At 60.2% G+C, this 230,686-nt stretch carries 206 protein-coding genes, 4 tRNA genes, 1 other RNA gene, 1 pseudogene and 1 riboswitch (1 of these 213 cut by a window edge); of the genes and pseudogenes, 136 read left to right on the forward strand and 76 right to left on the reverse strand.

Features of this window, described 5'->3' with window-relative positions; all coding sequences use genetic code 11:
• Window positions 1-448: 448 nt before the first annotated feature.
• From QP752_RS02970 to wecB, 3 genes are all read right to left on the reverse strand, one after another.
• Window positions 449-3,850 carry a CDP-glycerol glycerophosphotransferase family protein gene (locus tag QP752_RS02970; protein ID WP_256001315.1) on the reverse strand — a complete coding sequence of 1,134 codons (3,402 nt, stop codon included), beginning with the start codon at window positions 3,848-3,850 and terminating at the stop codon, window positions 449-451.
• A gap of 945 nt (window positions 3,851-4,795) precedes the next feature.
• Entirely contained in the window at window positions 4,796-6,073 is a 1,278-nt protein-coding gene (gene wecC / locus QP752_RS02975; protein ID WP_284804342.1) for a UDP-N-acetyl-D-mannosamine dehydrogenase, read from the reverse strand.
• 74 nt (window positions 6,074-6,147) lie between these two features.
• Window positions 6,148-7,305, reverse strand: a complete 1,158-nt coding sequence (gene wecB / locus QP752_RS02980) for a non-hydrolyzing UDP-N-acetylglucosamine 2-epimerase (RefSeq protein WP_256001313.1) — start codon at window positions 7,303-7,305, stop codon at window positions 6,148-6,150.
• A gap of 147 nt (window positions 7,306-7,452) precedes the next feature.
• Here wecB and QP752_RS02985 point away from each other — a divergent pair.
• Window positions 7,453-7,526, forward strand: a tRNA-Ile gene (locus QP752_RS02985).
• Window positions 7,527-7,571: 45 nt separating this feature from the next.
• Here QP752_RS02985 and QP752_RS02990 read toward each other — a convergent pair.
• Window positions 7,572-9,875 (reverse strand): DEAD/DEAH box helicase, encoded by a 2,304-nt coding sequence (locus QP752_RS02990; protein WP_284804344.1) that lies wholly within the window; start codon window positions 9,873-9,875, stop codon window positions 7,572-7,574.
• 237 nt (window positions 9,876-10,112) lie between these two features.
• Between QP752_RS02990 and QP752_RS02995 the strand changes: the two genes are divergently transcribed.
• From QP752_RS02995 to QP752_RS03010, 4 genes are all read left to right on the forward strand, one after another.
• The gene (locus tag QP752_RS02995; protein ID WP_284804346.1) at window positions 10,113-10,421 is read left to right on the forward strand and encodes a type II toxin-antitoxin system RelE/ParE family toxin; all 309 of its coding nucleotides are present in this window, start codon (window positions 10,113-10,115) and stop codon (window positions 10,419-10,421) included.
• The gene (locus QP752_RS03000) at window positions 10,418-10,711 is read left to right on the forward strand and encodes an addiction module antidote protein (protein ID WP_070362126.1); all 294 of its coding nucleotides are present in this window, start codon (window positions 10,418-10,420) and stop codon (window positions 10,709-10,711) included. Before QP752_RS02995 ends, QP752_RS03000 begins: the two co-directional genes overlap by 4 nt.
• Before the next feature lie 31 nt (window positions 10,712-10,742).
• Window positions 10,743-10,877: a hypothetical protein gene (locus QP752_RS03005; protein WP_284804348.1), complete on the forward strand. Its 135-nt coding sequence runs from the start codon at window positions 10,743-10,745 to the stop codon at window positions 10,875-10,877.
• A gap of 106 nt (window positions 10,878-10,983) precedes the next feature.
• A complete protein-coding gene (locus QP752_RS03010) occupies window positions 10,984-11,190 on the forward strand; it encodes a hypothetical protein (RefSeq protein ID WP_284804350.1) in 207 nt (68 codons plus the stop codon).
• Between the two features lie 612 nt (window positions 11,191-11,802).
• Here the strand turns inward: QP752_RS03010 and QP752_RS03015 are convergent.
• From QP752_RS03015 to QP752_RS03025, 3 genes are all read right to left on the reverse strand, one after another.
• Window positions 11,803-12,159, reverse strand: a complete 357-nt coding sequence (locus QP752_RS03015) for a DUF3037 domain-containing protein (protein WP_284804352.1) — start codon at window positions 12,157-12,159, stop codon at window positions 11,803-11,805.
• 67 nt (window positions 12,160-12,226) lie between these two features.
• On the reverse strand, window positions 12,227-12,982 hold the full coding sequence (locus QP752_RS03020) for an excalibur calcium-binding domain-containing protein (RefSeq protein ID WP_284804354.1): 756 nt from the start codon (window positions 12,980-12,982) through the stop codon (window positions 12,227-12,229).
• Between the two features lie 87 nt (window positions 12,983-13,069).
• Window positions 13,070-13,142: transfer RNA gene (locus QP752_RS03025), tRNA-Asn, on the reverse strand.
• A 135-nt stretch (window positions 13,143-13,277) separates the two neighbouring features.
• On the opposite strand from QP752_RS03025, the gene QP752_RS03030 reads away from it, so the two are divergent.
• Window positions 13,278-14,651, forward strand: coding sequence for an NAD-dependent succinate-semialdehyde dehydrogenase (locus QP752_RS03030; RefSeq protein ID WP_284804356.1), 1,374 nt, complete (start codon window positions 13,278-13,280; stop codon window positions 14,649-14,651).
• A 70-nt stretch (window positions 14,652-14,721) separates the two neighbouring features.
• On the opposite strand, the gene QP752_RS03035 is transcribed toward QP752_RS03030, so the two are convergent.
• From QP752_RS03035 to QP752_RS03065, 7 genes are all read right to left on the reverse strand, one after another.
• Complete coding sequence (locus QP752_RS03035) at window positions 14,722-16,149, reverse strand: glycoside hydrolase family 32 protein (RefSeq protein WP_284804357.1); 1,428 nt, start codon at window positions 16,147-16,149, stop codon at window positions 14,722-14,724.
• A 28-nt stretch (window positions 16,150-16,177) separates the two neighbouring features.
• On the reverse strand, window positions 16,178-17,446 hold the full coding sequence (locus QP752_RS03040) for an oligosaccharide MFS transporter (protein WP_070362134.1): 1,269 nt from the start codon (window positions 17,444-17,446) through the stop codon (window positions 16,178-16,180).
• Between the two features lie 179 nt (window positions 17,447-17,625).
• Window positions 17,626-18,657 carry a LacI family DNA-binding transcriptional regulator gene (locus tag QP752_RS03045; protein WP_284804360.1) on the reverse strand — a complete coding sequence of 344 codons (1,032 nt, stop codon included), beginning with the start codon at window positions 18,655-18,657 and terminating at the stop codon, window positions 17,626-17,628.
• Between the two features lie 105 nt (window positions 18,658-18,762).
• On the reverse strand, window positions 18,763-19,311 hold the full coding sequence (locus QP752_RS03050) for an excalibur calcium-binding domain-containing protein (RefSeq protein ID WP_284804362.1): 549 nt from the start codon (window positions 19,309-19,311) through the stop codon (window positions 18,763-18,765).
• Between the two features lie 462 nt (window positions 19,312-19,773).
• Window positions 19,774-20,442, reverse strand: coding sequence for a DUF3800 domain-containing protein (locus QP752_RS03055; protein ID WP_284804363.1), 669 nt, complete (start codon window positions 20,440-20,442; stop codon window positions 19,774-19,776).
• A 9-nt stretch (window positions 20,443-20,451) separates the two neighbouring features.
• Window positions 20,452-20,928 carry an MFS transporter gene (locus tag QP752_RS03060; RefSeq protein ID WP_284804631.1) on the reverse strand — a complete coding sequence of 159 codons (477 nt, stop codon included), beginning with the start codon at window positions 20,926-20,928 and terminating at the stop codon, window positions 20,452-20,454.
• Between the two features lie 30 nt (window positions 20,929-20,958).
• The gene (locus tag QP752_RS03065) at window positions 20,959-21,117 is read right to left on the reverse strand and encodes a LacI family DNA-binding transcriptional regulator (protein WP_083329380.1); all 159 of its coding nucleotides are present in this window, start codon (window positions 21,115-21,117) and stop codon (window positions 20,959-20,961) included.
• A gap of 228 nt (window positions 21,118-21,345) precedes the next feature.
• Between QP752_RS03065 and QP752_RS03070 the strand changes: the two genes are divergently transcribed.
• The gene (locus QP752_RS03070; protein ID WP_284804366.1) at window positions 21,346-21,729 is read left to right on the forward strand and encodes a hypothetical protein; all 384 of its coding nucleotides are present in this window, start codon (window positions 21,346-21,348) and stop codon (window positions 21,727-21,729) included.
• A 46-nt stretch (window positions 21,730-21,775) separates the two neighbouring features.
• Window positions 21,776-21,955, forward strand: a complete 180-nt coding sequence (locus QP752_RS03075) for a hypothetical protein (protein WP_143110593.1) — start codon at window positions 21,776-21,778, stop codon at window positions 21,953-21,955.
• Between the two features lie 648 nt (window positions 21,956-22,603).
• Here QP752_RS03075 and QP752_RS03080 read toward each other — a convergent pair.
• Window positions 22,604-22,676, reverse strand: a tRNA-Asn gene (locus QP752_RS03080).
• A gap of 115 nt (window positions 22,677-22,791) precedes the next feature.
• On the opposite strand from QP752_RS03080, the gene QP752_RS03085 reads away from it, so the two are divergent.
• The 6 genes from QP752_RS03085 (at window position 22,792) to QP752_RS03110 (ending at window position 27,865) form a co-directional block, all read left to right on the forward strand.
• Window positions 22,792-23,433, forward strand: a complete 642-nt coding sequence (locus tag QP752_RS03085) for a hypothetical protein (protein ID WP_284804370.1) — start codon at window positions 22,792-22,794, stop codon at window positions 23,431-23,433.
• A 54-nt stretch (window positions 23,434-23,487) separates the two neighbouring features.
• A complete protein-coding gene (locus tag QP752_RS03090) occupies window positions 23,488-24,093 on the forward strand; it encodes a DUF4230 domain-containing protein (protein ID WP_284804372.1) in 606 nt (201 codons plus the stop codon).
• A gap of 13 nt (window positions 24,094-24,106) precedes the next feature.
• The gene (locus QP752_RS03095; protein WP_284804374.1) at window positions 24,107-24,904 is read left to right on the forward strand and encodes a serine hydrolase; all 798 of its coding nucleotides are present in this window, start codon (window positions 24,107-24,109) and stop codon (window positions 24,902-24,904) included.
• Between the two features lie 79 nt (window positions 24,905-24,983).
• Window positions 24,984-26,372, forward strand: a complete 1,389-nt coding sequence (locus tag QP752_RS03100; RefSeq protein ID WP_246814909.1) for an MFS transporter — start codon at window positions 24,984-24,986, stop codon at window positions 26,370-26,372.
• On the forward strand, window positions 26,373-27,314 hold the full coding sequence (locus QP752_RS03105; RefSeq protein WP_256005272.1) for a nucleoside hydrolase: 942 nt from the start codon (window positions 26,373-26,375) through the stop codon (window positions 27,312-27,314).
• Window positions 27,315-27,541: 227 nt separating this feature from the next.
• Window positions 27,542-27,865, forward strand: a complete 324-nt coding sequence (locus QP752_RS03110) for a hypothetical protein (RefSeq protein ID WP_070477953.1) — start codon at window positions 27,542-27,544, stop codon at window positions 27,863-27,865.
• A 2-nt stretch (window positions 27,866-27,867) separates the two neighbouring features.
• On the opposite strand, the gene QP752_RS03115 is transcribed toward QP752_RS03110, so the two are convergent.
• Together QP752_RS03115 and QP752_RS03120 are read right to left on the reverse strand one after the other, a co-directional pair.
• A complete protein-coding gene (locus QP752_RS03115; protein ID WP_255365820.1) occupies window positions 27,868-28,662 on the reverse strand; it encodes an HAD-IIA family hydrolase in 795 nt (264 codons plus the stop codon).
• 1 nt (window position 28,663) lies between these two features.
• Window positions 28,664-28,987 (reverse strand): acyl carrier protein, encoded by a 324-nt coding sequence (locus QP752_RS03120; RefSeq protein WP_256005270.1) that lies wholly within the window; start codon window positions 28,985-28,987, stop codon window positions 28,664-28,666.
• A 22-nt stretch (window positions 28,988-29,009) separates the two neighbouring features.
• On the opposite strand from QP752_RS03120, the gene QP752_RS03125 reads away from it, so the two are divergent.
• Window positions 29,010-30,011, forward strand: coding sequence for an alpha/beta fold hydrolase (locus tag QP752_RS03125; protein WP_284804380.1), 1,002 nt, complete (start codon window positions 29,010-29,012; stop codon window positions 30,009-30,011).
• Window positions 30,012-30,014: 3 nt separating this feature from the next.
• A complete protein-coding gene (locus tag QP752_RS03130) occupies window positions 30,015-30,923 on the forward strand; it encodes a Rib/alpha-like domain-containing protein (RefSeq protein ID WP_284804381.1) in 909 nt (302 codons plus the stop codon).
• Window positions 30,924-30,926: 3 nt separating this feature from the next.
• Here QP752_RS03130 and aceE read toward each other — a convergent pair whose 3' ends face one another.
• Window positions 30,927-33,653 (reverse strand): pyruvate dehydrogenase (acetyl-transferring), homodimeric type, encoded by a 2,727-nt coding sequence (aceE, locus tag QP752_RS03135; protein ID WP_256020927.1) that lies wholly within the window; start codon window positions 33,651-33,653, stop codon window positions 30,927-30,929.
• A gap of 222 nt (window positions 33,654-33,875) precedes the next feature.
• Between aceE and QP752_RS03140 the strand changes: the two genes are divergently transcribed.
• Together QP752_RS03140 and QP752_RS03145 are read left to right on the forward strand one after the other, a co-directional pair.
• Window positions 33,876-34,286, forward strand: coding sequence for a DUF3052 domain-containing protein (locus QP752_RS03140; protein ID WP_083290848.1), 411 nt, complete (start codon window positions 33,876-33,878; stop codon window positions 34,284-34,286).
• A 67-nt stretch (window positions 34,287-34,353) separates the two neighbouring features.
• Window positions 34,354-34,429: transfer RNA gene (locus QP752_RS03145), tRNA-Val, on the forward strand.
• 309 nt (window positions 34,430-34,738) lie between these two features.
• Here QP752_RS03145 and QP752_RS03150 read toward each other — a convergent pair.
• The 5 genes from QP752_RS03150 to QP752_RS03170 form a co-directional block, all read right to left on the reverse strand.
• Window positions 34,739-35,287 carry a hypothetical protein gene (locus tag QP752_RS03150; protein WP_141742189.1) on the reverse strand — a complete coding sequence of 183 codons (549 nt, stop codon included), beginning with the start codon at window positions 35,285-35,287 and terminating at the stop codon, window positions 34,739-34,741.
• 666 nt (window positions 35,288-35,953) lie between these two features.
• The gene (locus tag QP752_RS03155; RefSeq protein ID WP_070477943.1) at window positions 35,954-36,547 is read right to left on the reverse strand and encodes a hypothetical protein; all 594 of its coding nucleotides are present in this window, start codon (window positions 36,545-36,547) and stop codon (window positions 35,954-35,956) included.
• Window positions 36,547-37,479 carry an SURF1 family protein gene (locus QP752_RS03160; protein ID WP_284804387.1) on the reverse strand — a complete coding sequence of 311 codons (933 nt, stop codon included), beginning with the start codon at window positions 37,477-37,479 and terminating at the stop codon, window positions 36,547-36,549. Before QP752_RS03160 ends, QP752_RS03155 begins: the two co-directional genes overlap by 1 nt.
• A gap of 38 nt (window positions 37,480-37,517) precedes the next feature.
• Window positions 37,518-37,982 carry a low molecular weight protein-tyrosine-phosphatase gene (locus tag QP752_RS03165; protein ID WP_284804389.1) on the reverse strand — a complete coding sequence of 155 codons (465 nt, stop codon included), beginning with the start codon at window positions 37,980-37,982 and terminating at the stop codon, window positions 37,518-37,520.
• Entirely contained in the window at window positions 37,972-38,619 is a 648-nt protein-coding gene (locus QP752_RS03170; protein WP_284804391.1) for an HAD hydrolase-like protein, read from the reverse strand. Before QP752_RS03170 ends, QP752_RS03165 begins: the two co-directional genes overlap by 11 nt.
• 35 nt (window positions 38,620-38,654) lie before the next feature.
• On the opposite strand from QP752_RS03170, the gene QP752_RS03175 reads away from it, so the two are divergent.
• From QP752_RS03175 to rnpB, 4 genes are all read left to right on the forward strand, one after another.
• Window positions 38,655-39,500: a Nif3-like dinuclear metal center hexameric protein gene (locus tag QP752_RS03175; protein WP_070362158.1), complete on the forward strand. Its 846-nt coding sequence runs from the start codon at window positions 38,655-38,657 to the stop codon at window positions 39,498-39,500.
• A gap of 17 nt (window positions 39,501-39,517) precedes the next feature.
• Complete coding sequence (locus QP752_RS03180; RefSeq protein WP_284804394.1) at window positions 39,518-40,201, forward strand: zinc ribbon domain-containing protein; 684 nt, start codon at window positions 39,518-39,520, stop codon at window positions 40,199-40,201.
• A gap of 4 nt (window positions 40,202-40,205) precedes the next feature.
• On the forward strand, window positions 40,206-41,369 hold the full coding sequence (locus QP752_RS03185; protein ID WP_252932136.1) for a bifunctional RNase H/acid phosphatase: 1,164 nt from the start codon (window positions 40,206-40,208) through the stop codon (window positions 41,367-41,369).
• A gap of 40 nt (window positions 41,370-41,409) precedes the next feature.
• Window positions 41,410-41,823, forward strand: an RNA gene (rnpB, locus tag QP752_RS03190) — RNase P RNA component class A.
• A gap of 2 nt (window positions 41,824-41,825) precedes the next feature.
• On the opposite strand, the gene QP752_RS03195 is transcribed toward rnpB, so the two are convergent.
• The gene (locus tag QP752_RS03195) at window positions 41,826-43,019 is read right to left on the reverse strand and encodes a galactokinase (protein WP_284804397.1); all 1,194 of its coding nucleotides are present in this window, start codon (window positions 43,017-43,019) and stop codon (window positions 41,826-41,828) included.
• Between the two features lie 37 nt (window positions 43,020-43,056).
• Here QP752_RS03195 and QP752_RS03200 point away from each other — a divergent pair, with 37 nt between their 5' ends.
• The gene (locus tag QP752_RS03200; RefSeq protein WP_284804399.1) at window positions 43,057-43,260 is read left to right on the forward strand and encodes a hypothetical protein; all 204 of its coding nucleotides are present in this window, start codon (window positions 43,057-43,059) and stop codon (window positions 43,258-43,260) included.
• Window positions 43,261-43,281: 21 nt separating this feature from the next.
• Here the strand turns inward: QP752_RS03200 and QP752_RS03205 are convergent, their stop codons facing one another.
• Window positions 43,282-44,832: a CYTH and CHAD domain-containing protein gene (locus QP752_RS03205; RefSeq protein WP_284804401.1), complete on the reverse strand. Its 1,551-nt coding sequence runs from the start codon at window positions 44,830-44,832 to the stop codon at window positions 43,282-43,284.
• A gap of 106 nt (window positions 44,833-44,938) precedes the next feature.
• Between QP752_RS03205 and glnA (QP752_RS03210) the strand changes: the two genes are divergently transcribed.
• The 3 genes from glnA (QP752_RS03210) to QP752_RS03220 are packed head-to-tail and all read left to right on the forward strand — an operon-like array spanning window position 44,939 to window position 49,654.
• Window positions 44,939-46,273, forward strand: a complete 1,335-nt coding sequence (gene glnA / locus QP752_RS03210) for a type I glutamate--ammonia ligase (protein ID WP_070363460.1) — start codon at window positions 44,939-44,941, stop codon at window positions 46,271-46,273.
• Window positions 46,274-46,282: 9 nt separating this feature from the next.
• Complete coding sequence (locus tag QP752_RS03215; RefSeq protein ID WP_284804404.1) at window positions 46,283-49,327, forward strand: bifunctional [glutamine synthetase] adenylyltransferase/[glutamine synthetase]-adenylyl-L-tyrosine phosphorylase; 3,045 nt, start codon at window positions 46,283-46,285, stop codon at window positions 49,325-49,327.
• A 15-nt stretch (window positions 49,328-49,342) separates the two neighbouring features.
• Window positions 49,343-49,654 carry a hypothetical protein gene (locus QP752_RS03220; RefSeq protein ID WP_070363461.1) on the forward strand — a complete coding sequence of 104 codons (312 nt, stop codon included), beginning with the start codon at window positions 49,343-49,345 and terminating at the stop codon, window positions 49,652-49,654.
• On the opposite strand, the gene QP752_RS03225 is transcribed toward QP752_RS03220, so the two are convergent.
• Complete coding sequence (locus QP752_RS03225) at window positions 49,651-50,979, reverse strand: nitrate/nitrite transporter (RefSeq protein ID WP_070362165.1); 1,329 nt, start codon at window positions 50,977-50,979, stop codon at window positions 49,651-49,653. The genes QP752_RS03220 and QP752_RS03225 overlap by 4 nt on opposite strands.
• A 71-nt stretch (window positions 50,980-51,050) precedes the next feature.
• Here QP752_RS03225 and thrC point away from each other — a divergent pair, with 71 nt between their 5' ends.
• The 3 genes from thrC to QP752_RS03240 are packed head-to-tail and all read left to right on the forward strand — an operon-like array spanning window position 51,051 to window position 53,667.
• Window positions 51,051-52,505, forward strand: coding sequence for a threonine synthase (gene thrC / locus QP752_RS03230; protein ID WP_284804406.1), 1,455 nt, complete (start codon window positions 51,051-51,053; stop codon window positions 52,503-52,505).
• A 3-nt stretch (window positions 52,506-52,508) separates the two neighbouring features.
• On the forward strand, window positions 52,509-52,652 hold the full coding sequence (locus tag QP752_RS03235; RefSeq protein WP_168156175.1) for a hypothetical protein: 144 nt from the start codon (window positions 52,509-52,511) through the stop codon (window positions 52,650-52,652).
• On the forward strand, window positions 52,642-53,667 hold the full coding sequence (locus QP752_RS03240; RefSeq protein ID WP_284804408.1) for a trypsin-like serine protease: 1,026 nt from the start codon (window positions 52,642-52,644) through the stop codon (window positions 53,665-53,667). The genes QP752_RS03235 and QP752_RS03240 overlap by 11 nt, the downstream gene beginning before the upstream one ends.
• A 1-nt stretch (window position 53,668) precedes the next feature.
• Here QP752_RS03240 and QP752_RS03245 read toward each other — a convergent pair whose 3' ends face one another.
• Window positions 53,669-54,397 (reverse strand): hypothetical protein, encoded by a 729-nt coding sequence (locus QP752_RS03245; RefSeq protein WP_284804410.1) that lies wholly within the window; start codon window positions 54,395-54,397, stop codon window positions 53,669-53,671.
• Window positions 54,398-54,430: 33 nt separating this feature from the next.
• Between QP752_RS03245 and QP752_RS03250 the strand changes: the two genes are divergently transcribed.
• Genes QP752_RS03250 through QP752_RS03260 form a run of 3 tightly spaced genes read left to right on the forward strand, consistent with a single transcriptional unit; the run spans window position 54,431 to window position 56,762 of the window.
• Window positions 54,431-54,958 carry an NUDIX domain-containing protein gene (locus QP752_RS03250; RefSeq protein ID WP_071572421.1) on the forward strand — a complete coding sequence of 176 codons (528 nt, stop codon included), beginning with the start codon at window positions 54,431-54,433 and terminating at the stop codon, window positions 54,956-54,958.
• Window positions 54,958-55,545 carry a glycoside hydrolase family 25 protein gene (locus tag QP752_RS03255; protein WP_284804412.1) on the forward strand — a complete coding sequence of 196 codons (588 nt, stop codon included), beginning with the start codon at window positions 54,958-54,960 and terminating at the stop codon, window positions 55,543-55,545. The genes QP752_RS03250 and QP752_RS03255 overlap by 1 nt, the downstream gene beginning before the upstream one ends.
• Window positions 55,542-56,762, forward strand: a complete 1,221-nt coding sequence (locus tag QP752_RS03260) for a cutinase family protein (protein ID WP_284804413.1) — start codon at window positions 55,542-55,544, stop codon at window positions 56,760-56,762. Before QP752_RS03255 ends, QP752_RS03260 begins: the two co-directional genes overlap by 4 nt.
• On the opposite strand, the gene QP752_RS03265 is transcribed toward QP752_RS03260, so the two are convergent.
• The 6 genes from QP752_RS03265 to glnA (QP752_RS03290) all read right to left on the reverse strand — a co-directional run bounded on the left by QP752_RS03265 (window position 56,759) and on the right by glnA (QP752_RS03290) (window position 68,298).
• Entirely contained in the window at window positions 56,759-57,604 is an 846-nt protein-coding gene (locus QP752_RS03265; RefSeq protein WP_284804414.1) for a polysaccharide deacetylase family protein, read from the reverse strand. The genes QP752_RS03260 and QP752_RS03265 overlap by 4 nt on opposite strands.
• Before the next feature lie 33 nt (window positions 57,605-57,637).
• Window positions 57,638-58,822, reverse strand: a complete 1,185-nt coding sequence (locus QP752_RS03270; RefSeq protein ID WP_284804415.1) for an ATP-binding protein — start codon at window positions 58,820-58,822, stop codon at window positions 57,638-57,640.
• Between the two features lie 133 nt (window positions 58,823-58,955).
• Window positions 58,956-62,267 (reverse strand): exodeoxyribonuclease V subunit beta, encoded by a 3,312-nt coding sequence (locus QP752_RS03275; RefSeq protein ID WP_070362173.1) that lies wholly within the window; start codon window positions 62,265-62,267, stop codon window positions 58,956-58,958.
• Window position 62,268: 1 nt separating this feature from the next.
• Window positions 62,269-65,040: a PD-(D/E)XK nuclease family protein gene (locus QP752_RS03280; protein ID WP_284804417.1), complete on the reverse strand. Its 2,772-nt coding sequence runs from the start codon at window positions 65,038-65,040 to the stop codon at window positions 62,269-62,271.
• A gap of 186 nt (window positions 65,041-65,226) precedes the next feature.
• Entirely contained in the window at window positions 65,227-66,381 is a 1,155-nt protein-coding gene (locus QP752_RS03285; RefSeq protein WP_284804420.1) for an AAA family ATPase, read from the reverse strand.
• 480 nt (window positions 66,382-66,861) lie between these two features.
• Window positions 66,862-68,298 (reverse strand): type I glutamate--ammonia ligase, encoded by a 1,437-nt coding sequence (gene glnA, locus QP752_RS03290; RefSeq protein ID WP_070362176.1) that lies wholly within the window; start codon window positions 68,296-68,298, stop codon window positions 66,862-66,864.
• A gap of 101 nt (window positions 68,299-68,399) precedes the next feature.
• Here glnA (QP752_RS03290) and QP752_RS03295 point away from each other — a divergent pair, with 101 nt between their 5' ends.
• Window positions 68,400-68,876, forward strand: coding sequence for an RDD family protein (locus tag QP752_RS03295; RefSeq protein ID WP_070362177.1), 477 nt, complete (start codon window positions 68,400-68,402; stop codon window positions 68,874-68,876).
• Here QP752_RS03295 and QP752_RS03300 read toward each other — a convergent pair.
• From QP752_RS03300 to sucB, 8 genes are all read right to left on the reverse strand, one after another.
• Complete coding sequence (locus QP752_RS03300) at window positions 68,873-70,138, reverse strand: threonine/serine exporter ThrE family protein (protein ID WP_284804423.1); 1,266 nt, start codon at window positions 70,136-70,138, stop codon at window positions 68,873-68,875. The genes QP752_RS03295 and QP752_RS03300 overlap by 4 nt on opposite strands.
• Window positions 70,139-70,140: 2 nt before the next feature.
• Window positions 70,141-70,929: a DUF4191 domain-containing protein gene (locus QP752_RS03305; protein ID WP_070362178.1), complete on the reverse strand. Its 789-nt coding sequence runs from the start codon at window positions 70,927-70,929 to the stop codon at window positions 70,141-70,143.
• 51 nt (window positions 70,930-70,980) lie between these two features.
• The gene (gene lipA / locus QP752_RS03310) at window positions 70,981-72,027 is read right to left on the reverse strand and encodes a lipoyl synthase (RefSeq protein WP_070363464.1); all 1,047 of its coding nucleotides are present in this window, start codon (window positions 72,025-72,027) and stop codon (window positions 70,981-70,983) included.
• Window positions 72,028-72,066: 39 nt separating this feature from the next.
• Window positions 72,067-72,867, reverse strand: coding sequence for a lipoyl(octanoyl) transferase LipB (gene lipB, locus QP752_RS03315; protein WP_070362179.1), 801 nt, complete (start codon window positions 72,865-72,867; stop codon window positions 72,067-72,069).
• Between the two features lie 18 nt (window positions 72,868-72,885).
• Window positions 72,886-73,281, reverse strand: coding sequence for a glycine cleavage system protein GcvH (gene gcvH, locus QP752_RS03320; RefSeq protein WP_070477823.1), 396 nt, complete (start codon window positions 73,279-73,281; stop codon window positions 72,886-72,888).
• Complete coding sequence (gcvT, locus tag QP752_RS03325; protein ID WP_284804427.1) at window positions 73,281-74,348, reverse strand: glycine cleavage system aminomethyltransferase GcvT; 1,068 nt, start codon at window positions 74,346-74,348, stop codon at window positions 73,281-73,283. Before gcvT ends, gcvH begins: the two co-directional genes overlap by 1 nt.
• 12 nt (window positions 74,349-74,360) lie before the next feature.
• Entirely contained in the window at window positions 74,361-77,219 is a 2,859-nt protein-coding gene (gene gcvP, locus QP752_RS03330) for an aminomethyl-transferring glycine dehydrogenase (RefSeq protein WP_284804428.1), read from the reverse strand.
• 166 nt (window positions 77,220-77,385) lie between these two features.
• Window positions 77,386-79,431: a 2-oxoglutarate dehydrogenase, E2 component, dihydrolipoamide succinyltransferase gene (gene sucB, locus QP752_RS03335; RefSeq protein ID WP_284804429.1), complete on the reverse strand. Its 2,046-nt coding sequence runs from the start codon at window positions 79,429-79,431 to the stop codon at window positions 77,386-77,388.
• Between the two features lie 156 nt (window positions 79,432-79,587).
• Here sucB and QP752_RS03340 point away from each other — a divergent pair, with 156 nt between their 5' ends.
• A complete protein-coding gene (locus QP752_RS03340; RefSeq protein WP_070478965.1) occupies window positions 79,588-79,983 on the forward strand; it encodes an oxidoreductase in 396 nt (131 codons plus the stop codon).
• A gap of 9 nt (window positions 79,984-79,992) precedes the next feature.
• Here QP752_RS03340 and QP752_RS03345 read toward each other — a convergent pair whose 3' ends face one another.
• The gene (locus tag QP752_RS03345; RefSeq protein WP_284804433.1) at window positions 79,993-81,483 is read right to left on the reverse strand and encodes a leucyl aminopeptidase; all 1,491 of its coding nucleotides are present in this window, start codon (window positions 81,481-81,483) and stop codon (window positions 79,993-79,995) included.
• 147 nt (window positions 81,484-81,630) lie between these two features.
• On the opposite strand from QP752_RS03345, the gene QP752_RS03350 reads away from it, so the two are divergent.
• On the forward strand, window positions 81,631-82,746 hold the full coding sequence (locus QP752_RS03350) for a branched-chain amino acid aminotransferase (protein WP_284804435.1): 1,116 nt from the start codon (window positions 81,631-81,633) through the stop codon (window positions 82,744-82,746).
• A gap of 7 nt (window positions 82,747-82,753) precedes the next feature.
• Here QP752_RS03350 and QP752_RS03355 read toward each other — a convergent pair whose 3' ends face one another.
• On the reverse strand, window positions 82,754-83,752 hold the full coding sequence (locus QP752_RS03355; RefSeq protein WP_071572446.1) for a nicotinate-nucleotide--dimethylbenzimidazole phosphoribosyltransferase: 999 nt from the start codon (window positions 83,750-83,752) through the stop codon (window positions 82,754-82,756).
• Between the two features lie 18 nt (window positions 83,753-83,770).
• The gene (locus QP752_RS03360; RefSeq protein WP_083433138.1) at window positions 83,771-84,478 is read right to left on the reverse strand and encodes a DUF3043 domain-containing protein; all 708 of its coding nucleotides are present in this window, start codon (window positions 84,476-84,478) and stop codon (window positions 83,771-83,773) included.
• Between the two features lie 150 nt (window positions 84,479-84,628).
• Between QP752_RS03360 and QP752_RS03365 the strand changes: the two genes are divergently transcribed.
• Complete coding sequence (locus tag QP752_RS03365; protein ID WP_070362187.1) at window positions 84,629-84,973, forward strand: iron-sulfur cluster assembly accessory protein; 345 nt, start codon at window positions 84,629-84,631, stop codon at window positions 84,971-84,973.
• Window positions 84,974-85,049: 76 nt separating this feature from the next.
• Here QP752_RS03365 and QP752_RS03370 read toward each other — a convergent pair whose 3' ends face one another.
• Together QP752_RS03370 and asnB are read right to left on the reverse strand one after the other, a co-directional pair.
• On the reverse strand, window positions 85,050-86,042 hold the full coding sequence (locus tag QP752_RS03370) for a S41 family peptidase (protein ID WP_284804440.1): 993 nt from the start codon (window positions 86,040-86,042) through the stop codon (window positions 85,050-85,052).
• Window positions 86,043-86,055: 13 nt separating this feature from the next.
• Entirely contained in the window at window positions 86,056-87,978 is a 1,923-nt protein-coding gene (gene asnB, locus QP752_RS03375) for an asparagine synthase (glutamine-hydrolyzing) (protein WP_284804442.1), read from the reverse strand.
• A 436-nt stretch (window positions 87,979-88,414) separates the two neighbouring features.
• On the opposite strand from asnB, the gene QP752_RS03380 reads away from it, so the two are divergent.
• The 14 genes from QP752_RS03380 (at window position 88,415) to QP752_RS03445 (ending at window position 102,480) form a co-directional block, all read left to right on the forward strand.
• Entirely contained in the window at window positions 88,415-89,509 is a 1,095-nt protein-coding gene (locus tag QP752_RS03380) for a cytochrome c oxidase subunit II (RefSeq protein WP_070362189.1), read from the forward strand.
• A gap of 17 nt (window positions 89,510-89,526) precedes the next feature.
• The gene (locus tag QP752_RS03385; RefSeq protein WP_070362190.1) at window positions 89,527-89,958 is read left to right on the forward strand and encodes a cytochrome c oxidase subunit 4; all 432 of its coding nucleotides are present in this window, start codon (window positions 89,527-89,529) and stop codon (window positions 89,956-89,958) included.
• A gap of 455 nt (window positions 89,959-90,413) precedes the next feature.
• The gene (locus QP752_RS03390; protein ID WP_284804443.1) at window positions 90,414-91,034 is read left to right on the forward strand and encodes a heme-copper oxidase subunit III; all 621 of its coding nucleotides are present in this window, start codon (window positions 90,414-90,416) and stop codon (window positions 91,032-91,034) included.
• An 80-nt stretch (window positions 91,035-91,114) separates the two neighbouring features.
• Window positions 91,115-91,963, forward strand: coding sequence for a cytochrome c (locus QP752_RS03395; protein ID WP_070362191.1), 849 nt, complete (start codon window positions 91,115-91,117; stop codon window positions 91,961-91,963).
• The gene (locus QP752_RS03400) at window positions 91,960-93,180 is read left to right on the forward strand and encodes a ubiquinol-cytochrome c reductase iron-sulfur subunit (RefSeq protein ID WP_070362192.1); all 1,221 of its coding nucleotides are present in this window, start codon (window positions 91,960-91,962) and stop codon (window positions 93,178-93,180) included. Before QP752_RS03395 ends, QP752_RS03400 begins: the two co-directional genes overlap by 4 nt.
• Window positions 93,180-94,799, forward strand: a complete 1,620-nt coding sequence (locus tag QP752_RS03405; RefSeq protein WP_070362193.1) for a cytochrome bc complex cytochrome b subunit — start codon at window positions 93,180-93,182, stop codon at window positions 94,797-94,799. The genes QP752_RS03400 and QP752_RS03405 overlap by 1 nt, the downstream gene beginning before the upstream one ends.
• Before the next feature lie 535 nt (window positions 94,800-95,334).
• Window positions 95,335-95,506: riboswitch (cyclic di-AMP (ydaO/yuaA leader) on the forward strand.
• Between the two features lie 14 nt (window positions 95,507-95,520).
• On the forward strand, window positions 95,521-96,264 hold the full coding sequence (locus QP752_RS03410; protein WP_070362194.1) for a C40 family peptidase: 744 nt from the start codon (window positions 95,521-95,523) through the stop codon (window positions 96,262-96,264).
• 125 nt (window positions 96,265-96,389) lie between these two features.
• Window positions 96,390-97,436: a C40 family peptidase gene (locus tag QP752_RS03415; RefSeq protein ID WP_284804446.1), complete on the forward strand. Its 1,047-nt coding sequence runs from the start codon at window positions 96,390-96,392 to the stop codon at window positions 97,434-97,436.
• A gap of 5 nt (window positions 97,437-97,441) precedes the next feature.
• Complete coding sequence (locus QP752_RS03420; RefSeq protein ID WP_256020199.1) at window positions 97,442-98,587, forward strand: glycosyltransferase family 4 protein; 1,146 nt, start codon at window positions 97,442-97,444, stop codon at window positions 98,585-98,587.
• An 11-nt stretch (window positions 98,588-98,598) separates the two neighbouring features.
• Complete coding sequence (locus QP752_RS03425; protein WP_284804448.1) at window positions 98,599-99,570, forward strand: ROK family protein; 972 nt, start codon at window positions 98,599-98,601, stop codon at window positions 99,568-99,570.
• Entirely contained in the window at window positions 99,563-100,303 is a 741-nt protein-coding gene (locus QP752_RS03430; RefSeq protein ID WP_070362198.1) for a 1-acyl-sn-glycerol-3-phosphate acyltransferase, read from the forward strand. The genes QP752_RS03425 and QP752_RS03430 overlap by 8 nt, the downstream gene beginning before the upstream one ends.
• Window positions 100,304-100,316: 13 nt before the next feature.
• Window positions 100,317-100,493: a hypothetical protein gene (locus QP752_RS03435; protein WP_284804449.1), complete on the forward strand. Its 177-nt coding sequence runs from the start codon at window positions 100,317-100,319 to the stop codon at window positions 100,491-100,493.
• Window positions 100,493-101,005, forward strand: a complete 513-nt coding sequence (locus QP752_RS03440) for a polyadenylate-specific 3'-exoribonuclease AS (RefSeq protein WP_284804451.1) — start codon at window positions 100,493-100,495, stop codon at window positions 101,003-101,005. Before QP752_RS03435 ends, QP752_RS03440 begins: the two co-directional genes overlap by 1 nt.
• 86 nt (window positions 101,006-101,091) lie before the next feature.
• Window positions 101,092-102,480: a class II 3-deoxy-7-phosphoheptulonate synthase gene (locus tag QP752_RS03445; protein WP_070362200.1), complete on the forward strand. Its 1,389-nt coding sequence runs from the start codon at window positions 101,092-101,094 to the stop codon at window positions 102,478-102,480.
• Between the two features lie 37 nt (window positions 102,481-102,517).
• Here QP752_RS03445 and QP752_RS03450 read toward each other — a convergent pair.
• A pseudogene (locus QP752_RS03450) lies at window positions 102,518-103,705 on the reverse strand (protein kinase); the annotation flags it as partial.
• A 48-nt stretch (window positions 103,706-103,753) separates the two neighbouring features.
• On the opposite strand from QP752_RS03450, the gene QP752_RS03455 reads away from it, so the two are divergent.
• Window positions 103,754-104,116: an Rv2175c family DNA-binding protein gene (locus QP752_RS03455; RefSeq protein WP_240492798.1), complete on the forward strand. Its 363-nt coding sequence runs from the start codon at window positions 103,754-103,756 to the stop codon at window positions 104,114-104,116.
• Here the strand turns inward: QP752_RS03455 and QP752_RS03460 are convergent.
• The 3 genes from QP752_RS03460 to QP752_RS03470 form a co-directional block, all read right to left on the reverse strand.
• Window positions 104,085-105,557 carry an alpha-(1->6)-mannopyranosyltransferase A gene (locus QP752_RS03460; RefSeq protein ID WP_284804456.1) on the reverse strand — a complete coding sequence of 491 codons (1,473 nt, stop codon included), beginning with the start codon at window positions 105,555-105,557 and terminating at the stop codon, window positions 104,085-104,087. The two genes, QP752_RS03455 and QP752_RS03460, sit on opposite strands and share 32 nt — an antisense overlap.
• A gap of 2 nt (window positions 105,558-105,559) precedes the next feature.
• Window positions 105,560-106,591, reverse strand: coding sequence for a polyprenyl synthetase family protein (locus QP752_RS03465; protein ID WP_270049411.1), 1,032 nt, complete (start codon window positions 106,589-106,591; stop codon window positions 105,560-105,562).
• A gap of 137 nt (window positions 106,592-106,728) precedes the next feature.
• Window positions 106,729-107,301: a GNAT family N-acetyltransferase gene (locus QP752_RS03470; protein WP_070362204.1), complete on the reverse strand. Its 573-nt coding sequence runs from the start codon at window positions 107,299-107,301 to the stop codon at window positions 106,729-106,731.
• A gap of 129 nt (window positions 107,302-107,430) precedes the next feature.
• Here QP752_RS03470 and QP752_RS03475 point away from each other — a divergent pair, with 129 nt between their 5' ends.
• From QP752_RS03475 to QP752_RS03580, 22 genes are all read left to right on the forward strand, one after another.
• Window positions 107,431-107,865 (forward strand): SAV_6107 family HEPN domain-containing protein, encoded by a 435-nt coding sequence (locus QP752_RS03475; RefSeq protein ID WP_070362205.1) that lies wholly within the window; start codon window positions 107,431-107,433, stop codon window positions 107,863-107,865.
• A 96-nt stretch (window positions 107,866-107,961) separates the two neighbouring features.
• Window positions 107,962-108,357, forward strand: coding sequence for a DUF3040 domain-containing protein (locus QP752_RS03480; protein WP_070362206.1), 396 nt, complete (start codon window positions 107,962-107,964; stop codon window positions 108,355-108,357).
• A gap of 405 nt (window positions 108,358-108,762) precedes the next feature.
• The gene (gene mraZ / locus QP752_RS03485) at window positions 108,763-109,197 is read left to right on the forward strand and encodes a division/cell wall cluster transcriptional repressor MraZ (RefSeq protein ID WP_070362207.1); all 435 of its coding nucleotides are present in this window, start codon (window positions 108,763-108,765) and stop codon (window positions 109,195-109,197) included.
• Window positions 109,198-109,399: 202 nt separating this feature from the next.
• Window positions 109,400-110,398, forward strand: a complete 999-nt coding sequence (gene rsmH / locus QP752_RS03490; protein ID WP_141742248.1) for a 16S rRNA (cytosine(1402)-N(4))-methyltransferase RsmH — start codon at window positions 109,400-109,402, stop codon at window positions 110,396-110,398.
• 14 nt (window positions 110,399-110,412) lie between these two features.
• On the forward strand, window positions 110,413-111,120 hold the full coding sequence (locus QP752_RS03495; protein WP_070362209.1) for a hypothetical protein: 708 nt from the start codon (window positions 110,413-110,415) through the stop codon (window positions 111,118-111,120).
• A 150-nt stretch (window positions 111,121-111,270) separates the two neighbouring features.
• Window positions 111,271-113,172 (forward strand): penicillin-binding protein 2, encoded by a 1,902-nt coding sequence (locus tag QP752_RS03500; RefSeq protein ID WP_070362210.1) that lies wholly within the window; start codon window positions 111,271-111,273, stop codon window positions 113,170-113,172.
• 21 nt (window positions 113,173-113,193) lie between these two features.
• Window positions 113,194-114,711, forward strand: a complete 1,518-nt coding sequence (locus QP752_RS03505) for a UDP-N-acetylmuramoyl-L-alanyl-D-glutamate--2,6-diaminopimelate ligase (protein WP_284804460.1) — start codon at window positions 113,194-113,196, stop codon at window positions 114,709-114,711.
• A 9-nt stretch (window positions 114,712-114,720) separates the two neighbouring features.
• Window positions 114,721-116,259: a UDP-N-acetylmuramoyl-tripeptide--D-alanyl-D-alanine ligase gene (gene murF / locus QP752_RS03510; protein WP_256005191.1), complete on the forward strand. Its 1,539-nt coding sequence runs from the start codon at window positions 114,721-114,723 to the stop codon at window positions 116,257-116,259.
• A 9-nt stretch (window positions 116,260-116,268) separates the two neighbouring features.
• Window positions 116,269-117,378, forward strand: a complete 1,110-nt coding sequence (gene mraY / locus QP752_RS03515) for a phospho-N-acetylmuramoyl-pentapeptide-transferase (RefSeq protein WP_070478780.1) — start codon at window positions 116,269-116,271, stop codon at window positions 117,376-117,378.
• Window positions 117,375-118,790, forward strand: a complete 1,416-nt coding sequence (gene murD, locus QP752_RS03520) for a UDP-N-acetylmuramoyl-L-alanine--D-glutamate ligase (RefSeq protein WP_284804462.1) — start codon at window positions 117,375-117,377, stop codon at window positions 118,788-118,790. Before mraY ends, murD begins: the two co-directional genes overlap by 4 nt.
• A gap of 43 nt (window positions 118,791-118,833) precedes the next feature.
• Window positions 118,834-120,333, forward strand: coding sequence for an FtsW/RodA/SpoVE family cell cycle protein (locus QP752_RS03525; RefSeq protein WP_256005187.1), 1,500 nt, complete (start codon window positions 118,834-118,836; stop codon window positions 120,331-120,333).
• A 33-nt stretch (window positions 120,334-120,366) separates the two neighbouring features.
• Window positions 120,367-121,446 carry an undecaprenyldiphospho-muramoylpentapeptide beta-N-acetylglucosaminyltransferase gene (gene murG / locus QP752_RS03530; RefSeq protein WP_256005184.1) on the forward strand — a complete coding sequence of 360 codons (1,080 nt, stop codon included), beginning with the start codon at window positions 120,367-120,369 and terminating at the stop codon, window positions 121,444-121,446.
• A 7-nt stretch (window positions 121,447-121,453) separates the two neighbouring features.
• Entirely contained in the window at window positions 121,454-122,941 is a 1,488-nt protein-coding gene (gene murC, locus QP752_RS03535) for a UDP-N-acetylmuramate--L-alanine ligase (RefSeq protein WP_284804465.1), read from the forward strand.
• Window position 122,942: 1 nt separating this feature from the next.
• On the forward strand, window positions 122,943-123,686 hold the full coding sequence (locus tag QP752_RS03540) for a cell division protein FtsQ/DivIB (protein WP_256020223.1): 744 nt from the start codon (window positions 122,943-122,945) through the stop codon (window positions 123,684-123,686).
• Between the two features lie 154 nt (window positions 123,687-123,840).
• The gene (ftsZ, locus tag QP752_RS03545) at window positions 123,841-125,058 is read left to right on the forward strand and encodes a cell division protein FtsZ (protein WP_070362217.1); all 1,218 of its coding nucleotides are present in this window, start codon (window positions 123,841-123,843) and stop codon (window positions 125,056-125,058) included.
• Window positions 125,059-125,067: 9 nt separating this feature from the next.
• Window positions 125,068-125,808, forward strand: a complete 741-nt coding sequence (gene pgeF, locus QP752_RS03550; protein WP_070478788.1) for a peptidoglycan editing factor PgeF — start codon at window positions 125,068-125,070, stop codon at window positions 125,806-125,808.
• Window positions 125,809-126,522 (forward strand): YggS family pyridoxal phosphate-dependent enzyme, encoded by a 714-nt coding sequence (locus tag QP752_RS03555; protein ID WP_070478790.1) that lies wholly within the window; start codon window positions 125,809-125,811, stop codon window positions 126,520-126,522.
• Window positions 126,523-126,593: 71 nt separating this feature from the next.
• On the forward strand, window positions 126,594-127,082 hold the full coding sequence (locus QP752_RS03560; protein WP_070362220.1) for a cell division protein SepF: 489 nt from the start codon (window positions 126,594-126,596) through the stop codon (window positions 127,080-127,082).
• Between the two features lie 50 nt (window positions 127,083-127,132).
• Window positions 127,133-127,426: a YggT family protein gene (locus tag QP752_RS03565; RefSeq protein ID WP_252930752.1), complete on the forward strand. Its 294-nt coding sequence runs from the start codon at window positions 127,133-127,135 to the stop codon at window positions 127,424-127,426.
• A gap of 273 nt (window positions 127,427-127,699) precedes the next feature.
• A complete protein-coding gene (locus tag QP752_RS03570) occupies window positions 127,700-128,716 on the forward strand; it encodes a DivIVA domain-containing protein (RefSeq protein WP_252930753.1) in 1,017 nt (338 codons plus the stop codon).
• A 344-nt stretch (window positions 128,717-129,060) separates the two neighbouring features.
• Window positions 129,061-132,249, forward strand: coding sequence for an isoleucine--tRNA ligase (gene ileS, locus QP752_RS03575; protein WP_284804640.1), 3,189 nt, complete (start codon window positions 129,061-129,063; stop codon window positions 132,247-132,249).
• A 6-nt stretch (window positions 132,250-132,255) separates the two neighbouring features.
• Window positions 132,256-133,641, forward strand: a complete 1,386-nt coding sequence (locus tag QP752_RS03580) for a DNA polymerase IV (protein ID WP_070976574.1) — start codon at window positions 132,256-132,258, stop codon at window positions 133,639-133,641.
• Here the strand turns inward: QP752_RS03580 and QP752_RS03585 are convergent.
• Window positions 133,630-134,541 carry an asparaginase gene (locus tag QP752_RS03585; protein ID WP_070362225.1) on the reverse strand — a complete coding sequence of 304 codons (912 nt, stop codon included), beginning with the start codon at window positions 134,539-134,541 and terminating at the stop codon, window positions 133,630-133,632. The two genes, QP752_RS03580 and QP752_RS03585, sit on opposite strands and share 12 nt — an antisense overlap.
• Before the next feature lie 130 nt (window positions 134,542-134,671).
• On the opposite strand from QP752_RS03585, the gene QP752_RS03590 reads away from it, so the two are divergent.
• The gene (locus tag QP752_RS03590; protein WP_070363472.1) at window positions 134,672-135,262 is read left to right on the forward strand and encodes a hypothetical protein; all 591 of its coding nucleotides are present in this window, start codon (window positions 134,672-134,674) and stop codon (window positions 135,260-135,262) included.
• Between the two features lie 7 nt (window positions 135,263-135,269).
• Here the strand turns inward: QP752_RS03590 and QP752_RS03595 are convergent, their stop codons facing one another.
• Both QP752_RS03595 and QP752_RS03600 read right to left on the reverse strand, forming a co-directional pair.
• Window positions 135,270-136,967: an ABC-F family ATP-binding cassette domain-containing protein gene (locus tag QP752_RS03595; protein WP_070976578.1), complete on the reverse strand. Its 1,698-nt coding sequence runs from the start codon at window positions 136,965-136,967 to the stop codon at window positions 135,270-135,272.
• 34 nt (window positions 136,968-137,001) lie between these two features.
• Window positions 137,002-137,934 carry a DUF6263 family protein gene (locus QP752_RS03600; protein WP_284804472.1) on the reverse strand — a complete coding sequence of 311 codons (933 nt, stop codon included), beginning with the start codon at window positions 137,932-137,934 and terminating at the stop codon, window positions 137,002-137,004.
• Between the two features lie 72 nt (window positions 137,935-138,006).
• Between QP752_RS03600 and lspA the strand changes: the two genes are divergently transcribed.
• From lspA to QP752_RS03640, 8 genes are all read left to right on the forward strand, one after another.
• Window positions 138,007-138,519, forward strand: a complete 513-nt coding sequence (lspA, locus tag QP752_RS03605) for a signal peptidase II (RefSeq protein WP_071572470.1) — start codon at window positions 138,007-138,009, stop codon at window positions 138,517-138,519.
• 44 nt (window positions 138,520-138,563) lie between these two features.
• On the forward strand, window positions 138,564-139,454 hold the full coding sequence (locus tag QP752_RS03610) for an RluA family pseudouridine synthase (protein ID WP_083290930.1): 891 nt from the start codon (window positions 138,564-138,566) through the stop codon (window positions 139,452-139,454).
• Window positions 139,447-139,983 carry a hypothetical protein gene (locus QP752_RS03615; RefSeq protein WP_256005174.1) on the forward strand — a complete coding sequence of 179 codons (537 nt, stop codon included), beginning with the start codon at window positions 139,447-139,449 and terminating at the stop codon, window positions 139,981-139,983. Before QP752_RS03610 ends, QP752_RS03615 begins: the two co-directional genes overlap by 8 nt.
• A 76-nt stretch (window positions 139,984-140,059) precedes the next feature.
• The gene (locus QP752_RS03620; RefSeq protein WP_145945242.1) at window positions 140,060-141,727 is read left to right on the forward strand and encodes an efflux RND transporter periplasmic adaptor subunit; all 1,668 of its coding nucleotides are present in this window, start codon (window positions 140,060-140,062) and stop codon (window positions 141,725-141,727) included.
• A 186-nt stretch (window positions 141,728-141,913) separates the two neighbouring features.
• Entirely contained in the window at window positions 141,914-142,627 is a 714-nt protein-coding gene (locus QP752_RS03625) for an ABC transporter ATP-binding protein (protein WP_070478973.1), read from the forward strand.
• Entirely contained in the window at window positions 142,624-143,904 is a 1,281-nt protein-coding gene (locus QP752_RS03630; RefSeq protein ID WP_070362232.1) for an ABC transporter permease, read from the forward strand. The genes QP752_RS03625 and QP752_RS03630 overlap by 4 nt, the downstream gene beginning before the upstream one ends.
• A 56-nt stretch (window positions 143,905-143,960) precedes the next feature.
• Entirely contained in the window at window positions 143,961-147,524 is a 3,564-nt protein-coding gene (dnaE, locus tag QP752_RS03635; RefSeq protein WP_256041663.1) for a DNA polymerase III subunit alpha, read from the forward strand.
• A gap of 101 nt (window positions 147,525-147,625) precedes the next feature.
• Entirely contained in the window at window positions 147,626-148,834 is a 1,209-nt protein-coding gene (locus QP752_RS03640; RefSeq protein WP_284804478.1) for a cobalamin-independent methionine synthase II family protein, read from the forward strand.
• A gap of 80 nt (window positions 148,835-148,914) precedes the next feature.
• Here QP752_RS03640 and QP752_RS03645 read toward each other — a convergent pair whose 3' ends face one another.
• Window positions 148,915-149,289, reverse strand: a complete 375-nt coding sequence (locus QP752_RS03645; protein ID WP_070362235.1) for a hypothetical protein — start codon at window positions 149,287-149,289, stop codon at window positions 148,915-148,917.
• Between the two features lie 36 nt (window positions 149,290-149,325).
• The gene (locus QP752_RS03650) at window positions 149,326-149,784 is read right to left on the reverse strand and encodes a hypothetical protein (protein WP_070478810.1); all 459 of its coding nucleotides are present in this window, start codon (window positions 149,782-149,784) and stop codon (window positions 149,326-149,328) included.
• A gap of 194 nt (window positions 149,785-149,978) precedes the next feature.
• On the opposite strand from QP752_RS03650, the gene ilvA reads away from it, so the two are divergent.
• Window positions 149,979-151,268, forward strand: coding sequence for a threonine ammonia-lyase IlvA (ilvA, locus tag QP752_RS03655; RefSeq protein ID WP_070478812.1), 1,290 nt, complete (start codon window positions 149,979-149,981; stop codon window positions 151,266-151,268).
• On the opposite strand, the gene treZ is transcribed toward ilvA, so the two are convergent.
• Window positions 151,252-153,036, reverse strand: a complete 1,785-nt coding sequence (treZ, locus tag QP752_RS03660) for a malto-oligosyltrehalose trehalohydrolase (protein ID WP_070976595.1) — start codon at window positions 153,034-153,036, stop codon at window positions 151,252-151,254. The two genes, ilvA and treZ, sit on opposite strands and share 17 nt — an antisense overlap.
• A gap of 57 nt (window positions 153,037-153,093) precedes the next feature.
• On the opposite strand from treZ, the gene QP752_RS03665 reads away from it, so the two are divergent.
• From QP752_RS03665 to QP752_RS03675, 3 genes are read left to right on the forward strand one after another with little or no spacing between them, the layout of a single operon-like run.
• The gene (locus QP752_RS03665; RefSeq protein ID WP_284804482.1) at window positions 153,094-153,738 is read left to right on the forward strand and encodes a YigZ family protein; all 645 of its coding nucleotides are present in this window, start codon (window positions 153,094-153,096) and stop codon (window positions 153,736-153,738) included.
• A gap of 10 nt (window positions 153,739-153,748) precedes the next feature.
• Window positions 153,749-153,982 carry a hypothetical protein gene (locus tag QP752_RS03670; protein WP_070362240.1) on the forward strand — a complete coding sequence of 78 codons (234 nt, stop codon included), beginning with the start codon at window positions 153,749-153,751 and terminating at the stop codon, window positions 153,980-153,982.
• Between the two features lie 9 nt (window positions 153,983-153,991).
• The gene (locus tag QP752_RS03675; protein WP_070362241.1) at window positions 153,992-154,378 is read left to right on the forward strand and encodes an RNA-binding S4 domain-containing protein; all 387 of its coding nucleotides are present in this window, start codon (window positions 153,992-153,994) and stop codon (window positions 154,376-154,378) included.
• Here the strand turns inward: QP752_RS03675 and QP752_RS03680 are convergent.
• From QP752_RS03680 to QP752_RS03705, 6 genes are all read right to left on the reverse strand, one after another.
• Entirely contained in the window at window positions 154,375-155,412 is a 1,038-nt protein-coding gene (locus QP752_RS03680; RefSeq protein ID WP_070362242.1) for a GTP pyrophosphokinase family protein, read from the reverse strand. The genes QP752_RS03675 and QP752_RS03680 overlap by 4 nt on opposite strands.
• 25 nt (window positions 155,413-155,437) lie before the next feature.
• Window positions 155,438-157,945, reverse strand: a complete 2,508-nt coding sequence (gene treY / locus QP752_RS03685; protein ID WP_284804483.1) for a malto-oligosyltrehalose synthase — start codon at window positions 157,943-157,945, stop codon at window positions 155,438-155,440.
• Between the two features lie 47 nt (window positions 157,946-157,992).
• Entirely contained in the window at window positions 157,993-158,406 is a 414-nt protein-coding gene (locus tag QP752_RS03690; protein WP_252930768.1) for a hypothetical protein, read from the reverse strand.
• Between the two features lie 228 nt (window positions 158,407-158,634).
• Complete coding sequence (locus QP752_RS03695; protein ID WP_252930769.1) at window positions 158,635-160,038, reverse strand: exonuclease domain-containing protein; 1,404 nt, start codon at window positions 160,036-160,038, stop codon at window positions 158,635-158,637.
• Between the two features lie 93 nt (window positions 160,039-160,131).
• The gene (gene glgX / locus QP752_RS03700; RefSeq protein ID WP_252930770.1) at window positions 160,132-162,315 is read right to left on the reverse strand and encodes a glycogen debranching protein GlgX; all 2,184 of its coding nucleotides are present in this window, start codon (window positions 162,313-162,315) and stop codon (window positions 160,132-160,134) included.
• A gap of 63 nt (window positions 162,316-162,378) precedes the next feature.
• Window positions 162,379-162,972: a TetR family transcriptional regulator gene (locus QP752_RS03705; protein WP_256041666.1), complete on the reverse strand. Its 594-nt coding sequence runs from the start codon at window positions 162,970-162,972 to the stop codon at window positions 162,379-162,381.
• A gap of 170 nt (window positions 162,973-163,142) precedes the next feature.
• Here QP752_RS03705 and QP752_RS03710 point away from each other — a divergent pair, with 170 nt between their 5' ends.
• The 16 genes from QP752_RS03710 to pyk all read left to right on the forward strand — a co-directional run bounded on the left by QP752_RS03710 (window position 163,143) and on the right by pyk (window position 176,516).
• Window positions 163,143-163,832 carry a hypothetical protein gene (locus QP752_RS03710; RefSeq protein ID WP_070362246.1) on the forward strand — a complete coding sequence of 230 codons (690 nt, stop codon included), beginning with the start codon at window positions 163,143-163,145 and terminating at the stop codon, window positions 163,830-163,832.
• Window positions 163,823-164,356, forward strand: a complete 534-nt coding sequence (locus QP752_RS03715; protein WP_256041667.1) for a hypothetical protein — start codon at window positions 163,823-163,825, stop codon at window positions 164,354-164,356. Before QP752_RS03710 ends, QP752_RS03715 begins: the two co-directional genes overlap by 10 nt.
• A 132-nt stretch (window positions 164,357-164,488) precedes the next feature.
• Window positions 164,489-165,802 (forward strand): histidinol dehydrogenase, encoded by a 1,314-nt coding sequence (gene hisD / locus QP752_RS03720; RefSeq protein ID WP_284804484.1) that lies wholly within the window; start codon window positions 164,489-164,491, stop codon window positions 165,800-165,802.
• A gap of 2 nt (window positions 165,803-165,804) precedes the next feature.
• The gene (locus QP752_RS03725) at window positions 165,805-166,935 is read left to right on the forward strand and encodes a histidinol-phosphate transaminase (RefSeq protein ID WP_256005149.1); all 1,131 of its coding nucleotides are present in this window, start codon (window positions 165,805-165,807) and stop codon (window positions 166,933-166,935) included.
• Complete coding sequence (gene hisB, locus QP752_RS03730) at window positions 166,925-167,527, forward strand: imidazoleglycerol-phosphate dehydratase HisB (protein ID WP_070478835.1); 603 nt, start codon at window positions 166,925-166,927, stop codon at window positions 167,525-167,527. Before QP752_RS03725 ends, hisB begins: the two co-directional genes overlap by 11 nt.
• On the forward strand, window positions 167,528-167,704 hold the full coding sequence (locus tag QP752_RS03735; protein WP_168156151.1) for a hypothetical protein: 177 nt from the start codon (window positions 167,528-167,530) through the stop codon (window positions 167,702-167,704).
• A 76-nt stretch (window positions 167,705-167,780) separates the two neighbouring features.
• Window positions 167,781-169,007 (forward strand): MFS transporter, encoded by a 1,227-nt coding sequence (locus QP752_RS03740; protein ID WP_284804485.1) that lies wholly within the window; start codon window positions 167,781-167,783, stop codon window positions 169,005-169,007.
• A gap of 11 nt (window positions 169,008-169,018) precedes the next feature.
• Window positions 169,019-169,672: an imidazole glycerol phosphate synthase subunit HisH gene (gene hisH, locus QP752_RS03745; protein WP_284804486.1), complete on the forward strand. Its 654-nt coding sequence runs from the start codon at window positions 169,019-169,021 to the stop codon at window positions 169,670-169,672.
• 44 nt (window positions 169,673-169,716) lie between these two features.
• Window positions 169,717-170,466, forward strand: a complete 750-nt coding sequence (gene priA / locus QP752_RS03750; RefSeq protein WP_071572488.1) for a bifunctional 1-(5-phosphoribosyl)-5-((5-phosphoribosylamino)methylideneamino)imidazole-4-carboxamide isomerase/phosphoribosylanthranilate isomerase PriA — start codon at window positions 169,717-169,719, stop codon at window positions 170,464-170,466.
• A gap of 5 nt (window positions 170,467-170,471) precedes the next feature.
• On the forward strand, window positions 170,472-171,296 hold the full coding sequence (locus QP752_RS03755) for an inositol monophosphatase (protein ID WP_284804487.1): 825 nt from the start codon (window positions 170,472-170,474) through the stop codon (window positions 171,294-171,296).
• Window positions 171,297-171,366: 70 nt separating this feature from the next.
• A complete protein-coding gene (gene hisF, locus QP752_RS03760) occupies window positions 171,367-172,140 on the forward strand; it encodes an imidazole glycerol phosphate synthase subunit HisF (protein ID WP_284804488.1) in 774 nt (257 codons plus the stop codon).
• Window positions 172,140-172,508 (forward strand): phosphoribosyl-AMP cyclohydrolase, encoded by a 369-nt coding sequence (gene hisI, locus QP752_RS03765; protein ID WP_284804489.1) that lies wholly within the window; start codon window positions 172,140-172,142, stop codon window positions 172,506-172,508. Before hisF ends, hisI begins: the two co-directional genes overlap by 1 nt.
• A complete protein-coding gene (locus QP752_RS03770; RefSeq protein WP_070362255.1) occupies window positions 172,509-173,153 on the forward strand; it encodes a TIGR02234 family membrane protein in 645 nt (214 codons plus the stop codon).
• Between the two features lie 103 nt (window positions 173,154-173,256).
• A complete protein-coding gene (locus tag QP752_RS03775) occupies window positions 173,257-174,051 on the forward strand; it encodes a hypothetical protein (protein WP_070362256.1) in 795 nt (264 codons plus the stop codon).
• Between the two features lie 18 nt (window positions 174,052-174,069).
• Window positions 174,070-174,960, forward strand: a complete 891-nt coding sequence (gene lgt / locus QP752_RS03780) for a prolipoprotein diacylglyceryl transferase (RefSeq protein WP_284804492.1) — start codon at window positions 174,070-174,072, stop codon at window positions 174,958-174,960.
• A 110-nt stretch (window positions 174,961-175,070) separates the two neighbouring features.
• Window positions 175,071-176,516, forward strand: a complete 1,446-nt coding sequence (pyk, locus tag QP752_RS03785; RefSeq protein WP_070478976.1) for a pyruvate kinase — start codon at window positions 175,071-175,073, stop codon at window positions 176,514-176,516.
• A gap of 139 nt (window positions 176,517-176,655) precedes the next feature.
• Here the strand turns inward: pyk and QP752_RS03790 are convergent, their stop codons facing one another.
• The 3 genes from QP752_RS03790 to QP752_RS03800 all read right to left on the reverse strand — a co-directional run bounded on the left by QP752_RS03790 (window position 176,656) and on the right by QP752_RS03800 (window position 181,794).
• Window positions 176,656-179,052, reverse strand: coding sequence for a glycogen/starch/alpha-glucan phosphorylase (locus QP752_RS03790; RefSeq protein ID WP_070478846.1), 2,397 nt, complete (start codon window positions 179,050-179,052; stop codon window positions 176,656-176,658).
• A 65-nt stretch (window positions 179,053-179,117) separates the two neighbouring features.
• Window positions 179,118-180,374, reverse strand: coding sequence for an amidohydrolase (locus tag QP752_RS03795; RefSeq protein ID WP_070362259.1), 1,257 nt, complete (start codon window positions 180,372-180,374; stop codon window positions 179,118-179,120).
• A gap of 97 nt (window positions 180,375-180,471) precedes the next feature.
• Entirely contained in the window at window positions 180,472-181,794 is a 1,323-nt protein-coding gene (locus QP752_RS03800) for a DUF4921 family protein (protein ID WP_176754849.1), read from the reverse strand.
• A gap of 39 nt (window positions 181,795-181,833) precedes the next feature.
• Between QP752_RS03800 and QP752_RS03805 the strand changes: the two genes are divergently transcribed.
• Window positions 181,834-182,232: a hypothetical protein gene (locus QP752_RS03805; RefSeq protein ID WP_284804494.1), complete on the forward strand. Its 399-nt coding sequence runs from the start codon at window positions 181,834-181,836 to the stop codon at window positions 182,230-182,232.
• Here the strand turns inward: QP752_RS03805 and QP752_RS03810 are convergent.
• Window positions 182,202-183,326: a glycerate kinase gene (locus tag QP752_RS03810; RefSeq protein ID WP_210385510.1), complete on the reverse strand. Its 1,125-nt coding sequence runs from the start codon at window positions 183,324-183,326 to the stop codon at window positions 182,202-182,204. The two genes, QP752_RS03805 and QP752_RS03810, sit on opposite strands and share 31 nt — an antisense overlap.
• 74 nt (window positions 183,327-183,400) lie before the next feature.
• On the opposite strand from QP752_RS03810, the gene QP752_RS03815 reads away from it, so the two are divergent.
• The 7 genes from QP752_RS03815 to smc all read left to right on the forward strand — a co-directional run bounded on the left by QP752_RS03815 (window position 183,401) and on the right by smc (window position 191,681).
• Entirely contained in the window at window positions 183,401-184,132 is a 732-nt protein-coding gene (locus QP752_RS03815; RefSeq protein WP_070363481.1) for a DivIVA domain-containing protein, read from the forward strand.
• A 63-nt stretch (window positions 184,133-184,195) separates the two neighbouring features.
• Window positions 184,196-184,732, forward strand: a complete 537-nt coding sequence (locus QP752_RS03820) for a DUF177 domain-containing protein (protein ID WP_070362261.1) — start codon at window positions 184,196-184,198, stop codon at window positions 184,730-184,732.
• A complete protein-coding gene (rnc, locus tag QP752_RS03825) occupies window positions 184,729-185,514 on the forward strand; it encodes a ribonuclease III (protein ID WP_284804496.1) in 786 nt (261 codons plus the stop codon). Before QP752_RS03820 ends, rnc begins: the two co-directional genes overlap by 4 nt.
• 3 nt (window positions 185,515-185,517) lie before the next feature.
• A complete protein-coding gene (mutM, locus tag QP752_RS03830) occupies window positions 185,518-186,354 on the forward strand; it encodes a bifunctional DNA-formamidopyrimidine glycosylase/DNA-(apurinic or apyrimidinic site) lyase (protein WP_256041672.1) in 837 nt (278 codons plus the stop codon).
• 28 nt (window positions 186,355-186,382) lie between these two features.
• The gene (locus QP752_RS03835) at window positions 186,383-187,918 is read left to right on the forward strand and encodes a sodium:alanine symporter family protein (protein ID WP_070362264.1); all 1,536 of its coding nucleotides are present in this window, start codon (window positions 186,383-186,385) and stop codon (window positions 187,916-187,918) included.
• A gap of 3 nt (window positions 187,919-187,921) precedes the next feature.
• Window positions 187,922-188,206, forward strand: coding sequence for an acylphosphatase (locus QP752_RS03840; protein WP_070478851.1), 285 nt, complete (start codon window positions 187,922-187,924; stop codon window positions 188,204-188,206).
• 10 nt (window positions 188,207-188,216) lie between these two features.
• Complete coding sequence (smc, locus tag QP752_RS03845; protein ID WP_284804497.1) at window positions 188,217-191,681, forward strand: chromosome segregation protein SMC; 3,465 nt, start codon at window positions 188,217-188,219, stop codon at window positions 191,679-191,681.
• A 15-nt stretch (window positions 191,682-191,696) separates the two neighbouring features.
• Here smc and QP752_RS03850 read toward each other — a convergent pair whose 3' ends face one another.
• Window positions 191,697-192,221 (reverse strand): META domain-containing protein, encoded by a 525-nt coding sequence (locus QP752_RS03850; RefSeq protein WP_284804500.1) that lies wholly within the window; start codon window positions 192,219-192,221, stop codon window positions 191,697-191,699.
• A gap of 78 nt (window positions 192,222-192,299) precedes the next feature.
• Here QP752_RS03850 and ftsY point away from each other — a divergent pair, with 78 nt between their 5' ends.
• Together ftsY and ffh are read left to right on the forward strand one after the other, a co-directional pair.
• Entirely contained in the window at window positions 192,300-193,889 is a 1,590-nt protein-coding gene (gene ftsY, locus QP752_RS03855) for a signal recognition particle-docking protein FtsY (protein ID WP_284804503.1), read from the forward strand.
• A 95-nt stretch (window positions 193,890-193,984) separates the two neighbouring features.
• Window positions 193,985-195,586 carry a signal recognition particle protein gene (gene ffh / locus QP752_RS03860; RefSeq protein ID WP_284804505.1) on the forward strand — a complete coding sequence of 534 codons (1,602 nt, stop codon included), beginning with the start codon at window positions 193,985-193,987 and terminating at the stop codon, window positions 195,584-195,586.
• 64 nt (window positions 195,587-195,650) lie between these two features.
• Here the strand turns inward: ffh and QP752_RS03865 are convergent, their stop codons facing one another.
• Entirely contained in the window at window positions 195,651-197,816 is a 2,166-nt protein-coding gene (locus QP752_RS03865; protein ID WP_284804508.1) for an acyltransferase family protein, read from the reverse strand.
• A gap of 358 nt (window positions 197,817-198,174) precedes the next feature.
• Between QP752_RS03865 and rpsP the strand changes: the two genes are divergently transcribed.
• From rpsP to QP752_RS03925, 12 genes are all read left to right on the forward strand, one after another.
• Window positions 198,175-198,669, forward strand: coding sequence for a 30S ribosomal protein S16 (gene rpsP, locus QP752_RS03870; RefSeq protein ID WP_070362270.1), 495 nt, complete (start codon window positions 198,175-198,177; stop codon window positions 198,667-198,669).
• A 90-nt stretch (window positions 198,670-198,759) separates the two neighbouring features.
• The gene (gene rimM, locus QP752_RS03875; RefSeq protein WP_336621659.1) at window positions 198,760-199,272 is read left to right on the forward strand and encodes a ribosome maturation factor RimM; all 513 of its coding nucleotides are present in this window, start codon (window positions 198,760-198,762) and stop codon (window positions 199,270-199,272) included.
• Complete coding sequence (gene trmD, locus QP752_RS03880) at window positions 199,265-200,452, forward strand: tRNA (guanosine(37)-N1)-methyltransferase TrmD (protein ID WP_256005131.1); 1,188 nt, start codon at window positions 199,265-199,267, stop codon at window positions 200,450-200,452. The genes rimM and trmD overlap by 8 nt, the downstream gene beginning before the upstream one ends.
• A gap of 17 nt (window positions 200,453-200,469) precedes the next feature.
• Window positions 200,470-202,770: a Tex family protein gene (locus tag QP752_RS03885; RefSeq protein WP_284804514.1), complete on the forward strand. Its 2,301-nt coding sequence runs from the start codon at window positions 200,470-200,472 to the stop codon at window positions 202,768-202,770.
• 114 nt (window positions 202,771-202,884) lie between these two features.
• Complete coding sequence (rplS, locus tag QP752_RS03890) at window positions 202,885-203,232, forward strand: 50S ribosomal protein L19 (RefSeq protein ID WP_070362274.1); 348 nt, start codon at window positions 202,885-202,887, stop codon at window positions 203,230-203,232.
• 119 nt (window positions 203,233-203,351) lie between these two features.
• On the forward strand, window positions 203,352-204,041 hold the full coding sequence (gene lepB, locus QP752_RS03895) for a signal peptidase I (RefSeq protein WP_083290932.1): 690 nt from the start codon (window positions 203,352-203,354) through the stop codon (window positions 204,039-204,041).
• 25 nt (window positions 204,042-204,066) lie between these two features.
• Entirely contained in the window at window positions 204,067-204,711 is a 645-nt protein-coding gene (locus QP752_RS03900) for a ribonuclease HII (protein ID WP_070363483.1), read from the forward strand.
• A complete protein-coding gene (locus QP752_RS03905) occupies window positions 204,708-205,016 on the forward strand; it encodes a DUF2469 domain-containing protein (RefSeq protein WP_070362276.1) in 309 nt (102 codons plus the stop codon). The genes QP752_RS03900 and QP752_RS03905 overlap by 4 nt, the downstream gene beginning before the upstream one ends.
• A gap of 142 nt (window positions 205,017-205,158) precedes the next feature.
• Entirely contained in the window at window positions 205,159-205,533 is a 375-nt protein-coding gene (locus QP752_RS03910) for a YraN family protein (RefSeq protein WP_083329535.1), read from the forward strand.
• Window positions 205,520-207,076: a YifB family Mg chelatase-like AAA ATPase gene (locus tag QP752_RS03915; protein ID WP_284804519.1), complete on the forward strand. Its 1,557-nt coding sequence runs from the start codon at window positions 205,520-205,522 to the stop codon at window positions 207,074-207,076. The genes QP752_RS03910 and QP752_RS03915 overlap by 14 nt, the downstream gene beginning before the upstream one ends.
• Window positions 207,073-208,257, forward strand: a complete 1,185-nt coding sequence (locus tag QP752_RS03920; protein WP_284804521.1) for a DNA-processing protein DprA — start codon at window positions 207,073-207,075, stop codon at window positions 208,255-208,257. Before QP752_RS03915 ends, QP752_RS03920 begins: the two co-directional genes overlap by 4 nt.
• 21 nt (window positions 208,258-208,278) lie before the next feature.
• Entirely contained in the window at window positions 208,279-209,184 is a 906-nt protein-coding gene (locus QP752_RS03925) for a tyrosine recombinase XerC (RefSeq protein ID WP_284804524.1), read from the forward strand.
• Window positions 209,185-209,188: 4 nt separating this feature from the next.
• On the opposite strand, the gene QP752_RS03930 is transcribed toward QP752_RS03925, so the two are convergent.
• Window positions 209,189-209,680: a M23 family metallopeptidase gene (locus QP752_RS03930; protein WP_143110510.1), complete on the reverse strand. Its 492-nt coding sequence runs from the start codon at window positions 209,678-209,680 to the stop codon at window positions 209,189-209,191.
• A gap of 308 nt (window positions 209,681-209,988) precedes the next feature.
• Between QP752_RS03930 and rpsB the strand changes: the two genes are divergently transcribed.
• The 3 genes from rpsB to pyrH all read left to right on the forward strand — a co-directional run bounded on the left by rpsB (window position 209,989) and on the right by pyrH (window position 212,772).
• Window positions 209,989-210,903 (forward strand): 30S ribosomal protein S2, encoded by a 915-nt coding sequence (gene rpsB, locus QP752_RS03935; protein ID WP_284804528.1) that lies wholly within the window; start codon window positions 209,989-209,991, stop codon window positions 210,901-210,903.
• Window positions 210,904-211,070: 167 nt separating this feature from the next.
• Complete coding sequence (gene tsf / locus QP752_RS03940) at window positions 211,071-211,889, forward strand: translation elongation factor Ts (protein ID WP_070362282.1); 819 nt, start codon at window positions 211,071-211,073, stop codon at window positions 211,887-211,889.
• Window positions 211,890-212,088: 199 nt separating this feature from the next.
• Complete coding sequence (pyrH, locus tag QP752_RS03945) at window positions 212,089-212,772, forward strand: UMP kinase (protein ID WP_070362283.1); 684 nt, start codon at window positions 212,089-212,091, stop codon at window positions 212,770-212,772.
• A 3-nt stretch (window positions 212,773-212,775) separates the two neighbouring features.
• Here the strand turns inward: pyrH and QP752_RS03950 are convergent, their stop codons facing one another.
• Window positions 212,776-213,867 (reverse strand): amidase family protein, encoded by a 1,092-nt coding sequence (locus tag QP752_RS03950; RefSeq protein ID WP_256005120.1) that lies wholly within the window; start codon window positions 213,865-213,867, stop codon window positions 212,776-212,778.
• Window positions 213,868-214,004: 137 nt separating this feature from the next.
• Between QP752_RS03950 and frr the strand changes: the two genes are divergently transcribed.
• Genes frr through rlmN form a run of 3 tightly spaced genes read left to right on the forward strand, consistent with a single transcriptional unit; the run spans window position 214,005 to window position 216,622 of the window.
• Entirely contained in the window at window positions 214,005-214,562 is a 558-nt protein-coding gene (frr, locus tag QP752_RS03955; protein WP_070362284.1) for a ribosome recycling factor, read from the forward strand.
• A 12-nt stretch (window positions 214,563-214,574) separates the two neighbouring features.
• Window positions 214,575-215,504 (forward strand): phosphatidate cytidylyltransferase, encoded by a 930-nt coding sequence (locus QP752_RS03960; protein ID WP_083290918.1) that lies wholly within the window; start codon window positions 214,575-214,577, stop codon window positions 215,502-215,504.
• A 20-nt stretch (window positions 215,505-215,524) separates the two neighbouring features.
• Window positions 215,525-216,622, forward strand: coding sequence for a 23S rRNA (adenine(2503)-C(2))-methyltransferase RlmN (rlmN, locus tag QP752_RS03965; protein ID WP_070478868.1), 1,098 nt, complete (start codon window positions 215,525-215,527; stop codon window positions 216,620-216,622).
• Window positions 216,623-216,715: 93 nt separating this feature from the next.
• Here rlmN and QP752_RS03970 read toward each other — a convergent pair whose 3' ends face one another.
• Entirely contained in the window at window positions 216,716-217,156 is a 441-nt protein-coding gene (locus QP752_RS03970; protein WP_070478870.1) for a DUF2631 domain-containing protein, read from the reverse strand.
• Window positions 217,157-217,483: 327 nt separating this feature from the next.
• Between QP752_RS03970 and dxr the strand changes: the two genes are divergently transcribed.
• The 5 genes from dxr to map all read left to right on the forward strand — a co-directional run bounded on the left by dxr (window position 217,484) and on the right by map (window position 223,888).
• Entirely contained in the window at window positions 217,484-218,647 is a 1,164-nt protein-coding gene (gene dxr, locus QP752_RS03975) for a 1-deoxy-D-xylulose-5-phosphate reductoisomerase (RefSeq protein ID WP_284804534.1), read from the forward strand.
• A 27-nt stretch (window positions 218,648-218,674) separates the two neighbouring features.
• Entirely contained in the window at window positions 218,675-219,883 is a 1,209-nt protein-coding gene (locus QP752_RS03980; RefSeq protein WP_284804537.1) for an RIP metalloprotease, read from the forward strand.
• Between the two features lie 20 nt (window positions 219,884-219,903).
• The gene (ispG, locus tag QP752_RS03985; protein ID WP_070362289.1) at window positions 219,904-221,067 is read left to right on the forward strand and encodes a flavodoxin-dependent (E)-4-hydroxy-3-methylbut-2-enyl-diphosphate synthase; all 1,164 of its coding nucleotides are present in this window, start codon (window positions 219,904-219,906) and stop codon (window positions 221,065-221,067) included.
• Window positions 221,068-221,129: 62 nt separating this feature from the next.
• Window positions 221,130-222,953, forward strand: coding sequence for a penicillin-binding transpeptidase domain-containing protein (locus tag QP752_RS03990; protein ID WP_070478873.1), 1,824 nt, complete (start codon window positions 221,130-221,132; stop codon window positions 222,951-222,953).
• Window positions 222,954-222,988: 35 nt separating this feature from the next.
• Window positions 222,989-223,888, forward strand: a complete 900-nt coding sequence (map, locus tag QP752_RS03995; protein WP_070363487.1) for a type I methionyl aminopeptidase — start codon at window positions 222,989-222,991, stop codon at window positions 223,886-223,888.
• A gap of 131 nt (window positions 223,889-224,019) precedes the next feature.
• On the opposite strand, the gene QP752_RS04000 is transcribed toward map, so the two are convergent.
• The 4 genes from QP752_RS04000 to QP752_RS04015 form a co-directional block, all read right to left on the reverse strand.
• On the reverse strand, window positions 224,020-224,466 hold the full coding sequence (locus QP752_RS04000; protein WP_070478875.1) for a hypothetical protein: 447 nt from the start codon (window positions 224,464-224,466) through the stop codon (window positions 224,020-224,022).
• A gap of 53 nt (window positions 224,467-224,519) precedes the next feature.
• A complete protein-coding gene (locus QP752_RS04005) occupies window positions 224,520-224,912 on the reverse strand; it encodes a hypothetical protein (RefSeq protein ID WP_070362292.1) in 393 nt (130 codons plus the stop codon).
• A gap of 344 nt (window positions 224,913-225,256) precedes the next feature.
• Window positions 225,257-226,669, reverse strand: a complete 1,413-nt coding sequence (mtr, locus tag QP752_RS04010; RefSeq protein WP_284804541.1) for a mycothione reductase — start codon at window positions 226,667-226,669, stop codon at window positions 225,257-225,259.
• A gap of 3 nt (window positions 226,670-226,672) precedes the next feature.
• A complete protein-coding gene (locus QP752_RS04015) occupies window positions 226,673-227,677 on the reverse strand; it encodes an alpha/beta hydrolase (RefSeq protein WP_284804544.1) in 1,005 nt (334 codons plus the stop codon).
• Between the two features lie 258 nt (window positions 227,678-227,935).
• Here QP752_RS04015 and mqo point away from each other — a divergent pair, with 258 nt between their 5' ends.
• Entirely contained in the window at window positions 227,936-229,432 is a 1,497-nt protein-coding gene (gene mqo, locus QP752_RS04020; protein ID WP_284804546.1) for a malate dehydrogenase (quinone), read from the forward strand.
• A 57-nt stretch (window positions 229,433-229,489) separates the two neighbouring features.
• On the opposite strand, the gene QP752_RS04025 is transcribed toward mqo, so the two are convergent.
• On the reverse strand, window positions 229,490-230,686 hold the 3' portion of the coding sequence (locus QP752_RS04025; RefSeq protein WP_284804547.1) for a protein adenylyltransferase SelO family protein. Its footprint extends 12 nt past the window's final position; only the last 1,197 of its 1,209 coding nucleotides appear in the window; its start codon lies beyond the right edge, outside the window; the stop codon is at window positions 229,490-229,492.

Here is a 230,686-nt window from a genome sequence, read left to right on the forward strand (position 1 = left end):
CAGTGTGCACAACCTCCTGACACCCAGTGTGCACAACCTGATGACACTCAACGTGCACGAGGTGCTGACACTTTACATAGTGAGTATCCGGTAGCGCATGAGTGAGTGCAGGGATCATCCAGGTGCCACGGAAGCGTTGGAGCGTTACTCGTTGGCTTCGAAGCGCATATTTAGTTGAGCAGGTTTGGCGGACGGACCAGCCTTGTACGACAAGGTCCATCACGGCCCGGTATTCAGTCACGATCGGACTTTTCTGATTGTGTCGCGTGTCCTTTTGCCACACGGACAGAGGGATCTTCTCCCAAAGAGTTACTCGAAGCCCGCCATTGCGTTACCCGATAGTCACCAGGTTGTTACTGGATACCCCGCACAACACTTAATCGCGGTAACTAATAAACTCAGCAAGCTCCAATGGTGAAGGCATGCGTTCTCTCTCCGTCAAGCAATTCTACTGTTCAAGGTGCGCTCTCACCCACGATAAGATTCTTTCTAGGGTGTTCTCTACCTGGCTTTCGACCCGTTGCGCCGCCAATTCAGAGTCTCTCGAGATGGGATTTTCTAGAACCAATTCGATTGTTGACAGCAACTCTTTCGTGTTTTCAGCGTACGGGTGGGTAGAGTCAGAGGGCCAATCACCATAAAACCCTCTCTCTTCATCGCGGTATCGCTTGAGATCTGGAGCATAAATGATTGCCGGCTTCTTAGTGAGCTGAAAATCGAAAAGGACTGAGGAATAGTCGGAAATCAATAAATCCGAAACCGCCATGAGTTCCTCGACGTGGGGATAGTCGCTGACGTTAATTACTCCGGGACCCTGCATAGTTATTGATGACATGTGGTGACTTCGAACTAGTACGACAGCTTTGTTTTTTCGAGCTATGAGCGCCGCAGGAAAGGGAATTCCGTTGGCAGAGTAACGCCAAGTAGGTGCCCAAAGAATCACCGGTTTGTCTAAAGGGATGTCAAGCTTCCTCTTCAACCCTTCTACGTCGTTTAGACCCCGGGCAAGTTTAATATTGCGAGGATATTCTCCGACCATTACCTCACCCTTATACAGGGCGGATCCACCGATTAGTTTACCCGCGCGCGTTGTTTGCGCTAACAACAGGTCCCAATCAGTTGCCTGTCTTCTCATTAATCGCCGGTACGACAGGCCAACGAAATTAGGATGTGCATCAAATAGAAGACGCTTGATGGGAGTACCATGCCAAGTTTGGAGCCAGTATTGCCCCTCGCGCTTTCTAAACCATAAAGGAAAATTATCGTTACCTATAATTATCTTCGAGCGTGTTAACTTGTCGTACCAGTCGTCGCTGCCAGTTATCACTGGTATTGCACCATCAGGCACTTTTGTTTGTTCGTCCCTTACTGATACCCAAAGTGGTATTTGTCCTATCTGATGAATGAGATATTCACATATTGCTCCAGGGTTGTCAGCAGCGTTCTTCCCGCTAAAGGATTCGAAAAAAATACCCCTCAATAGCGGCTGAGACTGTTTAGGGATGCCCCGATAAATCTCCCACGAGGTGTTGTATGCGATGTCTCTAGGAGGAAGGATGAAGAACGCAGTCGTACCATTTATACGGGGCTCTACCAGAACACTACGTACGGTCCCTTCGATGAAGGTGTTTGCTGCCAGTCGTCCGGGCTCGACGGCTGCTTTGGTGAAACGGTTATTCGGTAAATGAGACCACCGGAGAAAATATGATTTAGCGCGGAGTGAGGTCAGCGCAAACTCTGCAGTGAACTGTTGACCACGCCAGGTGGTTGAAGCTTTTAACACGCTGCTGGATGAGCTCAACCAAAGCGTGGGCTTCAGATAAGAAGAGCTCGATCTCCCGGAAATAACTAAGCGGGAGCCGTGAAGCGATGCTTCATCTATGACGACTCGGGTCGCTTTAAAATTGACCATTGCGTTTCCAAATATATCGTGTTCAATGATCAAACGTTCTACAGAATTAGCCTCTTGAACGTGTAGGACGTCAAAAATCAAGGGTCGATGGTTGTGCATCAGTGGAGCCGTCTTAGCCCAACCGAGTAAACGCTGATACCCTAAGGGCTTCATCCGCGTCGTGGATTTCGAAATGATACTTGGAGCGTCAGCTGGATGCGCAAATGTAGTTATGCGTGAAGCAGACACCATGTAGTTGGCCAGCACTAAGGAGTTTTCGTCTGCAGTTTGTCGGTGGAGTTCGAACCGCTTCCCGCCGATTCCACGTTTCGGTGTGACCGTCCAACGCGAATTTTGGCCGATCGGCGATGGTATGTTGGTTGACGGATCGGTGCTCGCGCGTAGATATGAGATAGTGGTAAATCCGTACCAGTCGCATTTTACTGCAAATGAAACTTTATCGAGCTTGTCAAGCGAAACTGTAAATTCGAAAGAGTTGGCTTGTCTATTATGCCAAGGATCACGTACTTCAGCATCATTACGTGTGTCAATAACCTGCTCAATAGGTACCGGAGAAACACCGTCGGTGATGTTAGGATCGGGAGTGTCGCTGTCAACCTCCGATGCTTCCAGGATGAATACATTGAGGTTTACCTCGTCAGGCGCGACGCCTGCCATGAATGCGCGAATTCTGAGGCGACAGGTATTGGCATCCAACCACTGCAGCGACTGGATCTTTGCTCGCGTGGGCAAGTCTACTTTCCTGGCTCTCAATAGTTCGGCTGGTAGCCCCTTTACTCGAGGTAAGCATTCCGGGGCAGGGGCTCCACTTGAGGTAAATGCGTAGCCTGAGTTCGTTTCTAACCGCAAACCAAGCTCCTCATCTAAATCAGAGTCCGAGCCATTAGCGAGTACCCAGATTAGTGATCTACGGGCGAAAGGCAGGTTATTCCAAATTTCAGGAAAGTCATGAGTCCATTCAAAGAGTAAATTCGCGAAGATACGAAGTGACTCTCGAAAGCTATCGCCATGGGGTTTGCGTGGGGCATTAACAGCATAAAGAGGGATGTCACGGGAGATGAAGCGCTCTAGCATGAATGCTGCGAGTTCACGTGGAGCACCGGATTGAAGTGCCTCTTGCCACATTATTTGAGTGATCTCGGTCCGATCCCGTAAGTCTTTTGAAGAGGATTTCGCGCTGGAGCGTGACTGGCCCTCTTCGGACAGCCGCCACGAATATACGTCTTCCTTGAGAACATCGAATGATGTTGCATTGATGATTGCTTTTAGGACCGGTAGCTGATCCTCATAATTAAGTTCAGTAGGCATGTCCCCGATATGGCGATCCCAAAAGGATTTTTTGAAAACTTTATTCCATAAGACCGGCTCTTCGAATGCTTGTGGGAAACTTTGGGCATTGACGCGCTTTATGGTGCGCTGGTGTGTGCGCTCGACAATCTGAGGTCGAGATACTGAAGAATTTCGGTGGCGCACGTAACCCCCGAATACAAAATCGCTTCCGGTTTCAGTTATTGACGCAAGCATCGCCTTATAAGCACCTGGCAACACCAAATCGTCTGCATCGGCAAATGCTAAATAATTTCCCTTTGCCAGGGAAACCCCAAGATTACGAGCAGCCCCAGGGCCGCGCCCTTCGCCGGGGATCACGCGTATCCGTCGGTCCAACAGCGCTAAGTACTTTAGGATGGTGGCTGATTGATCGGTGGAGTTGTCGTCGATTACTAATATCTCTAAGTCGTCAATTCCCTGTGCCTGGATACTGTGAACAAGTGTCAATATCCATCTGGAAGCGTTATAGCAGGGGATGACTATCGAGAGTGTCGGATTGTCCTTCGGAGGAGTCAGATTCAACCAAGACTGAGCATATCGCGTTTGTCGAGCCCATCTTCTGAGGTCATGAACATACTGTACTGCTGGCTTGAATTTAGAAAGCTTCATTAGCACTCCCGGCAAATTTTCACAGCTATAAAGCAATAATTGTTCGTGGTGTTCCGTGGATTCTGGTTATCCGATGCTAGTTTAGTAGAGGGACAAATTAAACTGTTCCTTGAACAGGCCCGATGAATCCCATTCGTGCAGCAGCAACAAATCGTTTAGATAGTTGGCACGAACACGTTTCATAGTGGTAGCAGCCCGTTTTTAGCCAGGTATATGGAACAATTACTTGCGTCTAGAAAGCGGCTATATCCAAAATGTCAAACGGCCCCGCGGAAGCGACAACTTCACGCGAGGCCAACACCGATGACATGGCAGCTCAGCAAGGCATGCCTCCCACAGATACCCCGCACTAACGGCACCGACGCCACAATCAACAAACTATTGGAGTATCTTAGACCAGCTCTGCGTGAGCAACGATGGCGTTGTACGCGTATCCGGCTTCGGTCTCTGCATCGGTCTGAGGTTTAAAAACCACAGGCTCTCTACTGCACAGTCACAGTCGATAACGTTACGGAGTTCTGCACGGCCCATGACGGTGAATTCCTCTTCAGTGTGCCCCTGCAGATCACGTTGAGCCACAGGCCGCCAGGTGGTCAGATCAACATCAATCTCGTCGAAGGAATGTAATATCGCCAACCACCGCGGATGAACTCGGAACTATCCAAACCCCGGCCGAAACGCGGGCTGCAACCGTAAGCTGCTAAAAGTGCCCAAGAACACCATGGACCCAGTGTCCAAGAAGCCACCGGACTCCGTGTCCAAAAGCCCTATGGGTATAACACGGATAGTCATGAAACTGCTACCAAATAGCCGGTCGCAGCACCCGCGCTTCCCGTTGTGAGAAGACAGTTAAAAATCCGGCGTTCAAAAAGTGCGTTGGAATGTGCTCGAGAGGATGAGAAGAAAAGCAGTCTGGATTTTCTGATAGGGAGCAACTGTAAAAACCTAATTGTAATTCGCAATTAATCCTCTTGTGTCAATGGTACAGGGGGATTGAGAAATTTCTTTAGCTTTAAGCCGGAATTGGTAGTGGTCGACTAAAATCACGAGAATATCTGAATTTTCCACGGTAGGCGCGAGGTCGCGAAGATTAATATTCGGCAATTCAGCAAGTGATCGCGGCAATTGGGTCAAGTTCGGCTCTACGACGTGCACATGGACTTGAGGGTGTTTCAGGGCAATTTGTCTAGTAATGCTTAGTGCCGGCGATTCTCGGAGGTCGTCAATGTCTGGTTTGAACGTAATCCCAAGTATGCCGATACGAGGGTGTTCTGATTTATGGTCGACCTCAGTCAATGCGTCGTTAATCTTGGATAAAACGTAGGCCGACTTTGAATCGTTCACTAGCCTGCTGGTTTTTATCAGTCGTGCGTGATCTGGTGATGAATCAACGATGAACCATGGGTCAACTGCGATACAGTGACCTCCCACACCTGGTCCTGGTTGCAGAATATTTACACGAGGGTGTCGATTCGCTAAAGAGATAAGTTCCCAAACATCAATATCTAAGTCATCGCAGATTATAGAAAGCTCATTGGCGAATGCGATGTTGACGTCCCGAAAGGCGTTTTCGGTAAGTTTTGCCATCTCCGCAGTTCGGGCATCAGTTACAAGTACATCACTTTTGCAAAATCGCTTATAGAGTGCTTTTGCCCGCGTTGCCGATTCAGGATTAATGCCACCTACGATGCGCGCGTTGGTTGTCATTTCTTCCATGATCTTGCCTGGTAGGACCCGTTCTGGGGCGTGTGCAACGTAAATGCTTTTTGCTTGGCCCGGTGTCAACGTCAGATCGCTGCGTTCAGAGACCAGAACCTCCGCCACTTGTTCTGATAAACCGGGAGGGCTTGTTGATTCGAGAATGACAAGTTCGTCTCCCCGGAGCTGTGGCGCAATTGACTTCGTTGCTTCGAAAACATAGGAAGGGTCGACCGACTTGTTAGGTGAAAGCGGTGTGGGGACCGAAATGATGTACACATCAGCTGACTGAAGCGATGTTCCTACGGTAAGAGATTCAGACTCGACTACGTTTTGAAGCAGCTTGTCGAATCCAGGCTCAACGAACGGAACTTGTCCCTTCGCGATTGTCGCTACTCGGTCCGCGTTGATGTCGTAGCCGAAGACCTGTAGTCCTGTAGACGCGAAGAATGCTGCTGTAGGGAGTCCGATATAGCCGAGACCAATCACAGCAATGTCGAAGTGGTCGCGTCGATCAGCGGTCATGGTGCTCCTCAGCGGAATTGTGGGGTAATGCCGTTGACAGTCTAGCGCGTTCGACTGCCGACCCCTACAACAGGCTAGAACCTTGGATGAAGCGCCGGTGCCTGAGTATCGATTGCAAGATTGAAAAGGTTGCCGAGAGCCTTCACGGTGCGCTCAGCTGCGTGGCCGTCACCGTAAGGGTTTACTGCGTTTCTCATGGCAGCGTGAGCGTCGGGGTTGTCGAGAAGCTCTGTGGCTTCCGAAATGATGGTGTCCGGGTCTGGCCCAATCATCTTCACTACGCCGGCTTCAATGGCCTCTGGACGCTCTGTTGTGTCTCGGATTAGGAGCGCCGGAAGTCCCAGTGCTGGAGCCTCTTCCTGCACTCCGCCAGAATCGGTGATGATGAGGTCAGACTGCTTCATCAGGTGGATGAATTCGTCGTAGGGGAGTGGGCCGGTGGCCACCACATTTGGGAGGTGCTCAACGCCCGGAAGGAGGCGTTCCCGAATGCGAGGATTCAAATGCATGGGTACGAAGAACACCGTGTCGCTGTACCGTTCTGCGAGGTTACCGAGGGCAACTCCGATTTTTGCAAGGGAATCAAGGTTTTCCCGCCTGTGAGAAGTGAAGATGACTCGTCGATCGAAGCTCCGAAGTGTATTTTCAACAGAAGTGCTAGAAAAGTGGCTTTCTTTCGCTGCAGTCTCAAGTAAAGCGTCAATAACGGTGTTCCCGGTGACAACAATTGCATCTTCAGAAATGCCCTCGGCGATGAGATTGTTTTTCGCGCGGTTGGTCGGAGTGAGATGCAGTGATGCGATTGCGGAAATGATCTTGCGATTCGCCTCCTCCGGGAATGGAGAGCCCAAGTCGAATGAGCGGAGACCTGCTTCGATGTGAACGATCTTGGCTTCGCGGTTAAAACCAGCGATTGCGGCTGATGCTGCGGTTGAAGTGTCTCCCTGAACGATAAGTGCGTCAGGTTTAAATTCTTTCAAAACCTTATCGAGGCGCTTGAGTGCTCGCGACATAATCCGGTTCAGCGGTTGTTTTCTGTGCATGAGGCCGAGATCGATGTCCGGCTGAAAACCGAAAAGCTCTGTCACTTGGGCGAGCATTTCGCGGTGCTGCCCAGTGGAGACGACCAGTGACTCAAACTCATCACGAGAGCGCAGTTCCTTGATGACCGGTGCAAGCTTGATGGCCTCCGGGCGTGTACCGTAGACAACCATGATCTTTGCAGGGGTCATCTGGATTCCTTATCTGGCTCTAGAAACTGCTGAATTTGCTGATACCTTAACTGTTTGATGGTAGCAACTGTAGGGGCCGTTTCAAATTGCTTTGGGCATGTTGTAATGTGTTTCCGGAACTGGTGCAATTCAGCCCTGTTCAAAGAAGGGGCTATAGCTCAGTCGGTTAGAGCCGCGGACTCATAATCCGCTGGTCGCGGGTTCGAGCCCCGCTGGCCCCACAAGAGTTTAAGAGCCGGGACGCGTCGAGAAGTTGGCGCGTCGAATTACACAAACCCCTGCTTGCGGATGACTGAGCTGCGTTTGCGGAATGCGGCGGTGAGCGCAGCGACGTGATGGTCGTGGAAGTCAAAGACCGTGGCAGCGCTTTCCGCACCGCGGGTAACGCGGCCGATCTGTTGGATGACGTTTCCTTTGAACGCGACTGGGGCTGCGAGGACGAGGACGTCGAGAGTAGGAAGGTCCACTCCTTCGCCTGCGATCTGAGACATGGCGATAAGGATGAACTGTGGTGTGCTGTCGAGGGCTTTTCGGGTGGCTTTGCGGTCCTCGGAAGACTGTGCGCCGTGGAGCGTAAATACCGGCACGGGGAGGTCGGGGTGATCGCGCGTAAGCAGGGTTTCGAGGGCGCTGATGTGCTCGCGGCGCTTGACCAACACAAGGACGTTGCTTCCATCGGCGGTGGCGCGGGCGATGGTCTCGGCGATGAGCGCGTTGCGGGCGCTATCGGCGGCGAGGGCATTGTCGAGGTCGGGCCAGTAGAGGTGGGGTTCGTCGTAGGTGAACTCCGTGGTCTGTACAACGTAATGCTTGGGGCCGGCGTGCTCGAGCTCCATCGTGTGGCGGATAGGACCACAGATCAAGGGTAGGAGGGCGTCGAGTCCGTCAGAGCGGTACGGGGTGGCGGTAAGACCGTTGATGAAGCGGACGTTGAGGTCTGCGAGGACGCGGGTGAGGCCGGCGGCGCCGACGCGGTGGCATTCGTCGATGATGATGTAGCCGTAGTCCGAGAGGAAGTCGGTGCGTGAGTCGGCTCGGCTGATGGACTGGGCGGTGACGATGTCGATGTCTCCGCTGAGTTTCTTGGAGTTGCCACCGTACTGGCCGATGGTGGGGCCGTCGAGAAACTTTGTGAGTGCTTCGCTCCACTGTGTGGCGAGTTCTACATTGGGAACGATGATTGCGGTCGGTACTTGGCGGTGTGCGATCAGCGCGCAGGCCATCACGGTTTTGCCCGCACCCGGTGGCGCGACGAGTACACCAGTAGGGTGTTTACGCATGGTTGCTACAGTTTTACGCTGCTTAGGGTACAGTTCGCCGGTAAATGTGACCTGCATTGTGCGTGGCTTTGGTGTTTTGCCACGGCGGGTCACGGTGTAACCGGCGGTTTTAAGGATAGCGATGGCTTGATCGAGCACGCCGCGATCTAGGGTGAGGGTGTTGTCGTGCTCGTCGAAGCGGATGATGAGGCGAGGCGTTTGGAAGGTGGAGAGGCGCTGGGCCTGGCGGATGTAGAACTGTGGGTTTGGGATTGCGCCGAGGTGGCGAAGTGCGGTGGCTGTGGTGCCGTCGACGCTTTCGAGCGAGATGTGTACTCGGGAATCGTGGGTGACGAGTACTTTACCGGTTTGTTTGAGCGCTTTGAGCTCTGCCTTGGTTGGCGGTTGGGGAAGTTGGGTCTCCGGGTCTGGTTGCAGGCAAGCGGCAATCTTTTTGAGCTGGGACTTAGACGCTTTGGTAGTGGAGGCGAGCGTGGCGAATTGATCCTCGGTGGGCTCGAAGGAGGCGTCGACAAAGATGGTGCGCTGGTGGGCGCGATGTTGGCCCGCGAGTGGGAGCGCAATGAGGTTGCCGAAGCCGCGGCGTTTGCCGGGCAGCGTGTCTTGGGCGGGAAAGAAGCGGTCGAAGCTGGTGAAGAACTGCTTCGGGCTGGCCTTAGCGAGCAGGCCAGTACCTACGGCGCGTGCGAGGGCAGCCGGGACGGGCTCGCTGAAGAAGAGCCACACGTGAGCACCCGTGCCGGAACGGGAGAGTTCGATAAGCGGGTCGAGGCCGTACTCGCGACAGGTCTCGGCATACAGGCGGGCGGCGGTGCGGAAGTCGGTGTCATCGAAATCGCAGGCGAGGAGGAAGCAGGTGTCGCCCTTGCATAGCGGGTAGAGCCCAACGTGAAAGTTGTTGTCGCGGCGCAGATGCTGCTCGAGGACCTGCGGAGTGAACGGCTTCAGGTTTGGATTGTTGCGGTCGTAGCGGCCATAAGATGCGGGTGACCAGCCCTTCTTCTCGCCGTTATGCCATGCGACCGCGTACACGTCCTTGCGGCCGCGGAAGTAGTCGGCGAACAGTCGCAGCTTTGCGTCGGGGGAAGAAGCGTTGGTGACTTTGGTGAGTTCTTCGGGCGCTGGTGCATGTGATGCTTGCGGTGGCGTGGCGGGTGTGGACGGTGGGGACGGGATCTGCTTGGTCTCGGTTTCGGTCAGGAATGCCTCGAAAACATCGGTGCCAAGGAGCTTCGCGAGCGCACGCTCCAGGAGCTGCACGCGAGCCTCGAGGTCGTCTGCGTTTGGCATGGGCGGACTCCGGTTTTCGGGGGATCGAGGGGGTCAGTGTATCTGGGGTGGGGCGAGTTGGGCGCTATTGACCATGAGCGAGTCGGCCCAAGTACCCGCATCTCGCGGTTGATGTCGGTGATAGCTCGCTTAAACTCCCACTCACCCTCCAAACCAGCCCTCAAACCGAAAGAGGAGTCAGCCATGAGAGGGGTTTCTCCCCTTGACCTTTGTAGCTTGTAGGCTACACTTGGGTGTGTGCAGATTATTTCCAGTAGCTTGTTTGACGCTTGGTTAGGTGAGCTGAAAGACAAACAGGCTCAGCGGCGCATTTTGTACGCGATAGCTCGATGCGAAGCGCACGGAACAATGATTGGAGACATCAAACCCGTTGGCGAGAAAGTGAGCGAGATGAGATTTCATTTCGGGCCCGGCTACCGGGTGTACTACACCCAACTAGGTGCAGTAACGGTTTTCCTGCTGGCCGGAGGAGATAAATCCAGCCAGGCTAAAGATATTCGAACCGCTCAACAGCTCGCACAACAGGTAAGGAAGGAACAGTCGTGAAGGAAGTAACGTTTTCAGCGTTCGATGCAAGCAAATATCTCGATAGCCAAGAAGCGGTGAACGATTACCTGGCTATCGCCCTCGAAGACGGTGATACGAAAACCGTACAGGTGGTGTTGCGTGACATTGCCAGGGCACACGGCATGAGCCAGCTCGCTAAAGAAACTCAACTCAACCGTGAATCCCTTTACAAGTCACTGTCAAAAGACGGTAACCCGTCCTTTGCAGCTATCACGAAAATCATGAAAGCCCTAGGGCTCAAAATAACTCTCGCTACACAAAATGCCTAGATACCTGCTGGAAACGCATCACCATGGATTGGTGGCTATACATGCACACGCAGGACGCTTCAAATCGACATTCGGTGAGGAATGCTTCGAAATCATCGGTGCTAAGGGGCTTCGCGAGCGCACGCTCCAGGAGCTGTACGCGGGCCTTGAGGTTATTTGCGTTTGAAATGGTCGGCTCCGGTTGTTCAGGTGGATCGATGAGGTCAGCGTAACTGGGGCGGGCGAGTTGGGCGACGGTATGCTGATTTGCGGCGCGGAGGGAGGCGTTCAAGATGCAACTGGAGCTACGTCGCACGAATGATGCTGAGCTTGTAGAGCGGAAGCGCACTCTGATGACTCGGCTCGGGGAGGAGTTGGGAGAGCGCCGGCTCACTCCGGGGTGGCTACGATTTCTTGCAGACTCGGGTTCCTTCACGTTGCAGGAGCGCGCTATTTACGATGAGTTTTGCCGCGTGAAAGCGCTGTTGCAGGAGGGGTAAGGTGCGCCGGGGACAAGTGGCCTTCGCTCATATAACTGGAAATGGAAGCCATACTCATGAACGAATTGGTGACTAGGCTTCGCGATTGAAGTTCTCTACATCCCACAGAGTCCCCAGTTAGGCACTGAGTCGACGGTTAAGGCTCTCAGCATGCTCTCCCACGCGGCTGCTACTGATGAGCGTCACGTTGAGGTCATGGCAAAAGTCCCTGAACAGTGCATAGTTCTTTCGCTGGGCAGACGTGGTCGGCTCTAGAGCAACCGCAGTAATCGAGAGGCGGTCTTTGTTGATGTCAATCAGGGAATCTTGGTGCGTTAGTTTGCAGCTTTCTTGCCACAGCTTGTCGATCTTCAACGTCCATGCATCGACGTGGGACCGTGTTTTAGCAGGATTATCTACTTGGAAATTGAAAGCCTGATTCAATTCCAAGACAGTCTCGTCCCATACAACGGCGAGGTTGAGATCGAGCTCGCGTCTGGCAACGGAGACATCTGCATCCGGACTGTCGCTTTTTCGAGTTCCGGGAACGAACGGTACGCAGTGCGGATATCGCGCTTCAGCTGGCAGATTCTCGGATTGGTATCGCTTTGCGCTTGACCACTGATCAAAGTGCTAAAAGCAACTCGGTTGCCTCTGCGATGTTCGCTGCGTCCATGCTTTAACCTGATCGACCCGGATAATGTTCATCCAATGGCTGTTGACAAAGGTTAAGTAGCCCCGAAGCGAATAACGATCCCCCAGATAGAGCGGTTCGGTTGGAGCGGAAAGCTGCTCTAGCTCGTCCTTAAAATTTTGCAGCGCATGTTTGATCGCGTCTCGATTATCAGAATCGGTGAGCGCTCGGTGGGCATCCTTGAACCGGAACTGCGATTGTCCCGTGCGTGGATCGAGCACGATTACACCCACGCCGATGGTGGTGATCCCCATCGGCTGGGGTACTGCCCGAACGGTCCAGTAGTCGAATCGCACGTCAGATTCCTTTGTGGCATCTGGGTCTGATTTCCAGGTAATAGTAGGTGGTCAGCGGGTCGGCCAACTATTCGCAAGCGATGCCGTCGCCGTCGCGATCGAGCTTCCTGCTGTAGCCTGGTTGTCCCTCATAGATCGGTGCGGCCCCAGCTGCGCGTGCTTCGGAGCAGTTGGCGTAGTAAACACGGGCTGGTGCTGGGGCAGGCGCAGCTGGTACTGGTTGTTCAATTACGGGCTCAGGTGCAGGAGCTTGTGCAGGTTCTTCGGCTGGGATGTCGGCGAATTTGGCGATGCCTGCCGTGGTCTCCTCGGTTGTAACACTGCTCAGGGTAGAGCTGCTGTGAGTGGAGCTGGTCGTCGACGTGCGTGTTGTGGTGGTTACTGCTGAGGTGGATTCACTCGCGGCAGAAGTAGTTGTCGGTGCAGCGCTAGTTGGTGTGGGCTCTGTATCTGGAGTGGATTCAAGTTCAGGGGAGAGGTTGCCGCCAGCGATGAACAAAACGAGCGCAGCAAGCCAAACAAAAGGCCACCTGCGGTTCACCGGGGTGAATTGCGGAGCATCGCCCATGCTGCTGAGCACCAACGCGTCACGTTCAGGATCGAGGAGCTTGCGAAGTTGTGCATGATTCGTAGCGGCTTCTTGTGACTCTTTGTAGTGCTTTTTGTCCTGGGCCTCGCACCACATCCACCATGAGCCGGGCACAATGAATGCCGCGGCAAACAGGACACCGCCGATGCCGCCTGAGAACAACATGATTGCGCCAACGGCTAAAGCGATCCAAGCGAGGGTTGTTTTCTTCTTTGAAGAGGACTGGGTTTGCATGGCTGACCTCTCGATACAAGACACGGGGGATACCATCAGGATAAGCGAAAGGCCCGAGGATGCGGAAACCTCGGGCCATTCGCTTTGCTCCTCCAACTGGGCTCGAACCAGTGACCCTTCGATTAACAGTCGAATGCTCTGCCAACTGAGCTATGGAGGAATACGCACTAGGTGCGAAAGACACTCTAGCGTATGTTACAGAACAATGGAAATCTGCGGTTGGCCCAGTCTGGGAACTGGCGTAAAGGTGGGTGAATGGGCGTCGAAAAGCGGGAAGAGGCTGTAGCGTGGGGCCATGGCTACGACATATCGAGTACAAAATCCGGCGACGAATGAGATCGTCGCAACGTTTGAGCAGACCACCGACCAGGAGCTGCAGGACACCCTCCAGCGCGCCGACGCTGCGTACAAGACATGGAGTGCCCTCAGCTACGAGGAACGCGCCGCATACCTGCGCAAAGTTGCTCAGCTTTTCGAAGAGCGCCGCGACACCCTCGTGAAAATCATCGCTGAAGAGATGGGTAAAGCCATTGACCAAGGCGACGGGGAAGTCAGCGAATGCGTGGAAATTTGCAACTACTACGCAGACCACGGCGCCGAATTCGGCGCGGACGAACCGCTGCCGCACGACGGTGGGGACATCGTGATCCGCAAAGTGCCACTTGGCGTGATCGTCGGCGTGATGCCGTGGAACTTCCCGTACTACCAAGTCGCACGCTTTGCGGCGCCGACGCTGATGGCGGGCAACACCATCATCCTCAAGCACGCGTCCATCTGCCCGCATTCCGCCGAATCGATCCAGCAGATCTTCGACGACGCCGGCGTGCCCGAAGGCGTGTTCAGCTACCGGCGCATCAGTCACAGCCAGATCGAAGACCTGCTCGCGGATCCACGCGTGCAAGGCGTATCACTCACCGGTTCCGAGGGGGCAGGCAAGGCCGTTGCGAAGGCAGCTGGCGCCAACCTGAAGAAGGCCCTGCTGGAGCTCGGCGGTACCGACGCATACATCGTCCTGGATACCGACGATATTGATCGCGAAGTGCGCACCGCCATGAAGAAGCGCATGAGCAACGTCGGCCAGGCGTGCACCTCCAACAAGCGCATCATCGTGATGGACGACATTTACGACGAGTTCGTTTCCAAGATGGTGGACGCCGTGTCCGAGCTTCGCCAGGGTGACCCGTTCTCCCCAGAGCGCGGCTGCTACTACCCGCTGTCCTCCCGTGAAGCAGCCGAGACGCTGCGCGACCAAGTCGCCGCAGCCGTCGAAGCCGGCGCCACCCTCCACTGCGGAGGCGAACTCACCGGGGAAGGTGCTTACTTCACCCCGGCTGTCATCACCGACATCCCGGTTGGCTCCGACTCCTACTACGAGGAGTTCTTTGGGCCCGTCGTGGAAATCTACAAGGTGTCCTCCGACGAGGAAGCCGTGGAGCTGGCCAACAACTCCCGCTACGGACTCGGCGGCGCGGTGTTCTCCATCGATGAGGAGCGCGCTAAGAAGGTCGCCAACCAGGTTGTCACCGGCATGATCCACGTCAACATTCCACAGGCCCGCGGTGCGGGGCTGCCGTTCGGTGGTGTGAAGAATTCCGGCTTCGGCCGTGAGCTCGGCCCGCTCGGGATGGACGAGTTTGTGAACAAGCAGCGCTACTTCGTGGCGAAGTAGCGCTGGGGGACGGGGTCTCGCGGGAATAGTCGGGATTTTGTGAACAGAATTGCGTCTGCTGCAGGCGGGGCTAACCTCGCTTCAGCGGGCGCACTTCCAGGTTGACGCCGACGGGGCCAGCCACGGACTCGATCTCCACGGTGCGTGGCCCCTCACCGAGGAAGTCAAGGGAGGAGAGCGTCTCTGTAGCATCCGCGGTGAACAGCTCGATGGAGCCGCGGTCCAGGTAGATGTCCAGGCCGTCGCCGGGGACCCACGGCATGGATCGGTAGCCGCTGCCGGCACCGTTGCCTCGCGCGAATACCAGGTGGATGCGCTCGGCGAGGGTGTCGAACACGATGTGGGCCGAGGGGGCGTCGTCACGAATGAGGTGGAGGACTACCTGCTCGCAGGTGTTTGTCTGCAGCGGGACGGGCTGCTCCAGGTCGAGGGTGACGCGCAGCCATGCCTCCTCGAGCGGGGGAAGGGTGGTTGTTTCGCCTGCTTGGAGGGTGGCGTCGTGCGTCTCGGCGGGGCCGAAGAGTTCGGCGAGCTCCGGGGCGGGCGCGCAGTGGAGCGTGAGGGCATCGCTAAGCGAGAGCTCCCGGGGGAGGCTGAGCTGGCCGGACCAGCCGTCCTCGCGTGAGGCGAGCGGGTGAGCGAACTCGCCCATCCAGCCGAACGCCAGGCGGCGGTTGTTGGGGGCCGCGAAGGACTGGGTGGCGTAGAAGTGGCGGCCCCAGTCGAGAAGCCGGAAGTCGGTTTCCGGCACGAACTGCGCGCCGGGTTCCGACGAGCCCACGACGTAGCCGACATTGTGGCCGTTGCGCAGCGCATACCCCGAGCGGATTGGCTGGCGCACCATCGGGCCGTAGATGAGCACCCACTTGCCGTCGAGGAAGAAGAAATCGGGGCACTCGACCATGAAGACGTTCGGGTCTGGGTCGATGAAGAGGGAGCCGGCCTCGGACCAGTTGTAAAGGTCCTCGGAAGTGTACAGCAGCACGTGGCCGCGACCGTCGACTTCTGCACCGATGGTCATGTACCAGCGACCATTGTGGGAGAACACCTTCGGGTCGCGCGCGTCCGCCTTGACGGGCGGGACCACGGCGCCGTGCTTCTCAAAATGGACGCCATCGGTAGAGGTGGCCAGCATCTGGGTCTGGAACTTGCCGTCCTTATCATCGACGCCGTTGACCCAGCGGTTGCCCGTATAGAACGCATACAGCGTGCCGTCGTGGACTACGGCGGAACCGGACCAGATGCCGTCGGCGTCGTCGGAACCAGGCTCACCTGGTGCTAGCGCGATAGGCTCTTCGCGCCACTCGAGCAGGTCCGCAGAGGAGGCGTGGCCCCAGTGCATCGGGCCCCACGCCGGGCTGTACGGGTGATGTTGGAAGAAAGCGTGGAACCGGCCGTCGAAAAAGCAGAGGCCATTCGGGTCGTTGATCCAGCCGCCAGGGGCTGCGACGTGGAACGAGGGGTACCAGCGGTCGTTGGTGTGGCGGAGGGGGTGCATGATGAAACCTTTCTAAAAACGTTGCGGGCTAGCGGGTTGGGATTTCTTCGGGGTTGACCACGGCTTCGTCGTCGCGCTTGAGTGCGAAGACCGCGATCACACCTGCGACGAAGACAACGCCCGAGATGACGAAGAACGTTGACTGGTAACCAATCTGGTCACGGAGCGAGCCCAGCGGGGTCGACAGGATCACGTTGCCGAGCTGCGAAGAAAGCTGGAATGCCACCAGGTAGAGCGTTGCGGAGAGTGCCTTGTTGAAGTGGATAGCGAAGTACTTGAAGATAGCCAGGATACACAGCGGAACCTCAAACGCGTGCAGCATCTTCGCAATACTGATCAACACCGGGCCTCCGAACGCCGCGCACAGGAAGATACGGACAAACATCACGCCGATACCCAGCAGCAACGTATTGCGGGCGCCCACCTTGCGCATCAACAGCGGGATGAGGCCCATCATGATTGCCTCAAGGAAGACCTGCACCGAGTTCAACGTGCCGTACGCACGCTGGCCGACCTCCGGCGAACTAAACAGGGATGTGTAGAAGTCCGGGAACATCTGCTGGTCAAACACGGTGTAGAACGTCCAGGACAGCAACACAATCACGATGACCTTCCACACGTGGCTGTCCTTGAGCAGGCCGAGCATCTCAGAGACCGGCGGGGTCTTCGCCGTGACCTCCTCAATCGAGGCCTCCTGCGCCGTGCCCTTCGGGTGCCAGAACAGCTGGGTGCACAGCAGCAGCGCGCCGAGCGCGGAACCGATCCAGAAGTTCAGCATCGGGTTGATGGTGAAGAAGATACCCGCGAGCAACGCGACAATTGCGTAGGCAAACGAACCCCACATGCGGGCCTGGCCGTACTCAAAGCCGGTGCGGTTTGCCATCCTCTCCACGAACGCCTCCATCAGCCCGGCGCCAGCCACGAACCCGGCCGAGAGCACCACGCTGCCCAGGATTGCGCCGACGATGAAGTGGTCGCGCAGCAACGGGTGGTAAATGAACTGCGTGAACGGCCCGATGAGGGTTGCGCTCGCGCCGATGAAAATGGTCAGCGGGCGCTTCAGGTCCAGCTTGTCCTGAAGCACGCCGTACACCAGCATCAGCGCCATCGTGATCGCGCCCTGGATGGCGTACACGGTACCTACCTGCGCGCCGTTGAGCTGCAGACCGCCAGCCTCAGACGTGAGCCAGATCTGGTAGAAGGACCACCAGATTCCCCACGCTGCGAAGAATAGGAAGATTGTGGCGGAACCGAAGCGGTACGCGGGGTTTGAAAACTGCGATCGAAGCATCTCCATCGCCGAATGTCCTTTCTGTGAGGCCCGGGGGTAGCCGGGCACGACAATGGCTTCGCAGGGATATGTGCAGGTGCGCGTGCTGCGCTTCTCGTTCTTGGTCCTTGCAGCGACCCTGCTTAAACCTTTAAGCGCATAGTATCCCGGGGGTGTACGAAAGGTAGAGAAGTTGCTAAAACGATTTAGCGAGCTTGGGAAACGCTCCCACGCTCAACCACTTTCAGGGGGAGCAATGTGGGATTCTCGGTACCGGGCTGTTCGCCGGACAGAAAGCCAACCAGCATGCGCGCCGCCCGCGCACCCATCTCCTGATACGGCAGCCGGAACGTCGTCAACCCCGGCCGCACCAACGCCGCCAAATCCTCATCATCAAAGGACAACACCGAAATTGTCGACGCCACATCCACCCCCACGTCCTGCATCGCCTGATACACCCCCAACGCCAAACGATCATTCGCAGCGAGGACCGCGGTGGGGTAGTTTGCTGGATCGTCGTCAAGAATTTCCGACATCCGCGCATACCCCGACGCCGGCTCCCACACCGACGCGTAGCCCTCCGCGTGCAGACGGATCCCGTGATGGGCCAAGGCGGCGTCGATACCGCGCATGCGCTCGCTGATGCTGAACGAAGGCGTCGCGGCCTCTGGGAACCTGCCGATCAACGCAATCGAACGGTGCCCCCGCGCCACCAAATAGTCAATCGCGTCCCTGCCCGCAGCAAAGTCATCCGGCAAGATCGCAGGAAGATCGCCCGCCTGACCGTTGCAGATCACGAGCGGCAAGTTCGTCTTTGGCAGTCCAAGTTCACGCGACGCCATCAACCCGACCACAACGCCATCCACGTTCCGCGACTCCAACGTATGCAACGCCGGAGCAAACCGATCCGAACGGTGGCCGGTCTCCGCCATCATCACCGCGTGGCGCAGCTGCTCAGCCTCGTCCACGATGCCCGTGATCATCGGGGAAGCGAAACGGGTAGTTGTGACCTCGTCGGAGAGGAAACCAATCGTGTGCGTGCGTCCAGTCTTCAGTGCCCGCGCCAGCGTATTCGGGCGGTAGCCCAGTTCGCGCGCGGCCTCCCGGACCTTCCACGCCGTCTCCTCTGGGATGCGTGAGCCGGGCTTGCCATTGAGCGCGAGGCTCACCGTGGCCGTGGAGACGCCGAGATGCTTCGCGATATCCGCGAGCGTGACACGATGCGAACTTCTGGACATTTGAAGCAGTATAGCCGGGGTGGGGTGGGCTTGATGGGGGTGGTAGGTGTCTTCGTAGGAATAGTCGGGATTTTGTGAACAGAATTGCGTCTGCTGTCGGCGCGACTACTCGCAGGCGACACCGTCACCGTCACGGTCGAGCTTCGAGCGGTAGCCAGGCTCGTGGCTATAAATCGGAGTGACTCCGGCTCGGCGAGCTTCTGCGCAGGACTTGTAGGAGCCATTAGCAGGCAGTTTGCCGCTGCGCGAAGGCGCGGGTGCCTGCTTCGGGGCCGGAGCTGGAGCCGGAGCCGGGGCAGGCTTTGGGGCAGGCTTCGGTGCCGGCGCGGGTTTTGGTGCTGGTTTTGGAGCGGGAGCTGGCTTCGGGGCAGGCTTCTTTGCCGGTGGTCCAGGGATAATGCCTGGCAGTGGATTCGGAATGATGCGCTGCTGGACCGCCCAGAACGTAGCACCAGCGCCGATGCCCAGAACCGCGAGGATGCTTGTGACTGCGATGGCGGCGATGGCGCCGTCGGAAAGCCCCTCTGAAGGGGTCTCCGGCTTGGAGGTCGTGGTGGTTGCCGGGGCAGGGCTTTCAGGAGTGGCGTGTGCTGGTGCTGCGACGCCGAGCGTGAGCGAGCAGGCGAGGGCTGCTGCGATAGTTGTTTTTCTCATGTGTAAATCATGTCATGAATATTGGAAAAGCCTGAAATGACATGTTGTAAGAGAGTGGTTGGCAATCCCTAATCCCTCACTCGTCGCCGTGGAGGCATGAAGCCTGTGGGCTTTTGTAAAAACTCTTTACATGTCTTTTCGCTAATTCGCTGTCTTGCAAGCTTTCCCCTGAGCCAGTCGATGGCGGCTTCACCTCGTTTTAGTCGTTCTTCGTTTTCACCAAGCTCTGGTCCACCGCACGAGGTTGAGCCATCCCTGTCAGTGATGGGGTGTGCGAACAACCTGGAGCTCGGGGAGTGATTTCAGGCAGATGGAGAAAGTGAAGCGGTTTGTGTATGAAACATCTCATAAAACTCTTGAATCGGTGGACATTATTGGTTATAATCAAGGCAACGCTGGCGATAAGTCCTCCAGGGGAGGACTTCTTACCCCGATAGGTGAGATAGCCAGCTTCTCTATGTTCTATGGTCGCCCCCATGGAAGGAACAAACTCGCAAGCGTCGGTTTAATGCACGGCTCAAACCATGTGCATTTCTTACCTTCTAAATGCCGCTGTACAGCCCAAAGGCCGTAATCAGCTACTTGTAATCCCCACGCTGAGGGCGCGGACCACACACATAGCGTGATATTTCGCTGTATCTGACTGCACACTTCTTCTACTGCTTGTCGCGCAGCTTCTCTGATTCCTTTGGTACCGAACTCTGCCACAATGACGAACAGCTCGTCTTGAGGCTCGGAAACTTGGAGGGCGATTTCTTTGAGGTGTAAGTACCAGGCTGTCTTGTAGAGACCCATTGGTCCAGCGTCTTTGATGTGCGGGTATGCGTTTGACTTGTACAGGAAGGTTGTATCGAAGCGGGGCGCTTGCTTTTGGATGAGGCTGAACATTTCGTTTCGCGTTCTAGCAGAGTCGTCGACGGCGTGGAATCCGCGGGTGAGCTTTATTCCTTCTTTGGAGCGACTAGCGCGTAGGTGGAGCCCTTGTAGGAGGTCGTCTCCGTGTGTGTCGTGCTGGAATGCGGCGGTTCCGAAGCCGAAGTAGGTTGATGCTCCGCCACCTTGTGGGTTCGGTGTCCCGTCGTAGTCAAGGTTTCCGGTTTCGTCGGCGTAGAGGTAGATGCGTTTATTCATGGTTTCCATTCAGAGAGGCTTTAGGGCATTTTGTGTGTATAAATCTATCCGGCTTACCGGGATGACCTCGCCCAACATCACGATATGGTTTTCAAGACAGTCCCATTCGACCGTTTTGAGAAAACATTCATCGTCGCGTTTCAGCGCGAACACCGCGATCACACCAGCGAGGAAAACCACGCCGGAGATGACGAAGAACGTTGGCTGGTAACCAATCTGGTCACGGAGCGAGCCCAGCGGGGTGGACAGGATCACGTTGCCGAGTTGCGAAGAAAGCTGGAATGCCACCAAATACAGGGTTGCGGAGAGCGCCTTGTTGAAGTGGATAGCGAAGTACTTGAAGATAGCCAGGATGCACAGCGGAACCTCAAACGCGTGCAGCATCTTCGCGATACTAATCAACACCGGGCCGGTAAACGCCGCGCAGAGGAAAATGCGGACGAACATCACGCCGATACCCAAAAGCAGCGTAGTGCGGGCGCCCAGTCTTCAAACCCGCGCCAAGGTGTTTGGGCGTTAGCCCAGCTCGCGGGCCGCCTCCCGGACCCTCCGCACTGTCTCTTCCGGAATGCGCGAACCGGGTTTGCCGTTTAGTGCGAGGCTTACCGTGGCAGTGGAGACGCCGAGATGCTTCGCGATATCCGCGAGCGTGACACGATGCGAACTTCTGGACATTTGAAGCAGTATAGCCGGGGTGGGGTGGTCTTGGTTGGGATGGGCGTGGTGGGATGCGGTGAGGTCGGAGTACTCGTCGAAAACTGACTCGGGATTTTGTGAACAGAATTGCGTCTGCTGTGAGATGGGGTGCTCGCTCCAGCCAGCGAACTTCGGCGGTGGCACCGACGGGTCCAGGCACAGTGGTGTAACTGGCGGGGCGTGCGTTCATACACTATCTTTAGACGCGTGGGGGTTATGGAAGGCGCGATCCTCCAAATTAGTTTAAGGATCGCATATTTCATCTTTTTAGGTATATTTGCTGCTGCCGTGATGATCGATGGTTGGGACTTCACCGCAACAAATGCAATCATTGCCGCGACACCTATCTTTGCGTCGATAGTTGCGTTGCGTGGAGTAATTCGAACGCTTGAAGTTGCCAACGTTCAAGAATGGTGGCACAGAACCGAGTGGATCGTCGATAGGCTGATTGGCGCTCGGAATCATCATGAGATTCGAACCATGTCCGAGATTCTAGTGGCGCATTTGAAGTCAAACATCCCTAACGACGAAGGGCGCAAACTAATCAACAACATAATGAAATCGGCATTGAAGTCTTTGCGAGTAGACTGAAAATCTATATTTCGGCTCGAGTTAAAAGGAAATTAGCATGCACACTATGGGACTTTTTCGCCGCAAGCGCGTGCTTCCGTACGCGAATGATGAGCGCACTGTTTTCCAGGACACCGATGACGCGAAAACAAGGTTGGCACGCCTTGCGCTGCTGACGAGTGCCAAGGGGGAGGTCGATCCTCTAGTGATAGAGATTCTTGGACCGGCAAAAAGCGGGAATTCATAACTTGGGGGCTTAAGGGACATTTTGTGTGTATAAATCTATCTGGTTTCCCGGGATGACCTCGGCCAACAACCAGATATGGTTTTCAAAACAGTTCCATTCGCCCGTTTTGAGAAATCAACACCGAATGACGTCTGGTGTGTGGTCTGGAGTCTGCGGGTAGCGCAGGGACCCGCGGCATCGAGGGCTCTAGGGGACTAGAATCAGCCGCCTGTGCGTTGGGCGGTCGCATATAGCCAGGGGGACGAGCAAAGCCCTTGACGTGCACGATTCTGGTCGCATCGAGGTATCGGGGGTTCCAGTCGACCTCATTGCGTCGACCAACCCAGGTCAGCGCGATTTGGATGGTTTTGGGGCTATTTTGCCGATTTTGCGCTGACCTGCGTTGGTAAACCGGAGTAGGTCGACGGGAAGAGGTCGACGGGCCGAAAGAATTCGATACCGGCATTGATCATCGGTGGAACCTCAGCTTAGGAGTGAGAAAAGGGTGGGCCGGACGGAGCTAAACACACAAAATGTCCCTTAAGCCAACTTGGGAGCGTGCCCGTTCGCTCCGGTCGGGGGCCGAAAGAGATCGACGGGATCAGCGTGGTCAAGACCGCAGCAACCAGAAACGCAAAAACCCGAGGCAAGCGCCTCGGGTTGTAGTTGCTCCTCCAACTGGGCTCGAACCAGTGACCCTTCGATTAACAGTCGAATGCTCTGCCAACTGAGCTATGGAGGAATACGTGCTTAAAAGCAACGAGCAATACTTTAACCCGGATGTTGGGATTTGAAAAATCGCCAGTTCAGGGCATGTTTCGTGGACATGAACAGTGGGCGGTTGTAGGGTGGTCGCTATGAAACACTCACTGCTTGCACTCACTGTAGCTTCGGCTGTGTCCGTGACGGCCGTCCAGGCGCCTGTCGCGTGGGCGGAGGAGAACTCGGCGGGGGAGAGTACGCAAGGGGCGCAGCAGACGACAACGAAGGACGGCAGCTCCGGCAGCTCCGACGGCGAGGAACTGAGCCCGGCTGCAATTGCGGGGATCACGCTTGGTGTCCTGGCCGCTGTTGGTGCGGGCGCTGCGTTCGCGGTGTCGCAGGGGTTGATCCCGAACGTGGACCCGAAGGTGGTTGCTGGGCTGACGGGGTTGTCCTCGACGGTGCCGGGGTTGGCGGCGTTGGGCTTCGGAGGGGCGTCGATAAATAAGTGCTCTCCGCAGGCCTTTGATGCGGCGATGCCGGGCTGGCCAGGTGTGGCCGGGACGACTGTGCTGTACTGCGAGGGGCAGTGGGCCGTGGCGGGGCAGAAGCAGTCGGACTGGATTGTGCCGTTTGAACGCAAGGGGGATCGCTGGGTGGCGCTGCTGCCGGATGGGACGTCGAAGCGCGGGCTGAACTCCGCGTGCTACAACGGTGACGCGCTGCGAGGCCGCGGTGCGCCACAGCAGTTTGTTGACAAGATTCGGGTCTGTGCCCCCGATGAGATTGGGCGGTAACGTGTCGCTGTAGTCTTGCAGCGTGGAAAAAGAGGAATTCGAGTAGGCGCGCTGGTGCTTACCGCACTGGTGATTGCGTTGGTCACCGCGCTCGCGGTGTTGAAGTTTGTGGTCCCGAACGGCCTGCAGGTCGGTCGGGAGGAAATCAGTGAGGCGGCGATAGGGGCGTCGTTTAGGCAGGTGGGGGAGCTCTCGGTTGAGGAGTATGCGTACTCGAACGTGGGCAACTACGACAACAAGGGGCTTGAGCTCGCGGGTGTGAAGGTGCCGCTGACCGGGCGCAACTTCCTGCTGAGCTACAGCGGGACTGTCAAGGCGGGCATCGCGGACGTCGAGGCGATCGGCGTCAACATTGACGACGCCGCCCAGACCATCACGGTGCGAGTCCCGGAGGTGAGCGTGACCTCCTCGGAGATCGACGATACGAGCGTGCAGGTGTACAAGCAGTCGATGAACCCGCTCAACCAGGTCAAGGTGGAGGACGTCACTGGCTTCCTCGCCGAGGAGAAGACGCGTGCGGCGGACCGCGCGGTCAAGGAGGGGCTGTTGGATCGTGCGCACACGCGGGTGGAGGAACTCATGACATCGCATGCGGAGGCGCTCAAGCAGGGCACCGCGATGCAGGACTACGAAGTGCGCGTCGAGTGGGTGCGCAAGTAGCTATCATGTGGGCATGATTTTAGAAGAGCACCTTGCGTCCTGGCCGGTGAAACACTGCGCGGCGGCGCTCGTCGGTAAGTGTGAAGAAACCTACGGGGACCAGCACCGGGTGTTTGAGCTGGCGAGCGTGACCAAACTGCTCGCCGCGTACGGGGTGCTGCTGGCGGTGGAGGAAGGCGCCTTCGAGCTGGACACCCCGTGCGGGCCGGATGGCTCCACAGTGCGTCACCTGCTGTCGCACGCGAGCGGTGTTGGGTTTGATAGCAGGCGCCTACAAAAGCCGGTCGGGGAGCGGCGGATTTACTCCTCGGCGGGCTACGAAATTCTTGCGGACTTCGTGGAGGAAACCACCGGCATCGCGTTCCCGGAGTACCTGCGCGAGGGAGTCTTTGCGCCGCTCGGGATGGAGACGGCGGTGCTGGAGGGCTCCGCGGGCCACGGGGCGCGCGCGAGCGTCGCGGACCTGAGCAAGTTCGCTGCGGAACTGCTGCAGCCCACGCTGCTGCACCCGGACACCGTCGCGGAGGCGTTCCGCAACCAGTTCGGGGATTTGCGTGGGGTAGTGCCCGGCTACGGGATGCAAAAGCCATGCCCGTGGGGCCTCGGATTTGAGATTAAGGGGGAGAAGTCCCCCCATTGGACGGGGGACACCATGCCGGCCGACACGGTGGGGCATTTCGGTATGGCGGGGACCTATCTGTGGGTTGCGCAGGGCCAAGCCATGGTTGCGCTCACTGACGAGCAGTTCGGCGAGTGGGCGAAGCCCTTGTGGCAGGAAACGAACACTGCCATCTGGAACGCCCTGCTTTAGACTCGGGGGCATGCACGATACACACACGCCACCCCCGGAAGCAGGCCACCGCCTGCCGCCTGGCCAGGTTTGGCCCCTCATGCTTGCCCTGTTAACCGCCGTCTTCGCGTTCCAGCTGAACGCGTCCATGCTGGCGCCCGCGCTGGCGACGATGGAGCGTGAACTCGACGCCACCACTTCCCAGATCGGTTTGACGCAGACCGCGTTCTTTACCGCTGCGGCACTGTTTTCCCTGTTTATGCCGCGGTGGGGAGATTTAATTGGGCGTCGAAAAGTGCTGGTGGGCATGATGGTGGTCACCGCGATTGGCTCGGTGGTTGCGGCGCTGGCGGCGAATGTCACCATGCTGTTCATCGGGCGCGTCATTCAGGGCGTGTCGGGGCCGACGGTCGCGCTGACGTCCGTGATGCTGCGCCAGGAGGTGCGCGAAGAGAAACAGTTCGCGCTGCTGATTGGCATCTTGACCTCGATTAACGGTGGTATCGCGGGTATCGACGCCATCATGGGCGGCTGGCTCACAGCTGCCTTCGGCTTCCGCTCTCTGTTCTGGGTGATCGGCGTCTTCGCGGTCGTGGCGGTGTTTGCCGTGCACTTCGGCGTGCGTGAGACGAAGTCTGACGCCGGCTACGCCATGGACTGGAAGGGTGTGGTCCCGCTGGTCGTGGCCGTCGGCGCGATCCTGACCGCGCTGAACGAGGCTGGTGCGTTGGCCGCCGCGAACTGGTTCATGGTTATTGTTCTGCTCGCGGTCGGCGCGGTGGCGCTGGTGGTGTTCTGGCGCATCGAGTCCTCCACGGAGCACCCGCTGGTTGCCCCGCACCTGCTCAAGGAGCGGCGCACGTGGGCACTCTTGACGACGACCACCCTGACTATGACCGGCATTTTCGCCGTGATGAACGGCCTGGTCCCGAACCTTGCCCAGGACGAAACGTTTGGTCCGGGGATGTCGGCGGGCGTGGTGTCCTGGTGGACGCTGACCCCGTACGCGCTGGCTGGTCTGGTGTTTGGTCCGATCGCCGGGTTCTGTGCCGGGCGGGTGGGCTACAAGCTCATGCTGCAGATCGGTATCGCCGGTGCGTTCCTGTCGGTGGTCTTCGGCACGTTCGTGGTGTCTAACCCGACGAAGGGCTTGCTGTTGGCGCTGTCGGTTGCCGCTGGTGTGACCTACGCGGGTATCGCGAACATCATGCTCGGTTCGCTGCACGTGGTGCTGGCACCGAAGACGAACCAGGGATATCTGCCGGGCCTGAACGCGGGCGCGTTCAACCTGGGTGCCGGGATCTCCTTCACCGTGATCTTTGCGGTGGTGGCCACGTTCGCCGACCAGAACGGCGGCTACCGCGCCGGCATGATCGCGGGCGCAGTCCTGCTCATTGGCGCGTTCTGTACGTCGTTCCTCATCCCGCGCCCCGAATCGCTTCCGGACACGATCGCCGCAGAAGACGCGGCACGAAAGAAGGTGCAGTAAATGACAACCAAGATCATCCTCGACTGCGACCCAGGCCACGACGACGCCGTCGCCATCCTGCTCGCAGCTGGAAACCCAAACATTGAACTCCTTGGCGTGACCACCGTTGGTGGCAACCACACGCTGGAGAAGGTCACGCGTAACGCGGCGCAGGTGCTGACCGTGGCAAAGCTCACGGACGTTCCGCTGTACGCGGGTGCGACCCGGCCGATCCTGCGCGAGGTAGAAACCGCCGAGGGCATCCACGGCGACACCGGCATGGAAATCCACGGCTTCGAGCTTCCCGAGCCGGCGCTGTCGGTGCAGGAGACGCACGGTGTGCAGTTCATCATCGACACGATCATGAGCGAGCCCGCCGGGACCGTCACCCTGGTACCAACCGGCCCGTTGACTAACATCGCGCTTGCAGCCCGGCTGGAGCCGCGCATCGTCGAGCGCGTCAAGGAGGTCGTCCTGATGGGTGGGGCGTATGGCACCGGCAACTGGACGCCAAGCGCGGAGTTCAACATCATCGTCGACCCGGAAGCCGCCCACATCGTCTTCAACGAGAAGTGGCCCGTCGTCATGGTTGGCCTTGATCTGACGCACCAGGCACTGGCGACGAAAGAGGTCGAGGAGCAGTTCGCTGCGTTGGGCACGAACGTCGGCGACTTCGTAGTGGGGCTCTTCGGTGCGTTCCGCAAGAACTACCAGGACGCCCAGGGCTTTGATGACCCGCCAGTCCACGACCCATGCTGCGTCGCCTACCTCATCGACCCAACTGTGGTGGAGACGGTCAAGGTACCGGTGGACGTCGAGACGCAAGGGCTGCTCACCACCGGGCGCACCGTGGCCGACTTCCGCAGCCCCGCGCCCGCGGACTGCCACACCTCCGTGGCCACGAAGCTCGACGCCGAGCGGTTCTGGTCCATGGTGCTCGACGCAGTAAAGGCGCTGGGGTAGCAGCCAGGTAGCTCCTGACCCTCAAGTAGAGCTTCAGTAAACAGGGGGATCAACCAGTTGTTGAGGGTTGCCCGGTGTGTCTCGTGTCATGCAAAGTGATGCGAGAGGCCGTTGGGGAAGACGAACCTCGTCTCGCACGAAGATGCGCCCGCCTAGTCAGCGGGCGCGGAACCGGCTAGTCACCGGGCGCGTGCGCCGCACTGTCACACACAGAAGGGTCCCCACAAATGACAACAACTCTCGTTGCCCCGCGTACGTGGCGCTCTGTCTGCGCCGCGCCGACGACCTCCGTCATGAGCATCCAGGACATGCCCGCCGCAGCGCGTATGCGCGTCGAAGAGCTCCTGCTCATGCTCCCGGACGCGCCAGTCAACCAGGAAGCACTCTGGGACGACGCCTGGTTCACCCGCTGGCGTCGCGACGCCTCCGGCACCTACCAGTGCCGCGAAACTTTCCGCGCGACCCCGGACGTCACGCGCAGCTTCGCGGACGCGCTCGCGACGCTAGCCGCCGAGTACGGCTTCAGCGCCAGCATCGAAGCGGCAGGATAGGGCTAGCTGTACGCGCCGTCGCCGAAAGGATCGGTGATGACGTCCACAAGCTGGGCGACGGAATCGATCACCTTCGTTGGCCGGTACGGATAGCGGGCGATCTCGGCGTCATCCGAAATTCCCGTGCGCACCAGCAGCGTGCGCATGCCGGCCTCCAGGCCGGACTTCACGTCCGTATCCATCCGGTCACCAATCATTACCGTGTGCTCCGAGTGCGCGCCGATATTGTTCAGCGCCGAGCGCATCATCACCGGATTCGGCTTGCCCACGTAGTACGGCTCCATCCCAGTCACCGACGTAATCATCGCAGCCACCGCGCCCGTCGCCGGGAGAATGCCGTTCGGGCCGGGGCCCGTCAGGTCCGGGTTCGTGCCGATAAACCGGGCACCCTTCAAAATCAGGTTGCAGGCCGTCGTGATCGCCTCAAACGAATAGGTGCGCGTCTCGCCCAACACCACAAAGTCGGGGTCCTGGTCGGTCAGGATCCACCCGGCCTCGTGCAGCGCCGTGGTCATCCCGGCCTCACCAATCACGTAGGCCGAGCCCTCGCCGACCTGCTGCGACAGGAACGTCGCCGTGGCCGTGGCGGACGTCCAAATCCGCTCCGGCTCAATCTGCAAGCCCATCCGGACCAGCTTCGCCGAGAGGTCCCGCGGGGTTTGCATCGAATTGTTCGTCAGCACCATAAACGGAATCGATTCATCGTGCAGGCGCTGAATGAAGGCGTCCGCGCCGGGAATCATCTGCCCTTCCTTGTGCAGCACGCCGTCCATGTCGGTGAGATAGGAAATAGTCACGCTACGCTCCTTTGTAGTCCTCGTGCCCTTCAATGTAGGCGCTGAGCTCACCCAGCGTCGAGTGCTGCCGGTAGGTTTCCTCGTCAATCGGCACGCCAAGCTCTTGCTCGATGCGCACCGCAAGCTCAATACGATCTAACGACGCCACCCCGGCCCCATCCAGCGTGGTCTCCCGACTCAGGCCTTCAGTGTCCTCGCCGGTGACACGCTCAATGAGGCGCGTGAGCTGAGCGAACGCGGAGGCATCCTCGGTGTTCGCGGTGGGGTCGGAGGGGGCGGCGTCAAGCTTGAGAGCGCTTAAATCTAAGCGTTGTGAGAGTTCCATACCCACATAATAAGGTGGAAGCATGCTGCAAACAGTTGCCTACCTCCGATCGCTGACGCCGAAAGCGCGCCGACAGCTCGTGGAAACCCGCGAACTGTTGCACACTGGCGATGGCGAGTACGGGCTCAAGCCGGACCGCGAAGGCGTGCTCACCGTCGACGCCGGGGGAGAGCGCATCAACGTCCACTGGTACGAACTTGGCCCCGAGGATCCCGACGCCGTCACCGTCGTCTACGTCCACGGCTTCAACATCGCCGCCGAAGAGTTCTTCCTGCAAACCGAAGTGGTCGCAGGCCACGGGGTGCGCCAACTGCTGCTTGACCTGCGCGGGCACGGGCAGACCGGCAAAGTCGACCCCGAACTCTTAACTATCGACGCCGCCGCCGACGACGTCGCCGCCGTCATGCGTGAGCGCAACGTGCGCGGCCCCGTCATCGTGGTCGGGCACTCACTCGGCGGACCGATTTCGCTTTCGATGATGCGGCGCTACCACCACGAATTCAACCTCGCGGGCTCGGTGCAGATCTCCAGCGCGGTCGAACCCTTCACCGTCCAAGGCCTGCCGCAGATCCTGGCCGGGCCGATCGGGCGCTTCATCGAAGGCGTCGTCGCCGTGACCCCGCACTTCGCGGAAGGAGTGCGGCAAGTCGTCACCGACATGCTCACCCCGATCCTCGCACTCGGGTTCTACTTCCGGCCCATGAGCTACCAGCTGGTGCAGTTCCACGCCGCCATGATCCGCGAAACCCCGCTGGAAACCTACGCAGGCTACTTCGAGGATCTGCTGCACCACTCGGAACTCGACGCCGGCGAGGTGCTCAGCACCATCCCCGGCTACATCCTCGTCGGCGACCACGACGCCGTCACCCCAGTGTCCCAGAGCGCGAAACTCCACGAGATCTGGCCGCACGCCTACATGCAGGTGCTGCCCGAAAGCGGCCACATGCCGCCTCTCGACGCCCCTGGCGCCGTCAGCACCGCCATCAACCGACTCATCCAACGCATTACCGAAGACGTGAAGTAACCCATGAATTACAAATTGCTCGCCGTCACCACCGCCGCAACCTGCGCCATCGCGTGCGCCCCGCACGCGGTGGCTGCTGATGTGAAGGACGCTGACCGCTACCAGCCGAGCTTCCAAACTGAGCCCCGTTACGTACCGCTGGTCCCAGGTCAGCTCTACACAGAGAGCACCCGATTCACCCCGACCGGGGCGCCGGAGGGGACAACGTTCTGGGTCGCTGGCGGGGGTGAAACGCAAGGGGTGCCCATCGTCGCCACGATCGAAAACGACACGACTCTTGTCGTGCGCCTCCAGTTCTTCAACTGCGACCAAGTCGAAGCCGGGCAGCTCTACGCACCGAGTTGTACCACCGTCCAGCGCGGCGAAAACACCCGCAAACTCGACATCGGTGTGAAATACCCAGACGGGACTACGGAGTACATCAGCGTGCCGGTCTCGCTCGTTGCCGACCAGCGCCTGATCTACGAACCCGTCTACAAACCAGTCGAGGTCGCCCACGGCACATCATTCACAGTCACGCCGTTCAACCTTCGCGATCGCGTCGAGCTCCCAACCGACGCGAAGTTCGAGCTCATCGACCCACCTACCGGGTGGGACCTCTCCATCGACCCCGTCACCGGCACCGTCAGCGGCACCGCTACCGACGCCGCCCGCACCCCCTCGACCGTCGAGGTCCGCGCCACATTCGAAGACGGCACCGCCCGCACCGCTGACCTCCGGCTCAACCACGACGGCCCCAACCTACCAGCACCGGCGCAACCACAAACACCCCCAGCGGACTCGAACGGCTCCTCGGGTTCGAGGGCGCTCGTCATCACGCTAGGGGTGCTCTCTACGCTCGCGGTGGTCGGGGCGCTGTTCGCAGCGTTGGCGCCGAACATTCCGGCGCTCGCCCCGTACCTGCCGCGCTAGCCCTTAGGCTTCGGTTGGGTCGTCGATCTTCAGGTCCTTCGCGGCCTGCGCGGCAACATCTATCTCGATCTTGCCCTCGTTCGCCAGGCCCATCAGCGCCGCAACCACCATCGACTCGGCGTCAATGTTGAAGTAGCGGCGTGCCGACTCACGCGTATCCGAGAAACCGAACCCATCCGCGCCAAGCACCAAGTACTGGCCCGGCACGTACGGGCGGATCTGCTCCTGCAGGTCCGTGGCGAAGTCGGACGTCGCAACGTACGGGCCCTCCGTCTGCTTCAGCTGACGGGTCACGAACGCCTCGCCGACGTCCTCACCCGGGTGCAGCAGCTGCTCGTTGGCAACACGCGCACCGTCGCGCGCACACTCCACCCAGGACGTCACCGAGTACACCGAGGCGCCCACGTTGTAGTCCTCCTGCAGGATCTTCTGCGCGCGAAGCGCCTGCTGCATACCAATGCCGGAAGCAAGCAGCGACACGTTGTGCTCGTGCTTCTCGCCTTCGTCGAACAGGTAGATGCCCTTGTGCAGGCCCTCAACGTCGAGGTTCTCCGGGCGCGCCGGCTGGTGCGTCGGCTCGTTGTAGACGGTGATGTAGTACATCACGTCCTCGCCGTGGCCGTCGCCGTACATGCGCTCGATGCCCTTGGAAATCAGGTACGGCATCTCGTACGCAAAGGCAGGATCGTAGGTGACCACCGCCGGATTTGTCGACGCCAAAATCGGCGAATGACCATCCATATGCTGCAAGCCCTCACCAAACAGGGTGGTGCGTCCCGCAGTCGCGCCGATGATGAAACCGCGCGCCATCTGGTCGCCAGCGGCCCAGAAGTTGTCGCCCGTGCGCTGGAAACCGAACATCGAGTAGAAGATGTACATCGGGATCATCGGCTCGCCGTGCGTCGCATAGGACGTACCGGCCGCGATGAAGGACGCCGAGGAACCGTCCTCGTTGATGCCCTCGTGCAGGAGCTGGCCGTCCGTCGCCTCGCGGTAGGACAGCTGCAGGTCATGGTCCACTGGGACGTAGTTCTGGCCCTGCGGGTTGTAAATCTTCAGGGTAGGGAACCAGGAGTCCAGGCCGAACGTGCGCGCCTCATCCGGAATGATCGGCACCACTCGCTTCCCGATCTCCTTATCACGCATCAACGCCTTAAACGTACGCACCAGCGCCATCGTCGTGGCAACTTCCTGCTTACCCGAGTCCTTGAACATGGCCTTGTAAGCCTTCTCGAAGTCCTGCTGCTGCTCCAGCGGCGTGAACTTCACACGACGCTCCGGCAGGTACCCGCCGAGCTCCTCGCGGCGCTCCTTCAAATACTTGATCTCCGGAGCGTCCTCGCCCGGGTGGTAGTACGGCGGCAGGTACGGATCCTTCTCCAGCTCCTCGTCGCTGATCGGCACGCCCTGCTTGTCGCGGAAGCGCTTCAGGTCCTCCAGCGTGAGGTTCTTCATCTGGTGCGTCGCGTTACGACCCTCAAAGTTGTGGCCCAGGCCGTAGCCCTTAATCGTGTGCGCCAAAATGACCGTCGGCTTGCCCTTGGTCTCCAGCGCACGCTTGTACGCCGCATAGATCTTGCGGTAGTCGTGGCCGCCGCGGCGCAGCGCCCAGATCTCCTCATCCGACATGTCCTCGACCAGCTTCAGCGTCCGCTCGTCGCGGCCGAAGAAGTGCTCGCGCACAAACGCGCCATCATTGGCCTTAAACGTCTGGTAATCACCATCCGGAGTGGTATTCATGACGTGGACCAGCGCACCGTCCTTGTCCTTCTCCAGCAGCTCATCCCACTCGCGGCCCCACACAACCTTGATCACATTCCAGCCAGCGCCAATGAAGAAGGCCTCCAGCTCCTGGATGATCTGGCCGTTGCCGCGGACGGGGCCGTCGAGACGCTGCAAGTTGCAGTTGACCACGAAGGTCAAGTTATCCAGGCCGTACAGCGACGCCATGTGTAGTAGACCGCGCGACTCCGGCTCGTCCATCTCGCCGTCGCCGAGGAACGCCCACACGTGCTGCTGATCCGTGTCCTTAATACCGCGATCCTGCAAGTACTTGTTAAAGCGAGCCTGGTAAATGGCGTTCATTGGGCCCAAGCCCATCGACACCGTCGGGAACTCCCAGAAGTCCTTCATACCGTGTGGGTGCGGGTACGACGGCAGACCACCCTGCGGACGCGAATGCTCCTGACGGAAACCATCCAGATCATCCTCAGTCAGACGACCCTCCAGGAACGCACGCGCGTACATGCCCGGGGAAGCATGACCCTGGTAGAAAATCTGGTCGCCGCCCTGCTCAGCGTCCTTGCCGTGGAAGAAGTGATTAAAACCAACCTCATACAACGCCGCCGCCGACGCATACGAGGAAATATGGCCACCAACCTTCACACCCGGACGCTGCGCGCGGTGCACCATGATCGCCGCGTTCCAACGCATCCAACGGCGGTAACGCTTCTCAATCTGCTCATCGCCAGGGAACTCCGGCTCCATCTTCGTCGGAATCGTGTTCACGAAATCCGTCGACGACAACGCAGGCAAATCCACCCGCTTCGCCGACGCACGCTCCAACAGGCGCAGCATCAAAAATCGAGCACGCTCCGGCGTGGACTGGTCCAGAATCCCATCAAACGAGTCAATCCATTCTTGGGTCTCTTCCGGGTCCGTATCGTGCAGATACGAAGCGACACCCTCGCGGATCAACGGGATGTTGGAGTCATTATTGTGTTCAGCCAAGGAACGTCCTCCTAACGTTTCGGGCCTGTAACCAGCGAGGCACAGGCGGGAATGAAAACCTGCAAAACAGGATACGTGGTTTCAGCCAATTGCGTTGAACGTCACAAAACTCGAGGGCCCCCGACGGCCGTCGCATATTTGTCCGGTAATGTGTAACCCGCAGATGTACACTAAACGGCATATTTGCATACAACACTCATCTCATTGGGAGGAATAAGAACGTTGGGCGCCAACGGTGTCGATACATACGCTGACCGACTAGGGGTCAATCAAGGCGAAATCGTCCAAGAAATCGGCTGGGACGACGACGCCGACGCAACCATCTCCGAAGCGATCGAAGACCGCATCGGCGACCAACTCCTCGACGAAGACGCACAAGACCTCTGCGACATGATCCTGCTCTGGTACCGCGAAGACGACGGCGACCTTGTCGACGTCCTCGTCGATTGCTCCCGCAACCTCGACGACAACGCCCGCATCTGGCTCATGACCCCAGGCGCCTCCAAGCCCGGCGGTGTACAACCCGGCGTCATCTCCGAATCCGCCCAACTCGCCGGCCTGGTCCAAACCACCGCCGACCGCTTCGGCGAATGGCAAGGCTCCTGCCTCCGCTCCGCCGGTGTGCCAAAATAGGCGTTTACCTGCCCGTTTGTTGTTAATTTTGCGATCGGTAGAAGCTTTGTTAAAGTCTCTACCCAGCGCGCCGTTAGCTCAGCTGGAAGAGCAACTGGTTTACACCCAGTAGGTCGGCGGTTCGAGCCCGTCATGGCGCACCAGGTCAAAGGCCCTTTCCGAGGAATCGGGGAGGGCCTTTTTCGTTTTCGGGGGTATGTTTTGGCTTTCTGTTGGGCTGGCGCACCAAATTCGAGGTTTTCATTTGGAGGGATTGCGTTTCCCCAGGTCGGTGTTGTCCTGTGCTGGATTGTGGTGCACAGCTAACGTGCAGGAAGCCCTTTAGTTGCTCTCGCATTTCCGGGCTGGGTTAAAAGCGTGGGATTCAAGGAGCGCGACGCTGGTCGCTGAAAATCGACCCGGGCCGGGCGGGAAAGCGCGATCTGCATCGCGCCTTTCCAATCGAACGCTTTTCACATGGGTTTTAGGGGAAGTTCAGTCAGTTTCCAGCCCCATAGCCGCGTTGGACTTAGAAACTCCGCTGGGGTTGTTTTTGTTAGGCGTAGCTTGAAGCCATTCAAAGTCCACCAAGGTTTGTACTTCCTTTCGAGAATGGCCATAACATCTGCCTGTTGTGCTTGATTATGGATGCGTCGCCAGTGTCTGGCGGACAGTGGTTTGTCAGTCCACACTGGTTTATATGTGAGCGAAAGTGATTCTCCGAGACTGATCGCACAACCTACAACGATTTCTCCGCGTCCTTTACAACTCATTTCGCATATATGTCCTCGAAATCCATCTTTAGGAAAAATCAAATCAGTTCCTTTTTCAAGAGCAAATGTATCCCCAAAGACAACAGGACAAAATCCGTTGTTTCTTAGCAGCGCTGTTCCGTTATCAATTCGACGGAGCTCCAGCCGGGGGCGGGCAGTTCGCTCAATAAAACCGAGGGTAAAAGCCACTAGTAGGCCCGATATCAGGCCGGAGACTGTTCCGTTAGTAATTTCGTTTGCCCAGCCCATTGCGTTGACCTGTCCTTTCCATAATTGTGAACCTGGACGTAATAGCCCGGTTCATCCAACGCTTCTAGATGTTCTTGGCTATGTAATGAGTTCCATATTCTAAGGCTCAGCTATCTCAATTGCAGGAGGAGGACGGGAGGGGGCGAACTAAAGTCCGGGTCTGTTGGCAGCGGTGGCGTTTCCCCATGGCGTTGCTTGATCATGCCGGATTACGGTGCACAGCTAACGTTCAGGCCCTCCCGTTTTTTGTTCTGGCATCTTGGTGCCGGGTTAAAAGCGTGGGATTAATGGAGTGCGATGCTGGTCGCTGAAAATCGGCCAGGCTGGGCAGAAATGAGCGACCTGCATCGCACGCTTCTAACACCTCGACCGGAATGGAAACTGACTGGTAGCGCAGGAAAGTTCCCCGAAGATCGGTGAAACCGGGAGCGATCTTTGTGGACACCTGTCGCGACCTGGGAAGACGTGAGTGGTGGTCGACGGGAACCGGCCCAAAACGAAAAATAGTTCCCGGGCGTGGGAACTATTTCAGGTGGTGCGAGATCAGCGCACCAAATCCCGGTATTTCGGCTCGGAGGGCGTGTATTTTCCCAGGTCGCGGACTTTTCGCAAAGGAATGTGGTGCCCAGCGAACACCCAGCGAACACCTAGCGGGCGCAGAAACCCCTACAGCTCCGCCTCGATGGCGGTGAAGACGGCCTGCATGCTGGCCTGTGGCGTGCCGGGAACCACGTCGGCGAGGACGACGCCGATGCCCTGCGGGGACTGGAAGGTGACGGCTTCGGCGTCGAGGGGCATGAGGGCGCCGATGATGGCCAGCTCGGCATCGGCCACACCTAGGCGGCCAGCAGGACCAGCAGAACCGGCAGGAATATCGATGTCGGTGACGTCCCATTCGCCGACGCGCAGGCGGAGGGAGCCGGTTTCGATGTTGTCGGGGTCGGGGAAGACGGCGACTTCGCGCAGCTCGGCGCGCAGGGCTTTGGCGGCGAGGGCGATGTAGTCGAGGAGGTGGACGAAGACGTTGTCGGTTTGGGGGACGCTGTGGACGACGGAGTCGATGAGCGGGGCGTTGTGGGGTCCGCGCAGGCCGAGCAGCGTGGTCATCGGGGCTTCGCGGAAGGCGTCGAGGTCGTCGAGGATGGCGTCTTCGATGTCGGCGGGTTCGGCGGCGGCGTCGAGGTGGATGTTGGCGTCACCGAGCAGCGTGAGGCAGCGGGCGAGATGTTTGACGTCGCGTTGGGTGAGCTGGTGGGGCATTAGCGTTCTTCTTCCTTTTCGTATGATTTGGCCCAGGGGTTGCGCCGTTGGGTGCCGTAGCGGGACCGCGACTGAGCGGGAACAGCGGGAGCAGCGGGGGCAGCGGGGGCGGAGGCGGGAGCAACAGGCTCGGCAGGTTCGGAGGGGGCGTCGAGAAGCTCGGCTTGTTCCTCTTTGAAGCGGCGGCGTTCGCGCGTTTCGGCCCAGATGAAGTAGATGAGGCCGGCGGGCGCCATGATGCCGAAGGCGATCCACTGCAGTCCGTAGGAGAGGTGGTTGCCGGTCTCGAGCATGGGCAGCGGGATGGCGGTGAGGACGCCGGGGGAGTCGCTCAGGAGTTGGACGTAGGGGCTGGCCAGGGCGGTGTCGGTGAGTTCGCCGACTTGACCTGGGCTGATGGAGTAGACCATGGTGTAGCCCTGGTCGTTGAGGGGTGCGGAGGGGTGTACGCCTTCGTCGACGCGCATCATGCCGGAGATGGTTTGTTCGCCGGTGGGTGGGGCGTCGATGTCGGGGACTTGGGTGGAGCCGATGGCGGGGACCCATCCGCGGTTGACGAGCACGCTTTGTCCGTTGTCCAGGTGGAATGGGGTAAGTACTTGGAAGGAGGGGGTGCGGTCGATGGGACGCAGTCGCAGCAGCACATCGCTGTCTTGGGCGTAGGTGCCAGTTGCGGTGATGCGGGTCCATTCGGCGCCGGGGGAGAGTTCGCCCTGCTTGTCGACGACCTCTCCGATCGGCACCGGGTCATGCTCGAAGGCGGTCTTGATGTGGTCGTTGCGCTCCACGAGCGCTTCGTTCTTGTGGAGCTGCCAGGGCGCCAGCAGGGTGAACGCGAAGTAGGAGAACAGCACGATCAGGATGGCGACGATGACCCACCCGGGGGTCAGAAACGTTTTCCACCATGGTTGTGCACCTGTTTCAGGTTGCATTGTTGCTCCCGCTTTCACAGATCCCGTACTTTCTCCGGCTAGTCTAGCTGCGCTTTGACCCAGCTGATAATACCTGGGGCGGCGGCTTCGATTTGTTCGCGTGTGGTTTGGAAGCCGTCGGCGCCGCCGTAGTAGGGGTCTTCGACGCCGGCGCCTTCGGGGGCGGCTGGGTCGAAGGAGCGCAGGAGGCGGATGCGGGATTCGGGGACGCCGCGGGCGATGAGTTCGGAGACGTGGTTGGTGTCGAGTGCGACGATGAGGTCGGCGTCGATTTGGTTGGCGCCGAACTGTTGGGCGCGGTGGCGGGTGCCGTCGTAGCCGTGGTCGGCAAGTTCGGCGACGGCGCGTGGGTCAGCAGGTCCGCCGACGTGCCAGCCGCCGATGCCGGAGGAGGTGACGCGGACGTTGTTGGCGAGGCCGGCGTCGGCAAGTTTGGCGGCGATGATCACTTCCGCCATGGGTGAGCGGCAGATGTTGCCGGTGCACACGAAATCAATATGCATAGAGGATCTCCTTGAGCTCGGTTGCGGTTTGTGCGGTGTGGGTGGCCTGTGCCCACTCCTCGGTGTCGCCGTAGCCCCAGGTCACGGCGACGGACGGGATGTCGAAGTGGGCGGCACCCGTGAAGTCGTGGGTGCGGTCGCCGACCATGATGGGGCGCTTTGGTGCGAAGGTGTCGTGGACGTACTCCAGCACCGCGATCTTGGTGCTGCGGCCGCGCTCGTGGTCGGCGGCGCCGAGGAAGTCCAGGTGCGGCCAGATGCCCGCGCGCTGCAGCGCAAGGGTGGCGAAGGTTTCGCTTTTGGACGTCGCCGTGCCCACCCGGAACCCATCCCGGTCAAGCTGGGCGATGAGTTCGGCCATGCCGTCGAAGACGGTGAACTGCTGCCACCCGTTGGTGCTCATGAAGTCGGAGTAGACCTGCATTGCGGCGTCGACTTGCGCGGGCGTGCACCCGGCCTTCTCGTAGGACTCGCGCATCGGCGGCCCCGGGATCTTCGCGATGAACGCTTCATCAGGCGTTGCGACGTCGATGGCGGCGAGCCCCCGCAGGAAGCCTTCACGGATTCCTGGGAAGGAGTCGAGGATGGTGCCGTCGACGTCAAAGAGCACGGTCGGGCGGTTTGTTTGGAGCGTCACGCCCACCAGCATTCCAGGTTTGTAGGCTAGTTGCCATGACGACGAAGACTGTAGGAGACATTGTCGCGGCACTCGAGGCCGCCTACCCGCCTGAACTCGCCGAAAGCTGGGACCAGGTCGGCCTGATTTGCGGCGACCCGGACGAGCCCGTGCACAAGGTGGCGTTTGCCCTGGACTGCACGATGAGCGTGGTGGAGCGCGCGCTGGAGGAAGGCGCGGACATGCTGGTGGTTCACCACCCGCTGCTGCTGCGCGGGGTGCACTCGGTTGCGGCCAATACACCGAAGGGCAAGGTCGTGCACACACTCATCCGCGGCGGTTGCGCGTTGTTCGCGGCGCATACGAACGCGGACTCGGCGCGCCCGGGGGTCAATGACAAGTTGGCGGAGCTCGTCGGGATTCGGCCCGGTAGGCCGATTCGCCCGGTGGGGGATGTGGACGTCGATACGCCGGGGGCACTCGAGCGAGCCACCGGCCTTGGGCGAGTGGGCACCTTGCCTGAGCCGATGACCCTGCGCGAGTTCACCCAGCGCGTGGCCGACGCCCTGCCTGAGACTGTGTGGGGCGTGCGCGCCGCAGGCGACCCGGAGCAGATGGTGCGCACCGTTGCCGTCTCCTCCGGCTCGGGCGACAGCTTCCTCGACGACGCCAGGGCGCTCGGTGTCGACGTCTACGTCACCTCGGACCTGCGCCACCACCCAGTCGACGAGCACCTGCGTGCGGGCGGGCCCGCCGTGATCGATACTGCGCACTGGGCGAGTGAATTTCCGTGGACGCAGCAGGCAGAGGGTATCGTGAACCCGCTAGGCGTGGAAACGTGCATCATCCCGGTGCGCACGGACCCGTGGACCGTTTCCGCCCACCCGAATCAAGCCAAGTAAAGGAGCAGTGCTTCCCCGTGAAACTTGCCGTAGAACTCCAGCAGGTACTACTGAATCTTGCCAAGGCTGACCGCCAGGCCGCCCACCCCGAGGCCACGAGCGAGGAGGAAAAGGAGCTGCAGCGCCTCACCGCGGAGCTCGAGCGCATGCGCGGCGCGGCGTCTGCGGCGCAGCTCGCCGTCGACGACATGGAGCTGGAGATCCTGCGCATCCAGGAAGACGAGCGCAAGCTCAAGCGCCGCGACCTGGACAACAAGCGCATGCTCGGCGCGGAGACAGACGAGGAGCGCCGCAAGGACCTGCAACACGATCGTTACACCACGAAGTCGCGTATCGCGGATTTGCAGTACGAGCTGAAGGAGGCCCACAACGAGATCGCGGCGCTGCGCAACAACCGCGACAACCATGGGGCTCGCTTGGACGGGCTCGAGCGCAAGGTCGAGGCCGCGCAGCGCGCCGTGGACGCTCTCCCGGCACCCGAGCGCGTGGACACCGAAGCGCTGCGCAACCAGCTGCCCGCGGACGTCCTCGAGGCCTACGACGAAATCGGCGCCGCAGCGTTCAACGGCCGCACCTGCAACGGCTGCTTCATCGCGCTGCCCGCCACCGAGCGCAACCAGGTCAACGCCACCCCGGCCGACGAGGTCCCGATGTGCCCGAACTGCGGCACGCTGCTGGTACGCACCCAGGTACAGGAGTAGGCGCATGAAGGTAGCCATGTTTTGCGACGGCGGCTCCCGCGGCAACCCCGGCGTGGCCGGAAGCGGTGCCGTCGTCTACGGCCCGGACGGGGAGACGCTGGCGGAAGTGGTCTACGCGGTGGGCAAGAAGTCCACGAACAACGTGGCCGAGTACCACGGACTCATCGAGGGTTTGAAGGCCGCCATCGACGCCGGCGCCGACGAAGTCGCCGTGTCCATGGACTCCAAACTTGTGGTCGAGCAGATGAACGGGCGCTGGAAGATCAAGCACCCCGACATGCAGCAGCTCGCACTGGAGGCGAAGCAGCTTGCACGCACGTGCACAAAGGTGACGTACACGTGGGTGCCGCGCGCCAAGAACAAGAAGGCCGACGAGCTGTCCAACGTAGCCATGGACGCCGCCGCGAAGGGCAAAAAGGGCCTCATCGCGCACGAGGCGCCTGCGCAAGCACCGAAGCAGGCGGCCAAGCAGGTTGCCCCGGCGGCACCAAAAGAGGCGCAGCCCCACGAGACCGCCAGCCCCGGCCACTGGTCCGGCACCGACGCCCCACGCACCCGCTTCGTGCTGCTGCGCCACGGCCAAACCGAACACTCCGCCCGCCGCGTCTACAGCGGGCAAGCCAACCCGCCGCTCACCGAAATCGGGCAGGCGCAGGCGCGCCGGGCCGCGGCCGCGCTTGCGGAGATGGGGCACATCGACGTGATCGTTGCCTCACCGCAGGCGCGTGCCCAGCAAACCGCGCAGGCCTGCGCGGACGCGCTCGGGATTGCGCACGAGGACATCGTCACCGAGGAGGGCTTCCGCGAGGTGGACTTCGGTGACTTTGAGGCGCTCAGCAGGCAGGACGCGCAGCAGCGCTACCCCGAGGAGTTCGAGGCGTGGCAGGCCTCCGCCGCCACCGCGCCGCCGAACGGGGAGTCGCTGGCATCGCTGCACCGCCGCGTCACGCGTGCCCGGCTGCGCGTCCAGGAACGCTACGAAGGCAAAACCATCCTCTTGGTGGCGCACACCACGCCGATCAAGTCGGTGATCCGCCAGGGGCTGAACGTGAGCGCCGAGGTGTTCAAGCACCTGTTTCTGGACTTGGCGTCGATTTCTGTGGTGGAGTTCTACGGGGAGATGGGCGTGGTGCGCTGCGTCAACGACGTCGCCCACCACCGAAAATAAAGCGCACCGGCCGCTGTGTTGTAGAGTGGCACAGTGCGAATGAGCCGGCCGGGCGACCGCGTCGCCCCGAACCGCCACACGCGTTGTGGCTGGCGGGGACCGAGGAAAGTCCGGACTCCACAGGGCACGGTGGTTGCTAACAGCAACCCGGAGCGATCCGCGGGCAAGTGCAACAGAAAGTACACCGCCAACCCAGGCAACTGGGTGGGTAAGGGTGAAAGGGTGCGGTAAGAGCGCACCGGCATGCACAGTGATGTGCGTGGCCAGGTAAACCCCACCGGGAGCAAGGCAAGAACCGCAGCCGCAAGGCTGGGGTCGTCGGACGTGATGAGGCTGCCCGCCCAGTCCGAAGGTAGCTGCTTGATGCGCCCAGCGATGGGACGCACAGATGGATGGTTGCCGCCCGCGCCTACGGGCGTGGGTACAGAATCCGGCTTATAGGCTGGCTCATTCGCCTTACACTTCGATCCTGCCAACCTCACCCGTCGTGACCGGGATGACCAGCAGGTTCTCCTGCATCCGGGAGGCAAAGTTTTCGGCTTTCGACGCCGGCACCAGCGCCAGCACCGACTGGGAGACTCCAGGTGCGGCTGGTCTAGCGACGCTCGCTCCGCACTCGCACGCAAGCTGGCTCAGCAGCGCCGGGGTCGCCAGGGCCTCATCGGCGGCGTCACCCGCGTGGGGGTGCAGCGCGTTGACCAGCGCATCGATCTGCTGCGAGCGCAACGCCTGCGCCGCACCCAGTGCGCGTGCCGTTTCGTCCTCACAGCGCTGCAGCACTGCGCGTGCGCGCTGTGGATCCGGTGCGGAACTATCGCCAACGGTGTGGCGGGCCTCCACCCACTGGACCACGCGCGCGGTCGCGTCCGGTAGTTGGCGCAGCGAGGCCACGCCGAAGTTTGCAGCTGCCGTCTCGATGAACTCCTGGCGCCGCCGCATCGACTCCGCGAACGCGTCTGGCTGCGCAGCCTGCTCCTTGGCCACCACGAACATTCGCAGGCCAAGGCGCTCCGGGTGGGTGATCTGCGTGACCGAGCCGTCTGCCTGTTCCACAAGGTTCAGCGTGGTGCCGTGGCCGCGAAGCGCCGCGGTGTAGCGCGCCTTCAGCGGGCTGGACGTGGCGTACGCGGTGGCGGACTGTGCGCAGACCTCCGCAAGCTTCGTGCGCAGGGGAGGGGCGTCGATATCGTCGTGGGCGCCGGCGCACGCCAGGGTGATGGCGGCTTCTGCCGCGGCAATCTCGCCGAGGCCAACACCGTGCGGGACGTGAGAGACCACTGAGATGTCCATTCCCGTGGTCTCGCGGGAGAGGACCTGGCGGTGGATCAGCGTATGGATCAACCCGGTAATCCGGTGCGCGAGCTGCGCTTCCTCGGTGCCCGCGGTGGGCGCGTTGAGCGCCGCCAGGGTGGTGGTCGCGGCGAGGACCTGGCCGTCGACACGCGTGAACTGGAGCGAAATAACATCGTCCGACCTGCGGCTCACCGCGGCACACACCCGCTGCGGGCCAAGCCCGATGATGCTCGCCCCGCCATAACTATCGACGCCATCACCAGCCACCACCACGGTTGCCGGCGCGGACGCCACATGGTCGGGGGCGCAGCCAGCGTGGTGGGCATGCGCAGCACGCATCTCCTGTTGGACATTCATAGGGCACAACCATACCCGCGGCGCTAAGGTGGGCGCCATGAACGGAAACTTCTACTACAACCCGACCACCGGCGAGATCACCGAGGGCAAAGAACAGTCCTGGGAAAACCGCATGGGCCCCTACAAGACGCGCGAGGAAGCCGAGGATGCGCTGCGCATCGCGGCCGCGCGTAACCAGCAGGCGGACGCGGAGGACGCCGCCGAGGACAACTGGGGTACCCCACCTTCCTGGGAGAAGTAGCCCCTACTGCACGTACAGGGCTTACAGGGCTTTCTGCGCCGCCTTCTTTACTTCGCGGATCGCGCCGAAGTAGCCGCGCAGTGCCTTTTCACCGTCGCGGAGTTCGCGTTGGAAGCACATGCCGTAGGCGAACACGTCCTCGTCGCGCTGGCGCGCCAGCTTCGCAAGCACCAGCAGCTCCTCGCGCGAGGTCGCGCAGTCCTGGAAATCACCCAGCATCGATTGCAGGCGCTTGCAGGCCTTGATAAGGCGCTTGAACTTCGGGTCGCCGGTGGCTGCCGCTGCGTAGCGCAGCCGCTTGGCTGCCTTGCGCACGTCGTGCACGTAGGCCTCGCGCTTCGCGCGCGGCAGTGACGTGTCGTGGTAGCGGTCGTCGACCTTGGCGTGGCGCTTCATCAGCTTCTTATATGCCTTGCGCACGTGGCGGGCCAGGGCTTCGTCGCTGTCCTTGATGCCCTCGCGCACCTGGGGAGGGTTTGCGATGAGTTCATCGATGGCGTCGAGAAGGTTGAGGTAGGCGTCGCTGTTGCACATGTTGACGATGTTGCGGTGCGCGAGCTTGTACACGCTGTGCATATCCTCGCGCAGGTGGGCTGCGGCAGCATCATCCATGCAGCCGGAGTCGTCAGTGTCGAGCAGCTGCAACCACCGGGCGTGCACCACCTCAGCGTCTCTCGCCACCCCGAGCACGCCCGCGACGTGCTTGAGTTCCTTCTCGATCTTCGAAAACGCATCGCCCTGCACGAGCCCGTCGAAGGTGCGCAGGATGGAGCGCAGCTCCCGGATTGCCACTCGCTGCTGGTGCACCGAGTCCCACTGGTCGGCGCGTACGGCGCGGTCGCCGTGGACGATGGTGTCGCGAAGCGTGCGTACGGAAATTAACAGAGAATGCAGCGGGGAATCCGCGGGCAGGTGCGCCTCGGTGAGGTGCGGAGGCAGCGGAGCTTTCGCCAACGAGTCCCCGAGCGCGGACGTCAGCTTCGACGGCGAGGAGGACGGGCGAGCGCCGGAGGAGAGCAGGTAGCGCTCCGCCTGGCGCAGCAGGGACGCACCTGCGTTGGTACCCGCGACCTGCTCCGTGAGTTCGAGTTCCCACTCGCGCCAAGTGGTGTGCGAACCCCCTGGTAGCAGCGAGCGGGCGGAGACGTGGTCGTCGCAAAACTCGGCGACGGGCTGGCCTTCCTCGTCGGCGAGGATGGTTTCCACGCGGTGGTTGTCCACCTGGGCAATGGGCTGCAGCGGGTGGCGGCGCACGATGGCGCGGACGGCGTCGACAAGCTCCTGCGGGACCGTGTGCGGGTCCTGCAGTGGGCAGCGTAGCTCGGTGCGGCCTTGACCTGCCGGAATCTTCATGTGCCAGCCGTCGTCCGGGCCTCCCGTGCGGCGGCGCAGCGTGATCTTCTCGCGCGTCAGGCGCAGGTCAGCCGTGTCGTAGTAGATTGCGGAGAGCTGCTGGTGGCTCGTGCCCGCGAGCGCGGACACCCCCGGCAGCTGCCGCATGTCGGGGACGGCGGTGGAGTCGTCGACAGCTAACTTGATCTCAATTTCTACGTACTCATGTGGTGCAGCCACGGCGAAGCCCTACTTTCAACACGAAGCATGTGCGGTCACCGCAAAGTCTAACGCGTTCGCCCACTTTCGCGGCGGCATGAGCGCAGGCGCAGTAGGGTACAACACTATGGACACGCAACAGGAAAACGTACTTCGCATGGTTGAACAGCGCGACATCGCGTTCATCCGCCTGTGGTTCACTGACATTTTCGGATCCCTGAAAACCGTCATGATGAGCCCCGCCGAACTTGAGGCCGCCTTCGACGAGGGCGTGGGCTTCGACGGCTCCTCCATCGAGGGCTTCTCCCGCATCTCCGAGTCCGACACCTTGTTGCGCCCGGACCCCTCCACCTTCCAGCCGCTGCCGTTCGACGAAGGCACCGGCCTGCAGACCGCCCGCATGTTCTGCGACATCACCATGCCGGACGGCGACCCGCTCTACGCCGACCCGCGCCAGGTACTGCGCCGCCAGATGACGCACGCGCGTGAGCTCGGCTTCGAGTTCAACGCCAGCCCCGAGATCGAGTACTACGTGCTCAAGCAGAACATGCCTGGGGAGGACCCGGTGCCGGCGGACAAGGGCGGCTACTTCGACCAGGCGAAGCGCAACGAGGCGCCGAAGTTGCGCCGCCAGGCGATCGCCGCGTTGGAGTACATGGGCATTGTCACTGAGTTTTCCCACCACGAGGCCAGCGCCGGCCAGCAGGAGATCGACCTGCGGCACACCGACGCGCTGACCATGGCCGATAACGTGGTCACCTTCCGCTACATCGTGAAGACTGTCGCGGAAGCCAATGGCGTGCACGCCACGTTCATGCCGAAGCCGTTCGCGGACATGGATGGTTCCGCGATGCACACCCACTTCTCGCTGTGGGAGGGGGAGACCAACGCCTTCCACGACCCGGACGATGAGATTTCGCTGTCTAAGACGGGCCGCCAGTTCATCGCGGGCATCATCGAGCACGCCAACGAGATCTCCGCGGTGACGAACCAGTGGGTCAACTCGTATAAGCGCCTCCAGTTCGGCTCCGAGGCGCCGACCGCGGCGACGTGGGGCGTTTCCAACCGCTCCGCGATGGTGCGCGTGCCCACCTACCGCCTGCACAAGGCGGACTCGCGCCGCATCGAGGTCCGCTCGTTGGACTCCGCCTGCAACCCTTACCTTGCGTACGCGGCGGTGCTGGCAGCGGGCTTGCGCGGCATCGAGGGCGAGTATGAGCTCGACGAGCCAAGCCGCGACGACGTATTCGCGCTGACTCGCCGGGAGCGCCGCGCGATGGGGTACCGCGACCTGCCGAACTCGCTCGACCAGGCGCTGCGCCACCTGGAGCGCTCCGAGTTTATGGCGGAAGTGCTCGGGGAGCAGGTCTTCGAGTTCTTCCTGCGTTCGAAGTGGGACGAGTACCACGCCTACACCTCCCAGATCACCCCGTGGGAGATCGAAAGCGGCATCGACCTTTAAGGAAACACCATGTCTGCAGATGCACCCTTGCCGAACCCTGCGAAGCTCGGGCTGACCAGCCCCCGCGCCGCCGAGGACTTAACCACACTCGGCATCACGGATGCGAAGGTGCTCGCAGCGCTTGCCGACGCCGGCGATCCAGACCTGGCGCTCAACACGCTCTACCGTCTCTTCAGCGCGCTTGACGACGCCCCATCCTGGCAGGACGTGCAGTCCCACCTGGCGGCCGACGGCCAGTTCCGCACCCGGCTGTTCGCGCTGCTCGGCGGCTCCACGGCGCTGTCCGACCACCTGGTGGCGCACCCGCAGCGCTGGTGCAGCCTGCTCGAGCCGCTCCCAGGCAGCGAGGAGCTCTTCCGCACGATGCTCGCGGCCGTCGATGCCGCACCCGCGGGCCTCGAGGGCGACACAGCAAGCGAGGACCTGACCACCCCCGGCACCTACCGGGCGGGGCAGGAGTGGTCGCGTCACGCCAGCGCCACCACACCGCTTCGCGAGCACTACCTCACCCTCATGATGCGCATCGCCGCCTCCGACCTCGCAGGTGAGGTGGGCTACCGCGACGTCACCGAGTACGTCACAACGCTCGCCGACGCCGCTCTGACCGCAGCGCTGGCCGTCGCCATCCGCGAAACCTACGGCGACGACGACCCCGACTCCCGCCTCGCGATCATGGCGATGGGCAAGTGCGGCGCCCGCGAGCTGAACTACATCTCTGACGTCGACGTCATCTTCGTCGCCGAACCAGCCACAGCCCCGGCAACCAAGACCGCCAGCACCGTGATGCAGCTTGGCACCGCGTGCTTCTTCGAGGTCGACGCCAACCTCCGCCCCGAGGGCAAGTCCGGCGCGCTCGTGCGCACCGTCGACAGCCACCTGGCCTACTACAAACGGTGGGCGCAGACCTGGGAGTTCCAGGCGCTGCTCAAGGCGCGCCCGATGACAGGCAGCGCCGAGCTGGGGCAGCGCTACATCGCGGCGTTGCGCCCGCTGGTCTGGGAGGCGTCGCAACGCACAAGCTTCGTCGAGGACGTCCAGGCGATGCGCAGGCGCGTGCTCGAGCACGTGCCGAAAGACCTGCGCGAGCGCGAACTCAAGCTGGGCAGCGGCGGGCTTCGCGACGTCGAATTCGCCGTCCAGCTGCTCCAACTCGTGCACGGGCGCATCGACCCAAGCATTCGGGTGAAGAACACCGTCGACGCGCTCCAGGTGCTTACCGACGGCGGCTACATCGGCCGCGAGGACGGCGCCAAGCTGATCGACGCCTACGAGTTCCTCCGCCTGCTCGAGCACCGACTGCAGCTCACCCGCTTCAAGCGCACCCACCAGCTGCCCAAACCCGACGACGCGAAAGCGCTGCGGTGGCTCGCGCGCACCTCAGGCTTCCGCACCGGCCCACGCGCGACCGCGACCGAGGCGCTGCGCACCCGCCTCAAGCAGGTCCGGTTCACCGTGGCCAACCTGCACGAACGCATTTTCTACCGTCCGCTGCTTAGCGCGGTGGTGAACCTGAGCTACGGCGAGGCTACCTTGAGCGCCGACGCCGTCAAGGCCCAGCTCGCCGCACTCGGCTACCGCCACCCGGCGCGCGCCCACGACCACCTCACCGCGCTGGTGAAGGGCACCTCGCGCCGGGCGAAGCTGCAGGCGATCCTGCTGCCGTCGCTCATGCACTGGCTGGGTGGCACCGCGGACCCGGACGCGGGGCTGTTGAACTACCGCAAGCTTTCAGAGGCGGCGGAGGATAAGAGCTGGTTTTTGCGCATGCTGCGCGACGAGGGCGTGGTCAGCCAGCGCCTCATGCAGATCCTGGGCACCAGCCCGTACGCCTCCGAACTGATCATCGCGGCGCCTGAGGTGGTCAAACTCTTCGGCGATGGCTCCTCGGGGCCGCGCCTCCTTGAGGCTGCACCCGACCAGGTAGAGAAGGCGATCGTCGCTGCCGCCGGGCGCTACGAGGACCCGGACCGCGCGGTGTCGGTGGCGCGTTCGCTGCGTCGGGCGGAGCTCGCGCGCATCGCCGCTGCCGACCTGCTCGGCTTCATGGAGGTGCGCCAGGTCTGCGAGGAGCTCACCTACGTGTGGGACGCCGTCCTGCGCGCCGCGCTCGCCGCCGAGATGCGCGCTCAGCACCAGGACCCCGAGCGCCCAGCGCCGGCGCGCATCGCTGTGATCGGGATGGGCAGACTCGGCGGGGCGGAGCTCGGCTATGGCTCGGACGCGGACGTGATGGTGGTTGCCGCAGCCAACGAGGGCTACGACGACCACGAGGCAACCGTGTGGGCCGCCAAGGTCATTGAGGCGATGCGCGCGCGCCTGGCCAAGCCGAGCGCCGACCCACCCCTCGAGGTCGACCTCGGACTGCGCCCCGAGGGGCGCTCCGGCGCGGTGGTGCGCACGGTGGAGTCCTACGAGCGTTACTACACCGAGTGGGGCGAGGTGTGGGAGCGCCAGGCGCTGCTGCGCGCCGTCACCATCGCCGGGGACCGTGATCTCGGCGCGGACTTCCTGCGCGTCATCGACCCGGTGCGCTACCCGCCCGAGGGCGCCAGCCAGCGTGATATCAGGGAAGTCCGCCGCATCAAGGCGCGCGTGGATAACGAGCGCCTGCCGCGCGGGGCGGACCGCGCCACCCACACCAAGCTGGGCCGCGGGGCGCTCGCCGACGTCGAGTGGACCGTGCAGCTGCTCACCATGATGCACGCGCACACCCACCCGGCGCTGCACACCACCTCCACGCTGGAGGCCCTCGACTACCTCGCCGACCCAAACGACGACCGACCGCAAGTGATTGAACCGCAGCAGGCCCGCCAACTGCGCGAGGCCTGGCTGATGGCCACCAGGGCCCGCAACGCCATCGTGCTCGTCACCGGCAAGCGCACCGACCAGCTGCCCGCGCCGGGCACACAGCTCGGCCCCGTCGCAGGCTCCGCGGGCTACAGCCCGGAGCACCAACAGCAGTTCCTGGAGGACTACCGGCGCACCACCCGCCGCGCATATCGCGTGGTGGAGGAGGTGTTCTGGGGCGAGGCGCCGTCGCACGAGTTCGAATAACTTATGCTGGTGCCCATGGCTGTACAGATCTCAATTGACCTTGATAATGCAACGTTCGCGGACCTCGTCGCGCTTGTCGACGCCGCCCGCGTCGCCGGCGTCACCCCCGACACCGAACTCGAACTGGCAGATTCCACGCTGAGCATCGCCGTGGAGCCCGGCACCACGGATGCACACCAGCAGCGCGTGCCCGAGCGCACCCGCGAAGGTGAGGGGCCGACCACGGTCTCCACGCCCGGATCCTCGGCGCTGCCGCAGCTTGGCGACGCCGCCATCCGCTCCGTCGTTGACATCCTGACCGGGCGCCAGGAACCCCCGCGGCGCTAGTTTGCCTTCGTTGGTGGCGCTTGCTCGACGATCTTGAGTCGGCGCATCTGCGGCTGCGCCTTCGCCCGTGCCACCAGCAGGCCCACGATCAGCAGGACTGCTAGCACGTAGACCGCGATCCAGGCGTACTGGAAGTCCTCCCACGTGTACTGCACCGAATCTGCCGAGTGGTCCAGCAAAATCCCCACCGCCTGGGCTGCCACCATGGAGGATGTGAACCCGCCCATGTTGGCCAGGCCGGTCCCGGTCGCCACCATGGCGGGTGGCACGTGCTCGCGCACGTTATCGAAGCCGAAGTTGGACGCGGGCACCACCGTGCCCATCACGATCACCACCGCCAGGATCGCTCCGAAGCCGCGCGGAGTGGACGTCGAAAAGAACCACAAAAACATCAGCGGCGTCAGCGAGCACAGCACGATGACCGCCATGTCACGGCGCACGCCCAAGCGCGCAGAGACCGCACCGAGCACCGGCGATGCGACGATCATGCACACCGTCAGCACGATGAGCACCGTGCCGGCCTCCTGCTCGTTCAAGCCCATGCCGAGCGTCATCATCGGCACACCCCACAGCAGGGTGAAAGTGACCATCGGGAAGATGGAGAACCCGTGGATGAAGAATGCCTCCCAGCACACCGGTGAGCGCACCACCGTCGAGAGCGTGGTGCGAAGCGGCACTTTTGCGCTTTTGGCCGCAGCCTCCTCGCCAGGCTTCGTGGGAGCGTCCGCCACTGCGACCACCGCGGCGAGCGCCACGAGCACCCCGACCGCACCGAGCGAGACGAACGCGACCTGCCAGCCCTTCGCGTGCAGCAGCGCCAAGAACGGCACCGCGGACAGGAACTGACCCATCTGCCCAATCGCAGTGGACAGCTGCGTAAACAGCGGCGTCTTGCGGGGAGGGAACCAGCTCGGCAGGATACGCATCACTGCCAGGAACGCCGTGGCGTCGCCCGCGCCGATCAGCACGCGAGCCGCAAGCGCGACAGGGTAGGAGGACGTAAACCCGAGCAGGATCTGGCCCACCGCCATCACGAGTGCGCCGACGATCAGCATGAAGCGCGGACCCTGCCTATCGATGAGCACCCCGGTCGGGATCTGCGCCAACGAGTACACGCCAACCTGTACTGCGGTGAACACGGCGATGCGCGAGGCGTCGATACCAAAGCGGTCGATTGCCTCAACTCCCGCGACGCCGAAGGACGTGCGGCCCAAGATGGCGACTACGTACACCGCGACTGCGCCGAACCACACAAAAAGGGCGCGCCGGGTGACGCGCTGCTGTGGGTCGTTGGTCTGGGAGACAGGGGAGTTGGAATGGGGCATGCGGTACAAGGTACTCCCTCGGTTAGGCAATCCGGCATGCGGGTCCGGTGCGTCACGTAGACTGTGCAACCGTGGATTACATTTCAACGCGCGATACCGCAGGCACAACCTACAAGTTCACCGACATCCTGCTCACGGGCTTAAGCCCGGATGGCGGCTTGTTCCTTCCCGTGGAGTACCCGCAGCTGAGCCCCGAGCAGCTCGACAGCTGGCGCACGCTGCTCGCCGAGCGCGGGTACGCGGCACTCGCCGCCGAAGTGCTCAAGCTCTTTATCGACGACATCCCGCACGCCGACATCGAAGCGATCACCGCCCGCGCCTACCGCACCCCCGTATTTAACGACGCCGCCATCGTCCCCGTAACCAAACTCGAGGACGACCTGTGGCTGGCACACCTCTCCGAGGGGCCAACCGCGGCGTTTAAGGATATGGCGATGCAGCTGCTCGGCGAGCTCTTCGAGTACGAGCTTGGCCGCCGCGGCCGCCACCTGAACATCCTGGGCGCTACCAGCGGCGATACCGGTTCCTCTGCCGAGTACGCGATGCGCGGCCGCGATAACATCCGCGTGTTTATGCTCACCCCAGCTGGCAGGATGACGCCATTCCAGCAGGCCCAGATGTTTGGCCTGGACGATCCGAACATCTTCAACATTGCCCTCGATGGCGTCTTCGACGACTGCCAGGATGTGGTCAAGGCCGTCAACGGCGACGCCGACTTTAAGGCGAAGTACGCCATCGGCGCCGTCAACTCCATTAACTGGGCACGCCTGTTGGCCCAGACGGTCTACTACATCTCTACCTACCTGCGTGTGACCGAGAGCAACTCGCAGAAGGTGAGCTTCTCGGTGCCGACAGGCAACTTCGGCGACGTGTGCGCGGGCTACATCACCAAGCGGATGGGCCTGCCCGTTGACCGCCTGATCGTGGCTACCAACGAGAACGACGTCCTCGACGAGTTCTTCCGCACCGGCCAGTACCGCCCGCGCAGCGCGGCCGAGACTCAGGCAACGTCCTCGCCGTCCATGGATATCTCGAAGGCATCGAACTTCGAGCGCATGATGTTCGACGCCGTCGGGCGTGACGCCGCGCTGACCAGCGAACTCTTCGGCACCAAAGTGAACAGCGGAGGCTTTGACGCCAGCGACTTCGGAGACTTCGGCGGCGCAGACGTCCTCGACCGCATCCGCGACGCGTTCGGCTTCTGCTCCTCCTCGTCCACCCACGCTGACCGCGTGGCGACCATTCGCGAGGTCCACGAGCGCTCCGGCGTGCTGATTGATCCGCACACCGCCGACGGGGTCCACGCCGCCCGCGCCGTGAGTGGCGACGTCGATACCCCGGTCGTCGTGCTTGAGACCGCGCTGCCGGTGAAGTTCGCCGAGACCATCGTCGAGGCCACCGGGACCCAGCCGGAGGTGCCCGAGCGTTTCCGTGGCATCATGGACCAACCACGGCACGTCACCGAATTGCCGAATGACGCCGACGCCGTGAAAGCCTTTATCCAAGACTCCATCGAAGGGAAGTAGCACATGGCACAGGAACAGTTCGCAGGCCCGGAGTACTTCACCGAGTTCGACCCCGAGAAGTTCATCCGAGACATGAAGATTCAGAAGGAAGAAGCTGCCAAGGGCGACCCCGCCTTCGCTGACGATGAAGCGGGCGATGAGCAGTAGCGGCGACCTCGCCAAAAAATACCAGCCCGAAGACGGGCAACAGTGGACGTTCCCGGAGCCGGTCGCCCCAGTAGGGCAGTCGGCGCCTCGTCGCGGGCTAGGTGGTGCCGCGTGGTTTACCGTCATCGTCACCGCGCTGTGCTTGGTCGGGATGGTGGTGTGGCTGGGCCTGCACACCTCTGAAATAGACACGCGCACCGCCGAGGAGCGCCAAGCCCAGGAAGCCGTCCAGCGACCCGGGGAGCAACCGCCTGCCGCGGCAACGGGCAACCGGATCCTGGTGCCCGAGTTCGCACCGTGGGCGCCGGGCTCGCTGATCCAGTCCACGGACCACTACCCGGAGCCGGGGGAGCGCTTCACCGCGCAGTCCTGCACCGTCGCGTTCACGTTCTCGGGTGCCGACGGCCGCTCCTACGCCGTCACCGCCGGGCACTGCGGGCGTGAAGGCAACCTGGTGTGGCCGAAGGGGGCCTCGGACACGAACGACTACTCGCAGGAAGTCGGCAGGTTTATCTACTCCGGGCTTTACACCCCTGATGTAGAGGACCCAGAGGCGGAGCGCATCGACGTCGGCATTATCGAGATCTACGACACGGACCGCGCTGTGCCGCTCGTCGGCGACCCGATCCCAACTGGCATCGGCGCCGACATTGGGCCCGTTGACCGCGTTTGCAAGACCGGCGGAACCACCGGCTACACCTGCGGCCACTTCGAGGCCGCGAGCCGCGTTCAGATCGTGACCGCCCACGACGACGAAGAACAACGTGAGTCCCGCGGCGACATCGCAGGCGTCTGCGCCTCCTCCGGCGACTCGGGCGGCCCCGTCTTCGCAGACGTGAATGGGCGCGCCACCATCATCGGCGTGGTATCCGGGACGGAAGCCGACCGTTCAGGAGAGGAGTGCTGGGAAGGCATGGAGGACCCGATCATGATGTCCTACTCCAACGTTGATCAAATTCTGAGCGTCATCGAGCGCGTCGTGCCGGACGCCCAGTGGGTCGAACAGCAGTGGTGAGCTACTGCGTATCGGGCGTCGGGTTCGTCTGCAAGTCGTGCTTGCCCTTGTCATCAATCTCGAGCGTGGTCACTTCGCCAGCTCCGTAAGCCTGGTAAATCACCTCGACGAAGCCGTCGGGGAGGCCAACGTCTTCCCACATTGCGAAGAGGCTGTCGCGATCAGCCTCGTCGGCCACGTTCATCCACGTTACCTTGACTTTCTGTCCGAACGGGTAGTGCAGGAACCCAACGAAGTCGGCGTCGTAACTCAGCGCGAGGCGCATTTGCTGCGCAATCGACTCCGGGGCTGGAGCGTCGTGGCAGTAGTCCCACAAACTCACGTTGAGGTTGCTGCCCGTGCGCAGCTCGACGCCGGGGATGCAGTTCTGCTGCAGCAAACGCGACAGGTGGCCCGAGAACGAGTCCACTTCTTGCACCGCGGTATCCGTGATGTTGCCGCGCAGCGCTGCGCCGCGGTGTGCTTCGTGCACCTCCGCGTTCGCGATCAGGTACGGCCGGATGCTCGCTTCTATCGACGCGATGTCGGCCTGCGGTGCCTCGGGCTGAAACACTAGTTCGCGCTGCAGCCGAGTCTCCTGCGGAGCGTTGTGCTGGTAGGCGTACAACGCGACTGCCAGCGAGGCCAGCACCACCACGAGCGCTCCGTACACCGCCACAAACAGTGCAGTTGGCACCCGGCGAAGCAAAGCGCCAGACTGTGCGGAGTCATCAGTGGTGGTGTGCAACATGCCGTAAATAGTAGTCGAAGTACACTTGAACCCATGCCTATACCCGAGTTCATTGTGCAGACCCGAACAAAGATCGGAACCGACCCAATGTGGGTTCCCTCCGTATGCGCCGTCGTGCTGCGGGACTCCACCGCGGACACCCCGTGGGCAGTCCCCGAAGTGCTCCTCGTCCGCCGCGCGGACAACGAGAAGTGGACGCCCGTGACCGGCATCGCCGACCCAGGCGAGGACGCCCACGACGCCGCGGTGCGCGAGGTGCTCGAGGAGACCGGCATCAAGGCCACTCCGGCTGCGATCCTCGGCGTCGGCGCCATCGGCCCCGTCACCCACGACAATGGGGACATCGCAAGCTACATGTCGACGCAGCTCCGCCTCGAAGCCGTCGACCCCTCCCAGGAGCCCGTCGTCGGTGACGACGAATCCATCGACGTCGGCTGGTTCCCGCTGTCCCACATGCCGGTCACGGACGCGAAGTGGCGCCTTGTCATCGGCGACGCCGCCGCCCAGCGCAAGCGCCCCGAGGGCTTTCAGCCACGTATGGGCTTTAGCAAGCGCAACTAATGCGGTTCGGCGTCGACGTATCCGAGCACCAGGCAGGCTTTGACTTCACCGCCTGCCCACTCGACTTCGCCATCATCCGCACCACCGACGGCACCTACCAGGACCACGCGTTCCCCACCCTGTTTGTCGACGCCCGCTCCGCCCACCTCAACGTATCCACCTACCACTTCCTGCGCAGCCCTTCCGAGGGAACCAGCGTGGCCGAGCAGGTGGAGGCCAGCGTCGAGGTACTACAGCGCGCCCCCGGCGCCATGAATTGCCCGATGTGGCTCGACGTGGAAAGCCCCGCTGGGCTCACACTTTCCGACGTCCGCTCCGCCTACGACACCTTCCAGGGGTTTGGGGTGTGCGTTGCTGGCGTTTACACGAATGCCTGGTACTGGCGCCGGTACATGCGCCTGGCTCGACCCTCCCAGTTCGGCGCGCTCTGGCTCGCAGACTGGGGTTCCGACGAGCCAGCATTTCCAGGTGCCGACGCCTGGCCAGCCCCGCTCGGCATGGGCACCCCCGAGGTGTGGCAGTACACTTCCCGCGGCACCATCGGGGGATTCACGGTGGACCTCAACGCGTGGAGGGACGTCGCATGAACGCTGTGCGCGTGGTGATGGCAGCCGTGGTGTGCGTTGCGTGCGTTGTGGTCCCGTCTGTGGCACCGCCAGCTCAGGCGCAGTTACTGGGGAAAGGCGATAGCGAGCCTTTGCCCGAGGCCCCGCTCGAGGCGTACGAGCGCAACATCGCGGCCGCGCCGTCGCGCTGCACTGATTTCGAGATTGTGATTGCCGCCGGCACCGGCGACTCCAACCAGGGCGACGACCCGCTGCACGTGCGCGGACTGCGACCTGGCTCGACCCTGATCGCTGACGTCGAAGCGGCTGGCGAGAGCGTGTCTGCCTGGCAGGTGCCGTACACGGCCTCGGTTGGCGTGCTCGGCACGCTGGGGGAGACCAGGACGAACATGGCCCTGCCGTACGGGGCGTCGCTAGATACGGGCAAGCGTGCGGTGCGCACGCACCTCGCCACGCTCCACGACGCATGCCCGGACACGAAGGTGTTGTTCCTCGGGTTTTCGCAAGGGGCTGGCCTGCTCGGGGACCTCGTGGCGGAGTCCCCCGACCCGAGCCTTGTCGCGGCCTACCTTATCGCGGATCCGGGGCGCAGCCGCACCACCTACCACACGGCGGAAACAGTCACCGGCGCGCGTGGCGTCCGCGGCGAGAACGGCGAAATCCTCATCCCGCTCGACGGCGTACGCCTTGCTAGCGATGTCTCGGGTCTCACCGGGCCACGCCGCACCAGCTTCCACGACGCTGAGGCTGAGGTACTCACGTTTTGCCACAGCAACGACCTCGCCTGCGCCACGCAGCACGACGGGTTGGCGCAGCGCGTCGGCGTGCGCCTCGCCCAGCCCGCCGCGGCCCCGTTGCACAAGCTGGCCGGGCGTGGCTTCAAGGACTTCGGGCACAACCCCATCGCTACGATGCTTGCCTTGGCGTGGGAACTTGCTGCCGTGTCTCATGTAGTACAGGAATATGCGGGGGAGACACCGCCGTTTTCGGGAGAAGACATCACCGGGTTGGGCGTGCTGCTCCACGTGGCCGCGCAGGAACTGCTGCCGATGGCCGCCGGGCTAGGCGTTCCTCAGATCCCGATGCCACTGATTGACCTCATCCCGCACGTGATGAACATGATGCCCCACCACCTGTCCTACTTCGAGGGCGGCGACCACCCCGCGTGGACCATCGACGGCGAGTCAGTGGAGTCGTGGATTGCCCACGACATGGTCGCCCGGATGCAGGCGAGTTAACTGTTCTTGGTGGTGTACGTCTTACCGGGTACCGGCTGCGGCACCATCTGATCCAGGCTCGCCGGCCGCAGGCCTTTCGCACGCAGCCCGTCGATCACGCACTCCACGGCTTGGGCCGTCGTGGGGTGAATATCATGCATCAGAATGATTGACCCGGCCCGCGCCTGGTCAACCGCAGTCTTGCACATCCGCGCCGGGTCGCGGTGCTTCCAATCCAGCGTATCGACGTCCCACAACACCACCGCCTGGCCCTGCACCCGCGCCGCGTCAGACACGGTTGCGTTGAGCGCCCCATACGGCGGGCGGACAAACCGCGGGGAAGCACCAGTGGCATCTGCAATCGCGCGGGAGCTTTCCTCCACTTCACGACGCACCTCCGGCTGCGAAAGCTTCGTCAAGTCACGGTGCGTGGCAGTGTGGCTGGCTACCGTGTGACCGGCAGCCCGCATCCGCTTCACGACGCCCGCATTCGCGCGGACCTTCGGCGCCAACACGAAAAACGACGCCGTGGCGTGCTTGCGCGCCAGGATATCCAACACCTGATTCGTGGAGGCAGCCGGACCGTCGTCGAACGTGACGGCCACACAGTTGGAACAGTCCGCAGGTTGATCCTGGGCCGGAGCCGGCGCGCTAGGCGCAGGTGCAGGAGCAAGCTGCTGTGCCAACGGATGGTTGCGCGCCTGCGGCGGCAGCGCCCGGTAGATAGCCGTGCGGAGCTCCTCACCAGCCTGGGAGCTGGATTGAGAGAACGCCTGTGAGCTGCCCACGAGCGGGTTCGCGACCGCGTTCGGCGCAGTACACAGTACCGCCACCGCAACGAGCGTGGATACGACTTTGCGCATTGCTTACACCACCATCCAGAGTTAGTACGCGTGTCAGAGTACCCGGTTTGAAGGACTCGCGAAATTGTGACGCAGGTACTCGACAACGGGCACCACCTTGAACTCTTCCAATTGTTGGCCGTGCTCGCCACGGTAGACCACCCAGCGCTGCGTCGGGTCAATGTCCAACTGGCTGCCAACCGTGGCGAGGTTTCTCCCGTGGCGCGAGCGAAACGTTGCGGAGGATTTTATTTCAACAGCGCGTGGCTCGTGCGTCATGTCGAGGAGATCCACTTCAATCTTGCTGTCATCGCGATAGAAATACAGGTCAGGGGCTATCCCTTGGTGGTGGTAGCACTTGGCTGTTTCTGCCACGATGAGGTTCTCCATCACCGCGCCGAAAGCCGGGGAGTTCACGAGGTCTACTTTTGTGCGGATACCCAGGAGGTGGCAGAGCAGTCCAGTGTCGTAAAAGTACAACTTAGGGGTCTTCGTCAGCGTCTTGCGGGAATTGGTGTGAAAAGGACGCAGTGTGAACACGATGAAGCTGGATTCCAGGATGCTTACCCAGTTCTTCACGGTCGCAAACGCGACGCCGAGTTCGCGAGCCAGCCCGGTGTAGTTGATGAGGCTGCCGGCATTAAGGGCCATCAGTTTCATCATCATTTGAAAAGCGTCCGTGTTCTGAACATTGAGTAACTGTGTGACGTCTCGTTCGACGTATGTGCGGAGGTAGTTCTGGTAGTAGATCTCCGGCGGCATATCTACTTGATAAAGGCGCGGATACCCACCGTGAACCATGAAATCTTCAGCGCTCGTGTCGGGTCGTGCGGTGAGTGCCTCCCGAAAAGAGAGTGGAAGCAGGTGGGTGATGCCGACTCTTCCGGCTAGGCTTTGTGAGATCTTCTCCATTAAAAGGAAGTTCTGCGAACCAGAGAGCACGTATTGTCCAGGTGTGCCTCGTTCGTCCGAAATGACCTGCAGGGACGAGAATAGCTCGGGCGCATATTGAGCCTCGTCGATGATGAGGGCAGAGCCACGATCACGGATAAAACCCATGGGGTCCTCGATGGCGAACGCGCGTAGCGTTGGGTCTTCGAGATTGAGATAGGTGAAATCAGGGAACTGTTCACGAATCAACGTCGATTTTCCGCTTTGCCGTGGTCCGGTCACGCTCACGATCGGAAACCACGAAGCCAGTTGCTCAAGATGCTGTCCCAATTCCCTCGGAATGAACACTATTTCACCAAATCCCTAAAGTGCGACTTACCAAATCCCTAAAGTGCAATTTACCAAATCCCTAAAGTGCGACTTACCAAATCCCTAACGTGGCGCCTGTTGGTGCAGGTTGATCGGGGATAATTCGGTCGGCTTAGCCCAGTGAACGCGTGCGTATCACAACTCCTTGCTTGCGGGGGAAGAGCAGCTCTAAGCGTGTAATCGGGGCGTCGAGCTCCCCGCCCAAAAGCTCGGCGTACAGCCGGAGCTGGTTGAAATACTCGGACACAGTTTGGGCATCGGCGCTGACATCCGTTTTGTAGTCGGCAATGACCCAGCTATCTCCCTCGCGGTAGAGCAGGTCAACGACGCCGTCGATAATTGGGCCGCCACTACTGAGTCGGCCGAATACCGGCAGCTCCCTGTAATGCTGCGAGGAAAAGGCGTGCGTGACGGTTTCGCACTCCAGCAGCTGTTCCGCCATTGATGCGAGCGTCTCCCGGAACTGCGAGGGCGCACCGCAGTCCACACTGAGCGTGGCCGCGTAATCGGCTGCACCACCGGCAGCTGTGAGGTCATCGAGCGTCGCGCGCTCCATCATTGCGTGCAGCGCGGTGCCCACTGCCGCGCCGTGCTCAGCGCGGGCCTCCCCAGTAACCACCAATGCCGGGTCGAGTGAGGCAGTCTCCCGCGTGAGCCCAAGCTTCACGACGTCAGCGTCTCGAGCATGAGCCACCGCCGTGCTGGCGACACGGCGTGCACGAGCCGACTGCCACGCGCTCTCCGAGGCATGAAGATCCGGCAGTCCCTCGGCGTTCGGCTCTGTGGGCCGCGTGGCGGAGGTGGTGAAGTCATATTCGTATGCTGGGATGTCCTCCGCAGCAATCGCTTCCGGGATTGCGCCCTCCGCGATCGTGTTCTCGATGGCCGTATTGAACGCCTTCGACGCCACGCTGTTCGGGTTATCAGTTCGCTTACACACCACTAGGTGGTCACGCGCACGCGTCGTGGCGACGTAGAAGAGGCGGGCGCGCTCGGCGGCGTCGGCAAGCTTTTCGTGCTCCAGGATTTCCCTCGAACGCGGGGAGGTGAGCCGGAACTCGCTGTACTCCAACACATGGTCCGCAGGATGCGGGCGGCTGACCTGAGGGTTGTTGTTCCTACCGCCGTACATCCCGGCCAAGATCACCATCGGGAACTCCCGGCCCTTGGACGCGTGCAGCGTCAGAATGCGCACCCCGCCCGCAGTCGTACTCTCCGGATCGGTGATCTGATGACGCTCGTTGGCCAACGAATCAGTCCACGCGGTGTATTCGCGCAGGGTACCGTGAGTCGCCTCGGTAAAGGCGCGCGCATTGTGCTTCACGAACTCGAGGCGGCGCAGCGCCTCCAAGGGGAACGCGCTTCGCGCAGCGGCCAGCTCCACCATGTTCAGTTGGTCGCACGCCCAGGACACCAGGGCGCCGACGGACATCTCACGGGAAGCCTCATGCAGCTTCAAAATGAGGTTGAGCGCATCCGGAATACGCCCAGTCAGGTCGTGCAACCGAGGCCCGTAAATGTTCAAACTGCTGCCCGCAGCGGCCCATTGCGCAAGCTCAAGGTCGGAAATACCAAGCAGGCTTGTACGCAGCGCGGCGCCCACCGACAGCGATTCCGCCGGGTCAGCCGCCGCGTGCAGCACGACGTGGAGCTCCTCAATCTCGGGCGCCAGATACGTCAGCGCAGCGCCCTCCGGGACGTAGGGCACGTCATGCGCATCAAGAAACGCCATTAACGACGCCGCCTGACGGTGGGTACGCACCAAAATCGCAATATCGTGCGGCTCCAACCCGACCAGGGTCTCATACGAAGTGCCGTCGTCACGTACAACCTTGTCGCGGCGCTGCCAGTCCTCCGCAAGCGCCTGCTTGATAATACTCAGGATGAGGCGGCACTCAGCCTCCTCCTTGGACAGATTGTCCTCCTTGATGGCTTCGTAATGCGCGACAATCGTGCGACTATTGAAGTCTGCCAGCTCGGGGGCGTCATCAAGCCCAGGCCGTGCGTCCAGTGCAGTAAAGGCCACTTCTCGGGGCACAAGCTTCGGGTCTGGCTTCTTGCTGGTAGCCAAGGCGTTCGGGAAATAGCGTTCGAAGACCTGGTTGGACCAGTCCAGGACCTTCGAGGTGGAGCGGAAGTTCGTGGTCAGCTCGACGACCTCGCAGTCCTGCGCGTCACGGGCAGCAAGGTAGGTGTCCAGATCCGCGTGGCGGAACCGGTAGATCGACTGCTTCGGGTCACCCACCGTGAACAAGGCCCCGGGAGTGAGCTTCCCGGTAGCAGGGTCGGTGGCAATCGCGCGCACGATGCGCAACTGGGCAGGGTCGGTGTCCTGGAACTCGTCCACAAGCAGGTGTGTAAACCGTGTGTGCACGTCCTCCCGGACATGCGGGTGGTGCTTCAACAGCTGGTCTGCCAGGTACACAAGGTCACCAAATTGGAGCTCACCAGTGCGGTGGCGTCGACGTGCGTTATCCAGCACGATCAAGGCCAACGACGCGCGAAGCACCGCTTTGGGACGCGCCGCTTGCCTTTCCACGTTCTCATTCCAGGAGTCCCAGACACGCTCACACGCCGACTTGATTTCTTTGACAACCGCTCCGCCCCAGTTCGCCTTTCGGCCACCGTTGCCCTTGCGGAACTTGCCGACCTTCGTGAAATCACCCGCGGTGATCCGCAGCTGAAGATCCGTAATTTGTTCTCCCAAGGTCAACGCAAACGCGTCTTCAGGGTCTGAGCACTCGTTGAGAGTGCGCTTGAGCTCACCCACGATTCGCGTGGCTGCGTCCTCATCGAACACGAACGCCTCCGGCAGGGCAGCAGCGATCGTCGGCTCCAACTCACCCCAGTTATCGTCCATGTATTGGGCAAGCTGCAGCAGCGAAGACATCGAACCGTTCTCGCCCGCGAAATGCTCCAGGGCTTCGCGGAGGTCGGCGTCGAGAATCTTGCCCCCGCTCAGCTCAGCGATGGGGAAGACCCCCTCGAGTGCGCTCGAAAACGCTTCGCTTACTCGGCGTCGAAGCACGTCGGATTGACGCTCCGCGGCGAAGTTATCCTGCACCGTGATCTCTGGAGGGATGCCGGACTCGAGCGGGTAAAGACACAGCAGGCGCTGGCAAAAGCTGTGCAGCGTTTCAATGGCTGCGCTGGGCAGCTCAAGCAGAGCGCGATCCGCCACTGGGTTGCCCGCGTGCTTTGCCAGCTCACGGGCGAGACGCTCCGAAAGCTCCGCCGCAGCCTTCTTCGTAAACGTGATCGCCGCGATCTGGGTGACTGGAACTTCACGTTCCAAGATGAGCGTGAGCAGGCGCTGGACGAGTGAGTACGTTTTACCAGCCCCGGCACCGGCCTCCACGAACAAGGTGGAGTCAACATCCGTGCGGATCCGCTCACGGTTTTCAAAATCTGGCAACAGAGTCATGTTAGTTCTCACCTTCATTTTCGCGCGCAGGTGTCAGGCTTTGGTAGAGCTCAAAGAGATAATCGCTGATTGCGTCGGCTTGGCGGACGTAATTATTTGCACCCAAGCGCAGAATCTGGGTGCGGAGGAAGCGTTCAGTATCAATCGGCCGCGGGAAGAAGACTCCCTGGGCCATTAATTCCAGGGTGCTGCCCAACACGTGGACGAAATCGTCATAGCGTTCCTGGTCAAAAATGGCAAGGTAGTGCTCCTCATCGGGATTGTCGGCGAACACGAAGTGGAAATCCACGTCCACGCTCGGAGAAACCGTGACCACATCCTCGCCGATGCCCATTTTGTCCAACCACGCTGCGAGCGCACCGTTAGAAATCGCTTGCCACATGGCTAGGCCGTAGAAATCCGGCTGGACGGTAAACGAGGAGACGTTGTCCCAAGCGAGCACGTCCTTCTTCGCGATCCGGTTCCTGCCAGTTTTGTAATCCACCACGCGCAGACTTCTGGTCTCCGGGTGGAAATCGACGCGGTCAATGAACCCCTTCAGCGATACCTGGCCGAAGGAGGTGTCGAAAAATACCTCGATGTCTGAACCCCGACCGAATGCAAGCTCGACACCAACAGGCATCCAGCCTGCCTCAGCCTGCTGACGTTCTGCCTCAAACCAGGCACCCAGAGCCTTGGTCAAGCGCAGCTCGAAGGCGTGCCGCGAAAGCGCGCTCACCTCACTGAGCAGGGGCGCGCTCAGGTGCGCGGCGGCGATAGAATCCAGCACTTCGCGAGCCGCATCCCAGTCCAGCTCCGCATAACTGGCAGGTCGAGGAGACGCATCGAGCCACACACGGCGCGTCCATTCCTCCACGATGGAGTGGAAGATCGTGCCCTTATCACGAGAATCCAGGTCCTCGGCGGGATCCGCCTCAAGCTCGCGCATGCCAGCTACGTACTGAATGAAGAAAAGGTACGGGGACTCCACATACAGGTTCAATGCCGACGCAGAGAACTCGTGATCTGCAATCCAGTCGCTCAGACCCTCAACGAAGCCATTGAACTCATCGCTCGGGTTGCCCTCGCTGCGAGCCTTCACCACTGACATCGTCTGCTGCGTGGATACCGGCCATGCTCCGCGCAGGGCGTGGGTGAAGCTGGCGGTTCGCCTGCTTGCGGCCGGGAAGTCATTCGCCTCGCAGCCATCTATTGGGGTGTGGTCTGCTGGGATCCAATGGCTGGGCTCCCCGCCAAACTCGCCACCGCTGAGCTGATCGGCGTGGATACACCGCACCTCGTTCGCCGTACGCAGAGCAGCTTCGAGGATCTCATGCTGACGGCTGGTCTCGCGCTCTACGCTGGTACCGAGCTGTTCGAGTGACACACCAGCAGGCTCCGGCACACCGTGCGGCATAAATATCGACGACGCGTTGCATACCAACAGCACGTCCAGATCCCCACCGACCAGCCCAGACAGTGCACCGACGCGCAAACCAGCCGGAAACGCATCATCGGTACCAAGTGGAGTTGCAACCGCAGCTTCCCACAGCGCCTCCTGTGCTGCGAGCACACTGAAGTCGATTCCCAACTGATCAAACTGTGCCAAGTTCGAAAACAGGGACTCCGGCACCGGTCCCTGCACATGCTTCTTCGCCAGCTGGAGCGCCTGTGTCGCCCACTCGCCCCAAGATTCAGACGCGCGAAGCGCCACCAGGTCGTCGTGGAGCGCCACAACCCACGCAGCCTCCACCCGCGCCGGGACCTTTTCTCCATTGACCACGTGATCCACACTGAACTCCTGCCAGCGAGGCCAAGAACGCGGGCCGTTTCGGTGGCGACTGAGCGAATCGAACCCGAAGATTGCCGGGCGCTTACCCGCCGCATCCTGCCAGCCGATCCGTCCGCGCAGCAGAATCTCCGCAAGCTGCGCTCGCGGTATCGTGTCGACCTCGAGCGACACAAGCCCGACCACCGTGGCGACCTCCGGGGCGTCGAGTAGACACTCCGTTGCGCCACCCACCAGCGGGAGACCCTGCGCAGCATCAACTAACACCGGGTAGAACGCCTGATTCATCATCGCAACCCCGACGCGGTCCAGCGCCTCTTCCTGTGGGGCAGACGACTCGGCGATGCTTTCCCGGACCTTGCTGAGTACAGCGAGCGCCTGGACGTGTTCATCCGCAACTTCCATCGTGGTGACCTGGGCAGTGTCGTCCGGGCGCAATGGCTCCGGCAGCCGCTCGAGCAGACGATCCTCAGCAGGCGTCAGCCCAACAACATCCCACACAATGGTGCGCTCCGGGATGCAGGCCTGCTCCCAAGCCTCATATGGAAGCGTCCTGGCCGGCTCGCCTTTGGACGATGACTTGAACCTGTCCGCTATCCGCTCCGTGATCGAGGCGATCTCCTTCGGCAGTGTCCTGGTACCAGTGAGTCCCCATCGCTCCCGCGGGGCCTGCAGCAGCTGCCATACCGCCTTTCGTACTCCCGTTCGTGTAGCCGGTTCGCCAGCGAGCCCCCGCGCGCGGATCTCGGAATCCTCCGGGAGTTCCTGCAACGCATGCACCACCAAAGCGGCGACCTCAGCAGGGTCAACTAATCCCGGGAACTGGGACTCCACAAACAACTGCAACGACAGGACTTTCACGCCCACAGCCACGCCGGACTGCGACAACGCATCCATCACAGCATCACGTGCACCTGGCATGCACAACACTGTCACGGGGTTTGCGAGCGGATTGCCGTCCTGCGCTTGGCGAACGGCATGGATGAGCGGATTCATACGGGACATGGTTCGTACTCTATATGGCGGTCCCGACATTGTGATGCGCCTACCTACAGACTTTCAAAGACGAGAGTTGCTTGCATCCGATGATCTCCTCCGAGCAGTCCCTTGCTGCCTGATGGAGTAGTGGTGATGGTATGCAAGCGATAGCCCCTCGGTCTGCCGGAAGGCACGTTGCGAGTAAGCAAACTGTCACTCTTCAAACTCGGGCAGACGAAGAATATCTGCGACCACATGGGTGCGAAGGTACTCGCGCAGATAGGGGAGCGCTAAGTCTGCGGTGCCGCGGTCATAAGTGATTAAGTCGGCCTCGCTAAGACGGCGTCGATAGTTGTAAGCTTGCTGTTCGCTCACCTCGAGGCGGTTGGCGACGTCGCTGATTTTCGAGGCACCATCATCGAGCGACATTGCCGCAAGGAACCTACGATCCTCCGCAGAAAGATCGTTGAGCGCTGGTTCATGAACAAGTTGCCCGAGTTTCTTTCGTGCACGCGTAATGGCCTTTTCTGTAGCCTCCAATTGAATTGTGTCAGAGGAGTCAAAGCGCCAAGCGAAGTTGCCAATCAACTGGATCATGAACGGATAGCCTCCAGTAGCTTGTACAGCAGTCGCGAGGGCTCCCTCGTCCCACGAGCGTCCGGCCTGTTGGACGGGAACTGTGAGCCCCTCACGGACCTCTGTACCTCTGAGTCGGCCGAGATCCACGCGGTTTGCACGCCTTAAGAAAGTGATTGGATTGCGCCCTTCGTCACTGGCAAGCAGAGGTCTCACCGAACTTGGAATACCGGCCATTACCACGGCGATTTCCCTGTTTTCTCGAACGAGGTGTTGAATAGCCGTCGCGAACTCAACAATTTCATCATGATGTACGAAATGAAGCTCATCGACCGTAATTAAGACACCACTGGCAGAACGGTTAAACCTGTTGTGGTTCGCGAGCGTGTCAAGGACCTCCGTGAGTAGAGTACGGAGTGAACGTGGCCTTTGAGCAGGCCGTTCGAACTCATGCTTGAGGCGCAAAGCACTCGGACCAACTTGAAAAGAGGTTCGGGTCGGCGCATCGCTCTCGAGAAACTCTGTAAGCTGGTCTCTCAACTTATCGACGAACCCCTCAGTCGCCGTTTCGGAAAACGTTAGCCACCCAGCGTTTATTGCGGTGTCTTCTAACTCGTTGAGTAGGGCTGTTTTTCCAATACCTCGTGCGCCAACGAGGAGTGAGATGCGTTCGTGTGCACCTGGTCCTTCTTCAAGCCCGAGTCTGAAGTCATCGATTACTTCGTCGCGGCCGACTAGGAGTGGCGGGCTCGTCCCACGCGAAGCACGGAAAGGGTTTTGCGTGGTCGTCATAGTTACACATTAGCGCTCTTGTGTGGAGTTGTGTGGTTTGTGTGGAAATGTGTGGTTTGTGTGGAGTTATGTATAGCGGGGGATGTCGCTGGTTCTTGCGAGTGAGCTGTGCACCACAATCCGTCCGCGGACTTCGGCCACCTGGGGAAATACTCAAGTCTTTCTGGGGGAAATGGGGAATTTGGTGTCTGGGTCTGAAGCGTAGTGACAGGGGGCGCAAGTTTGAATTTCGACCTCCACGTTCCTGCAGGTCACAAAAGGGCTAGATGTTATGTGTTGTGTCTTTTGGCACTGGCGCGAAGCGGCCCGCACCAGATTCCTGGGTTTGGGAAGGGGACGTCGGCAAATGCCCAGGTCGCCGCTTTTGCGTGAGGGAATTTGGTGCAAAAGTCCGCTGCAAACGAGGAAGACAAAGAAAAACCCACGGCAACCGCGACGGAAACCGTGGGCAAGAGGCCAGGACGAACCTGGGCTCAGAATCTAGCAGTCAAAGTAGAGCTCAAACTCCAGCGGCGTCGGGCGCAGGCGCGCCGGGGTGATCTCGCTGTCGTACTTCAGCTTCACGTACGTGTCGATGAGATCCTCGGTGAACACGTCGCCTTCGGTAAGGAACTCGAAGTCGTCTTGCAGAGCCTGCAGTGATGCCTCGAGCGAGGTCGGTGCCTGCGGGATGTCCTTGGCTTCCTCCGGTGGCAGCTCGTAGAGGTCCTTGTCCACCGGAGCGTGCGGCTCGATGCGGTTCTTCACACCGTCGAGGCCTGCCATCATCATGGCAGCGAAGCCGAGGTACGGGTTGCCTGATGGGTCCGGTGCGCGGAACTCGATGCGCTTCGCCTTCGGGTTGGTGCCGGTGATCGGGATGCGGATCGCGGCGGAGCGGTTGCGCTGGGAGTACACGAGGTTGATGGGGGCCTCGAAACCTGGCACCAGGCGGTGGTAGGAGTTCAGCGTCGGGTTGGTAAACGCAAGGACAGCGCCGGCGTGCTCGAGGATGCCGCCGATGTACCAGCGGGCGATGTCGGAAAGTCCGCCGTAGCCGTTTTCGTCGTAGAACAGTGGCTTGCCGTCCTTCCAGAGGGACTGGTGGGCGTGCATGCCGGAGCCGTTGTCACCGGCCAGCGGCTTCGGCATGAAGGTAGCCGTCTTGCCGTACTGGGTGGCGGTGTTCTTGATGATGTACTTGAAGTCCTGGAGGTCGTCGGCTGCGTGCAGGAGGGTGTTGAAGCGGTAGTTGATCTCTTGCTGGCCGCCGTTGCCTACCTCGCGGTGGAAGCGTTCGATTTCGAAGCCGGATTCGCGCAGGTTCTTGACCATGGCGTCGCGCACGTCGACGGTCTTGTCGTGTGGTGGGACGGGGAAGTAGCCGCCCTTGACGCGGTTGTGGTAGCCAAGGTTCGGGCCGCCGACTGCATCGGTTTCCTTGCCGCGGTTCCACCAGCCTTCTTCGGCGTCGATCTCGTAGAACGCGCGGTGGCCTTCGACCTCGTATCGGATGGAGTCGAAGAGGTAGAACTCGGCCTCGGCGCCAAAGCTACAGGTATCGGCGATGCCGGTGGAAGCCAGGTACTGCTCCGCCTTGCGCGCAACGTTGCGCGGGTCGCGGGAGAACGCTTCGAGGGTGAATGGGTCGTTGACGAAGAACTTCACGTTCAGGGTCTTCGCTGCGCGGAACTGGTCCAGCTTTGCGGTGGCGAGATCCGGCATGAGCGTCATGTCGGACTCTTCGATGGTGGTAAAGCCACGAATCGATGAGCCGTCGAAGGCGAGGCCTTCTTCCATGACGGTTTCGTCAAACATGGAGGCAGGGATAGAGAAGTGGTGCTCGATGCCGGGGACGTCGGTAAACCGGACGTCGACAAACTCCACGTTCTCGTCCTGAATGAACTTCTTTACGTCTTCGATAGTTTCGAAAGACACGACCTTTTCTCCTTCGGACGGCGTTGGGAACTTCGCACAATTCTAGCGTGTAGCTCCCGCTCTGTAACAGCTTTTCGGGAAAAGAGGATAGGCTATGTCGCATGTCTGCACCCCAAGGAAAACGATGGCTCGACGGCCCGGAGCTTCCCGGCCAGTTCAAAGGCGATGATGCGATCCCTGACTACCCGGGGCAGTTCCTTGGGTTGCCGAAGGAGGGCGCGGGCGCGCAGGCGTCGGTGGCGCGACGCATGGGAGGCGTCGCGATCGACTGGGCAATTGCCTGGGCGGCTGCAGCGATCATTCATGCCAACACCACCGTTTTCGGTGGCACGTCGACGTTGACGTATCTGTTGTGGATCGTGTTGGGCATCATTTGCGGTTGGCTATTTGCACGCACGCCGGGCATGGCGATCCTCGGGATGGGGGTGGCCCGCGTCGACGCGGAAGAGCCCGTCGGGCTGTGGCGCGCGGCAGTGCGCACGCTGCTCACTGCGTTCATTCTGCCCGCAGCGCTTGTCGACGCCGACGGCCGCGGCATGCACGATCGTGCGACCAACACGACCGTGATTCGGAGCTAGGGCTCCTCCAACGGGCGGAATTCCACGGTGCGCTGGAACGCCCAGTTCTTGTCAGTGAGCAGACGGGCCACCGTCAGGCCTCCAGAGAGGAACAACACCGTGAGCACGACGGCGGTAGTCGAGTCGATTGCCGCGGAGATATTGCCGTTCGTGATCTGGTGCAGCGCCGCGTAAATGGTGGGGCCGGGGATCATGACCACGGCCGCGGGGATGGTCACCGTGGTGCGCGGCACCCGAAAGTGTTGGCCCAGCCAGGAACCAAGAATGCCGATCACAAGGGTCCCCAGCAGGCAGGCGAGGAAGTATTCCACGTGGGCGTCGACAAGCATGAGGCGCAACACATTGGCGACGGTGCCGAGCGTGGCTGCCAAAAGTGTCATCCTGCGTGAGGCATTAAACAAAATAGCGAACCCACCCACGGAGACGAAGCTGGCGAGCGCCGCAGCCCCGTAAAACGCAGGATCCGGGGTTGTGCTGACCGTACTGGGGGCGGGCGCATCGGTGACCATCGCGATGACCGCGACCGTCAGCATCATGGTGATGACCACTTCGAGTGCGAAGAAGAGCCTCGGCAGCCCCGAGGTGAAGTCGAAGCGGGAGAGATCCATCAAAGAAACGAACAGGGGAAAGCCCGGCACAAGGTACAAAATCGCGGGGACGAAGCCCGCGGAGAGCTCAAAGTCGGAGTGGGGAAGCGCCCACGCGAGCGCCAGGAACAGCAACGTTGACACCAGGGCCGCTGCCATCACGACGCCTAGTTGCAGGAGGTGTCGACGCCCCAATCGCAGACGGACGTACTGGCCCACACCAGCCGCAATAATCACCAGCAGCGCGGTGAAGAACGAGAAGTGGTTCAGTACAGCGAAGCCACCGCACGCAAGGCCAGCCGCGCAGCTGGAGGTCAGCGGACCCCAACGTGGAGTAGGGATCGCCTCAATCTCGTCAATGGCAGCGTTGATTTCTTCCGCGGTGGTGTAGCGGTGCATCTCGTGCTTGGTGAGGTTCTCGAGCGCCTCGATGCGCGACGCGTTCACCCCGGGCAGCGGAAGATCAGCCACGAGCGTGCGGAAATTATCACCGCGGTGGACAGTGCACGTGATCGTGTCGAAGCCGACGACCACGTCGGCGTCGTCGAAGTGCATCGCGCGGGCACAACGCTTCACGGCGCGGGTGACCCGGTAGCCGGGAGCGCCCGCGGACAACAAAAGAGCGCCGAGGCGCAGCGCGGTGCTGGCCTCGACGCCCATGTCGAAGGAAGACATACTTACTTGCCTTGACGCTGCTGCATTCGGCGCATACGGCGGTTCATACCCGCCATGTTCTGGGCCTGCTTCGGCAGCGGGCCGCCAGGCAGACCAGGCATCTGGCCAGGCTGCGTACGAGCGTCCATGGCCTCGAGCTTCGCGCTCATGGAGTAGACGTCATCCTTGCGGTAGTGGCGTGGCAGCTTCATCAAGTGCTTCTGCAGGTCACGTACTGCAACCTGGCCTTCGCCTTCGCCCACGTACACCTCGTGGATCGGCACGCCTGCCAGTAGGCGGTCCACGCGGCGGGACTCCTTCTTCATCAGGGTGCGTAGGCGGTTCTCGTTGCCCTCACCGACCAGGATGACGCCTGGCAGGCCAATCACGCGGTGCACGGTATCCATATGGGTGTTGGCCTGCACACCGGTCTTGGTGATCCACACCATGCCGATGGTGTTGCGCAGGTTCTCCAACGTCCAACCGGCAACGCCCGGGGTGTCACCGACCTCGTCGTACATCGAGCGCTCCAAGCGGCGGGTGAACATCCACATCGCCAGCACGGTACCGAACGCCAAGCCGAGCGCCAGCATGTACCACTGGCCGCCCCAAATGAGGCCGATCAAGAAGAAAAGCAGACCCATGCCAAGCAGGCAGGCCAGCATAATCGGGATGAGCTTCTTATCCCGCTTGCGCTGAATCTGAAACGCCTGCCAAATCTGGCTACGTGTCTGCTTTCCCTTTGCGCGCTTCGCGGCGCGCTCCTGCTTCTTCGCAGCCTTCAGGGCTGCCTTATCCTTCGACTGAGCCATGCCGTCAACTCTATGTCACGAACATGGCCGGACCAAAGTGGCCAAAGCGGGTTAGGAACGTGTTGCTACCGGGTGATCCTTCGAAGCACCGTACTTCTCCAGGAGCGTCGAGGCTTCCTGGGCAGTATCGCCCTTCGAGGTTTCCGCCAGGTGGCGCAGGTTTTCCGGCAACTCCAGGCCGCGGTGCTCCATCGCCTCGACGTAGAGCTTGCCCGCGCGGTATGAGGAGCGCACCAGTGGACCCGACATGACGGCGCCGAAGCCCATCTCGTAGGCCGCGTCGCGGTACTCGATGAACTCTTCGGGCTTTACCCAACGGTCGATCGGGTGGTACATCGGGCCGGGGCGCAGGTACTGGGTGATCGTGATGATGTCAGTGCCGGCGTCAACAAGGTCTTGCAGCGCCTGCATGACCTCTTCCTGGGTCTCACCCATGCCCAGGATCAGGTTGGACTTGGTGATCAAACCGAAGTCGCGCGCCTGGCGGATGACGTCCAGAGAGCGGTCGTAGCGGAACGCCGGGCGGATGCGCTTAAAGATGCGCGGGACCGTCTCCACGTTGTGCGCGAAGACCTCCGGACGAGCTTCAAAGACCTCCTGGAGCAGATCCGGCTTGCCGGAAAAGTCCGGGGTGAGATTTTCGACGCCAGTATGCGGGTTGAGCTCGTGAATCTTGCGCACAACCTCCGCATACAGCCACGCGCCCTCATCCTCGAGGTCGTCGCGGGTCACACCGGTGATGGTGGAGTAGTTCAGGTTCATCTCGCGAACTGACTCCGCCACACGCTGCGGCTCGTTGACGTCGAGCGGCTCGGGCTTCGCCGAGTTGATCTGGCAGAAGTCACAGCGACGAGAGCAGTTCGCGCCACCGATCAGGAATGTCGCCTCGCGCGACTCCCAGCACTCGTGAATGTTGGGGCAGCCGGCCTCCTGGCACACGGTGTGAAGGGACGCGCCCTTCACCTTCTTTTTCATGTCCTCGTACTCAGGGCCGGTCTTGACCGCGTTGCGGATCCAACGCGGTTTCGACTCGATAGGGGTCTGAGCGTTGCGTTTTTCTACGCGAAGTAGTTTGCGTCCTTCTGGTGCAATAGTCACGCCGTCCACCGTAACGGACAGCCCCTCCAAAGTCGAGGTTTAATGGGAGGCTCGCCTTACATCTCGACGTTTGAGCCCCTTCGTCGGATCCGGTGCCGAACCAAAGCTGTGGTCGGCCACCACGAGCTCGCCTGCAAGGGCGCGCTTGAGGGCGTCGAGCAGCGGAGCGGTCATCTCCTCAGGTGTGACGTCGCGGCCAAGCTCCAGGCTCATCGTGGTCACGTCGGCGTCGTCGATGCCGCACGCAACGATGTGGCCGTAGTGCTCCAAGGTGTTGTCGCAGTTCAGCGCGAGCCCATGCATGGTCACTCCGCGGGTGATGCGGATACCCAGCGCCGCGATCTTCCTATCGCGGTGCGACGCCGAGCTATCCGCCGCGTCGACGGTTTTTGGCACCCAGACGCCGGAGCGGCCGTCGATACGCCCGGCGGCATGTACCCCCGCCTTGCGCACCGTCTCGATGATGGCCTCCTCCAGGCGGCGCACGTAGTCCACGACGTCTACCGGCTGGGCAAGCTTGATGATGGGGTAAAGGACAAGCTGGCCCTCGCCGTGCCACGTGATGCGTCCTCCGCGATCAACGTCCACGACCGGGACCGGGTACGACGGATCCGGCAAGTCCTCCGGCTGGGTTCGCTTGCCCGCGGTGAACACCGAGGGGTGCTGCAGCACCAGCACCGTGTCCGGGATCTCGTCTGCCGCTCGCTGCTTGGCTAAGTCCGCCTGGAGGTGCCAGGCCTCCTCATAATCAACGAGCCCCAGCTCGCGCACATCAATAGGCGCGGCTGAGGCCCGAATGGACTTGTCGGCAGGGAAGAACGGATCGCGTGGAGCTGTCATGCCTGCCAACGATAGTCGCTAGTTTTCGACACCGTTAGCGGCAGCGTACTCATCTGCCGTCATCAGCGGGCCGACCTCCTCGACCTCAACCTCGAAGAGCCAGCCGGCGCCGAACGGGTCCTCGTTAATGGCCTCGTAGGCGCCGTCGATGTCTTCGTTGACCGCGGTGACCGTGCCAGTGACCGGTGCGTACAGGTCGGAGACCGACTTCGTCGACTCGACCTCGCCACAGGTTTCACCCGCCGTGACCTGGTCGCCGACCTGTGGCAGCTCAGCGAACACGACCTCGCCGAGGCGATCCGCCGCAACGTTCGTGATGCCTACGCGCACCTTGGTGCCAGCAGCGTCCTCAGGGCGAGCGTTGATCCACTCGTGATCCTCCGAGTAGTAAAAATCAGGGTTCAAAGACATGATTACTTGTCCTTTCGGGAATAGAACGGTGTGTCCACAATAGTAAACGGATAGCGGCGGCCGCGGATATCAATCTCAACATCCGTGCCAACCTCGGCGTGCGCTGGGTCGATGTGTGCGAGCGCCACCGGACGCTGCAGCGTGGGCGAAGGCTGCCCGGAGGTGACCACGCCGATGCGCGTATCGCCCAGGTAAATCTCGGCACCCTCGCGAGCAGCGCGACGCTGCTCCGACGACAGCCCGGCAATAACCACCGACGGCTCGCGGCTGACAAGCGCGTCCTTGCCCACGAAGTCCGCCTCTTTCTTCGCAAACGCGCGGCCCATCCCGGCCTCGACCGGAGTGATCTCGCGGGAAAGCTCGTGGCCGTACAACGGCATCGACGCCTCGAGCCGCAGGGAGTCGCGCGCAGCCAGGCCGCACGGCGTCGCGTTCGGTGCGAGCGCGTCCCAGATCGCGCGGGCGTCCTCGCGGTCGCAGTAGAGCTCGAAGCCGTCCTCGCCGGTGTAGCCGGTGCGAGCGACCAGCACGTCGCAGTCACCGAAGCGCATCGGTGCCGCCGAGTAGTATGCCAAGGCACCGGCGTCGCCGTCGAGGTGCGAAGCGATCGTCGATAAGGAATCAGGGCCCTGCACCGCAACAAGCGCGACGTCCGCGCTACGGTTCGTCAGCTCTACATCGAAGCTTGCTGCGCGCTCCTGAAATGCCTCCCACACCGCGGGCGTGTTGCCAGCGTTCGGCACGACCAGGAAGTGATCGTCTGCGAGGCGGTAGGAGATCAAATCGTCGATGATGCCGCCATCTTCGGCCACAATCATCGAGTACTTCGCCTTGCCAACACGCAACGTAGACAGCGTGGAAATCAACGTGTAGTCCAAAAACTCCGCAGCCTGGGGGCCGCGTACATCAATCTCGCCCATGTGGGAGAGATCAAAGATGCCGACGCGCTCGCGCACCGCACGGTGCTCCGCAAGCTCGTTGTCGTACTTCAGTGGCATGTTCCAGCCACCGAAGTCCGTAAAGGAAGCACCAAGCTCCTCATGCGCTGCAAACAAAGGGGTCTCAGCCATCACAATCACTCCTTACTTTTCCGCACTCGCTGAACTTTCAGAAATATCAAACGCCTCCGGCGGCGGGCAGGAGCACACCAGGTTGCGGTCGCCGTACGCCTCATCAATGCGGCGCACAGGCGGGAAGTACTTCTCGCGCACCAAGCGCTCTACCGGGTAGGCGGCCTGCTCGCGGGAGAACTCGTAGTCCCACGCGGTGCTAGCGACGCTGTGCGCGGTAAACGGCGCATGGTGCAGGACGGAGGCCTCGTAGGACACCTTGCCGTCGATGATCTCTTGGATCTCCGCGCGGATGGAACGCATCGCCTCGATGAAGCGATCCAGCTCGTCCAGATCCTCGGACTCGGTCGGCTCCACCATCAGTGTGCCCGCCACCGGGAACGCCAGGGTAGGGGCGTGGAAGCCGTAGTCCACCAGGCGCTTCGCCACATCCGCCGCGGTCACGCCCGAGCGGTCCGTCAGCTCGCGCAGGTCAAGGATGCACTCGTGGCCCACCAGCCCATGCTCGCCGGTGTAGAGCACCGGGAAGGAATCGTGCAGCTCGTGAGCCACGTAGTTCGCCGCCAGCACCGCATGCGCAGTTGCGGACGCCAACCCCTCCGCACCGCTCATCGCGATGTAGGACCACGCGATCTGCAGCACGCCCGCCGAGCCGAACTTCGCCGCGGCAACCGGCACGCCCTCGCCAACTGGGGCAGGGTCGGCCGCATGCGTTGGGTCGACGTTCGGGTCCGTCGGCAGGAACGGAATCAGGTGCTCCGCCACACCAATCGGGCCAACGCCCGGGCCGCCACCGCCGTGCGGAATCGTAAACGTCTTATGCAGGTTCAGGTGCGATACGTCGCCACCAAAGTCACCCGGGCGCGCAAGCCCAGTCAGCGCGTTCATGTTCGCGCCATCGATGTAGACCTGACCGCCCACCGCGTGCACCTTCTCCGCGACGGCCTGCACCGTGTCCTCATACACACCGTGCGTGGACGGGTAGGTGACCATAATCGCTGCGACGTGCTCGCCGTGCTGCTCAAGCTTCGCATCCAAATCAGCCAGGTCGATCGAGCCATCCTCCGCAGTCTTTACGACGACCACCCGAAGGTTCGCCAGCGTCGCCGACGCAGCGTTCGTACCGTGCGCCGACGCCGGGATCAAGCAGATGTCACGGCCATGGTCACCACGGGAAACGTGGTAGCGGCGAATCGCCAACAGGCCAGCCAGCTCGCCCGTCGCACCCGAGTTTGGCTGCATAGATACCTCGGCGTATCCGGTGATTTCGACAAGCCAGGCGCGGAGCTCGTCGATAAGCTCCCTCCAACCAGCCGTGAAGCGATCCGGTGTGTACGGGTGCACGTTCGCGAATGCTGGCCACGTGATGGTCTCTAGGCCCGCGGTCGGGTTCAGCTTCATCGTGCAGGAACCCAGCGGGATCATCGTGCGATCCAGCGCGAGGTCCTTGTCGCCGAGCTTGCGGATGTAGCGCATCATCTGCGTCTCAGAATGCACCGAGTTGAAATTGGGGTGCGTCATGAACTCCGTTGTGCGGCGCAGCGCCTCGGGCAGCGCGGACGGCGCCTCGTGAGCAACCGTGTCGACACCGAAGCCAGCGAGCAGCGCCGCGAGGTCGTCCTCCGACGTGTCCTCACCGACGGAGACACCCACCGTGGTCGCGTCAATCGGGCGCACCAGGTAACCGGCATCCGCCAAGCGCTCGCACACTGCCTCGGAGCTGTCCACGACGACGGCCACCGTGTCGAAGAACGCGTCGTGCTTGACCTCGATACCCGCGTCACGCAGGGACTTGGCGAAGCGCGCCGCCCAGTCATGCACCTGAGCAGCGATAGCCTCAAGACCGCGTGGGCCGTGGTACACGGCGTACATCGACGCTGTCACCGCGAGCAACGCCTGCGCGGTACAGATGTTGGAGGTCGCGCGCTCGCGACGAATATGCTGCTCACGGGTCTGCAGGGCCAGGCGGTAGGCAGGAGTGCCCTCCGCGTCCTTCGACACACCCACCAGGCGGCCCGGCAGCTGGCGCTTCATCTTCTCCTTGACCGCCATGTACGCGGCGTGCGGGCCACCGTAGAACAGCGGAACGCCGAAGCGCTGCGTGGACCCGATCGCGATATCCGCGCCAAGCTCACCAGGGGACTCCAGCAGCGTCAGCGCAAGAATATCCGCATCCACCGCGACCAAGCCCCCGCGCTCGTGCACCGCCTCGACCACCACGCGAGGATCAACCACGTCGCCCTCGGTGCCGGGGTAGGCCACGATGGCACCCACGAGGCCCTCTCCCACGACCCCCTCACGCAGGTCAACGACCTCCACCTCGAGGTCAAGCGTGCGAGCACGCTCCGATGCGACCCGCAACACCTGCGGGTGCAGGCGCGCATCCAGCAGCACCGTCCGACCCTTGCGCACTGCGCGAGCCATCAAGCCGACAGCCTCCGCAGCCGCCGAAGCCTCATCCAGCAGGGAAGCGTTCGCAATGTCCAGGCCGGTCAGGTCCTGCACCATAGTTTGGAAGTTCAGCAGTGCCTCAAGACGACCCTGCGAAATCTCAGGCTGATACGGTGTATACGCCGTGTACCACCCAGCATCCTCGACCACACCGCGCCGAATTACCGGCGGCGTCAACGTCGACGAGTACCCCTGGCCGTAGAACGCCTTGAGCACCTCATTTTTCGACGCCAACTCCCGCAACCGATCCTGCGCCTGGTATTCCGTGAGCGGGGCGGGAAGGTTGAGTGGCCCTTGAAGTAGCAGATCGGCGGGGATCGCGGCAGTGGTCAGCGCCTCGAGTGAGTCGTAGCCGACTTTCGCGAGCATCGCCTCCGTTTCCTGCGTGTCCGGACCGATATGGCGGGTGATGTAATCCAAGATCTACTCCTTTGGTAGTTCTGAACCTGATGTCGTGAATAGTCTACGGGGCAAAACTGGCCTGGGTCGGCCAGTCAGCTGAAAATATGCAGAGGTGAAAACAGCGGTGGCCCCAACACCGTATTGGCATTGGGGCCACCGCTAAGATTCCTCATCTTGACCTGTTTTAGAGGTCTAGGTCGTCTTCAAAGTCGCCGGTTTCGATGCGGTCCTTGATCGTGGTGACGAAGCGGCCTGCATCTGCGCCGTCGATCAGCTGGTGATCGTAGGTGAATGGCAGGTAGCACATCTGGCGGATCGCGATGGAGTCGCTACCTTCCTCTGTAACGATGACCGGGCGCTTCTCAATCGCCGCGGTACCCAGGATGCCTGCCTGTGGCGGGGTGAGCACCGGCGTATCCAGCAGTGCACCTTCGGAACCGATGTTGGTCACCGTGAACGTTGCACCAGACAGGTCGTCCGGGCGCAGCTTCTTGTTGCGTGCGCGGGTCGCCAGGTCGTTGATAGCTTGCGCGATCTGCGCCAGGTTCAGGTCCTGTGCACGCTTGATCACCGGCACGAGCAGGCCCTGTGGCGTATCCACTGCGACACCAATATTGACGTCCTCGTGGTAGGTGATCTCCTTCTTCTCCGCATCGTAGGACGCGTTGACGTTCGGGTGGGAGACCAGGGCCTCGGCCGTCGCCTTGATGAAGAACGCGAGGTAGGTGATGTTGGCGTCGTGCTTCTTGATGAACTCCGGCTTCACGCGCTTGCGCAGCTCTGCGATGCGGGTGACATCGACTTCCTGAACGTGCGTGAGCTGAGCCGTGGTCTGCAGCGACTCGACCATCTTCGCAGCGGTGATCTCGCGGATGCGATTGACCTTCTGGGTGGTGCCGATCAGTGACTGCTTCTCCGGATCCACGGACTTGGTGGACCAGTTGGAGCGAGCGCCCTTCTTTTCCTCGGTCTTTGGTGCTGATGCCTCGGACTTCTCGGCCGAGCCGCCCTTCGCCGCTGCGATGACATCCTGCTTGCGAATGCGACCACCAACACCGGTGCCCTCAACCGTGGACAGGTCAACGCCGTGCTTTTCCGCAAGCTTGCGCACGAGCGGGGTGACGTACGGGAGGGAACCGTCGGACTTGTTGACCTTCGTCGAAGCCTGCTGTGCCGGCTTGTCCTCCTTCGGCTTCTCCTCCTTAGGCTCTTCAGCCTTCGGGGCTTCCTTCTTTTCTTCCTTGGGTTCGTCCTTTGGCTCTTCGGCCTTTGGAGCTTCCTTTTCAGCTGGCTTGGCGTCAGCGTCGCCGATGCGGGCGATGACTTCGCCGACCTCGACGGTGTCGTCTTCCTCAGCGAGGATCTCTACGAGGGTGCCTGCGACAGGGGAAGGAATCTCGGTATCGACCTTGTCGGTGGAGACCTCGAGCAGTGGCTCGTCGACCTCGACGGTGTCGCCGACTTCCTTCAGCCAGGTGGTGATGGTGCCTTCGGTGACGGATTCGCCGAGCTCAGGCATGGAGACGTCGGTGGCGTCGCCGGAGGAAGGCTTGTCAGCCTTCTCTTCCTCCGGAGCTTCCTTCTTTTCTTCCTTGGGTTCGTCCTTTGGCTCTTCGGCCTTTGGAGCTTCCTTTTCAGCTGGCTTGGCGTCAGCGTCGCCGATGCGGGCGATGACTTCGCCGACCTCGACGGTGTCGTCTTCCTCAGCGAGGATCTCTACGAGGGTGCCTGCGACAGGGGAAGGAATCTCGGTATCGACCTTGTCGGTGGAGACCTCGAGCAGTGGCTCGTCGACCTCGACGGTGTCGCCGACTTCCTTCAGCCAGGTGGTGATGGTGCCTTCGGTGACGGATTCGCCGAGCTCAGGCATGGAGACGTCGGTGGCGTCGCCGGAGGAAGGCTTGTCAGCCTTCTCTTCCTCCGGAGCTTCCTTTGGCTCCTCTTCTTCCTGAGGCTCCTCGTCCTTTGCCGAGTCCGATGCCGGAGCTTCGCCTTCTTCGCCGATAATCACAATCACGTCACCAACATCAACGGTGTCGTCTTCCTCGGCCTTAATCTCGAGGATTACACCGGCGACAGGGGAAGGAATCTCCGTGTCGACCTTATCGGTGGAAACCTCCAGCAATGGTTCGTCGACCTCTACCTTGTCGCCGACTTCCTTCAGCCAGGTGGTGATAGTGCCTTCCGTGACGGATTCGCCCAGCTCAGGCATCTCGACAGAGTGCGCCATAATTTAGTCTCCTCGCAGATACATTTTCGTAGAAGCTATACAGGTCAATAGCGTACCTGTCACCGAAGACTTTCGTGCCTTTCGGGGGCAACTATTTTGTTGAAGGCCACCAAACGCAGAATTGGGGCGTCGAGAAATATCCGTATGATGAGAGAAGTGTTTAACCTGTTCGGCAAGCGGAAGAAGCAGACCACCTTCAAACCCCCACGCGCGCCCGGCGAAACCATCCGGCCGGAAGACGCTGCCTACCTCCAGGAATGGGTTGCGAAGCGTGCCTTCGTTGAGGGGTTTGTTGAGCCGGAAACGATGGTCAACGAGATGTCCGTCGTGCTTGTCGATGAAGAGGGCAACTACACCCGCCGGCGCATCGGAGGTCCCAAAGGTATCGACGCCGTCGCTACGCTGCTGAATATATCTCTTTATGACGTCGAAGAGACCGGGTACCCAGACCGGATGCGTCGCAAAATGGAGCAAGAACGCATCCTGCGAAAGCGAGCGGAACAGAAAGAACGCCGCGCCAAGTTTGAGCGCGGCGAACATCCCTTTTCCTAAAGGCGAGAACTAGTTGGCCTCGGCGATGCTGCGAAGCGTTGCAACGATCGTGCGCAGCGGGGCGCCGGTCGCGCGCTTCGGCGTGTAGCCGCGTGGCGAGCCACCGTTCCACGCCGGGCCGGCGACGTCGATGTGCACCCACTCGGTGTCCTCGCCGACGAAGCGAGACAGGTACAGGCCAGCGAACAGCATGCCGCCGGTACGGGCATTGTGGACGTTGCGGATATCGGCGACGGGGGACTTCAGCTCTTCTTCCTGTTCCTCCAGCAGTGGCATCGCCCAGGCCTGCTCGCCAACCTCGCGGCCCAGCGCAGCGACGCGGTCGCGGAACTCATCAGAGCCCATGACGCCGGCAGTGCGGTTGCCGAGGGCGACGAGCTGAGCGCCGGTCAGCGTGGACGTCTCAATCATGAAGTCAGGGTTATCTTCAGCCGCGCGTGCAATCGCGTCTGCCAGCACGAGGCGGCCTTCAGCATCGGTGTTGAGTACCTCGCTGGTGATGCCGCCGTAGTGGCGAATCACGTCGCCTGGGCGGGTAGCGGTACCGGATGGCATGTTCTCCGCGAGTGGCAGCCAGGCGTCGACCGCAACATCCAGGTTGAGGCGGGCAGCTGCAACAATTGCGCCGAACTGAGCAGCAGAGCCGCCCATGTCGGAAATCATGTCCTCCATCTTTGCACCCGGCTTGAGGGAGATGCCGCCGGTATCGAAGGTGATGCCCTTGCCAACCAACGCGACAGAGGACTTCGACGCGGAAGGCGTCCACTTCAGGTGCACTAAGCGAGGTGCGCGGGCGGAGCCTTTGCCGACCGCGAGGATGCCGCCGAAGCCCTGCTCCTCAAGCTGCTTTTCGTCGAACACATCGACCTCGAGTCCAACCTGCTTGCCGACGTTCTCGGTGAGCTCCGCATACACGGCAGGGTAGAGGTGGTTCGACGGCGTGTTCACGAGATCGCGCGCCAGCATGACCGACTCGGCGAGAATCACTGCCTGGTCGAATGCTTCCTTTTCGTCGTCCTTGCCTACAACGGTGACGTCGGTAAGCCCGTGCTCGCCGTCGCAGCCGCACTGGCACGGGGCCTTGAAGCCTTTGTACTTGTACGCGCCGAGCAGCAGGCCCTCCACGACGGGGGCGACGCCGAACTCAGTCGAGATCACCGCAGACTCCGTGCCATACAGTGTGCGAGCCAGGGAACCGACAGCGCGACGGACAGTCTCGTCATCAATCTCATCGGCGTTGCCCAGGCCAAAGGCGATGACCAACTTCCCATCAACGACCACGCGGGTGATCTCGCCGGCGGTGCCCTTCGCGCCGACTGTCTCCAGCGCCTCGAGTGCACCCTTCGGTGCCAGTGAGGTCACTGGGACTTCAACCTTCGAGTCATCCGAGGTCACGGGTAGCAAGAGGGCAGCGGTGTCGCTCGGAGCGGACGTCGAAAAGTTGAGGGAGACGGAGTCGCCCCGGACCGGGAGCAGCGATTCAGGAACCGAAAAAGTCATGAGTACATGCGCCTTTCTTAAGATTATTGAACATCGCCAAGGGTACCTGGAATAAGGGACGCGTGGCGCGGGGCAAGCTATTTGTGCGTGGAAGAAAATATGGAATTCCGGTTCCAAAGAGTGGAATCGGGGAGTAGGGTGGTCTGCATGACTCAAGGCACACCATTTGAAATTATCCCGAATCCGAACAAGGCAACTGACGAAGAGCGCAATGCAGTGCTCGCAAACCCAGCCTTCGGGCAAGAGTTTACTGACCACATGGTCTCCATCGACTGGGACGAGGCCAACGGTTGGCATAACGCGCAGGTCCGCCCGTACGGGCCGATCTCGCTGGACCCGGCGACCAACGTCTTCCACTACGGGCAGGCGATCTTCGAAGGCCTGAAGGCATACCGTCACCACGACGGCTCGATCACGACGTTCCGCCCCGAGCAGAATGCGACGCGTTTTGCCCATTCCGCGCATCGCCTGGCAATGCCTGAGTTGCCGGAGGATCTGTTCATCGAGTCGCTGCAGCAGCTGGTGACGATTGATAAGGACTGGGTCCCCGAAGCTGGTGGGGAAGCGGCGCTGTACCTGCGTCCATTTATGATTGGCGCCGAGAAGACGCTCGGGGTGAAGCCCTCGAGCACCTACACCTATTACCTCATTGCATCCCCAGCTGGCGCCTACTTCTCCGGCGGCGTCAAGCCCGTCAGCGTGTGGATCTCCGAGGAATACGTCCGCGCGGCGCCCGGCGGCACCGGTGACGCCAAGTTCGCTGGCAACTACGCGGGTTCCCTGCTCGCGCAGGCCGAGGCAGAAGAAAAGGGCTGCGACCAGGTTGTCTGGCTCGACGCCATTGAGCGCAAGTACATCGAAGAGATGGGCGGCATGAACCTCATGTTCGTCGAGGGCAGCGGGAAGGACGCGAAGTTGATCACCCCAGCACTGTCCGGTTCCCTCCTGGCGGGCATCACCCGCAAATCGCTGCTGCAGGTTGCGGAAGACTTCGGCTACAGCACCGAGGAGCGCAAGATCACGGTGGAGCAGTGGCACAAGGGCGCTGAAAACGGCACCATCAGTGAGACGCTTGCATGCGGTACCGCAGCGGTGATCACTCCGGTCGGGCGCGTGCTGAGCCGCCACGGTGAGTTCACCGTAAACAACAATGAGGCCGGCACCATCACCATGCAGCTGCGCGAGCACCTGCGCGGTATCCAGGACGGCTCGGTCGAAGACGTCCACGGCTGGAACCACACGCTCGTCCCAGCCGAGAACTAGAGGGATCTCAGGCCGGGGCGCCCTCTGGGGCCTCCGGCCCGAGCACTGTAGTAACGAGCTCAGAAGCCAGGTTGATTTGCGGCAGCGCTGCGAGCGCGCCCACTCCCTGGTTGAGCGACAAGTCCAGTGCCAGCACCGGAATGATATCGAGGGCCTGGAGCGCCAGCATCTGGGCGGGTTCCGGACTGAGCTGGCCCGCCATGATCCACTGCTTCGTGCCGGGTGCGAGGCGCTCGGCGGCGTAGGCGGCGACGGTGGCGTAGAGGCCGTCGAAAAGTACGGGGGTTCGACGAACCGCGGCCTGCGCGAACATACCGACAAGGAACGCGAAATCTGGCCCCGAAAGCTCGGCAAGGACGCGGGGGACGTCGTCACTAAAGGTGCGCACCCGGAACATGGCGTCCCGAATTGCCGCAACTTTCACCTTCCAGACGTTGTCGTCGATGCCCGAGCCGCGTCCGATGACCTTGACCGGCTCGGTGCGCGACAGCGCGCCATAGACGGCGGCGGCGACCGTCGAATTGCCGACGCCAATGTCTCCAGGAATGAACAGGTCAACTCCACTGTCTACGCCCTGGTCAACGACGCGAGCACCGTGCGCGACTGCCTGCTCGAACGCCTCGGGCGTCATGGCGGCTTGCCGGTCTATCGCGCCTGTCGGCAGCGTTAAGTAGTCATTAATCTGAATAATCGACGCGCCCGCGGCTTCCGCAGCAACGCGAGCGACGCCGCCACCTGCCGCAATCTGCTTTACAGTGGTCCAGGCGGCGTCGTGTGGTTGCGCGGAAATACCGCGTGCTGCGACACCGTGGTTACCGGCGACAAGCACGCACTGCGGCTGACGGAACGCAACCGGGCACGTACGGTTTTGCACCGAGGCAGTCCACTCCGCAATCGTTCCCACGCGACCGAGACCGCGCCCCTCCGGGCTGCGCTGTAGTTCGCGGGCAAGCTCGCGGCGCAGGGTTTCGCTTGGATGCTCAATCGGGTCGAATGCAACAGCCATGAAACGTCCTTTGTCCGTTTAGTTCACGGTCTCGCCGATGCGCACCTGTGGCTTCGGCGAGCGCCACTTCCGCGGCTGCGACGCGCGCGAAAACGCGTACATACCAAGACCGAAACCGGTATCTGCAGTGCCCGGGAACTTCGCGCGCACAGCGTTGTTCGCACGCTTGCCGATCAGGAATGCCTCACCAAGAATCAGCACGATAAACACCATCGGCAAAATGGCGATGGCTCCGGCAATCTCGGGGTACCAAGAACCGATGAAGAGGATGAGGAACAGCAGGATCGCCAGAGGCATCGCGTAGTTGTTCATGAAGCGGCGAGAATCCACCCAGTCGCGGACGAAGCGGCGGGTTTCGCCACGGTCGCGGTCCATGAGGTAGCGCTCGTCGCCGGCGTCCATCTTGGCTTGGACCTCACGGTTGTGCTTCTTCGCCTCTTCGCGCTGCTGCTTCTTATAGGCTTTCCACTCCTCCTTCGACATCGACTTCTTTAACTCTTTGTTCTTCTGGTACTGCTGAGCAGGAGTCGTCGCGTTGGGGTCGCGCACTACGCCGCGCTTGATCTCCTGATCGATGCGCTTCGGCGTCGGCCGCCCCTTTGGAGGGGTGTAGCCCTTCGGGTACTTTTTCGCGGGTTCCGCGTCGGTTTCGGGAGTCTCCGCTCGATTCGCTGCGGCAGCAGCGGCGGCTGGAGCCTCATCAGATTTCTGCCAAGGAAGTTTCACGCTATACAGGCTACAAGGCCGTCCCCGAAAGTGGGGAATAAGCGCCCGCTCCCATACGCTGTAGACGATGACGGTGTGATGCGAGTACGCTAGTGCCACACTCCGAAGCACGCATCTTGCGTGAAGATATTCGCTAAGCAAGGAGAAAGAATGACTGCACCTACCTCTGCCACGGGCGTGACCCTTACTGAAGCAGCGGCTGCAAAGGCGAAGGCTCTGCTCGACCAGGAAGGCCGCGACGACCTTTCGCTTCGCATTGCTGTTCAGCCAGGTGGCTGCGCTGGCCTGCGCTACCAGCTGTACTTTGACGACCGCGAGCTCGACGGCGACAAGGCTGACGTTGTCGGGGGTGTGCGCCTCGTCGTGGACAAGATGAGCGTGCCGTACCTCACCGGTGCAACGATCGATTTCGCTGACACCATCGAGCAGCAGGGCTTCACCATCGATAACCCGAACGCTGGCTCGGCCTGCGCGTGCGGCGATAGCTTCAACTAAGCAGTAGCTTTTCGACGCCAACACCCCGCGCCCACCTCATGATTGAGGGGAGCGCGGGGTGTTTCGTCTGCGCGGACTATTTACAGCCGTACTCGGTGTCGAGCCACTGCTTGGCCTCCTCGAACGGCACATCGGTTTCGACGTCGGGCTGCACCGGATCTTCGGCGAACTCCTCGCCAGTGCGTGCCTTGTCCTTCGCGATAGTCAGCATCAGCAGGCTGCCGTCCGGGAAGTCGTACACCATGTTTGCCGACGCGTAGCCCGCAGTAGGGGACCCGAAACTGCGGGAGTGCTCGAGCCCCCGGAACGACAGCATCGTGGCCTCGCCCGACGAAGCAGTGTCGCCATCGACTAAGACCGCCACCGGCGCATCCCACTTCCCGCCAGAAGTCGTGATCGGGGTGCCGCCGCCGGTCACCGAGTTCCCCTCAACCGTGACCTGGGTAGTGTTCGTCCGAGAGACGAATTCGAGCACCGCGCCATCCGGCAACAGTGAGGAGAGGCCTGAGACCATTGGACCCATGTCGCCTCCGTCGTTGCCACGCAGATCAACGACAGCCCCGCATGCCCCGGCATCACGCGCGGAAGCCAGACCTGTTGCGAGCGTGTCTGCGTAGCCCTGCACATCATCGTGCCGATCGACGCCAGGCACGGTTGCCACCGCAACGCGGCCCTCGACGCTGACTGAGGCTTCCGACTTCTCTTCCATAGTCCAGCCGAGGTTAGGGTTACCAGGTTCAATCAGACGGGAGTGCTTCCCGCCAGCAGCTTTGACTGCGTCCTCGAGGGCGGGGTAGACGTCGAAAAGCGTATCTGCTTGCTTGGCGGCCTCCTTTGCGCGGGCCTTCGCCTCCTCGAACTCCTTTGAGTCTGCGTAGATGCCCTGCTCGGCGAGCGCGAGCACCGTCGCGCTATACCGCTTCGGCGTCTGTGTCCCCGCGAAACGAGCGGTGCCCGTCAGCATCGCGGTGAGCGTCGGACCGTAGACGAACGCCACGGCGCCAACTGCGAGGAGCAGCGCACTGAGCATCGCGACGATGGTAGTCAGTACCCGTTTCTTGGTCCACATGAGCAGGTCCTCCTTAAAGCTGAACCGGGTATTCCTTGTGCTCGATGCCCGGATCAATGCGATGCTCGACAAAAATGCCGTGCCAGATCATAAACGCAAGCACCGTCCAAAGGCGACGCGAATGATCGGAAACACCGTCACGGTGCTCCTTGAGCATCTCCAGCACCTGGTCCTTGGCGAAGATATGGTCGGTCTGCGAATCACGGATCGTGTCCTGCGCCCAACCAAAGAGCTCATCGCCGGCCAGCCAGTGGCGCATCGGAACAGGGAATCCCAGCTTCTTGCGGTGGAGAACATGCGGCGGAACGATCTGCTCCATCGCCTTACGCAACGCGTACTTGGTGGTGCCGTGCGCGATCTTCTGGTCGTACGGAATCGTCTGTGCGACCTCAAAGACCTCCTTATCCAGGAACGGCACGCGCAACTCCAGCGAGTTCGCCATGTTCATCTTGTCCGCCTTGACCAAGATATCGCCGCGCATCCAGGTAAACAGGTCCAAGTTTTGCATCCGGGCAACTGGATCCATCTCTGTCGATGTGGCGTAAATCGGCGCGGTGACCTCGCGGTGGTCCCACTCATGCTTCGCCCAAGGCAGCACACGCTGTAGTTGCTCGAAGTTAAAGGAACGAGCGTTACCGTAGTAACGGTCCTCCATTGGGGTCGTACCGCGTTCGAGTAAGCTCTTGCCCTTCATGCCTTCCGGCAGCACACGGCTTAGCCTGTTCAGTCCCCGTAGAAGAGGCGTCGGCAACTTCTCGAACGGCGCGAGCGACAGCGGTTCCTTATAGATGGTGTACCCACCGAACAGCTCGTCGGCACCCTCACCCGAGAGCACCACCTTGACGTGCTTGCGGGCCTCCTGTGCGACGAAGAACAGCGGGACAAGCGAAGGGTCCGCAACCGGATCATCGAGGTACCACATGATCTTCGGCACCGCGTCCGCGTACTCTTCAGGCGAGACAATCTTCACGATGTGCTCAACGCCAATCGCCTCAGCGGACTCCGCAGCCACGTCTACCTCGGAGTAGCCCTCGCGCTCGAAGCCGGTGGTAAACGTCAACAAGTTTGGATTGTGCCTCTTCGCCAGGGCAGCAATCGCTGTCGAATCAATGCCGCCCGAGAGGAAGGAGCCGACGGTGACGTCCGCTCGCATATGCTTCTCGACGGAGTCTTCGAGCGCCTGAGCGATCCTGTCGTAAAGCTTCTGTTCTTGACCTTGTGGGACTTGCTGTGGTTTGAAGTGTGGTTTGAAGTAGCGCTCCGATGTGACTTCACCGCCAGGCGTCAGTGACACCGTGCAACCAGACTCCACGCGTCGAATGCTCTCGTGCAACGTTTCTGGTTCGGGAACATACTGCAGGTCAACGTAGTGCTCGATAGCTCGCCGATCTAACTCGAGACCAATCTCCAGCTCTGGAGCCATTTCTAGGATGGACTTCTTCTCGGAGGCGAACACGGTACCGACCGGGGTAGTGGCGTAAAACAAGGGCTTAATGCCGAATTGATCACGTGCCGCGAACATACGCTGTGTCTCGGTATCCCAAATGACAAACGCGAACATGCCACGCAGGTGTTCGACAACCTTCTCTCCCCAGTGGTGGAAGCCAACAACGATTGGCTCACCGTCCCCCGAGGTATTGAAATCGTAGCCTGCCTCCTGCAGTTCCTCGCGAAGCTCGATGTAGTTATAAATCTCGCCGTTGAACGTCAGCGCGTAGCGCTCCGGATTCTCCTTCGGGCCCCAGCGTAGGGGTTGGTGAGAATGCTCGAGATCGATAATGGCAAGGCGGTTGAAACCAAAAACGGCGTGGTCGTCGTTCCAGGTGCCGGCGGCATCAGGGCCACGGTGATACATGCAGGGCAACGCACGTTCCGCGGCTTCCACGAAGCTTGCGGCATTGCTGTTTGTGGTGAGTAGAGCCAACAGGCCACACATAGACTTGAAAACCTCTCCTATAGATAAGGTGTACGCAGCCGTGCGGAGTGCTGGGCCACGAAGCATTTCTTCCAATCAACAATAGGGTTTTCTGTAGGAGATGCGCGAACCAACGAAACCAGCGCCAAAATGCGGAAATTCTTCATCCTTTATTCGGTCCCCAAAAGGGGGCCAACTTATGGTTGAGCAATTTGAGTGAAAAATAAAGCTCTTACCAGGACGTTTGTACCGTTTTATGCAAAACCCGTTGAGTGCACGGCTTTTGCATACACGGTAAAAGACGTCAGCTGACTACGAATGCTTACCTCGACTCAAAATCTAAAGAATTCAGAGGCGCTGCGCCTTATCCACTATTCTGACGGAGTAACAATGCTTGGGCGCACCTGTTTGTGCGTCCTGCCGTAAACAGCGAGTGTGGACAGGAAGGCAGACACACGTGGAAAAGGTAAAGGACCGCAACTTCGCGAAGAAAATCGCAGTTGCCGGATCGCTCCTGCTGGGCGGTCTCGCGCTGACGGGCTGTGAGGTTGCACCGCCAGAGGCGCTCTCGAAGGTGCTGGATATGGGTTGGCCAGATCCTGTTACCCCTGAGGGTGAGCAGATGTACAACTTCTGGGTATGGACCTGGGTTGCAGCATGGATTATCGGCATCATCATGTGGGGCTTGTTCCTCACTGCGATCTTCAAGTGGAACGCGAAGAGCCAGGAGAAGCGCGGCAAGTCTGAGTTCCCGAAGCAGCTCCAGTACAACGTGCCGCTGGAACTTGTGCTGACGATCATTCCGATCGTCATTGTTATGGTGCTCTTCTTCTTCACCGTCCAGGCGCAGACGAAGACTACAGCCCTCGGCAAGGACCCGAAGGTGACGGTTGACGTAACCGCATACCAGTGGAACTGGAAGTTTGGCTACGCAAACGTTGACGGCGAGTTCACCTCTAACGGTCAGGCATATGACGGTGTTGACACCGAGCGTCAGGCCAAGGCCGAGGCAACGAAGTACGACGACGAGAATATTAAGAACCCGAACCCGATCCACGGCACTTCTACCGGTGACCTCTCGTACCTCAATTTCAATGAGATTGAGACTCTCGGTACTACCGAAGAGGTTCCGGTGCTCGTCCTGCCAACCGATCGTGCGATTGAGTTCCGTCTCGCATCCGGTGACGTGAACCACGCATTCTGGGTTCCTGAATTCCTCTTCAAGCGTGATACCTACGCTCACCCAGAGGTGAACCAGCAGCAGCGTGCATTCCAGATTGAGAAGATCGATAAGACTGGCGCATTCGTTGGTCGCTGTGCCGAGATGTGCGGTACTTACCACTCGATGATGAACTTCGAGGTTCGTGCCGTGACCCCAGAAAAGTTTGCTCAATACATTCAGTTCCGTATTGACAACCCTGAGGCGCCAAACTCCGATGCGCTCGCATCTATCGGCGAAGCGCCGTACGCCACCTCCACACGTCCGTTCGTGTCTGACCGCCACGGCACCCGCGACGGCAACAACACCAACGACCCTAACGCGACGGTATAGAAAGAGAAGGCAGAGAAATGGCAACTGGTTCAAAAGTTTTCTACGCAATCGGTACCTTCCTGGCGCTGATGGCAGTCTTCTACATGATCAGCACAGCGTGGATTGGTGAAGATGCTTACCTCTACGGGCTCGAATGGGTCGGTGGCGTTGGCTTGGTTCTCGCTACTGCACTCTGCTTCATGCTCGCTGTCTACCTCGACATCACCGAGCGTCGCATGGACGTTGTTCCGGAAGACTGGGAAGAGGCAGAGGTTGAAGATGGCGCAGGCGTGCTCGGCTTCTTCTCGCCAAGCTCCATCTGGCCGTTCGCAATGTCTGGTGCGGTTATGTTCCTCGGACTCGGAATTGCATTCTGGCAGCTGTGGCTCGTCGTGTTTGGCGCAGTATTCCTCGTGTGGACCACTACGCAGCTGAATCTGCAGTACGGTATCCCGCGCGAGAAGCACTAAAGATTCGCTGACCTCCCCGCCTTCGGGAGGTGTCGGCGAAAACTGATCCCCTTCAGCTAAGGCTGAGGGGGATTTTTGCTTGCTATTTTCATCCTTTCGGTTGAACTCATTCGTAACACTTGGGGGTCATACGAAAGTAGGTCTGCAGCCGGAAACGGCAGCGGTGTAATGTGAGTCCCATCACTATTGGGAACTTTTGAAACACCGCAAAGAATCGATGAAAAAGAATCCTGGATTGCCTAAAAATCAGCCGAAAGTGAGCTGAATGAAGTCGAGAAAGTTGTGACCTGCATTGATGTAGTCGGATGAGTGGCTAGAAAAGTTCCCGGTATTGCAGAGAGTTATTTCCTTCGAGCGCTATTAGGCCAGAAAAGGCAGGTTAGCGCGAAATCTGCCGGAAAGTTTGTGGGTGAAAGGAGATGACTTTGACCCGAAAACAGGGGATAATCACATGCGTGACGACCGCAATTTCTAACCAAGGTATGGCGACACCGCAGAATCGTGTCCCGGCGCTGAACCGACCAAACATGGTCAGCGTTGGCACGATCGCGTTCCTCGCCCAAGAGTTGATGTTCTTTGCCGGTTTGTTCGCGATGTATTTCACCTCGCGTGCAAACGGTATGACCGCAGGCGACTGGGATAACCAGACGGCACACCTGAACGTGATGTTCGGCTTGATCATCACGATCGTGCTTGTGTCTTCTTCCGTGACTTCTCAGTTCGGCGTATTTGCAGCAGAAAGGGGTGACGTTTTTGGGCTCCGCAAATGGTTCACGGTAACTATCGCGCTTGGCGTTGTCTTCCTCGGACTCGTGGCTTTCGAGTGGGGAGAAATGATCATGCACGGCGCGACCATTCAGGCGAGTGTCTTCGGGTCAGTGTTCTTCATCATCACTGGCTTCCACATGGCGCACGTGACCGCCGGCATTATTGCCTTCGTGGTTGTGCTGCTCCGCGTATCTAAGTCGAAGTTCACTCCGGCACAAGCTACTGCAGCAATGGTGACCTCTTACTACTGGCACTTTGTTGACGTAATTTGGGTCGGCGTCTTCATTACTCTGTATATCGTTCAATAGGTATCTGATACGTAGAGTCGCCGTCGAAATGACGGAAGGCCATTTATCTGTATTAGACACTGACGCTCAAAGGGAACAAGATGGAAAAATCACCTAAGAAAAAGCGCAGTCGGCGCAAGGCGCAGCGCACCTTTGCTGGTGCAGCAGCCTTGACGCTCGGCCTCACGGGTGCGGGTTTCCTCGCATCGGCGCTTGCCCCGAACGCGCAGGTCGCTACTGCGCAAAAAGATGACCAGGCAATGATTCAAGAAGGCAAGGACATTTACGACGTCGCTTGCATCACTTGCCATGGTGCGAACCTCCAGGGTGTTGAAGGCCGCGGCCCGTCCCTGATCGGCACCGGCGAAGGTGCTGTGTACTTCCAGGTCAACTCCGGACGTATGCCGATGATGTCGAATGACGCTCAGGCTGAACGCAAGCGTCCTCGTTACACCGAGTCCCAAGCACTGGCACTGGCTGCCTATGTTGCTGCCAACGGTGGGGGACCGGAGCTGGTGTACAACCCAGACGGTTCACTCGCGAAGGAAGAGCTTCGCGGTAAGAACTACGATGGCCAGATTCAGGCTGGCGACGTCGCACGTGGCGGCGAGCTCTTCCGCTTGAACTGCGCGTCTTGCCACAACTTCACCGGCCGCGGTGGCGCACTGTCTTCTGGTAAGTATGCGCCGGAGTTGGACCCTGCGAATGAGCAGGAGATCTACCAGGCGATGCTGACTGGCCCGCAGAACATGCCAAAGTTCTCGGATCGCCAGCTCAGCGCCGACGAGAAGCGCGACATCATTGCGTTTATTAAGTCCTCGAAGGAAACCCCAAGCCCTGGCGGTTACGCCCTTGGTGGCCTTGGCCCAGTTTCTGAAGGTATGGCTATGTGGATGATCGGCGTAACGCTCGTTGCTGCCGCAGCTATCTGGATTGGATCGCGCTCATGAGTGAAGTAAACAAGAACTACACATCCCAAGATTTGGACCGCATGAATAATGCGGAGCTCGCTGCTCTGGGCACGGAACTCGACGACGTCACCGTTGCGTACCGCAAGGAGCGGTTCCCAGTTGATGGCGACCCACGCGAGAAGTCTTCCGAGCTCGGAATCAACATTTGGTTGATTATTTCGGTGCTCTGCGGAATCGCGTTCCTCGGTGTCTACCTCTTCTGGCCATGGGAGCCACGCTTCCACGGCGATGAAGGACTTTGGGTTTACACGCTTTACACGCCACTGCTCGGCCTTACTTCTGGTGTCGGTTTTGCCGCCCTGGGTATCGCGATTGTCCAGTACGTGAAGAAGTTCATCCCTGAGGAGATCTCCGTACAGCGTCGTCACGACGGCCGTTCTTCCGAATTGGACCGTCGCACGACGACCGCTCTGCTGAATGATGCCTGGGAGACTTCCACCCTTGGTCGTCGCAAGGCAATGAAGGGTCTGCTTGGCACCGCTGGTGTTCTCGCCGGCCTCATGGTCGTTGCACCCCTCGGTGGCATGATCAAAAACCCGTGGAAGAAGCGCCACGACCTTAACTACTTAGGTGATGGCACGCTTTGGACTCACGGATGGACCATGCAGGAGAAGGGCGTCAAGGTTTACCTCGGTCGCGACACTGGCGCGATCGCCGAGCTGCACGAAGGTGTAGCTGGCTCGCACTACTCCACGGCAGGTGTTTCCCGCCTGGTGCGTATGCGTCCAGAAGACCTCGCTGCTGCTTCCATGGAGACGGTATTCCCGCTCTACCCGGAGGATGTCAACGATGGTGACATTTACGACCCAGAGCGCGACGTATACGAACACCACATGCACTCGCTGCATGGCCCTCGTAACGCAGTTATGCTGATCCGCCTTCGCTCTGAGGACGCACGCCGCGTCGTTGAGCGTGAAGGTCAGGAAGATTTCCACTACGGGGATTACTACGCATACTCCAAGATTTGTACGCACATTGGTTGCCCGACCTCGCTTTACGAAGCGCAGACGAACCGCATCCTTTGTCCGTGCCACCAGTCGCAGTTCGACGCACTGCAGTACGGCAAACCGATCTTCGGACCGGCTGCCCGTGCTCTGCCTCAGCTTCCTGTGACTGTTGACGAAGACGGTTACCTCATCGCCAACGGAAACTTCATCGAGCCCGTCGGCCCGGCATTCTGGGAGCGTAAATCCTAATGAGTACTAAACTTGCACAAGCCGCGGACAACGTTGATTCGCGGTACACGGTAGCCGGTTTCCTCCGGCCACAGTTGAATAAGGTCTTCCCGAGCCACTGGTCTTTCATGCTCGGTGAGATGGCGCTGTACAGCTTCATTATCTTGCTGCTGACAGGTATTTACCTCGCGCTGTTCTTTGACCCTTCCATTACGAAGGTGATCTACGACGGCGGGTACCTACCGCTCAACGGCGTGGAAATGTCACGCGCGTACGCCACGGCTCTGAATATTTCATTCGAGGTCCGCGGTGGCCTGTTCGTTCGTCAGATGCACCACTGGGCTGCGCTGATGTTCATGATGGCGATGTTCGCCCACATGATGCGTATCTTCTTCACCGGTGCGTTCCGCCGCCCACGTGAGGCTAACTGGGTCATCGGCGTTACCCTGATTCTCATCGGCATGGCCGAAGGCTTCATGGGTTACTCTCTGCCAGACGACCTGCTCTCTGGTGTTGGCCTCCGTATTATGTCTGCCATTATTGTTGGTATCCCGATCATCGGTACCTGGATGCACTGGGCAATCTTCGGCGGCGACTTCCCGTCTGACCTTATGCTGGACCGCTTCTACATCCTGCACGTTCTGATCCTCCCGGGCGTGATCCTGGCTCTGATCGCGGCGCACCTGCTGCTCGTCTGGTTCCAGAAGCATACCCAGTTCCCAGGCCCCGGCCGTACGGAGAACAACGTTGTTGGCATCCGCATTATGCCGGTCTTCGCAGTCAAGGCGATCGGCTTCATGATGGTTGTCTTCGGTGTCCTCGCTGCTATGGCTGGTCTGACCACCATCAACGGCATTTGGAACATCGGCCCATACAACCCGTCGCAGGTCTCCGCCGGTTCGCAGCCTGACGTTTACATGCTGTGGACTGACGGCGCAGCTCGTGTCATGCCAGCGTGGGAGCTCTACCTCGGCCCATACACCATTCCGGGTGCCTTCTGGGTTGCCCTCATGTGTGGCGTCATGGTCGTCCTGCTGATCAGCTACCCGTTCATCGAAGCGAAGGTGACCGGTGACACGGCGCACCACAACCTGCTGCAGCGCCCTCGTGACGTTCCAGTGCGTACCGGCCTCGGTGTGATGGCACTCGTGTTCTTCCTGTTGCTGACGATTTCCGGTGGCAACGACCACGTTGCTCACTTCTTCCAGATCTCGCTGAACGCGATGACCTGGTTCGGTCGCATCGGTCTCATTGTCTTGCCGCCGTTCGCATACTGGCTGACCTACCGTATCTGTGTTGGTCTGCAGCGTTCCGACCGTGAGGTTCTGGAGCACGGTATCGAAACGGGCATCATCAAGAAGCTGCCTAACGGTGCGTTTGTGGAGATCCACCAGCCGCTTGGCCCAGTCGACGAGCATGGACACCCAGTGCCGCTCGATTACGCTGGTGCTCCGGTTCCGAAGCGCCTCAACCAGCTCGGCTTCGCTGACTCCGAGACCATCGGTAAGTTCAAACCTGCTGAGCTTGGCGTTTCCGAGCGCGTCCGGGACGCGCAGCGCGAGAACCACCATGAGGAGATCGAGACGTTGCGCAAGCTCGAGGAAACCAAACACCTCGATGACCGCAATGCTTCTGAATAGGCTCTAACACACTAGCGGTCGCTCAAGGCGCCCTGGTTGGTTGTACGAGAGTACAGCTGGCCAGGGCGTTTTTGTATGTCTGGTCAGTTCACTTTTGGAACCCAGCACCTTTATCTCACTCGTGCTATGACACAAGCCCACTTCAGGCTTCGTTCTGTTACGGCACTTGGTATAAATGCGGAGCAATGGCTCACCGCTTCACGTCTGAAGGCGGAGGAATTTGAAGCCATTTCGAAGCGTTATGGAAGCGTTACACAATATTAGTGAGTAATGTCACATAAGAGTGATTTAGTGCATTCTTACCAAATCGGCTCTCTGTGTACAGGTGAGGAAGGTTCGCAAAAGCGCAGGTAGAAGGTCGTTCGTCAGGTTCGGTACATTGTGGCGCTCTGCTTGTAGTTCTCAGGAAAATTCGCGCGAAATGGGGGAGAGGAAAAATAACGGAACGATAACGGCCGTGTCGTTGGACAAAGATGTTTCCGTTTCGTAACCTAATCGAGACATTGCAGCAACAGCCGTTGAAAGCAAACAGTAAGTACATATAGCGCCTAATTCCCTGAGCCTTAGTGGCTTCAGGAAGCCGGGGACCCAAGCAGGATTTTCTCTCTGGGGTGAATGCGAACGAGAGCGGAGTTTTCCGTGGAAGTCGTAAGGCTGGTTCTCTAGCCCAACCCGTCAGCTAACTCGGTCGGCAAAAGAGAAGATATGGAGTTTTACAATTATGGCTAAGCACCGTCGTCAGGCACACAGCACTGCACGTAACGTCGCGGTAGTGACCGCAGCAGCTGCAGGTGCCTCGCTGCTCTCGCCAATCTCTGCAGAGGCGGCTGAGGTTCGCGTCCCGAACTCGCCGGTAGCTGTTCAGGTTCCAGGTATTGAGAACGTGCCGGGCATCGCTGCGATTCCTGGCATCGAGGCTTGGATCCCATCCCTGGCAGGTCAGAAGTCCAATGCTGATGTCCCAACGGCAATTGCACAGGTTCGTGCGGTTCCTGGCGTCAACAACGTACCTTCGTTTGGTGCATGGCTGGCAAACGTCGAGGCTCAGTTCAAGGCGCCAGTCGCGAAGGCATACTCCGCAAACGTTGCTGCGCCGGCAGTTGCTCCAGCGCCGCAGGTCTCCGCAGGTCAGCGCCTGGTCGATATTGCACGTACAAAGATTGGTGCTGCATACGTATACGGCGCTGCAGGCCCGAACGTGTTCGACTGCTCCGGTTTCACCTCCTGGGTATATGCGCAGGCTGGTAAGTCCATCCCTCGTACCTCGCAGGCGCAGGCGGCTGCGGGTACTCCGGTTCCGCTTGATCAGCTTCAGCCTGGTGACATCGTGGCTTACTACGGTGGCGCTTCCCACGTTGGTATCTACACCGGTAACGGCACTATCATTGATGCACTGAACACCAACGCTCCGGTCGCTGAGCGTCCACTGCACATGATGCCAGTGCACTCCGCTGTGCGCTTCTGAGCTCGGTATTTATCGGCCGATCCAAACGATTGTGGTGGGGGTCGGCAGAAGAATTACAAGATTGTAACTTTAAGCCCCTCTCGCTATATTGGTGATAGTTTTTCTTGCCAGCGAAGGGGCTTTAAGTGGCTAAACACTCTTTACATGCGCGTCATGTTGCAAATGGGCGTTCCTGGGGGAAGCGCGTGGCGCTGGGTGCATCGCTCTCTGTCGTTGTGAGCAGTAGCGTTGTTGCTCCGTCCGCAGTGGCGGATGACGTCGAAGAACTGATTCATCAGGTTGATGAGCTTTCGCATGAGGTCACCGCAAAGGTAGAAGAGCTCAAGGGCGTCGAGGATGATATTGCCGCGAAGTCGGAGGAACTTGAGCGCTTGCAGTCTGACGCGGCGGATGCGCGTACCCAAGTCCAAGCTGCGAAAATCGCTCGTGATGATCTCCAAAGGGAAGTAGACCGCCTCGCTGCGTCCCGGTACCGCAACGTCCAGGCCGATGTGATCCTTACAACGCTGGACTCTGGTAGTCCCCAGACTGCTATTGACCGTGCTGCGTACCTGGATTCGCTGTCCCGCAAGCAGCAAAGTGTGCTCCGCGAGTACGAAGGCGCTGCCCAGGACGCGGCAACGAAGGCGAATGCTGCAAACGTAGCCCTTGCGGAAGCGCAGTATCTCCGCAATGACCTTGATTCAAAGCGTTCGAAGCTCGAGCGTGAGCGCGAGGCGCTGCAGGGACAGATTGAGGAGATTGAGGCGCGCGTCGATAATTTGTCGCCGGAGGCGCGTTCGTTGTGGGAGGGACGTCTGCACCCCGTTGATGCTGGCTCGTTGCCTCCGGTGGGGGATGGGGTTGTCGGTGCCGCGCTCGCGCAGGTTGGCAAGCCTTATGGCTGGGGCGCGACGGGGCCGTCGGCGTTCGACTGCTCTGGGCTCATGGTGTGGGCTTACGGGCAGAACGGTAAGGCGATCCCGCGTACCTCGCAGGCTCAGCTTGCTGGTGGCATGCCGGTGAGCATGGGAGACCTGCAGCCAGGTGACATTGTCGGTTATTACCCGGGAGTGAAGCACGTTGGCATGTATATCGGCGACGGCATGGTTGTGCATGCCTCTGACTACGGTATTCCGGTTCAGGTTGTCCCGTTGAATTCGATGCCGGTCCAGGGCGCTGTCCGTTATTAAGCACCATGACTGTTTTATTGGTGACGAATGATTTCCCACCGACTGTCGGTGGGATTCAGTCGTACTTGCGGGATTATGTGCAGGAGGTCGTTCACCGTCGGGGGGCGCAGAGCATCATTGTGTTTGCCTCGATGCAGGATAAGGCGGCTGCTCTCGCTTGGGATGTGGAACAGCCGTACACGATTATTCGTTGGCCTTTTCCGGTGATGTTGCCTACTCCTGCTGTCCGGAGGATGATGCAGCGAATTATCAGGGAACAGCACGTCGATACGGTGTGGTTTGGTGCTGCAGCTCCTCTTGGAGTGATGGGGGGTGCTGCGAAGCGTGCGGGTGCTTCGCGGGTTGTGGCGACGACGCATGGCCATGAGGTCGGGTGGTCAATGTTTCGCATTGGTCGTCGACTGCTGCGAACGATTGGCGGTAGTGCCGATGTAATCACGTACATTTCGGAGTACACACTGGGGCGATTCAAGGAAGCATTTGGTCCGAATCCTCAGTTCGTTGCGCTTCCCTCAGGCGTATCGACGTCCCGCTACGCGCCCGCAACGCAGCAGGAGAAGTTGGAGACCAGAGCTTCGTTCCGAATCGGCGCGGAGTCTCCGCTGATTGTGTGTGCGTCGCGTCTGGTGAAACGCAAAGGGCAAGACCGGTTGATCCGCGTCCTGCCTAGGGTGCGCGAGCAGGTGCTGGGTGCACAATTGGTGATTGTTGGGGAGGGGCCGTATGCCCGTCGGCTTCACGCGATGGCGGAGGGCGTCGACGGTGTCAGGTTCACCGGGCGGGTCAGCGACGATGACCTGTGTCGAATCGTTGCGGCTGCAGACGTGTTCGCGATGCCGGTTCGTACCCGCGGCGGAGGCCTCGACGTTGAGGGTCTCGGGATTGTGTTTCTCGAGGCCCAGGCGTGTGAGGTGCCGGTGGTCGCTGGTGATTCGGGCGGTGCGCCGGAAACGGTGACGGACCACAGCGGAGTGGTCGTCGATAAGAATGATGATGCACTTGTCGCGGCGTTGGTGCGTCTGCTGCGTGATCCCCTGCTGCGGGAATCGATGGGGGAGGCGGGTCGACGCCATGTGCAGCGGGAGTTTTCGTGGCAGGTGTTGGGGGAGCGGTGTGAGAAATTATTATTTTCTCAGGCTCTCGGCGACTAGCATGGTCATGTATGTCTACTGAATCCAAGCTGACTGTCGGTTTTGATATCGGCGGGACGAATACTCGCGCAGCAGTGGTTGATGACTCTGGGCGCATCGTTGCATCGATATCTACTGGTACTCCGCAGACTGGTGATGAGCTTATCGACGTCATCGTCGATATGGTGCGGCAGCTGCAGCGGGAGTACGTGGTTGATGCTGTCGGCTTGGCTATCGCCGGTTTTCTTGACCCGGACTGCGAGATCGTGCGGTTCGCCCCGCATTTGCCGTGGCGCAACGACCAGCCGGTTCGGGCGCAGCTTGAGGAGGCTCTGGGGCTACCAGTCCGCCTTGAGCACGACGCGAACGCGGCAGCCTGGGGTGAATACCGATTTGGCGCAGCAAAGGATGCGGATATCTGGGTGTTCTTTGCCGTCGGTACCGGTATCGGCGCAACGCTGATGATTGATGGCAAGATTTACCGCGGATCGTTCGGCACTGCCCCCGAGTTCGGGCACTTGACTGTTGTGCCAGATGGTCGCGTGTGTTCCTGCGGTAAGCAGGGCTGCTTGGAGCGGTACGCCTCGGGCACGTCGTTGGTGGACTGTGCTTTGGAGGTCGCAGCGCACGGCGGTTTTAAGAAGTGCGGTTTGTACCGGAAAGTCGTCGATAAGCGGGCGACGGGCCATGACGTGATGGAGGCTGCACGCGAGGGCGATGAGCTTGGCGTGAAGGCGCTTGCGAGTTTTGCGGAGTGGCTGGGCCGTGGTTTGTCGATAGTGGCTGACGTTATGGATCCGGGCCTGGTGGTTCTTGGCGGTGGCGTGAGCGCCGACGCAGACCTCTTTATGGAAGATGCCAAGGATTCGTTGCGTCGTAACATGGTTGGCTCCGGGTACCGCCCTGTTCCGGAGATTCTATGCGCAGAGCTGGGCCCGCAGGCAGGTATGATCGGTGTCGCAGACTTGGCTCGTGAGGATCTAGCAGGGAGACAGCGTGCATAACAAGTGGTATTCGGCGTTTAAGGCGTTGCTAGGTCCAGCGCTGCTCGTGTGGAACCGTCCCACGATTGAAGGCGCGGAGCATGTGCCGGACGAAGGCGGCGTCATTCTTGTCTCGAACCACCAAGCGGTGATGGATTCGTTCTATCTGCCGCTGATGCTGCGTCGGCAAATCACGTTTCCGGCGAAGAGCGAGTACTTTACGCAACCTGGCTTGAGGGGCAGGTTCAAGCGGTTTTTCTTTACCGCTGTTGGTCAGATCCCTGTGCATCGCGGTGATTCGAATGCGGGCGCGAACCTGCAGCAGGCTGCGCGCGAGGTGATTGTTGATCGCAACGACGTGTTCGGTATCTACCCGGAAGGCACGCGTTCACCGGATGGTCGCATCTACAAGGGGCGCACCGGTATGGCTCGTGTCGCGATGGACACGGGAGCGCCGGTGATCTTGGTGGCCATGATTGGCACCCGCGAGGCGAACCCGATCGGGTCGGTGCTTCCGCGCCCGGCGAAGGTCCGCATCAAGCTCAGCGAACCTATTGACCCGCACGCTTGGGCGACGGAGCACGGATTTGATCCGCACTCGCGGGAGGTGATGCGTCCGTTTACGGACTTCGTGATGCATAAGATGTCTGCGTTGTCCGGGTACCCGTACGTGGATGTGTATGCTTCGGACGTCAAAAAGCATCTGGAAGAGACGGGGCGCTATCCTGAGGGCGCCGAGCCCGAAGAGGATTAAGTAAGGACGTTTGATGGACCGGGACCTCGTTATTCGTATTGTGCTCGTGTGCTGCGCGGTGGGAGCGTATCTCGTCACGAGTGAACTTGAGATAGCCAGGAATGTGATTTCGCCGCTACTCGTACTGTTCGTTGCAGCGGTGATGTTTTGGCCACGCAAACCTGAGGGCCCGGAGGGTGAGGCGAACTAGTGCGTTACTTTTACGACACAGAGTTCATCGAAGACGGCTCGACCATTGAGCTAGTCTCCATCGGCATCGTCGCGGAGGACGGCCGTGAATACTACGCGGTGTCCAATGAGTTTGACGCCGCGCGTGCGAACCAGTGGGTGCGCGACAATGTCTTGGATAAACTGCCCGGTGCTGGTCACCCCGCATGGAAGTCGCGGGAGCAGATCCGCAGTGAGGTCTACGAGTTCTTGACGACGCCCCGCTCCGCCCCGGAGCTTTGGGCATGGGTGGGGGCGTACGATCACGTTGTGCTGGCGCAGCTGTGGGGTGACATGACCGGGTTGCCGATGAACCTTCCGCGCTTTACTCGAGAGCTGAAGCAGTACTGGGAAATGGCGGGGCGGCCGAGGCTGCCACAGGTGCCGCGCGGGAACCACGATGCATTGGTAGATGCGCGCCATAACCTGAAGAAGTACCGCGTATGCGCGGAATATTTGCCGCTTGACCGGCTTGGCCGCGCGTCTAGATCGTGAGACGCGCGTTTCACACTTTGAGTCTGTGCAGGTATTCGCGCCGCAAAGTTGTGGTATTCGTCGCAGCTTCGTGCTAAACACTAAGTGTGAGTTGGACAGTAGATATCCCCAAAGAAGTTCTCCCCGATTTGCCACCGCTCCCGGGAGACCTCAATGCACAGTTCCAGGACGCGTTGTCGCGTGACGCGAAGCAGCAGCCGAGCTGGGACCGTCATGAGGCTGAGTATGTGCGGAAGATTCTCGAATCTGTACCGCCGGTAGTTCTTGCCCCAGAGGTTGAAGAACTCAAGCAGAAAATGGCGAAGGTCGCTAACGGTGAAGCGTTTTTGCTTCAGGGTGGTGACTGCGCGGAGACATTTGAGTCCAACACAGAGCCTCATATCCGCGCGAACGTGCGTACACTCCTGCAGATGGCGGCAGTGTTGACGTACGGCGCGTCGATGCCCGTAGTGAAGCTCGGGCGTATCGCCGGGCAGTACGCAAAGCCACGTTCATCTGATCTCGACGGCAACGGCTTGCCGAATTACCGCGGTGACATCGTCAATGGCGTCGAACCGACTCCGGAGGCGCGTCGCCATGATCCCGCTCGCATGGTCCGCGCGTACGCAAATGCGTCTGCGGCTATGAACCTGGTTCGTGCACTTACTGCGTCCGGTACCGCGGACCTGCACAACATCAACACTTGGAACCGCGAGTTTGTGACCAACTCTCCGGCGGGTGCACGCTACGAGGCGCTCGGCCGTGAGATTTCGCGCTCGCTTGCCTTCATGGATGCTTGTGGCGTGAGCGACGAACACCTCCGGACCTCGGAGATTTACGCCTCCCACGAAGCTCTGCTTGTGGACTACGAGCGCGCAATGCTGCGCCTCGCCGAAGACGATCAGGGGGAGACGCGGCTGTATGACCTGTCCGCGCATCAGCTGTGGATCGGCGAGCGCACCCGCGATCTCGATGACTTCCATGTGAACTTCGCCGCGATGATCGATAACCCGATCGGCATCAAGTTGGGGCCGACGACCACTCCGGAAGAAGCCGTGGCGTACGCGGATAAGCTCGACCCGAATTTCGAGCCTGGCCGTTTGACGATGGTGATCCGGATGGGGCACGACAAGATTCGCGAAGTGTTGCCAGGCATCGTCAACGCCGTCGAGGCATCTCGCCATAAGGTGATTTGGCAAAGCGACCCGATGCACGGCAACACGTTTACGGCGTCAAATGGTTACAAGACCAGGCACTTTGACAAGATTCTGGATGAGGTCCAGGGCTTCTTCGAGGTGCACCGTCAGTTGGGCACGCACCCGGGTGGCATCCACATTGAGCTGACCGGCGAGGCGGTCACCGAGTGCCTCGGCGGTGCGCAGGACATCACTGACGTTGACCTGCCAGGCCGCTACGAATCTGCCTGCGACCCGCGCTTGAACACTGAGCAGGCACTCGAGTTGGCCTTCCTCGTAGCGGAGATGTTGCGCTACTAAGATTGCGCGCGGCGGTGGCGCCTTAGGGCATCGGTAGGAGGATCTGCGGAATCTCGCCGTACATGCCGGACCCGAGCCACCAGCCGCCCACCGCAACCAAGCCTGTGCAGATTGCGCTGAACACTAGGAAAACTGCCAGGCCGATTCCCGAGCGGTTGCTCACCGGCTTGCGAGGTCGCGCCGGGGAAAGCGGGGCTTGCGGTGGAGCCGGGGCTGGCACCTGTGGTGGTGGCGGTGCAGGCGCCGGGGGCTGGACTGTCGGCGCATCCACACGTGTTCTCGGGGAATCATCTGTTGAATTCGGCCGGAGGCGAAACTGCGTGGGGTGAGCTGCGGCACGATTCGCTGCGGAATGCCTTGGTACGGGTACCGCGTAGGGTGGTAGCTCAAGCGCGTCCGCTACGTCGTTGAGCGCAGCGAGGAACTCCGATGCGTCATGGAAGCGGTCGTGGGGGTCGGTCGCGGTGGCGGTGGCCACGAGTTCGTCGAAAAGCTTTGGTACGCCTCCGATCCGAGAGCTGGGCGCGGGCACCACATCATGTAGCCGTGCGAAGGCGTGCGCGATGGGGGTATCGCCGTTGAAGGGCTGCTGGCCGGTGAGTAGCTCAAAGAGCACGATGCCTGCGGAATAGACGTCGGAGGCCTGCGTGATTGGTGAACCGTCCACTTGCTCGGGGGAGAGGTAGGCGACCGTACCTACGATCTGGTCGGTGGAATGCGTGATGTCTGAGACCGCACGCACAAGGCCGAAGTCCGCAAGCTTGACACTGTGATCGCTGTTAATCAGGATATTGTCCGGTTTGATATCGCGGTGCACCATTCCTTTTTGGTGCGCGACCGCGAGGCCAGTGAGCACAGCCCGCATTACCTCGGCGGCGGCGTGCGGTGGCATGGGACCGCGCTCGGCGAGCAGCTCACGCAGTGTTCCACCGGTGATGAGCTCCATGATTAAAAATACTTGATTCGTGGGTTCGCCTTGGGCAGCGAAGTCGTACACGTTGACCAGGTTGGGGTGGGAAAGCTGGGCCATCGCCCGAGCTTCTCGACGAAACCTCTCACGAAACACGCTGTCATGCACGTAGGACTCGTGCATCACCTTGGCGGCAACTTCACGGCCTAAACGCGTATCGACGCAGCGGTATACCGTTGCCATGCCACCGCGTGCGATGGGGCGATCGATGATGTACCGGTTGTCCAGCGTGTCTCCAACTGCGAGCTGTGCCATGCGCTCCAGTATGGCCCAAACGTGCTCTCGACGCGTAAACTGTCGGTCGTGAGTGCTCAACAGACTATTGATTCTTTGCTCGAACACGATGAACTGCTGACCTTTCCCGAAGTTGCGGAAACACTCGGCGTTCCAGTCACAAAAATCCACGACTATGTTCACGCCGACAAGCTCCTCGTTTACCGCAAGGACGGCGTGAATTACATTCCTGCGCTCCTGCTGGCGGACGGCGAGATGTCAAAGTTCATCAGCGGTGCAATCACCGTGCTTGCGGACGGCGGCTTTTCCCCCGAAGAGTCGCTTCAGTACCTATTTACCCCCGATGAATCACTGAGCGGCCGTCCAATCGACGCGCTGCACGGCCATGGTGCCCGCGAAGTTATTCGCCGAGCACAGGCGATGGCGTTTTAGCCTGCTTGAACGGCCACACCGCAAGCACTGCTGCAAAGGCCACGAACGGTGCCGCGACGAGGAACCAGGCATCGTAAAAGCGGTGGTTACCGCCGCCTGTAAACGCCAGCACGATGATCACGCTCGCACCCACGGCGACCTGTTGCACCCACCGCGGTGCCCGGAAAGTTCCCACGAGTGCCAAAATCGACGCGTAGTACCAGGGGAGCGTGACCGCATTCGTGATGAACGCGGCGACGTACGCGGCGGTCGTGCCCTGGACAGCGCGCACGTCGTTCGCTGCACCCGGTTTCGGGCGGAACCACCACCACACAACGGCTAACGCCACCAACATCAGGATGGAAGCGGCCGCGCGCACGACAACGAGCAGGCTGTTGTAGTAGAAGTGGTCGTCGAAAAGCTGGAAACCGGGAGCGAGTATCTCGGTGACCAGCGTGGGCCCTGCCAACGGGTTGATCACCTTCGAGTTGCCGGAGATCTCAGCCAGCCATCCCCACGACGCGCCAGACGCCGCGGTGACAACATAAAGCACCCCGCCTGTCAGCGCGATAGACCAAGCCGTGGCAAGGATGAACACGCCGCACTTCTTAAGCACAGATGCTGATGCACCCGCGAAATGGGCAACCATCAGCCACACGATGAAAGGCATCGCCACGGCAGCCGTGGCCTTGAGCGAGACCGCGACAGCCACCACAGCGATGGCGCCACTAAAAGTGGCGAAGGTTGCTGGGCGGCGTAGTGCCCACACGATGCCGACGCTGACGAGCCCCACCATCACGGCCTCGTTGTGCATGCCGCCAACCATATGCAGCAGCATCAAGGGGTTCGTCGCTCCAATCCAGAGCGCAAATGCACTGTCGCCGCCGAGCTGCTGCGCAATTTTCGGGACCGTGATGATAATCAGCGCGAAACCCGCCAGCGCTAGGAGCCGATATGCAACGATGCCGGCGCCTACACTATCGCCAGTTACCAGTGTGATCAGCTTGCCTAACCCCAGGTGCAGCGGACCGTACGGGGTGGTGGTGTTGCGCCAGTCGTGCGAGACTTCCCACAGCAGCGGGCCGGGGTTGACGGCCGCACCTTCTGAGTATGGGTCGAAGCCGTCGCGAAGCATGGCGCCTTGCATCAGATAGGAGTACACGTCGCGCGAGAGCATCGGTGCGCTCAGAGCGAGTGGTGCGGTCCACAGCCAGGTGGTGCGCCGTACCGTATCGAAGGTGGGACGCGTACGCCACAGCCACAGCCAGGCAAGCAACAACAAAACGATGCCGACGCTCATCGTGATGTCCATGAGCGCACGCCCGTGCCCGTACGTCAGATTGTCGACACCCAACATACGCATCACGCCGCCACGGTTGCGGGTGGCCCCGGCCCCAAAGGAGCCAAGGGCCACCAAGATACTTGCCAGCAGCCCTAGTCGTGTCGGCGAAAGAGACTTCATTGCTACATACGCCTAGCCGTGGCTTTGATAGCTAAGTCACGCATGAACTGCGCAACTGCATCATCAATCCCTGCGTCCGAAAGGTGCTGCAGGCCTGATTCAGTGAGGCGGTCGATGCGCGCCTCTACTGCCTCGACGGCGCCACTTTCTTGAATAAGCTCTGCGAGTTCGGAAAGCTCCTCGGGCGATGCTGCGACGCCAATCCCGTCGCGAAGGCGTTGCGCTGCGGCAGGATCGGACGCATCCAAGTTTGCCAGCGCAGTGGCGAACAAGACGGTGCGCTTGCCCTCACGGATATCGTCGCCAGCAGGCTTGCCGGTCACCTCAGGTTCGCCGAAGACCCCAAGGATGTCGTCGCGGAGCTGGTACGCAATGCCAATATCACGTCCGTAACCACGGAACGCGGCGATCGTTGCATCCGGTGCGCCGGCAATCGCGGCGCCAAGGTGGAGCGGCCGTTCAATCGTGTACGCAGCGGTCTTGTACCGATTCACCTTGTCTGCGAGCTCAACAGATTCGCTGCCCTTAGCCTCTAACATGATGTCCAGCAGCTGGCCGCCGATCACCTCAGTGCGCATCCCCACCCACGGCTTCGCCGCGCGGTCGAGGGCATCATTCGTGAGCCCCGAGTATCGCCACATGTCTTCTGCCCACACCAGCGCAAGATCGCCAATCAAAATGGCCGAGTGCTCGCCGAACGAAGCGGCGTCACCACGGTAGCCTTCGTTGCGGTGCGTAGCCTCAACCGCGCGGTGCACTGTTGGGTTGCCGCGCCGGGTGTCGGAGGCGTCGATAATGTCGTCGTGGATGAGCGCACATGCCTGAATGAACTCGAGCGAGCTCACTGCGCGCAGCACTGCGTCGGGGTTCTCCTGGCTGTGGTCAAGCCCTCCTGCGCCGATGAAGCCAGCCCAACCGTAGAGTGGCCGTATCCGCTTGCCTCCACCGAGGACAAACTTGCGCAGGTAAGAGACTGCGTCCTCCACCGGGGCACCAATTTCCGCGACTACCGATTCCTGGCCGTCGAAGAACACGCGAAGTTGCTCCTCAACAAGCGCGGGGATGGCCTCGAGCGTTGGCCCTTGTGAGGATACTTCAGACACGTTGTGCTCCATTCCAGAATCTGTCGTAGACGTATGCACCTAGAGACTACCGAGTTACCACGACAAACCTACAACATTGGTGAGGCGCTGAGTGGCAGCGATCGCCCAAGAATCGCAAATGGCCGCGGATCAGCGGGGTAGAGGTAGTTACGTGCGACGTCGGAGAACCCAAATTTGCGGTAGAGCTTGAACGCACCGTTGTCCTCGTGCTCGACCTCAGGGGTAGACAGTAGAGCAAATTTTGCCGGCGCAAGGCGCAGGAGCTCCCGGAGCAACCTCGCGCCGATACCTCTCCCTTGATAGCTAGGGAGCACATGGATTTCAGCGACCTCAAAGTAGCTTTGGAGTAACTCCTTTTCGCTTTTCGACGGCCCCCCTTGCATGGCAAGCGCCCGCCTGAGCTGCTGATCCCACCATCGTTCACGCTGTCCCAACATTCCGTATGCAATGCCGATGATCGTGTCGTCAGCAACTGCCGCGATTGCAGTGAAGCCTGGGGAGAGAGCCTCTTGGCGCCAGGAGGAGATGCGTTGCGCCCGAACATTGACCGGGTAGTCCATGGCCTCTATATAGAGGTCGACGAGTGCAGGCGTTGCAAGAAGGTACTCGGCCGATGTGAGTCGGCGGATTTCGGTCTTCATGCCTTTATCGAACCATGAGTTCGGGAAGTTTCGCCATATTCGAACAAATGAGCGAAGTTCTGGGGGGTTTGTCGGACCCATTTTCTATATTCATCTCAAATGCGAAAGGGAAATGAAGGAGAAATCAACATGAACAGCGTTATCTCTGCGACAACGAACGAAGTTTACGGTGCTCGCGTCCGTCAATCGAAGCGTGACCAGTTTCTTGAAACTGCCGATGGTTGCCTCACGTATGCCTATGGGCGATTTGAGGAGGGGGCGTACGACGAGGCTATGGAATATGCCTACCGTGCAGCGCTGCGGACTGCGGGTGCGGTGTGTTCCGATAGTCCGGTAATTCAGAAGCGAAAGCGGCTGCCAAGTAGTGCGTGGAAGAAGCTTGCGCTCACGGGGAAGGGCGGTGAGCGGTGGGCGAATGTGTTTGAGTCGTTCTCGCGGGAACGCGGCCGCGTTGCCTCGGGGATTGAGCATATGCCGCCAGCTGGCAGGGTTGCGCAGTTGCTTGAGCAGGCGGAACAGTTCCACCTCGAGGCACTTCCTGCCGGAAATGGTGTTGCGGCTTAGCCGGGGCAATCTTGCCCTCGTCTCCCGGGGAACAAAGGCGCTAGGATGGCCGTTGTATGGATAGCAACGTCCGCTTTGGAGCTTGGGAGTAGAGCAGTGTCACTTTCTGAACAGGAGCAGCAAGCACTCCGCGCAATTGAGCAGTCACTCATGGCAGATGACCCTTCATTTGTGCAAAGCGTCGGCCGAAACGCCGACTATGCGGCTCCATCGTCCACAGGCCGGATTACGATGCGCAGCGTTGCGTTAATGGTGCTTGGAGTGGTGTTGTTGCTCGGCGGTGTTGCGCTTGCCTCGCTTTCCATTTGGACAGTAATCATTAGCGTTATCGGGTTCGGCGTCATGATGGCTGGTGGAATCATGGCGTTGCGCACCCCAGCGCATGGCCCATCTGTATCGCAGTTGCGGAATGTTTCCCGGAACCAGCCGAAGTCTCCTCGAGTGAGCTCGATGGAGCAGAACTTTAAACGCCGGTTCGAGGATCGGCCTTAATCCTAAAAAGGACCACGCCCCCTTTACTGGGGGCGTTTTTTATTGTGTGGGCGAAGCCAAGCGCCCCACTTTCACCCACATTCTCCACTTTTGCCCACACGTGTATGCGGAGATGGACTTTTGTGGGTATTTCTTTGCGTATCTAGTCGACTAGTGGGGTGATTGTGGCTATTGTGAAGCGCGAAAGGGGGAGGGAGCCCCACCGTTTTCTTACTCGTTGACCTGCGGTTATGTTGAAGTCGGTAATCTTTTTTGTGTGTGGTGTGGCATTTGTGGGGCACAGTGGGTTAAAGTGGGGCGTAGCGGAAGGCGCGGTGGTGTGCTGACTACACACCTTTGTCGCACGAAGCAGAGAAAACTACATACATCACGTGTCTGACGGCGTAGAGGAAGGTGGGTCGCCCGATGTTTCTGGGAACCTACACTCCCAAGCTTGATGACAAAGGACGCTTGACGCTGCCTGCGAAGTTCCGAGAGGACCTCGCGGACGGGCTGATGGTGACCAAGGGGCAAGATCACTCTTTGGCGGTCTACCCCCGTGCGGAGTTCGCAGCGCGAGCCAAAAAGGCTGCTGCAGCATCCCGCACGAACCCGAAGGCTCGAGCGTTCATTCGTAATCTGGCTGCCAGTGCGGATGAGCAAACGCTTGACGGTTCTGGTCGTATCACGTTGTCGGCGTCGCACCGGGAATACGCAAACCTTTCCAAGGAGTGCGTGGTCATCGGTTCTGTAGATTTTCTCGAGATCTGGGATGCACAATCCTGGGCTCAATATCAAGAAGAGACTGAAGCCGCCTTCTCGGCGGCGGATGACGACGACATACTCTCCGGTCTGCTGTAAGGCTGACTACCTGACAGTGGACATCGACTACTGACGGAGAGCGTGTACGGACTCTATCCCGGGCGTGAAGCGTTCTGGTGTACTTCCCCGACATCAGAGCAGCCGCCCGGGGTAGGGCTCTATACGCTCCCCAAACATGGGTGTAGGTAATTTTCAGAACAACGCAGTGAAGGGAGTGTGCCCGACAATGGTAGAAGCCGCGATGGACTTTGATCCGGTGGCAAACCGTGGCCACGTTCCCGTGATGCGTAACCGGATGGCGGAATTGCTCGCACCAGCAGTTGAGCAATTCGGCGATCGCGCAGTGATTGTCGACGGCACCCTCGGGGCAGGCGGCCACACTGAGTACTTTCTTTCTACATTTCCAAACGCGTACGTTATTGGAATCGACCGCGACCCAAACGCGTTAGCTGCGGCAACGGAGCGTCTGGCTCCATTCGGCGACCGTTTTGTTCCGGTGCAAGCCCGTTTTGACGCAATTGGCGAAGTTGCGGCTTCTGACGAGCGGGTGCCTTTCGGCATCGTCCGCGAAAATGGAGTTGCCGGGGCGCTGTTTGACCTTGGCGTTTCTTCGATGCAGCTCGATCAGGAAGAACGCGGTTTCGCGTACAAGGTCGATGCCCCGCTAGATATGCGGATGGATACGACGCAATCGCTCACTGCAGCTGACGTGCTGAATACCTACTCGCACGGTGACTTGGCACGCATTTTGAAGACGTACGGAGACGAGCGTTTTGCGGGAAAGATTGCTCGGGCGATTGTTCAGCAGCGTGAACAGGAGCCATTCACAACGAGTGCGCGTCTGGTGGAGCTGCTGTACGACACGATTCCGGCAGCCACACGTAGGTCGGGCGGGCACCCGGCAAAGCGAACGTTTCAGGCGCTGCGGGTCGAAGTGAACCGCGAGCTCGAAGCGGTCGAGCAAGTCCTCCCCGTCATTACTGACCTCCTCGGAGTTGGTGGACGTGCGGTCTTCATGAGCTATCAATCGCTGGAAGACAAAATCGTCAAGGCGGCGTTTCGGGAACTCACGGAGTCGAAAACCCCACCGGGGCTCCCGATGGACTTACCCGGTACGCAGCCGCTGTTTCGATCCATCACAAATGGGTCGGAGAAGGCGTCGAAAACTGAAATTGAACATAACCCTAGAGCGGCGTCCGTACGGGTACGTGGTGTCGAGAAACTAGCACAAGGCAACTAAGGAACTGATCAATCATGGCAGCACGAGAGCACAGCGGATCGAACATGACGCTGACGCGCGGTGATCAGGCGCGCCCGCAGACGCGGCGCTCCGGCCAGCAGCGTAGCGCGAACACTCGGCTGCTCAACCCGGGAATTCGGCCACACGTCCCACACCCGCGTACTCACGGGCGGTTGGGGTCGAAGCAGATTGTGTCCTACCGCGGCAGGAGGATTGCGCAGCCGGCTGTCGCTAAGAAACAGTTGTCGCTGACGTTCACAGTGACGGTGGTACTGCTGGTATTCGGGGTTGTTGCTGCGATGGGGCTCAGCGCTTTGTCGACGACGCAAACGTTTACCATTCAGCGCCTTCAGGCGCAGGAACGAGAGCTGACCAACCGTGTCGAATCGCTGACCCGCGACCTTGAGGACCGCAAATCATCCGCAGAGATTGCACAACGTGCAGGTGACGCAGGCCTGTTGGTTCCATCGGCTCCAGGGATCGTTGCGGTGCATGAAGATGGCAGTGTGCATGAGCAGCGTCCGTTCGACCCGAACGCAACTGTCGGTGTGGTGGACGTGAATGAGTCTCACGCACGATCTGGGCGCGCGTCGAGTGACCAGCAAGCAACTCGCGAAATCGGTGATTCTTTGACGCAGCTTCCTGGCAATAACGTGCTTGGCAGCACTTCTCGTTTGGACAACGTGGCGCCGTATGCGCCGAATGTCCCACCTACGCTCTAAGCTCTAAGGGCACGAATCGTTTCTTACCCGTTGAATGCAATTGAGTGAGGTGAATATAGGGCAGTGGTCGAATCGCACCCGGACCGGAGAAAACGAACTGCTCGGCCACGTGCCCTGCAAGCACCTCAAGCGCCTAAGACACGGCGAAGTGTGTTGCACCAGCGGTCCCAATGGGCAGTAATTCTGTTTCTTGTAGTCAGCGTATTTTTGGTCGGCAGGCTGTTTCTTGTGCAGGTGGTGTGGGGCCCACAGCTGCGCGAGCAGGCGCAGTCGCAGCGCGCCAGGATTTACACTGACCCCGCGCGGCGCGGTGAGATCGTGGACCGCGAAGGTAACCACCTGGCGTACACGATGCAGGCGCGGTCGTTGACTGTGTCGCCGGTGACGCTTCGTAAGGAATTGCGTGAGCAGGTCATGCTCAATGAAAACATTCCGAATCTCGACGATGACGCGACGCGAGCCATGGTTGACGCGAGAGTCGAGGATATTCTGCGCACGATGGCCAACGAGATTCCCGTCATGATTGGCGAGGCAATGGGCGAAGAGGACGTCGATAGGCGACGAGACAATGACGATATGCGCAGTGTGGGCAAGGTTGACGCACGCGACATCCTCGAGAAGCTGCACGCGGATTCGAACTACGAGGTACTTGTCCGGAACGTGGACCCTGATGTGGCGTCGAACATTGCTGCTGAGTTCCACGGCGTGGCCTCGGACCACCAGGACATCCGGCAGTACCCGAACGGGGCGATTGCTGAAAACATCCTCGGCAAGGTGTCGATGGACGGGCAGGGACAGTTTGGGCTTGAAGCATCGAGTGATGCGGTGCTCACCGGGATCAACGGGCGCAAGACAGAGGACGTGTCGAACGACGGGCAGTCCATCCCCGGTACGCTGCGCGATGTTGTACCCGCGGTGGATGGCGCGAAGATCACCTTGACGATCGACCTGGACCTGCAGTCGTTTGTGCAGCAGACTCTGGAGAACGCGAAACGGAACTCGTTGGCAAAGGACGCCGAGGCAGTAGTGCTCGATGCCCGCAGTGGTGAAGTGCTAGCAATGGCGAATACCTCTACTATTGACCCGAACGGGGACATCGAACGGCAGCTGCGCGAAGGGAAGGACTTCAGCAATAACGCGATCTCGCACCCGTTTGAGCCGGGTTCCGTGGCGAAGATTATCGCAGCGACTGCGGCAATTGAGGAGAAGGTGACTACTCCGGAAGAAGTACACCAAGTGCCGGGCTCTATCGACATGGCTGGTATTACTGTGCGCGACGCGTGGGAGCATGGCGTGATGCCGTACACCACAGCGGGCATCTTCGGGAAGTCCTCGAATGTGGGCACCTTGCAGATTGCGCAGAAGCTGGGCGAGGAGCGCTATTGGGATTACCTGCAGCGCTTCGGAATCGGAAACACAACCGGCATTGAGCTGCCCAACGAGTCCGCCGGTCTGTTGCCGGTGCTAGAGCAGTGGTCCGGAGGAACGTTTGCGAACCTACCAATTGGGCAGGGAATGAGCTGGACAGCGCTTCAGATGGCCAGCGTCTACCAAACGCTTGCCAACGGTGGCGAGCGGATTACGCCTCGCATTATCCGCAGCATTGAAAGTGCAGAGGGCACACCGCTGGAACAGCCCGAACCTGAGCGGCATCGTGTGGTGTCGGAGGCGACGGCACGCACAGTCGTGGACATGTTCCGTTCCACGTTCCAAAACGACCCGGCAGGGATCAACAACGGTACCGCCCAGAACAGCCAACTTCCTGGCTATCAGCTTTCGGGCAAGACTGGTACCGCGCAAAAGGTGAATCCTGAGACTGGCGCCTACTCGCAAAACCAGTTCTGGATTACGTTTGCTGGCATCGCGCCTGCGAACGATCCGCGATTTGTCGTGGCCGTCATGCTTGATGAGCCGCAGCGAGGTACACGAGAAGGCGGAGCCGGTGGACAGTCGGCAGGTCCGGTGTTTACTGAAATCGCCAGCTGGTTGATCAATAGGGAGAACTTGCCACCTAGCCCAGAAGCGGACCAGTACGTTTTGCAAGCCCAGTAGGGAAGTTTCACAATGAATGACATGACGCAGACAACACCGAACGCGCCTACCCTGGAGGCGCTCGCAGCGCTGTCTGGTGGGACGCTCCACAACGCCCCAGATCAGCCGCTGCACATTGAAGAGATTGCACTCGATTCGTCAAAGATTGCCCCAGGCGGACTGTTCGCAGCTTTGCCCGGCACCCGCGTGCATGGTGCAACGTTTGCAAAGCAGTGCCCAGCAGGCGCCATCTTTACTGACAATGCAGGCGCGAAGATCCTCGAGGACCAAGGGGAAACGCGGCCGGTGCTGGTCGTCGAAGACGTTCGCGAAGTTCTCGGCGATGTGTCAGCCGAGGTGTATGGTCACCCATCCGAGCACATGACGCTGCTCGGGGTTACCGGCACGTCTGGCAAGACTACCGTGACGTACATGCTGGAGAAGGGGCTTGAGGCAGCAGGAGCGAAGGTAGGTCTGATTGGCACCACCGGCACGAAGATTCTCGGCGAGTACGTTCCAACGTCCCTGACTACCCCGGAAGCCCCGACGCTGCAGGCTCTGTTCCGCCGCATGCTGCAGGCTGGAGTGACGCACGTAGTGATGGAGGTTTCTTCCCACGCGCTCATGCTTGGCAGGGTGAGTGGCACGTCTTTCGATGTCGCTGGGTTTACAAACCTGAGCCAGGATCACCTGGACTTCCATAAAACAATGGAGGAGTACTTTGAGGCGAAGGCGCTCTTCTTTGACCCGACGTCGCGCAGTGCCGCGAAACGCGCGGTAGTTTGCGTCGATGACGAGTGGGGCGAGCGCATGGCTGACCGGGCACAGCACCCGGTTCGCGTTGGCACCCACGGCCAGGTTGGGGTCGACGTGAGCGCGAAGCAGCTGTCCGCAGACAAGACTGGCGCGCAAGAGATTTCCTTATCGACGCCCACTTCGACTCACACGTTGACGCTGCAAATGCCGGGCGCGTTCAACGTGGCTAACGCTGCCTTGGCAACCGCTATGGCGTACACCGCCGACGTTGATGTAGATGCATTCATGAAGGGCCTATCAAAAGCGCAGGTCCCTGGACGTATGGAACGCATCGACTGCGGGCAACCGTTTGTTGCAGTCGTGGACTACGCGCATAAGCCTGCGGCCATCGCAGCCGTGCTGGATACGCTCCGAAAGCAAGTGGCTGGGCGCGTCGGCATTGCTGTTGGCGCCGGCGGGGACAGGGATGCGTCGAAACGCGTCATCATGGGCCGCGAATCTGCGCAGCGTGCTGACTTTGTGGTGGTGACTGATGATAACCCGCGTACAGAGGACCCAGCATCGATCCGCGCGGAGGTGCTGCGTGGTGCATTGGAACTCGCGGATGCTCCCCACCACCCGGAGGTGCGTGAAATCGGCGACCGCGCTGCGGCGATTGACGCTCTGGTGCAGTGGGCACAGCCGGGAGATGCGGTCATTGTCGTTGGCAAGGGGCATGAAGTCGGCCAGATTGTTGGCACTACGACGCACCACTTCGATGATCGGGAAGAGATGCGTCGCGCCCTAGAAACTTTCGCGAGGTAACAGTAGATAATGATTGCATGTTCGTTGGGTGAGATCGCCGAGATCGTCGGGGGAACGCTGTCGAAGGAGGCGGACCCCGAGGCGAAAGTATCGGGTGGCGTCGAGTTTGATTCGCGGAAGGTGTCTGAGGGCGACCTTTTCCTTGCGCTGAAAGGCGCGAGGGTTGATGGACACGACTTCGTCGGCACGGCATTGGAGCAGGGCGCGGTAGCCGCCATAACCACGCGCGACGTGGGTGCTCCTGCGGTGATCGTTCCGTGCGCCGAGATTCGGCCAGATGACAACTCTGACTTGGCTGCGAGCGACCCAACGGGCAGTGCACTCGGTGTTGTCGCGGGCCTTTCGAAGCTCGCAGCGCACGTGGCTCGCCGCCTAGTTCGCGAACACGGACTCACAATTGTCGGCGTGACCGGTTCGGCGGGGAAGACCTCGACGAAAGACCTGATCGCTGCGGTGCTTCGCCACAAAGGCGAGACCGTGGCTCCTCCGGGATCCTTTAATAACGAGATTGGTCACCCGTACACGGTGCTGCGCTGCACACAGGAGACGGCGTTTTTGGTGGCGGAGATGTCCGCGAGGGGCATTGGGCACATCGCGCATCTTGCAAAGATTGCCCCGCCATCAATCGGCGTGGTGCTCAACGTTGGCTCCGCACACCTTGGGGAGTTTGGCTCACGCGAGGCGATTGCTCAGGCGAAGGGCGAGTTAGTCGAATCACTCCCTGATGCGGATCACGGTGGAATCGCCATCTTGAACGCCGATGACCCATTTGTTGCAGGTATGCGCCCCCGCACAACTGCGAAGGTGTGGATGTTTTCGGCTGAGGGCTCGCCCGAAGCAGACTTTTTTGCCACAGACATCTCATTGGACGAGGTTGCCCGAGCATCGTTTGTGATGCACACGCCAGACGGGCAACAGCACAGAGTTCGCCTGGGCGTGCACGGCGCCCACCAGGTTGGCAACGCGCTTGCTGCGGCGGCAGTCGGTTTCGGTGCGGGCATGCAGCCTGAAGCGATCGCGGCAGCGCTGAGCCAGGCACGGACCGTATCCGTGAACCGCATGGATGTGCGCACCCGCGAGGATGGCGTGACTGTCATTAACGACGCGTACAACGCAAACCCTGAATCAATGCGTGCCGGTATCGCAGCGCTTGCGTCGACGGCTGCCGCACACCCGGGGGCGCGCTCGATAGCGGTGCTCGGTGAGATGGGCGAGCTCGGCGAGGAGTCCGCGTCAGCCCACGCTGAGCTCGCCGGAGAACTGGTAAAGCACAACATCACGGACCTCGTAGCAGTGGGGCAAAGTGACGCGATGGAATCGCTGGCGCAAGCGGCACAGCAGCAGGGCATCGCCACACAGTCTGTTGCCGATAGTGCCGAGGCAAGCAACGCTGTTGAAGCTACGATTGCCACTGCCACACCCCCGCCAGCAGTGGTGCTGGTCAAAGCGTCGAACGCCCAAAAGTTGTGGGTGGTGGCTGAACAACTCATGCGCACCCGTACGCTTGACAGTCAAAGTAAGTCAACCAATGAGAATGAAGCAAGGTAGCAGTCTCACATGATTCAAGTAATTGTCGCAGGAGTTATTAGCTTCCTCGTTTCCATTTTTGTCACACCTTTGTTGATTCGGTATTTCCACCGCCGCGAGATCGGCCAGGAAATTCGGGAGGACGGGCCGCAGTCGCACGCGCGGAAGCGCGGCACCCCAACGATGGGTGGCATCGCTATTTTGCTCGCGATCACGCTGGGCTACTTGGCTAGCTCGATTGTCGCGCTGGCCACTAACCACGCGGCGTTTACCGCGAGCGGCGTCATCGTGCTGGGCTTGACATTGGCGCTTGGCCTGGTCGGGCTTGCCGACGACGGTATTAAACTCTTCATGAAGCGCAATCTCGGTTTGAATAAGACTGCGAAGCTTGTGTCCCAGTTTGCAATTGCCATTGTTTTCGGCCTGCTGATCACGCGATTCCCTGACGAGAACGGCTTGACGCCAGGCTCGACCCTGCTCAGTTTTGTACGCGATATCGAAACGATTGACATCGCGGTCGGCGGCGGAATCCTTGGCGCAATTCTGTTCCTGATCTTTATCTACATTCTGCTGGCTGCTTGGTCGAACGCGGTGAACCTCACCGACGGGCTCGACGGGTTGGCCGCTGGTACGACTGCTCTGGTGATGGCCGCGTACACCATGATCACGTTCTGGCAGTTCCGGAACTCTTGCGAGGCAGCGCTGGCAGCGGGCTGCTACAACGTCCGTGACCCGCTTGACTTGGCGGTGCTTGCGGCTGCAGGCTTCGGTGCCTGCGTTGGATTCCTGTGGTGGAACGCGTCCCCGGCCAAGATTTTCATGGGTGATACGGGTTCGCTGGCGCTCGGTGGCCTCGTAGCGGGCCTGTCAGTGGCATCCAAGACCGAGCTTCTGATGATCATCATTGGCGCACTCTTCGTGCTCGAGGCAGCCTCGGTGGTCATCCAGGTGGCATCGTTTAAGTCCACCGGCAAGCGCGTGTTCCGGATGGCGCCGTTCCACCACCACTTTGAGCAAGGAGGCTGGGCGGAGACAACCGTGGTTGTGCGTTTCTGGCTCATCGCTGCGATGGCGGTCGCGCTCGGCACCGCAATTTTCTACGGTGAGTGGCTCACACAGAACGGAGTGACGCTGTCATGACCGATACGAGTATGATCCCCGCAGAGATTTCCCGCGGCGTGCTGCTGGCTGGTGCGGGCGTTTCGGGCCGAGGGGTGCTCGGCATGCTCCAGCAGGTCGGCGTTCCATGCATCGTCGCGGACGACAGCGAGGAAAACCGCGAGTTCGCTGAGCGCACGTGGGGAGTGCGGGCCGTCGATACGCAGCTGGCACACGAGTACTTCGGTGAGGTCGGGGTAGTAGTGACGTCTCCAGGGTGGAGGCCCGACACGCCGCTGCTTGTCGACGCCGCCTCGGCCCAACTCGATGTCATCGGTGATGTCGAGCTGTGCTACCGGTTGGATCGCGCGGGCGTGTTCGGGCCACCGCGCGAGTGGCTCGTTGTGACAGGCACGAACGGTAAAACCACCACCACTGGCATGCTCGCAGCCATGATGCAGGAGGCATCTGCCCGCACTGGTAAGCGTGCGCTGGCGTGCGGAAACATCGGTACCGCCGTGGCTGACGCGGTGGTGGATCCCCAGCGTGTCGACGTGCTCGTGGCCGAGCTGTCCAGTTTCCAGTTGCATTGGTCGAGCCAGCTCGTTCCCAACGCGGCAGTTCTACTCAACCTTGCGGACGACCACATTGACTGGCACGGCTCATTCGAGGCGTACGCGGCTGCGAAGGCGAAGGTGCTCAAAGCTTCCAACGCCGTGGTCGGCATCGATGACGAGCACGTGCAAGCGATCGTGGCACAGAATGACCGCAAGCAATTCTTCGGTTTTACGCTCGGCCAGCCCGAAGAAGGCCAGGTCGGTGTTATCGACGGCAAGCTCGTTGCGCACCGCGACGGCTCGGTCCTTGAACTGGCAGATACGAATGGCATTGAACCCGCGGGTGCTGCAGGCGTGCTGGACGCAGGCGCCGCCGCTGCCGTGGCGTTGCTGTGTGGTGCGACACCCTCTGAGATTCGTGAAGCACTCGCAGGCTTCCACGTTGCGGGGCATCGCGGAGCCGTGGTCCACGAGGCGAATGGCGTTCGGTGGATCGACAACTCGAAGGCGACGAACCCGCACGCGGCTGATTCGGCGTTGACCGGGGCGGGCACCGTCGTGTGGGTTGCAGGTGGTCAGCTGAAGGGCGCTGCGATTGATGAGGTCGTCGAAAAACATGTGGGGCACATGCGTGCCGTAGCGCTGCTTGGGGTCGACCGCATGGAAATTTACGACGCCGTCAAGCGGCTGGCACCTGACCTGCCTATCTTTGCGACTGACTCGACTGACCCCGAGGTGGCAATGGACGCCGTGGTTCGCTTTGCTGGAGAGCATGCGCAGCCTGGCGATAGCGTTGTGCTGGCACCGGCTGCCGCGAGCCTGGACATGTATCCGGGTATGTCTGCGCGCGGCGACGCGTTTCGTGCGGCCGCCAGGCGACACTTTTCACTACAGTAACTTGAGACACAGCAGTGTTCGAAGCGAAGGGTAATGAGGTGCCATGAAGCGAAATCGTCGACAGCAACCGCCGGCGCGTGCGCCAAAGACTGGCACCCGCGACGTGCCTCAAAGCGCACTGGGCCGGGCACATACGTCGTTCATTGCGGCGCTTGAGCAGCGGCCCCTCATTGACTACACCGTGATTCGGACCGTGGTGCTGGTGCTGGCTGCGTTGGGCATCGTGATGGTGATGAGCTCGTCGATGGCGTCATCGTTCGCTGCTTCGAGTAGCGTGTGGTCGACTGCGCTTCGGCAATCCCTGATGGTGCTGGCGGGCCTTGTCTTGTTTTGGGTTTCGCTGTTGGTCCCGCCCGAGCGCATCCGGAAGCTGGCCACGCCACTATTCCTCTTCGCGGTGTTCCTGCTGGTACTGGTGCTGCTAATCGGTACCGGACGTGAGGAAGTCGGTTCGCAATCGTGGCTGATGTTCGGCTCGTTGACGATGCAGCCTTCTGAGTTCGCCCGTGTGGCTATTGCAATTTGGGGTGCTGCGGTGCTGTCGAAGAAGCAGCCGCCAGCATCGGCGCCTGCGTGGCAGTCGCCGACCGCACAGTTCTTGCTTGGAGCGGGCGTGTGCATCCTCCTGATTGCGAAGCAGGGTGACGCCGGCATGACCATGTCGTTTGCCGCCATCGTGATCTTTGTGCTGTGGTTCGCAGGCTTCCCGCTCAAGGCCATCGGCATCCTCTGCGGGCTCATCGGTGCCGCAGCGGTCATGTTGTTCCTGCTTGGCGGCTTCCGCTCGCAACGCTTCCACGTCTACTTCGAGGCGCTGTTCGGAAACTTCAGCGATACTCGCGGTGCTGCGTTCCAGACGCACCAAGGATTCCTTTCTCTTGCCGACGGCTCCCTCTTCGGCGTCGGCCTCGGACAGTCCCGCGCGAAGTGGTTCTACCTCCCAGAGGCTCGAAACGACTTCATCTTCGCCGTCATCGGCGAAGAGCTCGGTATGTGGGGCGGCATTATGGTGATCGCCCTGTTTGCTGCCCTTGGCTACTTCGGTTTGCGCACTGCGCAACGCGCACAGACATCGTTCCAGGGACTCGCCGCTGCCTCGTTAACAGCAGGCGTAGTTTCGCAGGCGTTCATTAACATCGGGTACGTCGTCGGCCTTGTGCCGGTGACGGGTATTCAGCTGCCGATGTTGTCCGCCGGTGGTACCTCGGCAGTGATTACCTTGTGGTCGATGGGCATGCTGGCCTCCATTGCCCGCCACGAGCCCGACGCAGTCTCGGCCATGCAGAACTACGGGCGCCCACGCTTCGACAGAATGCTGTTCGTCCCGGAGCCGAAGGCGACGGCACAGCTGCGCGCGACTCGCGCGGAGCGAACTCGTACACATGAGCAGTCACGCCGAGAGCAACGGTACGGAGTGCCTGTTGCTCACCGAGTTGCCCCAGACGACCGTGCTCAGCGGCACTCGCCCCGGCCCACCAGGAATGTCGAGGTAACGCAACGGAGACCACGACCGAACCAATCAGAGCGACGCCGGTACCGTTAGGTGGCCGTCGAAAAGGAAAGGACGGGATCCATCATGGACAAGACCCAGCACACAGTGGTGCTCGCAGGGGGAGGCACCGCGGGCCATATTGAACCGGCACTCGCGGTAGGCGAGGTGCTTCGCGAACAGTACGGCGCAAATGTGGTTGCGCTCGGAACTGAGCGTGGCCTGGAAACCACTATCGTCCCCGCGCGCGGCTTTAACCTTCAACTCATTGACCCTGTGCCGATCCCGCGCAAGAAGCCATGGAAGCTTCTTGGCGTACCGTTCAAACTTGCGCGTTCCGTGCACCAAACACGGAAGGTGATGAAGGATTCAAAGGCTGAGGCAGTCTTTGGTACGGGTGGCTATGTGTCGGCGTCTGCGTACCTTGCCGCGGCATCGTTGCGCCTACCATTTTTCGTCTTGGAAACGAACGCGTTGGCGGGTATGGCCAATAAGCTTGGCGTCAAGCTAGGTGGTGTCGGGATTAACGCCGTGGCGAACTCGGGGATGCCGGGTGATGTCGTGGGGATCCCGGTGCGTCCGGGAGTGGGCGTCGATACGGATGGAGCGAAAGCGCTGCGTGGGTACAAGATGTGGGACCTTGATCCGGACAAGCCGGTGGTTCTGATTACCGGTGGGTCCCAGGGTGCGGTGAGCATCAACCGGGCTGTTGCCGGGGCCATCGAGGACATCACGGCGCGCGGGTACCAGGTGCTGCACGCCTACGGCAGAAAGAACGACGCCCCGAAGCCACACGAAGGCTACACGGCGGTGCCGTACATCGACGACATGGAAGCTGCGTATGCCGTGGCGGACATGGTTGTGTGTCGCTCCGGCGCCATGACCGTGGCGGAAAACTCAGCCGCTGGCCTGCCAGCCGTTTACATCCCACTGCCGCACGGCAACGGCGAACAGGGGCTTAACTCGGCGCACCTGGTAGCTACCGGGGCGGCAATGCGTATCGATGACGCCGAGCTCACCCCAGACGCGCTTGCCCGCAGCGTCAACGAGATTTTGGGTCGGCCAGAGCACATGCAGCGCATGCGAGAAGCGCTCGAGCACTCTGGCGCGGGTAGTGTGGCAGAAGATCTCGCTGCACGGATCATTGCGACTATCACAAAGGAGTAACACCGTCATGTCTTCCGAACACACCACCGCGCCTGGTTCTGTGGATCTTTCCCGCGTACATCTGGTTGGTATCGGTGGCGCTGGCATGAGCGGTGTCGCCCACATCCTGCTTGACCGCGGGGCAGTAGTGACCGGGTCCGATGTGAAAGACTCCCGTCCAGTGCGTGCGTTGCGCTCGCAAGGTGCACAGGTCGCAGTTGGACACGACGCCGCGAACCTCGAGCTGACGGGGCAACTTCCGACCGTCGTGGTCACCAGCTTTGCTGCGATTCCGAAAGATAATCCGGAGTTGGTGCGTGCGAAGGAGGAGGGGATTCCTGTGATTCGCCGCTCAGATCTGCTCGGCGAGTTGATGGACGGTTACACGCAGCTCCTGCTAGCAGGCACGCATGGCAAGACGTCCACGACGTCCATGACCGTGGTGGCGTTGCAGGCTGCGGGGGAGGACCCTTCCTTTGCAATTGGCGGCCAGCTCAACAAGGCCGGCACCAATGCCCACCACGGTGCGGGCGATATTTTCGTGGCGGAGGCGGACGAGTCCGATGCTTCGTTGCTTCGCTACAAACCAAATATCGCCGTTATCACCAACATTGAGCCTGACCACCTGGACTACTTCGGCACGCGCGAGGCATACTTCAAGGTGTTCGACGACTTCGCCGATCGCGTGCAGCCCGGCGGTTTCCTCGTCGTTTGTATGGATGACGAGCACGCTGCAAGCTGTGGTGAGCGCGCATTGCAGCGCGGCATCAACGTCGTCGGCTACGGCACTGAAGCAGCGGCTGCAGCGCACCCAGACATTCCGGCAGGTGCAGTAGTTATAGAAGAGCGTATCGACGGCTCCTACGTCGACGTGCGTGCTCGACTCAACACCGGCGGCGCATCTGCTGAGTACTCCTACCGCCTGTCGATCCCCGGCCGGCACATGGTGCTCAACTCCCTGGCCGCGCTGTTGTCCTCGACGCTGGCGGGTGCGGAACCTGAACGGATTGCAGCGGGGCTGAGCGGGTTCTCCGGTGTCCGGCGCCGCTTCGAGTTTAAGGGCCTCGTAGAGGACGGGCCGTTCGCAGGTACCCGTGTCTACGACGACTACGCGCACCACCCAACCGAGGTCACCGCTGTGTTGACGGCGGCGCGGGAGAAAGTCGAGTCTGAGGGCAAGGGTGCGCGTGTCGTTGTGTGCTTCCAACCGCACCTGTACTCGCGCACACAGAACTTTGCCCAAGAGTTTGCTGACGCCCTCTCACTCGCGGATGTCGTCATGGTGCTGGACATCTTCGGCGCACGCGAAGCGCCCGTTGAAGATGTGACCAGCAGGCTCATTACTGACAAGATGGATAGCTCGGTGCCGGTAGTGCTTGAGCCCAATTTCCTCGCAGTACCGGTGACACTGGCATCAATGGTTCGTCCTGGGGACGTCATCCTAACGATGGGCGCTGGGTCGGTGACAATGCTCGCCGATGAGATCCTCGCACAACTTCGGCAGGCGGAGGTGTAGCGTGACAGAGCAGACAGAGCATGAAGCCTTCGAGTCGGACCACCTCGACGAGTTTGGTGATGAGGACGCTCAAACGCGTAGCAAGAGCAAGCGCAAGCGTCGCTTCGCTATCGCGGGAGCTGTCATCGCTGGTCTCGCTGTGTGCGGAATTGCGTTGCCGTTTACACCGTTGATGCCGGTGAAGGGTGTGGTTGTCGATGGCAACGACGTGCTCACGCCCGAGGCGGTGCAAGCCCAGTCCGACATTGAGCTGGGCACGCCTATGGGGCTGGTCAAGGTGCGCCGTGCTGCTGAGAACATCGTGCAGGACCCGTGGGTTGACGTTGTTACGGTGCACCGCGACTGGCCAAGCACTGTGAGAATTGACCTCAAAGAGCGTGTCGCAGTGGCGTACTTGCAGCAGCCGGACGGGGCGCATCTGATTGATACTGAGGGCAAGGATTTTCTGATCGCTGAACCGCCGGTTGGGGCTATGGAGCTCGTGGGGGTCGACGTCGAGAACAAGGAGCAGATGCGGGAAGCTGTGGCGATCGCGGCGTCGATAAGCAGTGGTGCGCGTGCGCAAGTTGCCGCTTTGGAGGCGAATGGCCGCTACTCATTCGTGCTGCGGTTACACGACAACCGCCGCGTGGTGTGGGGCGCCTCAGAAGACAATGCGAATAAGTCACTGGCCTTTGAAACCGTTTTGCAACGCGAGGGCGCCGAGTTCAATATTTCTAATCCGGAGCTCATCACTGCGCGGTAGCGGTGTAAAACCCCAGGTCAAAACCCTAAAGTAAAGGTTTAGGGTCGAGACACGCCGAGGGAAACAATAAATTTTTTCGTGTTTTCGCCCATGATGGGATGCGTTACCGCAATTGTTGAAGTTCTAAGAAGTTTTGAAAGGCGAGACACTACCCATGACCTCTCCCGCAAACTACCTCGCCATGATCCGCGTCGTCGGTGTCGGTGGCGGTGGCGTTAACGCTGTCAACCGCATGATCGAAGAGGGCCTGAAAGGTGTGGAGTTCGTTGCGATCAACACGGACTCGCAGGCACTGCTCTTTACGGATGCAGACACCAAGCTCGACATCGGGCGTGAGGCGACTCGCGGACTTGGCGCCGGTGCAAACCCTGAGGTTGGCCGGACCTCTGCTGAGGACCACAAGCAGGAAATCGAAGAGTCGCTGAAGGGCTCGGACATGGTCTTCGTGACCGCTGGCGAGGGCGGCGGTACGGGTACTGGCGCTGCACCAGTTGTCGCGGGTATCGCGAAGAAGATGGGTGCGCTGACCATTGGCGTTGTCACCCGTCCGTTCACGTTCGAGGGCAAGCGGCGCACCCGTCAGGCGCTCGAGGGCATCGCGAACCTGAAGGAAGTGTGCGACACCGTCATTGTCATTCCGAACGACCGACTGTTGCAGCTGGGTGATTCGGACCTGTCCATGATGGATGCATTCCGCGCTGCGGATGAGGTGCTCTACAACGGTGTTCAGGGTATTACGAACCTGATCACCATTCCGGGCATGATTAACGTCGACTTCGCAGACGTGCGCTCGGTGATGGCCGACGCCGGCTCCGCCCTGATGGGTGTCGGCTCCTCCCGCGGTGAAAACCGCGTGATGAATGCGATGGAGCAGGCGATCAACTCGCCACTGCTGGAAACCACGATGGAGGGCGCGAAGGGCGTGCTCATTTCCGTTGCTGGTGGTTCCGATCTCGGCCTGAACGAGACGAGTGCCGCAGCGTCCATCGTCGAAGAGAAGGCAGACGACGACGCGAACATCATCTTCGGCACGATCATCGACGACAACCTCGGTGACGAGGTGCGCGTCACGATTATCGCAACTGGCTTCGACGAGAAGGCCAACGCTCGCCCGGATGCCCAGCAGCCGGTCGATGCTGCAGCCGCATCGGCGGAAGAAGGCGCGGCGCCGTCTCCATCGCGTGGTTCACTGTTTGAGGATCGAGCTCCGGAGACGGAACGCGACGACTCCTACCAGGCGCGTCACCGCTACGAGCCGCACCGCTCGGGCCTCTTCACCGGCGGGGAGTCCGAATCCTCCTATGAGCGTCGTGGACGCGAGGAGCGCGGCGGCGATGATTTTGACGTCGATGTCCCTGATTTCTTGCGTTAGTCTGGGAGCATGACTGACTCTCTTCTCGACGTAGAACAACGCCCCGTCCGCATGGTGTTTACAAGCCGTGCGGGCGGGGCGTCGTCGTCCCCATATGACTCTTTCAATCTTGCGCTGCACGTCGGGGATGACCCGGAGGCCGTACGCGCGAACCGCGCGCGGCTTGCATCGCTGCTCGGGGTTGATGTGGGGCGCTTCGTGTGGATGGAGCAGCTCCACACGCCGAACGTGACGGTGGTGGACGGGCCGCAGTCTGAGCCTGTCGAGGCTTCTGATGCCATCGTAACCACGACCCCGAACCTCGCCCTGTGCGTGCTGGTCGCTGACTGTACGCCGGTGCTGTTGGCAGACCCCGTCGCTGGAGTGATTGCCGCGGTGCACGCTGGGCGTCTTGGGGCGCGAAACGGCATCGTGAAGAAGACCGTTGAAACAATGCGTGACCTGGGTGCTCAGCCTTCACAGATGCAGGCGCTGCTCGGCCCTGCAGCTGCGGGAGCGTCATACGAAGTGCCTGCTGATATGGCAGCGGATGTTGAGCGCAAGCTGCCAGGCTCCCGGACCACTACGCATGCAGGGACCACTGGGCTTGACATCCGTGCCGGTATTCGGCGCCAGCTCACTGAGCTCGGTGTGCAGCGAATTGACGTAGATCCGCGCGATACCATCGCGGACGAGGACTTCTTTTCGTACCGGAGAGAATCCACAACTGGGCGCCAAGCAGGCGTTATTTGGCTAACTGGAGTGAAATAAATGAGCACAACTGATATTGCAAGCAACCTTGCCAAGGTGCAGGAGCGTATCCGCTCCGCGGAGCGTGCCGCGGGTCGCGAGCCGGGAAGCGTGGAACTGCTACCAGTGACGAAGTTTCACCCGTGCTCGTCGATTGAGATACTTGCCGCGGAAGGTATTCGCCTGGTGGGGGAGAACCGCGAGCAGGAAGCGAGCGCCAAGGTCGCGACTCTGCGCGAGCACGGGGTCGACTGTGGTATCGCGATGATCGGGCAGATCCAGTCGAAGAAGGCGAACGCAGTGGCGCGATGGGCGAGTGAGGTTCACTCGGTGGATTCCTTGAAGTTGGCGAAGGGACTCGAGCGTGGCATGGCGCTCGCCCTTGAGCGGGGTGATCGGACGTCCGAAATCCTGCCGTGCCTTGTTCAGGTTTCTGCAGACGGCGACGAAAGCCGTGGCGGTGTCGCGGTGGAGAAGATCGCCGAGTTGGTTGAAGCGCTCGAGGGGGCTGAGCACCTCCAGTTCGACGGGTTTATGGTTGTGCCACCGCTAGATGCAAACGCCAGCGAGGTATTCGACCAGGTCCGCGAGCTGCGAGACACCTACGCGGCCAAGCTTGGGCGGCCCCTGCGTTTCTCGGCGGGGATGTCCGCGGACTTTGAAGAAGCCATCGCGCATGGCTCGGATGTCGTGCGTGTCGGAACGGCGGTGATGGGGCCGAGGCCCGTAGTCTAAAAACCTAATCCGGAATTACATAGAGGTAATTTCTGCCCCGTCAGCACAGGCAACAAACGAGGAGCACCCAGATGTCTATTATCGGCAGCGCGAAAGAATTTTTCGGTCTTGGCCCGTTCAACGAAGATGACCCCTACTTCGATGAAGTGCAGTACGACGAGCGCGAGAACACTCGCGAGGAATCGACGAGACCTTCGCGCACATCTGAGTACGGCAGCGAGGACCGCTACCGCTCCTCAGCTACCCGTGACTACGCGGATCGCGCACCGAAGTCCTACACTCCCCAGGTCGTGTCCACTGCTCCGCGCAATTACAACGATGCGAAGGATATCGGCGAGCCGTTCCGTGATGGCGATGCCGTGATTATGGAGCTGACGGATCTCGACCCCCACGATGCAAAGCGCATCGTCGACTTTGCCGCTGGTCTGTGCTTCGCACTTCGTGGCAACATGTACAACCTGAGCAGGGGCGTTGAGACCCGCCGACGAGTCTTCGCGATCGTTCCGGAAAACGCCCGTTTGACCGAAGTTGAGCTGCAGCACACAGCGCGTCTTCGCTAATCGACGTCCAGCTCTGCGAAACATCAAGAAGAACAGGTAGTGTGTGACCCGTGTCTTTATTAGGAGCAATTCTTTACGCTGCGCTTGGGTTGTACTCCCTGATTGTGGTCGTCCGCATCATTGTCGAGATGGTGCAATCCTTCTCGAAGCAGTTTGATCCACCAAGTTGGTTTATGGTCGTTGCGGAAGGCATGTTCGTGGTCACGGACCCGCCTGTGAAGTTCTTCCGCAAACTCATTCCGCCCATGCGTATGAGTGGCGGCGTTGGGATAGACGTCAGTGTGATCGTACTGTTCGTGGCGATTATGCTGCTCCAGATGCTGGTACGGGTCACCATGTTGTAATAGTGAGCTTGGATTGAGGCACCTACATTGGTAGGTGCCTTTTTTGCTTAATTTTCCCGTAATTTATGCCCGGATCGACATCAATTATTGGGCATCGGGGGCAGAAAAGGGGTATAACTGGCGGTGATGCCTGGTGCGTGTGAACCTATGCGTTACTATGGATCGATAAAAGAATGACGAACTATTAGATTTTAGGGTTCGCTTCCCGTAGCGTGGGAGGCAATCTGTGTTCGCGACATTGCGGACACAATATCGACATCGAAGGGAACGCCAATGCCGCTGACACCAGCAGACGTGCACAATGTCGCTTTCAGCAAACCACCAATTGGTAAGCGGGGCTACAACGAGGACGAGGTTGACCAGTTCCTGGACCTCGTGGAAGACACGCTTGCGCAACTGCAAGATGAGAACGATGACCTTCGGGCCCGTGTCGAAGAGCTCGGTGCTGGTGGGTCTGCTGCCCCGGTTGCTCCTGCGGCCGCGTCCAGCGATGTCGACGAAGCTGAGATTGAAAAGCGAGTTGAGAAGAAGGTTCGTGCTGAGTACGAGCAGAAGCTCCGTGCTGCGCAGGAGGCAAAGGTAGCGGCTGAGAAGGATGCTCAGGCTGCGAAGCAGGAAGCGGCAAAGGCTCGCCAGGACGCGGAGCAGGCTGCAAAGCAGGCTAAGCAGGCGCCAAAGGCTGCCGCCGCACCGCAGCAGGCTGCGGCTTTCGACCAGAATGCAGCATCCGCCGATACGCACATGCAGGCGGCGAAGGTGCTTGGGCTCGCGCAGGAGATGGCAGACCGCCTCACCAACGACGCGCAGGCAGAGGCCCGCTCGATGCTCGACGAGGCCCGTGGTTCCGCAGAGCGTCAGCTGGCAGATGCCGAGGCACGCTCGAAGAAGCAGCTGTCTGAGGCAGAGACGCATTCCCGCGAGCAGATCCAGGCGGCTGAGCGTAAGGCTGCTGAGACGAAGCAGTCGGCTGAGGCTCGTGCACAGCAGCTCGTTGCAGACGCCGAGAAGAAGGCTGAGGAAACCACCAACGAAGCTAACTCGCGCGCTGAGGCGCAGATTCGCCAGGCTGAGGAGCAGGCAACGAAGCTGCGCACCGAGGCTGAGCGTAAGCACACCGAGATCATGAACACGGTGAAGCAGCAGCAGACCGCCCTCGAGAACCGCATCGCTGAGCTGCGCACCTTCGAGCGCGAGTACCGCACTCGCCTGCGCACACTGCTCGAGTCCCAGCTGGAGGAGCTTGAGACCCGTGGCACGTCCGCTCCGAGCGGCGACGCTGGCAATAAGTAGTTTCTTTCAAGCATCAGCCACCATTCACTGCGGTGAGTGGTGGTTGTTGCCATTTCTGGGGGACAAAGGGCTAGAATGAGACAAGCTACGTGCTTCACCACCTGGTGGTGCGGTAGCGCGTGATGATCCGACCATCATCGGGGAGCGTTTCCGGAAGAACAGCTGTTGCGCTACAGTGCGCTATTGCTTAGTAGAACCGGACGTAATTAGGAAGCGTTATTTCTTTCACCGCAAATGAAGCGGAAGTTCGTCTCACGGCGGACTTCAAGCAGGGTGGTACCGCGTGGCGTTGTTCGCTGCGTCCCTGTGACAAGGTAAGCATTGTGCGTGAAGGAGAGACGGAGATGAGCAAGGTCGGAAGTGTCTACCCAAAGGTAGATCTGACCGGGGGAAGTGCCGCGTTTCCAAAAATGGAGGAGCAGGTACTGAAGTACTGGAACGAGGATGATACGTTCCAGGCATCGCTGAAGCAGCGCGAAGACTGCGAAGAATATGTGTTTAACGACGGCCCTCCGTTCGCCAACGGTTTGCCACACTACGGCCACCTGCTGACGGGCTACGTCAAGGACATCGTGCCACGCTACCGCACGATGGCTGGTTACTACGTTCCGCGCGTGTTTGGTTGGGACTGCCACGGCCTTCCCGCGGAGCTCGAGGCTGAGAAGCAGCTCGGCATCAAGGATAAGGCTGAGATCGAAAACATGGGTCTGGCACAGTTCAACGAGTACTGTGCCAAGTCCGTGATGCACTACGCCGATGAGTGGAAAGAGTATGTGACTCGCCAGGCTCGTTGGGTGGACTTCGATAACGGCTACAAGACGATGGAACTGCCGTACATGGAGTCCGTCATGTGGGCGTTTAAGACCCTGTATGACAAGGGGCTGATTTACCAGGGCTTCCGCGTGCTGCCGTACTCGTGGGCGGAGCATACGCCGCTGTCGAACCAAGAGACGCGTCTGGATGATTCTTACCGCAATCGGCAGGATCCGACCGTAACTGTAACGATGCCGTTTACGGGTGGGCGTGAAGGATTTGCTGCTGCGGAGACCTGGAAGCAGCACCCTGAGCTGCACGACGCAGCTGCGATCGCCTGGACCACTACGCCATGGACGCTGCCGTCGAACTTGGCGCTTGCGGTCCATCCGGACGTTGAGTATTCGCTGGTCCGTGTTGGTGCGGACGGTGAAGAGGTGGTCGTCGGCAAGAAGCTGCTGCTGGCGACGGAGCTCATCGGCGCGTACGCGAAGGAGCTCGGCGAGGAGCGCGAGGTTGTCGCCACCTTCAAGGGCTCCGAGCTCGAGGGTCTGGAGTACGAGCCGGTCTTCGACTACTTCCGCGACCAGGAAAAGGCGTTCATGGTGTTGAACGCGGACTACGTGACCACCGAGGACGGCACGGGCGTTGTTCACCAGGCGCCTGCGTTCGGTGAAGACGATATGTACACCTGTCAGGAGTACGGCATCGATTTGGTGATTCCGGTTGATGCCGATGGTAAGTTCACCTCGCTGGTGCCGGAGTACGCAGGCAAGCTGGTTTTTGATGCGAACCGTGACATCATCCGTGACCTTCGTGCGAAGCAGCGCGTGGTCCGTGACCAAACGATTGAACACTCCTACCCGCACTCCTGGCGTTCGGGCGAGCCGCTGATCTACATGGCGCTTCCGGCGTGGTTTGTGAAGGTCACTGAGTTCCGCGACCGCATGGTGGAGCTGAACCAGGAGATCGACTGGATCCCATCGCACATTCGCGACGGCCAGTTCGGTAAGTGGTTGGAAGGCGCGCGTGACTGGAACATTTCGCGTACCCGCTACTGGGGCTCACCGGTGCCGGCGTGGGTGTCGGATAACCCGGAGTACCCGCGTGTGGACGTCTATGGGTCGCTCGAAGAGCTGGAGAAGGACTTCGGCGCTCGCCCGAAGTCGCTGCACCGCCCAGACATTGATGAGCTGGTCCGCCCGAACCCGGACGATCCGACCGGGAAGTCGATGATGCGTCGCGTGCCGGACGTGTTGGACTGCTGGTTTGATTCTGGTTCGATGCCGTTTGCGCAGTACCACTATCCGTTTGAAAATGTTGAGGAGCACGATGCTCGCCAGCCTGCGGACTTCATCGTGGAGTACTCGGGCCAGTCGCGTGGTTGGTTCTACGTGCAGCACGTCTTAGCGACGGCACTCTTCGACCGCCCGGCGTACAAGAAGGTCGTTGCGCACGGCATCGTGCTGGGCAATGACGGTCTGAAGATGTCGAAGTCGAAGGGCAACTACCCGAACGTCAACGAGGTCTTCGACCGTGATGGTTCCGACGCGATGCGTTGGTTCCTCATGTCTTCGCCAATTCTTCGTGGCGGCAACCTCATCGTGACGGAGCAGGGCATCCGCGAGGGCGTGCGCCACGCGTTGCTGCCGATCTGGAACGCGTACACCTTCCTGCAGTTGTACTCCTCCGAGGAGGCGAAGTTCAGCGTCGATTCGCAGGATGTGCTGGACCGCTACATTTTGGCGAAGACGCATGACCTCGTGGCTGCGGTGAAGGAGGCGCTCGACGACACTCGCATCGCGGACGCATGTGACGAGGTCCGTCGCTTCGCTGACTCGCTGACGAACTGGTACGTGCGCCGGTCACGCGACCGTTTCTGGGCGGGTCAGGAGGAGCATCCTGAGGCGTTTGACACGCTGTACACGGTCCTGGAGATCCTGACCCGTGTGACGGCGCCACTGCTGCCGTACATCAGTGAGGTCATCTGGTGTGGCCTGACCGGTGGTCGCTCGGTGCACTTGGCGGACTTCCCGTCCGCGGATGCAATCCCGGCGGACCCTGCACTGGTCAGCGCGATGGATGCAACGCGCGCGGTGTGCTCCGCTGCTTCGTCGGTGCGTAAGTCGAAGAAGCTGCGCAACCGCTTGCCACTGCCGAAGCTCACGGTGGCGCTGGCGGGCTCGGACCAGCTGCAGGACTTCGCGTCCGTGATCAAGGATGAGGTCAACGTGAAGGAAGTCGTGCTGACTGACGACGTCGACTCCGTTGGTTCCTTCGAGGTTGTGGTGAACGCGAAGGTCGCGGGTCCAACGCTGGGCCGTGACGTACAGCGCGCTATCAAGAACGTCAAGGCAGGCAACTACGTCCGAGAAGGCGAAAACGTTGTTGTCGACGGCGACATCGTGCTCACCCCGGAGCTCTACACCGAGCGCCTGGTGGCTGAGGACCCGACGAGCACCGCTCGAGTTGACGCTACCGATGACGTCGTTGGCCTGGTCGTGCTTGATACGGAGCTGACCGAGGAACTCGAGGCCGAGGGCTGGGCAGCAGACGTGATTCGTGGTCTGCAGGATGCTCGTAAGCAGGAAGGCTACGAGGTCTCTGACCGCATCTCGGTACAGCTGTGCGTACCTTCCGACAAGGTCGAGTGGGCGCAGCGCCACGCTGAGCACATCGCGCATGAGACGCTCGCGACGTCCTTCGAGATCGTCGAGACGCTCAACGGCGAGGCGCACACGATTCACGAAGGTGTGAGCGCAGCGATTGCTAAGCAGTAATTTGCGATGAAACGTTGGGTCCTGCACATCGACATGGATGCGTTCTACGCATCCTGCGAGCAGCTCACACGCCCAACGTTACGTGGACGCCCCGTCCTCGTTGCTGGTGTCAACGGGCGGGGCGTTGTCGCGGGCGCAAGCTATGAAGCCCGCAAGTATGGGGCGCGTTCCGCAATGCCGACCCACCAAGCTGCGAAGCTGGTGGGTCCGCGAGCGGTGCTCGTTGCCCCGCGGCGCCCGGTGTACAAGGTGGCGTCGCAACGCGTGTTTGAAATCATTGAGCGCAGGGTCAGCGTCGTGGAGCAGCTCTCTATCGACGAGGCGTTCATGGAGCCCGAGGAGCTCGCGGGAGCGAATCCGGAGACCGTGCTTGAGTGGGCCAACGAGCTACGTGGAGACATTAAGGATGAGACAGGCTTGCCAAGCTCGATTGGTGCGGGCAGTGGTAAGCAATACGCGAAGATCGGTTCGGGCCTGGCAAAACCCGACGGGGTGTACATTTTGCCTCACGAACAGCAGGAAGCGCTGCTGCACCCTCTGAACGTCAACGAGTTGTGGGGCGTTGGGCCTGTCACCGAGGCGAAGCTTGCGCAGGCCGGGATTGAAACGATCGGGGACTTCGCGGCGCTGAGCGAGAAGGAAGTCGATATCGCGCTCGGAGGGGTCGTCGCGAAGCAGTTGTGGCAGCTGGCGCGGGGGCACGATGATCGTCCGGTTGCGCCGAGGGCCGTGGCGAAGCAGATTTCTTCCGAGCACACTTTTCCCCAGGACCTGACCACTGCGGCCGAGGTTGACGCCGCGGTCGAGCGCGCCGCCGAGGAGTCGCACAGGCGCTTGCTGAAAGATGGGCGCGGTGCGAGGACTGTGACGGTGAAGCTAAGGATGGCGGACTTCCGCATTGAGTCGCGTTCTGCGACGCTGCCTTACGCCACTGACGATGCGGAGACACTGCGCGCGACGGCGTTTCGCATCGTGCGCTACCCGGACGAGGTCGGCCCGATCCGGCTCGTAGGCGTGTCCTACTCAGGACTCGAAGATGCGCTGCAGGACGTGCTGTTTCCGGAGCTAGACCAGGAAATCATCCGGCCTGTACCCGCTGACAGTGATTACGAATCCGGGGTCAGCGACCACGTGGCCAGCAGCGATGTTGCAGTCGAGCTATACGACGGGCCTACCAACGGCGTGTGGCGCGCCACCCAGGACATTTACCACGAGGACTTCGGCCACGGCTGGGTCCAAGGCGCGGGCAAAGGCTGGGTGAGCGTGCGTTTTGAAACGAGGGCCACGGGGCCAGGGAAGATGCACACATTGCGTATCGACGACCCCAAGCTCCAGCCAGCGGACCCGGTGGATTCCCTTGCGTGGCAGGACTGGCTCGACTCAGAACACTGACGCCGGATCCACGCCGTTGGCCAGCGCTGTCGCGAGCGCGATGCGCGCCTGACCAGCGCGTAGGAACCCCGCGGCGATCGCCCCTTGGGAGCCGAGGGTAGCGCCACCACCGGTGCCGCCGTAGGCGAAGGTGACCTCGCCGTAGGGTACGGAACTGGTGATTACGACGGGGATACCCGAATCGAGTGCGCGGGTGATTGCCTTACCCATGCCGGGGCCAACATTGCCGGATCCGAGCGCCTCGATCACGATGCCATCCGGGTTCATACTGGTGACGGCATCCACGATCTCGCCGTCCGCGCCGGGCCATGCGCGCAGGATGGGAATGTGAATGGCTGCCAACGGCTTGCTGGCAAGTGCTGCGGGGCGGGGAAGTGGGCGTTCGCTGCTCAAGGTGAAGGCTTCGAGGGCGTGTGTGTCGCGCTTCAACAGCCCGCGGGCGGGCAGGGTGGCGCCGCCGAAGTGGAGGAGTACGCCGTTGTTGCGTCGAAGCGGATCTGCGGCGGCGGCAATTGCGCCCGCGAGGTTCCCGGGGCCGTCGGGGTGTTCGTGGTCGGCGGCGTGCTGGGCACCGGTAAGCACAATAGGGCGGGGGTCGTCGTGCACGATGTCGAGTGCGAATGCGGTCTCCGCCATGGAGTCGGTGCCGTGGCTAATTACGATGCCACTGATCTGCGGGTCTTGCAGTGCTTGTGCAGTGAGGGAGCGAAGCTTGTCGATGTCAGCGAAGGTGATCGCGGACGAGTCGAGACGCAGCGCGTCATACACGCGGACGGGCTCGGTGGTGCCACTGGAGTGGACGAGGTCTTCAGCGCTAAGGCTTGGAACGAGTGCGCCTTCAGAGTTTGCGGTGCATGCGATGGTGCCACCGGTGGCGATGAGCAGTACGAAAGATTCCATAACTCACAGCGTGCCAGAGTGGCGTATTGGTGCCAAGGTAAAAACGCCGGTAACGTTGGCAAGGTTAGAGCGGTGTCGGATCGCTAACTGTGACCGTGAGCCGCTGAAGACAATGCTTCAAGGAGAAATCGTGAAAGCAGCACCGATCGTAGCTGTCGCCGCCGCGCTGGGCCTCGGGCTCGGCGTGAGCGCATGCTCTGGCGACAACAGCCAGGATGATCCCGCGACCACGGCAACGCAGGCCACCAGCGAGTCTGTCGCGCCCGCCGCGCAGCAGCCAACCGCTGAGGAACTCAACGCAGTGCTCATGCGCGCAACTGATGCAAGCCTGCCGATTGAGGAGCGCGTGAACACGGTCCAGGGTGGAGAGAACGTCCCTGAACTGTTCGACGTGATGGCGCAGTCCCAGGAGGAGTCCGGCGCGAACTTCCAGGTCGTACCGCCTGTGCTCCCTGGCTACACCCCGGATACCGTTCTGGCAACGGTCAGCTTCACCCGTCCCGACTCCCAGCCGCAGCTCGCGGAGGACGTGGAATTCGTCTTCGAAGACGGCGTGTGGAAGCTTTCTCAGGTCTGGGCATGCACCCTGATCAACAACACCCTGCCGCCTGAGCAGGTGCCAGAGATGTGCAAGAGCTCCGCTCCGCAGCCGGCAGCCCCGGCTGAAGAGCAGCCAGGTGAGCAGCCTGCGGAAGGCTACCAGCAGGCACCGAACCTCTAAGCAGACACTACTGCTTATCCGCGCGCCAGAGCTCCTCAGTCCACAACGTGGCGAGAGTCAGAGTTCTGGCGCGTGCGTCTTTCTTGGCCTGGCGCTCGTGCCACTGGCGGCGCACCCAACGGTCATGGCTGGTGATGATGACGGTGCCCTCGAACGCGAGCAGGGCGTGTTCCAGCTCTTCGGCCAGTGCGAGCGAGAGGTGGTTTGTCGGCTCGTCGAGCAGCAGCAGGTCAGGCGGGCACGCCAGGATGATGCCCAGTGAGACGCGGCGACGCTGGCCGAGCGAGAGGTCGTCGAGCTTCTTCGCTGCCTGCTCCTCGGTCATCAGGCCCATTTCTACGAGGTCTGGCACACCCTCTGGGGTGAGCTCCGCGAACACTTCGGCTGCGGTTTTGTCGAGGTCAGTCCACGAGTCGTCCTGCTCGAGGCGTGCGACGGTCATCTCTTCCGGCATGATGATCTCGCCCTCGTAGTCGCGCAGCTGGCCGTCGATAATTTTCAGCAGCGTGGACTTACCGGAGCCATTTGGGCCTTCAACGAGGAGCTGCTGGCCGGGTTGCACTTTGATACTCAGTGGGGCGAGGCGGTCAGGAACGGAGAGGTTCTGGGTGACCAGCGCCGGGAGCCCAAGCGAGGTCGCGGTATGCGGCGGGAGGCCACGGAAGCGCAGCCGCGCCGGTGGCTCCGGAATCTCCGTTCGCTCCAGCGCTTCGAGGCGTTGCGACGCCGAGCGCCTGCGGTTGCCCACCGTCTTCGCCGCGCGGTCCGCCTGGTACTTTGCCGCCATTCGGATGTCAGAAGAAGCTTCTTGGGAGTGGAAGATGTCCTCGCCGGTTTGCTCAGCGGCCTTCTCAAGCCTGGCGCGCTCGTGCTCTTGCGCTGCGTAGTCGCTTTCCCAGCGGCGGCGTCGGTCCTCGCGGGCCTTGAGGTAGTCGCTGAACGCGCCACGGTAGCGGGTGCCCTGGCGGGTCTCCTCGCCGAAGCCGCCCTCGGCTCCAAGGCCGGGGTCGAGGTCGACGATGCCGTCGCAGGCGGTGTCGAGGAAGTAGCGGTCGTGCGACGCGGCGAGTACAGGCCCTTTGAATGCCTCGAGCTCGCCGATGAGGAAGTCGACGGCTTCGTCGTCGAGGTGGTTGGTCGGCTCGTCGAGGACCATGGCGTCCACCGGGTGTAGCAGCAGCGTGGCCAGTGCAAACCGTCGGCGTTGCCCGCCAGACATCTCGCCCAGTGGGGTGGCCAGGTCGACGTTCGCAAGGCCGAGGCCAGCCAACACGGTAGCGATGCGGGCATCTAACTCCCACACGCCGGAGTTTTCCGCGCGGGACAACGCCCGGTCGTATGCGTCGGCCGCCTCCTGGTCGTCTGGGTTGTCGACCATGCGCTGCGCAAAGGTTGAGATGTCTTCCTCGACAGCGCGAAGCTCTTTTACGGCTTCGTCGATAAGTGATTGGGCGGGCTCGCTGAACGGCAGCGAGGTTTCCTGCGGGATGAAGCCCGTGATCGGGGGCGTGATAAGCACCCCTGCGTCGGGTTTCAGCTCTCCGGAGATGATGCCGAGCAGCGTCGATTTGCCGGCGCCGTTCTCTCCGATGAGCCCGGTGACAGACCCGGATGGCACCGCGAAAGAAATGTCGGTGAGGACGCGGTGTCCGCCTGGGTACGAAAACGAAATGCCGTCAAGGCCAATATGCAGTGGGGCAGTCATGGGATGTTCCTCGTCATCAAATGTGGGCCGTCTCTTATACGTTATAGTCCACAACGCTCGTGGTGTCTTGGGCCACACGGGTATCGGCTTCGTCACTGCCGTAGACAAGCCGCGTAGCGGTAAGCACAGAACCGCCCACCGGAAGTGGCGAATGCAGGTCCACCGTCAGCGAGCCGTCCGAGTGCGAAGTGTTGCTCACCACGTGCAGCGTCGTGCCGTCTAGGGCGCCAGCGACCTCGTTATCAATCGTGATGGATCGCTTCAGCGGGCGTTCCTGGACATCTACTTTCAGCTCGAGTGTTGCGTCCTGTGCGGATTCCAGCGTGTACGTGGTGGTCCGTAGCATGTCCGAGGCACCAAGTCCTCGCTGCTCAACTTTCCAGGAGCCGCCTACGCCGACTGGCTCATCCGGGAAGACAACTTGCCACGACATCAATTCGAGCAAGTTCTGCTCGGCGATGGCCCGGCCTTCCTCATCGGAATCCGCCGTAGGCATCAGTTGTACCGCCGATACTGTGCCGTTAGGGTCGCTGTGCCAGCGCATCTGGAAGCCCTCGTTTGACGTCAAGCTGTTCTGCATCGCTAAACCCGAGTGCTCTAACCCTTCTGCGACAAGGTCTACCTGGCGCACAGCACCCTCGTTGTTGCTTTCTGAAGTGTGCGTCGAAACGGTCAGCGTGACTGTGTCGCGCTCGTGCTCGCGCGCGATGACCGGCTCCGAGCCCTCCTCGCCGGGGTACTGCGCAATCGCGTGCGACAGCGCGACCCGCTGCGGCGCCGTAGTTTCGCTGTCTGCTGATGCGCCGTCCTCGTACTTCCACACCTGCGGGTTTTGTCCTTGTGAAAGTACCTGCACGACTGGTGACTCAACGGCGAACTCGGGAATGTCAGCGAATGGATCCGGCTCCTCGGCGCTGCATGCAGTGAGCGCAAAAACCGCGGCGGTGATGGTTAGAGGGCCGAACAATGAACGTTTGGGATGAGCGGAGTACAACACAACTTCACAAGCTACAGCATTTGCATACTACAGTTATCTGCGATGGGTAATTCAAAGGAATCACGTGTGCGCGGCGGAGCGTCAGCGAAGCGTCGCTCGCTCGGTGTCGTCGTAGGCGTCATGCTCGCTGTTGCTGCTGTGGATCAAGTAGTCAAGCAAATCATGGTGACATCCTTGACACCCGGTGAGCCCGTGCCAGTGATCGGTGATTGGGCTCGACTGTATTTATTGTTTAACCCTGGCGCGGCCTTTTCGATGGGACAGAACTCGACGTGGCTGTTCACGACGATCCAGCTTGCGTTCGTAATCGGTGCGTTGATCTATGCCCCACGCCTTGCTGGCAGGTGGGAGACACTTGGGGTGGCGTTGATCGCGGGAGGGGCGCTCGGCAACCTCATCGATAGGCTCGCGCGCGAGCCAGGCTTTTGGTTTGGCCATGTCGTTGACTACATCTCCATCGGCTCGTTTGCAGTGTTCAACCTTGCCGACGCCGCCATCACCATCGGGGTGGCCGTCGTCGTCATCTCGATGTTCGCAAAGGAGGCGCGGTCGTGAGTACGGGGTTCCGCGCGCTTCCGGTGCCTGAGGGACTGTCGGGGATGCGCGTTGACGCGGCAATTGCAAAGCTCTTTGGGGTCTCGCGCAGTGTTGCGGCAGAGATGATCGCCGACGGCAGCGTACTTATCGACGCCTCCCCAGTACAGAAATCCGATCGTGTTACTGCGGGCGCCCTGCTGGAGGCCACGCTGCCACCGCCGAAGCGCGCGCCGGAGCCTGTGGCCGAGCACGTCGACGGACTCGACGTGATCTACCACGACGCGGACGTCATCGCCGTGGACAAGCCGGTAGGCGTTGCCGCCCACCCAACACTGGGTTGGGAGGGGCCAACCGTGGTCGGTGGGTTGCAGGCGATGGGTTTTACACTGCCAGATGCTGGCCCCCCGGAGCGCAAGGGGATTGTGCAGCGATTGGACGTCGGCACGTCCGGAGTGATGGTTGTCGCAAATAGTGTGCGTGGCTATTCGGTGCTGAAGCGTGCGTTCAAGGAGCGAACGGTGCACAAGACGTACCACGCGGTGGTGCAGGGGCTGCCTGACCCGATTGTCGGCACGATTGACGCGCCGATCGGGCGCCATCCGTCGGCGGGGTGGAAGTTTGCTGTCACGGCGGATGGGCGCCAGAGTATTACGCACTACGAGGTGCTCGAGGCGTTTCGCCAGGCAAGCCTGCTTGAGGTCCATCTGGAAACAGGGCGCACACACCAGATTCGTGTCCACATGTCTTCGGTAGGGCACCCGTGCGTCGGCGACCCAATGTACGGGTGTGACCCGAACCTTGCCGCCAAACTTGCGCTCAACCGACAGTGGCTGCACGCCACCAGCTTGACGTTCGACCACCCAAGTACCGGAAAGCCAATGACGGTGAAATCTTCCTACCCAGACGACCTGCAGCACGCCTTGGACATGTTGCGATCGGCGAACCGTGGCTAACCAGGCAAAGAGGTGGCGCGGCGCAATCGCGGCGTTGCTCGCCGGTGCTGTGCTTTACGGATGCTGCTACCTTGTTGGCGTCAATAATCCACCAGAGCAACCTGTGCTGCAAGGGGACGCTCTGGGGGCAGAACAAGGCGAGACTGCGCCGGAGTACGCGGCGCGCGCGGAGCAGAGCCTCGAAGAGGCATTGCAGGAAGGTGAACAGGCTCATTTCGCGCTTGTATCGTTTAGCCATCCTTTAAGTCCAGAAGAAGCAGACGCAGTACTACGCCCGATTGGGCGTGTGAATGCCGTGATCACCAAGTTAGGCGCGAATCCAGTCGGAGAGCCTGCGCCCGGAGCGTCGCGCGCCGAGATATTCCGAGGAGTCTCTGCACACATTGAAGGCGCAGTCGTCTACGACGCTGTTGCGCATTTGGCTGATGTGAACGATGTGAACGATGTGTTTGCTGTGGAAGTTTTACCAGCTGACGCGGTATGGGGCGCGTTCGCAATCCGGCCCGTAAGTTTCGTAGACGCACAGTGAAGGCGTGTATAGTTTTCCGGGATTGCACCTATACGCGCATCCAAAAGGTGCGCGGAAAACAACACGAGGAGAGACATTGGTTTCCGACCCTGGAGTCAACGCCCGAAGCCCGCAGCGTCAGCGATTCTCGAAGACACGAATTGCGGGGGTAGCGTTGGCTACCACCGCGGCGTTATTCGCTGCCTCGTGTGGCGCTATTGGCGGTGGTGATGATGGCGGGCACGATGGTTTGCTCGCCGGAGATTACACGATCGCTGCAGAGGAAAACCTCACCAATAGCATCGTGGTCAATGGCAACATTGCGCCGATTCGCTCAGTGAGCATCACGACCGCGCTGCAGTCCGAGGTCGAACGGCTCGCAGTGCAGCCAGGCGACCGCGTCGCTAAAGATCAGTTCTTGGTGCAGATGAACACCGACGCGCTGCAGCGCCAACTTGCCAAGCAAGAAAAGCAGCAGGCGAGTGCCCAGGCAGAAGCGATGCAGGGCGTCGAGCAGGCCAAGAGTCAGCTCAACGCGTACGACCAGGCGATGGCAAACGGCTCCAACCCGGCCGTGGCTCAGGCGCAGGCCCAGGTGGATCAGGCGCAGGCAGCGCTTGATGCTGCGCTTGCCGCGCAGGGTGGCGCACGGATGATCGCTTCGCCGAAGATCGCAGCCCACGTTCAAAAGATGGCCGGCGATTTGTCCTCCCGTCTGCCAGGCGGTTCCGGCCACGGCATCCGCACGGCACCTCCTGCAGCCCCGGCCGCGCCGGGTCAAGTTCCGGGTGGCGGCCAGGGTGCTGTCCCGATGCTGAGCGTGGAGCAGGCTCGAGCTGCACTTCAGGAGTCGCAAGCCGCGCTGGAGGCCGCCAAGGCGCAGGCCGGGCAGGAGCGGCAGCAGCTCCAGGCACAGGTTGATTCCGCGTGGCGCGCAGCAGAGAATGCTTCTGCCGCTGACGACGACGGTACGCTGCAGCTCCAAGTGCAGGAAGCAACGATTAACGCTCCAATGGCTGGCGTAGTCACAAACGTTGACGTGCAGGTAGGCGATATCCCGCAGGGTCGCGTCCTTGGCATCGCAGATGACTCCCGACTGTTGATCCGCGCTAACGTGCGCGAGGCGGACGTCCCGGCGATCAAGCAGGACAACCGCGTTGAGTTCACCTCGACTGCGACGGGTAAGAAGAAGTTCACTGGGCGCGTCACGCGAGTTTCCCCGGTCGGTTCCACAGGCGCGAGTGCTGGTAGTGGGGCAGAGGCTGCAGCCGCAATGTCCGCAGGTGGCAGCGGCGGAGGCTCCTCGGTGATGTTCCCCGTTGAGATCGAAGTCACCGGTGACAAGGAAGGCCTGCTGCTCGGTGGCAGTGTGCGTGCTGAAATTATCACTGAAGAGGCGAAGAACTCCATCAACATTCCTCGCGACGCCGTCTACGACGAGAACAAGATTTTGGTGCTCGCAACGGAGAATCCCGGCGACACCAGCGGCGTCGTAGAAGAGCGCACTGTCAAGACCGGTGCGAAGAATGACGTTGACGTCGCTGTCACGGGGGGCGAGCTCAAGCCAGGCGACATCGTGATCAACTGGCCTGAGAACTTCAAGGACAAGGTTGGCTCCACGGTGAAGGTCAACGACGAAAACTTTGATCCTGAGCAGGTAAAGAACGCAAAGGACAAGAAGCCGACAGGCAGTGCCGCTGCAACCACTCCGGCGACGTCTTCTGCAGCGCCGAAGTCTTCCGCGCCAGCGGAAAAGGAGGGGTAGGCGATGGCACGGAATCCCTTCCGAAAGCACTCCCGACAACGCGTACAGGACGATGCCACCGACGCAGAGTTCGACGAGTTGTTTGAGGCCGCCGAGCCTTCGACGGAGGAGCTCGAAGTACCAACGCTGACAGAGCCAGTTGCGCAACCTCAACCAGCACTGCACACACCTGCAGGGCAAGAGGCGATGTCGAAGAGCGGTCTGCTCATTGACATGCGCAGGATCGTCAAGACGTACAACGTCGGAGAGCCCAGCGAGCTGACCGTGCTGCATGGCATCGACTTCCATGCAGAGCAGGGCGAATTTGTCTCTATCGTCGGCCCGTCGGGTTGCGGCAAGTCGACGCTGATGAACCTGGTTGGCATGCTCGACCGGCCGACAGACGGCGCGTACGCGTTCAACGGCGAGCCGGTGTACGCCAAGTCGGACAACGAGCTGGCCGCGTATCGTAGCCAGAACATCGGCTTTATCTTCCAGAACTTTAACCTGATCGGTCGAATCGACGCGTTGCAAAATGTGGCGATGCCAATGATGTATGCGGGCGTCGATAAGAAAGAGCGCGAGGAGCGCGCCGCTGAACTTTTGAACATGATGGGCATGGGCGACCGCTTGCACCATAACCCGAACGAACTGTCGGGTGGGCAGAAGCAGCGCGTGGCAATTGCTCGCAGCCTTGCGAACGACCCTGACCTGCTGCTCGCGGATGAGCCTACCGGTGCCCTGGACTCCAAGACGGGCCGCATGGTGATGGACCTCTTCCACGAGCTGCACGACGACCTTGGTAAAGCCATCGTCTTCATCACGCACAACCCTGAGTTGGCAGAAGAAACTGGCCGCATTGTAGAGATGATGGACGGGCGCATCGCGCAGGTTCGCGCCCCACTGGGGGCGAGGCCATGAACGTAGGAGAGTCAATCAAGCTTGCCTCCTCGTCGCTTCGCAAGAATAAGCTTCGCTCGTTGCTGACGCTGCTGGGCATCATTATCGGCATTATGGCAGTGGTCATTATTATGACGCTCGGCCGTGGTCTGGAGCGCCAGGTGATGTCGGGGCTTGAAGGCGTCGGCACTACGACGCACCCGGTGATGGTGCATGAGCGTCCCGATGACGCGGATGCATCCGAGGATCCCTTCGCGGCGTTTTCTTACGCGCCACCATCCGATGAGCGCAACGCAGTCACTCCCGAGCAGCTCGATGAGCTGCGTCAGGCATTTGGGGACCGTATCCAGGGCGTGGACATCGATGTTTCCACGAGTGGGGAAGTGGTCTCCGATGACACAACTGTGTCCACGAACGTCAAGCCGGTCCTTGCAGACTCGATGAAGGTGCGAAACATCGAAGTGCAGTTCGGCCGCGAGATTTCCCAGGATGACATCGATGGGCACCGGCCGCTCGCAGTCGTGAGCCCCTCGCTTATCGACGCCCTCTTCGACGGCAACGCCCAAGCCAGTTTGGGCAAGCGCATCGATGTGGTTGTAGACGACCAGCCGGCAGTGTTCACTATCGTGGGCGTGCTCGATGGCGAGGAAGATTCCCGAGGCGGCGGAATGTTTGGTGCCGCAGAACAGTTTGCGGACATCTATATCCCGCTCACCGCTGCAGATCGCGTTGGGCTTGACAGCGACTGGTTCACGTCATTTTCGGTGCAATCGGCGCCGGATGAAGACGCGAAGACCTTCCAGGCCGACCTGCAACACTACATGGACCGTTGGTACGCCAATAACGAGGATTACACCATTGAGGTGGTGGATCTTTCCTCGAGCTTGGAAGAGCTGACGAGCGTATTCCGCATCATGTCGACGGTGCTTTCCGCGATCGGCGGTATCTCTTTGCTGGTCGGTGGTATCGGTGTGATGAACATCATGCTGATCACCGTCACTGAGCGCACGCGGGAGATCGGTGTGCGCAAAGCGTTGGGCGCCAAGCAAAGCGATATCCGTACACAGTTCATCGTCGAGGCGATGCTGGTGTGCCTGATTGGCGGCATCATCGGTGTGATTCTGGGCGGGGCGATTGGCATGATCGCGACGGCCGCGTTCGATGCCTTTACTTGGCCGCCGCTCGGCGCAATTGTGCTGGCGCTCGGGTTTTCGCTGGCAACCGGTATTTTCTTCGGTGCCTATCCGGCCGCGAAGGCTGCAAAGATGCAGCCTATTGATGCTTTGCGTTACGAATAAGTTCGCTGGTTGCTGGCTCTTTTGGCCGTGTCCGAAGTCTGGATAAGATGAAGCGCATGGCCAAAAAATCTTCCTTCGTCCACCTGCATAACCACACCGAGTTTTCGATGCTCGACGGCATGGCGAAAGTTGACATGCTTGCGGAGGAGGTTGTGCGCCAGGGCATGCCCGCGGTGGGCATGACTGACCACGGTAATATGTTCGGCTCGAACGCGTTTTACCGCCAGATGGTGGACGCGGGGGTGAAGCCGATCATTGGCATCGAGGCCTACTTGGCGCCGGAGTCGCGCCTGAATAAGAAGCGCGTGCTGTGGGGCACCCCTGACCAGAAGCGCGACGATGTGTCCGCCTCCGGTGCGTATCTGCACCAGACGATGCTGGCAGAAAACGCGACCGGCCTGCGCAATCTGTTCAAGCTCTCGTCGCTGGCTTCGTACGAGGGGCAGCTTGGTAAGTGGCCGCGCATGGATGCGGAGCTCGTCGCCGAACATGCCGACGGCATCATCGGCACCACGGGGTGTCCGTCGGGTGATGTGCAAACCCGTTTGCGGCTTGGCCAGTACCGTGAGGCCCTTGAGGCCGCGGCGATGTGGCAGGACATCTACGGCCGTGATAACTACTTCCTCGAGCTCATGGACCACGGTCTGGATATTGAGCAGCGCGTACGCAATGACTTGCTGCGCATCGGCAAGGAGCTCGACCTTCCGCCACTGGTGACGAACGACTGTCACTACGTCCTGGAGTCCCAGGCGCCGGCGCACGAGGCCATGTTGTGTGTGCAGACCGGCAAGACGCTGATGGACCCGGACCGCTTTAAGTTCGACGGCACCGGCTACTACATCAAGTCAGCTGAGCAGATGCGCGACCTGTGGGACTCTACGGTGCCTGACGCCTGCGATAACACCCTGTGGATTGCGGAGCGTGTCGGTGACTACAGCGAGCTGTGGGAGGAACATCCGCACGACCGGATGCCGGTGGCTGACGTGCCGGAAGGGGAGACCCCAACAACGTGGCTGCGCAAGGAAGTGATGCGTGGTTTGCAGGCGCGCTTCGAGGGCAGGGAGGTGCCGGAGGAATACATCGAGCGCGCGAACTACGAGATCGACGTCATCGATATGAAGGGCTACCCGTCCTACTTCCTCATCGTTGCCGAGCTGATCAAGCATGCGCGCGAGGTCGGCATTCGCGTCGGGCCGGGCCGTGGCTCCGCGGCGGGTGCGCTTGTGGCGTACGCGCTGACCATCACGAACATTGACCCGATGGAGCATGGCCTGCTCTTCGAGAGGTTCTTGAACCCGGAGAGGCCGTCGGCACCTGATATTGATATCGACTTCGACGACCGCCGACGCGGGGAAATGATCACGTACGCTGCAGAGCGCTGGGGCGAGGACAAGATCGCACAGGTGATTACCTTCGGCACGATTAAGACGAAGCAGGCTATTAAGGACTCGGCCAAGGTGAACTTCGGCCAGCCCGGCTTCCAGATGGCGGACCGTATTAACGCGGCGCTGCCTCCTGCGATCATGGCGAAGGACATTCCGCTGGCAGGTATTACGGATCCGGAACACCCGCGGTACAACGAGGCGACCGAGGTGCGCTCCATGATTGAGACTGACCCGGATGTAGCCCGCATCTACGAGACTGCGCGTGGCCTTGAAGGTACTGTGCGCCAGGCAGGCGTGCACGCTTGTGCCGTGATTATGGCGTCGGTGCCTTTGATGGACCACATCCCGATGTGGAAGCGGCCTGCCGACGGTGCGATCATTACTGGTTGGGACTACCCAGCGTGTGAGGCCATCGGCTTGCTGAAGATGGACTTCCTTGGCCTGCGAAACCTCACCGTGCTTGGCGACGCACTGGAAAACGTGAAGAAGAACCGCGGCGAGACCGTCGACCTTGAGTCGTTGAGTACTGATGACCCGAAGGTATACGAGTTGCTCTCTCGCGGCGATACGCTTGGCGTGTTCCAGCTGGACTCGGGTGGCATGCAAGAGCTGCTCAAGCGCATGGGCCCGACTGGTTTTAAGGACATCGTCGCTTCGCTCGCGCTGTATCGCCCAGGCCCGATGGGCATGAACGCCCACTGGGACTACGCGGACCGTAAGAACGGCCGCAAGCCGATTACGGCCATCCACCCGGAACTTGAGGAGCCACTGAAGGACATCCTGGACGAAACCTACGGTTTGATCGTGTACCAGGAGCAGATCATGGAGATCTCCCGAAAGGTTGCGAACTACACCGCTGGTGAGGCAGACGGCTTCCGTAAGGCCATGGGTAAGAAGAAGCCAGAGGTGCTGGCGCAGCAGTACGAGAAGTTCTGGTCGGGGATGCAGGACAACGGCTATTCCAAGAGCGCGATGGACGCACTGTGGCAGATTATTGAGCCGTTCGCCTCGTACGCGTTTAACAAGTCTCACGCTGCAGGTTACGCGCTAGTGTCCTACTGGACGGCGTACATGAAGGCGAACTACACCGCTGAGTACATGGCAGCGTTGTTGACCTCGGTGGGCGATAAGAAGGACAAGTCGGCGATCTACCTTTCCGACTGCCGCCACCTTGGCATTTCCGTGCTCCAGCCAGATATTAATGCTTCCGAAGAGAACTTTATGGCTGTTGGCGAGGACGTTCGATACGGCCTCGCGGCGGTGCGTAATGTCGGCGTCGAAGTTGTTGAGTCGATTAAGGAGACACGCCGGACGAAGGGCGAGTTCACGAGCTTCTCTGACTACCTCGACAAGATTGACCTACTGCCATGTAATAAGCGAATTACTGAATCTCTAATTAAGGCCGGTGCGTTCGACTCGCTTGGGCACCCGCGCAAGGGATTGATGCTCATCCAGGAGGATGCCGTCGATTCTGTGCTTACCACGAAGAAGGCTGCTGACAAGGGGCAGTTCGACCTGTTCGCCTCCTTCGGAGGTGACGACGCAGTTGCTGCTGACAACGCGTTTGCGCTGCAGATCCCGGATGAGGAGTGGGACAAGAAACACAAACTTGCTCTCGAGCGTGAGATGCTGGGCTTGTATGTCTCGGGCCACCCGCTTGACGGCTTCGAGGAAGCAATTGACGCACAGACCGATACTCAGTTAACGACGATCCTCTCCGGCGAATTGCGAAACGGCGCCGAGGTAACGATTGGCGGTCTGATCTCTTCGGTCGATCGGCGTTTCTCGAAGAAGGACGGTTCCCCTTGGGCGATCGTCACGATTGAGGATCACCACGGCGCCTCCGTTGACGTGTTGCTGTTTAACAAGGTGTATTCGCTGGTTGCGCCACAAATTGTGGAAGACAATATCATCCTTGTGAAGGCGCACGTCTCGATCCGTGACGAACGCATGAGCCTGTTCGGCGACGACGTCAAAACGCCGGAGCTGGGCCCAGGCAACGGTGCTGGGCTGCCACTGCGTCTCACGCTGCGCACCGAGCAGTGCACTGTGGATAATATCCAGCGTTTGAAGGGCGTGCTGCAGAACAACCCGGGCGACTCGGATGTGTACCTGAACCTTGTACATGGCGACGAGACGCAAATGATGGTGTTAGGCGACCATCTGCGGGTGGAGCGTTCGGCGAGCTTAATGGGCGATCTGAAGGCGACGATGGGGGTTGGGATCCTCGGCTAGTGGAGGGGAGTGAATATATTCCCCGGTGTGAAAATCAGCTTGGCTACACTCTGTCGTTGGAATCAATACCAGCTAAGAGGCGAATGAGTGGAGCATAATATATGTCCGAGTACAAGATTTTGACAACACACGTTGGGTCCCTGCCGCGCACCCCTGAGCTGCTCGAAGCGAACCAACTTCGTTCGGAGCAGCAAATCAACGACGAGGACTTCAAGGAGATCCTTGAGCGCGCGATCGACGAGGTTGTGCAGCGCCAGGTTGACCTGGGCATCGACATCATCAACGAGGGTGAGTACGGTCACATCACCTCTGGCGCGGTCGACTACGGTGCTTGGTGGAACTACTCTTTCTCTCGTCTTGGTGGACTGACCATGACCGACGAGGACCGCTGGGCCTCGCAGGAGATCAAGCGTTCCACGCCTGGAAACATTGAGTTGACCAGCTTCGCTGATCGCCGAGACCGCGCACTCTTTTCCGAGGCGTACTCCGACCCGCACTCCGGCATTTTCACTGGCCGTGCGAAGGTTGGTAACCCGAAGTTCACGGGTCCGATTACCTACATTGGCCAGCAGGAAGTTGAGACGGACGTCGCACTGCTGAAGCGCTCCATGGATCGCGCCGGTGCCACGCAGGGGTTTGTCGCAGCACTTTCGCCAGGCTCCGCCGCCCGTCTGAAGAATGAGTATTACAACACCGACGAAGAAGTCGTACAGGCGTGTGCTGCTGCGATGGCACACGAGTACAAGGCAATTACCGACGCCGGTTTGACCGTGCAGCTCGACGCACCTGACCTTGCGGAATCCTGGGATCAGATTAATCCCGAGCCGACCCTGGAAGACTACCGTGCGTGGCTGCGTATTCGTATCGACGCCATCAATGAGTCCATCCGCGACTTGCCGAAGGAACTGACTCGCCTGCACATTTGCTGGGGTTCGTGGCACGGCCCGCACGTTACCGACGTACCGTTCGGTGACATTATCGAGGAGATCCTGCGGGCAGAGGTTGGCGGCTTTTCCTTCGAGGGGGCATCGCCGCGTCACGCGCATGAGTGGCGCGTTTGGCAGGACCACGCGTTGCCAGAGGGCAGCGTTATTTACCCGGGTGTCATTTCGCACAGCACGAACGCTGTCGAGCACCCACAGTTGGTTGCGGATAGGATCGTTCAGTTCGCCGAGGTCGTCGGCCCAGAAAACGTTATCGCTTCGGCAGACTGTGGCTTGGGTGGGCGCCTGAACCACCAGATCGCCTGGGCGAAGCTGGAATCACTGGTGAAGGGCGCGGAGATTGCATCACGTCAGCTCTTCGGCTAATCGGAAGTAGCAGAAGCGCTAAGGCCGGTGCCCATCTCTTTCCGAGGAGGGCACCGGCCTTAGCGCTACTTGCTACGCAGCTACTTAAGCATGGACTTCAGTTTGTCCTGCGCTCCAGGGATAGCCTTGATCGCCGCGGTGATCATCTGAATCAGCCCGACGAAGAGTGCGATGCCAGCCGAGATATAGCTGAAAATCTCGCGAGTTTCATCGGTCATGATGCCTTTGTTGATCGCTTCGGAGCTTGGGCCTTCAGCTTTTCGTGGCTCCGTGGTCTTTGGTACTGGCGAAGCGGTAACCGTCACGGTCACAGCAGGTGCTGTTTCTGTGGCAGTAACACGTGATTGCGTGGTCGGCGTGTCTTGCTTCTCTTGTGCCATCAGTGGGCTTGCCGTGAGGCAAGCACCACCGAGGGCGGTAGTAATGGCAAGAGCGACCAGTGAGCGTGTATTCACGTTCAACTCCCTGTTTGTCTGAAGTAGTGGTGAAGCTTAGAACACCTTCGGCACGTGGACGTGTCCGAGGCCCAGGTGGAACTGAGCATTTGCCATGTCGATGAGCTTGTTGAGGCCGGTCGGGTCGGACAGGACGATCAAGCCGGTGGTCAGGACCGCAGCGAGGATGCCTGCGAAAGCGCCGAGGGCGTGTCCCTTAGAGCTGCCCGACGTCTTCGTGTTGTTGTTGGTGTCAGGATTCGTGTTGTTGTCGCCTGGTTTCTCGGTCTCGCCTGACTTTTCGGTCTCGCCTGGCTTCTCCTCGTCCTTCTTGTCGGACTCCTTGCCGGTGTCAGGGGTTTCCTGGGTGTTCTGATCCTTGGTGTCACCAGGGGTCTGCTCGGCGGTTGGAGCCGTGGTGTCCTTCGCTGGGGCGTTCTCCTCTGCGAACGCAGGGGCGACGGTCAACGAGATTGCGGTTGCGGCGGCAACGGCAACGGTGGAAATGCGCTTCATGAAATCTCCTGAAGTTGTTTGAAAGGATAGGAATTCGAGGCGAAACCACAGCAATGTCAATGAAATGCTACGGTTTCCACGAATTGTTGCTAGAAAATCTAGCAGACAAGCGACGATTTTAATAGTTAGACCGCTTGGACTGACTACTGCAAAGTATCACCTAGACGTGGTGCAGCGGTATACACTTTGCTGTTATGAGTGAACAGGAACAGCCAGCTTTCCACGCGGTACACGCCGCAGATGTTCAAGCAGCGCAGTCGAAGATTTCTGCGGTGATTGAGCCGACACCGTTGCAGTACTGCCCCCGTTTGTCGCAGCAGTACGGTGCCGAGATTTTCCTCAAGCGGGAAGATTTGCAAGACGTTCGTTCCTACAAGATTCGCGGTGCGTATTACAGCATCTCACGGCTCAGTGACGAGGCGCGTGCAGCCGGCGTCGTTGCGGCGTCAGCGGGCAACCACGCTCAGGGTGTGGCCTACGCATGTCGGGCGTTGGGGATCCAGGGCAAGATTTTTGTGCCGAAGCCAACGCCGAAGCAGAAGCGAGACCGAATCCTGGTGCACGGTGGCGAAAACATCGAGTTGGTCGTTGTAGGCGACACGTTCGACGCCGCTGCAGAGGCCGCCCGCAAGGACGCTGCTGAGCGCGGCGCGACCATGGTCGAGCCTTTCGACGCCCGCGATACCGTCATCGGTCAGGGCACGGTCGCAGCGGAGATCGTGTCACAGTTGTCAGTTATGGGCCGCGAGCTGGACACCATCTTCGTGCCAGTCGGCGGGGGAGGACTGCTGGCTGGCGTGCTTTCCTATGTGTCCGACATGGTGCCTGGCACTGCGGTCGTAGGCGTTGAGCCCGAGGGCGCACCGTCGCTTGAGGCCGCCCTGGAGGCAGGACATCCGGTAACGCTGAAGGAAATTGAGTCCTTTGTGGACGGCGCTGCTGTGAAGCGCACCGGCGATTTCCCGTTCGCTGTTATTGAGGAAAACCTTGCTCGCACGCACCTGCTGCGTTGCAAAGAAGGCGCGGTGTGCACGTCGATGCTGGAGCTGTACCAAAACGAGGGCATCATCGCGGAGCCTGCGGGCGCGCTGTCTGTGGCGGCACTATCGCAGATGAAGCTGCAGCCGGGCAGCACGGTGGTGTGCATCATCTCTGGTGGCAACAACGACGTGTTGCGCTACGCAGAGGTCATGGAGCGTTCGCTTGTGCACCGCGGACTGAAGCACTACTTTTTGGTGAACTTCCCTCAGGAGCCAGGGCAGCTGCGCACGTTCCTTACCGACATCCTTGGGCCTAACGACGATATCGCCTTGTTCGAGTACCTGAAGAAGAACAACAAAGAAACCGGTGCTGCACTGGTTGGCCTGGAGCTTTCTTGCGCTAGCGACCTCGAGCCGTTGCTTGAGCGGATGGAGGCGTCGGTCATTGATTGTCGACGCCTCCTGCCAGGCACACCAGAGTATGACTTTATTGTGTCGGCATAACCAGGGCGAATGCCCACGGTTCTAAGCGGGTTTCGTCGGCAGAGACCTCGGCGCCACCGAAGGTGTACAGCAGGGTTCCGCCCACTGGGGCGACGGTGCCCTCCGACCCAAAGTTTGCCACCAGCACTGCCTGGTCACCCATGGTTAGCCACGCGTCGTCTGCGCCCTGAGCTGGGCCGTGATCTACGGTCAGCTGGCGGAGGTCGTCGCGCGCCATCGGGTACTGCTTGCGCAGCTCGATGAGTTTCTTGTACGCGCTGAGGATCTCGAGCTGCTCCTCGTCGAAGTTCCAGTCGAGCTTCGCGGAGGTAAACGTTTCCTCCGCGGCAGGATCCGGGACGGCTGAGGAGTCCCATCCCATGCGGGCGAACTCGTTCATGCGCCCCTGGCGGGTCATTTCCAGGAGCTGTGGATCGCTGTGCGAGACAAAGAATGGGAACGGCGTGCGTGCACCGAACTCTTCGCCCATGAAAAGCATCGGGCTGAATGGAGATAGGAGTACGACGGCCGCCTTGAGGACCTGCTTGCGCGCACTGAGATACTGCGACGGGCGGTCACCCTTCGCGCGGTTTCCGGTCTGGTCGTGGTCGGTGGTGTAGGTGACCATCTGCCACGGTGCGACGCGGTCAAGGTCGAGCGCCTTGCCGTGGGTACGCTGGCGGTACACGGAGTAGTCCTCGCGGAAGCGGTAACCGTTGCGCAGTGTATCCGCCAGGATTTCGAGCGTGCCATAGTCGGCGTAGTACCCGGCACGCTCGCCGGTGACCAGCGTGTGGATCCCGTGGTGGACGTCGTCAAGCCAGTGTGCGTCGAGCCCGTAGCCGCCGCGCTCCGGGGACTCGAGGAGCCGTGGGTTGTTTTGCTCCGATTCGGCGATGATGGTGCGGGGGATGCCGGTGGAAGCTTCAACTTCGTTGGCAACGTTCTTGATTTCCTCCATGATGGAGAAGGCCAGGCGATCGTCGTAGGTCTGCACCGCGTCGAGTCGCAGGCCGTCGACGTGGAACTCGTCGAGCCATTGGAGCACGGCGTCGAGTACATATGCGCGGACCTCATCCGAGTGGGCACCGGACAGGTTGATCACGTCACCCCAGCCGGTGTGCCCTGCGGTTGTGTACGGACCGAAGTTGCCGTTGTAGTTACCTTCGGGGCCGAAGTGGTTGTACACCACGTCGAGGATGACGGCGATACCGCGGGCGTGAGCAGCGTCGATAAGGGTCTTGAGGCCCTCGGGGCCGCCGTACGATTCCTGCACGGCGAACCAGTCCACGCCGTCGTAGCCCCAGTTGCGGGCACCCGCGAAGGGCTGCACCGGCAGCAACTCGATGGAGTTGACGCCAAGTTCGGCAAGGTAATCAAGCTTTTCGACGGCCCCCTCGAACGTCCCCTGTGGCGTGAAGGTGCCCACGTGGAGCTCGTAGAGGACTTGGTCGCGAAGTGCGATGCCTTCCCACGAATCATCCGTCCAATCGAACGTGCTGCTGGTCACCTCTGATGGGCCGTGGACGCCCTCGGGCTGGAAGCGCGAACGAGGGTCGGGTAGTGGCTGTGACCACTCGCCGTCACGAAGCAAGGAGAAGCTGTAGCGCGCACCAATTTCGGGTTGGGCGACTTCGCGCGGAACCACCCACCAGTCCCGGCGGGTCTCGTCACGCTGCATCTCGAGCGTGCGGGGCCCTTCGCTGTCGTGGAGGTGCAGGCGCGCGCCGTGCGCGTTCGGAGCCCACACCCCAAATTGTTGGGGCATCGGAGTGTGCTTGCTAGACATACCACCAACTGTATGGAAGTACCATAACCGTCGCAATGGATTTAGAGTGGAAGCACTATGCGCACATCGTACGAACTGCCCGCCGCCGGTGACATCACCACTCACGAGATCGAGATCAAACGATCCCGATTCATCACTTGGATTGGCCGCACCCAGTCTGAAGCCGAGGCGCGGGCCCTGATCCAGCGGGCCCGTGAGACCTACCCCGATGCACGTCACCATTGCTCCGCATATATTCTGAACGTCGACGACGCCCTGCCCGTCGAACGCTCATCCGACGATGGGGAGCCCTCCGGCACCGCAGGCAAACCGATGCTCGATATGCTGCACGGCTCCGAAATGCTTGACCTCACCGCTGTCGTGATCCGATATTTCGGTGGTATCAAGCTGGGTGCAGGAGGGCTGGTTCACGCCTACTCTGACTCGGTTGGGCAGACGCTTCCACTGGTACCGCGGGTGCTGCGTAGTACAAAGGAACTCGTGCGCGTCGATCTGCCGCACGCGGAGGCAGGTCGCATCGAGGCCGAGCTGCGCAACGCAGGCTTTGACATTGTCAACGTCGAGTACGGCGCCGCCGCCACGTACACGCTGGCGCACGACCCCGGACAACGCGAAGCACTCGACGCGCAACTCGCAGCGAGCACCCAGGGCCGAGCGGAGGCAGAAGAAGCAGGCAGCCAATGGATTGAATCTGCACGCTAAACTGTGAACCATGACTATGCAGCCTCGTCCATCGAATCCGATTGAATCCCGCAAGCAAGCGGTACGCCGTTACTCCAAGAACGCAGTCGTGTGGGCCGGCGGTGGCCTTGGCGCTGGTGTAGCGCTCGGCCTGATTGCCGGTTCGTGGCAACTGTTTATCGTGTGCCTTGTCATTGGCGTGGTTGGTGGCTATATCAACTGGAGCAAGGTGCAAAAGATCGTAAACCATCACGACAACTACTAAACAAGCACGATGACTAGCCCAAATACCACCGCGACGAGGATCGACGTCTGGCTCTGGGCTGTCCGCATTTTTAAGACGCGCTCGTTGTCCGCAGAGGCGGTTCGCGCCGGACATGCCAAGCTCAATGGCAAAGCAGTCAAGCCCTCAGCACAAGTCGTGCCAGGGGATCGGCTCAAGGTGTGGAAGGACCACCGCTACCTTGACCTGGAAGTCACCCAGACGCTGCAGAAGCGCGCCGGGGCGAAAATCGCCACGACCTGCTATGTAGACCACTCCCCACCTCCTGTGGCATCGGAGGTGTTAGGTGCGCTGCCCGTACGGGATCGTGGGGCAGGTCGGCCGACGAAGAAAGAGCGCAGGCAGCTCGACCGCCTGCGGGGGCGCAACAGCTTCTAGGCGTTCTCGCCCGAGTTTGTTTGCGGGGCGCCGCCCTCACGGAGTTGGGTGAGCCTGCGTGTAAGTTTGCGTTTGCGTAGTAATGGCCGGTTTCCGCTTTCCCACGTGCGGTTGATGTGCTCCTGCCCGTACTTGTTCAGCAGGAGGTCGTCGACAAGCCTGACTTGGCCTGGGGTGAACCGCGTCTGCAGCGTGTTCTGCACGGCTTCGATGTCTGCCGGGTTCGCTAACTCCGCGAGAGCAGAGACTGTTTCGATGCCGTCGGCGCTGAGTAGCTCGTGCAAGAATCTGTAATCATCAACGCGGGACAGGGGAAACGACGCCCCAAGGATCACGGTGAGCACGCCGGGGAGCGTCTCTGGTGCCAATGCCGCTGCGGTATCGGGAGCGCTCGGGCTCTGTTTTTGCGGGTTGGACAGCTCTGCGATTTGGTCGAACTGCTGATCCGCAAGTTCGATAAGCCCGGCTGCGAGCGTGAACGCGCGATCAATTTGTGGGTCCAGCTCGCCGTGAGAGCGCTTGTAGCGCACATCGTGCTCGAACTCCGCCCACGCGTGCTGTAGCACCGTCCGTACTTGCACCTCGAAGACTTGCCCGCGGTAGTGTTCGAGCTCCTCGTTATGCTCACCTACCTGGAGCACCAGGTGGTGCGAGCCGTATCCGAACGTGCCCGACACCCTCGTCTCCTGAGCCTTGTCCACGCTACGAAGCACGTCGAACTGATCCGCAAGCAAGCGAAGCACTGCTGGTATTTCGGTGGAATGCATCACGGTGATACGGGCCCCGATGAGGTCACGGATGTCGTTCCACGGGTCCGGGTACACAATCTTTCCACCACGACGCTTCTTAGCTTTCTCTTTCAGCGAAGGCCAGCTTTTGATACGCACATCGACGCGGTCAAAGTTGATACCGGCGTCGATCATAAGCTCGTGGAGCGCATGACGAAACTCCTCGGCAACCCCTTCGTGTTGCCGTAGCCACGCGAAGTAGGTGTTGCCGAGTTGCGCGATTGTGTCATTGTGCTTCGTGTTCATCGGCACAACAGTGTACCCACCGTTGCTATTCGACGGCCTCTCGACGCTCCAACAGCGCAGTAGGAAGGTACTCGAGCAGGACTCCGACCGGGACTGTGCCGTGAAACTCTCTACCGGTGAACCGCTCGAACCAGGAGCCCTGCGGCAGCGTCAGTGTGGTGTCCTCCCAGCCACCCCGGCGCGCAAGTTCAAGGGGCTTTCGGGTTGCAACCGCAATCACACCAATCTCGGCCGTATCCCGGTGCTCACGAGCGAATCCGACAAAGTGCTGCTGGGATGGGCCGACCGCAAACACCGCGCGGTGCTTCCCCTCGGTAAACAAGGTCGGCGTGGTCTTTCGTGCCGTAAGGCATTCACGGATAACCAGCTGCTTGGCGGCGTCAACAGACTCGGATAGGCCGGGCCAGGACCGGCCCGGCGAACCGTCTTGCTCGCAGCCCAAGAAGTCACCCAGATTGAACTGCGGTTGCTGCCGTGCATCGAGATACCGGTGCAGCGTTTGCGTGCGTGCGGTGTAGTCGATGAAGCTTCGGTTGTCCGGGTCTACGAGTGTGGGTTCGAAAAACTCCATGCCCTGGTAGGTATCAGGAATGCCAGCGCCGGCAAGCTGGAGCACCTTGCGTCCCAGTGATACCGCGACGGCCCCCTCGTGGAGAGTCGCCACGAAGTCCGTGATCAGTGACGTTGCAGGCCCCGCCAGCACTGCGTTTACCCAATCGAGCACCTGCTGCTCATACGCCTCATCAGCGTCGAACCAGCTCGTATGCAGCGCTGCCTCACGCACTGCTTTGATCGCGTAATCATGCAGCCGCTGCGAAAGCGACTCCGTAACAATCCCATCCGCAGGCCAAACCCCCACGATATTCTGCAGTAAGAAATGCGCCGTGGCGTGGTCTGGCGGAGGCAACAGCGCTGTCGTCGTGTTCACTAACTCCGCAAACGCGTTTGGTACTTCGGCGATCTCCAGCATCCGCGCGCGCGTATCCTCGGAACGCTTCGTGTCGTGGGTGCTTAACGTCGTCATCGTCTGCGGCCACAGCTCAGCACGCTCTTGCTGTAGCAGGTGAAACTCCGCCGCGCCCACTCCGAAGCGGCCAGGAGCGCCGCCTACTTCCTGCAGCGCCACCAACCGGTTCGCCCTATAGAACAACGTGTCTTCGACCCCCTTCGCCATGACCGCACCACACACCTGCGCAAAGCGGGTGCTTGCCTCACCTTCAGCGAGCAGGGCAGCCGCGATGAGGTCGAGGGCGTCGCGCCGGGAAGGGAAGCGTTGTGCCATATCGGCCACCACGGTGGCCGTGATCCTCGACAGTGATCGGTAATCGGCGCGGTAGACGGGGATGGCTGCGACTAATGCAATGACGGTGTCAACGAGGATTTCGTCAGAGACGGCGGAGCCGGCCGTCGAAAAGTTATCGCGCCGAATAGCGCGCGTGAGACGGCGAACCTCCGCCTGAAGCTCGTGCGTTGCCACCTCACGCTTGAGCTGTAGCGCCGCGGCATCAAGCGCCGCCTGATCCCACGTGGAGCCCGATTGGCGCAGTGCGAGCATACTGAGTGTATCCTCGGCCGTCTGGTTGACGAAGATGCCGTCGAGCTCGCGAAGCGCGTCGTAGCCAGTTGTGCCGTTGACGCGCAGGCGTGGGTCGAGCGGCTCGTCGGCCTCCAAGATCTTCTCGACGACCAGCCAGCGATCGGGACCAACAACATCACGAAGCCGTGACAAGTACCCGAAAGGGTCCGTGAGTCCATCCGGGTGGTCGACGCGGACGCCGTCAATCAGATCCTCAGCCACAAGTTGGCGGATGATCGCATGCGTGTGTTCAAAGACCGCGGGGTCCTCTTGTCGGATGCCCGCAAGCCCGTTGACAGAGAAGAATCGGCGATAAGAAATGATGCCGTCGCGCCAAAACATCAGCTTATAGGACTGACGCTCGTAGACCTTCTTCGGATCGTCGTCGAGGGAAGAGCAGGTGCCTGGCTTGAGTGGGAATACGTTGTCGTAGTAGGCCAGCACGATGTCGCTTTCGGGGTTGTCCTGATCCAAATAGCGCAGCGTGAGAGCATCTTCGTCGTGTTCCTTCCCGAAGATCGGCAGGCCGAGCTTCCCGCCCGCCCCGTTGTCAGCGTGCCAATCGATATCGAAGTAGCGCTCGTACTCAGAGTCGCGACCATGCTTGAGAACGTCCCACCACCAGCTATTGAGCTGCGGGGAAGCGACACCCAGGTGGTTCGGCACGATATCGATGATCACGCCAAGGTTGAGTTTTCTGGCTGCCTCCACGAAGCGCCGGAAGCCTGCTAGTCCACCCAGTTCCGGGTTGACCACAGTCGGGTCAGTGACGTCATAGTTGTGATTCGATGTCGGCAGTGCCTGCAAGATAGGAGAGAGGTACACATGGGAAATACCGAGTGACTCCAAATAGGGCAGACACTGCGCTGCCTGGTCGAAGCCGAACGCGCGACCCGACGGATCGGCTTGTGGGCCACGCAGCTGGAGACGGTAGGTTGATGTAATTGGGGCTTGCAATACGTCCTCCTTGAAGTTACCAGCCACCCTAGTAGCTCAAGACGCACTTAGCTGCGGACGCGAGAATCACAAGAGAGGGGGAAGCCAACCGAATAGCGCATGACGTGCTCCGGATTGGCGAACGCCAGAACTTCCTCCAAGGTGGCGTCGAAGACGAAGAGTTCTTGCTGATCGCGGGAATAAAACAGCAGTTCGTTGTGCGGCATGAGTACGCGATCAACGTGAGCATAGAGCGTCGAGAAGAGTTGCGGGTGAGCGAGCCAAGACGCCGCATACCCAGCAGAGCTTTGCACCTGAACTCCCTTCGGTGCTCCGAACCCTAGCGAATTTTCCGCTGGCAGGTAATCCAAGATCACTCGGCCCTCGAGAAGATCGGTGCTCAGCATGCGCGCAGCTGAGTTCCACGCCTGATGGACCGTCAAGCCCATCGCGCCAATGGACTGGTGCGTCAGGCCCTCCACCGAATCTGAGTCAAAGACGCACACCAACCCGGGCGCCAAACTGATGTAAGCGGTCGAAGCCCCGAAACCTGGCGTGAGCCACGCACGCGAAGAACTCGACGTGACTTCACAACGTCGGGCCAGACGGGGGAAAATGGGTACAAGCATTGAAGGGGCGCACGGAGCGGGCATATGAGTAGTCATATGTACTTAGACCGTTCAAACCCGCCGATGGTTCCCAAAAAAGTTTTAAAACGGTGGTTGCTCGTTCAATCCTAGGGCATCCAGCAATTGATCGGCCTTCCAGATTGCTATGTCTTGGCCCTGCTCAATAAGCTGCCGAGCCCGCTTTTCCTTCGAGGTCATTGACCCCCATTCGCCAACAACGAGGATGGTGGTCTTCTTCGTCACGTTCTTGCCCACCTGGCCGCCCTGAGCAGCAATGCCTTGCCACAGCGCACCCTTATCAAATGGAGAAAACTCACCGGTCAGCGTGACGTGCTGCCCAAACAATGGCGAGGAAGCATCAGCATCGAGCGCCGGTTCTGGCACCGTGTCCGGGGTTGCCACCGCTTGCCACGGAGCTGGCTTGCGACCCTTGCTCTGCTTCTGTGTGCTCTTTCTAGAGGGGCCCGCTTGGTTGCTTCCAGCAGGTGCAGGAACTGCAGCGGCAGCTGCCTGCATGCCTCCCTTGGCGATGCTTTCTGCTTGCAGTGCACGGCCCGCGCCGGATCGGTCCCTGAGCACTGGAGTCACCCGATGGGAATCGATCGAGCCCAAAGTGAAGCCAGCGTCATGGACAAACCCAACAAGTGAACCCTGGTAGTGCGCCCGACGGGCCAGGCCAACCATGATGCCCGCACAGGCTGCAGCATCCGCGCAGGCGTCGTGGTGCTGCTCCAGCGGCACGCCGAAGTGAGACGCCAAGGTGGGCAACTTGTGGTTCTCAACATCAAGGTCGCACGAGCGTGCCTGCGCCAACGAGCATGCGAAGAGCACCTGTGGCGCATCCATCCCGACTGCACCAGCAGCTTGAAACAGCGCAGTGCTATCAAAATGCGCATTGTGAGCCACAAGGGGGAGGGAACCAGCGAACTCGACAAGTTGCGCAATACAGTCAGCCACACTTGGTGCGTCTGCCACGTCCTCCCGACGAATCCCATGAATAGCGACGTTGTGGGGGTCAAACTCGGCCCACTGCTCCGGAGGCATACACAACCAAGAAACGCGGTCAGTTTCTACACCATCAATGACTTTCACCGCACCGATCTGACAGATAGAACCCCACCTCTGGTTGGCAGTTTCCACATCAAACGCAACGAAATCAAAGCCAGGAAAACCGCTTGAACCGCTTCGCTGCGCGTCCTGCGTCGGGGCGTCGCCACGCTGTGCAGCAGAAATAGCATCCTCGAGCTCGCGCATCGCAGCGCCCGCGCCAGGCGCAAAAACAACGTTTACAACGATGTCGCTACACGTGATACTGACGGTGCCCGTGCTCCAGTCATCGCCTTCGGTCAAGTCAACCTTTGTGATTGCCTCTATCGGAATGCGCGTGGGCTCGCTGGAGCCAGCCAGTGCCGCCTCCAAGGGGGTTGGGGTGACGACCAGCTCCGTATTCGAAACACTCAACGTCGCACGGCAAGCAGTAATCACAGCGTATGGCTCCAATCAAAAATCCGGTAGGCGGGTAGCACACATACTACTCACCCACCGGACATGAAACTGACGGCGGTCAAGCCCCTGGAGTTAGGCGTCCTCGCGAACCGGGGCACCTACCTGCTTCAGCACAACTGTAGAGCGCGCCGGGACGACTGTGGTCTCCGAGGCGCCGATTGTCAGCGTGCTCGCCGGGTAGCCAAGTTTCTCAGTTGTATCGATGAGCACCTCCCAGCTTGATCCGAACTCCTGTGGAGGAAGCGTGAATTCGATGTCTTCGTAGTGGGCGTTAAACATCAGAATGAATGAATCGTCTCGCACACGCTGACCGCGAGCATCCGGTTCTGCGATGGCGTCGCCATTGAAGTAAACCATCAGTGCCTTGCCAAACGCGAAGTCCCAGTCGGATTGCGTCATCAGCTCGCCGGACGGCACCAACCAGGCGATTTCGCGGTCGACAGCATCCGTGCCCAGCGCGCCGCCTTCCAAGAACCGGCGCCTGCGGAAGACCGGGTGGGCCTTGCGGATAGCGATCAGGCGCTTGGTGAACTCGTGCAGCTGTTCGCTGTCGTCGAGCTGTGTCCAATCCATCCACGCAATCTCGTTGTCCTGGCAATAGACGTTGTTGTTGCCACCCTGGGTACGGGCCAGCTCGTCTCCATGGGAGATCATGGGCGTGCCTTGGGAGAGCAGGAGCGTCGTCAAGAAGTTGCGACGCTGCTGGGCGCGCAACTGATTCACCTCGGGGTCATCCGTCGGGCCCTCGACGCCACAGTTCCAGGAACGGTTATGGCTTTCACCGTCGCGATTGTCTTCGCCGTTCGCTTCGTTGTGCTTGTGGTTGTAGGAAACCAAGTCATTGAGCGTGAAGCCGTCGTGTGCAGTGATGAAATTAATTGACGCAGTCGGGCGGCGATCGTTGTGCTGGTACAGGTCCGAAGAACCGGTCAGCCGCGATGCGAACTCACCAAGTGTCGCTGGTTCACCACGCCAGAAGTCTCGCATTGTGTCGCGGTACTTACCATTCCACTCGCTCCACAGCGCAGGGAAGTTACCAACTTGGTAGCCGCCTTCGCCGACATCCCACGGCTCGGCGATCAGCTTGACCTGGGAGACTACCGGGTCCTGTTGGACCAGGTCGAAGAATGTTGCCAGACGATCGACGTCAGAGAACTCGCGTGCAAGGGTCGAAGCTAGATCGAAACGGAAACCATCGACGTGCATCTCAGTGACCCAGTAACGCAAAGAGTCCATGATGAGCTGCAGTGAGTGAGGGTCGCGCACATTGAATGAGTTTCCGGTGCCTGTGTAGTCCATGTAGTGGAACTTGTCGTTGTTCACCAGGCGGTAGTAGGCCTCATTGTCGATGCCGCGGAAAGCAATGGTGGGGCCGAGGTGGTTGCCTTCAGCAGTGTGGTTGTACACGACGTCAAGGATGACCTCCATGCCTGCCTCGTGGTACGCCCGCACCATGCCCTTGAACTCGGCGACGGCGTCGCTCGGCTGCGCAGCAGCTGCGTAGTTGTTCTCGGGGGCGAAGAATCCAAAGGTGTTGTAGCCCCAGTAGTTACGCAGACCAAGGTCGCGCAGACGCCCATCCTGCAAGAACTGGTGGACAGGCAGGAGCTCGACAGACGTCACACCCAGATCCTTGAGGTAATTGACCACTGCTGGGTGTGCCATGCCTGCGTAGGTGCCGCGGAGGTTTTCGGGTACGTCAGGGTGCGTCTGGGTCATGCCTTTGACGTGGCATTCGTAGATGACGGTTTCCTCATCCGGGATGCGTGGTGCGCGGTCATCGCCCCAGTCGAAGAACGGGTTGATGACGACAGAGAGCATCGTATGGCCCAGCGAGTCTTCTTCGTTGCGGCCCGTTCCGGGAGCGTCTGCGTTGATGTCATAGGAAAACAGCGAAGAATGCTGTGAGAACTCGCCGTCGAAAGCGCGCGCGTAGGGGTCGACGAGCAACTTGTTCGCGTCGCAGCGCTTGCCGTTCGCTGGATCCCACGGACCATGGACGCGGTAGCCGTAGCGCTGTCCAGGTGTAATTCCTGGAAGGTAGGCGTGCCACACGTGGTTGTCTACCTCTTCAAGTTCGATGCGAGTTTCGGCGCCTTCGTCGTCGATAAGGCAAAGTTCAACCTTCTCCGCAACTCCTGAAAAGAGCGTGAAGTTTGTTCCGGCACCGTCATAGGTAGAACCTAGCGGGTATGGGGAACCAGGCCACACGACGATATCGTTCGCGGGCTTTGGGGAAGTAGAGCTTTGAATCATAAGGAATCACCATAGTGCACCCCCGGGGGTTCCCGCATTGCGAAACCCTCACCAGCCTGGCAATCAGCAGCCCGCTTGCAGCCCCCGAATGATGAGATCGACGGAAAATGCGAACGAGTCGTCCCTCTCAATGGTCTGTGATTGTGGCAATGTTTCGCTTGCATTCGTAGCCGCTACCAGCTGGGATTCAGTTTGCTGGACGAGGGCACTGCCAAGGATCAGGTGTAGGAGAGCATCGGCGGTTGCGCGGAGCTGAGGTGTCGACGCCCCTTCGATTTCCATAGCCAATGATGTGATGAAAAAGCGCTGGAGTTGGGAGTGTATCGGAGACTCCGGATTGCCTACCGCTGTGACCGTCACCTCAGCACCATCTCGAATGCTGAGCAGGCAGTTACGGAGCATTCTGGCTGCTTCACTCGTGGATGTGGCTGGTGAGGAGGAGGTTGTGAGGGGCGCAACGATGTGCTCTGCCAGGCGAGCCACAAGGTCCTGTTTGCTTGCCACATGCCAATACAGCGCTGACGGTGCGACGTCGAGCTCCTTGGCGATCCTGCGCATTGACACATCGGCTAAGCCATATGACCTGAGTAAATCCATCGCAGTGATCGTGATCTGATCCACGGACAGGTGCATGTGTGCCCATGTTACCTGTCTCATGGTGGAGAGGGGGTGGACGTTTACAACGAGTTCACAGAGAGTGTTCAGATACTTTGTACCGGAGCGTAATTGGGCCAGCAGAAACGAGTGGTTAAAATTGGCATCAACGATTTTTAACGTAACAGGCCGGGTACAACCGTTGTGCTGGTCGCTGTAAGGAGAGATACGTCGTGAGGATTTCCACCACTGGTTCCAAGGTTGCTGCAGCTGCCGTTGTTGCATTGGCAATGTCATTGACTGCGTGTGGCTCTGATGACGAGACCGCGGGCGGCGGACTGTCCACCGCTGCCAGCGCTCCGAATTCGGCGGCTTCTGAGAAAGATAAGGCCGAGAATTCGGCGAAGGAAGAGCCGAAGAAGGACGAAAAGGGCGAGAAGAAGTCCGACGACAAAAAGCAGACGGAGGCACAAGGGGAGCCCGGTGCGATCCCAACGATTGCGAATCCGTTTGAGGACGGAGAGTTCGCTGTTCCAACCTTCGAGCCAATCGAGGGCGGTAAAGAAGGCACCGAAGAGCAGCGCAAGGAAATGGAGGAAGTGGTTCGCAAGGTGACCAACCCGGAGTCCTTCGAAAAGTGGACGCGCGTCATCTTGGATAACTCCTGTAAGAAGATCACCGAACCCGCACTGGAAGAGATGGAGCGCCAAGGCGTTTCCCTCGAGGTGATTGAGCAGGCTGCCCGTATGCAGGAAGAGGCCGGTCAGGCGATTGAGATCCCGAAGACCGAAATTTCCCTGAGCGACGTCCGCGTTGATGGCAACCATGCTTCGGCGACAGTGAAGTCGAATAACTCCGAGGGCGAAAAGACCCAGACCCAGCTCTTCACGCACGAAGACGGTCGCTGGAAGCTGTGCAACTAGCACAGCAGCTCGACTCCAAGCCGCGCGCCACGATCCACGCTGGCGCCGGCCTCCTTTTCGCTGGGCTTGTCAGCGGTGTAATCGGTGGGGCAGCGTGGGCGTGGTTGCGTCCCCCGATAGTGACCGTTGTGTCGGATGGATCGTTCATGATCGATGAAACGGAAACGATCCAGAATGCGCAGTTTGCTGGACTCGGCTGGCTAGCGGTGGTGTTGTTGGTAGTCGGGTTGGTTGTCGGTGCTGCGGGTCGAGCGCGTCGAGGCGGGGGCCAGCTCGCATGGTTTGTCTGGCAGCTCATCGTTGCCGCGCTCGCCGGATACGTTGTATTGGCGGTTGGCGGAATGGTCTCGGGCTGGCTCACAGCTTTGCCTGAGCATGCAGACGGCTTCCAGGACGGTCAACGCTTCAGCGTGTTTCCGATAGTTGCCCCGGGAGTGGCGTTGTGCCTCGCTCCATTCGCCACAGGACTCGTCGCGTGGTCGAGGATGGTGATCCGCGCAGTCGACACCCCCGAAATAGTGTGAACTACCTTATTCCCTTGGTGAAAGCTCTGGGGTGACGCCTTTTTTGGCCTGAACAGCTTTTTCGCGCCTGTCGGAGAATACAATGGCTGCGGTACGTATTGTGCTCATTTGTTGAATCTGGGAGACACGAAAATGCTGAGAGTTACCGACCTCCGGGGGACAACCCCAACGACCGCCGAACTTCGCAGGGCACTGCCACGTGGTGGCGTTGATGTCCATGCCGTGCTTCCCGCAGTTACGCCGATCGTTGAAGAGGTTCGCGTAGGCGGTGCCGAAAAGGCACTCGAATACGGAGAGAAGTTCGACGGGATCCGTCCAGCATCCGTGCGGGTGCCGTCGGAGGTGATCAAAGAGGCCGTCGACAAGCTTGATCCTGCGCTGCGCTCCGCGCTTGAAGTCGCGATCGAGCGGATTCGCAAGGTACACGCTGATCAGAAGCCGCAGCCACACACTACGACGCTTGCGAATGGCGCAACTGTCACCGAGACATTTATTCCTGTTTCGCGCGTGGGACTTTATGTTCCAGGTGGAAAGGCAGTGTACCCCTCGAGCGTGCTCATGAACGTGATTCCTGCGCAGGAGGCGGGGACGGACAGCATGGTGGTCTGCACTCCTCCTCAGGAGGAGTTCGGCGGCTGGCCGCACCCAACGACGCTCGCCGCGTGCGCGCTGCTCGGCGTCGATGAAGTGTGGGCAGTCGGTGGAGCCCAGGCGATTGCATTGCTGGCGTACGGCGATGATGCCCACGGCCTGGAACCAGTTGATATGGTGACCGGACCGGGGAACATCTACGTTGCTGCCGCGAAGCGCGTAGTCAACGGCACGGTGGGCATTGACGCGGAGGCCGGCCCAAGCGAGATCGCGGTTATCGCCGATGATAGCGCGAATGCGGAATACGTGGCGCTCGATCTGATTTCGCAGGCAGAGCACGACGAGCAAGCAGCTAGTGTGCTTATCACCGACTCAGAGGCCCTGGCACAGGAAGTCGGCCAACTCGTTGAGCAGCGCTCGAAGGAAACGCTCAACGCTGAGCGCGCCTCTACTGCGCTGGGCGGTAAGCAATCCGGCATCATCCTGGTCGACGATATTGAGAAGGCTGTCGCAGTCGCAGACGTTTACGCAGCAGAGCACCTGGAGGTGCACACGCGCGATGCTCGCGCGGTTGCGGAGCGAGTTCGAAACGCGGGCGCAATTTTCGTCGGGCCATACTCACCGGTCCCACTCGGTGACTATGCAGCTGGCTCGAACCACGTCTTGCCGACATCCGGGACGGCGCGCTTCAACCCCGGCCTGTCCACCCTGACGTTCCTGAAGCCTGTCAATCTCATCGAGTACGACAAGGCAGCGTTGGCGGAAATTGCTGAGGACATCATGGTGCTGGCTGCGGAAGAGCAGCTTCCTGCACACGGTGAATCCATTAAGGCACGAGGAAACGGAGCTAAGTAAGTATGTCTACTGATCCTTCGACGATCGCGAAGGGCGTCACGCTCGAATCGCTACCACTTCGCGACGAGCTGCAAGGAAAGAACCCATACGGCGCCCCACAGTTGAAAGTGCCTGTCGCGCTGAACACCAACGAGAATCCGTACCCGCCCTCTGAGGCGTTGATTCAGGACCTGGTTGCCGAGGTTGAAGCAGCGGCACGGTCGCTCAACCGCTACCCAGAGCGCGACGCCGTGTTGCTTCGGGAAGACTTGGCCGCATACGTGTCGAAGCAGACGGGCGTCCAGGTCAGCAAAGACAACATTTGGGCCGCAAACGGTTCGAACGAGATTTTGCAGCAGCTGTTGCAAGCTTTCGGTGGCCCCGGACGCAGTGCCATGGGGTTCGTGCCTAGCTACTCGATGCACCCAATCCTTGCGGCGGGCACGCAAACCGAGTTTATCCCGATTGATCGCAACGAATCTTTCGATATCGATGTGCAGCAGGCCGTGCAGGCCGTCGAAAAGCACGCGCCGGACGTCATCTTTATCACTACGCCGAACAATCCAACTGGCGGTGAGACTGCACTCGAAGACATCGAAAAGATTGTTCAGGCTGCACCTGGCATCGTGATTATTGACGAGGCGTACGCTGAGTTCTCGGATTCCCCGTCCGCAACGACGCTGCTGGCAACGTATCCAGAGAAGCTCGTTGTGTCGCGCACGATGTCGAAGGCGTTCGATTTCGCAGGCGCGCGCCTAGGGTACTTCGTTGCAGCACCGGCGTTTATCGACGCCGTCATGCTGGTTCGCTTGCCGTACCACCTCTCGGTGCTCTCCCAGGTCGCTGCACGCGTGGCGCTGAAGCACGCCGGGGACACGCTCGCGACGGTTGACAAGTTGGCGCAGGAGCGCGTGCGCGTGCAAGCAGCGCTGGAAGAGATGGGCTACAAGGTTGTGCCGAGCTCGTCGAATTTCATCTTCTTCGGCCCGTTTGGCGACGCCACTTCGACCCATGCAGCGTGGCAGCAGTTCCTCGACTGTGGCGTACTCATTCGTGACGTTGGCGTCGCAGGTCACCTGCGAGTGACGGTTGGACTTGATAGCGAAAATGATGCCTTCCTAGAGGCAGCAAGAAAGGTACTTCATGGCGAATAGGGTAGGGACTGCACACAGGAAGACGTCTGAATCCGACATCACTGTGTCCATCGATCTCGACGGCACAGGCGTGACTGACATTGACACCGGATTGCCGTTTTTCGATCACATGCTCACCGCATTCGGAGCCCACGGTGCTTTCGACCTCACGGTGAAGGCGAAAGGCGACACGGAGATCGATGCCCACCACACGGTGGAAGACACCGCCATCACGCTCGGGTGGGCGCTACTGGATGCGATCGGGGACAAGCGTGGCATCCGCCGCTTTGGCTCGATGCTGTTGCCGATGGACGAAACGCTCGTTGAGGCAGTTGTAGACCTGTCTGGGCGTCCGTACTTTGTGATGAACGGTGAGCCGGAGCATATGGATTGGCAGGTCATCGGCGGACACTACGCCACGGTGATAAACCGTCATTTCTTTGAGACGCTTGCGTATAACTCCCGAATGACCTTGCACGTGAATGTGCGCTATGGTCGCGATCCGCACCACATTACGGAAGCCGAATTCAAGGCTGTGGCCCGCAGTTTGCGAGCTGCAGTGGATGCAGACCCAAAGATTACGGGTGTGCCGTCGACAAAGGGTGCGTTATAGGTGGGAGGCATTCCAGCAAGTATGGGGGTGCTTGGCCTCTTCGTGTTGGCGGGTGTGCTCGCAGGCGGAGTGTGGTCAACGTACCAGCGTGGATTGAGGGTGCCGACTGCAGTGTTAGCCTTGGCTACTGCGCTGGCGCTCGCATTCGCGATCATGGCAATGATGGAGGTTATGTAGTTTGAAGTTCTTCCCACCAACACCGCTTACTGTTGAGGAAATCAACTCGGTCTCGAGTGTTTGGAAGGCACGCGGCATGAAGCCCGTCCTGCTCGCGGTGATGGCAGCGTTCGCCGCATGGGCGGTGCTGCTACCGGTGATTCCTACGGCGGTGCTCGATGCAGGAGGAACCGAAACGCTGGCCGGGCTTACCACCGGTGTGTTCATGCTCGCTACAGTGCTTACACAGATGGCGACACCTGCGCTGCTGCGCAAATTCGGGTTTGGCCTGATTATGGGGCTGTCTTCTTTGCTCTTGGGTGTTCCGGCGTTCGCCTACGCGTTGGGAATGGAAGCCGGAACAGTGCTGACTGTGAGCGCGATCCGCGGTGTTGGGTTTGGCGCGCTGACGGTAGCGGAGGCAGCCGTCGTCGCTGAGTTGGTACCGCGTCGCTTGCTGGGGCGGGCGACCGGCACGCTGGGCATCATGGTGGGCTTGTCTCAGATGGTCGGCTTGCCGACGGGCCTCGCCCTGGTCAACGTCATTGGGTATAACGCGGTGTATTACATTGCAGCGGGCGTAGGCCTCATTTCGTTGGTGGCATGCATGTTCATCCCAACTGTGCCACAAGCGGACCGCGACGAGTTGAGCGTGGCGCACGTGCACGTACCGATGTGGCGGCTTGTGTTTGTTCCGGGCATGGCCTTGATGTTCGTCACCTCAGCGTATGGCGCAATTACTAACTTCCTTCCCGCGGCGATGCGCGATCTCGATCCAGCCAAGGGAGCGGCGCTTGGCGGTGTGATGCTGGGCGTGATGAACTTCGCTTCTATGTTGTCGCGGTATGCAGCGGGTCAGGTCATGGACCGCAAGGGATACCCAGGCAGCATTCTCATTCCGTGCCAGTTCATTGCTGCAGGTGGTGTCTTTCTCATCGCGCTCATTCTGCTTCTTGATCTGCCGGTGTGGTGGATGGCGTTGGCGGCGTTGATCTACGGTGTTGGATTCGGCGCGGTACAGAACGAGGCGCTCACCTTGATGTTCTATCGCTTGCCCCGTTCGAAGAGCTCTGAGGCCTCTGCGATTTGGAATATCGCATTCGACGGAGGAACAGGTCTGGGGTCGACGATGTACGGCATGTTGCTGACAATGATGATGTTTACGCCGATGTTTGGTTTGGCGGCGGCCGTGATCCTTATTGGCGTAGTTATTACGTTGCTGGATAGGCAGCTGGGCAAGCACCGTGTCGTCGAAGTTAATAACTTGTCCGTGCGGCTGAAAAATGTTCAGCCCCCGCGCCTTTATCGGCGGAACGGGCGCTAGAATTAGTCTTCATGACTGCTAACGACATGCCACAACCCCATGTTGCGCTGCTCGACTACGGGGCAGGAAATATCCGATCCGCTCAGCGTGCGCTAGAACAAGTTGGCGCGCGCGTCAGCGTTACTGCCGATCCAGCGAGCGCGGTGGAGGCTGACGGCCTGTTAGTGCCGGGGGTTGGCGCGTTTGATGCATGCATGCGTGGGCTGCAGGCGATGCAAGGGGGGCGCATCATCGGACAGCGTCTTGCAGGTGGTCGTCCTGTGCTGGGTATCTGCGTTGGTATGCAAATCCTTTTTGAGCATGGAGTCGAGCATGGCATTGATACCGCTGGATTAGCAGAGTGGCCGGGGACCGTTGAAAAGCTCCAGGCTCCTGTGCTTCCACACATGGGGTGGAACACCGTCGACATAGTTCGCGGCTCGTGCATGTTCGACGGCATTAATATAGACGAGCGCTTCTACTTCGTGCATTCGTACGGCGTTCGCGAATGGACGCTGAAAGCGGATGAGTTCATTGCGCCGCCACTTGTGCACTGGTCGGAGCACGGTGGAGATAAGTTTGTGGCTGCCGTCGAAAATGGTCCGCTCTGGGCGACGCAGTTCCACCCTGAGAAGTCTGGTGACGCAGGACTTCATCTCCTGGAAAACTGGGTGAAGACTCTGTAGCGGGCGCCGAACCTGGCTGAGTTAGATTGGATAAGATGAGCACCATGACTTTTACCTTGTTGCCTGCTGTTGATGTTGTTGAAGGTCAGGCCGTGCGGCTTGACCAGGGGGAAGCTGGGACGGAGAAGAGCTACGGGGATCCCCTGGAGGCTGCTCGTCGCTGGGAAGAGCAGGGGGCGCAGTGGCTGCACTTCGTGGATTTGGACGCCGCGTTTGGGCGTGGCTCGAACCATGAGTTGATGGCGGATATCACTGCGAAGCTGGGTATCGCTGTCGAGCTCACGGGTGGTATTCGTGACGACGCCACGTTGGAGCGGGCCCTTGCCACCGGAGCGAAGCGCGTCAATATTGGTACCGCGGCGCTACAGGATCCGGAGTGGACCTGTAAGGCAATTGAGCGCTACGGCGACAAGATCGCGATTGATATCGCGGTGCGTGAAACTGATGGTGAGTGGCGTACGAAGGGGAACGGCTGGACGTCCGACGGCGGTGATCTGTGGGAGGTTCTGGAGCGGTTCGATGCCGCTGGTTGCAGCCGTTTCGTGGTGACCGACGTGAGCAAGGACGGCACGCTAGCGGGGCCGAATGTTGCACTGTTGCGGGAGGTCGCCGCAGCGACGGACGCTCAGATTACTGCCTCGGGCGGAATCGCGACTCTCGACGACGTCGTAGAAGTGGCCCGGTATACCGATGAAGGGATCGACTCCGTCATTATCGGCAAGGCTCTCTACGAGAAGCGCTTCACGCTGAGTGAGGCGCTGGAGGCCGTCGCAAAGGTATCGAAGGGCGAGTAAACAGCGTGCGGGATCTGCAGGCATACCGAGCTATTGCGTTAGCGGCGGTCGATGAAGCCGCCGAGCTCTTTCGAACACATATCGGTGCAGCTCCAGCGCTCTTTAAGGGCGAAGGTGACTTTGCCACGGAAGCGGATCTCGCGATTGAAACGTTGCTGAGGAAACGCTTGACGGAAGCGACCGGTATCCCCGTGTTTGGGGAGGAACACGGCGGGGACCTCAACGCTGAGGCGTGCTGGGTGCTCGATCCTATCGACGGCACCTCGAACTACTCGTGTGGCAACCCGATGTGCGCGATCTTGGTAGCGCTCCTTATCGACGGCCAACCGGTCGTCGCGGTGACCGACATGCCATTGCTGGGGCACCGCATGCATGCGATCTCGGGTGAGCCCGTTGTGCTTGATGGCGACCCATTGCCTGCGCTCCCACAGGGCGTTGATCCTTCGACGACGGCCGCTCAGGTAGGCGTTGCAACCGTTAGTTCGGATGATCGCGCTGCGTTTCCAGCGGAAGGCCGATTGGCCTTCGTCGGTGAATTGGCTGCCACCTCACTGCGACCACGCATGACTGGCTCAGTGGGCGTGGACTTGGCGTTTGTGGCGTCGGGTGTGTTCCAGGCCAGCGTGAGTTTCTCCCCGCACGTGTGGGATAACGCGGCCGGTGTCTTGTTCGGTCGCTGCGCGGGCGCGACGGTGACTGACGTGTACGGGCAGCCATGGGAGATGTCGTCGATGGGGGCTGTCATTGGTACGAATGCTGCCCATGCGACTGCGCTCGCGACGGTCCAACGGTGCTTTGAAAGCCCTGATAGGCAGAGTGCTTCGCGGTAGTATGTAGTTTCCGGAACGTATTTGCGGGCTGGAGTAGCGTGGCACAAAACATGTATGGAGGGTAATTACCTTGTCTGTTGCAATCCGTGTGATTCCTTGCCTCGACGTGGACGACGGGCGGGTAGTAAAAGGCGTAAATTTTGAAAACCTGCGGGACGCTGGTGATCCCGTAGAGCTTGCTCAGCGGTATGGACTGGAAGGCGCTGATGAGCTTACGTTTTTGGACGTAACTGCGTCGCGTGAGGGCCGTGGAACGATGCTTGAGGTCGTCCGTAAGACCGCAGAGCAGGTATTTATCCCGCTGACCGTTGGCGGAGGCGTTCGAAGCGTCGAAGACGTCTCTGAGTTGCTGCGTGCTGGCGCGGACAAAGTCAGTGTGAATACAGCGGCGATTCACCGGCCAGAGCTACTGCGTGAGCTCAGCGAGAAGTTTGGAGCGCAGTGCATTGTCTTGTCTGTCGACGCGCGTCGCGTGCCGAATGGTGGGCTTCCGCAGCCGTCTGGGTTTGAAGTGACCACGCACGGAGGTACGCGTTCGGCTGGTCTCGACGCGGTGGAGTGGGCTCGCACTGGACAAGACCTGGGTGTGGGGGAAATCTTGCTGAACTCGATGGACGGAGATGGGACCAAGGAAGGGTTCGATCTCGAGCTGTTGGAGAAGGTTCAAGCAGCGGTAAGCATCCCGGTGATTGCTTCCGGTGGCGCTGGCAAGGCTGCAGACTTCCCGCCAGCAGTAAAAGCGGGCGCAGACGCCGTACTTGCGGCGTCGATCTTCCACTTCGGCGAAGTGAGCATCGCGGAAGTAAAGGATGCGCTTCGGAATGAGGGCTTTGAGGTTCGCTGATGACTGAACTACGACCAGAAGATGCCGTATTGGATCCTGCAATTGCAGCTCGGCTGAAGAAGAACGACCGCGGCCTGGTTCCCGCCGTGGTGCAGTCTGCTGACACCGGTGAGGTCCTCATGATGGCCTGGATGGATGAGCGGGCGCTGGCGTACACGCTGGAAACGCGACGAGGGACGTACTTCTCTCGCTCCCGTAACGAATACTGGGTAAAAGGGCTCACCAGTGGCGCTGTGCAAGAGGTCCGCGAGGTGCGCCTCGACTGCGACGGCGACACCTTGCTGGTGAAGGTGATCCAGACGGATGGTGCCTGCCATACGGGGGACCGTACGTGCTTCGATGCAGATCTGCTGTTGGAGGATATCTAGGTGAATACGGCGAACCGCGTCGGCGCACTGCTGGTGGGCGTCGGTGGCGCGCTGGCGTGGGTGGGGTCCAGGATGGACTGGTTTACTGTCGAAGTTTTCGACGACCGCGCTGGAGCCAGTACCACTACCGTCGATGGTTCAATGTGGTCTACGGAGATCGCGGCAGTGGCGCTCATTCTGATCGTTGCAATGATTGCGATATTCGCGCTGCGGCGAGTTGGGCGTCGAATAGTAGGTGTGGTGGCCGCACTAGGCGCCGTGGGCGCCGGCGTATCGGGCTTGCGAACCTTATTAGCCGAGCCTGACTTGGAGCGTTTGCACACACTGCTGAGTGCCGGAAGCGGGGAGCAGGGAGGAGCAGCCAGTGACGGGGCGATTGCCGCGTGGGCGGAGATCACACAGGTGCAGCAGCATAGCGCTGGCATTTACCTGGTCATCTTGGGGGCGCTCCTGGGGCTTATTGGAGCGCTCACGGTAGTAATGCGGCCCGGTGTAGATTCCGCGAAGCTCAACAAGTACGAGACAGAGGCTGTGCGCCGTGAAAAGCTCGGTGAAGATCTCGAAGCTCGGCCGGACTCTGGGCGCGTGATGTGGGATGCCTTGGACTCCGGAATTGACCCTACGGATGATGAGGCACGCCGATAAATATTCGGTATACCCCCGTGAAATTTCATGAACTAAATACGCGCGGGCTACGCTGGCAACTGCAACAATAGGCTTTCACCTCGGAGTCACGCGGGAGGCGAGTATGTGTGCCACGGATGTACACAGCGATCTCTTCGCTGCAGTGCAGCGGCAGGTCGCGCGCCGTGAGTCCTTGGTGTCGTTCCAAGAGGTGAAGGATCGCTCGCGGGCAGCTGCATCTGCGCGCGACGCATACGCGGCCGTTGACTCAGACGGATGCGCAATTATTGCCCAGGTACAGTACAACCAGCACGGCGTCCGGACTACGCAGCAGCGGATTCACCGAGCGGCACTTGCCGCAGTGGAGCTTGAGATGCAGGGGGCGCAGCTGCTCGCGTGTTCGGGTGCGCTGTTTGGCCGTGAGGTCGCGAACATTGAGATGGACGCAGCGAGGGCAGCAGTGCATATACCGGTGGTGAGCTTGGATACGATTGTTGATCCATACCAAGTGCACGAGGCTCGCTGCTATGGAGCCGATGCGCTTGTGCTTCGTGCAGATATTCTTGAGCAGCCGCGACTGGAGGCGTTGCTAGATAGAGCGGAGACGCTTGGCATGTCGGCCTTCGTACAAGTCGGAGACGCTGAGGAGGCGGCACGTGCGCTTCGGGCGGGCGCATCCGTGCTGGCTGTTGTGCCGCCGAAACGTCCGTCGGGGGAGACTGATCACTTCGCGCTGGGTGAGCTTGTTGCAGGCCTTCCGAGCAAGATCCGCGTGGTGATGATGGCGGATGTGTTGACTCCGCGTGATCTGTTTAACGTCGCTGCCGCAGGAGCAGACGCCATTTTGGCGAATGCCGAAGCGGCTATTCCTTCACTTGCTACCGCCGGGCGACACCCCGCGTGCGCTTCCCGCCGATAATCAGGCACACTAGGGGGCGTGCAAACTACGATTCTGGCAAACATTCCCTCGCCACCACAGGGTGTGTGGCACATTGGCTGGTTCCCGGTGAGGGCGTACGCGCTGTGCATCATCACCGGCATTCTGCTTGCAATGTGGGTGGGCACGCGGCGCTATCGTGCGCGTGGTGGTGATCCCGACGTGATTTGGGACGCGGCGATCGTCGCTATCCCAATGGGCATTGTTGGTGGTCGGCTCTACCATGTGCTGACGGACCACGAGAAGTATTTCGGCCCCGGGAAAGATCCCTTACAAGCTCTGAACATTACTGCTGGAGGACTGGGTATTTGGGGCGCAGTCGCACTGGGCGCGGCGAGCGTGTGGTTGCTGCTGCGGTGGAAGAAGATTGCTGTTGGGCCTGTTGCGGATGCGCTGGCGCCAGGCATCGTGTTGGCCCAGGCGGTGGGGCGCCTTGGGAACTGGTTCAACCAGGAACTCTATGGTGCTGAAACTGCGGTACCGTGGGCGTTGGATATCTACTACCGCGTTGACGAGCAAGGGGCGTTCGCTCCGCTGACAGGGCGTTCTACCGGTGAGGTCATCGCGAGCGTTCACCCGACGTTCCTCTACGAGTTGGTGTGGAATCTGCTTGTGTTTGCTTTCCTGCTTTGGGCAGATAAGCACTTCAGGCTCGGACACGGCAGGGTATTTTGGCTATACGTTGCTGGCTACACGATGGGCCGATTTGCAATCGAGTTGATGCGTACTGACGCCGCAACACTAATTTTGGGGTTGCGTGTGAACACGTGGGTTTCAGGCCTGCTTTTTGTTGTTTCACTTGGGATTTTCTTCCTATTGCCACGTGGGAGAGAAGCCGAGAAGGAACTCGCTCACAACGATAATGATGATACGAATCGTGATTCGGGGTAGGGTGGTATCCGAAGTGGAAGATAGGCCACACGATACGGCAGTGGAGAATTCACACACTATCTGGCCTTGAAACCACCGGTAATTGTTGAATCGCTACTAGGTTGGATCTCGTGGATAGAAGAACAAAGATCGTATGTACGCTCGGCCCTGCTGTGGCCAGCAAAGAAGCAATCCTCGGACTTGTGCGCGACGGCATGGATGTCGCCCGCCTCAACTTCTCCCACGGCGACTATCCGGACCACGAGCAGAACTACCGCTGGGTCCGCGAAGCCACCGATGAAACGGGACACGCAGTTGGCATCCTCGCCGACCTTCAGGGTCCGAAAATCCGTCTTGGGCGCTTTGAAGAAGGCGCGACCGTCTGGGAGACGGGCGAAACGGTCCGCATCACAGTCGATGACGTGCCAGGCACGCACGACCGAGTCTCGACGACTTACAAGAACCTCGCCAAGGACGCGAAGCCGGGCGACCGCCTGCTCGTCGACGACGGCAAGGTCGGTCTGGTCTGTGTCGAAGTCGACGGCAACGACGTTGTCTGCCGCGTGACCGAAGGTGGCCCTGTTTCCAACAACAAGGGTGTTTCCCTGCCGGGGATGGACATCTCCGTCCCGGCGTTGTCCGAGAAGGACAAGGCGGACCTGCGGTTCGCACTCAAGATGGGTGTCGACGTCGTCGCGCTGTCCTTCGTGCGCTCGCCGGCAGATGTTGACCTGGTTCATGAGATCATGGACGAAGTTGGCCGTCGTGTCCCAGTCATCGCGAAGCTGGAGAAGCCAGAAGCAGTCGACGCCCTGGAGTCAATCATCCTGGCATTCGACGCCGTGATGGTTGCCCGTGGCGACCTCGGCGTTGAGATTCCGCTTGAACTTGTTCCAGGTGTGCAGAAGCGCGTCATCCAGATCGCTCGTGAAAACGCGAAGCCGGTCATCGTCGCTACGCAGATGCTGGATTCGATGATTGATAACTCGCGTCCGACGCGTGCTGAGGCTTCCGACGTTGCGAACGCCGTGCTCGACGGTGCAGACGCCGTCATGCTCTCCGGTGAGACCTCCGTTGGCGTTGACCCGCACAACGTGGTCCGCACGATGAGCCGCATTGTCCGCTCCGCTGAGGCTATGGACAAGGTGCCGCCTCTGAACCACATCCCGCGTACCCGCCGTGGTGTGATCTCCTACTCGGCGAACGATGTGGCAAACCGTCTGCACGCACGCGCAATCGTGGCGTTCACCGCGACCGGCGACACCGCTCGACGCGTCGCGCGCCTGCGCCCAGACCTGCCGCTGCTCGTGTTTACTCCGAAGCAGGAGGTTCGCTCGCAGCTCGCACTGACCTGGGGCGTGGAGACCTTCCTGTGCCCTCCGGTGCACAGCACGGATGACATGATCGCCACCGTTGACAAGTACCTGCTGGCGATGGATGAGTACCAGGAGAATGACACCATGGTGATGGTTGCAGGTACCCCTCCAGGAGTTGCAGGCTCGACCAACACGGTCCACGTCCACCAGCTGGGCGAGGAGGCTTACTGGTCGAAGAAGAAGGAAGAGGAACAAGACTAAGTTCCAAATCGGAGAACACCCCGGGCAGCTGCTCCGGGGTGTTTTTCATCTCGGCTTGTAGCTCGCTAAATCCATGGGGACATATAAAAGGCCTGCCGCGAAACAACAGCGGCAGGCCTTTGGTACTAGGCGCTACAGGCTAGTTAATCGGCGTCGGCTCGATCTTCCAGACCTCGTTCGCGTAATCGCGGATCGTGCGGTCAGAGGAGAAACGACCGGACTCGCAGATGTTGATCCAGCACTTGCGTGCCCATGCATCTGGGTCCTCGTAGTACTCCTTGGCCATGCGGTCGCGGGTCTCGCGGTAGTCCGCGAAGTCACCCAGCACGTAGTAGACGTCGGCTTCGTCGAAGCCGAAGCCCTCGAGCAAGGAAGCGCGGATGTTGTGGAACGCGCCGGTGCCGCAGTCGTCCAGGGTGCCGTCGACCAGTGCGTTGAGCACACGGTGCAGGCCTGGGGTCTGCTCGGCGGTAGCCTTCGGGTCATAGGAGCGCTGCAGCTCAGGCAGATCCTCCTCGAGAGCGCCGAAGATGTAGGCGTTCTCTTCACCGACAGCGTCAACGATTTCCACGTTTGCGCCGTCCATCGTGCCCAAGGTCAGCGCACCGTTCATCATGAACTTCATGTTCGAGGTGCCCGATGCCTCCTTGCCGGCCGTCGAGATCTGCTCGGAAACATCCGTTGCCGGGATGATGTGCTCAGCAGGGGAGACGTTGTAGTTCTCCACGAAGACCACATGCAGGTACTTCGAGACGACTGGGTCGTTGTTCACCAGCTCGCCGATGGCGTTGATGAGCTTGATGATGCCCTTTGCCATCGTGTAACCAGGTGCAGCCTTCGCGCCGAAGATAAAGGTGCGCTTCGGTACGTCGGTCTCGCCGTCTTCCTTGATACGGAAGTACAAGTCGATGATGTACAGAGCGTTCATCAGCTGGCGCTTGTACTCGTGCAGACGCTTGATCTGCGTATCGTAGACGGAGTCCGGGTCGATGACCGAACCCTGACGCTGCTCGATCCAACGAGCGAAGTCTTGCTTGTTAGCAGCCTTGATCTCCCGCAGTTCCTTGAGCACTGCAGGATCATCAGCGTACTTGCGCAGCTCCTTCAGCTTGGACAGGTCCGTGGTCCACTCATCAGAGCCAGACAGGCGGTCGAGCAGGGATGAGAGACGCGGGTTGCACATACGCAGCCAGCGACGTGGGGTGACACCGTTGGTCTTGTTATTGAAGCGCTCTGGGTACATGGAGTACCAGTAGTTGAGCGTGTCACGCTTCAGGATCTCGGTATGCAGCGCAGCCACGCCGTTCACGGAGTACGAGGCGTAGCAGGCGATCCACGCCATGTGCACCTTGCCGTCGTGGACTGGGGAGTAGTGGTGTGCGTCCTCCGGGCCAATGCCACGGGACTCCATGTCGAGGCGGTAGCGGCGGTCAATCTCCAGGACAATTTCCCAGATACGCCAGAACAGCTGCTTGAAGATGGACTCGTCCCAAGTCTCCAGAGCCTCCTGGAGCACGGTGTGGTTCGTGTACGCGAAGGTCTGGGTGGTGACGTTCCACGCCTCATCCCAGCCCAGGCCGTGCTCATCCATGAGCAGGCGCATGAGTTCCGGAACCGCCAGCACCGGGTGGGTGTCGTTGAGCTGCACTGAGTTGTACTCGTGGAACTTGCTCAGATCCTCGCCGTGGTGCTCGATGTAGTTGTCGATCATCTCCTGCAGCGAAGCAGAGACGAAGAAGTACTGCTGGCGTACGCGGAGCACCTTGCCAGCGTACGTGGTGTCGTTCGGGTAGAGCACGCGGGTGATGTCGTGGACAGCCTCGCGCTCCAGGATGGCGTCGGAGAAACGCTGCGAGTTGAACGCATCGTAGTCGAACTCGTGGATTGGGGATGCGTCCCACAGACGAAGGGTACCAACGTTATCGGTGCCGTAGCCGGTAATCGGCATGTCGAACGGTACTGCTCGAACCGTCATGTCGTCGAACTTCACGATGCGCTGCTGGGAGGTGCGCTCAACAACGAACGGGTAGAACGATTCCTTCCAGGAATCTGGGTGCTCCTTCTGGAAGCCATCGACGAACTCCTGGCGGAACAGGCCGTAGCGGTAGAGCAGGCCATAGCCGGTGACTGGGTAGTCCTGCGTCACTGCGGAGTCCAGGAAGCACGCTGCGAGGCGGCCAAGGCCACCGTTGCCCAGCGCGGCATCGTGCTCTGCCTCGAGGACATCGGTCAGGTTGTGGCCGAGCTCTGCTGCTGCAGCCTCAGCCTCTTCCACCATGCCCAGGTTCGTGAGGTTGTTCAGCAGTGCACGGCCTTGCAGGAACTCTGCGGAGAAGTACGCCTGCTGACGAGTAGCCGAGTAGGCCTTTTGGGTTGCATCCCACTTGTCGGCAATCTGCTCCACAACGGCGGCCGAGAGGCCAGTCCAAAACTTGTTATTGGTGGATGCCTGCGGGCTGCGTCCAGAGAAACCACGAACATGGCCGGCGACAGTGTCCTGCAGTGCCGGTACCGATGTTCCTACAGTGTTCTTCATAAAAACCTCAGATCTCTTGATGTGTCGAATTGGAATGCGTCGTGCTCAGCCGGAACGGCGTTGCGCTATGGCTGAGCAAGATACGTCAGAACTGCCGTGAGTCCGGCATTGGTAGCTGCTTTCACCGTGGGTGCGTAGTCCGGCAAGAAGGTCGGCATGTGGTTGACTGGAATGTCTTCCGCGACTCTATTTGCCGCAACGGCTTCATCCCACTGTGCCTTCGGGGTGCACCCGATAAGCCAGTAGAAGTACGGCACGTCAAATGCCAGGGGGATGACTGGGAAGTCCTCAGACACTGTCTTTCGGTCGGCTTCAGCAGACTCATGCTTGAAAACCTCGTCGAAAGACTGGCGGACCTTTGCGTACACCTCGGCGTCATTGCTCATAAGTTCTCCGTGAGCGAAGTACTCGAACGTAGGCGCTTCGGTGGCACCCGATGCTTGCACCTCTGCGCGAACAACCCGCTCGATGGAGGCGTACATCTGCTCTTTTGTCTTGTTTTGATAAAAGCGACAGTTGAGTACGAGTTCCGCGGAGTCGGGGATAATGTTGTTCGTCGTTCCAGCGTGCAAACTGGCAACGGTGACGACTGCGAAGTCAGAAGGATCGACTTCCCGGCCCACGAGACCTTGCAGGCGGGCAATGATCATCGCTGCCGTAAACGTTGGGTCTATGGCGTTGTGTGGCATAGAGCCGTGCGCACTTCGCCCCGGGATCGTAATCCTGATGGAGTCACATGCCGCGAACTGGGGACCCGCTTTTGACATCACGGTTCCCGCAGGTCCGGGCATCACATGCTGGCCAAAGCAGACGTCAGGACGTGGGATGCGTTCCAGAAGTCCGTCATTGACCATCGCTTCTGCCCCTACCCCCAGCTCTTCTCCTGGTTGAAACAGTGCAATGAACGTCCCACGCCAGGCGTGGCGGGTGTTGTCCATAAAACTGCACATACTGAGAAGTGCCGTGGTGTGCATGTCATGGCCGCAAGCATGCATAGTGCCGACGCTCGTGCCGTCCTCAAGACGCACCTTTTTCTTTGAAGCGTATGGAACTTCGGTAGATTCCGTAACTGGGAGCCCATCGAAGTCGGCACGGAACAGTACAGTTGGCCCGTCACCGTTGCGGAAGACCGCACAGATTCCGTAGCCCCCAATCGGTGCAATTACTTCGCAGTCGAACTGGGTAAGTTCGGCGAGGAGCCGTTGGTGCGTCTCCTCTTCTTGCATCGATAGCTCGGGCGTGGTGTGCATGAATTCGTAGAATGCACGCTGCCACGATTCGTCAACGACGTAACTGTTGAGAATATCGTTGATGTTGATCATGTACGTCCCTCTGTGCGTCACTCCGCACGTGCTTGCTTAACTACCATCACATTAAGTAATACCAGTCTTTTGGGAGGAAGGTATAAACAACTTTGGTCTAAAGGACTGGGTTGTAGAGGAGAGAGTTGCGTGACGGGGCACATTCTGTGGCAATACGCAGCGACTTTGTCACATTCCCGGCATCGCGGAGTCGGTAGAGTTTGTCCACCATTTTGTCACGAACATCAAACGGGGAAAGCGTATTGACGTAGATTTTAGTGCCGCCTTCGAACCCCGCGAGTGTAGAAATACGCCACTTAATGTTCACTCTCCATGGCATCGGAAGGTCCAGATCCACAGGCCGGTAGTGCCACTCCTCGTTGCACGCGACCTCAGGTCCCATCGCTGCGTGGATCGCGTGCACGAGGTCCGACAGACCGCGCACTTCCTGCTCCGACTGCTCCCAAGGTGCGCAGGTTGCGGACTTGGAATAGATGGAGACAGTGGGGTAGCGGTGCCCGATGCCTGCGATGGCGATTGCGAAGTCGTTCTCCGCGATCACCAGGTTGTGGTAGAACGCGTAGTTCACTCCCCATTCGTTGTACATGTTGATGTTCTGGCGCAGCTTTGCAATCTCCATCTCGGCCTGCACGCCACGCGCGTCGACGGTGACGAGCTGCTTGTGCAGGTGGTCGAAGGAGGCGCCAGCAGGCGCAAGCCAGTTTTGGAAGACCACGACGTACGGGGAGTAGGGATTCTTTACGACGAGGTCGTGGAGGGAATCAACTGTGAACTTGAAGAAAGCCCCGTGCTCGTCTTCGGTGAGTGTTCCGGAGCTTGCTAGCTGTGTGTCGTCGGTGGCACCGTCGACGAAGTGGCGTCGAGCAATAATGACGTCGTGACCGCCGCCGAAATACGCGGGCGCGATCTCCAAGAGTGACGCCTCGTCGCGGTCGGGATTCTCCCCGGAGGCCTTGAGGCGGGTGCGAACGATGTCGAGGACGTGGGCCTTGCCGGCGGGGTCCGCGAGGTAGCGGTCCATGTGTTCCTGCTGAGACTGGGGCATGCTGTAGCCGTAGTTCTTTGCCCAGTAGTCGTAGGAGACTATCTCGAAGAGGTTCGGTACACGGCGGAACTCGGCGGTGGTGGCGTCGAGCTCTTCGGGCATCGCGTTGCGGACGATCTCCCAACCATCCCGGGTGCGAACCATGCGTGACTTCTCTGGTGGGGTGCGAAGCTGGTGGGCGTCACAGAAGTTGCAGTGCTCGTGAAAGTCGGAATCGCTGAGCGGGTGCGGGGTTCCTGAGGGGTGGGAAAGGGGCCGGTTTCCTCTGCCTGGGACCGTCCAAACCTCGGTGCCGGAAAATGGGTTGACTTGCTTGATCGTGCCGTCAGCCATGGTCGTCAGGGCGTCACGATACGAGTGCACTGGAAAAGTCATACCTGCTACGTTACTCCCCGGTGTATTAGCCTGTTCGTCATGGCGATCATTCAGTTCCATGTGCTGGCCCCCGATGCGTCGGCAGAAAAGTTGGCGGAGGCGTACCAGCGCGCAATCGATATTTTGGTGCGGCGCGAAAAACTCACTGCCGGAAATGTTGTGTACACCCCGCATGTAGCGTTGCCTAGCGAGGTCACCGAGGAACTGGAAGCAACATACGTGCAGGACAGGCAGGTCTCGGCTGAAGAAGAGGGTGCCGCCCTCCAGCGCTACGACATCGAGGTTGAAGGCGCGAGGAGCCTGAACAGCCTGGCGATGGGCCTGTCGCGGATTCTGACCCCGCGAGCGCAGCTTCCATCAGACCCCGTCGCGTTGGAGCAGCACGACCAGTTTGAGACGCCTGCGCTTTACCCCTGGACCGTCGAGGTGTTCAGGTAATGAATCGCCGCCTCGCGGCCTGCGCGGCGGAGTTGCTCACTGGTGTCAGCGATGTTTTCAAGGGGGACTGCGATTGCTTCACCAGCGGGTTCGGCGTCGAAGCTACCCGCCACAATTACGCAGACAGCACCTGCATCAGCGGCAAGGTCGCTTACCGTGCTGGCAACCTTGCCAGCGGCGGTTTGGGCGTCATAGCGTCCCTCGCCGGTGATGACGAGTCCGGACTGTGCGATAAGATCTGCGAGCCCGCTGGCGTTCGCGATGACGGGCGCACCGGGGGAGATGGAGACGTGGCTGGCATCGCCGTGCAGGAGCGTTGATAGCCAGGTGATGCCGATCGCGATTCCACCCGCAGCCCCGAAGGCCGGAGTAGTGGGGTCGAGACCTGCTACTTCGCACAGCCTGGCCAGCCCGCGGTCGAGCTTGGCCACGTCTTCTTCGGAAGCGCCCTTCTGAGGTCCAAATACAGTGGCGGAGCCTTCCGGTCCCGTGGCGGGCGAATCCACATCGGTGAGTAGTACCCAGTCGAGCGCGCCTGCGGGAATGTTGACCTTTGCGGTATCGAGGTCCGCGAGGCGCTCGAGGTTGCCGCCGCCAGGCTTGAGTTGATAGCCCTCAGCGTCGACGGGGTTGGCGCCAAGGGCTACGAGGATGCCGGTGCCACCATCGGTGGTTGCCGAGCCGCCCAAGCCGAGCACGATCCGTGTTGCGCCACGGGTTTGTGCGTCGGCGATGAGCACTCCGGTGCCGTAGGTATCGCCGGTCAACGGAACTGGTGAATCTGCGACGGCGGGTAGCCCAGAGGCGGCAGCGACGTCGATAAACGCTGTGGTTGAAGCGGCATCATAGGTGTAGGTAGCCTCCGTGAGGCGCCCCGCGGCGTCCGTGGTGGGCAGGGTGATGCGCTCGCCCTTGAACAGTTCGGAGGTGCCTTCGCCGCCGTCGGCCATTGGGGCGAGTTTGATGGTTGCGTCCTTTAATATCTCGCGGACGCCTTCTCCGATCCACGTTGCGGCCTGCTCAGCCGACGCCGTGCCTTTGAAGGCGTCTGGGGCGATGGTGACTGTGGTTGGGGTGCGCAATGCTTCATCCATGAGGGCAAAGTGTAGTGCATACCTTCCGTTGTGTTGCACACTCAGCGCAGTGGTTCTCGGGTACGATGACCGACATGTATCGCGTTTTTGAAGCACTTGATGAACTCGTCCAAATCGTCGAGCAGGCCTACGGCGTGCCAATATCAAGCTCTTGCCTCGTGCCGCGCAACGAAGTGCTTGCGCTGTTAGACGATATTCGTGACGCAATCCCGAATGAGATGGACGACGCTCAAGATGTCCTCGACCGGCAGGACGCTATCTTGCATGGTGCACAGGAACGCGCGGACGATTTGGTGGCTCAAGCCAATGCAGACGCGAAGCACATTATGGATGAGGCAAACGAGCAGTCTCAAGAAATGATTGACGACGCCCAGTCCCACGCGACCATGCTGGTGACCAACGCTGAAGAGGACTCCCGCGATATGGTCAGCCGCGCACGCGAAGACGCGGAAGCCACCGTGGCGCGAGCACAGGAAGAAGCTCAGCGCCTGGTTGAAAACGGTCAGAAAGAATACCAGCGCTCAATTGATGAGGGCTTGGCGCAGCAGGAACACCTTGTTTCCGAGGCAGAGGTCATGCGTCGCGCAGACGAGGAGGCGCACCGCCTGGTCGAGCAGGCGCACGCGGAGTCCTCGCGTCTGCGCGGGGAGTGCGACGAGTTTGTGGATTCCAAGCTTGCGGAGTTTGAGGAGTCACTTTCCGCAGTGCTTCGCACAGTATCTAAGGACCGTTCTGCGCTCCGGCGTGGCGCCGGCGTCTCAGGCGGCAGCCAACGCGCGGAGCGTTACGACTACGGCGAGCATTAGGAACGCACAAGAGAAAACCAGGTAGCACTTCCGGAAGAAAACCGATGTAGAGTTTGGGTTGCTATGGCTAAAAATCCTTTCATTATTCAAGTAGCTGACGCTCTGCACGGCGACGGCATGCCGGTAGTTGTCCACAACGTGGGCCCAGCTCCCTCCCGCATCGGGCCAGAGATGATCGCAATTCCGGAAGGCCAGGAGGTGGCCGTTGACGCTACCGTGACCCCGCTCGGTTCTGGCGTGATGGTCGATGCCACCGTGACCGCGGTACTGGAAGGGCAGTGCGTACGCTGCCTGCGCACCCTGCAGCCGACGGAAACGCTGCGTGTCTCCCAGGTGTTTTCTAACGGCGACGACTTCATCCAGGGTGATGAAGAAGTAGAGGAAGACGCAGGATCCGGGGATGAGATCATGCGCATCGTGGAAGAAACGGTTGATCTCGAGCAGGCCTTCGTCGACGAAGCTGGCCTCACACTGCCGTTTAACCCGACCTGCCAGCCTGCATGCCCCGAAGACAGCGACGTTCCGGCACCAGACGGCATCAGCGGCGAAGCAACCGACGCGGTGGATCCGCGCTGGGCTGGATTGGAGAAGTTCCTATGAGCCGGCGTTCAAAGAAGAATCGCGTCAGCGGCGAAGAAGCGTGGAACAGCGCGTTCTCCGAAGTAGACCATGCGCCTCTGCTCGAGTGGCTGGGTGTGGATCTGGACGACGAACTGTTGCGACTCGCCTTGACACATCGCTCCTTTGCCAACGAGCACGACTACCTGCCAAATAACGAGCGGCTTGAGTTTCTCGGAGACGCAGTGCTCGGTCTGACCGTAGCCACGAAGCTCTTCGAGATCTACCCTTCGAGCTCCGAGTCGGTGCTCTCCCCGATGCGGGCCTCAATTGTGTCACGCTACGGGTTGGCGGATGTCGCCCGTGGCATCGAGCTTGGTAAGTACGTGCTGCTTGGAAAAGGCGAGTTGCATACCGGTGGCAGGGACAAAGAGTCCATCCTCGCCGATACGACGGAGGCGCTCTTTGGCGCGATCTATCGGCAGCACGGATTCGAAGCAGCCCGCGACGTAATTCTTAAGCTCTTCCACGAGAAGCTCCACAACGCGACGGCACACGGCCACAGGCAAGACTGGAAGACTGTGCTGCAGGAACGCCTCGCGGAACGTGGCATCCCAATGGTCGAGTACGAAACGACGTCTGAAGGCCCCGAGCACGACCTCGAATTTACGTCGTACGCGATCATTCTTGGTGAAAACCGCGGACGTGGAGTGGCGCACAACAAAAAGCTCGCCGAGCAAGAAGCAGCCAGGGAAGCAGTGGTGTTCCTTCAGAAGCACCCGGAAGCGCTCGTTCTTGAGCAGCAGACCCACGACAAGGCGTAGCTGATGCCCGAACTGCCGGAAGTTGAGGTCGTGCGTCGGGGCCTGAACGAGCACATTGTTGGCAGGACATTCGACAGTATCGAGGTCGCGCATCCCCGAGCAGTCAGGGACAGCACCGTCGACCTCACAACGATCCTGCCTGGGCTTCGCGTCACTGGTACCGGACGTCGCGGCAAATTCCTCTGGCTCACCCTCTCCGACGGGGGCTGCCTCCTGGTACACCTCAGGATGAGCGGACAGATGCTGGTCGCCGCGCCGGGCAGCGTGGACAGTCCACACGCGCGGATTCGCGCCAGGATGGGCGACGTGGAACTGGTCTTCGTGGATCAGCGCACGTTCGGCTCGTGGCAATACTGCCAGCTCGTCGACGGTATCCCTGAACTCGCGAGCCACATCGCGATGGATCCCTTCGAGGCGGGTTTCGATGTTGACGAAACTGCGGCGTTGATGCGTAAAAAGCGATCGGCCGTCAAAACGGTGCTGCTCAATCAAGCCGTGGTGAGCGGTATTGGCTCCATCTACGCCGACGAGGCGATGTGGGCCGCGCGAGTCGCGCCGTGGCAACGGGCAGATACACTCGCTCAGGAGAGTGCGGTCGAGCTTCTCGACGCATCACGTGACGTCATGGAGCGTGCACTCGCCCAAGGCGGAACGAGCTTCGACTCCTTGTACGTGAACGTCAATGGTGCCTCGGGGTATTTTGCCCGCTCGCTGAATGCCTACGGGCGCGCGGGTGAACCTTGCGCCCGCTGCGGGGACGCCATTGTGAAGACGGTCGTGAACCAGCGGTCGAGTTATTACTGCCCAACATGCCAGGATCCTGAGCAAAATCGCGAATAATCCTGTCATTGCGACTAGGATTCTCCGCATGGAAAAAGCAACCGAGTTCATTGACGGAACTCTCAACGGCATCATCTGGGACATTGTCCCGTGGCTCCTGCTTGCTGCGGGTGTCTACTTCGGGCTACGTACCTTGTTCGTACAGGTCCGACTGCTTCCGGAAATGTTCAAGGCGGTCACTGAGACCCCGAAGGGCAAAGACCGCGACGGGCGCGATTTGGACGAAGAATACGGCGGTATTTCTGCGTTCAAGGCGTTTACCATTTCCGCTGCTTCCCGCGTGGGCACGGGCAACATCGCTGGTGTCGCTCTCGCGATCTCGGTTGGCGGGCCTGGCGCAGTGTTCTGGATGTGGATGATCGCCATTGTGGGTGGCGCTACCGCGTTCGTTGAGTCCACGCTCGCACAGCTGTGGAAGACGAAAGACGAAAGCGGCAACTACCACGGTGGTCCCGCCTACTACATGACGCGCGGACTCGGGTGGCGCCCGCTCGCCGTGATCTTCGCTGTCGCGCTCTCGTTCACCTATGGCTTTGTGTACAACGCAATTCAGACGAACTCCATCGTTGAGGCCGTCGGCGGTTCTGTTGGCTCCGACTCGATGACGCTGAAGCTGATTGTGGCAGTGATCCTTGCTGCCCTGACTTCTGCCATCATCTTCGGCGGTGTGACCCGTATCGCGAACTTCACGCAGGTCGTCGTTCCTTTCATGGCGGTCGCCTACATCCTGGTTGGCCTGCTGGTAGTCATTCTGAACATTCAGGAAGTTCCAGGGATGATCGCGCTGATCGTCGGCCACGCCCTGGGGCTGAAGCAGGTTGGTGGTGCGACGCTGGGTATGGCGTTTGTCTGGGGTATGCGCCGTGGTCTGTTCTCGAACGAGGCCGGCCAGGGGTCCGCTCCGAACGCAGCGGCTACTGCGACGGTATCGCACCCGGTGAAGCAGGGACTGGTGCAGACGCTCGGCGTGTACTTCGACACCCTCGTTGTGTGCTCGATTACGGCGTTCGTCGTGCTGCTCGGCCCTGAGATCAACTACGGCTTGGATGATGTACAGGGTGCATCGCTGACACAGTCCGCCTTGGCGGCAACGGTGGGTGCGTGGGGCACGCACTTCATCACGTTCATTCTCTTCTTCCTGGCGTTCTCGTCAGTGATCGGTAACTACTACCTTGCGCAGGCGAATATTGAGTACCTCTCGGACTCGAAGACGGTGCTGAACGTTTTCCGCTGCGGTGTCATCGTCTTTGTGTTCTTCGGAGCGTTCGGCTCGATTCCGCTGGTGTGGTCGCTTGGCGACACGATGGCGGGCACGATGGCCATCATCAACATCATCGCGATCGTCCCGCTTGCGGGTGTCGCCATCAAGCTGCTCAAGAACTACAACGAGCAGCGCGTCCAGGGCATCGACCCGGTGTTCCACCGCGACATGATGCCTGAGGTCAAGAACGTAGAGTTCTGGGACGGCTCCGACCCGGTCACGCGCCGCAGCCTGGAGGACCGCATCACGGCTTCCGAGGCCCGCGCCGTAGGTGAAGACAACGAGCAGGGCGGTTTGAAGTAGCCGATGGCCACCATTCGTATGACCGCGTTTGTGCACGGGCACGTTCAAGGCGTCGGGTTCCGCTGGTGGACCCGCTGCCGGGCCTTGGAGCTCGGCCTACAGGGGTATGCGAAGAATCTTGTCGACGGCCGCGTTGAAGTGGTCGCGGAAGGCGACGAGGGGGACGTCGAGAATCTGAGGCGGCTGCTGGAGGAGCAACCCTCCTCACAACGGCGACCGGGCCGCGTGGACACGGTCGTCGCGCAATACGGTGAGCCCCGTGGGGCGGAAGGCTTCCACGAACGGTAAACTCACCACAATGCATTTGAAATCGTTGACGCTGAAGGGCTTCAAGTCCTTCGCTTCTTCAACGACGATGAAGTTCGAGCCCGGCATCTGCGCTGTTGTCGGACCGAACGGCTCAGGTAAATCGAACGTCGTCGACGCGCTTGCCTGGGTGATGGGGGAGCAGGGTGCGAAGAATCTACGCGGTGGGAAGATGCAGGATGTCATCTTCGCGGGAGCGGGGGACCGCAAGCCACTAGGGCGCGCAGAGGTAACACTCACCTTCGACAACAGCGATAAGCACCTTCCAGTGGACTTCACGGAGGTTGCGATCACGCGACGTATGTTCCGTGATGGAGCCTCCGAGTACGAAATTAACGGCTCGAAAGCCCGGCTGATGGACATTCAGGAGCTGTTGTCGGACTCCGGTATTGGCCGCGAGATGCACATCATCGTCGGGCAGGGCAAGCTGTCTGAGATTTTGGAATCGCGCCCTGAGGAGCGCCGAGCGTTCATTGAGGAAGCCGCGGGTGTGCTGAAGCACCGACGTCGTAAAGAGAAGGCACAGCGCAAGCTGCAGTCGATGCAAGGCAACGTCGACAGGTTGCAGGATCTGACAGATGAGCTTGGCAAGCAGCTCAAGCCGCTGGAGCGCCAGGCCGAAGCCGCGAAGCGCGCCGCGACTGTGCAAGCCACGCTTCGCGACGCCCGGCTCCGCCTCGCCGGCCACCAGATGGTCACGCTGCAGGCAGCGCATGCACAAAGTGACGAGAGTGCGAAGCTGCTCGAAGAACAGGTCGAGACTGTGACCGCGTCGCTCGAGAGCGCTGAGGAACAGTACGCGCAGCTCGAGGAAGAACAACGGGAGGTACAGCCGCGTGCCCAGGAGTCACAGGAAACTTGGTTTGCACTGTCATCTCTCGAGGAACGGGCGAACGCGACGTTGCGCATCGCACAGGAACGCGCGCACAACCTGAACACGCAGACTGAGTACCACGGGCAAGACCCAGAGGAGCTGCTCGCTCGGGCAGCAGCAGCGGACGAAGAATATGAGGTGGCCATTGAGGCTGCCGAGGAAGCCGCGGAGCGACTTGAGGTTGTTCGGGAAGACGTTGCCGAATACCAGGCTGCGTTCGATGAAGCTGAACGCGAACACGTGGCGCAGATTCAGGCGGTAGCGGATCGCCGTGAGGGCGTTGTGCGGCTGGTGGCGCAAGAGGAGGCGCACCAGCAGGCCGTGCTCGGAGGTGAGCAAGAGGCAACCCGGCTTGAAGAGCAGCTTTCACTCAGCAGCGAGCGGGCCCACAGCGCCCGCGGCGAAGCCGAGGAGGTAGCGGAGAAGATTGCTGAGCTTGAAGCCCGCCGAGGGCCACTCGTCCATGAGTACGAGCAAGCAAGCTCAGAGCTCACTGCCGCCGAGCAGCGCTTTCAGGAGCTACAGATGCAGCAACGCGAGCATGAGCGGGCGGTGTTTACGCTGCAGTCGAAGATAGAGACGCTGCAGCACCAAATGCCAACACGTACCGCGGAGGAGATGCTCGGGGGCTATCCCGCGCTTGCATCACTGGTGACGGCTCCTGCTGACCTGGCAGGAGCGCTGGCTGCCGCGCTGGGTGGCTTCAGTGAGGCATTGGTGGGCGAGCGCGACTTGGACGTTGTGGAGCAGCTGCAATCTGCAGATCGTGCCAGCATCGTTGAGGCAGTCGGCGGCGCGCTGTGGCGTGTTGAAACCGACGGGTGCTATGACTGGCTCCTCGACCACCTCGACGTCGACGTTTCGGTCGCGGGCCCCGTGGCGCGCCTGTTAGCAGACGTTGTTGTAGTGGAGACGCCGCAGGAGGGCGTGGACGTCGTGAAGGCAGACCCACGACTGCGTGCTGTGACGCGAGAGGGGGCACTATTCGGCGAAGGCTGGATGTCGGTAGGCATCGCGAGCGCGTCTACGGTCGAGGTGAGTGCGCAGGTTGAAGCCGCACAGCGAGACCTACGCACCGCAGAGCACGCGTTGGCGGAGCTCTCGGGCACGTTTGAGGGAGCGCAGCTCGCAGCCGAGGACGCGCGGGTGAATGTTGCGGCGGCGAAGGCAGCGCTGCGCGAGCACGACACCGAGGTTGCTTCGTGGCAGCGTGAGCATCAGCGCTTGGCTGCGCAATCGGACACGGCCGAGCAAGAGCGCGTCCGTGCCGCGCAGCAGCTTGAGGAGGCAGAGCAGCGGCTCGCTCAGCGCCGTGAGCAACTGCTGGAAACCCAGGAGCGTCTTTCTCGCATCGACGACACTCCTGCTGCGGAAGGCCCTTCGCCCGAGGCCCGTGATGCTGCATCCCAGCAACTGACGCAGGCGAAGGCGATCGAACTGGAAGCGGTTCTCGCTGCTCGTGAGACGCAACAGCGCGCTCAGACAATTGCGGGGAAGGGCGATGCGTTGCGGCGCCAGGCGGAAAACGAGCGCCAGGCAAAAGCGCGTCATGACGCAGCCGTTGCACGTCGGCGGTCCCAGGCCCTGCTCGCCGGAGCCGTGAAGGAACACACGGAGGCACTGATCTCGCGAGTCCAGGATGCATTACAACGAGCCACCGCGCAGCGCGATGAGCTGCAGCGCACGCTTGCTGCGCTGCAGGGCAGGATTCAACAAGAGCGATCGCAGGTCAGCGCTGCTCGTCAGCAGCTGAATCGGTTGAGTGACCGCGCGCACGCCGCAGACATTGCAAGGTCGCAGGCGAAGGTACGTCTTGAGGAAGCTCAGCAGAAGATCGTTGAGTCGCTCGGTATTTCGGTCGATGATTTGCTTGCGAACTTCGCGCCGGGAGAAGACTTTGACGAGTCCACTGAGACCCAGCGACTGCGCCAGGCAGAAAAAGACTTGCGCTCTTTGGGGAAGGTGAACCCGCTGGCTCTCGAAGAGTTTAAGGCGCTTGAGGAACGCTATACGTTCCTCTCTACCCAGCTTGCCGATGTGATTCAGGCTCGAAAGGACTTGCTCGACGTCATCGAGGATGTCGACGCCCACATCCTGCAGCTCTTCACGGATGCCTGGCATGACGTGGAGGAGGAGTTTCCACGTGTGTTCCATACGCTGTTTCCCGGTGGGGAAGCCCGCCTGATACTCACGGAACCAGATGACATGCTGCTTACCGGTATCGAGATCGAGGCGCGCCCACCGGGCAAGCGCGTCAAGCGGCTGTCACTGCTGTCAGGTGGGGAGAAGTCGCTGACTGCTCTGGCGTTTCTGGTGGCGATTTTCCGAGCGCGCCCGAGCCCGTTCTACGTGCTGGACGAGGTGGAGGCAGCGCTCGATGACGTGAATCTGCGCCGATTGATTGCGCTGCTCGAGGAGCTGCGGCAGGACTCGCAACTGATTGTGATCACGCACCAGAAGCCGACCATGAATGTGGCGAACGTGCTCTACGGTGTCACCATGCGCGGTGATGGTGTAACGAGGGTGCTCTCACAAAGAATGCGCCCGGCGGGGTCAGCTCCTGACTCCGATCCGGACGCATAAAGAGGGGCGCGGGGGTTAGTTCTTTACAACAAGCTCCAGTGTTCCCTCAGGACCAACTGCGAAGAGTTTATCCTGGCCGATCACCTTCAGGCTCGTGGTCTGCTTCAGCAAGTCGCTGGTGGTGTTTTCCCAGATGGTGTCCTCAGACGGGCATGCCTTCCTCGTCGTCGGCGTCTTGAACGTGGAGACCGCACCAGTTGCTTCGTCAATGGTGAAGCCGACGCCGTAGCCGTTGCATGGACCGCCTACAAGCACGTAGCCCTTATCTTCCTTGACAAATTGGACAGTAGCGCCGTCATACAACGGCAGCGGTGCCCAGGTGGTGTTCAGCGCGGTGGTGAGCGCCTCACCAGTCGCTGGTACTGCCTCCTTCGGCGCGTCGGTGCCAACGCTCGGCACGTCTACCTTTGAGCTGCCAAGCTGGCCACTTGAGGCAATGATGCCAAGTCCGACGGCCAGCGAAATCAGCGTTGTGAGGACTGGCAGGATCCATTGGGCAACGTCTTGTGGCAGATTCTTCAAAAATGGGGGAGTATTCATAAACCTTATTCAACCACGTTGTTGGCATAAATGGGGTATTCCACACAGTTTTTGGGCGCCTTTGGCACTATGGAAGTCATGACTACGTACTCGTTATGGATTGCAATCGCAGCTGTGGTGCTCGTGATTCTCATTGTGGGCATCATCATTGTTGGCAATAAACGGAAATCGGCAAAGTCTGTTTCCTTTGAAAAGACCGAGGAGCCGAAAGAACTTACCCAGCAGGAGAAGTCTGGAAACTACCAGGCAAAGGGGGGTTTTAATTTCGCTCAAGCAGGAGTGAAGGAAAAGGAACCTATCCCGCGTGTCGACGCCCCCTCCGATCCGAAGCCCGCTCAGGCTGTGCCAATGCCGGATCCTGAGCCGGTTGTAGAGGACGGGTCGGCGCCTGAGCCTGAGCCTGCGCCTGAGCCGGAGCCAGTTGAGGAAACTCAGTCCGAAAAGCCTGAGCGGGTGGTTGTACCGGAACCGCAGGCCGACCCTGAACCTGCAGTAGAACCGAAACCTGAGGTTGAGAAGGAGCCGGAACCGACACTGGTCGCGGAAGAGCCAAAGGCGCCCGCGCCTGCAGAACCCGCCTCCGACGAAGCAGACGTCGAACACCACGACATCGAAGAAGCACAAGAGGCAGCGGACGCAGCCGCAGCAACGGTCGACGGGGCGGAACGTGCCCTGGAACACGGCGCCGAACCGACCGAGGACGCAATTGTCAGCGAACCAGTCTCCTCCGAGCCTGTCGAGGCAATCGCGCCAGCCGCAGGCCGGATGGGCAAGCTGCGCGGGCGCCTGTCGCGCTCGCAGAACGCGATTGGCCAAGGGCTGCTTGGCATTCTTACCGCAGGCGACCTCGACGAGGACGCGTGGGAAGAGATCGAAGACACCCTCATCATGGCAGATATCGGTGCGGATCTGACCATGCGCATTACCGATGCACTGCGTCAGAAGATTGCCGAGCGAGGCGTGGCATCTGAGGCTGAAGCACGCGCAATGCTGCGGGAAACCCTGATCGAAGCTGCGAAGCCAGAGCTCGATCGTTCGATTCACGCAATGCCGAACGAAGGCAAGCCCGCCGTGATCTTGGTAGTCGGCGTCAACGGCACGGGTAAGACCACCACGACGGGCAAGCTTGCACGTGTACTCGTAGCGATGGGCCACTCGGTGGTACTTGGCGCTGCGGATACATTCCGCGCTGCTGCGGCAGACCAACTGGAGACGTGGGGGCGTCGGGTAGGCGCCTCTACGGTCCGCGGAGCAGAAGGCGCGGACCCTGCCTCTGTCGCGTTTGACGCCGTGGCGACCGGCGTGCAAGAGGGTGCGGATGTCGTGCTTGTAGACACAGCGGGCCGTCTGCACACCTCGACTGGCTTGATGGATCAGCTGGGTAAGGTGAAACGGGTCGTCGAAAAGAAATCCACTGTTGATGAGGTGCTCCTGGTACTGGATGCAACGGTTGGACAAAACGGCATTGCGCAGGCGCGAGTGTTCCGAGAGGTCGTTGATATCACCGGTGTGGTGCTGACGAAGCTGGACGGTACCGCGAAGGGCGGCATTGTGTTCCAGGTGCAAGAGGAACTGGGTGTGCCGGTCAAACTTGTGGGTCTTGGCGAAGGCGCCGATGACCTCGCGCCGTTTGAAGTAGAGAGCTTTGTGGATGCTCTGCTGGGATAGCCTGGCGTGATGTGAACAGTTGGGCGGAAAGGCGCTAGGCTAGGTGCGTTCTGTCTCATTACCGAAGAATGAATTAGTTAAGGGAGCAACGCACTGTGTTCGAGTCACTGTCTGACCGCTTACAATCAGCGCTTGGAGGCTTGCGCGGCAAAGGCAAGCTCACCGAGGCTGACATTAACGCCACAGCACGTGAGATTCGGATCGCGCTGCTGGAGGCTGACGTCTCGCTGACTGTCGTACGCGCCTTCATTAAGCGCGTGAAAGAGCGCGCTTTGGGCTCCGACGTTTCAGAGGCGCTGAACCCGGCACAGCAAGTGGTCAAGATTGTTGACCAGGAGTTGACCGCCATTTTGGGCGGAGAGACTCGACGCCTCAACTTTGCAAAGACACCGCCGACCGTCATCATGCTGGCAGGTCTACAGGGTGCTGGTAAGACCACCCTGGCAGGTAAGCTGTCCCGCCACCTGGCAAAACAAGGACACACACCGCTGCTGGTGGCCTGTGACCTCCAGCGCCCGGGCGCGGTGCAGCAGCTCCAGATTGTGGGTGAGCGCGCCGAGGTTGCAACGTTCGCTCCGGATCCTGGCACGTCCATCGACTCGTTTGAGCACGAGATGGGCACTTCCCACGGCGACCCTGTCGCGGTGGCGCAGGCTGGTATTGAGCACGCGAAGCAGAACAAGCACGACGTGGTGATCATCGATACCGCGGGCCGTTTGGGTATTGACGAAACACTGATGACGCAGGCCCGTAACATCCGTGATGCAGTCCAGCCTGATGAAGTCCTGTTTGTGATCGATGCGATGATTGGTCAGGACGCGGTCACGACTGCGCAGGCCTTCGCGGACGGCGTGGATTTCACCGGCGTCGTGCTGACGAAGCTCGACGGTGACGCTCGCGGTGGTGCAGCTCTGTCCATTCGCGAAGTCACCGGCAAGCCGATCCTGTTCGCGTCCACAGGTGAGAAGCTCGATGACTTTGATGTCTTCCACCCGGAGCGTATGTCGAGTCGTATCCTCGGCATGGGCGATCTGCTTTCGCTCATTGAGCAGGCGGAAACCGTCTTTGATCAGAAAGAGGCTGAGGAAGCAGCCAGCCGCCTCGGCACCGGTGAGCTCACGCTTGAAGACTTCCTGAACCAGATGCTCATGATCCGCCGCATGGGCCCGATCGGGAATCTGCTGAAGATGATGCCCGGTGGCAAGCAGATGAACCAGATGGCGGACATGGTCGACGAGAAGCAACTCGACCGCATCCAAGCCATCATCCGCGGTATGACGCCCGAGGAGCGTGAGAACCCGAAGATCCTCAACGCGTCGCGCAGGAAGCGCATCGCGGCAGGTTCTGGCGTGAAAGTGTCTGACGTGAACCAGCTCGTGGAGCGCTTCTTCGAAGCGAAAAAGATGATGGGCGCGATGGCCAACCAGTTCGGCCTACCAGGAATGCCGGGCATGGGTGGCGGACGCTCCGCGACAAAGAAGAAGCCCAAGGGACGCAGGGGCAAGAACGGGAAACGCAAGCCCGCGAAGCGCCGTGGTGGAGGCCCGAAGATGCCGGGCATGCCACAGATGCCGGGAATGCCTGGCATGGAGGATCTGCAGAAGATGCAGGAACAACTTCCTCCAGGTATGGAGGGGCTTGACCTCAACAATCTTGACTTCGGCGCAGCGATGAAGCGCATGGGCAAGAAGAAGTAGTCAGCAAAACACTGAAGGGCCGGTACGGGCATCCGTACCGGCCCTTTGCTATCGTGCTCGCACGCTACTGCGTAGCGGGTGCGTCCATCTCCAAGCTCGGTGTGGGATCCGTGGCGGGCCCCGGGAGCAGGCCTAGCTCTTCGAAGATAGGCATCAGCTCAGCCCACAGAAGCGGAGCGAGCGTTGCTGCGTAGGCGTTCGAGATGTGGTTCTGGTCGCGGTAGATGTACACGTTGCCACGCTGTGGCGGGCAAAACTTGTCGTCGCAGAACCAGTCAGCGGTATCGATGGACCACTGGTGATTCTCGGGCAAGAGGTACGAGGTTGCTGGGTCCTCGGGCCCGTAGATTGTGCTGCGCAGTGCTGAGCAGTCGCGTTCGGAGGCGCCAGCAACGATGCAGAGGTTCGGGTCCATAGGATCGCCTTCTGGGGTGAACATCCATGGGTTATCGCGCAAACCAACGAACGGGATGCCGTAGTAGGCGAAGTTCTGCCACAGGTTCGCGTAGGCGTCGGGGACCTTGTCCGTGGAAAACGCTGCACCGCCCGCGTGGCCCTCGGGGCGTGTGGAGTTTGAAATCACCAGGTCCGGGTTCATTTCGACGATGTTCTGGAACGCAAGCTCCGACCATTGAGCACATACATCGCTGACGAACTCGTCTCTGTCGGCACCGCCGATGACAATCGGGCACTCCTGCCGGACGTACGGAATGACCCGGAAGTGGTGCTCTTTCCCGAGCTTGTCGAGGGGCACGACGTACGGCTCGATGTGGGACCCGCCGGTCATCACTACAGTGACGTCGGACTCGAGGTCGCCGTACTGGCAGTCGGGACGAGGCATGTCCGTTGCCGGCTGGGGGATCATGATCATGCACTCGTCTACGCCGATAGGTGGGTAGATGCCCGCAATCAGGGCCGGATCGGGCTGTGGCTTGACGTCTGGGACTTCAGCACCAGCAATGGCGAGGGCGCCCGGGTAAAGGTCCTCCGGAAGATCGCGGTCTGCGTCCTCGATGCGCTGATTCCAAAGCGGTTGGATTGCAAAAATAGTGGCAACGAGCACGGAAACCAGCACGCCGCCGCCTGCGCGGACAACGCCGGTGCGGGTGCGCAGCGTCGAGCGGGCGTCGATAATCGGGGTATCGGTCGATTGCGGGCGCTTTCGGTGTTGACGCAGCGGGTCTTCTACCAGCAGGTGTGTGACGTGTGCGAGTCCGAGCGAAACCGCGATGACGAGGGTGCCAACCCACCACGGAGGAGTCCCGAACCCTCCAGCAAGAGTGACAATGATGAGCAACGGCCAGTGCCAAAGATAGAGGGAATAGGCGATGCTGCCTAGCCACGTCATCGGCTTCGACGCCAGAATGTTTGAGACCGAGTTCTGGTTGCCACTCATGACAATCAGCGCGGCGCCAGTGAGTGGCAGCAGCGTGACAGGGCCGGGGAACGCGAGTGAAGTGGTGACGACGATGCCGGTAATCGAAATCATCACAACGCCAAGGCCCGCAGTCCACGCGGCTGTGCGCTGTGGCAGGAAACGGCTGGTTGGCACGAAGGCAAGCAACCCACCGAGCGCGAGCTCCCACGCACGGGAGAAGGTGGAGTAGTAGTTCTGGCCCGTACCGACGAAGCCGAAGCGCGCAGCGTATGCGAACGAAGCAACGGTGATAATGGCGAGCAGCGTGATCGCGCCTCGCTTGGCAATGATAGCCGGAACTTTGCACTTCCAGATCAGGAAGGCCAGCAGCGTCCCCAACAAAATGGCGAAAACGTAGAACTGGCCCTGCACACTCATTGACCACAGGTGTTGCAGCGGAGACGTGTCCTGGCTTGCCGCCGCATAATCCGCATCTTGGGCGATCAGCTCCCAGTTTTGGTAGTACAGCATGGAGGCGGTGAACTGCTTGGAGAGTTCCACGCCCATGAGTTCGGGGGCGAGCAGCATCACGCCAAGCATGGTTGCCAGGACAGTGAGCGCAAGTGCTGGAACGAGGCGTCGAATAGTGCGCCACAGTGGCCACCAGGGGTTGAGGCTTGGGTTTGGGCGCATTGCGTAGCGGATCTGGCCGCCGAGGAAGAAGTACCCAGACAGCAGCAGGAAGACGTCGACGCCGCCTGAGACTCGGCCGACGTAGACGTGGAACAAGACGACTAGTGCGATAGCAAAGCCTCGAAGCCCGTCAAGGTCGACGCGGTATGCGGTTGAGCGTTTCGTGCTCGGTGCAGGCATGCTGAAAAACCTCGTGTACTCTCAGATTGTTTCGCGCCCTCATTACGCTTCATGCTATTTTTCGGCGGGCAACTGAAAAGACGATACCCGCAACAGGCAGGCAAATGGTAACTATCTGCCTAGATAACAAGTCCTGTTTGGGAATTGGTTCGCTATGGGGTAACCTCTTTCAGGTTGATTATCTGTGTATGCAGGTTTTGAACAGGACCAAACTGCGTTCGCGTTGGACCCGTCACGTGCAGAGATGCGCGATGTCGCCCAACCAGTCACGCGCAGGGTAAAGAAGAAGGGTTGAACCGGCCCGCCTATCGTGTTGGCGGGTGTCTGTACTGCCCGGTGACCGTAAAGGAAGATTTTCATGGCTGTAAAGATTAAGCTGCAGCGCGTCGGTAAGATCCGTAACGCGCAGTACCGTGTTGTTATCGCTGATGCGAAGGCTCGTCGTGATGGCAAGGTTGTCGAGAACATCGGTATCTACCACCCGAAGCAGGAGCCTTCCCTCATCAAGATCGACTCCGAGCGTGCTCAGTACTGGCTCGGCGTTGGTGCGCAGCCGACCGAGCCTGTGCTCGCTCTGCTGAAGATTACCGGCGACTGGCAGAAGCACAAGGGCCTCGACGGTGCTGAGGGCACCCTCAAGGTTGCTGAGGAGAAGCCATCCAAGCTTGACCTGTTCAACAAGGCTCTCGAGGAGGCCAACAACGGCCCGACCGCTGAAGCGATCACCGAGAAGCGCAAGAAGGCGAAGGAAGAGGCTGAGGCCAAGGCTGCCGCAGAGGCTGAGGCAGCTGCAGCTGCTGAGGCTGCGGAGTCCGCTGAAGAGGAGTCCCCGGCTGAGGAGTCCGAGGACTAATCCGAACCTCGCAACGGCACGTTCCCGATCCGTGTGGTCGGAGGGCGTGCCGTTTTTTGTTTGCGAAGTGGGCGTCGAAAAGTAGGGTAATTGAGCATGGAGCTACTGATTGGTCGGGTCGTGAAGACTCACGGTATTAAGGGCGAAGTCGCGGTGGAAGTGCACACGGACCAGCCCGAGGTTCGCTTCGCGGTGGGCAGCAAGCTGCGCGGTACGCAAACGGGGAAGGAAGTTGAACTCACCGTTGCGACTGCCCGCCCGCACAAAGGACGCCTGTTGCTCAGCTTCGAAGAGGTGCCGGACCGTACCGCCGCTGAGGGGCTGCGAGGGCTGAAGTTCTTCGCGGCGCCGCTTGAACGCGGGGAGGACGCGGACCCGGATGAGTTCTACGATCACGAATTGATTGGACTGAACGTGCGTCTTGATGGGGAGCAGATCGGGCAGGTCACAGGTGTGATGCATACGCCTGGGCGCCAGATTCTGGAGGTTGAGTACGACGGCCGTGAGGTCCTCGTGCCGTTCGTGAGCGATATTGTGCCCGAAGTAGATCTGGAGAATGGCTTCCTGTCCATCACCCCGCCTGAGGGTTTGCTCGATGTCTAGGCACACCTTGAGGCTCGACATTGTCACCATTTTCCCCGAATACCTTGAGCCACTGCGCCACGCGTTGTTGGGCAAGGCGATTGAGCAGGGGATTGTGAGCGTCCGCGTGCATGATCTTCGACAGTGGGGGCTTGGTGTACATAAGTCTGTCGACGCCCCTCCGCTCGGCGGCGGGCCTGGTATGGTGATGCGCCCGGATGTGTGGGGTGAGGCGCTTGATGCCGTGGCAGCTGGCAACGAAGGCGAAGGGTTGCGTTCCGCCGCACCGCACCGCAATGACAAGGCCCGCCACGATGAGGTCCACGCCGTCGCGCCACGGCCGTATGAAGTTAGTGATGTCCGCGAAGGCGAGTCTGCTGAGCAACCACTGCTGATTGTGCCTACTCCGGCGGGATCTCCGTTTACGCAGCAGGATGCGCAGGCGTGGTCGCGCGAGTCCCACATCGTGTTTGCTTGTGGCCGCTACGAGGGTATTGACCAGCGAGTCTTTGTTGACGCCCAGCAGCGGTACCGGGTGCGCGAGGTCTCTATCGGCGATTACGTGCTAATCGGCGGGGAGGTGGCTACGTTGGTGATCGCGGAGGCCGTCACCCGTCTGATCCCCGGGGTGCTGGGCAATACGCAGAGCCACGAGGACGATAGCTTTTCTGACGGGCTGCTCGAGGGCCCCAGCTATACGAAGCCACGAACGTGGCGCGGGATCGGTGCCCCTGACGTGCTCTTTTCGGGTGATCACGCCAAGGTGGAGCGCTACCGACGTGATGCATCGCTGCTGCGCACGCAGCAAGTCCGCCCGGAGCTATTGGACGCCGCCGAGCTCGATGAGGATGACGAGTTTGCGCTGTACGGCCGCGACGTCGTGACGGCAATGCAGGTGCTCGTCGACGAGAAGCGCTGGCCGAAGGCGCGCAAGTCTTTGGCCCGTGCGTTGCGCAAGGCTGGTTACCGCGAGCCCAAAATCTCACTGGAGCCGATCGGCCCGCACTGCGAGGATGAGTCGATTCTTGAGACCGATTACCTGTTGAAGGAGGGGCATCCGCCTCTTGAGTCTTTGTGCAGGCTCGAGGTGCGCGGCCGCACCGCGCTCGAGCTGGACGCTGCGACGCAAGCGGTGGTCGCAGGCCTGCCCAGAGGCACCTACTGGTACGGATCGACCCGCCTCGTGGATGGGAACGCATAAGCATTAGAATGTCCGGAATGACGTTCATTGCTGAGACCATTGCATCGGAACTCCAGGTAGCGCCACGCCACGTTGAGGCTGCGCTGCAACTGTTGGCAGAGGGGAATACGGTCCCATTCATTTCTCGCTACCGGAAGGAAGCTACCGGTGGCTTGGATGACACACAGCTGCGCCACATTGAGCAGCGCAATGCGTATTTGATCGAGCTTGAGGAGCGCAAGGCTTCGGTCATTGAGGCGATCGAGGAGCAGGGCAAACTCACTGATGAGCTCAAGGCGCTCATCATGGGTGCGGATACGAAGGCGCGCGTCGAGGATCTCTACCTGCCGTATAAGAAGCGCAGGAAGACCAAGGCGGATATCGCGCGTGAGGCCGGTCTCGAGCCGCTCGTAGAGTTGCTTATTGACGCCCCTTCGGCCGACGCCGAGGCTGAGGCGGCAAGCTATGTCTGTGAGGGGTTCGCCGACACGAAAGCGGTGCTGGACGGTGCCCGCGCGATCTTGGTTGACAGGATTGCCACCGATGCGGATCTCGTCGGTGAGGTCCGCGACAAGGTGTACGAGTCCGGAACGATGCGTTCGAGCGTCGTCGAAGGCAAGGAGAACGAGGGTGCGAAGTTCCGAGACTATTTCGACTTCAGCGAGCCATTCGCCTCGTTGCCGTCGCACCGCATTTTAGCGCTGCTGCGAGGCGAGCAGGAAGGCGTGCTTTCGCTGGATTTGGACGCCGGAGATGACGCGGCGTACGAGGGGATGATCGCGAACCGTTTCGACCTTAACTGTGAAAAGAGCCCGTGGTTGGCGAAGGCCGTGCGGTGGGCATGGAAGACAAAGCTGCAGGTCTCTTCTAACTTGGATACACGGATGCGTCTGAAGGAGCGCGCGGATGAGGCGGCTCTGGACGTCTTCAGTACGAATCTTCGCGATGTGCTGCTGGCCGCTCCTGCCGGTCAACGCGCGACCCTGGCGCTGGATCCGGGTTACAGGAACGGTGTAAAAACAGCGACCGTAGATGGCACGGGGAAGGTGCTCGCAACCGCGATCGTCTACCCACACCAACCGCAGAACCAATGGCAGCAGGCGGTGCAGGTGCTCGCGACCACCGTGGCGGAACACGGCGTGGAGCTCATCGCGATTGGTAACGGCACGGCGTCGCGGGAGACGGAGAAGCTTGCACGAGAGGTCGCGGACATGATCGCAGCAGCGGGCGGGCGCAGGCCTGTTCCGGTGGTGGTGTCGGAATCGGGTGCGTCGGTGTACTCGGCTTCGGAAATCGCGGCTCAGGAGTTTCCGGACATGGATGTGTCACTGCGTTCCGCGGTCTCGATTGGTCGACGCCTCCAGGATCCACTTGCGGAACTGGTCAAGGTCGACCCAAAGTCGATTGGCGTGGGGCAGTACCAGCACGACGTCAACCAGACGGCGCTCGCGCAGTCGCTGGACGCCGTGGTGGAGGACGCAGTGAACTCGGTCGGGGTGGACGTCAATACGGCGTCGGTGCCACTGCTGGAGCGAGTTGCTGGCGTGACACCGACGATCGCGAAGAACATCGTTGCCTACCGCGATGAACATGGCGTGTTCGCTTCGCGCAAGGAGCTGAAGAAGGTGCCACGCCTTGGGCCGAAAGCCTTCGAGCAGTCGGCCGGCTTCCTACGCATCCAAGGTGGAGAGAATCCGCTTGATGGCTCCGCTGTGCACCCGGAGGCCTACCCCGTTGTGGAGCGCATCGCTCAGCAATCTGGGGTGGACACTGCGGCACTCGTTGGTAACAGCAGAGTGCTGTCGGGTCTACGTCCGCAGGACTTTGCCGACGACACCTTCGGCGTCCCAACCATCACGGATATCTTTGCCGAGTTGGAAAAACCAGGACGGGATCCGCGTCCGGAGTTTAAGACGGCCACTTTTAAAGAAGGCGTACACAAGGTGTCTGACCTCCAGCCGGGCATGATTCTGGAAGGGACGGTCACCAACGTCGCCGCATTCGGCGCGTTTGTGGACGTCGGCGTGCACCAGGATGGCCTCGTGCACGTGTCTGCGATGAGCCATTCTTTTGTGAAGGACCCGCACGAGGTCGTGCGCTCGGGTGAAGTGGTGAAGGTGAAGGTCCTCGAGGTGGACGTGCAGCGCCAGCGAATTAGCCTCACGCTGCGCCTGGATGATGAGCCGGGGAGCGAACAGAAGCGTGAGTCTTCACGCGGGAAGAAGCCGCAGCAGAAGCCGAGCCGTCAGGGTGGGAAGCGCCAGCGAGGTCGCGCTGGAGGTGCGCCGCAGGGCGGTTCGATGGCGGATGCACTCAAGCGTGCCGGATTTGGGAAGTGACGTGCTCGCATGTAGAATCGTGCGGGTTATTGTAAGCGACATGAACCAGCCGAGCGTCCACCTGTGGAAAAAGCCGCTAGGGTCCTCTGTTCAGAAACGTAAAGGATTGCTTCAATGAGCAACGGCATTATTGATCTTGTAGACGCAGGCCAGCTGCGTGACGATATCCCTGACTTCCGTCCGGGCGATACCCTCGACGTACACGTCAAGGTTATCGAGGGTTCGGTCACCCGTACCCAGGTCTTCACTGGCTTCGTCGTTCGTCGTCAGGGTGACGGCATCCGTGAGACGTTCACGGTCCGCAAGGTTTCCTTCGGTATCGGTGTTGAGCGTACCTTCCCGGTACACTCCCCGAACCTGGAGAAGATTGAGGTCGTCCGCAAGGGTGACGTACGTCGCGCGAAGCTGTACTACATGCGCGACCTGCGCGGCAAGGCTGCCCGCATCAAGGAGCGCCGCTAAGCGCATACCCGTTTCTTGCGCAGCACCCCGCACACTTACGCTTCGTAAGGTGCGGGGTGTTTTGTTGCGCTGCTAGAGTGTTGCGGGTGAACGAAAAGAGCGCATCTGAAGAAAAATCCATGCCGTGGTACATCGAAATCCCGATGGTCGTTGTACTCACCTTGGTGTTCATCTTCATTATTCAGACATTCATTGGCCGCCTCTATGTGATTCCTTCTGCGTCGATGGAGCCGACGTTGCATGGGCAGGACGGCAAGGGTGATCGCATCTTCGTGGAGAAGGTGTCCTACTACTTCTCCGATCCGGAGCCGGGTGACGTCGTCGTGTTTAAGGGGACTGACTCGTGGAATACCGGCTTCGTCACTAACCGCTCCGACAATCCGGCCATTGCCGGTCTGCAGGAGGTGTCCTCCTGGGTGGGGCTGGTGCCGAAGGATGAGAACACGTTGGTCAAGCGCATCATCGCGAAGGGTGGCCAGACGGTGTCCTGCCAGGAGGGGGATCCGGCGGTGATGGTGGACGGCAAGCCGATCGACCAGTCGTATACGCTGCAGCCGAACTACTACCCGGTGGATCCTGAGACTGGGTCCGACGCTTGCGGTGGGAACTACTTCGGCCCGGTAACTGTCCCTGATGGGAACTACTTCATGATGGGTGATAACCGCACGAATTCCGCTGATTCGCGCTACCACCTTGGTGATGAGTACCAGGGCACGATCCCGGAGGAGAACCTTCGCGGAAAAGTTCTTGCGATTGTGTTCCCACTCCAGCGTTTTGGTGGCGTCGACGACCCTGCGATCCAGCAGTAGCCCTACGCTTGGTGTGTGAGCTGTGGTGCGTCGTTTGAAGCAGCTTCGGACGTACGAGGTGGCGCTCGAAAAAGCAGGGCTCGGACCAGTCGTCGGGGTTGACGAGGCCGGCCGGGGCGCCTGCTTCGGGCCACTGACAGTCGCCGCGTGCGTGCTACCACCGCAGCCGATACGGCAACTTGAGGGGTTGACGGATTCCAAGCAGTTGACGGCGAAGCGTCGAGAAGCACTCTTTGACATCATTTGCCAGCACGCGCTCGCATACTCCATCGTGCACGTGCCCGCCAGCGAGATTGATCACCGCGGGGTGCAGCATGCCAACATTGACGGGGCCCGGCGCGCAGTTGCGCAGCTAGAGACGGAGGCGCGGTACGCGCTTGTCGACGCCTTCCATATCGCGGGTTTGCCCGTACCACAACTGCCGATTATCGGCGGTGACGCGAGTGCCCGGTGCATCGCCGCCGCCAGTGTGCTAGCCAAAGTGAGCCGCGACCATCTCCTCGATGGCTACGCGGAGCAGTACCCGGGGTATGGCTTGGAGCGCCACAAGGGGTATGGCACGAAGGCGCACATGGATGCGGTGCGCCGCCACGGGGCGACGCCGCAACATCGTTATAGTTATGCCAACGTGAGAACTGCCGTTGAGATTTACGAAGGGGGCACCGCATGAGTGCTGAGGATCTGGACAATTACGAGGCTGACGTCGAGCTGTCGCTGTATCGCGAGTATCGCGACGTCGCGAGCCAGTTCTCGTTTGTTGTGGAGACGGAGCGTCGTTTCTACCTTGCGAATGCTGTCGAGTTGATCCCGCACAAAGACGGCAACGATGTGTACTACGAGGTCCGTATGTCGGATTGTTGGGTGTGGGACATGTACCGCGCGGTGCGTTTTGTGCGCTACGTCCGCGTAATTACGTACAAGGATGTCAATATCGAGGAGCTAGACAAGCCGGACATCACGTTCCCTAATTCGTAGTCTGCGTTTCGACGTCCCCTCCGCCCCTCCCGCGTGTTGCCTGTAAGGAACCGCGGGAGGGGTTTTTGCGTCTAAACACTTACGCCTCTGGTGCGTCTGGAGGTGTGCAAACGAACAAGGATGTGAAGAAGGGAACGAAGTTATGCAGAAACCGTGCATGGACCAGTACCAGCTTGGCCGTCTAGGGGAAGATGCCGTACTGGAGGAGTATTTAGCGTTGGGCTACACGTGCCTTGGCAGGCGGGTGCGATTACGGCATGGTGAGATTGACCTGATTATGCAGGACTCTTACGGCACCGTGGTGTTCGTAGAGGTGAAAACTCGTCGTTTACCGGGGTTTGGTTCGGTTGAGGCGGTGCACGCGAAGAAGATGATGGCAATGCGTAACGCGGCTGCAGAGTGGTTGCGCAGCACTGAGGGGTTCTACGAAGTCCGGTTCGACGTCGTGGAGGCGATGTATCACGAGGACGGCTTCGAGTTTGAGTTCATCATGGGGGTCGAAGATGCCGCTTGCTAGTACGTTGAGTGCCACGGTTGAGGGCATTCGGGCGCGCATCGTACGCGTGGAGGCCAACGTCGGGCCAGGGTTACCAGGAATGCATATTGTTGGGCTCGCCGATGCTGCCGTGAAAGAATCCCGCGAGCGAATCCGTACCGCCTGCCGTAATAGTTCACTGCCGTGGCCGAAGACGAAGGCGATGGTGTCGCTGTCGCCGGCGCACCTGCCGAAGGCTGGTTCGCAGTTTGACTTGCCGATTGCGTTGGCGGTGATGGGGAGCCTAGATCCACGCGCTCAACAGGCACTATCGCGAACATTCTTTGTAGGAGAGTTGGCGCTGGATGGCAGCTTGCGGCCTGTACCGGAAGTGCTGCCGATGCTGCTGGCGGCCCAGGAGCTGCTTGTTCAGGAGGGCGGAATTGACCGCATTGTGGTTCCGCGCGCGAACGAGCAGCAGGCACAGCTCGTGTCACGCGGAGACATCGTGCTGGCGGACTCGCTGGCGCAGATGTGGGCGTGGCTGGTCGGGGAAGAGGTGCTTGAAGTGGCTTCCGCGGGTGCGCCAAGCATTGAGCAAGGACGACAGCCGGACTTTGCAGACATCGCAGGGCAAGGCCCCGAGCGCAGGATTATGGAAGTCGCCGCAGCCGGTGCGCATCACATGCTTATGATCGGACCACCCGGCTCCGGCAAGTCCATGCTTGCAGAGCGTCTCCCATCCATCCTCCCCGCAATGGACGTCGAAGAAATGGTCACGTCCACAGCGATTCACGCAGCTGCCGGGATCGCCGGGGGAGAGCTGATTGCGCACCGCCCCTTCATCGCGCCGGACCCGTCGCTGTCCAAGGCACAACTCATCGGGGGAGGCAGCGGGATTCCTCGCCCCGGCGCGGTCAGCCAAGCCCATAACGGTGTGCTGTTTCTCGACGAAGCATCTGAGATCGCGCCCGCTACCCTCGATGCGTTGCGCATTCCCCTGGAGAAAGGCGAGGTGCGCCTGCGACGCAGCAACCGCGACGTCATCTTTCCAGCCGACTTCCAGCTCATCCTCGCGATGAATCCATGCCCGTGTGGAAAACCAGCGAACCGCTGTCGGTGCTCCGGGGCGCAGCGTGCGCGGTATGCGCGAAGTATTTCGGGTCCGCTGAGGGACCGCCTGGACATTGTCTGCAGGACTTCGCTGGATAACGCCGTGCTGAACCCAAACGGGGCAGAGTCTTCCACGGCCATCGCCCAGCGTGTGGCAGAGGCACGGGACCGTGCGGCACATCGGTGGCGGACGTGCGAGGAACACACGAACGGGGCGTTGACGAATGCGCGCGTGCCGGGGCCGTGGCTGCGTCGATACTTCCCGGCGGAAGATTCCGCGATGATGTTCCTCTCCTCGATGCTTGCGCGCGGGGAGGTCAGCCAGCGCGGTATCGACCGCATCCTGAAATTGTCGTGGACTTTGGCGGATCTCACTGGCGCACAATGCCCCCACCTCGGGCACGTCGCTGAGGCCGTCGATCTTCGAGACGACCAGACCTTGCTTTCAGCACGTGAGGAGGTATCGGCATGAGCGCGCTTGAATCATGGGCCTACCTCAACCGTGTCATCGAGGGTCCGTCGACGGCGCTATGGGCACTGCGAAACGAAGGCTATACCGCTGACGAAATCGCCGAAGGCGTGCGCACACGAGCGCCCTGGCTCGGTGACCTCGCCGCCGACACCGATGCGAGATACACCTGGGACCAGCCAGCAGAAGACCTAGCTACTGCAGCGGAGCATGGGTACACACTTATCACACCGGAATCGCCCGAGTGGCCTCGCGAACGGATTTATGACTCCTTCAATCTCGGCGCAAAGATGAGTTGGGATGGCGAAGGTGCTCCGATACGTGCAGACGGGGTTCCGCCACACGCCCTCTGGGTTCGGGGCAATACCAACCTGCCGGAGCTATTGGAAAACTCGATCGCGATCGTGGGCACACGAGCGCTGAGCGCATATGGGCATTCAGCCACCCGTGACATCGTGCACGGACTGAAGCGCTGGGGATACACCATCGTCTCCGGCGGTGCACTCGGTATTGATGCGGCAGCCCACGATGCGGCCCTCGAGGCGGGACTGCCAACTGTGGTGTTCGCCGCATGCGGGCCGGGTGTCACCTACCCGAGGCGCCACAAACAGCTATTTGATCGCATCGTGGCGGCAGGGGGAGCGATCATCACCGAATACAGCCCTGGCATGGCCCCTGAGCGACACCGCTTCCTCACCCGAAACCGACTCGTCGCTGGGTTCACACAGGCCACGCTAGTAATAGAAGCCGCCTACCGCTCCGGAGCACTTAGCACGTTGCGCTGGGCGCAGTACTACCAACGCGGGACGCTCGCAGTACCAGGGCCGATAACCACCGCCGGATCTGTCGGCACCAACCTCGCCATCTATAAGGGGGAGGCTACGATGGTGCTCAACGCGACCTACGTCCACGAGGCGATCTGCCTCGAGAACGGACTGGATGCAGAACAAGAACTTGCGGACAACAATGTAGCTTCGCCCCTACAGCTCCTGACCCGCACCGAAATGCGCATCTACGATGCCGCGCCAAAGCATCATCGCGACGGGCTTGTAGCGGAGGAGATTGCAGGTGCCGCCGCGCTATCCCTCCAAGTCACCATCAACACGCTCATTGAGCTGCAAGGAAAGGGACTGATCCAGCGGGAAGGCCAGCTGTGGCGACGAAGCGACACAGCCCAACCCTAAGGTACCGATACAATACGGGACATGAGTAGCAGCCACGATCAGTCGTCCACCCAGTTTCTCACCGCGGTGGACGACTTCATCGACTACTGCCAACACGTCAAAAACCGCGCCGCGGCGACCTGCAAGAGCTACAGATCGGATCTCACCACACTCGCGCCGTACACACCAGATCTCAACGCATTCACCATCGACGCTCTACGTCACTGGCTCGCCGACGCAGTCCAAGCCGGCAAAGCCCGCTCCACCATCTCGCGCCGCACCGCATCCGCGCGCGCCTTCTCCACCTGGGCTTACCAACACGGCTACATCGCAAAGGACGAAGCAGCCCGCCTGCGCACCCCGAAAGAACAGCGCAAACTACCCACCGTGCTCAGCGCCCCCGCTACCGAGGAACTCATCCGCCCCCACGGCGACACACCAGAAGACATCCGCGACACCGCCATCCTCGAACTGCTCTACGCCAGCGCAATCCGCGTCGGCGAACTCGTCTCCCTCAACATCGACGACCTCGACTTCCATACCAACACCGCAAAAGTCACAGGCAAAGGCAACAAACAACGCATCGTTCCCTTCGGAAACAACGCACACGAGGCACTCACTACATGGCTTCACGACGCCCGGCCAGCCCTCGCCAATAGTGCTAACGCGGGGGCCGAACCGCTGTTCGTTGGCACCCAGGGAAAGCGCATCGACCAACGCCAAGTTCGCCGAATCGTCGAGCGCGCCGGGCTGCAAGCGGGGCAGGCGAGTATCACGCCACACTCGTTGCGACACACAGCGGCCACGCAAATGCTTGAAGGCGGCGCCGACCTACGAATGGTGCAAGAAATGCTCGGGCACTCTAGCCTGCAAACCACGCAGATATACACGCACGTCTCCTCACAGCGGCTCACGCAGATTTACAACCAAGCGCACCCCAGGGCATGAGCCTCTAACGGGTCGGCTTCAACCGAATGGTGGGCGTCGATAAGAGGGAAAGCGGATTGATGTAGGTGTCTTTCGCAATGAGTGCGCCCCAGTGCAGCCCGTCCTGGAGATGTGCCTGCGGCCCCGTCGGCCGTGCCAGCGTCCCAATCGCATCGCCGAGTTTTACTTCGTCGCCTTGCCGCACACGCGCGTGTACAGGCTGGTACGTCGTACGGATGCCATCTGGGTGATCAATACTGATAATGGGTGTGCCTGCTACCTTGCCCACGAAAGCGACTGTCCCGTTGTCTGCTGCTAGAACAGTGGCTCCGACGCGTAGCGCAAGATCAACCCCGCGATGCCCCGGCATCCAGTTCTTCTCCGGGATCTCTGCGGGCCGTGTAATCCGGGTTGCGTAGGGCAGCCCCGTGGTGGGGTCGACGTACGCAAGAGCCTGAGGCGCCAAGCACCACGTGCAAAGTAGGGGAGCAATGGCCGCGAGTAAGCGTGTGAACATGTGCATGTTGCCATTGAGCCCTGAAACCGCGGTAGTGGACAAGGCTGTGGGCATGCAGCCTGTGGAGAAAAACTGGCCTGTGGATAAAGCTCAGGGTTTGTGCAGGTCAAATTAGGTAATCGAGGGATAGTCGACTATGCTTGGCAAGGCAACTTTTCGAAGTTGACTACGCGCGCCGAATAACGCCAGCTCAGCGTTGGTCCCACAGTATGAGGGTGTTGAGCGGGTGCGGTGCTAGGGCGAGGGATAAAAACCCTTGCAGTACATGAACATTAACCGAACGAGATTACTCCAAAGGAGAAATTCCCATGGCAGTTGTAACCATGCGCGAACTCCTCGACGCAGGTGTCCACTTTGGCCACCAGACGCGTCGTTGGAACCCGAAGATGCGTCGCTTCATCTTCACCGACCGCAACGGCATTTACATCATCGACTTGCAGCAGACGCTGACCTACATTGACGAGGCTTTCGAGTTCGTCAAGGAGACCGTTGCACACGGCGGCACGATCCTGTTTGTTGGTACGAAGAAGCAGGCGCAGGAGCCTATTCAGGAAGAGGCTCAGCGCGTTGGTATGCCATACGTAACGCACCGCTGGCTCGGTGGCATGCTCACCAACTTCCAGACCGTTTCCAAGCGTATCGCCCGTATGAAGGAGCTCCAGGCTATGGACGCTGCTGAGAACGGCTACGCAGGTCGCGGCAAGAAGGAAGTTCTGATGCTGACCCGCGAGCGCCAGAAGCTCGAGCGTGTCCTCGGTGGCATCGCTGACATGACCAAGGCGCCTTCTGCTCTGTGGGTTGTTGACACGAACAAGGAGCACATCGCGGTCAACGAGGCAGAGAAGCTGCGTATCCCGGTTGTTGCTGTTCTTGACACCAACTGCGATCCGGACGACGTCAACTTCCCAATCCCGGGTAACGACGACGCCATCGGCGCGGTCAAGATCCTGACCCACATCATCGGCGAGGCAGTCATCGCTGGTAAGCAGCAGCGCGAAGAGCGTCAGCTGGCTTCCGCACGTGAGGCTGCAGGCGACACCGACGCAAAGCACCAGGCAGAGGTTGCAGAGGCCGCTGCTCAGGCAGCCGCATCCGCTGATGTCTCCGCTGCAGACGCCGCAAAGGCAGCCGCTGAGGCTGAAGCTGCTGCGCCGCAGGAGGTTGCACCAGTTGAGCAGCCACACGCTGTTCGCGCTGCAGAGCAAGCTCAGCAGGCTAAGTAACTCCGCTCGCAGGACGCGCGAAACGTGTATCCTGCATAAGCGAGTGTGACACCCCGCGTCCTGTTCACGTCCTGGATTATGGGCGCGAATTGGGCGTGGGGTGTTTTGCTTGAAGCATAATTTTACGACGTATTTATCCACTACTGTACGAGGAGGATCGCCCGAATATGGCGAACTACACCGCTGCTGACGTAAAGAAGCTGCGCGAAACCACCGGCTCCGGCATGCTCGACTGCAAGAAGGCGCTGGAGGAGACCGGCGGCGACTTCGAGAAGGCTGTTGAGCTGCTCCGCATCAAGGGCGCAAAGGACGTGGGCAAGCGCGCAGAGCGCAATGCTCTCGAGGGCCTCGTCGCTGTCTCCGGCAACACCATCGTCGAGATTAACTCGGAGACGGACTTCGTTGCTAAGAACGACGAGTTCAAGACCATCGCTGGCAAGATTGCTGACGCTGCTGCAGCAGCGAAGGCAAACAGCCAGGAGGAGCTGGCAAACGCTGATGTCGACGGCGAGACTGCCCACGACGTTCTTGAGCGCCTCTCCGCAAAGATTGGCGAGAAGCTGGAGCTGCGCCGCGCTGCCACCATCGAGGGTGAGCAGCTGGCGAAGTACCTGCACCAGCGATCCGCTGACCTGCCACCAGCTGTTGGCGTTTTGGTTGCTTACAAGGGCGACAACGCTGAGGCTGCACACCAGGTTGCGCTGCAGATCGCTGCGATGAAGGCTCGCTACCTCAAGGAAGAGGACATTCCGGCCGAGGTCGTTGAGAAGGAGCGCGCTGTTCAGGAAGAGATCACCCGCAACGAGGGTAAGCCTGAGGCAGCTATCGAGAAGATCGTCCAGGGCCGCATGGGCGGCTTCTTCAAGGACGTTGTTCTTCTGGACCAGCCGTCGCTTGCTGACTCCAAGAAGACCGTGAAGCAGTTCACGGAGGAGAGCGGCATTGAGGTCACCGACTTCGTTCGCTTCGAGGTTGGCCAGGCATAAGCCTGATGCTTTTACCGTCGGCGTTGAGGGGTTACCCTCCGCCGGCGGTTTCTTTATGCCCGGTTGCTACAAACCGGACTGAGATCGCTAAGATCGGTCGAGAACAGAATTGTCCTCTACGGCTCGAATTGGCCAACTCTCAAGGAGTGTCCTCACAGTGTCAGAACTTGCGTCTACCCGCACAGGATTCAAACGCGTCATGCTCAAGCTGGGCGGTGAAATGTTCGGCGGTGGAAAGGTTGGTATCGATCCGGACGTCGTTGAAAGCGTCGCTGCACAGATTGCCGAAGTCGCCCAGTCCGGAACCGAAGTAGCGGTAGTAATTGGCGGCGGCAACTTCTTCCGTGGTGCAGAGCTGCAAAAGCGTGGCCTTGACCGTGCACGCTCCGACTACATGGGCATGCTCGGCACGGTGATGAACTGCCTGGCGCTCCAGGACTTCCTGCAGCAGAAGGGCGTCGACTGCCGCGTTCAGACTTCCATCAATATGGCGCAGATCGCTGAGCCGTATTTGCCGCTTCGTGCAGTGCGTCACCTGGAGAAGGGGCGCGTTGTCATCTTCGGTGCTGGCATGGGAATGCCGTACTTCTCTACGGATACCACCGCCGCGCAACGCGCCCTGGAAATTGGTTGCGAGGTGCTCCTGATGGCGAAGGGGGTTGACGGAGTCTACGACGACGACCCTCGAACCAACCCAGACGCACAGCTCTACAGCGAGGTTTCTCCCCGCGAGGTGCTCGAAAAGGAACTCAAGGTTGCCGATGCCACCGCGTTTTCGCTGTGTATGGACAACAACATGCCGATCCTGGTGTTCAACCTGCTCAAGGAAGGCAACATTGCCCGCGCGGTATCCGGCGAGCAGATCGGTACCCTTGTTTCCTAAGAATTAATCGGGCAGCCCAAAATGTTCGACGGTGCGCGCTACCGAAAGTAGCGCGCGTCCGCCAACTGTGACTGAGCCAAGGTGGAGCGCCCCGACTGCGACAGCGGGGCTGCCCATCACATTGAACAGCGTGCACCATGGCGTCCACACTGTTTGTTGGTAAAAGCTCTCATCCGGGGCGAGGGAAGAGAAGTAGCCAATCGGTGGGGGATCAAATGCAATCGTGGGGGTGAGCACGATATCAACGTCCCACTCGTGTTGTACGTGTCTAAGTAGGTGCGCGAAGTGGTCATTCGCCGCAAATAGTTCTTCTGGGGTTACCTCGCAACCTTGTGTGTGCATCCATGCGAGGTAGTGATTGTCGAGCGGGTCTACGTTGCGGAAGCTGCTCGTGATGCGGTGTCTGAAGTGCTCAAACGTTGATTGTGCATCCGCATAGGGGCGAAGTGACACTACATCGTGGTGTTTCCCGAGCTCACGTGCAGCGGCCTCAAGGGCATCACCGCGGCTCGTTGAGACGGTGGTGTTGGCGAAGAGGCCGTCGATAAGTACTCCGATGCGCAGTTTGCGTACCGCGGTGGGGTGATGTCCGTACAACTCAAACTGGTCTGCGACGTTGCGCGTGATAAAACCATTCGCGACTGCCGCGCGTGTTCCCGGCTTGTAACCAACGGCACCGCAGGCTGCAGCCGGGACTCGCAAGGACCCTCCAGCGTCCGTGCCGTGTGCAGCACGGTATAGCCCACTGCCCACGAGCACTCCGGCGCCTGCCGAAGAACCGCCGGGCGTGCACCCAGGGAACATGGGGGACTCTAAAAGTGGAGAGTGGGCTTCTTCGGCGTAGCACGTCGCCCCAAGCTCGGCTGTCAGTGACTTTCCAGGGATGGCTGCCCCAGACTCAAGCAGTGCTGCGACGATTGGGCTGTGCTCTTCCGCGATGACGCTGCGTGACGGGTTGCCGTGCGTGGTGGGCATTCCAGCGACATCCGTTCCGTCTTTGATGGGGATTTGCCATGATGAAAGTCGGCCCTCAGCAGTGCGCAATGGAGTCGGGTGTGTATAGACCATCGCGGCACTGGCGGGGGAGTAAAGCATGGGGACAGTCTAGGCGTAACTTGCCTTGAATTCTGCCGTTCCCCGTCAAGCCACGACACGGCTGGGAGTGAAACGCTGGTAGATTGGTGTGCGACTTATTTGTCCCGAACGCTTTGTACAGAAGAAGTGGAGTAAAAATGATTGATGACGTGTTGCTTGATGCCGAAGAGCGTATGAGCGCTTCTGTCGATTTCACCCGCGATGACCTCGTAACGATTCGGACTGGTCGCGCTAACCCTGCCATGTTTAATGGCGTCATGGCTGATTTTTACGGTGCACCAACCCCGATCAATCAGATGGCGACGATCTCTGTTCCGGAGCCACGCATGCTGCTGATCAAGCCGTACGACATGTCAACGCTCAAGGAAATTGAGACTGCCATCCGCAACTCTGATCTCGGCGTCAACCCGACCGATGACGGGCAAGTCATTCGCGTCACGATCCCACAGCTGACGGAAGATCGTCGTCGTGACCTGGTCAAGCAGGCCAAGCAGAAAGGTGAGGACGGCAAGATCGCTATCCGTAACGTCCGCCGCCACGGTATGGAAGCACTGAAGAAGATCCAGAAGGACGGCGACGCCGGCGAGGACGAAGTGCAGACCGCAGAAAAGGCACTGGACAAGACCACCCAGGGCTACGTGGCACAGATTGATGAGCTAGTTCAGCGCAAGGAAGCCGAGCTGATGGAGGTCTAAGCAGACCTTTCGATGAATAGAAAGCACCGCTACGTGAAACACTCGACAGATCAGTCAGGACCATCGGGCTGGCCCCGCATCGCGCCGCCCAAGCCGAAAAATGATGCGGGTCGCGACCTGCCAGCTGCCATCACGACCGGGATCATCCTCGGCGCTGTGGTGATCGCTGCTGTGTGGGTTGGCCCTATGGCCTGGTATCCGCTTGTCGCCATCGCTGTAGCAGGTGGGATGTGGGAGGTGCTTACCCGTTTGCGGGAAGCGGGCTACCAGCAGCCGCGTACACTGCTGATCATCCTCGGTCAGATCATGGTGTGGTCCTCCGCCGCCTACAAAACCGCTGGCGTAGTTGGCGCTTTCGCGTTCACAGTGCTGTTCCTGATGTTTTGGCGGCTGTTCGACCATGGCAGGCACCAGACACCGACCAACTATCTCCGCGACACCGCCGTGGGAGTGTTCGTCCTGGCGTGGATTCCACTGTTTGGAAGCTTCGCTGCGATGGTTTCGCTTATCGACGAAGGCTCCGTCAGTGGTTCAGCGTTCATTGTCGCGTTCATGTGCTGTGTGGTGGCGTCTGACGTTGGGGGATACGCTGCTGGCGTGATGTTTGGTGCGCACCCGATGGCGCCGGCTGTAAGCCCGAAGAAGTCCTGGGAAGGATTTGCGGGCTCGATGATATTCGGGATCATTGCAGGCGTCGCGGTGGTCACGCTACTGATCAAGGGCCCGTGGTGGATGGGGATCCTTTTGGGTGCCGCACTGGTTATGTGCGCCACTATGGGTGATCTCGTCGAAAGCCAATTCAAGCGTGAACTCGGTATCAAGGATATGTCCCAGATACTGCCTGGACACGGCGGAATCATGGATCGCTTAGACGGTATGTTGCCAGCAGCGTGCGCAACGTACATTCTGCTCAGCGCTTCCGCATTGATGAATCCGTTCTAACGTGCAAAGATGGGGCAATTATGACTGAGACCCCAACACTGCCACTTCTGACCCCAAAGTTTGGTATGCCGCCGAAGCACTTCGCTGATTTGTCGAGCGAAGAGCGCATCGAGGCCCTGAAGTCCCTTGGTCTGCCGAAGTTCCGTGCGGACCAGATTGCGCGCCACTACTACGGCAAGTTTGAAGCAGATCCCCTCACGATGACGGATCTGCCTGCCGCGCAGCGCGAGAAGGTAAAAGAGGCTCTTTTTCCGACGCTGCTGACTCCAGTACGTCGGGTAGAGACCGATGAGGGGGACACCACCAAGACGTTGTGGCGGCTGCATGACGGCATTCTCCTGGAGTCTGTGCTGATGCGGTACAAGGATCGCGCGACGCTGTGTATCTCCTCACAGGCGGGTTGCGGAATGGCTTGTCCGTTCTGCGCGACCGGTCAGGGCGGTCTCGATAGAAACTTGTCAACTGCGGAGATCGTCGATCAGGTGCGAGCTGCAGCAGCCATGATGCAGGAGGAAGGCTCCCGTCTTTCCAACATCGTCTTTATGGGGATGGGAGAGCCGCTGGCGAACTACAAGCGCGTGGTCAGCGCAGTACGTCAGATCACGAGTCCAGCGCCGCAGGGCTTCGGGATTTCTCAACGCAACGTCACTGTGTCAACAGTTGGTCTCGCCCCGCAGATTCGAATGCTTGCCGACGAAGGCCTCTCCTGCACGCTCGCGGTTTCCTTGCACACCCCTGATGACGAGCTGCGCGACACACTGGTGCCGATGAACAACAGGTTTTCCGTGCAGGATGTGCTGGATGCAGCCCGCTACTACGCTGATACAACAGGGCGCCGCGTATCGATTGAGTACGCGTTGATTCGTGACATCAACGATCACGATTTCCGCGCCGACATGCTCGGCAGGAAGCTGCATCAGGCGTTGGGGCCGCTGGTACACGTCAACCTCATTCCACTGAACCCAACTCCGGGTTCGAAGTGGGACGCGTCCCCGAAGGCGCGCCAGGATGAGTTTGTTCGTCGTGTGATTGCGCAGGGTGTGACGTGCACTGTCCGTGACACGAAGGGTCAGGAGATCGCTGCGGCTTGCGGGCAGCTCGCGGCGGAAGGCGAGTGACGTTGCGCCGAGTTTAGGTGCGCGAAAACGGCGCCACCCTCAACCTGTGAGTGGGGTGGCGCCGTTTATTGCTATTCGGTGTAAAGCGCGAAACTAGTGAATGCTCTGCTGCTGTGCACCGCGCAGTGTATTGAGACGCGCCGGATCGATGTTGAGGGCGCGCAGCTCGCGCTCATCGAGCTCGGCGTATGGGCCGGTCATCGTCTGCTGTGCGTAAATCCAGTCCGGCTCCTTGTGGCCAGCAGGCTTGTTGTGCGAGGTGACCGTGCGAACCTGGCTGAGCTTCGGCTGCAGTCCGTGGAAAATCAGTGCAACTGCAATCAAAACTGCAAATGCGAGCAGCCAAATCGTTTCTACGTGGCCGTGGTGGTTACCGAAGTTGTACGCGAGCAAGAAGATCACCGAGATCCACCCTGCGAGTTGAATCGTGCGCGGCTTGAACGCGCTCCACCCGAAGCGGGCGGAAGGGACGTCAGCTTCAGAAACGCCGTTATATACCTGTGGAGCTTTGTCCTGAGGGTGAGCCACTGCCATTCTCCTTGAGCTGTAGTCGTCCGCATCGGTTCGCATTATTGTGTATGCGCCCGACGGCAGACATGCTAAATCTGTGTGTACTGTGCATTATCTTTTCATATTGCAGGGCACGATGGCACTGTGTAGCCCCCAATGAGTTCAAACTTTCGCATCATGTACGTGAGGGCCAGCGGGGGAGGTGCGCCCGTGGGTGCGATGTGTGGTGGTGGGAATGACAGAGTATCCCCACGGTCGTATGTGCACATCCTGCGTATGCACCACGCCGAGCGGTGGTCAAAAATACTTTAAGGAGAAACTAAGTATCTATTTTTGCCGTGACGTGCCACAATGGAGGTTGTGAAAAAGGTTCTGATTCTTGGATCGACAGGCTCTATCGGCACACAGGCTCTCGATATCATTCGGAAGCACCCTGAAGACTTTGAGGTTGTCGGCATCGCGGCAGCAGGGCACAACCCTGAGCTTGTTATCCAGCAGGCACAGGAGTTCAATCTGCGCCCAGAACAAATTGCAGTGCAGCAGCTCGACCCTGCGAAAGATGTTTCTCGCGCTGTAGGTGATGTCATTATCACAGGTGAGGACGCCGCTGCGGTTCTCGTTGAGATGCAAGACGCAGACATCGTGTTGAATGCACTTGTCGGTGCGGCAGGTCTTGAGTCGACGCTTGCGACGCTTCGCAAGGATGGCGTGCTAGCTCTGGCGAACAAGGAATCACTGGTCGCTGGCGGTCAATTCGTCATGGAAAAGGTGAAGCCTGGACAGCTCGTGCCGGTCGATTCTGAGCACTCTGCGATGGCCCAGTGCCTGCGCGCAGGCAGCCGTGCTGACGTTTCACGGTTCGTCCTTACTGCTTCGGGAGGCCCGTTCCGGGGGTGGACCCGCGAGCAGATGATGGAGGCAACTCCGCAGCAGGCCGGGCAGCACCCGACGTGGTCGATGGGCACTATGAACACCTTGAACTCCGCCACGATGGTGAACAAGGGACTGGAGCTGATCGAGGCGACGCTGCTGTTTGGTATTGCGCCCGACATTATTGATGTCGTGGTGCACCCGCAGTCGATTGTGCACTCGGCTATCACGTTTGCCGATGGTGCGACGATTGCGCAAGCTTCGCCGCCGTCGATGATGTTGCCGATCTCCCACGCCCTTGCTTGGCCGGAGCGTATCCCGGGTGCACAGCCAGCGCTGGACTTTTCGCAGGCGAGTGAGTGGACGTTTGAGCCGCTCGACGACGAAGCTTTCCCCGCCGTTCGTCTCGCGCGGGAAGCCTCCGCGATGGGGGACCCGTACCCGGCGGTGTACAACGCTGCGAATGAGGTGGCGGTGGAAGCATTTCTTGCAGGCAAGATTCGGTTCCCGCACATCGTTGACGTGATTGACTATGTCCTTGACGCGGCAGGGGCGTTTGCTTTTGCGCCGACATCTATCGAAGATATTCTTCACGTGGATGCTGGTGCACGCCGGGCGGCAAAGGAAGTAATCGCCCAGCTGTAAACCAGCCTGAAAGGCAAGGAGCAGCGAGTGGGCGTTGTAGGAATCATACTTTTTGCCCTGGGTATTACAGTCTCTATCGCGCTCCATGAGGCCGGACACATGTTTACCGCACGCGCGTTTGGGATGCGCGTGCGGAGATATTTTGTGGGCTTTGGGCCGAAAGTGTGGTCCGTCAAGAAGGGGGAGACGGAGTACGGCATTGCGGCACTGCCTCTCGGCGGATTTTGCGATATCGCAGGGATGACCGCGCAGGATCCTGTCACTGAGGAGGAAGCTCCCGTTGCGATGTACCGCAAGCCGTGGTGGCAGCGAATTGCGGTGCTCAGTGGCGGCATCGCCATGAATCTACTGATCGGCGTTGTGGTGCTGTACTTCGTGGCGATCTTCGCGGCGATTCCGAACCCGTACGCCGACCGGACACCAACTGTGGGTGAGCTGCAGTGCGCTCCCGACCAGATTGATGAGACTCATCTGGGAGAATGCACCGGTAATGGTCCTGGCTATGATGCAGGTTTGCGTGAAGGGGATAAGCTACTCGCCGTTGATGGGGAGGAGCTCACTACGTTCCCCGCGTTGAGGGATTATGTGATGCAGCGTCCGGGGGAAACAGTCACGCTTACTGTGATGCGTAACGAGCAAGAGCTTGATATTGCAGTTCCACTCGCGACCGTGTCCAGGATCGATCCAGCGACCGGTGCGTCCTTTGAAGCGGGGGCGATCGGTGTCACAAGCGCGCCAGTGGAAGACGCGATGCGCCAGTTCGGTCCGCTCGAGGCTGTGCCAGCTACGGCTGCGTTTACGGGCCAGATGCTGAATGCGACTGTCCAGGGCCTTATCGCGTTCCCGTCGAAGATTCCTGGTGTTGTGGCTTCAATTTTTGGTGCTGAGCGAGAGCTTGACGGTCCAGTTAGTGTCATCGGCGCTTCTCGCGCAGGCGGGGAGTTAGCGCAACAAAGCATGTGGTCGATGTTCTGGATGATGTTGGCGAGTCTCAACTTCTTCCTCGCGCTGTTCAACTTGATTCCTTTGCCACCCCTGGATGGTGGGCATATAGCAGTAGTCCTGTATGAGAAGATTAGGGATGCGCTTCGCAGGTTGCGGGGGCTCGAGCCTGGTGGCCCTGCGGACTACCGCAAGCTGATGCCGGTGACATACGCGATGGCCGCTGCACTGCTGACGATTGGTGTATTTGTGATGCTTGCGGATGTGGTGAACCCAATCAAGCTGTTTGGGTAGCAGTGCTAGAGTAAGCAACTATGAATCTTCCCATCGGTTTAGGTATTCCTGAAGGCCCAGCGCCAACGCTCGCACCTCGTCGAAAGACTCGTCAGCTGATGGTTGGCGGTGTGGGAGTTGGGTCGGATCACCCGATCACGGTCCAGTCCATGACCACGACGAAGACGCACGACATTAACGCTACGCTGCAGCAGATCGCGCAGCTGGCTACCGCGGGCTGTGACATTGTGCGCATTGCCTGCCCGAAGACCGTTGACGCAGATGCTCTTCCAGCGATTGCGGCGAAGTCACCTATCCCGGTGATTGCCGACATCCACTTCCAGCCGAAGTACATCTTCGCAGCGATCGATGCCGGGTGTGCTGCCGTGCGAGTGAACCCGGGCAACATTAAAGAGTTTGATGGTCGTGTGAAGGAAGTCGCTAAGGCTGCAGGGGACGCTGGTATCCCGATTCGCATTGGTGTCAACGGTGGCTCGCTCGATAAGCGCCTGCTGGAGAAGTATGGCCGGGCCACCCCTGAGGCGTTGGTTGAATCCGCGATCTATGAGGCTGGCCTGTTCGAGGAGTACGGATACGGCGATATCGCCATTTCCGTGAAGCACTCTGACCCGGTTCTCATGGTTGAGGCTTACCGCCAGCTCGCCGAGAAGACCGACTACCCGTTGCACCTCGGCGTGACTGAGGCCGGCCCGAAGTTCATGGGCACTATTAAGTCCTCCGTCGCATTTGGTGCGCTGCTTTCACAGGGCATCGGCGACACGATTCGCGTTTCGCTCTCTGCGGACCCGGTGGAGGAGATCAAGGTCGGCGACCAGATTTTGCAGTCGCTGAACCTGCGCCCGCGAAAGCTTGAGATTGTCTCCTGCCCGTCCTGTGGCCGCGCACAGGTGGATGTGTACAAGCTCGCTGAGGAAGTGACTGCAGGTCTCGAGGGCATGGAGTACCCGCTGCGCGTCGCCGTCATGGGCTGCGTTGTGAACGGACCTGGTGAGGCTCGCGACGCTGACTTAGGCGTGGCTTCTGGCAACGGCAAGGGACAGATCTTTGTGAAGGGCGAGGTCGTTGAGACGGTCCCAGAGTCGAAGATCGTTGAGACCCTTATCGCCCACGCTCAGCGTATCGCTGAGGAAGAAGGCCTCGAGGAGGTCGAGGGCGCACGCGCGGAAGTCAAGGTTACGCGCTAGATAGTCTGCTCGCGGGGAGTGGCGGAGGCGACGTTTCGCTGTGGTCTTGGTACTTTAGGTCCATGCAACGTCTCCTCGCTTTGCTCCTAAGCGTAGTTTTTACGGGCGCGCTGGCCACTGCCTGCACACCGCGCCCGAATGATGTTGAGCCCGTCGCTCGTGAGTTTCTTGACGCCCTCGTGAGTCTTGACGGGTCTAATTTTCAAGATCTTGTTGACGTCCCCTCCGACGCCAACGCATCATTCCAAGAAACGGTCGAAGGGCTCCAAGCTGAGGCGCTGGAGGCGACGATCAACGACGTTAACCAGAGTGACAACCTAGCTACCGTCTCGTACCACTTGAAGTGGGGCCTGCCGAAAGAACGCACGGTCGAGTATGACTCGCACATGACGCTGACCCAGATTGGCGAGAAGTGGACCGTTCGTTGGCAGCCCAGCATTTTGCACCCACGTCTTGGCGCGCAGCAACATCTGGAACTGCGCCCTGTGGCCGCATCCAAGGCGAGCGTTGTCTCCTCCGATGGGGTAGAACTCTTGCGGCCTGGTACTGCGTTCCGCATTCTGGTTGAGAAGCATGCTGTGCGTGACATTCCGGACACCGCACGCCGTATTTCGTCCTTCCTCCAGGATGCCCGTGGAAAATCTCCTGCCGTGGCAGACATTCCGGCCGACGAGCTCGAACAGAACCTCGCCCAGGCCCAGGGAACGTATTCGGTTGCGATGGTGCCTGCGGAGTTCGGTGACGCCGCTAAGGCGGCGTTTAGCTCCGTGCCTGGAGTGCGCATCAACGAGGAAGCGGCCATGGTCAACATCGAACCTGATTTTGCGCCGGATATGCTTGCCCGCGTTGGTGAGTTGGTTCGCGAGGACCTCATCGGTGACGACGGCTGGAGCGTGAGCGTTGTCAACGAGCACGGCGCCGTGTTGGAAGATGTTGAGCGACACGCACCTGCACCCGCTCCAGCTATTGAGGTAAGCCTTGACCACAGCGTGCAATTGGCAGCTGAACGAGCGTTGGAGTCCTACGCGGGGCGGCAGGCAATGATTGTTGCTATCCGCCCGTCGGATGGTGCGGTGCTTGCCGTTGCGCAGACTCGTGACGCTGACCGTGAAGGCAATCTTGCCACGATGGGCCAGTACCCACCGGGATCGACGTTTAAGATCATCACGGCGGCGGCCGGTCTTGAGCGACAGGCCCTTACACCAGGTAGCACGGTGCCGTGCCCGGGGACCATGAACCTGTATGGCAGGACCGTCACGAACTACGCCGGATTCTCTCTGGGCAACGTCTCATTACAGTCGGCCTTTGCACACTCGTGCAACACGACATTCGCCGATATTTCGACGAAGCTCGCCCCAGGTGAGCTCCGAGATATAGGCAAGCAGTTCGGGCTTGGGCTCGATATGAAGATTCCAGGCCTGGAGACGATCACCGGCTCCATCCCGGTAGGCGAGGAGCCACTCGACCGAACAGAGGCCGGGTACGGGCAGGGCCATGACCTTGCGAGCCCGTTCGGGATGGCACTCGTGGCTGCGTCTGCGGCGAATGGCTCAATGCCGATCCCCTACCTGATTAAGGGAGCGGAGACTGAGCTGAGCGAGTCTGCGCCGCGTATGCCGGATGAGGCATGGCACCAGCTCCAGGAAATGATGGCGGCGGTGACCGCCCCGGGTGGTACCGCGGCGGGAATGACCGCCGGTGGTGATATCCGCGGCAAAACCGGTGAGGCCGAAATCAACCAGGGGTCGCATTCGTGGTTCACCGGCTACCGTGTCGACGATGACATAGCATTCGCTGCTTTGGTCGTGCTTGGCGGTGGATCGGAGGCTGCAGTCGCGTTGACGAATTCGATGCTGGTGAATCTTGACCAGTCGCGCGGGGGTTAGTTCGACCTCAGTAGGCAGGTACTACTATGGGGCGCATGAGCAAACGAGGAAAACTAAAGCAAGAAGCGTCCACTCCAATCCGGAAGGTTCCGAAGGACATTGAACGTCCCGAGTACGCCTGGAAGGACGATGTACAGGAGAACATCGGCGAGCCGTACGTGCAGGACGCCGCGACGATTGAGAAGATGCGCGAGAGCTCCAAGATCGCCGCGAATGCACTGGCGGTTGCGGGTGCAGCAGTAAAGCCTGGCGTGACGACGGATGAGATCGACCGCGTCGCCCACGAGTACATGCTTGACCACGGTGCGTACCCGTCCACCCTCGGGTACCGTGGCTTCCCGAAGTCGTGCTGCGTGTCTTTGAACGAGATCGTGTGCCATGGCATCCCGGATACCACCGTTATTGAGGACGGCGACATCGTCAACATTGACGTCACCGCGTATAAGAATGGTGTCCACGGTGATACGAATGCGACGTTCCTCGCTGGCGATGTCTCCCAGGAGCATAAGGATCTGGTCCAGCGCACGTACGAGGCGATGATGCGCGGTATCAAGGTGGCGAAGCCTGGCCGTGAGATCAACGTGATCGGCAGGGTTATCGAGTCCTATGCGAAGCGCTTCGGCTACAACGTGGTCACCGACTTTACCGGCCATGGGGTTGGCCCAACATTCCATAACGGACTCGTGGTGCTCCACTACGACTCGGACGCATACCGAGACATCCTGGAGCCAGGTATGACCTTGACCATCGAACCGATGATCAATCTCGGCGCGCTACCGTACGACATTTGGGATAACGGCTGGACTGTGCAGAACCGCGACGGTAAGTTCACAGCCCAGTTCGAGCACACCTTGGTCATTACTGAGGACGGCAACGAGATCCTCACCATTCCGGACAAGGACGTTGCAGAAGGCCAGCTGATGCTGGGGGCGTAAACAGCTCCTAGACGCGCTGAATCGCTGTTGGTGTTTGTCCTAAGATGCCAGCAGCGGTTTTATTTTGCCGAAAAGAAAACTGCCCTGTCGCGTGTTGCGACAGGGCAGTGGCGTTTCCTAAGAGACAGATCTTAGAGCTTGATCAGGCCGTTGTAGGAAGCGAAGTTGAAGCCAGCGATGATCAGGCCAACGAGTGCACCGATGCCGGCGATGACGGTGCCGTCAATCCAAGCGCGTGCCCACTGAGGGACAGCCGCAGCGTCAGTCTCTTTACCGAACGCATCGGTGACGTAGAAAGGCTTGTCGGTGTCATCGTAGTAGTGGGAGGAACCAGCGCCAGAGAACAGGCCCTTGGTGCCCTCGGAGATGACCTTGCCGGCTTCCTTGTCGCCTTCCTGCTTGCCCGTGAAGATTACCTGGCGGTCAGCCTTAGGCTTAGGCGTCTCGGTGGCGGTTGGGACGGTCTCTGGCTTTGCAGGAGTATCGGTCTTCTCTGCTGCGGAAGCGGTGGCAATGCCGCCAAGAGCGACAGTCAGTGCGGTTGCGGAAGCAACAGCTGCGGTGCGGAAGTTACGCATTGAGTTTCCTTCTTTCGAAATTTATTGATTCAGTTGCGGAAATCCGCGATTACTTACTTGGCTGCTGGCAGACCGTGAACAACGAAGTTGTATGCAGGTCCAACGATCAGGCCGACTGCTGCAGCGACGGAGGTGAACACGGTGAGGACGTAGCCCAGCTGTGCCCACTTTGGCTGCCCTTTAAAGTTATCCTTGGAGGAGCCGAAGATCTCGCGACCGTCTGCAGGGTTTGCCTGGACCTTGCCGTCCTTTTTCTCCCAGGCTTCAAGGCTGTGGCCGATCTTGGTGGAGGAGCCGCCCAGACCCTTGGAATCTTCAATCACCTTCGGGGCGTGGGTGGTGGTCGGAGCTGGTGTGCTCTCTTCAGCAATAGCGACGGTTGCGGAGCCGAATGCTACAGCGACTGCGGTAGCGCCTGCGAGGGCTGCCTTACGGAAATTACGCATGAAACGAAATCCTTCTCTGATAGTTACTTACAAGACGTCCGGGTGGAAGTTCGGAGAAATCCAGAACCCGTGAAGGCCCTAGGACCGATAGCAAGCCCCATGTGGACTCTGCCCGGTGTCGGTGACCTACTTTAGACCAACGCGACCAAGTTTGCACAAGTTATCCCAAAAAATCCGTGAGAGAACTTTCAGTAAGCCCGCGTATGGCCTGCTGCACCAACAGGGGAATCGTCGCGCGCGTCACATGCGTTACACGTGGTCAAGTCACCTGGGAAAATGCGTGCAGCTATTAGGGGTGCCTTGCCTAGGTTCAATGCCACCCCGTTTTGGGGTGGCGGCAAGTTTTACTCGCCGATAAATGCAAGTTCAAGACCAAGAAGCGCGTTTTCGATGACTTCTGGCAGGGCGGGGTGGATCCAGTATTGCTTACGTACAACTTCTCGAAGGTCCATGTCGAACGCCATGATGGTGATCAGCTGCTGGACGAGCGTGGAGGCTTGTGGACCAATAAGATGGGCACCCAGGAGTCTCCCAGTTTTCTTGTCGGCGACAAGCTTTACGATGCCTGAGGTGTCCTCGAGTGCCCACCCGTAGGCGACGTCGCCGTAGTTCTGTTGTTTCACAGTGACGTCGTAGCCTGCGTCTTGGGCCTCCTTCTCCGTGAGGCCAACTGTGGCGATCTGTGGCTCGGTGAAGACGGCGAATGGGACATGCTCGTGTGGCATGGTGCGGTACTCGGACTCCGGGGAGCCACTCATCGCTGCGAGGAGGTTGTGTCGCACGGCACGCATCTCCGCGTTGGCCACATGCTTGAGCTGATACGGGGAGGAGACGTCGCCGAGTGCCCACACGCCGGGGCAGGACGTGCGCCCGTAACTATCTACTGCCACGCGACCGTCATCTTCCATATCGATGCCGGATGCCTCAAGTGACATTTGGTCGCTGTTAGGGATGCGGCCCATGCCAATCAGGAGGTGCTCGCTGGTGATGGTGGTGCCGTCGTCGAGAGTGATTGTTACGCCGTCTTCGTTGTGCTGGGCGTCGCGGACGGTGCCGAAGTGGACGTCGAAACGCTTTTGGGCGAGCTCGTTGAAGCGCTGTGTGATGTCCTTATCGAGCGTGCGGAGGAATGGTGAGCGGTTCACCACCGTGACCTTGGTGCCGAGGGCATCGAAGACGTGGGCGAACTCCATCGCAATGAAGCCACCGCCAACGATGGTCAGTGATTTGGGGAGCTCCGGCAGGCGCATGATGTCTTCGTTTGTGTGGAAGGGGACGTTCTTTGCCCACTCGGGGATGAAGGGGCGCGATCCCGCGGCGATCACAACTTGATCCGCGGAGATCGTGCACGCGTCATCGCCGATGCCGGTGGAGATTGTCTTTGGGGCGACGAACCGCGCGTGCTGGTCGAAGACGGTGACGTTGGGGCACTCGTCGCTGCGGCGGTAGGCTTCGCCACCCTCAGCAATCTTGTCGATGCGCTCGGTGAAGACGCGGTCGACGATTGCGGGCCAATCGACGCCCCGGTATTCCAAGTCGATGCCGAGCTTCTTGGCCGTGCGGGCCTGGTATGCGGCGTCGGCTGCGAGCACATACATCTTCGTTGGGATGCAGCCGACGTTGAGGCATGTCCCGCCGAAGGTGCCTTTCTCCACGATGGCAACCTTCTTGTCGTCGAACTCCGGGGTAAGGATCGAGTTGCCGGATCCGGTGCCAATAATAATGAGGTCAAAATGCTCGTCTACGTGAATGCTCATTGGTTACTCCTTAGGTGTTGTGAGGGTCTGCAGCCACTCGATGGAGGCGCGATAGGCGGCTGTGCGTGAGTACGGCTCAGAGAGGAACACGTCGTGGCGGGCGCCATCGATGGCGATGGTGGTGGTGTTGTCCGCAACGTGGGGCGCCCAGTAGCTGATCTGGTCGACGTCCAAAATCGTGTCTGCTGTATCGGCGGCCGGGGTGTACTCGTCTTTCAAAAAAGAATGCGAGGAATGCAGGACCAGCGTTGGAACACCAGCGTTTATCGACCCCGAGTGAATCTTTGCTTGCGCCTGAAGTACAGCGCGCATCCAGCCGAAATATTTCCGATGCCCAGAGATCGGTTTCCATTGCTTGTTGAAGGACCATGAACCATGATCCTCGTAGTGGATAGATTGCCCGTAGGCGGTAAGACTTCCTCCCGGGAGGGGGAGCAGTGGGACCACTCGCCCCAAAACATTAATGACTGGTTTGAATGCCGTCGTCAGCGCTTTCGGAAACTGCAGGTCCAACCAGGGGCTGTTCAGAATGATGCCCGCTATTAGATCGTGGACTTCGGGGTTGTTGCGGCGCATCTCATCGGCCCAGAGAGGCGCGATAAGACCACCCGTAGAGTGTGCGAGGAGTACCACCTGGCCGTGTTCCTGGGCTACGTACTGCACCGCTTTCGTGATTTCCGGGAAATAGTGGGACATATCCCGGGTGTAGTGCCAGCGCTCCCCTCGCTGCCGTGAGCGCCCGCAGCGACGAAGGTCGAGTGCATAAAATGGATAACCCTGTTCGTGGAAGTGTTCGGCCACATGATCCTGGAAAAAGTAATCGGACATGCCGTGAATCCACAGTAAGGCTGGTTGTCCAGGTTTTGACGGTGGCGCTGGGCTCATTCGTACGAGTGTCGCTACGACCGGCTGGTGGGTATCAGGGTCTTCCCCGAGGGGGAGCGTAAGTTGTTCGAATCCGTCCCCCAATATGTCTGGTTGCCAGTGGTTGCTCCTAATTTTGGCCATGTAGGAATGGTAACGGACTGGCTAGGAACTTGCTTGGGCTGCGCAAGTAGCCATGTTTACGATTTGGTCTAGGGGGTGGGGGCGGGTGTAGGGGGTGGGGTGGCTGCAAGTATGAAGCAAAAACAAAATGTGGGCATAAGGGGTAACGTAAGGTGGAAACTGTTCAGCCAACAAGCGTATGGTTAGAGAGGTTACGCACCTGCCTGAGGTGTGCGTTGCACTCGTACAACGATATGGATCGAAGAGGGAATATTACTAATGTCTGAGACGGGCAACATCCAGTACGTTGATGAGGTTGACGTACTGCATATCGGCGCCGGAATTATGAGTGCCACGCTGGGAGCAATGATCCGGGAGCTTGAGCCGGAGTGGACTCAAGCAGTGTATGAGCGACTTGAGGGGCCAGCGCAAGAGTCCTCGTACCCGCTCAACAACGCGGGTACCGGGCACTCTGCGCTGTGTGAGTTGAACTACACGCCTGAAAAGAATGGGCAGATTCAGATTACAAAGGCGCTCGCGATTAATGAGAAGTTCCAGATCGCGCGCCAGTTCTGGTCCCATCAGATCGACAATGGCAAGTTGGGGGACCCAAGCGAGTTCATTCACCCAGTCCCGCACGTTTCGTTCGCGCAGGGGCAGGACCAGATCGACTACCTGCGTCGCCGTTACGAGGCCTTGTCTGCGAACCACATGTTCCCGGGTATGCAGTTCTCGGCGGATGAAGACAAGTTTGCTGAGAAGCTTCCTCTGATGGCGAAGGGCCGCGACTTTGGTGCTGAGCCTGTTGCAATTTCCTGGATGGACGCGGGTACTGACATTAACTACGGTGCGCTGACTCGCCAGTTTTTCGACGCCTCCGAGAAGGCTGGTACCCAGATCCACTATGGGCACGAAGTAGTGAATCTTAAGCGCGAGGGCAAGCTATGGAATGTCACCGTCCGCAATGTCCACACAGGCGACAAGCATGTCGCGCGTGCGCGTTTCGTGTTCGTGGGTGCGGGTGGCTACGCGCTCGACTTGTTGCGTAAGGCAGGCGTGCCGGAGGTGCATGGTTACGCCGGGTTCCCGATTTCCGGCATGTGGCTGCGTACCAACAACCAGGAGCTGGTTGCGCAGCACCAAGCGAAGGTGTACGGCAAGGCAAAGGTGGGCGCGCCCCCAATGTCCGTTCCTCACCTTGACCTCCGCGTTGTTGACGGTGAGCAGTCACTACTGTTTGGCCCGTACGGTGGTTGGAGCCCGAAGTTCTTGAAGAAGGGCTCGTACTTGGACCTGTTTAAGTCGATTCGTCCGGATAACATTCCGTCCTACCTTGGTGTCGCTGCGTCAAACATCGGCTTGGTGAAGTACCTGGTGGAGGAAGTCTTCCGCGATTTTGACGGCAAGATCGACGTGCTGCGTCAGTACTACCCGGAGGTAAACCCTGCCGACTGGGATGTGGCTGTCGCAGGCCAGCGTGTCCAGGTGATTAAGCCTGCACGTGCACCGAAGTTTGGTTCGCTCGAGTTCGGTACCGCGCTGGTCAACGACCAGGACGGCACGATCGCGGGCATCCTGGGTGCGTCGCCGGGTGCGTCGATTACCCCGGCTGCGATGATTGAGCTGCTGGAGCGCTGCTTCGGCGAGCGCATGGTCTCCTGGGGCGACAAGTTGCGCGAGATGTTCCCGACCTACGGCGTATCGCTGCGCGATGACAAGGCGGCGTATGAGAAGCAGTGGGAGTGGACGCAAAAGACGCTTGGTCTGCAGGCGTAGTAGCAGCTTGAAAGTATCGGCCACACGGCTTCCGGTTGTACCGGCGCCGTGTGGCTTTTACGTTCCGCAGAACGTCGTGAATGCGCCGTCAGGTTCCTTCTCGAGCATCCACGGCTCCCCGGCGTCCGGGTCGTATGGGTGGGTGACTGCCTGGAGCAAAGCGGTGAACGGACTGTAGTCGCCAACGTGCTCGACCGCGTCGAGTGCGTCTTGTAGCGCGAAGTTTTTCGGCACATACAACGGACCTGGGCGTCCGTTGACGCCGTGTTTACGGTTGTAGGCGGCGAGGTCGTCGACACCTACTACCGCATCGAGGCCTTCCGGTCCGAACCAGCGCTTGGTGGCGCCCTCCCAGCGCTCAGGGATGGTAGCAAGGATTTCGTTGGCGCCTGACTCCGGCATCAGAGGGAGCAGTGCTTCCGCGAGGCGGACCAGGTTCCATGCGATCACGTTGGGCTGGGCTCCGAAGCCGTAGCGCCCATGCCGATCGATGGATGAGAAACACGCATGCGGTTCAAACCCCTGGGTGAAAGCGCAGGGCCCGTAGTCGATGGTTTCGCCACTGAGCGCGGTGTTGTCCGTGTTCATGACACCGTGTACGAACCCGTAGCGCATCCACTGCGCAACCAGCTCAAGCTGCTTGTCGACGACCACCTCCAGCAGCCTTTCCGCAGCATCGAAACCCGCGGTGTGCACGACGGCCTCCAAGAGTTCATGGGACTGAGTTGCTGCGTACTGCACCGAGCCAACGCGTAGGTGGGAGCGCGCGACGCGGACCACGATGCCCGCTGGAACGGGGCCACTGTTGCGCATGATCGTCTCTCCGGTGCTGATGACGGCCAGTGCGCGTGTGGTTGGAACACCGATCGCGTGCATATGCTCCGAGACCAGGTACTCGCGCAGCATTGCGGTCAGTGGGCCCTTCCCGTCGGAGCCCGGGCGGGAGAAAGGGGTGCGCCCGCTTCCCTTGAGCTGGATCTCGTACCCGTTGCGGTCGCCGAGGAGGGTTGCGCGGCCGTCGCCAAGCAGGGGCACGAACGCGCCGAATTGGTGGCCTGCGTAGGCGGTTGCAACGCCGCCCGTCGCACCTGTCATCCAGGCGATGCCCTCATCGCTTCGGAGCCACTCCGTGTCGAGGTCGAGCTCGGACGCGACTGACTCGTTGAGGTAGCTCACCTGGGCGTTGGGGAAGTGCGTGGGCGCCACCGTGCCGACCATGCCTGGGAGTGTTTCCGCAAAGTGTTGGTGGAGCTC

The sequence above is a fragment of the Corynebacterium sp. UMB10321 genome (genome assembly GCF_030228725.1).
GTDB lineage: Bacteria > Actinomycetota > Actinomycetes > Mycobacteriales > Mycobacteriaceae > Corynebacterium > Corynebacterium pseudogenitalium.

Excerpts from the sequence above, each read along its gene's own strand:
- QP752_RS02970 (WP_256001315.1), bottom strand. The coding sequence starts at position 3,850 with ATGAAGCTTTCTAAATTCAAGCCAGCAGTACAGTATGTTCATGACCTC.
- wecC (WP_284804342.1), bottom strand. The coding sequence starts at position 6,073 with ATGACCGCTGATCGACGCGACCACTTCGACATTGCTGTGATTGGTCTC.
- wecB (WP_256001313.1), bottom strand. The coding sequence starts at position 7,305 with ATGACCCCTGCAAAGATCATGGTTGTCTACGGTACACGCCCGGAGGCC.
- QP752_RS02990 (WP_284804344.1), bottom strand. The coding sequence starts at position 9,875 with ATGCCAAACGCAGACGACCTCGAGGCTCGCGTGCAGCTCCTGGAGCGT.
- QP752_RS03010 (WP_284804350.1), top strand. The coding sequence starts at position 10,984 with ATGCAACTGGAGCTACGTCGCACGAATGATGCTGAGCTTGTAGAGCGG.
- QP752_RS03020 (WP_284804354.1), bottom strand. The coding sequence starts at position 12,982 with ATGCAAACCCAGTCCTCTTCAAAGAAGAAAACAACCCTCGCTTGGATC.
- QP752_RS03030 (WP_284804356.1), top strand. The coding sequence starts at position 13,278 with ATGGCTACGACATATCGAGTACAAAATCCGGCGACGAATGAGATCGTC.
- QP752_RS03035 (WP_284804357.1), bottom strand. The coding sequence starts at position 16,149 with ATGCACCCCCTCCGCCACACCAACGACCGCTGGTACCCCTCGTTCCAC.
- QP752_RS03040 (WP_070362134.1), bottom strand. The coding sequence starts at position 17,446 with ATGGAGATGCTTCGATCGCAGTTTTCAAACCCCGCGTACCGCTTCGGT.
- QP752_RS03045 (WP_284804360.1), bottom strand. The coding sequence starts at position 18,657 with ATGTCCAGAAGTTCGCATCGTGTCACGCTCGCGGATATCGCGAAGCAT.
- QP752_RS03050 (WP_284804362.1), bottom strand. The coding sequence starts at position 19,311 with ATGAGAAAAACAACTATCGCAGCAGCCCTCGCCTGCTCGCTCACGCTC.
- QP752_RS03055 (WP_284804363.1), bottom strand. The coding sequence starts at position 20,442 with ATGAATAAACGCATCTACCTCTACGCCGACGAAACCGGAAACCTTGAC.
- QP752_RS03065 (WP_083329380.1), bottom strand. The coding sequence starts at position 21,117 with ATGTCCAGAAGTTCGCATCGTGTCACGCTCGCGGATATCGCGAAGCAT.
- QP752_RS03075 (WP_143110593.1), top strand. The coding sequence starts at position 21,776 with ATGGGACTTTTTCGCCGCAAGCGCGTGCTTCCGTACGCGAATGATGAG.
- QP752_RS03085 (WP_284804370.1), top strand. The coding sequence starts at position 22,792 with ATGAAACACTCACTGCTTGCACTCACTGTAGCTTCGGCTGTGTCCGTG.
- QP752_RS03095 (WP_284804374.1), top strand. The coding sequence starts at position 24,107 with ATGATTTTAGAAGAGCACCTTGCGTCCTGGCCGGTGAAACACTGCGCG.
- QP752_RS03100 (WP_246814909.1), top strand. The coding sequence starts at position 24,984 with ATGCTTGCCCTGTTAACCGCCGTCTTCGCGTTCCAGCTGAACGCGTCC.
- QP752_RS03105 (WP_256005272.1), top strand. The coding sequence starts at position 26,373 with ATGACAACCAAGATCATCCTCGACTGCGACCCAGGCCACGACGACGCC.
- QP752_RS03110 (WP_070477953.1), top strand. The coding sequence starts at position 27,542 with ATGACAACAACTCTCGTTGCCCCGCGTACGTGGCGCTCTGTCTGCGCC.
- QP752_RS03120 (WP_256005270.1), bottom strand. The coding sequence starts at position 28,987 with ATGGAACTCTCACAACGCTTAGATTTAAGCGCTCTCAAGCTTGACGCC.
- QP752_RS03125 (WP_284804380.1), top strand. The coding sequence starts at position 29,010 with ATGCTGCAAACAGTTGCCTACCTCCGATCGCTGACGCCGAAAGCGCGC.
- QP752_RS03130 (WP_284804381.1), top strand. The coding sequence starts at position 30,015 with ATGAATTACAAATTGCTCGCCGTCACCACCGCCGCAACCTGCGCCATC.
- QP752_RS03150 (WP_141742189.1), bottom strand. The coding sequence starts at position 35,287 with ATGGGCTGGGCAAACGAAATTACTAACGGAACAGTCTCCGGCCTGATA.
- QP752_RS03155 (WP_070477943.1), bottom strand. The coding sequence starts at position 36,547 with ATGCCCCACCAGCTCACCCAACGCGACGTCAAACATCTCGCCCGCTGC.
- QP752_RS03160 (WP_284804387.1), bottom strand. The coding sequence starts at position 37,479 with ATGCAACCTGAAACAGGTGCACAACCATGGTGGAAAACGTTTCTGACC.
- QP752_RS03165 (WP_284804389.1), bottom strand. The coding sequence starts at position 37,982 with ATGCATATTGATTTCGTGTGCACCGGCAACATCTGCCGCTCACCCATG.
- QP752_RS03175 (WP_070362158.1), top strand. The coding sequence starts at position 38,655 with ATGACGACGAAGACTGTAGGAGACATTGTCGCGGCACTCGAGGCCGCC.
- QP752_RS03185 (WP_252932136.1), top strand. The coding sequence starts at position 40,206 with ATGAAGGTAGCCATGTTTTGCGACGGCGGCTCCCGCGGCAACCCCGGC.
- QP752_RS03195 (WP_284804397.1), bottom strand. The coding sequence starts at position 43,019 with ATGAATGTCCAACAGGAGATGCGTGCTGCGCATGCCCACCACGCTGGC.
- QP752_RS03200 (WP_284804399.1), top strand. The coding sequence starts at position 43,057 with ATGAACGGAAACTTCTACTACAACCCGACCACCGGCGAGATCACCGAG.
- glnA (WP_070363460.1), top strand. The coding sequence starts at position 44,939 with ATGGACACGCAACAGGAAAACGTACTTCGCATGGTTGAACAGCGCGAC.
- QP752_RS03215 (WP_284804404.1), top strand. The coding sequence starts at position 46,283 with ATGTCTGCAGATGCACCCTTGCCGAACCCTGCGAAGCTCGGGCTGACC.
- QP752_RS03220 (WP_070363461.1), top strand. The coding sequence starts at position 49,343 with ATGGCTGTACAGATCTCAATTGACCTTGATAATGCAACGTTCGCGGAC.
- QP752_RS03225 (WP_070362165.1), bottom strand. The coding sequence starts at position 50,979 with ATGCCCCATTCCAACTCCCCTGTCTCCCAGACCAACGACCCACAGCAG.
- QP752_RS03235 (WP_168156175.1), top strand. The coding sequence starts at position 52,509 with ATGGCACAGGAACAGTTCGCAGGCCCGGAGTACTTCACCGAGTTCGAC.
- QP752_RS03240 (WP_284804408.1), top strand. The coding sequence starts at position 52,642 with ATGAGCAGTAGCGGCGACCTCGCCAAAAAATACCAGCCCGAAGACGGG.
- QP752_RS03245 (WP_284804410.1), bottom strand. The coding sequence starts at position 54,397 with ATGTTGCACACCACCACTGATGACTCCGCACAGTCTGGCGCTTTGCTT.
- QP752_RS03250 (WP_071572421.1), top strand. The coding sequence starts at position 54,431 with ATGCCTATACCCGAGTTCATTGTGCAGACCCGAACAAAGATCGGAACC.
- QP752_RS03255 (WP_284804412.1), top strand. The coding sequence starts at position 54,958 with ATGCGGTTCGGCGTCGACGTATCCGAGCACCAGGCAGGCTTTGACTTC.
- QP752_RS03260 (WP_284804413.1), top strand. The coding sequence starts at position 55,542 with ATGAACGCTGTGCGCGTGGTGATGGCAGCCGTGGTGTGCGTTGCGTGC.
- QP752_RS03265 (WP_284804414.1), bottom strand. The coding sequence starts at position 57,604 with ATGCGCAAAGTCGTATCCACGCTCGTTGCGGTGGCGGTACTGTGTACT.
- QP752_RS03275 (WP_070362173.1), bottom strand. The coding sequence starts at position 62,267 with ATGACTCTGTTGCCAGATTTTGAAAACCGTGAGCGGATCCGCACGGAT.
- QP752_RS03280 (WP_284804417.1), bottom strand. The coding sequence starts at position 65,040 with ATGTCCCGTATGAATCCGCTCATCCATGCCGTTCGCCAAGCGCAGGAC.
- QP752_RS03285 (WP_284804420.1), bottom strand. The coding sequence starts at position 66,381 with ATGACGACCACGCAAAACCCTTTCCGTGCTTCGCGTGGGACGAGCCCG.
- QP752_RS03295 (WP_070362177.1), top strand. The coding sequence starts at position 68,400 with ATGTCTGCACCCCAAGGAAAACGATGGCTCGACGGCCCGGAGCTTCCC.
- QP752_RS03300 (WP_284804423.1), bottom strand. The coding sequence starts at position 70,138 with ATGTCTTCCTTCGACATGGGCGTCGAGGCCAGCACCGCGCTGCGCCTC.
- QP752_RS03305 (WP_070362178.1), bottom strand. The coding sequence starts at position 70,929 with ATGGCTCAGTCGAAGGATAAGGCAGCCCTGAAGGCTGCGAAGAAGCAG.
- lipB (WP_070362179.1), bottom strand. The coding sequence starts at position 72,867 with ATGACAGCTCCACGCGATCCGTTCTTCCCTGCCGACAAGTCCATTCGG.
- gcvT (WP_284804427.1), bottom strand. The coding sequence starts at position 74,348 with ATGGCTGAGACCCCTTTGTTTGCAGCGCATGAGGAGCTTGGTGCTTCC.
- sucB (WP_284804429.1), bottom strand. The coding sequence starts at position 79,431 with ATGGCGCACTCTGTCGAGATGCCTGAGCTGGGCGAATCCGTCACGGAA.
- QP752_RS03345 (WP_284804433.1), bottom strand. The coding sequence starts at position 81,483 with ATGACTTTTTCGGTTCCTGAATCGCTGCTCCCGGTCCGGGGCGACTCC.
- QP752_RS03350 (WP_284804435.1), top strand. The coding sequence starts at position 81,631 with ATGACTCAAGGCACACCATTTGAAATTATCCCGAATCCGAACAAGGCA.
- QP752_RS03355 (WP_071572446.1), bottom strand. The coding sequence starts at position 83,752 with ATGGCTGTTGCATTCGACCCGATTGAGCATCCAAGCGAAACCCTGCGC.
- QP752_RS03365 (WP_070362187.1), top strand. The coding sequence starts at position 84,629 with ATGACTGCACCTACCTCTGCCACGGGCGTGACCCTTACTGAAGCAGCG.
- QP752_RS03370 (WP_284804440.1), bottom strand. The coding sequence starts at position 86,042 with ATGTGGACCAAGAAACGGGTACTGACTACCATCGTCGCGATGCTCAGT.
- asnB (WP_284804442.1), bottom strand. The coding sequence starts at position 87,978 with ATGTGTGGCCTGTTGGCTCTACTCACCACAAACAGCAATGCCGCAAGC.
- QP752_RS03385 (WP_070362190.1), top strand. The coding sequence starts at position 89,527 with ATGGCAACTGGTTCAAAAGTTTTCTACGCAATCGGTACCTTCCTGGCG.
- QP752_RS03395 (WP_070362191.1), top strand. The coding sequence starts at position 91,115 with ATGGAAAAATCACCTAAGAAAAAGCGCAGTCGGCGCAAGGCGCAGCGC.
- QP752_RS03400 (WP_070362192.1), top strand. The coding sequence starts at position 91,960 with ATGAGTGAAGTAAACAAGAACTACACATCCCAAGATTTGGACCGCATG.
- QP752_RS03405 (WP_070362193.1), top strand. The coding sequence starts at position 93,180 with ATGAGTACTAAACTTGCACAAGCCGCGGACAACGTTGATTCGCGGTAC.
- QP752_RS03410 (WP_070362194.1), top strand. The coding sequence starts at position 95,521 with ATGGCTAAGCACCGTCGTCAGGCACACAGCACTGCACGTAACGTCGCG.
- QP752_RS03420 (WP_256020199.1), top strand. The coding sequence starts at position 97,442 with ATGACTGTTTTATTGGTGACGAATGATTTCCCACCGACTGTCGGTGGG.
- QP752_RS03425 (WP_284804448.1), top strand. The coding sequence starts at position 98,599 with ATGTCTACTGAATCCAAGCTGACTGTCGGTTTTGATATCGGCGGGACG.
- QP752_RS03435 (WP_284804449.1), top strand. The coding sequence starts at position 100,317 with ATGGACCGGGACCTCGTTATTCGTATTGTGCTCGTGTGCTGCGCGGTG.
- QP752_RS03460 (WP_284804456.1), bottom strand. The coding sequence starts at position 105,557 with ATGAAGTCTCTTTCGCCGACACGACTAGGGCTGCTGGCAAGTATCTTG.
- QP752_RS03470 (WP_070362204.1), bottom strand. The coding sequence starts at position 107,301 with ATGAAGACCGAAATCCGCCGACTCACATCGGCCGAGTACCTTCTTGCA.
- QP752_RS03475 (WP_070362205.1), top strand. The coding sequence starts at position 107,431 with ATGAACAGCGTTATCTCTGCGACAACGAACGAAGTTTACGGTGCTCGC.
- mraZ (WP_070362207.1), top strand. The coding sequence starts at position 108,763 with ATGTTTCTGGGAACCTACACTCCCAAGCTTGATGACAAAGGACGCTTG.
- rsmH (WP_141742248.1), top strand. The coding sequence starts at position 109,400 with ATGGACTTTGATCCGGTGGCAAACCGTGGCCACGTTCCCGTGATGCGT.
- QP752_RS03495 (WP_070362209.1), top strand. The coding sequence starts at position 110,413 with ATGGCAGCACGAGAGCACAGCGGATCGAACATGACGCTGACGCGCGGT.
- QP752_RS03505 (WP_284804460.1), top strand. The coding sequence starts at position 113,194 with ATGACGCAGACAACACCGAACGCGCCTACCCTGGAGGCGCTCGCAGCG.
- murF (WP_256005191.1), top strand. The coding sequence starts at position 114,721 with ATGATTGCATGTTCGTTGGGTGAGATCGCCGAGATCGTCGGGGGAACG.
- mraY (WP_070478780.1), top strand. The coding sequence starts at position 116,269 with ATGATTCAAGTAATTGTCGCAGGAGTTATTAGCTTCCTCGTTTCCATT.
- murD (WP_284804462.1), top strand. The coding sequence starts at position 117,375 with ATGACCGATACGAGTATGATCCCCGCAGAGATTTCCCGCGGCGTGCTG.
- QP752_RS03525 (WP_256005187.1), top strand. The coding sequence starts at position 118,834 with ATGAAGCGAAATCGTCGACAGCAACCGCCGGCGCGTGCGCCAAAGACT.
- murG (WP_256005184.1), top strand. The coding sequence starts at position 120,367 with ATGGACAAGACCCAGCACACAGTGGTGCTCGCAGGGGGAGGCACCGCG.
- murC (WP_284804465.1), top strand. The coding sequence starts at position 121,454 with ATGTCTTCCGAACACACCACCGCGCCTGGTTCTGTGGATCTTTCCCGC.
- ftsZ (WP_070362217.1), top strand. The coding sequence starts at position 123,841 with ATGACCTCTCCCGCAAACTACCTCGCCATGATCCGCGTCGTCGGTGTC.
- pgeF (WP_070478788.1), top strand. The coding sequence starts at position 125,068 with ATGACTGACTCTCTTCTCGACGTAGAACAACGCCCCGTCCGCATGGTG.
- QP752_RS03555 (WP_070478790.1), top strand. The coding sequence starts at position 125,809 with ATGAGCACAACTGATATTGCAAGCAACCTTGCCAAGGTGCAGGAGCGT.
- QP752_RS03560 (WP_070362220.1), top strand. The coding sequence starts at position 126,594 with ATGTCTATTATCGGCAGCGCGAAAGAATTTTTCGGTCTTGGCCCGTTC.
- QP752_RS03570 (WP_252930753.1), top strand. The coding sequence starts at position 127,700 with ATGCCGCTGACACCAGCAGACGTGCACAATGTCGCTTTCAGCAAACCA.
- ileS (WP_284804640.1), top strand. The coding sequence starts at position 129,061 with ATGAGCAAGGTCGGAAGTGTCTACCCAAAGGTAGATCTGACCGGGGGA.
- QP752_RS03580 (WP_070976574.1), top strand. The coding sequence starts at position 132,256 with ATGAAACGTTGGGTCCTGCACATCGACATGGATGCGTTCTACGCATCC.
- QP752_RS03585 (WP_070362225.1), bottom strand. The coding sequence starts at position 134,541 with ATGGAATCTTTCGTACTGCTCATCGCCACCGGTGGCACCATCGCATGC.
- QP752_RS03595 (WP_070976578.1), bottom strand. The coding sequence starts at position 136,967 with ATGACTGCCCCACTGCATATTGGCCTTGACGGCATTTCGTTTTCGTAC.
- lspA (WP_071572470.1), top strand. The coding sequence starts at position 138,007 with ATGGGTAATTCAAAGGAATCACGTGTGCGCGGCGGAGCGTCAGCGAAG.
- QP752_RS03610 (WP_083290930.1), top strand. The coding sequence starts at position 138,564 with ATGCGCGTTGACGCGGCAATTGCAAAGCTCTTTGGGGTCTCGCGCAGT.
- QP752_RS03625 (WP_070478973.1), top strand. The coding sequence starts at position 141,914 with ATGTCGAAGAGCGGTCTGCTCATTGACATGCGCAGGATCGTCAAGACG.
- QP752_RS03630 (WP_070362232.1), top strand. The coding sequence starts at position 142,624 with ATGAACGTAGGAGAGTCAATCAAGCTTGCCTCCTCGTCGCTTCGCAAG.
- dnaE (WP_256041663.1), top strand. The coding sequence starts at position 143,961 with ATGGCCAAAAAATCTTCCTTCGTCCACCTGCATAACCACACCGAGTTT.
- QP752_RS03640 (WP_284804478.1), top strand. The coding sequence starts at position 147,626 with ATGTCCGAGTACAAGATTTTGACAACACACGTTGGGTCCCTGCCGCGC.
- QP752_RS03650 (WP_070478810.1), bottom strand. The coding sequence starts at position 149,784 with ATGAAGCGCATTTCCACCGTTGCCGTTGCCGCCGCAACCGCAATCTCG.
- ilvA (WP_070478812.1), top strand. The coding sequence starts at position 149,979 with ATGAGTGAACAGGAACAGCCAGCTTTCCACGCGGTACACGCCGCAGAT.
- treZ (WP_070976595.1), bottom strand. The coding sequence starts at position 153,036 with ATGTCTAGCAAGCACACTCCGATGCCCCAACAATTTGGGGTGTGGGCT.
- QP752_RS03665 (WP_284804482.1), top strand. The coding sequence starts at position 153,094 with ATGCGCACATCGTACGAACTGCCCGCCGCCGGTGACATCACCACTCAC.
- QP752_RS03670 (WP_070362240.1), top strand. The coding sequence starts at position 153,749 with ATGACTATGCAGCCTCGTCCATCGAATCCGATTGAATCCCGCAAGCAA.
- QP752_RS03675 (WP_070362241.1), top strand. The coding sequence starts at position 153,992 with ATGACTAGCCCAAATACCACCGCGACGAGGATCGACGTCTGGCTCTGG.
- QP752_RS03680 (WP_070362242.1), bottom strand. The coding sequence starts at position 155,412 with ATGAACACGAAGCACAATGACACAATCGCGCAACTCGGCAACACCTAC.
- glgX (WP_252930770.1), bottom strand. The coding sequence starts at position 162,315 with ATGATTCAAAGCTCTACTTCCCCAAAGCCCGCGAACGATATCGTCGTG.
- QP752_RS03705 (WP_256041666.1), bottom strand. The coding sequence starts at position 162,972 with ATGAGACAGGTAACATGGGCACACATGCACCTGTCCGTGGATCAGATC.
- hisD (WP_284804484.1), top strand. The coding sequence starts at position 164,489 with ATGCTGAGAGTTACCGACCTCCGGGGGACAACCCCAACGACCGCCGAA.
- QP752_RS03725 (WP_256005149.1), top strand. The coding sequence starts at position 165,805 with ATGTCTACTGATCCTTCGACGATCGCGAAGGGCGTCACGCTCGAATCG.
- hisB (WP_070478835.1), top strand. The coding sequence starts at position 166,925 with ATGGCGAATAGGGTAGGGACTGCACACAGGAAGACGTCTGAATCCGAC.
- QP752_RS03740 (WP_284804485.1), top strand. The coding sequence starts at position 167,781 with ATGAAGCCCGTCCTGCTCGCGGTGATGGCAGCGTTCGCCGCATGGGCG.
- hisH (WP_284804486.1), top strand. The coding sequence starts at position 169,019 with ATGACTGCTAACGACATGCCACAACCCCATGTTGCGCTGCTCGACTAC.
- priA (WP_071572488.1), top strand. The coding sequence starts at position 169,717 with ATGACTTTTACCTTGTTGCCTGCTGTTGATGTTGTTGAAGGTCAGGCC.
- hisI (WP_284804489.1), top strand. The coding sequence starts at position 172,140 with ATGACTGAACTACGACCAGAAGATGCCGTATTGGATCCTGCAATTGCA.
- QP752_RS03775 (WP_070362256.1), top strand. The coding sequence starts at position 173,257 with ATGTGTGCCACGGATGTACACAGCGATCTCTTCGCTGCAGTGCAGCGG.
- QP752_RS03790 (WP_070478846.1), bottom strand. The coding sequence starts at position 179,052 with ATGAAGAACACTGTAGGAACATCGGTACCGGCACTGCAGGACACTGTC.
- QP752_RS03795 (WP_070362259.1), bottom strand. The coding sequence starts at position 180,374 with ATGATCAACATCAACGATATTCTCAACAGTTACGTCGTTGACGAATCG.
- QP752_RS03800 (WP_176754849.1), bottom strand. The coding sequence starts at position 181,794 with ATGACTTTTCCAGTGCACTCGTATCGTGACGCCCTGACGACCATGGCT.
- QP752_RS03805 (WP_284804494.1), top strand. The coding sequence starts at position 181,834 with ATGGCGATCATTCAGTTCCATGTGCTGGCCCCCGATGCGTCGGCAGAA.
- QP752_RS03810 (WP_210385510.1), bottom strand. The coding sequence starts at position 183,326 with ATGGATGAAGCATTGCGCACCCCAACCACAGTCACCATCGCCCCAGAC.
- QP752_RS03815 (WP_070363481.1), top strand. The coding sequence starts at position 183,401 with ATGTATCGCGTTTTTGAAGCACTTGATGAACTCGTCCAAATCGTCGAG.
- QP752_RS03820 (WP_070362261.1), top strand. The coding sequence starts at position 184,196 with ATGGCTAAAAATCCTTTCATTATTCAAGTAGCTGACGCTCTGCACGGC.
- rnc (WP_284804496.1), top strand. The coding sequence starts at position 184,729 with ATGAGCCGGCGTTCAAAGAAGAATCGCGTCAGCGGCGAAGAAGCGTGG.
- mutM (WP_256041672.1), top strand. The coding sequence starts at position 185,518 with ATGCCCGAACTGCCGGAAGTTGAGGTCGTGCGTCGGGGCCTGAACGAG.
- QP752_RS03835 (WP_070362264.1), top strand. The coding sequence starts at position 186,383 with ATGGAAAAAGCAACCGAGTTCATTGACGGAACTCTCAACGGCATCATC.
- QP752_RS03840 (WP_070478851.1), top strand. The coding sequence starts at position 187,922 with ATGGCCACCATTCGTATGACCGCGTTTGTGCACGGGCACGTTCAAGGC.
- smc (WP_284804497.1), top strand. The coding sequence starts at position 188,217 with ATGCATTTGAAATCGTTGACGCTGAAGGGCTTCAAGTCCTTCGCTTCT.
- QP752_RS03850 (WP_284804500.1), bottom strand. The coding sequence starts at position 192,221 with ATGAATACTCCCCCATTTTTGAAGAATCTGCCACAAGACGTTGCCCAA.
- ftsY (WP_284804503.1), top strand. The coding sequence starts at position 192,300 with ATGACTACGTACTCGTTATGGATTGCAATCGCAGCTGTGGTGCTCGTG.
- QP752_RS03865 (WP_284804508.1), bottom strand. The coding sequence starts at position 197,816 with ATGCCTGCACCGAGCACGAAACGCTCAACCGCATACCGCGTCGACCTT.
- rpsP (WP_070362270.1), top strand. The coding sequence starts at position 198,175 with ATGGCTGTAAAGATTAAGCTGCAGCGCGTCGGTAAGATCCGTAACGCG.
- trmD (WP_256005131.1), top strand. The coding sequence starts at position 199,265 with ATGTCTAGGCACACCTTGAGGCTCGACATTGTCACCATTTTCCCCGAA.
- QP752_RS03885 (WP_284804514.1), top strand. The coding sequence starts at position 200,470 with ATGACGTTCATTGCTGAGACCATTGCATCGGAACTCCAGGTAGCGCCA.
- rplS (WP_070362274.1), top strand. The coding sequence starts at position 202,885 with ATGAGCAACGGCATTATTGATCTTGTAGACGCAGGCCAGCTGCGTGAC.
- lepB (WP_083290932.1), top strand. The coding sequence starts at position 203,352 with ATGCCGTGGTACATCGAAATCCCGATGGTCGTTGTACTCACCTTGGTG.
- QP752_RS03905 (WP_070362276.1), top strand. The coding sequence starts at position 204,708 with ATGAGTGCTGAGGATCTGGACAATTACGAGGCTGACGTCGAGCTGTCG.
- QP752_RS03910 (WP_083329535.1), top strand. The coding sequence starts at position 205,159 with ATGCAGAAACCGTGCATGGACCAGTACCAGCTTGGCCGTCTAGGGGAA.
- QP752_RS03915 (WP_284804519.1), top strand. The coding sequence starts at position 205,520 with ATGCCGCTTGCTAGTACGTTGAGTGCCACGGTTGAGGGCATTCGGGCG.
- QP752_RS03920 (WP_284804521.1), top strand. The coding sequence starts at position 207,073 with ATGAGCGCGCTTGAATCATGGGCCTACCTCAACCGTGTCATCGAGGGT.
- QP752_RS03925 (WP_284804524.1), top strand. The coding sequence starts at position 208,279 with ATGAGTAGCAGCCACGATCAGTCGTCCACCCAGTTTCTCACCGCGGTG.
- QP752_RS03930 (WP_143110510.1), bottom strand. The coding sequence starts at position 209,680 with ATGTTCACACGCTTACTCGCGGCCATTGCTCCCCTACTTTGCACGTGG.
- rpsB (WP_284804528.1), top strand. The coding sequence starts at position 209,989 with ATGGCAGTTGTAACCATGCGCGAACTCCTCGACGCAGGTGTCCACTTT.
- tsf (WP_070362282.1), top strand. The coding sequence starts at position 211,071 with ATGGCGAACTACACCGCTGCTGACGTAAAGAAGCTGCGCGAAACCACC.
- pyrH (WP_070362283.1), top strand. The coding sequence starts at position 212,089 with ATGCTCAAGCTGGGCGGTGAAATGTTCGGCGGTGGAAAGGTTGGTATC.
- QP752_RS03950 (WP_256005120.1), bottom strand. The coding sequence starts at position 213,867 with ATGCTTTACTCCCCCGCCAGTGCCGCGATGGTCTATACACACCCGACT.
- frr (WP_070362284.1), top strand. The coding sequence starts at position 214,005 with ATGATTGATGACGTGTTGCTTGATGCCGAAGAGCGTATGAGCGCTTCT.
- QP752_RS03960 (WP_083290918.1), top strand. The coding sequence starts at position 214,575 with ATGAATAGAAAGCACCGCTACGTGAAACACTCGACAGATCAGTCAGGA.
- rlmN (WP_070478868.1), top strand. The coding sequence starts at position 215,525 with ATGACTGAGACCCCAACACTGCCACTTCTGACCCCAAAGTTTGGTATG.
- QP752_RS03970 (WP_070478870.1), bottom strand. The coding sequence starts at position 217,156 with ATGGCAGTGGCTCACCCTCAGGACAAAGCTCCACAGGTATATAACGGC.
- dxr (WP_284804534.1), top strand. The coding sequence starts at position 217,484 with ATGGAGGTTGTGAAAAAGGTTCTGATTCTTGGATCGACAGGCTCTATC.
- ispG (WP_070362289.1), top strand. The coding sequence starts at position 219,904 with ATGAATCTTCCCATCGGTTTAGGTATTCCTGAAGGCCCAGCGCCAACG.
- QP752_RS03990 (WP_070478873.1), top strand. The coding sequence starts at position 221,130 with ATGCAACGTCTCCTCGCTTTGCTCCTAAGCGTAGTTTTTACGGGCGCG.
- map (WP_070363487.1), top strand. The coding sequence starts at position 222,989 with ATGAGCAAACGAGGAAAACTAAAGCAAGAAGCGTCCACTCCAATCCGG.
- QP752_RS04000 (WP_070478875.1), bottom strand. The coding sequence starts at position 224,466 with ATGCGTAACTTCCGCACCGCAGCTGTTGCTTCCGCAACCGCACTGACT.
- QP752_RS04005 (WP_070362292.1), bottom strand. The coding sequence starts at position 224,912 with ATGCGTAATTTCCGTAAGGCAGCCCTCGCAGGCGCTACCGCAGTCGCT.
- mtr (WP_284804541.1), bottom strand. The coding sequence starts at position 226,669 with ATGAGCATTCACGTAGACGAGCATTTTGACCTCATTATTATTGGCACC.
- QP752_RS04015 (WP_284804544.1), bottom strand. The coding sequence starts at position 227,677 with ATGGCCAAAATTAGGAGCAACCACTGGCAACCAGACATATTGGGGGAC.
- mqo (WP_284804546.1), top strand. The coding sequence starts at position 227,936 with ATGTCTGAGACGGGCAACATCCAGTACGTTGATGAGGTTGACGTACTG.